The 230,686-nt window shown below is 41.7% G+C and carries 157 protein-coding genes, 1 other RNA gene, 2 pseudogenes and 1 riboswitch (2 of these 161 cut by a window edge); of the genes and pseudogenes, 48 read left to right on the top strand and 112 right to left on the bottom strand.

Annotated features, from left to right (window positions below; genetic code table 11):
• The 5 genes from gyrB to ACSX1H_RS08790 all read right to left on the bottom strand — a co-directional run.
• Positions 1-1,720 carry the 5' portion of a DNA topoisomerase (ATP-hydrolyzing) subunit B gene (gyrB, locus tag ACSX1H_RS08810; protein ID WP_439183483.1) on the bottom strand. The gene continues 245 nt to the left of window position 1, outside the view, so the window shows 1,720 of its 1,965 coding nt (coding positions 1-1,720); its start codon is at positions 1,718-1,720; its stop codon lies beyond the left edge, outside the window.
• A gap of 162 nt (positions 1,721-1,882) precedes the next feature.
• Positions 1,883-3,640 carry a TonB-dependent receptor gene (locus ACSX1H_RS08805; protein ID WP_439183482.1) on the bottom strand — a complete coding sequence of 586 codons (1,758 nt, stop codon included), beginning with the start codon at positions 3,638-3,640 and terminating at the stop codon, positions 1,883-1,885.
• 95 nt (positions 3,641-3,735) lie between these two features.
• Positions 3,736-6,783: a tetratricopeptide repeat protein gene (locus tag ACSX1H_RS08800; RefSeq protein ID WP_439183481.1), complete on the bottom strand. Its 3,048-nt coding sequence runs from the start codon at positions 6,781-6,783 to the stop codon at positions 3,736-3,738.
• Between the two features lie 163 nt (positions 6,784-6,946).
• Complete coding sequence (locus ACSX1H_RS08795; RefSeq protein WP_439183480.1) at positions 6,947-7,678, bottom strand: cell division ATP-binding protein FtsE; 732 nt, start codon at positions 7,676-7,678, stop codon at positions 6,947-6,949.
• A gap of 91 nt (positions 7,679-7,769) precedes the next feature.
• Complete coding sequence (locus ACSX1H_RS08790) at positions 7,770-8,969, bottom strand: pyridoxal phosphate-dependent aminotransferase (RefSeq protein WP_439183479.1); 1,200 nt, start codon at positions 8,967-8,969, stop codon at positions 7,770-7,772.
• Between the two features lie 280 nt (positions 8,970-9,249).
• Between ACSX1H_RS08790 and ACSX1H_RS08785 the strand changes: the two genes are divergently transcribed.
• Complete coding sequence (locus tag ACSX1H_RS08785; protein ID WP_439183478.1) at positions 9,250-9,777, top strand: DUF7935 family protein; 528 nt, start codon at positions 9,250-9,252, stop codon at positions 9,775-9,777.
• Between the two features lie 11 nt (positions 9,778-9,788).
• Positions 9,789-10,544: a glycosyltransferase family 2 protein gene (locus ACSX1H_RS08780; RefSeq protein ID WP_439183477.1), complete on the top strand. Its 756-nt coding sequence runs from the start codon at positions 9,789-9,791 to the stop codon at positions 10,542-10,544.
• Position 10,545: 1 nt separating this feature from the next.
• Here ACSX1H_RS08780 and ACSX1H_RS08775 read toward each other — a convergent pair whose 3' ends face one another.
• Both ACSX1H_RS08775 and ACSX1H_RS08770 read right to left on the bottom strand, forming a co-directional pair.
• A complete protein-coding gene (locus ACSX1H_RS08775; RefSeq protein ID WP_439183476.1) occupies positions 10,546-12,939 on the bottom strand; it encodes a GumC family protein in 2,394 nt (797 codons plus the stop codon).
• Positions 12,940-13,004: 65 nt separating this feature from the next.
• Positions 13,005-14,330, bottom strand: coding sequence for an amidohydrolase family protein (locus ACSX1H_RS08770; protein WP_439183475.1), 1,326 nt, complete (start codon positions 14,328-14,330; stop codon positions 13,005-13,007).
• A 137-nt stretch (positions 14,331-14,467) separates the two neighbouring features.
• On the opposite strand from ACSX1H_RS08770, the gene ACSX1H_RS08765 reads away from it, so the two are divergent.
• The 5 genes from ACSX1H_RS08765 (at position 14,468) to ACSX1H_RS08745 (ending at position 19,004) form a co-directional block, all read left to right on the top strand.
• A complete protein-coding gene (locus ACSX1H_RS08765) occupies positions 14,468-15,367 on the top strand; it encodes an EamA family transporter (protein ID WP_439183474.1) in 900 nt (299 codons plus the stop codon).
• A gap of 92 nt (positions 15,368-15,459) precedes the next feature.
• The gene (locus ACSX1H_RS08760; RefSeq protein ID WP_439183473.1) at positions 15,460-15,705 is read left to right on the top strand and encodes a hypothetical protein; all 246 of its coding nucleotides are present in this window, start codon (positions 15,460-15,462) and stop codon (positions 15,703-15,705) included.
• A 213-nt stretch (positions 15,706-15,918) separates the two neighbouring features.
• Complete coding sequence (locus tag ACSX1H_RS08755) at positions 15,919-17,331, top strand: tetratricopeptide repeat protein (RefSeq protein WP_439183472.1); 1,413 nt, start codon at positions 15,919-15,921, stop codon at positions 17,329-17,331.
• Between the two features lie 5 nt (positions 17,332-17,336).
• Positions 17,337-18,248 (top strand): DUF368 domain-containing protein, encoded by a 912-nt coding sequence (locus tag ACSX1H_RS08750; RefSeq protein ID WP_439183471.1) that lies wholly within the window; start codon positions 17,337-17,339, stop codon positions 18,246-18,248.
• A 3-nt stretch (positions 18,249-18,251) separates the two neighbouring features.
• A complete protein-coding gene (locus ACSX1H_RS08745) occupies positions 18,252-19,004 on the top strand; it encodes a shikimate dehydrogenase family protein (RefSeq protein WP_439183470.1) in 753 nt (250 codons plus the stop codon).
• Here the strand turns inward: ACSX1H_RS08745 and truA are convergent.
• Complete coding sequence (gene truA / locus ACSX1H_RS08740) at positions 18,997-19,776, bottom strand: tRNA pseudouridine(38-40) synthase TruA (RefSeq protein ID WP_439183469.1); 780 nt, start codon at positions 19,774-19,776, stop codon at positions 18,997-18,999. The two genes, ACSX1H_RS08745 and truA, sit on opposite strands and share 8 nt — an antisense overlap.
• 137 nt (positions 19,777-19,913) lie before the next feature.
• Between truA and ACSX1H_RS08735 the strand changes: the two genes are divergently transcribed.
• From ACSX1H_RS08735 to ACSX1H_RS08725, 3 genes are all read left to right on the top strand, one after another.
• On the top strand, positions 19,914-20,357 hold the full coding sequence (locus tag ACSX1H_RS08735; protein WP_439183468.1) for a nuclear transport factor 2 family protein: 444 nt from the start codon (positions 19,914-19,916) through the stop codon (positions 20,355-20,357).
• A gap of 9 nt (positions 20,358-20,366) precedes the next feature.
• On the top strand, positions 20,367-21,044 hold the full coding sequence (locus ACSX1H_RS08730) for a protein-L-isoaspartate(D-aspartate) O-methyltransferase (RefSeq protein ID WP_439183467.1): 678 nt from the start codon (positions 20,367-20,369) through the stop codon (positions 21,042-21,044).
• Between the two features lie 69 nt (positions 21,045-21,113).
• On the top strand, positions 21,114-21,653 hold the full coding sequence (locus tag ACSX1H_RS08725; protein WP_439183466.1) for a glutathione peroxidase: 540 nt from the start codon (positions 21,114-21,116) through the stop codon (positions 21,651-21,653).
• 141 nt (positions 21,654-21,794) lie between these two features.
• On the opposite strand, the gene ACSX1H_RS08720 is transcribed toward ACSX1H_RS08725, so the two are convergent.
• The 4 genes from ACSX1H_RS08720 to ACSX1H_RS08705 form a co-directional block, all read right to left on the bottom strand.
• Positions 21,795-23,912 carry a M3 family metallopeptidase gene (locus ACSX1H_RS08720; RefSeq protein ID WP_439183465.1) on the bottom strand — a complete coding sequence of 706 codons (2,118 nt, stop codon included), beginning with the start codon at positions 23,910-23,912 and terminating at the stop codon, positions 21,795-21,797.
• Positions 23,913-24,031: 119 nt separating this feature from the next.
• On the bottom strand, positions 24,032-25,459 hold the full coding sequence (gene dnaA, locus ACSX1H_RS08715; protein ID WP_439183464.1) for a chromosomal replication initiator protein DnaA: 1,428 nt from the start codon (positions 25,457-25,459) through the stop codon (positions 24,032-24,034).
• 311 nt (positions 25,460-25,770) lie between these two features.
• On the bottom strand, positions 25,771-27,009 hold the full coding sequence (locus ACSX1H_RS08710) for an MlaD family protein (RefSeq protein WP_439183463.1): 1,239 nt from the start codon (positions 27,007-27,009) through the stop codon (positions 25,771-25,773).
• A gap of 81 nt (positions 27,010-27,090) precedes the next feature.
• Positions 27,091-28,200, bottom strand: coding sequence for an N-acetylmuramoyl-L-alanine amidase family protein (locus ACSX1H_RS08705; RefSeq protein WP_439183462.1), 1,110 nt, complete (start codon positions 28,198-28,200; stop codon positions 27,091-27,093).
• Between the two features lie 137 nt (positions 28,201-28,337).
• Between ACSX1H_RS08705 and ACSX1H_RS08700 the strand changes: the two genes are divergently transcribed.
• Complete coding sequence (locus ACSX1H_RS08700; RefSeq protein WP_439183461.1) at positions 28,338-31,061, top strand: putative LPS assembly protein LptD; 2,724 nt, start codon at positions 28,338-28,340, stop codon at positions 31,059-31,061.
• Positions 31,062-31,091: 30 nt separating this feature from the next.
• Positions 31,092-31,469, top strand: coding sequence for a RidA family protein (locus ACSX1H_RS08695; protein ID WP_439183460.1), 378 nt, complete (start codon positions 31,092-31,094; stop codon positions 31,467-31,469).
• Between the two features lie 164 nt (positions 31,470-31,633).
• Here the strand turns inward: ACSX1H_RS08695 and rplI are convergent, their stop codons facing one another.
• From rplI to ACSX1H_RS08655, 8 genes are all read right to left on the bottom strand, one after another.
• Positions 31,634-32,077 carry a 50S ribosomal protein L9 gene (rplI, locus tag ACSX1H_RS08690; protein WP_439183459.1) on the bottom strand — a complete coding sequence of 148 codons (444 nt, stop codon included), beginning with the start codon at positions 32,075-32,077 and terminating at the stop codon, positions 31,634-31,636.
• A gap of 18 nt (positions 32,078-32,095) precedes the next feature.
• Positions 32,096-32,365, bottom strand: coding sequence for a 30S ribosomal protein S18 (gene rpsR / locus ACSX1H_RS08685; RefSeq protein WP_212188816.1), 270 nt, complete (start codon positions 32,363-32,365; stop codon positions 32,096-32,098).
• A gap of 3 nt (positions 32,366-32,368) precedes the next feature.
• Positions 32,369-32,716: a 30S ribosomal protein S6 gene (gene rpsF / locus ACSX1H_RS08680; protein ID WP_439183458.1), complete on the bottom strand. Its 348-nt coding sequence runs from the start codon at positions 32,714-32,716 to the stop codon at positions 32,369-32,371.
• Positions 32,717-32,866: 150 nt separating this feature from the next.
• A complete protein-coding gene (locus ACSX1H_RS08675; RefSeq protein ID WP_439183457.1) occupies positions 32,867-33,859 on the bottom strand; it encodes a dihydroorotate dehydrogenase-like protein in 993 nt (330 codons plus the stop codon).
• 3 nt (positions 33,860-33,862) lie between these two features.
• Entirely contained in the window at positions 33,863-35,347 is a 1,485-nt protein-coding gene (gene gltA / locus ACSX1H_RS08670; RefSeq protein WP_439183456.1) for an NADPH-dependent glutamate synthase, read from the bottom strand.
• A complete protein-coding gene (locus ACSX1H_RS08665; RefSeq protein WP_439183455.1) occupies positions 35,347-36,180 on the bottom strand; it encodes a sulfide/dihydroorotate dehydrogenase-like FAD/NAD-binding protein in 834 nt (277 codons plus the stop codon). The genes gltA and ACSX1H_RS08665 overlap by 1 nt, the downstream gene beginning before the upstream one ends.
• A gap of 252 nt (positions 36,181-36,432) precedes the next feature.
• A complete protein-coding gene (locus tag ACSX1H_RS08660; RefSeq protein WP_439183454.1) occupies positions 36,433-37,584 on the bottom strand; it encodes an iron-containing alcohol dehydrogenase in 1,152 nt (383 codons plus the stop codon).
• Positions 37,585-37,937: 353 nt separating this feature from the next.
• Positions 37,938-38,774 carry a helix-turn-helix transcriptional regulator gene (locus ACSX1H_RS08655; RefSeq protein ID WP_439183453.1) on the bottom strand — a complete coding sequence of 279 codons (837 nt, stop codon included), beginning with the start codon at positions 38,772-38,774 and terminating at the stop codon, positions 37,938-37,940.
• A gap of 269 nt (positions 38,775-39,043) precedes the next feature.
• Here ACSX1H_RS08655 and ACSX1H_RS08650 point away from each other — a divergent pair, with 269 nt between their 5' ends.
• Positions 39,044-39,742, top strand: coding sequence for a flavin reductase (locus ACSX1H_RS08650; RefSeq protein WP_439183452.1), 699 nt, complete (start codon positions 39,044-39,046; stop codon positions 39,740-39,742).
• A gap of 128 nt (positions 39,743-39,870) precedes the next feature.
• Positions 39,871-40,446 carry a rubrerythrin gene (rbr, locus tag ACSX1H_RS08645; protein ID WP_439183451.1) on the top strand — a complete coding sequence of 192 codons (576 nt, stop codon included), beginning with the start codon at positions 39,871-39,873 and terminating at the stop codon, positions 40,444-40,446.
• A gap of 324 nt (positions 40,447-40,770) precedes the next feature.
• Here rbr and ACSX1H_RS08640 read toward each other — a convergent pair whose 3' ends face one another.
• Positions 40,771-41,238, bottom strand: a complete 468-nt coding sequence (locus tag ACSX1H_RS08640) for a MaoC family dehydratase (RefSeq protein ID WP_439183450.1) — start codon at positions 41,236-41,238, stop codon at positions 40,771-40,773.
• Between the two features lie 486 nt (positions 41,239-41,724).
• Between ACSX1H_RS08640 and ACSX1H_RS08635 the strand changes: the two genes are divergently transcribed.
• The 3 genes from ACSX1H_RS08635 (at position 41,725) to trhA (ending at position 46,762) form a co-directional block, all read left to right on the top strand.
• Positions 41,725-44,148: a glycoside hydrolase family 31 protein gene (locus ACSX1H_RS08635; protein ID WP_439183449.1), complete on the top strand. Its 2,424-nt coding sequence runs from the start codon at positions 41,725-41,727 to the stop codon at positions 44,146-44,148.
• A gap of 9 nt (positions 44,149-44,157) precedes the next feature.
• Entirely contained in the window at positions 44,158-46,014 is a 1,857-nt protein-coding gene (locus ACSX1H_RS08630) for an alpha-amylase family glycosyl hydrolase (protein ID WP_439183448.1), read from the top strand.
• Between the two features lie 118 nt (positions 46,015-46,132).
• Positions 46,133-46,762: a PAQR family membrane homeostasis protein TrhA gene (gene trhA / locus ACSX1H_RS08625; RefSeq protein WP_439183447.1), complete on the top strand. Its 630-nt coding sequence runs from the start codon at positions 46,133-46,135 to the stop codon at positions 46,760-46,762.
• Here trhA and ACSX1H_RS08620 read toward each other — a convergent pair whose 3' ends face one another.
• Genes ACSX1H_RS08620 through folP form a run of 3 tightly spaced genes read right to left on the bottom strand, consistent with a single transcriptional unit; the run spans position 46,763 to position 49,315 of the window.
• Positions 46,763-47,647 carry a TIGR01777 family oxidoreductase gene (locus ACSX1H_RS08620; protein WP_439183446.1) on the bottom strand — a complete coding sequence of 295 codons (885 nt, stop codon included), beginning with the start codon at positions 47,645-47,647 and terminating at the stop codon, positions 46,763-46,765. It lies immediately after the preceding gene.
• Positions 47,648-47,682: 35 nt separating this feature from the next.
• A complete protein-coding gene (gene cdaA, locus ACSX1H_RS08615) occupies positions 47,683-48,450 on the bottom strand; it encodes a diadenylate cyclase CdaA (RefSeq protein ID WP_439183445.1) in 768 nt (255 codons plus the stop codon).
• A 7-nt stretch (positions 48,451-48,457) separates the two neighbouring features.
• On the bottom strand, positions 48,458-49,315 hold the full coding sequence (gene folP, locus ACSX1H_RS08610) for a dihydropteroate synthase (protein WP_439183444.1): 858 nt from the start codon (positions 49,313-49,315) through the stop codon (positions 48,458-48,460).
• A 409-nt stretch (positions 49,316-49,724) separates the two neighbouring features.
• Here folP and mdh point away from each other — a divergent pair, with 409 nt between their 5' ends.
• The 3 genes from mdh to ssrA all read left to right on the top strand — a co-directional run bounded on the left by mdh (position 49,725) and on the right by ssrA (position 52,073).
• Complete coding sequence (mdh, locus tag ACSX1H_RS08605) at positions 49,725-50,654, top strand: malate dehydrogenase (RefSeq protein WP_439183443.1); 930 nt, start codon at positions 49,725-49,727, stop codon at positions 50,652-50,654.
• A gap of 217 nt (positions 50,655-50,871) precedes the next feature.
• A complete protein-coding gene (locus ACSX1H_RS08600; RefSeq protein WP_439183442.1) occupies positions 50,872-51,513 on the top strand; it encodes a hypothetical protein in 642 nt (213 codons plus the stop codon).
• Between the two features lie 158 nt (positions 51,514-51,671).
• Positions 51,672-52,073, top strand: a transfer-messenger RNA (tmRNA) gene (ssrA, locus tag ACSX1H_RS08595).
• A gap of 230 nt (positions 52,074-52,303) precedes the next feature.
• Here ssrA and ACSX1H_RS08590 read toward each other — a convergent pair.
• Together ACSX1H_RS08590 and ACSX1H_RS08585 are read right to left on the bottom strand one after the other, a co-directional pair.
• Positions 52,304-53,023 carry a DUF6261 family protein gene (locus ACSX1H_RS08590; protein ID WP_439183441.1) on the bottom strand — a complete coding sequence of 240 codons (720 nt, stop codon included), beginning with the start codon at positions 53,021-53,023 and terminating at the stop codon, positions 52,304-52,306.
• A 958-nt stretch (positions 53,024-53,981) separates the two neighbouring features.
• The gene (locus ACSX1H_RS08585) at positions 53,982-56,651 is read right to left on the bottom strand and encodes an outer membrane beta-barrel protein (protein WP_439183440.1); all 2,670 of its coding nucleotides are present in this window, start codon (positions 56,649-56,651) and stop codon (positions 53,982-53,984) included.
• A 184-nt stretch (positions 56,652-56,835) separates the two neighbouring features.
• Between ACSX1H_RS08585 and ACSX1H_RS08580 the strand changes: the two genes are divergently transcribed.
• A complete protein-coding gene (locus ACSX1H_RS08580; RefSeq protein WP_439183439.1) occupies positions 56,836-58,314 on the top strand; it encodes a sensor histidine kinase in 1,479 nt (492 codons plus the stop codon).
• A gap of 25 nt (positions 58,315-58,339) precedes the next feature.
• A complete protein-coding gene (locus ACSX1H_RS08575; RefSeq protein ID WP_439183438.1) occupies positions 58,340-59,038 on the top strand; it encodes a response regulator transcription factor in 699 nt (232 codons plus the stop codon).
• Between the two features lie 76 nt (positions 59,039-59,114).
• On the opposite strand, the gene ACSX1H_RS08570 is transcribed toward ACSX1H_RS08575, so the two are convergent.
• Complete coding sequence (locus ACSX1H_RS08570) at positions 59,115-59,867, bottom strand: glucose 1-dehydrogenase (RefSeq protein WP_439183437.1); 753 nt, start codon at positions 59,865-59,867, stop codon at positions 59,115-59,117.
• Positions 59,868-59,877: 10 nt separating this feature from the next.
• Positions 59,878-60,456, bottom strand: a complete 579-nt coding sequence (locus ACSX1H_RS08565) for an HDIG domain-containing metalloprotein (protein ID WP_439183436.1) — start codon at positions 60,454-60,456, stop codon at positions 59,878-59,880.
• Positions 60,457-60,635: 179 nt separating this feature from the next.
• Between ACSX1H_RS08565 and ACSX1H_RS08560 the strand changes: the two genes are divergently transcribed.
• Complete coding sequence (locus ACSX1H_RS08560) at positions 60,636-62,528, top strand: sensor histidine kinase (protein ID WP_439183435.1); 1,893 nt, start codon at positions 60,636-60,638, stop codon at positions 62,526-62,528.
• 33 nt (positions 62,529-62,561) lie between these two features.
• Here ACSX1H_RS08560 and ACSX1H_RS08555 read toward each other — a convergent pair whose 3' ends face one another.
• From ACSX1H_RS08555 to ACSX1H_RS08545, 3 genes are all read right to left on the bottom strand, one after another.
• Positions 62,562-62,870, bottom strand: a complete 309-nt coding sequence (locus ACSX1H_RS08555) for a hypothetical protein (RefSeq protein ID WP_439183434.1) — start codon at positions 62,868-62,870, stop codon at positions 62,562-62,564.
• Positions 62,871-62,967: 97 nt separating this feature from the next.
• Positions 62,968-65,421: a bifunctional UDP-N-acetylmuramoyl-tripeptide:D-alanyl-D-alanine ligase/alanine racemase gene (locus ACSX1H_RS08550; protein ID WP_439183433.1), complete on the bottom strand. Its 2,454-nt coding sequence runs from the start codon at positions 65,419-65,421 to the stop codon at positions 62,968-62,970.
• Between the two features lies 1 nt (position 65,422).
• A complete protein-coding gene (locus ACSX1H_RS08545; RefSeq protein WP_439183432.1) occupies positions 65,423-65,998 on the bottom strand; it encodes a thymidine kinase in 576 nt (191 codons plus the stop codon).
• Between the two features lie 68 nt (positions 65,999-66,066).
• Between ACSX1H_RS08545 and ACSX1H_RS08540 the strand changes: the two genes are divergently transcribed.
• The 4 genes from ACSX1H_RS08540 to ACSX1H_RS08525 all read left to right on the top strand — a co-directional run bounded on the left by ACSX1H_RS08540 (position 66,067) and on the right by ACSX1H_RS08525 (position 69,870).
• Positions 66,067-67,338: a DUF8457 domain-containing protein gene (locus ACSX1H_RS08540; protein ID WP_439183431.1), complete on the top strand. Its 1,272-nt coding sequence runs from the start codon at positions 66,067-66,069 to the stop codon at positions 67,336-67,338.
• A gap of 133 nt (positions 67,339-67,471) precedes the next feature.
• Positions 67,472-68,164 carry a 16S rRNA (cytidine(1402)-2'-O)-methyltransferase gene (gene rsmI, locus ACSX1H_RS08535; RefSeq protein WP_439183429.1) on the top strand — a complete coding sequence of 231 codons (693 nt, stop codon included), beginning with the start codon at positions 67,472-67,474 and terminating at the stop codon, positions 68,162-68,164.
• A 50-nt stretch (positions 68,165-68,214) separates the two neighbouring features.
• Complete coding sequence (locus ACSX1H_RS08530; protein WP_439183428.1) at positions 68,215-69,084, top strand: Cbp1 family collagen-binding glycoprotein adhesin; 870 nt, start codon at positions 68,215-68,217, stop codon at positions 69,082-69,084.
• A 93-nt stretch (positions 69,085-69,177) separates the two neighbouring features.
• Positions 69,178-69,870 carry a YjjG family noncanonical pyrimidine nucleotidase gene (locus ACSX1H_RS08525; protein ID WP_439183427.1) on the top strand — a complete coding sequence of 231 codons (693 nt, stop codon included), beginning with the start codon at positions 69,178-69,180 and terminating at the stop codon, positions 69,868-69,870.
• A 233-nt stretch (positions 69,871-70,103) separates the two neighbouring features.
• On the opposite strand, the gene ACSX1H_RS08520 is transcribed toward ACSX1H_RS08525, so the two are convergent.
• From ACSX1H_RS08520 to ACSX1H_RS08460, 13 genes are all read right to left on the bottom strand, one after another.
• On the bottom strand, positions 70,104-70,406 hold the full coding sequence (locus tag ACSX1H_RS08520) for a transposase (RefSeq protein WP_439183513.1): 303 nt from the start codon (positions 70,404-70,406) through the stop codon (positions 70,104-70,106).
• Between the two features lie 363 nt (positions 70,407-70,769).
• Positions 70,770-71,522 (bottom strand): energy-coupling factor ABC transporter ATP-binding protein, encoded by a 753-nt coding sequence (locus ACSX1H_RS08515; RefSeq protein WP_439183426.1) that lies wholly within the window; start codon positions 71,520-71,522, stop codon positions 70,770-70,772.
• A gap of 1 nt (position 71,523) precedes the next feature.
• Positions 71,524-72,282, bottom strand: coding sequence for an energy-coupling factor transporter transmembrane component T (locus ACSX1H_RS08510; protein ID WP_439183425.1), 759 nt, complete (start codon positions 72,280-72,282; stop codon positions 71,524-71,526).
• The gene (locus ACSX1H_RS08505) at positions 72,272-72,571 is read right to left on the bottom strand and encodes an energy-coupling factor ABC transporter substrate-binding protein (RefSeq protein WP_439183424.1); all 300 of its coding nucleotides are present in this window, start codon (positions 72,569-72,571) and stop codon (positions 72,272-72,274) included. Before ACSX1H_RS08505 ends, ACSX1H_RS08510 begins: the two co-directional genes overlap by 11 nt.
• The gene (locus ACSX1H_RS08500; protein WP_439183423.1) at positions 72,558-73,325 is read right to left on the bottom strand and encodes an energy-coupling factor ABC transporter permease; all 768 of its coding nucleotides are present in this window, start codon (positions 73,323-73,325) and stop codon (positions 72,558-72,560) included. Before ACSX1H_RS08500 ends, ACSX1H_RS08505 begins: the two co-directional genes overlap by 14 nt.
• A gap of 18 nt (positions 73,326-73,343) precedes the next feature.
• Positions 73,344-75,191: a cobalt-precorrin-5B (C(1))-methyltransferase CbiD gene (cbiD, locus tag ACSX1H_RS08495; RefSeq protein WP_439183422.1), complete on the bottom strand. Its 1,848-nt coding sequence runs from the start codon at positions 75,189-75,191 to the stop codon at positions 73,344-73,346.
• Positions 75,184-77,010: a precorrin-4 C(11)-methyltransferase gene (gene cobM, locus ACSX1H_RS08490; protein WP_439183421.1), complete on the bottom strand. Its 1,827-nt coding sequence runs from the start codon at positions 77,008-77,010 to the stop codon at positions 75,184-75,186. Before cobM ends, cbiD begins: the two co-directional genes overlap by 8 nt.
• Before the next feature lie 355 nt (positions 77,011-77,365).
• Positions 77,366-78,556 (bottom strand): precorrin-6y C5,15-methyltransferase (decarboxylating) subunit CbiE, encoded by a 1,191-nt coding sequence (gene cbiE / locus ACSX1H_RS08485; protein WP_439183420.1) that lies wholly within the window; start codon positions 78,554-78,556, stop codon positions 77,366-77,368.
• A complete protein-coding gene (gene cobJ, locus ACSX1H_RS08480) occupies positions 78,549-79,940 on the bottom strand; it encodes a precorrin-3B C(17)-methyltransferase (protein WP_439183419.1) in 1,392 nt (463 codons plus the stop codon). Before cobJ ends, cbiE begins: the two co-directional genes overlap by 8 nt.
• Before the next feature lie 2 nt (positions 79,941-79,942).
• The gene (cobI, locus tag ACSX1H_RS08475; protein WP_439183418.1) at positions 79,943-80,686 is read right to left on the bottom strand and encodes a precorrin-2 C(20)-methyltransferase; all 744 of its coding nucleotides are present in this window, start codon (positions 80,684-80,686) and stop codon (positions 79,943-79,945) included.
• Positions 80,687-80,695: 9 nt separating this feature from the next.
• Positions 80,696-81,550: a sirohydrochlorin chelatase gene (locus tag ACSX1H_RS08470; protein WP_439183417.1), complete on the bottom strand. Its 855-nt coding sequence runs from the start codon at positions 81,548-81,550 to the stop codon at positions 80,696-80,698.
• Positions 81,543-82,322 carry a uroporphyrinogen-III C-methyltransferase gene (cobA, locus tag ACSX1H_RS08465; RefSeq protein ID WP_439183416.1) on the bottom strand — a complete coding sequence of 260 codons (780 nt, stop codon included), beginning with the start codon at positions 82,320-82,322 and terminating at the stop codon, positions 81,543-81,545. Before cobA ends, ACSX1H_RS08470 begins: the two co-directional genes overlap by 8 nt.
• Complete coding sequence (locus ACSX1H_RS08460) at positions 82,319-82,918, bottom strand: precorrin-2 dehydrogenase/sirohydrochlorin ferrochelatase family protein (protein ID WP_439183415.1); 600 nt, start codon at positions 82,916-82,918, stop codon at positions 82,319-82,321. The genes cobA and ACSX1H_RS08460 overlap by 4 nt, the downstream gene beginning before the upstream one ends.
• 285 nt (positions 82,919-83,203) lie before the next feature.
• Positions 83,204-83,408, bottom strand: a riboswitch (cobalamin riboswitch).
• A gap of 110 nt (positions 83,409-83,518) precedes the next feature.
• On the opposite strand from ACSX1H_RS08460, the gene mnmE reads away from it, so the two are divergent.
• A complete protein-coding gene (gene mnmE, locus ACSX1H_RS08455) occupies positions 83,519-84,961 on the top strand; it encodes a tRNA uridine-5-carboxymethylaminomethyl(34) synthesis GTPase MnmE (RefSeq protein ID WP_439183414.1) in 1,443 nt (480 codons plus the stop codon).
• Between the two features lie 314 nt (positions 84,962-85,275).
• On the opposite strand, the gene ACSX1H_RS08450 is transcribed toward mnmE, so the two are convergent.
• The 11 genes from ACSX1H_RS08450 to ACSX1H_RS08400 all read right to left on the bottom strand — a co-directional run bounded on the left by ACSX1H_RS08450 (position 85,276) and on the right by ACSX1H_RS08400 (position 105,691).
• The gene (locus ACSX1H_RS08450; protein ID WP_439183413.1) at positions 85,276-86,832 is read right to left on the bottom strand and encodes a sulfatase family protein; all 1,557 of its coding nucleotides are present in this window, start codon (positions 86,830-86,832) and stop codon (positions 85,276-85,278) included.
• A gap of 20 nt (positions 86,833-86,852) precedes the next feature.
• Positions 86,853-89,285, bottom strand: a complete 2,433-nt coding sequence (locus tag ACSX1H_RS08445; protein ID WP_439183412.1) for a glycoside hydrolase family 2 TIM barrel-domain containing protein — start codon at positions 89,283-89,285, stop codon at positions 86,853-86,855.
• Between the two features lie 10 nt (positions 89,286-89,295).
• A complete protein-coding gene (locus ACSX1H_RS08440; protein WP_439183411.1) occupies positions 89,296-90,657 on the bottom strand; it encodes a sulfatase in 1,362 nt (453 codons plus the stop codon).
• Between the two features lie 112 nt (positions 90,658-90,769).
• A complete protein-coding gene (locus ACSX1H_RS08435) occupies positions 90,770-92,224 on the bottom strand; it encodes an arylsulfatase (protein ID WP_439183410.1) in 1,455 nt (484 codons plus the stop codon).
• A 91-nt stretch (positions 92,225-92,315) separates the two neighbouring features.
• Positions 92,316-94,781 (bottom strand): beta-galactosidase GalB, encoded by a 2,466-nt coding sequence (galB, locus tag ACSX1H_RS08430; protein WP_439183409.1) that lies wholly within the window; start codon positions 94,779-94,781, stop codon positions 92,316-92,318.
• Positions 94,782-94,810: 29 nt separating this feature from the next.
• On the bottom strand, positions 94,811-96,934 hold the full coding sequence (locus ACSX1H_RS08425) for an alpha/beta hydrolase fold domain-containing protein (protein WP_439183408.1): 2,124 nt from the start codon (positions 96,932-96,934) through the stop codon (positions 94,811-94,813).
• Positions 96,935-96,945: 11 nt separating this feature from the next.
• Positions 96,946-98,403: an alpha-L-arabinofuranosidase family protein gene (locus ACSX1H_RS08420; RefSeq protein ID WP_439183407.1), complete on the bottom strand. Its 1,458-nt coding sequence runs from the start codon at positions 98,401-98,403 to the stop codon at positions 96,946-96,948.
• 136 nt (positions 98,404-98,539) lie between these two features.
• A complete protein-coding gene (locus ACSX1H_RS08415; protein ID WP_439183406.1) occupies positions 98,540-100,012 on the bottom strand; it encodes an alpha-L-arabinofuranosidase family protein in 1,473 nt (490 codons plus the stop codon).
• 59 nt (positions 100,013-100,071) lie between these two features.
• Positions 100,072-101,106 (bottom strand): hypothetical protein, encoded by a 1,035-nt coding sequence (locus ACSX1H_RS08410; RefSeq protein ID WP_439183405.1) that lies wholly within the window; start codon positions 101,104-101,106, stop codon positions 100,072-100,074.
• A gap of 17 nt (positions 101,107-101,123) precedes the next feature.
• Positions 101,124-102,647: a RagB/SusD family nutrient uptake outer membrane protein gene (locus tag ACSX1H_RS08405; RefSeq protein ID WP_439183404.1), complete on the bottom strand. Its 1,524-nt coding sequence runs from the start codon at positions 102,645-102,647 to the stop codon at positions 101,124-101,126.
• Positions 102,648-102,667: 20 nt separating this feature from the next.
• Complete coding sequence (locus ACSX1H_RS08400) at positions 102,668-105,691, bottom strand: SusC/RagA family TonB-linked outer membrane protein (RefSeq protein WP_439183403.1); 3,024 nt, start codon at positions 105,689-105,691, stop codon at positions 102,668-102,670.
• Between the two features lie 379 nt (positions 105,692-106,070).
• On the opposite strand from ACSX1H_RS08400, the gene ACSX1H_RS08395 reads away from it, so the two are divergent.
• Positions 106,071-107,447, top strand: coding sequence for a right-handed parallel beta-helix repeat-containing protein (locus tag ACSX1H_RS08395; RefSeq protein WP_439183402.1), 1,377 nt, complete (start codon positions 106,071-106,073; stop codon positions 107,445-107,447).
• Between the two features lie 72 nt (positions 107,448-107,519).
• Positions 107,520-110,018 carry a carbohydrate binding domain-containing protein gene (locus ACSX1H_RS08390; RefSeq protein ID WP_439183401.1) on the top strand — a complete coding sequence of 833 codons (2,499 nt, stop codon included), beginning with the start codon at positions 107,520-107,522 and terminating at the stop codon, positions 110,016-110,018.
• 18 nt (positions 110,019-110,036) lie between these two features.
• Here the strand turns inward: ACSX1H_RS08390 and ACSX1H_RS08385 are convergent, their stop codons facing one another.
• The 5 genes from ACSX1H_RS08385 to ACSX1H_RS08365 form a co-directional block, all read right to left on the bottom strand.
• Positions 110,037-114,092: a hybrid sensor histidine kinase/response regulator transcription factor gene (locus ACSX1H_RS08385; protein ID WP_439183400.1), complete on the bottom strand. Its 4,056-nt coding sequence runs from the start codon at positions 114,090-114,092 to the stop codon at positions 110,037-110,039.
• Positions 114,093-114,865: 773 nt separating this feature from the next.
• The gene (locus ACSX1H_RS08380; protein ID WP_439183399.1) at positions 114,866-115,249 is read right to left on the bottom strand and encodes a hypothetical protein; all 384 of its coding nucleotides are present in this window, start codon (positions 115,247-115,249) and stop codon (positions 114,866-114,868) included.
• A 207-nt stretch (positions 115,250-115,456) separates the two neighbouring features.
• A complete protein-coding gene (locus ACSX1H_RS08375) occupies positions 115,457-115,882 on the bottom strand; it encodes a hypothetical protein (RefSeq protein WP_439183512.1) in 426 nt (141 codons plus the stop codon).
• A 672-nt stretch (positions 115,883-116,554) separates the two neighbouring features.
• Positions 116,555-117,790 carry a tetratricopeptide repeat protein gene (locus ACSX1H_RS08370; RefSeq protein WP_439183398.1) on the bottom strand — a complete coding sequence of 412 codons (1,236 nt, stop codon included), beginning with the start codon at positions 117,788-117,790 and terminating at the stop codon, positions 116,555-116,557.
• Between the two features lie 4 nt (positions 117,791-117,794).
• Positions 117,795-119,303, bottom strand: a complete 1,509-nt coding sequence (locus tag ACSX1H_RS08365) for an ATP-binding protein (protein ID WP_439183397.1) — start codon at positions 119,301-119,303, stop codon at positions 117,795-117,797.
• 507 nt (positions 119,304-119,810) lie between these two features.
• On the opposite strand from ACSX1H_RS08365, the gene ACSX1H_RS08360 reads away from it, so the two are divergent.
• Positions 119,811-121,214, top strand: a complete 1,404-nt coding sequence (locus ACSX1H_RS08360) for a PQQ-binding-like beta-propeller repeat protein (protein WP_439183396.1) — start codon at positions 119,811-119,813, stop codon at positions 121,212-121,214.
• Between the two features lie 338 nt (positions 121,215-121,552).
• Positions 121,553-121,879, top strand: coding sequence for a helix-turn-helix domain-containing protein (locus tag ACSX1H_RS08355; RefSeq protein ID WP_439183395.1), 327 nt, complete (start codon positions 121,553-121,555; stop codon positions 121,877-121,879).
• Positions 121,880-121,957: 78 nt separating this feature from the next.
• Here the strand turns inward: ACSX1H_RS08355 and ACSX1H_RS08350 are convergent, their stop codons facing one another.
• From ACSX1H_RS08350 to ACSX1H_RS08330, 5 genes and pseudogenes are all read right to left on the bottom strand, one after another.
• Positions 121,958-122,185 (bottom strand): hypothetical protein, encoded by a 228-nt coding sequence (locus tag ACSX1H_RS08350; RefSeq protein WP_439183394.1) that lies wholly within the window; start codon positions 122,183-122,185, stop codon positions 121,958-121,960.
• Between the two features lie 590 nt (positions 122,186-122,775).
• On the bottom strand, positions 122,776-123,471 hold the full coding sequence (locus ACSX1H_RS08345) for a hypothetical protein (protein ID WP_439183393.1): 696 nt from the start codon (positions 123,469-123,471) through the stop codon (positions 122,776-122,778).
• Positions 123,472-123,480: 9 nt separating this feature from the next.
• Positions 123,481-123,684 (bottom strand): annotated as a pseudogene (locus tag ACSX1H_RS08340) (RHS repeat-associated core domain-containing protein); the annotation flags it as partial.
• A 452-nt stretch (positions 123,685-124,136) separates the two neighbouring features.
• A complete protein-coding gene (locus ACSX1H_RS08335; protein WP_439183392.1) occupies positions 124,137-124,658 on the bottom strand; it encodes a hypothetical protein in 522 nt (173 codons plus the stop codon).
• Positions 124,651-125,904 (bottom strand): RHS repeat domain-containing protein, encoded by a 1,254-nt coding sequence (locus ACSX1H_RS08330; RefSeq protein WP_439183391.1) that lies wholly within the window; start codon positions 125,902-125,904, stop codon positions 124,651-124,653. The genes ACSX1H_RS08335 and ACSX1H_RS08330 overlap by 8 nt, the downstream gene beginning before the upstream one ends.
• 1,002 nt (positions 125,905-126,906) lie before the next feature.
• Between ACSX1H_RS08330 and ACSX1H_RS08325 the strand changes: the two genes are divergently transcribed.
• The 5 genes from ACSX1H_RS08325 (at position 126,907) to ACSX1H_RS08305 (ending at position 136,214) form a co-directional block, all read left to right on the top strand.
• Positions 126,907-128,640: a tetratricopeptide repeat protein gene (locus ACSX1H_RS08325; protein ID WP_439183390.1), complete on the top strand. Its 1,734-nt coding sequence runs from the start codon at positions 126,907-126,909 to the stop codon at positions 128,638-128,640.
• Between the two features lie 594 nt (positions 128,641-129,234).
• Entirely contained in the window at positions 129,235-132,225 is a 2,991-nt protein-coding gene (locus ACSX1H_RS08320; RefSeq protein WP_439183389.1) for a SusC/RagA family TonB-linked outer membrane protein, read from the top strand.
• A 29-nt stretch (positions 132,226-132,254) separates the two neighbouring features.
• The gene (locus ACSX1H_RS08315; RefSeq protein ID WP_439183388.1) at positions 132,255-133,742 is read left to right on the top strand and encodes a RagB/SusD family nutrient uptake outer membrane protein; all 1,488 of its coding nucleotides are present in this window, start codon (positions 132,255-132,257) and stop codon (positions 133,740-133,742) included.
• Positions 133,743-133,770: 28 nt separating this feature from the next.
• Positions 133,771-134,982, top strand: a complete 1,212-nt coding sequence (locus tag ACSX1H_RS08310; protein ID WP_439183387.1) for an IPT/TIG domain-containing protein — start codon at positions 133,771-133,773, stop codon at positions 134,980-134,982.
• Positions 134,983-135,083: 101 nt separating this feature from the next.
• Complete coding sequence (locus ACSX1H_RS08305) at positions 135,084-136,214, top strand: metallophosphoesterase (protein ID WP_439183386.1); 1,131 nt, start codon at positions 135,084-135,086, stop codon at positions 136,212-136,214.
• Positions 136,215-136,353: 139 nt separating this feature from the next.
• On the opposite strand, the gene ACSX1H_RS08300 is transcribed toward ACSX1H_RS08305, so the two are convergent.
• The 17 genes from ACSX1H_RS08300 to ACSX1H_RS08220 all read right to left on the bottom strand — a co-directional run bounded on the left by ACSX1H_RS08300 (position 136,354) and on the right by ACSX1H_RS08220 (position 165,387).
• Complete coding sequence (locus ACSX1H_RS08300; protein WP_439183385.1) at positions 136,354-139,587, bottom strand: S41 family peptidase; 3,234 nt, start codon at positions 139,585-139,587, stop codon at positions 136,354-136,356.
• 487 nt (positions 139,588-140,074) lie between these two features.
• Entirely contained in the window at positions 140,075-141,385 is a 1,311-nt protein-coding gene (locus ACSX1H_RS08295; protein WP_439183384.1) for an alpha amylase family protein, read from the bottom strand.
• Positions 141,386-141,423: 38 nt separating this feature from the next.
• The gene (locus tag ACSX1H_RS08290) at positions 141,424-143,730 is read right to left on the bottom strand and encodes a beta-N-acetylhexosaminidase (RefSeq protein WP_439183383.1); all 2,307 of its coding nucleotides are present in this window, start codon (positions 143,728-143,730) and stop codon (positions 141,424-141,426) included.
• A 1-nt stretch (position 143,731) separates the two neighbouring features.
• Entirely contained in the window at positions 143,732-144,805 is a 1,074-nt protein-coding gene (locus ACSX1H_RS08285) for an SGNH/GDSL hydrolase family protein (RefSeq protein ID WP_439183382.1), read from the bottom strand.
• A 28-nt stretch (positions 144,806-144,833) separates the two neighbouring features.
• On the bottom strand, positions 144,834-146,234 hold the full coding sequence (locus ACSX1H_RS08280) for a DUF5009 domain-containing protein (RefSeq protein WP_439183381.1): 1,401 nt from the start codon (positions 146,232-146,234) through the stop codon (positions 144,834-144,836).
• Between the two features lie 33 nt (positions 146,235-146,267).
• Positions 146,268-147,530, bottom strand: a complete 1,263-nt coding sequence (locus tag ACSX1H_RS08275; RefSeq protein WP_439183380.1) for a phosphodiester glycosidase family protein — start codon at positions 147,528-147,530, stop codon at positions 146,268-146,270.
• Positions 147,531-147,580: 50 nt separating this feature from the next.
• On the bottom strand, positions 147,581-149,005 hold the full coding sequence (locus ACSX1H_RS08270; protein WP_439183379.1) for a sialate O-acetylesterase: 1,425 nt from the start codon (positions 149,003-149,005) through the stop codon (positions 147,581-147,583).
• Positions 149,006-149,097: 92 nt separating this feature from the next.
• Positions 149,098-150,495 carry a calcineurin-like phosphoesterase C-terminal domain-containing protein gene (locus ACSX1H_RS08265; protein ID WP_439183378.1) on the bottom strand — a complete coding sequence of 466 codons (1,398 nt, stop codon included), beginning with the start codon at positions 150,493-150,495 and terminating at the stop codon, positions 149,098-149,100.
• 68 nt (positions 150,496-150,563) lie between these two features.
• Entirely contained in the window at positions 150,564-151,943 is a 1,380-nt protein-coding gene (locus tag ACSX1H_RS08260) for an alpha amylase family protein (protein ID WP_439183377.1), read from the bottom strand.
• Positions 151,944-152,028: 85 nt separating this feature from the next.
• Positions 152,029-153,702: a DUF5018 domain-containing protein gene (locus ACSX1H_RS08255; protein ID WP_439183376.1), complete on the bottom strand. Its 1,674-nt coding sequence runs from the start codon at positions 153,700-153,702 to the stop codon at positions 152,029-152,031.
• A gap of 10 nt (positions 153,703-153,712) precedes the next feature.
• On the bottom strand, positions 153,713-155,350 hold the full coding sequence (locus tag ACSX1H_RS08250) for a RagB/SusD family nutrient uptake outer membrane protein (RefSeq protein WP_439183375.1): 1,638 nt from the start codon (positions 155,348-155,350) through the stop codon (positions 153,713-153,715).
• A 19-nt stretch (positions 155,351-155,369) separates the two neighbouring features.
• Positions 155,370-158,495 (bottom strand): SusC/RagA family TonB-linked outer membrane protein, encoded by a 3,126-nt coding sequence (locus tag ACSX1H_RS08245; RefSeq protein WP_439183374.1) that lies wholly within the window; start codon positions 158,493-158,495, stop codon positions 155,370-155,372.
• A 105-nt stretch (positions 158,496-158,600) separates the two neighbouring features.
• The gene (locus ACSX1H_RS08240) at positions 158,601-159,773 is read right to left on the bottom strand and encodes a n-acyl-d-glucosamine 2-epimerase (RefSeq protein ID WP_439183373.1); all 1,173 of its coding nucleotides are present in this window, start codon (positions 159,771-159,773) and stop codon (positions 158,601-158,603) included.
• A gap of 19 nt (positions 159,774-159,792) precedes the next feature.
• Positions 159,793-161,178 (bottom strand): sugar porter family MFS transporter, encoded by a 1,386-nt coding sequence (locus ACSX1H_RS08235; RefSeq protein WP_439183372.1) that lies wholly within the window; start codon positions 161,176-161,178, stop codon positions 159,793-159,795.
• A gap of 2 nt (positions 161,179-161,180) precedes the next feature.
• Positions 161,181-162,266, bottom strand: a complete 1,086-nt coding sequence (locus tag ACSX1H_RS08230) for a DUF4434 domain-containing protein (protein ID WP_439183371.1) — start codon at positions 162,264-162,266, stop codon at positions 161,181-161,183.
• 32 nt (positions 162,267-162,298) lie between these two features.
• Positions 162,299-164,161 carry an FAD-dependent oxidoreductase gene (locus ACSX1H_RS08225; RefSeq protein ID WP_439183370.1) on the bottom strand — a complete coding sequence of 621 codons (1,863 nt, stop codon included), beginning with the start codon at positions 164,159-164,161 and terminating at the stop codon, positions 162,299-162,301.
• A gap of 5 nt (positions 164,162-164,166) precedes the next feature.
• On the bottom strand, positions 164,167-165,387 hold the full coding sequence (locus tag ACSX1H_RS08220) for an ROK family protein (protein ID WP_439183369.1): 1,221 nt from the start codon (positions 165,385-165,387) through the stop codon (positions 164,167-164,169).
• 480 nt (positions 165,388-165,867) lie between these two features.
• On the opposite strand from ACSX1H_RS08220, the gene ACSX1H_RS08215 reads away from it, so the two are divergent.
• Positions 165,868-166,068 (top strand): hypothetical protein, encoded by a 201-nt coding sequence (locus ACSX1H_RS08215; protein ID WP_439183368.1) that lies wholly within the window; start codon positions 165,868-165,870, stop codon positions 166,066-166,068.
• Positions 166,069-166,220: 152 nt separating this feature from the next.
• On the opposite strand, the gene ACSX1H_RS08210 is transcribed toward ACSX1H_RS08215, so the two are convergent.
• The 3 genes and pseudogenes from ACSX1H_RS08210 to ACSX1H_RS08200 all read right to left on the bottom strand — a co-directional run bounded on the left by ACSX1H_RS08210 (position 166,221) and on the right by ACSX1H_RS08200 (position 169,207).
• Positions 166,221-167,675, bottom strand: coding sequence for a GH36-type glycosyl hydrolase domain-containing protein (locus ACSX1H_RS08210; RefSeq protein ID WP_439183511.1), 1,455 nt, complete (start codon positions 167,673-167,675; stop codon positions 166,221-166,223).
• A gap of 207 nt (positions 167,676-167,882) precedes the next feature.
• A pseudogene (locus ACSX1H_RS08205) lies at positions 167,883-168,652 on the bottom strand (glycosyl transferase); the annotation flags it as partial.
• Between the two features lie 51 nt (positions 168,653-168,703).
• Complete coding sequence (locus ACSX1H_RS08200) at positions 168,704-169,207, bottom strand: MFS transporter (RefSeq protein WP_439183367.1); 504 nt, start codon at positions 169,205-169,207, stop codon at positions 168,704-168,706.
• Between ACSX1H_RS08200 and ACSX1H_RS08195 the strand changes: the two genes are divergently transcribed.
• The 5 genes from ACSX1H_RS08195 to ACSX1H_RS08175 all read left to right on the top strand — a co-directional run bounded on the left by ACSX1H_RS08195 (position 169,198) and on the right by ACSX1H_RS08175 (position 174,268).
• A complete protein-coding gene (locus ACSX1H_RS08195; protein WP_439183365.1) occupies positions 169,198-169,962 on the top strand; it encodes a response regulator transcription factor in 765 nt (254 codons plus the stop codon). The genes ACSX1H_RS08200 and ACSX1H_RS08195 overlap by 10 nt on opposite strands.
• A 217-nt stretch (positions 169,963-170,179) precedes the next feature.
• On the top strand, positions 170,180-170,656 hold the full coding sequence (locus ACSX1H_RS08190) for a nuclear transport factor 2 family protein (protein WP_439183364.1): 477 nt from the start codon (positions 170,180-170,182) through the stop codon (positions 170,654-170,656).
• A gap of 186 nt (positions 170,657-170,842) precedes the next feature.
• The gene (locus ACSX1H_RS08185; RefSeq protein WP_439183363.1) at positions 170,843-171,508 is read left to right on the top strand and encodes a response regulator; all 666 of its coding nucleotides are present in this window, start codon (positions 170,843-170,845) and stop codon (positions 171,506-171,508) included.
• Positions 171,489-173,351 carry a sensor histidine kinase gene (locus tag ACSX1H_RS08180; RefSeq protein ID WP_439183362.1) on the top strand — a complete coding sequence of 621 codons (1,863 nt, stop codon included), beginning with the start codon at positions 171,489-171,491 and terminating at the stop codon, positions 173,349-173,351. Before ACSX1H_RS08185 ends, ACSX1H_RS08180 begins: the two co-directional genes overlap by 20 nt.
• Before the next feature lie 170 nt (positions 173,352-173,521).
• A complete protein-coding gene (locus tag ACSX1H_RS08175) occupies positions 173,522-174,268 on the top strand; it encodes a response regulator transcription factor (RefSeq protein WP_439183361.1) in 747 nt (248 codons plus the stop codon).
• Between the two features lie 112 nt (positions 174,269-174,380).
• Here ACSX1H_RS08175 and ACSX1H_RS08170 read toward each other — a convergent pair whose 3' ends face one another.
• The 3 genes from ACSX1H_RS08170 to ACSX1H_RS08160 form a co-directional block, all read right to left on the bottom strand.
• Entirely contained in the window at positions 174,381-175,187 is an 807-nt protein-coding gene (locus ACSX1H_RS08170) for a CPBP family intramembrane glutamic endopeptidase (protein ID WP_439183360.1), read from the bottom strand.
• A gap of 114 nt (positions 175,188-175,301) precedes the next feature.
• Entirely contained in the window at positions 175,302-175,754 is a 453-nt protein-coding gene (locus ACSX1H_RS08165) for a VOC family protein (RefSeq protein WP_439183359.1), read from the bottom strand.
• 31 nt (positions 175,755-175,785) lie between these two features.
• Complete coding sequence (locus ACSX1H_RS08160) at positions 175,786-176,559, bottom strand: DUF6597 domain-containing transcriptional factor (protein WP_439183358.1); 774 nt, start codon at positions 176,557-176,559, stop codon at positions 175,786-175,788.
• A 407-nt stretch (positions 176,560-176,966) separates the two neighbouring features.
• Here ACSX1H_RS08160 and ACSX1H_RS08155 point away from each other — a divergent pair, with 407 nt between their 5' ends.
• Positions 176,967-177,920, top strand: coding sequence for an SH3 domain-containing protein (locus ACSX1H_RS08155; protein ID WP_439183357.1), 954 nt, complete (start codon positions 176,967-176,969; stop codon positions 177,918-177,920).
• Between the two features lie 184 nt (positions 177,921-178,104).
• Here ACSX1H_RS08155 and ACSX1H_RS08150 read toward each other — a convergent pair whose 3' ends face one another.
• A complete protein-coding gene (locus tag ACSX1H_RS08150) occupies positions 178,105-178,848 on the bottom strand; it encodes a TonB family protein (RefSeq protein ID WP_439183356.1) in 744 nt (247 codons plus the stop codon).
• A gap of 96 nt (positions 178,849-178,944) precedes the next feature.
• Complete coding sequence (locus ACSX1H_RS08145) at positions 178,945-179,340, bottom strand: hypothetical protein (protein ID WP_439183355.1); 396 nt, start codon at positions 179,338-179,340, stop codon at positions 178,945-178,947.
• Positions 179,341-180,260: 920 nt separating this feature from the next.
• On the opposite strand from ACSX1H_RS08145, the gene ACSX1H_RS08140 reads away from it, so the two are divergent.
• Positions 180,261-180,968: a hypothetical protein gene (locus ACSX1H_RS08140; protein ID WP_439183354.1), complete on the top strand. Its 708-nt coding sequence runs from the start codon at positions 180,261-180,263 to the stop codon at positions 180,966-180,968.
• Between the two features lie 247 nt (positions 180,969-181,215).
• Here the strand turns inward: ACSX1H_RS08140 and ACSX1H_RS08135 are convergent, their stop codons facing one another.
• From ACSX1H_RS08135 to lacZ, 10 genes are all read right to left on the bottom strand, one after another.
• The gene (locus ACSX1H_RS08135) at positions 181,216-181,554 is read right to left on the bottom strand and encodes an SGNH/GDSL hydrolase family protein (protein ID WP_439183353.1); all 339 of its coding nucleotides are present in this window, start codon (positions 181,552-181,554) and stop codon (positions 181,216-181,218) included.
• A 202-nt stretch (positions 181,555-181,756) separates the two neighbouring features.
• Positions 181,757-183,286 (bottom strand): L-piperidine-6-carboxylate dehydrogenase, encoded by a 1,530-nt coding sequence (amaB, locus tag ACSX1H_RS08130; RefSeq protein WP_439183352.1) that lies wholly within the window; start codon positions 183,284-183,286, stop codon positions 181,757-181,759.
• A gap of 144 nt (positions 183,287-183,430) precedes the next feature.
• Positions 183,431-184,330 (bottom strand): DUF1338 domain-containing protein, encoded by a 900-nt coding sequence (locus ACSX1H_RS08125; RefSeq protein WP_439183351.1) that lies wholly within the window; start codon positions 184,328-184,330, stop codon positions 183,431-183,433.
• A 1-nt stretch (position 184,331) separates the two neighbouring features.
• Positions 184,332-185,396 carry a saccharopine dehydrogenase family protein gene (locus ACSX1H_RS08120; protein ID WP_439183350.1) on the bottom strand — a complete coding sequence of 355 codons (1,065 nt, stop codon included), beginning with the start codon at positions 185,394-185,396 and terminating at the stop codon, positions 184,332-184,334.
• Positions 185,397-185,744: 348 nt separating this feature from the next.
• A complete protein-coding gene (locus ACSX1H_RS08115) occupies positions 185,745-188,060 on the bottom strand; it encodes a glycoside hydrolase family 20 protein (RefSeq protein WP_439183349.1) in 2,316 nt (771 codons plus the stop codon).
• Positions 188,061-190,733, bottom strand: a complete 2,673-nt coding sequence (locus ACSX1H_RS08110) for a glycoside hydrolase family 2 TIM barrel-domain containing protein (protein ID WP_439183348.1) — start codon at positions 190,731-190,733, stop codon at positions 188,061-188,063.
• A gap of 21 nt (positions 190,734-190,754) precedes the next feature.
• Positions 190,755-191,990: a glycoside hydrolase family 27 protein gene (locus tag ACSX1H_RS08105; RefSeq protein ID WP_439183347.1), complete on the bottom strand. Its 1,236-nt coding sequence runs from the start codon at positions 191,988-191,990 to the stop codon at positions 190,755-190,757.
• Positions 191,991-192,011: 21 nt separating this feature from the next.
• Positions 192,012-194,171, bottom strand: coding sequence for an alpha-L-fucosidase (locus ACSX1H_RS08100; protein WP_439183346.1), 2,160 nt, complete (start codon positions 194,169-194,171; stop codon positions 192,012-192,014).
• Positions 194,172-194,314: 143 nt separating this feature from the next.
• Positions 194,315-195,874 (bottom strand): sulfatase family protein, encoded by a 1,560-nt coding sequence (locus ACSX1H_RS08095; RefSeq protein WP_439183345.1) that lies wholly within the window; start codon positions 195,872-195,874, stop codon positions 194,315-194,317.
• Positions 195,875-195,922: 48 nt separating this feature from the next.
• Positions 195,923-199,105, bottom strand: a complete 3,183-nt coding sequence (gene lacZ, locus ACSX1H_RS08090; RefSeq protein ID WP_439183344.1) for a beta-galactosidase, LacZ type — start codon at positions 199,103-199,105, stop codon at positions 195,923-195,925.
• A 282-nt stretch (positions 199,106-199,387) separates the two neighbouring features.
• Between lacZ and ACSX1H_RS08085 the strand changes: the two genes are divergently transcribed.
• Positions 199,388-203,494: a hybrid sensor histidine kinase/response regulator transcription factor gene (locus tag ACSX1H_RS08085; protein WP_439183343.1), complete on the top strand. Its 4,107-nt coding sequence runs from the start codon at positions 199,388-199,390 to the stop codon at positions 203,492-203,494.
• Positions 203,495-203,583: 89 nt separating this feature from the next.
• Here ACSX1H_RS08085 and ACSX1H_RS08080 read toward each other — a convergent pair whose 3' ends face one another.
• Both ACSX1H_RS08080 and ACSX1H_RS08075 read right to left on the bottom strand, forming a co-directional pair.
• The gene (locus tag ACSX1H_RS08080; protein WP_439183341.1) at positions 203,584-206,037 is read right to left on the bottom strand and encodes a PAS domain S-box protein; all 2,454 of its coding nucleotides are present in this window, start codon (positions 206,035-206,037) and stop codon (positions 203,584-203,586) included.
• 104 nt (positions 206,038-206,141) lie between these two features.
• A complete protein-coding gene (locus ACSX1H_RS08075) occupies positions 206,142-206,831 on the bottom strand; it encodes a Crp/Fnr family transcriptional regulator (RefSeq protein WP_439183340.1) in 690 nt (229 codons plus the stop codon).
• Between the two features lie 347 nt (positions 206,832-207,178).
• Between ACSX1H_RS08075 and ACSX1H_RS08070 the strand changes: the two genes are divergently transcribed.
• Together ACSX1H_RS08070 and ACSX1H_RS08065 are read left to right on the top strand one after the other, a co-directional pair.
• Complete coding sequence (locus ACSX1H_RS08070; protein ID WP_439183339.1) at positions 207,179-209,254, top strand: methyl-accepting chemotaxis protein; 2,076 nt, start codon at positions 207,179-207,181, stop codon at positions 209,252-209,254.
• Between the two features lie 8 nt (positions 209,255-209,262).
• Positions 209,263-209,631: a response regulator gene (locus ACSX1H_RS08065; protein ID WP_439183338.1), complete on the top strand. Its 369-nt coding sequence runs from the start codon at positions 209,263-209,265 to the stop codon at positions 209,629-209,631.
• Positions 209,632-209,774: 143 nt separating this feature from the next.
• On the opposite strand, the gene ACSX1H_RS08060 is transcribed toward ACSX1H_RS08065, so the two are convergent.
• The 10 genes from ACSX1H_RS08060 to ACSX1H_RS08015 all read right to left on the bottom strand — a co-directional run.
• A complete protein-coding gene (locus ACSX1H_RS08060) occupies positions 209,775-213,773 on the bottom strand; it encodes a hybrid sensor histidine kinase/response regulator transcription factor (RefSeq protein WP_439183337.1) in 3,999 nt (1,332 codons plus the stop codon).
• Positions 213,774-213,897: 124 nt separating this feature from the next.
• A complete protein-coding gene (locus tag ACSX1H_RS08055; RefSeq protein WP_439183336.1) occupies positions 213,898-216,210 on the bottom strand; it encodes a beta-N-acetylhexosaminidase in 2,313 nt (770 codons plus the stop codon).
• Between the two features lie 90 nt (positions 216,211-216,300).
• Entirely contained in the window at positions 216,301-218,220 is a 1,920-nt protein-coding gene (locus ACSX1H_RS08050) for a RagB/SusD family nutrient uptake outer membrane protein (protein ID WP_439183335.1), read from the bottom strand.
• Positions 218,221-218,252: 32 nt separating this feature from the next.
• Entirely contained in the window at positions 218,253-221,453 is a 3,201-nt protein-coding gene (locus ACSX1H_RS08045) for a SusC/RagA family TonB-linked outer membrane protein (RefSeq protein ID WP_439183334.1), read from the bottom strand.
• A 17-nt stretch (positions 221,454-221,470) separates the two neighbouring features.
• Positions 221,471-222,061 carry a hypothetical protein gene (locus ACSX1H_RS08040; protein WP_439183333.1) on the bottom strand — a complete coding sequence of 197 codons (591 nt, stop codon included), beginning with the start codon at positions 222,059-222,061 and terminating at the stop codon, positions 221,471-221,473.
• A gap of 40 nt (positions 222,062-222,101) precedes the next feature.
• Positions 222,102-224,621 (bottom strand): LamG-like jellyroll fold domain-containing protein, encoded by a 2,520-nt coding sequence (locus tag ACSX1H_RS08035; RefSeq protein ID WP_439183332.1) that lies wholly within the window; start codon positions 224,619-224,621, stop codon positions 222,102-222,104.
• Positions 224,622-224,692: 71 nt separating this feature from the next.
• Positions 224,693-225,826, bottom strand: a complete 1,134-nt coding sequence (locus tag ACSX1H_RS08030) for a T9SS type A sorting domain-containing protein (protein WP_439183331.1) — start codon at positions 225,824-225,826, stop codon at positions 224,693-224,695.
• Positions 225,827-226,332: 506 nt separating this feature from the next.
• Positions 226,333-226,743: a nucleoside diphosphate kinase regulator gene (gene rnk, locus ACSX1H_RS08025; protein WP_439183330.1), complete on the bottom strand. Its 411-nt coding sequence runs from the start codon at positions 226,741-226,743 to the stop codon at positions 226,333-226,335.
• A 288-nt stretch (positions 226,744-227,031) separates the two neighbouring features.
• The gene (locus tag ACSX1H_RS08020; RefSeq protein ID WP_439183329.1) at positions 227,032-229,071 is read right to left on the bottom strand and encodes a methyl-accepting chemotaxis protein; all 2,040 of its coding nucleotides are present in this window, start codon (positions 229,069-229,071) and stop codon (positions 227,032-227,034) included.
• Positions 229,072-229,548: 477 nt separating this feature from the next.
• Positions 229,549-230,686, bottom strand: partial view of a redoxin domain-containing protein gene (locus tag ACSX1H_RS08015; RefSeq protein ID WP_439183328.1) — the 3' portion only. It continues 83 nt past the right edge of the window; 1,138 of the gene's 1,221 nt are visible here — the last part of the coding sequence; its start codon lies off the right edge, out of view; it ends in the stop codon at positions 229,549-229,551.

Genomic DNA, 230,686 nt, shown 5'->3' with positions numbered 1-230,686 from the left:
CTAATCGCATGCGTTGCTCTTCATTCCAGCAATAAGTCTGTTTTTGACCTCGTCTGATTAAATACAAAGGAGGTGTGGCAATGTAGAGGTATCCATTTTCAATTAAAGACTTCATATACCTGAAGAAGAAGGTCATGATAAGCGTTGCAATGTGGCTACCATCCACATCGGCATCACACATGATTACAATCTTATGGTACCTCAATTTTTCCAGATTAAGTGCCTTACTGTCCTCCTCGGTACCAATTGTTACACCCAGAGCTGTAAATATATTCTTAATCTCGTCGTTCTCAAACACTTTGTGCTGGAGCGCCTTCTCCACATTCAAAATCTTACCTCGCAGCGGTAAAATAGCCTGGAACCGACGGTCGCGGCCTTGCTTGGCAGTACCACCCGCCGAGTCTCCCTCGACAAGGAACACCTCACAGTGTGCTGGATCTTTATCAGAACAGTCAGCCAGCTTACCAGGCAGACCTCCACCACTCAACACACTCTTACGCTGCACCAACTCACGTGCTTTGCGCGCCGCATGCCTGGCCTGAGCAGCCAAAATAACTTTATTGACGATATCTTTGGCATCCTTAGGATTTTCCTCAAGGTAATTGGTTAGCATGGTACTCACCGCCTGGTCAACAGACAGGCTCACCTCACTATTACCAAGTTTAGTTTTTGTCTGGCCTTCGAACTGCGGCTCAGCCACCTTAACCGAAATAACTGCAGTTAGGCCTTCGCGGAAATCATCGCCATTAATATCGAATTTAAGCTTGCTCAGCATGCCTGATTTTTCGGCGAAAGTCTTCAACGTACGCGTCAAGCCCCTTCTAAAACCAGTTAAATGCGTTCCACCTTCGATGGTGTTAATGTTATTTACGTAAGAATAAATATTCTCGGCGAACGATGTATTGTAAAGAATCGCAATTTCAACAGGAATATCATTCTTCTCTGTCGAAATATGGATGGCTTTATCGATGAGTTTTTCACGTGATTCATCAATGAAATGAACGAATTCTTCAAGACCTCGCTCTGAGAAAAACTCTTCAGTCTTGAACTGCTCATCTTCCCCAGTCTCACGCTCATCAATCAACCTGATTTTGATTCCTTTATTTAGAAAAGCAAGCTCCCTCAGGCGGTTTGCCAGAATCGAATACTTGTAAGTGGTTGAATTAAATATCGATTCATCGGGCTTAAAAGTCACAATTGTTCCGGTTCGGTCAGTCGTACCTACCTCAATAATATCAGTTACGGGCTTACCAATGGAATACTCCTGGGTGTAAATTTTTCCACCTCGATGCACTTCGGCCTTCAGCATGATTGACAAAGCGTTCACACAGGAAACACCCACACCGTGCAGACCACCCGATACTTTATAAGAATCTTTATCGAACTTACCACCGGCGTGCAGCACTGTCATTACCACTTCCAATGCTGATTTTCCTTCTTTCTCATGAAAATCAGTTGGAATACCACGACCATTATCACTTACTGTAATTGAATCATCCTGATGAATTATCACTTCAATTGAATCACAATGGCCAGCCAAAGCTTCATCGATAGAGTTATCAACCACCTCGTAGACCAAGTGATGTAATCCTTTCTCACCAATATCACCGATGTACATGGCCGGGCGCTTACGCACTGCTTCCAGTCCCTCTAATACAGTAATACTGTTGGCGCTATAATCGCCTTGTTTATTTACATTTTCATTTACCTGATCACTCATCTTAAATTCTTTTGAAAAGCGTAAAAAAACCGGCTAAACCGGCTAATCTCATCCTCCTCTTTGAAGGACTTACAAATATAACAAAAATCATCATTTAAACCGACTTTAAATGATGATTTTTACGCCTTATTTCGTTGTGATTTTTTTATGCTTTTATTGCTTTTAGAAGGAGAAAATTATCCCTGCACGCGCATTCAATCCCTGCATGGGATACCCGTTCCATTGATAGTATTTGGCCACAGCAATGTTATTCATTGAAGCCCAAAAAGACCATTGCTTGCTAAAATAGTATTCGGCTCCAACATTAACGTCAACCACCCCTTCTAGCTCTTTAATTTGTGACTCATGAGTGACGTCATAAGCCCAACGTTCGCCAAGGTATTTTATTCCGGCAGAAGCATACAGGTTATCAATGACATTTAGGTGCGACTCAATGCCCAGTTCCACTTCGGGTTGATGCCAGGCTTTTTGTTCACTATCCAGATTCCAGCCGTAATAGGCACCACTAAACAGAAACTCCATGGTCTGTTTAGGTTTATATAAGAGCGCGCCCTTAACCGTCAGCAGTGCACCATCATCATACACCACATCGAATTGATTGGAATAATGCTCGGCACTTACAGCGTCGGCTGCGAGCGTGTGCGTTGCGTAGGTTTTATTCACCCAAAAATGTTCGTCGTTAAAAATGCCGTACTCCAGACCCGCTGAAAATGAAGTTGAGGCGCTAAAATTCCCCTTTATTCCCGCTAAAAGGTTAAGACCGACGACCGACGACCTGACATTAATATCAGCAGAGGCAAATGCATTTTCGTTGAGCATGCTGGTATAATCGTTTGCACGAACCCGTCCGTTTACGCCTCCATAAATAGTAGCAATCCCCTCAACAACAGTAAACTCCCCCATGACATCAGGTGTCAGATAAAACTTATCCGCTTCGGTATCGATGAGACCTGCAATCTGTATACCCACTTTAAGTTTTGCCCGGTCGAAATTAAAATTAAGCGAAGGATTGAGGCGCAACAGCAGCTGCGACCGATCATTAAAGCTATACATGGGGCCAATCGAATCGGGTACGGATGTTTTGTAACTCTCAATACCACCTTCCAGATTAAAGCCCAAATTATTAATTGGCTGATAGAGCTGTCCTCCCACTTTAAACCCTAACTGACTGACACCCGTTAGGTTGCCAAACGCACTGAACCCTGCTTCGGTATCATATTGCATTTTTCCATCATCGGTTTCATTATTACTTAAGCCAATACTGGTCGTAAAATTGGAAAAGCGCTGATCGGCATCCGGAATAAACCCAGCACCAGATGTCAATGTACCATCCGGCAGCCAATAAGCCCCATCGGCAGTCAATGTTTGGTAGCCGTAATACTGAAACACATTATGCACAAAGGCCATATCAACCCGCAACGTTTTATCATCGAAAAAATGCTTGAAATTGGCCTTTACATCAGTATCATGAAATGGCGCATCAACGGTATTATCATCTTCGAGAGTTATGTTACCCAATGAACTCACATGGTTGGCATTTAACCCCAAAACAAACTTTTCGTTAGCCAGCACATTAAAACCCAAACCGGCCAAAAGAGTGCTGTAATTACCAACTCCTCCTTTAATAAAGGATTTGTGCAAATATTCCTTACGGGATGCATTGATTCGGGCCGGCGCAATGGGGGCCGGCTGATAATCTGTTGTCACTGAAGTGCTAATAATGCGGTAATTGAATCGAGGATTGAAAGTCGTTGAATCAGCAAGTACCGGCATATAGTTGACCTTGTAGGCGTCTGAAATAGTTGGATTGTACTCCTTAACCACCTTTACATCCTGATTAATTTTTTCCTGGGCTGCGACGCCATTCTTACCTAGAATGGCCACAGCGATGCAAACCGTAAGTATCTGTATGTATCTCATCTAATTATTTTTTCAATTACGCAATGCCCGTGTTTATAATTACCTCCTTTGAAGGTTATCAGTAAATTGAATAATTGCCTGATTAAAACATCAAATTAGTCATTAAGGTTATTTGCAGCTTCTGTTTCTTCGGCTGCTTCTACTGATTGCCAGCTTTTAAGATAGGTTTCGACACGCTGACTGATATCATCATCCCCTTCGTAATTATCCCTGATGCTTTGCAGGTATTGTATAGCCTGAAAAGTTTCGCCTCTATCGTGGTAAATTTCGGCCAACAAAATAAAGCTTCGGGCCAACCAGTATTGGTGTGATGTTCCTTTATCTATGTAATCAAAAATTTCTTTTTCAGCCGCCTCTTTATCACCATTGTTATAAAGCATCTGCGCTAACTGGTATTTAGCTTCGGCCCCCTCGGCACTTTTAGGGTTAGCAGCAATCACTTTAAAATTCTCAAAGGCGCGTTCCTTATCTCCTAACAGCAGGTAGCTATTTGCCATGTTGAAATAGGCCTCGCGCTTAATTTCGTCAGCAATTTTTGATGAAGCCAGCAAATTTTCAGCGGCATTGATACATTGTTGCGGCTGGTCGATCTTCGCCAGGCAGCGCATTTTTCCAATCTTAGCCTCCACCCGGTTCGCTGCAATTTCGGCTTCTAACTCCAGTCGGCTAAAACTATCGTAGGCTTTTCGGTAAGCGCCTTGCTGATAATTGAGCTCTCCCATACGCATCAGAGCCTCCTCAGTAAACAAACTTCTTTCGCGACCGGCAACATACTCAAACGAGCTCAAAGCATCATTGTAGGCGCCTGTTTTATACTGACAATCGGCCTTGTAAAAATGCGCATTAAGGGCAAATTTACCATCCGGAAAGCGGGTGAGGTAATTCTTAAAGTGAGCAATGGCTTTGTCGCAATCACTTTGCATATAAAAGCGCTCAGCAGACACGAAAGTCAGGCTATCCTTCTCACGCTCTCCAACTTGCGCAAAAGCACCCAGTGAAGATGTGTAATTCACGTATCCATTGAGGTCGTTATTATCCATGTAAATATTGCGGATGCCCATTAGTGCATCTTCAGCCTCGTCGGTGCCGGGATATTCATTTACCACCCGCTTATAAAACTTCAGCGAGTTATCATTATCGTTACTGTTGTAATAAACCAACCCCAACTGAAGCAATGCCTTTTTGGCATAACTCCCTTTTGGATACTTCTCTTTGGTGGACTTATAATAATAGATGGCCTGATCATTATTACTAAGAGCGACATAAGAACGCCCTGTTTCGTATAATGCATCATCCACGTAAGGCGATTCAGGATACCTGCGCACCATGTTATCCAATACATCAATCTTTTTCTTATACTCCTTCATCAGCCCCAAACAAAACGCTTTCTGAAACAGCGCATAATCGGGTGCTCCTTCGGGAATGGTCGAAGCTTTGTCGTACATATCAATTGCCTGGGCAAACTGCCGGTTAACATAAAAACAATCGGCCGTCCGGTTGTAAGCATCACCTAGCATTACACGATCACGCCCATCGGACAAATTATTGAATTTCCTGAACCAACTTAAAGCTTCGGTATATTCCTTTTGCTTGAAATACGAATAGGCGATGTTATAATGTGCTACCGGAAACTCTTTGGTATTATAGGCTCCCGGCTGAAAAATGTACTCTCTGTAATCAATTATGGCTTTCGGGTAATTTCCTAACCTGTAATACGATTCGCCCCGCCAATAATAGGCGCCCACTTTTAGGGCCTTATCATACCCTGCATACTTCAGGCTGTAATCAAAAAAGCCTACCGCCTCTTCAAATCTGGAATCAGTAAACAACTCCAGCCCTCGGTAATAGGCCACGCGCTGAATTGCCTTATAAACATTACTGGTTTTGTTCTGAATTTTCTCCATTGAAGCCAATGCTTCGCGATAGTTTTTGGTGGTTAAAAAAGCTTTACCAAGATACTCATACGCTTCATCAACCTTGTCACTTTCGGGGAAAAGCTCAATGAACCGTAAGAAGGAGTTGATAATTTCATTGAAAGGCGAAAACGCCAGCTCATAATTTAACTTAATATAATTGAAGAGAGCATCCTCCTGAATGGTTTTGTCGAACTCGACTTTGGAAGCCGCTTCAAAAGCCACCCGAGCCCGCTTTTTATCGTCCTTTCTTAAATAACAATCTCCCAAGTGGTAATAGGCATTCTGGGCCATCACATCATCATCTGAAGTAACCTTTGATAAGCCTTTGATGGCCTCCTCATAGTTACCCAAAAAGTAATTGGCAAACCCGAGGTGGTAAAAATCCTCTCGCAAGGGCTTATCGCTTAGCTGAATCACTTTTTCATAGTGAGCGACACACTGCCTGTAGTCTTTCTGTGCATAGTAAGAATCTGCGATGATACGATGCATATCCGCCTGCCGTTGCCGCGTACCCGATTCGGTGAGAGGTGTGGCATATTTAATGGCTCCTGAATAATCCTCTTTTAAGTAATAGATTTGGGCGATATAAAACGGGATAACTTTATTAAAGTTACGGTCGTTCTCCAGCTGTTTAAATTCTTTTAAAGCGGTTTCATAATTCCCTTTCTGGTACTGAATATGGGCATAATAGTACTGAACGGAAGATGTATATTTATGGTCCCTGCCTCTTATCTTATTAAATCGCACCAAGGCGGCATCATAATCCTCCATCATAAAATAGGCATAACCAGACGAAAAATAGAAGTCAACCTGGGTTTCTTTATCCAAAGCTGAAGCTTTTACCTTTTCATACCACCGGGTGGCCTGCTTATATTTCTTTTTGTCCTTAAAATAGTCGCCTAGGTGCATTTTGGCATAATTCAGACGATTACTGTATGGATAATCAATTAAGTAGCTCTCCCACAAATACTCTATATCGTCGTTTTCAAGCTTCTGCGCACACACACGCTCCAGATAGGCAGCTTCGGCCACGAGCGAAGAACTGCTGTTACCAGCTTCCTTAACGTACTGATTAAACTGAATGCGTGCTAAGCCATACTTACCGAGGCGATACATCTCTATCCCGTCTTCATAAAGCTTATTATTTGATTGGTACTTGAGCGATTGTTGCGCTGTTATATTATGCGCAAAAACGACAAAAAGCAATAATGCAATTATTCTCATCATAAGGATAAGTCCTTTAAAATTATGACTATAAAACGATGCTTTCCTGATTTTAGTCTAATCGAAAACAATAATGGAGCTTAAAGATAACAAAAGTGCTTCACCAGAGAAGTGAAATAAAAAGTAATTTATTTTGAGAAGAGGTGGACCAGTTCTTTTGCAAAACCTAATCTAACAGATCAAATTCTATCTCTTCCTGCTTAGATTCAAAAAGATGCGTATCCTCGCAGCGAATTGTTCGGCCAGGAAATTTCTTAAGCAAATTATAGTTGTGGGTTGCCATAACCACTGTGTTACCTGAAACACATATCTTTTTTAGCAAATGCATCAGTTCGTCTGAAGTTTCAGGATCCAGATTTCCTGTTGGCTCATCGGCCAAAATCAGGTCGGGTGAGTTGAGCAGGGCCCGGGCAATCCCAATGCGCTGCTGCTCTCCACCTGATAGTTGATGTGGCATTTTATAGCCTTTGTGAACCATATCGACATGCGACAGAACATCACGTATGCGCTTATCCATGTCTTTTTTCACCTTCCAGCCAGTGGCTTTCAGAACAAACATCAGGTTATCATAAACCGTCCTGTCCGAAAGCAACTGAAAATCCTGAAAGACAATACCCATTTTGCGCCTCAACATCGGTACCTGACTATCTTTAATGGTCTTTAAAGGGTACCCGGCTACAAACCCATACCCTTCTTCGAGAGGCAATTCTTTATACATGGTTTTAAGCAGGCTGGATTTACCACTCCCAACCTTACCAATTAAATACACAAACTCTCCCGGCTTCACACTAAAGTTAACATCCTGCAGTATCAGATGCTCCTGCTGGCGGATGCTGGCATTTTTAAATTCTATAATGTTTCCTTCAGTATTGGTACTTTTAATTGGCTGCTTACTCATAACTTAATCCAATGATTGCAATAAAAATTTACAAATCAAAGAAACAATTTTTTTGTGGGATATAAAATCAAACTTACCAACAGTACGGCATTTAGCTGAGTTCAGCCAACGCTGCCTTCACCCTATTAAACGCCTGAATAAGCAAGTCTTCGGCGGCGGCATAGGAAAAGCGCACACATTGTTCACTTCCGAAGGCACTGCCTGGCACAGCGGCTACCTGTACTTTTTCAAGAAGATACATACACATATCCATTGACGAGTTAATGGTAGTAGTTCCGTTGCTTTTACCAAAATAAGCACTGATGTCTGGGAAGATATAGAATGCTCCATCTGGCTTTGCCACATTAAATCCGGGAATATCTTTTACAATGTCCAATACAATATCTCTTCGCTTCTGAAACGCCACACGCATATCTTCCACACACTGCTGATCGCCGTTAAACGCCTCCACCGAGGCAGCCTGAGCAATTGCACATACGCCAGACGTATATTGTCCCTGCAGTTTTGTAACAGCTTTGGCAATAACCAACGGCGCCGCAATATAGCCAATTCGCCAGCCTGTCATCGCATAGCCTTTTGACACACCATTTATAATAATGGTACGAGCCTTTAACGCACTAAATTCAGCCAATCCAACATGTTGCCCAACAAAATTTATCTTCTCATAAATCTCATCAGAGATAATATATACGTGTGGATATTTCTCAAGCACTTCTGCAAGTGCCTGCAGCTCATCCTTACTATAAATACTACCGGTAGGGTTAGAAGGCGAATTAAAAAGTATAGCTTTTGTTTTGGGCGTTATACTTGCTTCCAACTGCTCAGGGGTAATTTTAAACTTGGTATCAACACCAGCTTCCACCACAACGGGCTTTCCTTCGGCCAGCTTCACCAGCTCAATGTAACTTACCCAATATGGTGCCGGAATAATAACTTCGTCGTCCTTATTAACAATACATTGCAATACATTTGCCAAACTATGCTTCGCTCCGGCAGACACTACAATTTGCTCAGGGGCATACTCTAACCCATTGTCTGTTGCCAACTTATTCGCTATCGCCTTTTTAAGTTCCGGAAACCCGGCTACAGGAGGATAATGAGAAAGGTTATTAGTAATGGCCTTAATTCCAGCCTCTTTAATGTGCTCGGGCGTGTTAAAATCAGGCTCTCCAATCGTCAGGTTAATGACATCTACACCACTTTCTTTTAACTCACGGCTTTTCTGGTTCATCTGAATCGTTTGCGATTCTGACAAGGCATTGATACGGTTTGATATAACTTCTGTACTCATCAATTGACTCTCCTATACTTGTAGTAACTTAATTTAGACACAACATCCGCTGCATGCGAAACATTTTATATCTTGCATGCGAAAACAAAATTAGCTAAAAATTAAAAGCAAGCAACAAATAATACGATAGACATCATTAAATAATGGTGTTTTTTTCTTACATATATAAACATGGCACAGAGCTATGATTTCGAATCATATTATTTCTAAGGCTTTTTATTGAGATTTATAATATTACAATTTAACAAGCACAGGCAAAAACAACACAAAATTTCACACTATGATTTCTTTCGAAGAGTTTATTAAATTATCAATCATTGTAATTTTAGTAGCACTACCCCTGCTAGTTATTTTAAGATGGTTTTTAAAGCACAACCTCAAGCTCAAGGAACTCGAATTAGCGAACAGCACCTACAGGGAACTTATACCAACACGTTTGCAAGCCTACGAGCGACTGAGTATTCTGCTCGAAAGAATAAGCCCGGAAGCCTTAATTCTTCGTTCAAACCAACATGGACTTACCAGCCTGCAGCTGCAGAAGAACCTGCTTCAGACCATCCGACAGGAGTTTGAACATAATTTTGCCATGCAGATTTATCTGCCCATTGCCAGCTGGGATACAATTGTAAAATCACGGGACGAACTTATCAAACTCATTAACACCTCGTCGTCAGAAGTTCAACCCAACTCGCCGGCCATGGAACTATCCAAAGTCATACTGGAAAAAGGCATTAACGAAACCAACTTTTACATCAATAAGGCCAAAGAAACCCTAAAGAAAGACATCCAGCAATATTATTTTGATTAGCATAGAATTTAATGAAGAAGATTTCGATAATTACAGTTACCTACAATTGTGAACAAACACTTATTGATACCATCAATAGTGTCAACAGTCAAACTGTAAGAGAGCAGATAGAATACATTATTATTGATGGGCAATCGAACGACAATACACCAGAAATAATTAAAAATAACGATGATCGCATAGATCGTTGGGTCAGTGAGCGAGACAAGGGCATCTACGATGCCATGAACAAAGGACTTAAGCTGGCAAGCACTGAATGGATTGGCTTTTTACATGCCGACGATCTATTTCATGATGAGCAGGTTGTGGAAAACATCCTGGCACAGGTTGACAACAGCAACCACAATGTTCTGTATGGCAATCTTAACTATGTACAGGCTGATGCCCCCGATAAAATCATTCGTTTTTGGAAGAGTCAGCCCTTTAGTTTGAAATTACTTAAACGCGGATGGATGCCACCCCACCCAACAGTGTATATCAGACGAGGCTTAATACAGCAACTTGGGGGGTTTAATACTGCATTTCGGATTTCAGCTGACTACGATTACATGTTAAGGCTTTTCTCACACTCCGACACAGACAGCCTCTACATCGATGAAACATTGGTTAACATGCGCCTTGGCGGGGTAAGCAATAATTCAATAAAGAACATTGTGCAAAAATCGAAAGAAGACTACCTGGCACTGAAACAAAATAAGATTGGTGGCTTCTACGCACTCTTTATTAAAAACTTCAGCAAACTCATTCAGTACATTAAAAGGGATTGACTTAAACCTTTACCTTTCCCCCGTAATATTCGGCTGAGTAATAGCCATATCCTTTTTCTTTAAAAGAAATATCGTTTAAAACAATGCCTAACCCTTCAACCTTCTCACTTAATAAGTTATCAACGGTATGCACCATATGCTCTTTTGAGGTATAATTTGAGCGAACAACAAACAGATTACAGTCCGAATGCTGCATTAGCAAACGAGCATCGGCCACTAGACCTATTGGTGGCGAATCAATTACGATGATATCAAATTCACTTCTCAAGTACTCGTATAACTGCTCGGTTTTTTCGCCTACAATCAACTCGCTGGGGTTTGGAGGAACTGGGCCAGCAGGTATCACGTAAACATTTGTTTGAGCTGTTTGGTAAACAATATCGGTTACGGCCGCCTGACCAATGAAGTAATTAGATAAGCCCAATTCCTGATGAAGGTCATACAAAGCTGTTAACCTGGGCTTACGCATATCAAACCCAACAATCACTGTTTTCTTGCCCGATATGGCAAATACTGAAGCCAGGTTTTGTGCACAAAAAGTTTTTCCTTCACCGGTATTGGAGCTGGTCAGAGTAATCACCTTCACTTGATCGGAACCAGCCATAAATTTCAGTTTGGTGCGTAAAGAACGAAACGATTCACTAATGATCGAGTGCGGAAAAGCGCTGATGACATCCTCCACATCGTTATTGTTATGCATCACCATCCCCACGACCGGAACACCTGGCAATAAACTATTTAAATCTTCTTTTCCGCGAACTTTTGTATTTAGCAGCTCCTTTAAGCCAATAAAAACAGCAGGAATCAATACGGCGAGCAGTAAACCCTTCTTGTAATCTCCACGTTTGTCGGGCGAAACAATAGCCTGAACAGATGCACTATCGATAATCTCATTATCGGGCGAATTACTCGCCTTTGTTATTTGCGTCTCCGAATGCTTCTGCAATAAAAAAGTATAAATAGCATCGTTCAGCTTATAGGTCCTGTCAATAATGAGATAATTTTTCTCTAATTCAGGCAGTCGCTCCATATCCGACAAAATAGAAGTCAGTTCACTTTGTATTTTTGCCTCCTCGATACTAAAATTTTTGAGCACCTGATTAATGGCTTTATTCAACAGGTCAACCGTTATCTCCATTCGGTTTTTTTGTGTCGTCAGATACTGATTATCCGCACTCACCTCACTCTTCAAAAGCTCCATCTCTTTTTGAATCTCAATTAGCTGCGACACCAACTCATTGACCAAACCCGTGCTTTCACTTCCCACTGCAGGCAACAAAAACTGCTCAAAATCATCAGACACCTTCAGGTTCTTCTGAAGATATTGATAATAATCAATGCGCATACGCAGCATTTTCAAATCACTTTCTGCCTCGTAATATTTATCGGCTAGCTTTTGCGAGAACTCCGACGGTCCCATAAAGCGATTTGCCTTCCGGTAATCCGAAAGCCGGTCCTGCACCTCCTCCAATGTATCTGAAACCGTTTTAAGTTGCTCTTCAATAAAAGCAATAGAACGGGTTGCCATATCATTTTTGCGATCCAGATTATGCTCTAATATAACTGCACATAAAACATCCAAAAAAGCCACTAATTTTTGGCGGTTAGCACCAACTGAGGAAATAAATAAGATACTTGAGCCCTCACTATAGGGTGCTACACTCAAACTTCCACGATACTGGTTCGTTAGCTGATTGTGTGATTTAAACATAAAATAGTAAGCCACATTGGGCTGCAAAACACTGTTTCCCCTGCGCTTTACTCTCAATGAAAATGCCTGGTTCTTTACCCACTCACCATCTATTACATCAGCCGAAAAATCAAATGCTTCTATTTGTCCGGCATAGCCCTCATTAGCATAACTGTGCAGAACGCCTTCTTCACAACTAACACTTAGCTGTATTTTACCGGATGAGCTAAAAACTAACTCGATGGGTACATTCAGTAACTGAGGATGAAGCGAATCAAACTCAATAACAAAGGGTGCTCTGTGGTACAGCTCTGTATCGCGAAATCGCCCTTTCTGATAATACTCCACCCCAAAATCGAGACGATTGATTGCTTTAGTAACAATGTTTCTTGAACGGATAATGAAACTCTGGTTTTCAATGCTCCTCATTTCTGGAGATAAACCAAAGCCTTCCATCAGCCCATTGGGTGTCATGGGAGTTTGTTCGCTACTTTTCAGAAGCAGCGTTGCTGATGCTTTATAGACAGGAACAGTATAGCGATGATATATAAATACAGCTCCCAGGCAGAGCGGGAAAGATATGAGAAACAAATACCAGTTTTTTCGCATCAACCGAACTAATCGATTGACATCGAAAAGATTATCACCTTCCACTTTTTTTACTCCAGTCCCGTTTGCTTCAGTCGTACTATTCAGATTATTCATCAACAATTATTTGGCTTGCCAAATATATACATTTTCAGTTATTTAACGAACCCAAAATGAAGCGATCATTTAGATGGGCTTCTATAGAGATACCGGCCCTCTACATGTTCTTCACTAAAACTTTCGCCATCATAAACCATATGTCCCTTAATAAAAGCAAACTCAACCCGTCCCTTTAACGGAAAATGGTTAATGTGCTCATTTCTCCAGCCAGGCAAATGGCAGTGCAGATTGCGCTTGTAATCTAAATTCCAGATTATAATATCGGCATCACTACCAACCGCAACCACGCCCTTTTTGGGGTACAAGCCCATAAAGCGAGCAGGCCGACAAGCTAACAATTCAATCAATTCAGCCAATGTAATATTCTGTTGGGTTACTCCTAAAGTGTACAATACGGACAAAAGGTTTTTAAGCAAAATGTACTCATCAGGCCGGTTTGCCACCTGACTATCCCTTATAATGCCCTGCCCGGAGAGCTTTACCATCGGGCGCGCCAAAAAATAGTTACCTTTCTTTAAGCACTGCCATAACTCGGTGGCCGATATTAAATTCAGGTTATCGACAAGCGGAAAACCGGAAAACACAGAATCACTATCAACAATGATCCTATCCGAGTCTGCAATGTGAAACGGAAACATTAACTCGGCATACACCAGTTTAGATGAAGCATGTGCCTCTATCAGGTCCAGCTCTTCCTTAAAACAAACATTCATGATACATATAATACACTTCACTTCCAAAGCCAAGTCAATTATACGCTGCAAATGCTGCAGATGACAAGCAAATGTATCGCGGTTGACATCCGACATAGCGGCAAAACCACTTTCTGCTTCACCAGGTTTATGCAAATCAACCATCACAGGTGTAGAATCAATGGCAGCCGCCTTCAGCAACCCTTTTATTTGCTCCACCTCGCTTTGCTCAACCGGCCATTTCAGATAAAACGAAGCCACCCCTTCATGCGCATAAACAAAGTCAATATCCCGTTCAGAGAAATACTTCCAGCCATTCATCGACAGGTGAAAACCATAATCTGCGCTAATGCCATAGTAGTTGCGTCTCCTCCGCTTTAATTCCGTTTGATAAATAGCTGATGAAACAGGCAGGACTGGCTCAATTACAGTGGTTGTTCCTCCTATAACCTGAGCCTGATTAAAACGTTTTAAGGCCGTTTTATCCTGCTTAATAAGCTCACTGAATAATATATTGGTATCAACAGCCCCAGGCAGTACATATTTACCCTGTGCATCAATAACAGGCGTTTCAGGCTCAGGGCGTTCTATGCGTTCACGGATATCAATGATCTTATCATTACCAATTAAGACATCCCTGCTATGCTCGCCCCCGTTATGAACAACTTTTCCGTTTTTGATTAAAACATAATCCATAGGACTGTTTTGACATAAATGTATCAAATAACCAAAGCAATTACAAATCAAGCCACTTCATTCGATACAACCAATATGTAAGCCGCGTGGACAGCCATTTCGGTTATCTTAGCTATTTTTGCGGGCAAAAAGCAAATATGTGGTTTCATCTGGCACTTTTCTCTGCAATTTTACTGGGTTTTTATGATGTCCTGAAAAAGGTTTCACTCAATCATAATGCCGTACTCCCTGTATTGATGGTGAGCATCTGTAGTGCGGCCGCCATATTTCTGCCGTTAATTATCCTATCAAAAGCAGCCCTTATCGCCACAGATAGTCCTGTATACATTACCTCCATCACCTCCAAGCAGCACTTTCAAATCCTACTCAAATCGGTAATTGTTCTCACCTCCTGGATATTTTCCTTTTTTGCACTCAAACATCTACCCATCACTTTCGTTGCTCCAATCCGGGCCACGGGGCCCCTTTGGACGCTTCTAGGTGCTATCCTCCTTTTCTCCGAACAGCTTAATGGACTTCAGTGGCTGGGCATTATCACCACTTTACTTTTCTTTTATCATTTCACAACTATTGGCAAAAGCGAAGGCTTTAGCATAAAAACCAACAAGTGGGTTTGGTGCATCATTATTGCCACCCTGAGTGGCGCCGCAAGCGGCCTTTACGATAAGCACCTGTTGCAAAACATTAACCGATTAGCCGTACAAAGTTGGTTCTCCATCTACCAGGCTATGCTGATGATACCAATCATTCTGCTCATCTGGTGGCCCAACAAAAAAAACAGCACCCCTTTCTCGTTCCGTTGGTCCATTCCATTTATCGGAATCACTCTGGTATTTGCTGACTACCTCTACTTTAAGGCCGTCAGTGATGCCGATGCACTCATTTCGGTGATATCAGCCATCAGAAGAGGGGGTGTGATTATTGCATTTACAACAGGTGCGCTTATTTTTAACGAATTAAACATCAAAAAAAAGGCAATCAATCTACTGGGTATCAGCATCGGCATTGCATTACTTATCTATGGGTCATCCATCTAAGGCTGTTCGTTTTCGAACAGTTACCGTCACAAAACCGAACATTCCTACTGTAACACCTCAGCTAATAATAAAGGAACTAAACACCTAAATAATTGCTCGTTACAAATATTGGCACACTAGTTGAAAAACAGCCACTAATTGTAACGACAATTGATTGTAATGCAAATAGCGCTACAACCAAACCTAATTCTACAAGCCTGGATAATGAAGAATTCAAGCACTCACAAAAGAAAATGGCGATTTCTTTAATACCCCATAATAATGAGGCTTACCTCATTATTTTCTTCATTAAAAATCCAGGCGATCGCCTGAAGGATATTCACCAACACGGTTTCTAGTGTTTTGGCGATAAAGGTGCAATTTCTCTTCAGGTACAGAGGCTGTAACCCGACCCAAAGAGTTCAGCCTCTTTTTTTTCTTTTGCACCATCCTTTAACCAGGCTCATTAGGCCACATTTTTATTCTGTGAGTAACACTGTTGATAACAATTGCCGGGCTTCATTGCCGTTGCTAATAAAATTGATATTTTTGTATCATTAAATTAAGATTTTATGCAGGATTTCTTGCACGCAAGTCACGACGAGGTATTGCAGGCGATAGAACGATTTGAGAAAATGATTAGCGCAGAAAAATTTGAATATTTTGATGTGCACCAAATTGAAAACATTTATGAATTCTATTTTGAAAAGAACCGAATAGAGCAAGCCGAACAAATTTTAGATGTTGGCTTGTCGCAGCACCCCGACTCCACCAGTCTTTTGGTTAAGAAAGCTATGCTCATTGCAGAGCACGGAGAAATTGATGAAGCTCTTAAACTGCTTTATCGCGTGGCCCCTATCGAAACAACCAATCCAGATGTTTTTCTGACACTTGGCTGGATAATGCTCCAAAAGAACAGAGTTGCGAAAGCAATCCACTATTTTACTAAAGCCATTGAAGTTTCGTTTGATGAGCAGGAAGATATTCTACTTGAGATTAGTTACAACCTGAACCAACACGAACTCTACCTCGAATCAATTAATTACCTGGAGTTGCTGCTTAAGCTGAACCCCAACAACGAAAATGCGCTCTTTGAATACGCATTCTCTCTGGATAAAGTACTAGAGTACGAAAAAAGCATATCAGCCTATAAACAACTACTTGACGTCAATCCTTTTTCGGACAACGGGTGGTATAACCTAGGCATCATACATAATAAATTAGGTCAATTTAGTCAGGCACGAGAAGCCTACGACTACACCATTGCCATTAATCCAAAGCACGAAGAGGCCTATTTTAACATGGGGAATAGCCTTGTGCAATCAGGGTACTTTAAGGAAGCATTGGATGCCTATTCCGAACATCTTACTTTAACCCAAGAGCCGGCTGTACTTACCTATCAGTATATGGCCGACTGCTGGGAGCAACTGGGCAATTATGAATTAGCCATACGCCTTTACCAATTGGTTATAAAACACCAGCCCAAGCAAGCTGATGCCTGGTATGGCATGGGGACTACCCTAATGGAATCGGAAAACTTTACAGCGGGTTTACAGGCTATTGATCAGGCAATTTCTATCAATCCATTAAATGCCGACTACTGGTTTGCCCATGCTCGCGGCTTATTTGAGCTTGATAAGGCTGAAGACGCCGCTCGAAGTCTCGAAAACGGACTTAATCTCGATCCTCACGAACTAACTGGCTGGCTCGAACTCTTGAAACTGAAAATTATATTGGATGATGAGTTCGACACATGTACATATGTTAACGGCCTTTTAAAGCAGTATGAGGACACTGCTGCCATCCATTACTTATCAGCCATAGCTCACTACCATTATTTGAACAACAAAAGTAAAGCTCTCGAAGAGTTAAAGCTGGCCCTTGATATAGACCAGGATGGCATAAGCGATATAAACGAGGATTATACTGACTTTTTAGCTGATGAGGCTGTTAAACAGCTTATTGAAAACTACCAACAGAAATAAAAACAATGAACCACACGATAGTTTCTTTTTTAAAAACAGCTCTGAAAGGAGCTGCAATGGGAGCTGCCAACGTAATTCCGGGAGTTTCCGGTGGCACAATCGCTCTGATTACCGGAATTTTTGAACGTTTAATCAATGCCATTAAGTCCTTTAACGGTAAAGCTATTCAGTTACTCCTCAAAGGTGAGTTTAAAGCCCTAGCCCAACACGTTGATTTTTATTTTCTGCTGGCTCTATTTTCTGGTGTTGGAGTCGCAGTAATTAGTCTGGCTCGCTTATTTGAATTTTTGTTTGTTAACTACCCAATTTACATCTGGGCCTATTTCTTCGGATTAGTAATGGCATCGGTCTATTTTGTGGGGAAAACAGTTAAAAAATGGTCAGTCTCATCTGTGGTCAGTCTGATAATTGGTGCTGGCATTGCCATATCGATATCTGTATTAACCCCGGCCAGCCAAGATGATTCATTTATGTATCTCCTGCTCTGTGGCGTAGTTGCTATTTGCAGCATGATACTGCCTGGTTTATCTGGCTCATTTGTGCTCATTCTTTTGGGTAACTACCAGCTAGTTATGATTGACGCCATCAATAATGCCTCTATCGATATTTTACTGCCGGTTATTATAGGCGCCGGCGTTGGGCTTATAGCGTTTTCACATTTCCTGTCGTGGCTGTTAAAGAAATACCACAACCAAACAATCGCCCTGTTAACAGGGTTTATTGCAGGCTCACTGGGTATTTTATGGCCCTGGAAAAATGAAATAACCAAGCAATTCGGTGATAAGGTAAAAACCGTTGACTTCGCCTACTATTTGCCAGAAATGAACGGAGAATTTTATTTTGCTATGCTTTTTTTTATTTTAGGGATAGCAAGCATAACAATTACCGAATTTTTAGCAACTAAAAAACAAAACTAGCACATGAGAACCTTTGGTTTAATCGGCTATCCTTTAGCACAGTCATTTTCACAAAAGTATTTTACTGAGAAATTTGAGAAAGAGGGCATCGATGCCAGATATCTTAATTTTGAGATGGCAAATATAGATGAACTGCCTGCCGTGTTAAATCATCATGCCTATATTGCTGGCTTCAGCGTAACCATCCCACATAAAGAGCATGTCCTAAAATACCTGGATGAAATTGACGAAACGGCCCAAAAAGCAGGAGCATGCAATGCCATAAAAGTCACCTGGGAAAATAAGAAGCCAAAACTGAAAGGTTACAACACCGATCTTATTGGCTTTAAAGAATCAATCAAACCATTACTGCAGTCACATCATAAAAAAGCGTTAATTCTGGGAACAGGGGGTGCGGCAAAAGCCATAGCTGAAGCTTTTAGGAGCATGGATATTGATTTCCGGTTCGTTTCGCGTACTAAAAGCGACGAGCATCTGCCCTACTCCGAGCTTAATGAGTCCATCCTGAGTGAATACACCATTTTGGTTAATTGCACCCCACTTGGCATGTTTCCCAATGTAAATGAGTGTCCGGACATACCCTACGGCTTTGCTTCGGACAAACACCTTTTTTATGATTTGACCTATAACCCGGCCACAACTTTATTTATGCAAAAAGGTATCGACCAGGGAGCAACAGCAAAAAATGGCCTTGAAATGCTTCACCTTCAGGCTGAAGCTGCTTGGAAAATTTGGAATTCAACTGACACTATCTAAACGGCGGCAACTTTTTAATGGTCGACGTAAAAATATCTGCAGGATAATCAACATCCACAAGAAATAAGCCCTGAGCAGGAACGGAAGTTCCTGCCGCTCCTCTATCTTTACACTCAATCACCGCCCTGAACTGCTCCTCCGTCAATTTTCCTTTCCCCACCTCCAGCAAGGTGCCCACAATAGCCCTTACCATGTTCCTTAAAAAGCGGTCGGCTTTGATAACAAATACAGCCCCATCAGCACATTCCTCCCACCTGGCATGCATTATGGTGCAGTTGTTTGTTTTTGTGTCGGTATGCAGTTTACTAAAGCTTGTAAAGTCTTTATAATCGAATAGCGCAGCAGCGGCTTTATTCATTTCTTCGAGCTTCACTTTATAAAAAGGCCGATAACTAAAATCGGTTAAAAACGGATTTTTTTCGGTTTTTAAATAATAATGATAGGTTCTGGCCGTAGCATGAAAACGGCTGTGAGAATCAGCACTAACCGGAGTAACAGCATAGATGGCAATCGCATTACCAACAATACGATTCAGTTTAAAAACCAGTTGGCTGGTATCTGCAATTACAACAGAACTGTCGAAATGAGCAACAAAATATGAGGCATGTACACCTGTATCCGTCCGTCCGCAACCAACCACATTTATGGAGCAACGCAGTGCTTTATTAAGAGCATCATTTAGCACCTCCTGCACCGTAATGGCATTGGGCTGAACCTGCCAGCCATGAAAATCTTTACCATTATAGGCCATCTCAATAAAGTACCTGTACATAGCGATTCCTTTAATTTCAGGCGCAAATTTAAATAAAAATACCTCGAATCTCCCAGACTTTAGCGCCGGTTGACATCATTTGTTCAATTAACTAACTTTATTAGCCAGCAGTTAAACTAGCCAATAAACATTGCACCATGAAAACATTTAACACAAAACCTACAACAAACGAAATCACTCCAATCAAAACGGTACTCGACACCCTCATTACCTCCCAGGAAAATGGCAATCTACAGGAGTTTTGCAACTGTTTTGCACAGGATGAACACACAATGAATATTGGAACCGACATTGATGAAATTTGGTACGGATGGACCGATTTTTATGAATGGATGACACATGCCATTCACAACAAACCGGATTATACGATTTCGGCAAAAGATACCAGAATACAGCTTAGTAATGATAAAAATGTAGCCTGGTACTCACAGCTATTAGATACGTGTTTCGAAACCAAAGGCGAGCCATTCAGACTTGAAGGCTTTAGACACACAGGGGTGCTTGAAAAGAGAAATGGCCAGTGGCTGATTGTTCAAAGCCACATTTCAGTTCCCGATAACTCATATGCTCCACTCGAATAAAAAGAAGCCATGTTTGCTACGATTGGCTTAAAGCTTTTATTAATTCTATTAGCACAAGAATACGATGCAATGAGAACCTCCATGGTGCGTAACCAGATTATTAACAGAGGTATCACAGATAAACCTCTTATCGAAGCATTTAATGAGGTTCCAAGGCATCTATTTGTTCCCTTTGAATACCAGAACTATGCGTATGAGGATCGCCCCTTGCCCATTGGATACAATCAAACCATTTCGCAACCATACGTGGTGGCCTACATGACCGAACAACTGAACCTTTCAACCACTGACAAAGTACTGGAAATAGGAACAGGTTCAGGGTATCAGGCCGCTATCTTAGCAGAAATCGTTGATGAAGTTTATTCCATTGAAATAATAGCGCCGCTCGGTCAGCATGCAGCTCAAGTACTCGATTCACTTGGCTACACCAACGTGCACTGCAAAATAGGGGATGGATACCACGGTTGGGCAGAGCATCAACCCTATGATGCCATAATACTGACAGCTTCTCCTTCAACCATTCCTTTGCCATTAATTGATCAGCTTAAAGAGGGCGGCCGCTTAATTGCTCCAGTTGAATCTGGCGGCCATCAAACACTTGTTTTATACACGAAGAAGAACGGTCAATTAAAAACAAAAAAATTGCTAGCAGTAAGATTTGTTCCATTTACCCGCTCCCATCCATAAACAAATTGGAGGATCCGGTGTTTACTGATCAGCAATTAAATAAATGTATAATAATTAAATAGTAATTGGATGAAGCTTACAATAGCATTCCTAACATTCTTCCTGATGTTAAACATGACTACTTTTGGACAGGATAGTTTTTATGACTTCGAAGTAACTACCATAGAAGGTGAACCGTTTAAGCTTGCCGAACTAAAGGGGAAAAAAGTAATGGTGGTAAATGTGGCCAGCAAATGCGGGTTAACACCACAGTACGAGCAGCTTCAAAAGGTATACGACATGTATGGTGGTGAAGATTTTACCATCATTGGCTTTCCAGCGAACAATTTCTTAAGCCAGGAACCGGGCTCCAATGAAGAAATACAGGGTTTCTGCCAAAAAAACTATGGCGTTACGTTTTTAATGATGAGCAAAATATCGGTTAAGGGCGATGACATTCACCCCTTATATGAGTGGCTCACCTCCGGCTCTCTCAATAATTTTGGCGACAGCAAGGTAAAATGGAATTTTCAAAAGTACCTTATCAATAGAAACGGCGAGATAGAGAAAGTTATTCCGCCAAAAACCTTACCTGACGATAAAGAAGTAATCGATTGGATCATTAACTAATAGCTTGGAGAACTATCGGGTATCAGTTATTTACTTTAGATGCATACTTTCTGTTTTTCCGATAGTTCTCTAAAAAAATCAAGGTCGATGCGCTGCATCGACCTTGATTTTTTATGACTAATTAGTCTGAAGGCTATGGAATTAGTTCAGACCTCTTTTTTCCAACAATGGCTGTAGAGATGGTTCTTGTCCTCTAAATTTCTGATATTGAACCATTCCTTCATCACTACCACACTCTGAAAGGCAGTGCTGACGAAATTTCTGAGCCAGTTCCTTATTAAAAATATCTCCACTCTGCTTGAATGCATCAAAAGCATCCGAGTCTAACACGGCCGCCCAAATATAAACGTAGTAGCCAGCCGCGTAAAAATCACTACTGAAAATATGGCTAAAATAAGTAGTTCGGTATCTTGGGATAATTTCTTCAATAAGTCCGATTTGATCCATCGCATTTTTTTCAAAATCCAAAGAATTATCGACCACCTCGCCAGCTTTAAGACTGTGCCAGCTTAAGTCAAGTAATGAGGCTGCCAAATACTCAACTGTGGCAAATCCCTGATTAAAATGACCGCTCTTCTGTATCTTTTGGATCAACTCATCCGGAATAACTTCTCCCGTCTCATAATGACGTGCAAAATGTTTCAGCACGGCTGGTTCAGCCGCCCAGTTCTCCATAATTTGAGAGGGCAATTCCACATAATCCATCGGAACCATTCCAGCTGTACGCTCATACTCTCCCTCAGTAAACAAGGCATGTAAACCATGGCCAAATTCGTGAAACAGAGTGCTCACTTCATCAAAGGTCAACAGGGCAGGCTTATCGCCAGTTGGCTTTGTAAAGTTACAAACTAAAGATACCAATGGTGCTACCCGCTTTCCATCTTTTGTAATGGCATTTCTGAAACTGGTTTGCCATGCTCCTGGGCGCTTACTCTCTCTTGGATGATAATCAAGGTACAACAAACCAATGTGGTCGCCATTTGCTTCTTTCACTTCAAACACCTCCACCTCGGGATTATATACCTCAATGTTATTAATTTCTGTAAAAGTAACACCATATAGCTGGTTGGCTACCCAGAACATGCCATCACGAACATTGCTCAGCTGGAAATACGGAACAATCTCCGACTCATCCAGGTCATATTTCGCCTTTCTTAGTTTTTCGGCATAGTACCACCAATCCCATGATTGCAGTTCAAAATTACCACCTTCCTGATCAATGATACGCTGCATTTCTTTAAGCTCTTGCTTAGCCACCTTCAAAGCTGGCTCCCACAAGCCCATCAGAAACTCATCAACGTTCTCGGGTGTTTTAGCCATGTTCTCCTCAATGGCATAATCCGCATGCGTCTCATAACCGAGAAGTTTCACACGCTCACTGCGTATCATTGCCATTTTACGGGCAATCTCCTTATTATCGAACTCATCGTTATTATTACCTCGCATGAAGTATCCGCGATAAATTTTCTCACGCAAATCCCTGTTATCGGCATACTGCAGAAACGGGATCAAACTAGGCTTCTGCAGGGTAAACATCCATCTACCTTCCAGTCCGTTGGCGGTAGCAGTTTCAGCTGCTGCAGACTTTATTCCATCTGGCAAACCAGCCAAATCTGCTTCATTTTCGACAACGAGCTTAAAGTTTTTATTGGTCTCGGCCAACTGGTTTTCGCTAAATTGCAGCTGTAGATTGGCTAATTCTTCATTATACTTTTTCAGCTGTGCCTGATCCTCAGCGGATAGCTCAGCACCGTTTCTAACGAAATCGTTATAATACTTTTGAGTTACCCGCTTCTGAGCAGCCGATAAATTCATTGCATCAGCTTGCTCATACACAGCTTTCACACGCTTAAATAACTCCATATTCATAGAAATATTATCGGTGTGCTTGGTAAGAAGTGGCGTGATTACACGAGCTATTTCCTGAATATCATCGTTACGGTCTGTTCCCTGAATATTAAAGAAAACCGTACTTACACGCTGCAGGAGGTCTCCCGAACGATCGTACGCCAATATGGTATTCTCAAAATTTGGCGCTTCACTGTTTTCAACAATAGCCTGAATTTCCTTTACCTGCTCATCCATACCTTTTTCAAAAGCCGGCATGTAATGGGCAATTTCTATCAAACTAAAAGGAGGTGTTTGAAAAGGAGTGTCGTAGGTTGTAAAAAATGGATTCATTGATTTGTCTGGTGTCTTTGTTTGACATCCGCTGAACAGCAACACGGCTGCCAACATTGTACTAAAGATTTTATTCATTTGAAAAGATTTTGAATAATTATAATAATTCCTTCTTAAACAGATTAACTGCAGCTCAAAAGTAAAAAAAAAAGACACCCGAAGCTTGGGTGCCTTTATATTTTAAGTAACTCAAGTGCTTATGATTTCAACTGAGCTTCAATTTCTTTAATCTGTCCTTTAAAATCCTTATTGGTTTCAATCAGATTATTGATGGCCTTACAGGCATGCAATACAGTGGCATGATCCTTTTTTCCGATTTTAGCTCCAATTGTAGAAAGCGAGGAGTTGGTGAGCCCTTTACTAAAAAACATGGCAATCTGACGGGCCTGAACGATTTCTCTTTTTCTGGTTTTTGATTGCAAAATATCAAGATCAAGACCAAAATAATCGCAGACCGTTTGTGAAATAGAATCGATGGATAATTCTTTGGTTGTTTTCTTAACCAGCTTATCTATAATTTGCTTGGCTGTATCAAAGGTAATCTCTTTCTTATTAAGTGTCGCCTGAGCTAATAAAGATATTAAAGCCCCTTCCAGTTCACGCACATTATTTACAACGTTGCTGGCGATGTAATAAACCACCTCTTCTGGAACCGTTAAACCATCTTTATGAATTTTCTTTTCCAGTATGGAAACACGCGTTTCAAAGTCCGGTATTTGTATATCCGCCGCCAGTCCCCATTTAAATCTCGACAAAAGCCGGTCCTCCATTCCTTGCAATTCAACGGGAGCCTTGTCACAGGTTAAAATAAGCTGCTTCCCTGTTTGGTGCAGATGATTAAATATGTGGAAGAAGGTATTTTGTGTTTTTGTCTTGCCTGCAAACTCTTGTACGTCATCAATAATGAGGACATCAATCATTTGATAGAAGTTCAGGAAATCATTTTGTGAATTATTCCTTACCGAATCAGTAAACTGTGTCTGAAACTTATTAGCATTAACATATAAGACCGTTTTTTCAGGCATATTGCGCTTCACTTCTATCCCAATAGATTGGGCCAAGTGCGTTTTACCCAAACCGGAGTTCCCATATAAAAACAGTGGGTTAAATGCTGTTTTACCTGGGTTTTTCGCAACCGCCAGACTGGCGCTTCGGGCCAATCGGTTACATTCTCCCTCAACAAAATTATCAAAGTTGTAGTCACCATTGAGCTGCGGGTCCACACTCAAGCGCTTAATTCCTGGGATAACAAACGGATTTCGGATATCGGGTTTATCCTGAGAAGTAACATTCACAGGCCGATTGCGAAGATCTGCTTTATTACTTGTTGGAAAGTTAAGTGTGTATGGCTGCTGATTGGCCATGTGGGCATTGTCCATTACAACATTGTACTCCAGCTTTGCTTGAGTACCAAGTTCCTTTCTAAGAGTTTTACTCAATAGATCGATGTACTGTTCTTCCAGGTACTCGTAAAAAAAGAGGCTGGGTACTTGTATTGTAAGCACATCCTTTTCAATTTTTACAGGTACTATAGGTTCAAACCAGGTTTGGTAGCTAATCTGTGGAATATTGTCTTTAATAACATTCAAACAATTTCCCCAAATTCTTTTGCAATCGACTTCCATTCTTTCCGTTTCCTTTATAGAATTATGTTTGCTAAATACTTTAAATGCGAAAACAAAAATTGTGAAAAAAAAAATGAAAAAAAAATGGAAAAAGTCTTGACTTTATTAATTGCAAGATAGGATATCTAGTAATCAAGCAATTAAATATAAACGATGTAAATATCTAATAATCAATAGATTGATGTTTTCAGTTAACTTTTAGTTAACACACTAAATCCACTGGAATTAAATGCTTTGGAACATTATTAAAAAAACGTCAAAAAATTTAATGGATAATGAAACAAAATTATACTTAACAGTATACCAAACGATTAACGCGTACGTTTCTGTGCCTTTTTAAGGCTAATTGGAGTGCCATCTTCTAAAGCGACAACAACAGCTTTATCATACAATTCTTTAACTTCATCAAGTATCTCGTTGGCTTCGTCAAAATTTCGGGTTTGACCAACAATGTATACATATTTTGAGCCACGGTAATCTTCGAAGACCCGATACTTACCATCCAGAATAGATGACCCAATATTTAGAGGTGTTTTGGAGCTGTTAATTTGTACTTCAAACACAATTCCCCCAAGCCCATATGCTTTATCACTAACAACTACCTTACGGCCAAAATTAACAGCCGAAAAAGAGACGTACCTGTCCGGGTTATGCCTGAAGTCGATCAATAACCTATTGAGGTTATTACTTACTTCGTCTAACGAATAGTATAAATCTTCATTGGTCATTAACATTCCCAATGAGCCCTTACCACTATTAATGCTATCCAATAAGGTGTTTGCACTGCCAAGCGTCAGGCGCAACTGTTCAACTGTTCCATCAATATTAGAGGCTTCCAACTGACTGGAAAAGCTGGCCAGGTTAGAAAAAGTAGAATCAATATGTGGCCTTTGTGCCGACATCATGGCCAATAGAGAGTCGGTTCGTTGGAGCATCAAAGTCACTTCACCATCGTCTTCCATTTTTCGCGCCAGATTTCTGCTTATGGACTCAAAATGCTGCAGGGATAAATTAAGATTATGCATACTGGAATGAAACCGATCCTTTTCCTCACTAAATATTTGACCAATATTGGTGAGAACAGTATCCAGCTTAACAATCAAACGCTCTGTTTTATCCTTTAAGGGCAATACTTCCATGCTCATTTTGTCGGCCAAATCGCCCACCACAGACGTATTCATCGTATCGCCCACAGCCAGCATCTGGTCACTCTTCCCCATCAAAAACTGCACCCCTTTAGAGCCCATTAAATCGAGGCTATAAATTTGTGCCTTCGAGTCTGCGGGAATGTTTATTTCTTCAAACAAGGTAAATGTTACCAGAAAGCGATTGTGCTGTGTCGGATGAAAATCAATATCCCTTACTGACCCCACCTTAAATCCTCGAAAAAACACAGGGCTTGCTTTAGTCAATCCGTCTATTTTCTCGTATACACCATAGTAAGAACTACCTACACTAACAATGTTTCTTCCTTTGAGAAAGTTAAATCCCCAAACAACTATTACGAATGACACGAAAACGGTTAAACCTATTTTTACTTCTTTCTTCATAGCGTGCTATTGTTATTGGTATGTTTTTTGGCGTGAAAACTGCTGCAATTTAACAAAAATGTCGTCAAATGCCTAACTGCTCTAATTTTGTTGCTGCTGCATACGCCTCGCTTCTGGCACTGAAATGCGCTTATCATCTTTAAATGCAATCACAAAAGCATCACCTACCTTTTCTTTTACAAATAGCAGATCATTTAATATTTCACCATAATCTGAACTGCATTTTGTGGTATACTTAAACCGATCGTCTTCCTGAAACATCCAAACTTCATCGAACTTTTTATATACCTGCGTTCCTTCTTTTATGGCTTTTCTGGACGAAGCAATCTGTATCCGATAGCTGATAACCGGTTTGGCTTCTGCCTGCACTTTTTCCATAATATCAGCCATCTTACTTTTATCGTCGAACTCGTTTTTATAGTCTCGTACAGCTCTGAATATGGCAGATGCCATATAAGTTTGACCTTTCTCTGACGCGATAAATTTCTCTTCCGTTTGATTAGTTAAAAACCCTAGCTCCACCAACACACTCGGCATGGCAGCCTGTCGAAGCACCAGAAAACCGGCTTGTTTAACACCTCTATCCCTTCTTCCAACACGCTGTTTGAACTGATTCTGCACCAAAGAGGCCATGTAAATACTTTGGTCAATATGAATGTTTTGCATCAATTCAAAAATGATGTAAGACTCGGCTGAATTGGGATCAAACCCTTCATAAGTGGTGGTGTAATCCTCCTCAAGCACAATTACCGAGTTTTCGAGCTTAGCAACTTCGAGGTTTTCTTTGGTTCGATGCAGCCCCAATACAAAAGTTTCGGCACCATATATTTTTGGAGTAGAAATCGCATTGGCGTGAATTGAGATAAATAAATCAGCCTTATTCTTATTCGCAATTTCCGCACGTTTATTTAATGGCACAAAAACATCTTTGCTTCGGGTATATACGACATTTACGTCCGGCAAATTTTCTTCGATATACTTTCCAACTTTGAGGGCTACGTTTAAAACAATATCTTTTTCCCTGGAAATTTTTCCGATGGCTCCAGGATCTTTCCCTCCGTGACCAGCATCAATGACGACCGTTTTAAATACCATGTCTTCCTGTGCATGGGCGCCAACACTGTTAAAAATCAATAAAACACCCAGTGAGAAGATCAACGCAAGCCGTGTATTAAATAAATAAATTGTCATACTTTTAGATTATTACAGTTCAAAAATAGAAAAATAATACGCAGTTAAAAAAAGCGGTCTGCCGCATATTTTAAAGGACATGCCTGCGTATGCGCATTTTTTAATTATTTTTGTGAACGCTTGAAAAATATACCACTTTGACACTAATTAGAACCAACGCATATAAAGCGCTCAAACAAATTGCATTAACAATTATACTATCGAGCGTAACAGTAAACTTAACAGATATCAGGGCGCAGGAAGTCATGCAAGATTCCGGCTCCACACAGTCCGCATCACCTGACAGCACCAATGCTCAGTCGGGTTCCTTTATTATTGATGCCGAAGTCAAATATAAAGCAACGGACTCTATCGATTTCGATATCGTTACTCAAAAAACCTATTTATATGGCAATGCCGAAGTAAGCTATCAGGATGTACTGCTTAAGGCGCACACCATTGTTTTGGATATGGACAGCAGCACGGCCTTTGCATATGGGCAGGTCGATTCGCTGGGGAACGAAACAGGATTGCCTGTTTTTACCGATCCGAGTGGAGAATACACCATGCGCCGTATGAAATATAACTTCAGAACGGAAAAAGCCATTATTGAACACATCGTTACTGAGCAAGGAGAAGGATTTGTAGTAGGTAGTAAAGCCAAGAAAATAGAAGACAACTCCTATTGCATGCAGAACGCAAAGTATACAACCTGCGACAATCACGACCACCCACACTTCTACCTTAACCTTACAAAAGCAAAAGTTATTCCTGGGAAAAAAACCATTACAGGGCCGGCTTATCTGGTGGTGGAAGATGTGAAACTACCCATTATTGTGCCATTTGCAATGATACCTACCACAAGCTCCTACAGCTCTGGGTTCCTGTTCCCTTCCTATCGCGACGAACAAGTCAGAGGATTTGGACTAACAGATGGCGGCTATTACTGGGCGGCCAGCGACTATTTTGATTTCATGCTTAAAGGCGACCTGTTTACTAATGGTTCCTGGGCCATCAGAACAGGGTCCAACTACAAAGTCAGGTATAAATACGGAGGCCGATTTAACTTTCAATACATCACTAACATTTTTAGCGAGAAAGATCTGCCAGATTATCGTAAGAATAAGGACATGGCTATTACTTGGTCGCACCGTCAGGATGCCAAGGCAAACCCCTACCAAACCTTCTCAGCCAGCGTTAATTACTCAACCAGTTCTTTCGACCAGAATAATATTAACAGCCTATATAACCCCGCTAACAACGATATTTCGACTAACACTAAACGGTCAAGTATCTCGTACAGTAAAAGGTGGGCCGGCAAACCTTTTAACTTTTCGGCTAACCTCCTACACTCGCAAAACAGTCGCGATACAACCATTGACTTAACAATACCCGACCTAACTTTTACCGTGAACCGCTTCTATCCTTTTAAGAAAAAGAATAAGGTGGGCACAAATGAAAACATGCTTGAAAAAATCAGTTTATCGTATACCGGTAACATGAAGAACTATGTGCATGCCAAAGAATCAGAATTAGGTTTTGATGGCGAGAGCTTTGCCAACCAATGGAAAAATGGGGTTAAGCACAGCATTCCTGTAGCAATGAACTTAAAGTTCCTTAAGCACTTTACAGTAACCCCCTCTTTTAACTATACCGAACGCTGGTACCTTAATAAAATTGAAAAAGGCTACGACGAGATTGAGAAACAGATTGTCAATACGGATACAATTACCGGATTTAACCGCGTTTACGACTACAGTTTCAGCGCAGGTACTTCAACAAAAATATATACCTTTTTTCGCCCCTGGAGAAAACTCTTCGGAAACAAAGTGGACGCAATCCGCCACGTAGCCACACCGTCGGTATCGATGTCGTACCGACCTGATTTTGGGGATTCCAAATACGGGTATTACGATTGGTTTGAATACTATGATGAGGCCCGGGACGAGGTTGTCAGACACGATTATTCATACTACGACGGTTCTCTTTATGGAGTTCCGGGCAGAGGGAAATCTGGTTCCATGAGTTTTAGCTTAGGCAATACTCTCGAGATGAAAGTCAAAAGCGAAAAAGATACAACTGGTTTTAAAAAGCTGAAAATATTAGAAAGCCTGAACTTCAGCACCAGCTATAACTTTTTGGCCGACTCACTAAAGTGGCAGCCAATAAACATGACCGGGCGCACCAAGCTGTTTGGTACCAATGTAAATTTTGGAGCACGCTTTGACCCCTATGCTATTGATACCACCAAAACAGGTAAGCCTATACGTGTGAACCAGTCGGTTTGGGCCCAACAGGGTAAACTCCTTCGCCTGGAGAGTGCCAACCTAAGCTTTGGACTTAATTTTGGTTCAGATACCTTCAAGAAGAAAGATAAAAAGGGCTCCGATGATCCGAATGCCAATGATGAAGATCCCAACGCATTGCCCCCCGACCCGCTTAACAACCAGGAATTCGATCCACAAGCAGCCTTTAAAGGCGGAAATGCGACCTTTACACAGGGTGACGATGGGTATGCTAAGTTTGAAATTCCGTGGAATATATCGCTTAATTATTCCTTAAGGCTTAGCAGAGGCGACTTCAACACCAAAAAGATGGATTACAATTTCAAGGTCACCTCTGATGTGAACCTGAACGGAAACATCTCTTTAACGCCTAAATGGCGCATTAATTTTGCATCGGGATACAGTTTCGACCGCAAGGAAATAGCGCACACAAACATCGGTATCAGCCGCGATTTGCACTGTTGGAGCATGAACTTTAACCTGGTACCTGTTGGACGATATAAATCGTATTTCTTTACCATCCGTGTAAACTCCAGCATGCTTCAGGATCTGAAATATGAAAAACGAAATCACCCACGCGATAACGGTGTTTTCTAAAAGTGATTAATCCTTTTAAAACTAAGTATAATGAAAAAAGTTATTGCAACAACAAATGCACCAGGTGCTATTGGCCCATACAGTCAGGCAATTGAAGTAAACGGCACTTTATATATCTCAGGTCAGGTACCTGTTGACCCTGCAACCGGTAAGGTGGTTGAAGGCGGGATTAAGGAGCAGACCGAACAGGTAATGAAAAATATTTCAGCCATCCTTAACGAAGCAGGTTACAGCTTCGACAATGTCGTTAAATCAACTTGTTTACTAAGCGACATGAGCAACTTTGCGGCCATGAATGAAGTATACGGATCGTACTACTCAGAAAATCCGCCTGCTCGTGCGGCATTCGCTGTTAAGGAATTACCTCTAAGTGTTTTGGTAGAGATAGAAACTATTGCTGTAAAGTAATAATTACAATAGCATTCAATGCAAAACTCATGTGTAACTAACGCATGAGTTTTTTTATGCTTTAGCAAAGCCTAAAATTGGCCACAAAAAAACCACCATGTCCCCATGGTGGTTTATGTCTGTTTGAAAAATGTTTTTTAATCTATCCGAGATTAATAAAATTGTTATTCGGCAACCACCTCAATTGAGATGTCAACCTTAACTTCACGGTGTAATTTTACAGTTGCATTGTAAGTACCCAATTCTTTAGCTTCGTCTTTCATAGAGATATTTTTACGCTCTACGTTGAAACCTTCTTTGGTTAAAGCCTCAGCAATTTGAATGGTATTTACAGAACCGAAAATCTTTCCGGTTGATGAAGCCTTAGCACCAATAGTAAATGACTTACCTTCCAGTGTCTTAGCTACTTCAAGAGCTTCATTTTTGATCTTTTCCTCTTTATGAGCTCTCTGACGCAAATTTTCTGCGTGTACTTTCTTGGCTGAAGGAGTTGCTAGCACAGCAAGTCCCTGAGGGATCAAATAGTTACGTCCGTAACCATTTTTTACCGTCACAATGTCATTCTTATGGCCAAGATTCTGAATATCTTCTCTTAAAATAATTTCCATCGTAAATCCTCCTTTTTCTTATTTCATCAAATCGGTTACGTATGGCAACAAGGCCAAATGACGTGCACGCTTAACAGCCTGCGCAACTTTTCTTTGATACTTCAAAGATGTACCAGTCAGACGACGAGGTAAAATTTTACCTTGCTCGTTCAAGAATTTCTTTAAGAACTCAGGATCTTTGTAATCGATATACTTGATCTTGTTCTTTTTGAAACGACAGTACTTCTTCTTCTTGATTTCTACTGAAGGAGGAGTTAAATACCTGATTTCTGATTGATTCTGTGCCATGGTTTAGTTCTCCTTTTCTGCTTTTTTAGTTGATCTTCTTTTCTCTGCATACGCCATAGCGTACTTGTCTAATCTGAAAGATAAGAAACGAATAACACGCTCATCACGACGGAAAGCAGTTTCTAATTTCTCAATAAACTCAGGATTAGCGTCGAATTCGAACAACTGGTAAAACCCTGTTGACTTCTTTTGAATTGGGTAAGCAAGCTTACGAAGTCCCCAATTTTCTTCATTTACCATTTTTCCTCCGGCCTCAACAATCAAACCTTTGAATTTGTCGACCGCTTCCTTCATCTGAACATCAGACAAAACGGGAGTTAAAATGAAAACGGTTTCATAACGATTTAACATATCTTCTTAATTTTAGAAGGTTTTAAATAATCAGGGCGCAAAGATAGGAATAAAAAAGAAAGAAACAAAGCAGAAATAAGTGATTAGTAGTAAGGGAGTAGTCAGCAGATATCACCACGTCTACTAACTACTTTTCAAGCCCTGTTTATTTTACTGCTTATATCCTGAAAAATAACGCATAAACTGTACGCGTTCAAACACTTCCGGATTAGCTGACTCACCTTGTCCTAAACGCCCTTTAAAATCGGCAATGGTTTCAAAACCACGCCGTTTCATCCAGGCCTCTAATTCTTTTAGCATGGCCCCTATCACTTCCGGACCTTCTTTGTAAATGGCCGACACTATTTGCACAGAAGCCGCACCTGCCAGTAACATTTTTACCAGTGTTCGATAATCCTGCACACCCGTTGAGGCCACCAAATCACACCCTGCATCAGCTGAAGCAATTGAAATCCATCGCAAGGAATTCACATAGTCGTTAACACCAGAGTACACATTACCCGTTACCACCTGATCATTCTCAATGTCATAATCAATTGATGTAAAGCGATTAAAAAGCACCAAACCATCAACACCACTGTGCGACAAGCGGTGGATAATACTGCCTAAATTTGTGAAATAAGGAGCCAGCTTAATACCAACCGGAATCGTTAATCGCTCCTTTACTTTCCGCACAATATCAAAATAGACTTTTTCGATGGCTGCCGCCTCTTCCTTAATACCAAAAGGCAGTTTAAAAATATTTAGCTCCAGTGCATCCGCACCGGCATCTTGTACTTTTTGAGCAAAAGATACCCACTCGCTATAGCTCGAACAATTGATGCTTGCAATTATTGGAACATCAACCACTTCTTTCGCTTCGCGAATTAAAGAGACATAGTTCTCCAGTACCTCATTTTTAACCTGATAATCGTAATAATCATAGAACTCCAGATTATTATCGTCCACGCCCAATTGCTGACCAATTGTTTGCTCCGCCTCTGCCTTGATCTCCTCTTCGAATACAGACTTAAGCACTATGGCGGCCGCCCCAGCCTTGGCCAGTTTTTTAATTCCACCAATAGTAGACGCCAAACCAGAACTTCCAACAACAATTGGGTTCTTAATAGGCAATCCTAAATATGTTGTTTCTATGTTTTGCATGACTTAAGGGTTTAATTTATCCTGTAAATACATATGCATTGATGCAGCGGCATTACGTCCATCGCCCATCGCCAGAATTACTGTGGCTCCACCGCGCACAATATCTCCTCCGGCAAACATCTCCGGAATGGAAGTCTGTAATTTTTCATCATCCACAACAATGGTTCCCCAACGCGTTGTCTCCAACTGAGGCAGCGAACTCGGAATCAATGGGTTTGGCGACACCCCAACACTTACCACAACCGTATCTACATCTATATCGTACTCAGAGCCTTCCATTGGCACCGGACGACGACGACCAGACGCATCTGGCTCACCCAATTCCATTTTTTGCACACGAACTTTGTTAACACGACCTGTTTCGTCCGCAAAATACTCTACCGGGTTGGTTAAAGTTAAAAACTCTATTCCTTCTTCCTGAGCATGTTTAATTTCTTCAACACGCGCCGGCATTTCTTCCATTGAACGACGGTAAATAATCATGGCCCTGTCAGCTCCTAAGCGTTTTGCGGTGCGCACAGAGTCCATCGCTGTATTACCTCCTCCAATTACCGCTACATTTTTGCCACTGATAATTGGCGTATCGGTTGCCGGGTTAGCAGCATTCATCAGGTTAATGCGGGTCAGGTATTCATTGGAACTTAATATGCCAATATAATTTTCTCCCGGGATGTTCATAAAACGCGGTAAGCCGGCTCCACTGCCTGTAAAGAATCCCTGAAAACCTTCCTCTTTCAGATCCTCAATGGTGGCTGTTCGGCCAACAATAAAGTTGGTTTCGAATTTAACCCCCATCTGCTTCAGGTTATTGATTTCCACATCAACAATACTGTTTGGAAGGCGGAACTCAGGAATACCGTATTTCAACACACCACCAATTTCGTGGAGCGCTTCAAATACCGTCACGTCATACCCATTTTTAGCCATATCGCCCGCGAAGGTTAAACCTGCAGGACCACTGCCAATAACCGCTACTTTAATTCCGTTTGCCGGCGCCACCTTGGGCACTGAAATCTGACCCGATTCACGTTCATAATCGGCAGCAAATCGTTCCAGGTAACCAATGGCTACAGGTGCCTTCTGCATCTTAAGCTGATAGAAGCATTTGGCCTCACATTGTTTTTCCTGAGGACAAACACGACCACACACGGCCGGCAGAGCACTGGTCTCTTTAAGAACACTTGCAGCCTGTAAGAACTCTCCCTGCTCAATGCGCTTAATAAACTTTGGTATATTAATTTCTACCGGACAGCCAGTAATACAGGTCGGATCAGGACAATCCAGGCAACGACGTGCCTCATTGATCGCCTCGTCGGCAGTCAATCCTGTATTTACTTCAATATTAGATTTTACGCGTACTTGCGGATCGACCTCTCCCATATGAACGCGTGTAAGAGCGGTACGCTCTTTATTTTTTAGCAGTTTACGCACATCTAAACGCCACGACTGCTCTCTTTCTTCTTTTAAAAACTCTTTTGTAACAGCCATTACTTTTTATCTTTAGATTTAAGATATTCCTGCTCTGCTCCTTTTTCTATCTCCTTATAGCCATTTAAGCGTAATAGCATTTCATCAAAATCGACCTGATGAGCATCAAATTCAGGTCCGTCAACACATACGAATTTTGTTTTTCCACCAACGGTGATACGACAAGCACCGCACATGCCGGTTCCATCAACCATTATTGTATTTAAACTCGCCACAGTTGGCACCTTGTACTCTTTGGTGGTTAAGGCAGCAAACTTCATCATTATGGCAGGGCCAATAATCACGGCCTGATCAACCTTTTCGCGCTCCATCACTTCTTTCATCCCATCGGTTATCAATCCCTTTTTGCCGTATGAGCCGTCATCGGTCATGATAATTACTTCATCTGAGTATTTTGCAATTTGCTCCTCTAAAATAACTAAGTCCTTAGTGCGGGCTGCCAAAATTGTAACCACTCTGTTCCCTGCTTTCTTTAAAGCCTCTACAATAGGCAATAAAGGAGCAACGCCAACACCTCCTCCACAGGCTAAAACTGTTCCAACATTTTCGATATGAGTTGCTTCTCCAAGAGGCCCAACCAAATCAGTTAGTTCATCCCCAACGTTTAGTTCCGTTATTTTACGCGACGAAACACCCACTTTTTGAATTACCAATGTGATAGTTCCTCGTTCGGGATTAGCGGCCGCAATTGTAAGCGGGATGCGCTCTCCTGTTTCGCCAACCTTAACTATTACAAAATGCCCTGCTCTGCGAGCTTTTGCAATACGCGGAGCTTCGATTTCCAAACGTACTACGTTTTCAGAAAAATACTCCTTCTCTACAATTTTGTTCATTATAACAAACGATTTCTTAGTTATAGTAACTGTTATCAAAGGTTACCAAACCATCCTGTCCGGTGCACTCTTTAGAATATTCAAATGTAAATATAACGTTTGTATAGTCCTGAATTAATGACATTCATTATTGGCTTATTATTTATATAGATTCTAAACAAAAGCTCATCACCCCAATTCTTCTGACAACCGTTTAACGCAATAAGGCCCTGAGCGCAATCACCCAAGGCCTTCAATGAATTATTGCAGCGTTTAAAAATTAATAGCCGTTCCTTCGTAACAAGCCTGATAAATAGCTTTAATCTCGTCAAATTCAGGCTTACGGGGGTTAAATAAAGTACACGGATCTTTTAAAGCATTAGCTGTTAAAGTATCCAGCTTTGCATTCCATTCTTCCGGACTCACCCCATACTCTTTAATGGAGCCCACTACCCCCACTGAAGCACGTAACTTTTCGATTTCCTGAGCAAACTCTTCGGCGTTGCTTTTACCGAACAACTCGGCCAAATCGTTGTACTTATCTGTTACCTTCGCATTGAAACGCGTTACATTGGGCATTAGAATAGCATTCGCACATCCGTGAGGAATACCGAAAGTTCCCCCAATTTGGTGAGACATGGCATGTACGATGCCCAACCATACGTTGGTAAAAGCCATACCGGCCATACATGATGCATCGTGCATGGCCTGACGTGCTTCTTTATTGTTAGGCTCGGTAAATGCTACTGGCAGATGCTTGAAGACCAAATCAACGGCCCCTTTTGCCAAAGCATCGTTATAGCGATCGGCTATATTTGACACGTAAGCCTCAACGCCATGACTTAAGGCATCCAGCCCAGTATTAGCAGTCACGTGAGCTGGCATACTTTCACAAAGCTCCCCATCCACAATGGCTACATCAGGTGTGAGCTCATGCGATACAATCGGGTATTTGGTGCCTTTCTCTTTATCAGTAATCACTGACAGACCTGTAATTTCAGTGCCAGTACCACTTGTTGAAGGGATAGCTACAAAATAGGCCTTATTGCGCATGGCTTTCACCGCAAAGGGAGCTGCCAACTCTTCCAGGGTCGATGCCGGATACTCGTAGTAAATCCACATTGCTTTAGCCGCATCAATAGCTGAACAACCGCCCAAGCCCACAATTACATCCGGCTGCTCCTGGGTAAAAAACTCGGCACCGCGCTTAACAGTATCAATCGATGGGTCGGCTTCCACACCTGAGAAAACCACGGATGTAATCCCTGCTTCCTCTAAATAGTTGATGGTTCTATCTAGCGAGCCATTGGCCTTAACCGAGTTGCCTCCAATTACAATTACCGCTTTTTTCCCTTTTAATCCTTTTAAGTTTTCGAGACTCCCTAATCCATGAAAAATCTCCTTTGGTACAATAAACTTTGCCATTCCTTGTGCTTTTAGTTAATTAAAAATGTGTAACAATAAGCGAAGGATTTACCTCAACCAGTGCCTATTAATTACGGTGACAAAAGTAGGACATGCACCAGAGCTGATACTTACTTTATTCGTCCAATAACTTATGAAAAAAGTTCAACTTACTTATTAAGACGCCTCAGAACCTTATATCAGGTCTTACTCAACGACCAGCTGGCAGTTAAATAGATGTGATAACCCGCCCCCTACCACCCGGCGCATAAACCACACCTCACTGACGGATTGATAATTACAAAGCAAATAAAAGAACTCAACCAAGAGGACAACGTCCAACCTATCCACGTAGCAAAACGAAAAATGGGCTATTAGCCGATATCAGTTGGACTGATTCCAAATTTATTTTTAAAGGCAATACTAAAGTTAGACAGGTTGCTATAGCCATAGTCGTCATAAATATCTGAAGCCTTGACATCGCCTTTCTGCAACACCTCTCTCGCTCTTGTCAGTCGCTTATCTTGCAGCCACCTACCAGGCGGTTCCTTGTACTCTATTAAAAAATGGCGCTTAAAGGTTGATAAACTCATATTACATAAGAAGGCAATTTCTTCCAGCTTTAGGTTAGAGTACATGTGTCGCTCCACAATCGTTTTAAATGGTGACTTTTCATTGGAAACCATTGTAAACAGATAGCCTATAAAACGTTGGCCATATTTCCCTATCAGATAGAGTAATAACTCATCAAATTTAACAGAAAGCAGCTGCTTTTGAAACCCGGTATGCGGCTCTTCCAATTTGGCTAATGCTTGTAAGAACAACGCCATATAGGCATCGTTTTCAATAATAAAATAGGAATTATCTTCGCTGACGGGCTCCTGCCTGAAGTTATAGGTGTTCAAAAACCGGCACAAGCGATCCTCGGAAAAAAACAAGAGCTTACAAAAATACACCTCATCCTGATTCAATAACTCAGTCCACAAACAATTGCCTTTAGGAATTAAGAGCGATTGATGTTCATTGACCGCCACGGCCGCATCGGCAATATGCACATATTTACTCCCCACCTGCAAAAAACTAAACATATTCATGCTTAGGTTGACCTTACTCTTAACTACATTGTGGGTCACCCTGAAATCATAAATGAAAAGATCAGTGCCTTCCTGGAAGCGATTTGTATATATTTCGGGAATATTCTCTATAGCCATACCATTCTCCTTAAAAAGCCAAAAACATCAGCAAAAATTAACAAGCAGTCAAGCAACAAATAGTTCCTTACAAATGTGATAAGATTTACGCAAAGCTGCCAGTCATCCATTTAAATATATGCCAACCAATAGGATCGAACTATTTACATCGGTTCTAAATAGATTTCTTCACTGTACAGTCGAAGTGATTTCAACCCGAATCATTTTTATTCCCACATTCTTATTACTAAATTGAGAATCACCCAAATGAACAAACTAAAACTCTACAAATGAACCTTGAAGCTTTTTTCAAACTCAGTTACGGACTGTATATTATCGGCACAAAAGATGCTCAGAAATTAAATGCATACATAGCTAATACAGCGTTTCAGGTTACAGCTGAACCGTCTCAAATAGCCATTAGCTGCAGTAAAAACAATTTCTCTTGCCAAATGATTCAGAATAGTCAGGTGTTTTCCATTTCTGTATTGATGCAAAATGCCAGTTCCGACTTAATTGGCCAACTTGGGTATAATAGTGGCCAGCAAATTGACAAGTTTAAAAACATTAATTACACCTTTGGTAGCACAGGTGCACCCATCATTACCGATGACTGTGTGGCTTGGTTTGATTGTCGGGTCAATAAAATGGTGGATGTAGGCACCCACATGCTATTTATTGCCACTATCGAAGAAACGGCTCTTTTAGATAAAACGGGTACGCCACTAACTTACGCCTATTATCATGAGGTTAAGAAAGGGCGAGCACCGAAAAATGCGCCAACCTATATTGATGAAACAAAACTTAAAGACACCCCTCAAACGCACGAAGGCAGGTATAAGTGCATGGCCTGCGGATACATATATGATCCGGCACTTGGAGACCCCGAAGCCGGCATTGCACCTGGTACATCTTTTGATGATTTACCCCATGACTGGACATGTCCAACATGCGGTTCGCCCAAGTCCATGTTTGAGCCCCTTGAATAAAAGTAATTATATTTAGAACCGACCTAAATAAGCGCAATAAATACCTGAAAAGGCCGAAAACAAGTCCCCTTATTTTATATTTGTTCTTCTGCCTAAACAGAATTTATTAATCCTGAAAATGAACATACATGGAAAGCTTAAAAGGAACAAAAACTGAACAAAACTTACTTAAAGCATTTGCCGGTGAGTCGCAGGCGCGTAACCGCTATACTTTTTTTGCTAAACAAGCCAAAAAAGAAGGTTTAGAGCAAATTGCCGCCATCTTTATGGAAACAGCAGAACAGGAACGCGAGCATGCGAAGCGTTTTTTTAAGTTTTTAGAAGGGGGCATGGTTGAAATTACTGCGACCTATCCGGCGGGCATCGTTGGCGACACTAAAGACAACCTGAAAGCAGCTGCCGATGGAGAAAATGAAGAGTGGGCCGAACTATACCCTGAATTTGCCAGAGTTGCAGAAGAGGAAGGGTTTAAAGAAGTAGCAGTCGCCTTTAAAATGATTGCTAAAGTAGAGGCCCATCACGAAGAAAGATACCGTAAGTTATACGACAATTTAGTAGATGGTAAGGTATTCGAAAAAGACGGTAAAGTAACCTGGATGTGTCGCAACTGTGGATTCATCCACGAAGGAACAAAAGCTCCGAAAACATGTCCGGCGTGCCTGCATTCGCAAGCATATTTCGAAGTTAAAGAAACCAATTATTAAGCCGCAGACTTAAGTATTGGCATGCAGGAGGGTTTCAATTTTGGAGCCCTCTTTTTAGTTGTATACATTTCAGGCCAAACCAAATAGTCGACAATGCAGACCAACACAAAAAGCCCTGAAAATCATAAAAGAAATTCAGGGCGATTAGTTTTTTTCATCATATGTGACCTAACTATTAAATGTGCCAAAACTATTTACGAAACCATTCAAAGAAATATAGAGTAAAGCCTGATTATCATCAAGGCTAAAAAAACACTTTATAAGGCATTTCTTTTCAGGCTCAACAAGCACCTATCAGTGATAGTTAAGATGTGTTGCGTACTGCTACGAATCGAAATGATACAAGAATACAATTTCTCCCTCGTAAGCAGGTTTCTTACTCCCGTCTATCTCCAGCTTAATTCCAATATTTGCACGTGTCACACCCCGCAGGTTAACAGCATTATTTACTTTGGCATGCAAGCGCACTTTGCTGTTCACTAAAACAGGAGCATTAAACTTTAACTTTTCAATCCCATAATTCACCTGCATCTTAAGGTTTTGCACATCAACAATTTGATTCCACAAATGAGGCAATATAGATACAGTTAAATAACCATGTGCAATTGTATTACCGAACGGAGACTCCGTTTTTGCTTTTTCAACATCCGTATGAATCCATTGGTGGTCTAATGTAGCATCAGCAAAAAGGTTGATTTGCTCTTGAGTAAATTCATGATAATCAGAAACTCCAAGGTCACTACCTATTAACTTTTCTAACTCTTCAAAACTCTTAATTACTACTTTACTCATTGTTTTTATATTTATAAAATGAAGGTGCGAAGATAAAATATTTCAATTAAGTGCCCTAATTTCATTGACAAGACTGTCCAAATGACAAAAATAGCAAACCGCCGCCAATAAGTTCTGCCGAAAACGTTTGCAAATTGCACAATGACAAAAATGAACAAAAAAAAATCCTGCCTGTATCAGAAACCAGCCACCTAACCATACAGTTATAGTTCTGCATTACAATCATTTAGACTACGACAACTCATCAACCTTTGTTATATCAATACGCCTTAAGAAATTTGATATGCCGGCAAAGCGGCTGGGTATTTGTAAATTGCCTTTGTTTAAACATCCAAAAGCAACAGTCAATGGCTTGATGAAAAAATTAAGTCGTTGTCCATTCGAAGAAACATTCGGTAAAGCGACTGCCGTCGAGAAATGCTTAACGTTAATGGCACAGTTTGCTCGGGTTATAATAAACGACAACAATGGAAAATTATTGGATATATGAAAACTAAATGGCTAATCAGCACCTTCGTCGCTCTGGCGTTATGTGTCGCCTCCAAGGCTCAACAGCATACAAGAGAGTATATCTCATCGTCTTTTGCCAAAAACAGACTAACGCTGAATGTGTCTGATGGGAAAATTATCCTTACCCCATATAGCGAACACAGTATTGAAGTCCTGTTTATTGCTGATTCAGTTCCAAACCCCTTCCCATCCGAAGCGATCGCCCAGGCACCGTTCCAAGTAAAGGTCGAACATCACGAAAACAAGCACCACATCGTGCTATCAGGCAACCACCTCAGCGTCAGGGTAGACAAAAGCCCCTTTAAAATCAGTTACCTGCATCACAACCAAGTCATTCTATCCGAAGAAAACGGTTTTTTCGCCGATTCGAGAAGACAAGGTTTCCGCTTTAACCTAAAGAAAGACGAAGTATTAATGGGTGGTGGCGAGCGAGTACTGGGCATGAACCGCAGAGGCCAGAGACTGCAACTGTATAACAAAGCCAGCTATGGCTATCAAACGCATGCCGATTTGATGTATTACTCCATGCCCTTAGTTATTTCCTCGGAAAAATACATGCTCGGTTTTGATAATGGAGCTAGTGGTTGGCTCGATTTAGGAAAAACGGAACCGGATATTTTACAATTTGAGGCCCTTGGCGGCCGAATGAGCTACTTTATTGTAGTTGGAGACTCGTGGCAAAATTTAAGCACCAATTTTACCGAACTCACTGGTCGTCAGCCACAGCTCCCTCGATGGGCCTTAGGGAACATATCCTCACGCATGGGCTACCACTCGCAGGCAGAGGTCGAATCAGTCATTGATCAGTATCGAAAAGATGATATCCCACTAGATGCGATTGTTCTGGATTTATATTGGTTCGGACCCGATGTAACCGGTCACATGGGTAACCTGGAGTGGTATCGCGATTCATTTCCACACCCCGAACAGATGCTCAGGCGCAATAAAAAGAAAGGGGTCAAAACCATTCTGATAACAGAACCTTTCATCCTTAAAAACAGCGGTAAATACGCCGAATGTGCCAGTCAAAACTTATTAGGACTCAATGCCGATGGCCAACCGTACATTTTCGACTTCTTTTTTGGAACCACAGCCCTTCTCGACATCTTTAAACCCGAAGCGCAACAATGGTTCTGGAACATCTATAAAAAACACACATTAAGCGGTGTTGATGGCTGGTGGGGTGATTTGGGTGAACCAGAAGTGCACCCGAATGACTTGCTGCATGTTAACGGACGAGCTGATGAAGTGCATAATTTATACGGTCATCAATGGGCAAAAACAATTTATAATGGCTACCTCAACGACTTCAAGGAGCAACGACCTGTCATACTGATGCGGGCAGGGTTTATAGGGTCACAGCGCTACGGGCTCGTGCCTTGGTCGGGCGATGTAAGCCGTTCATGGGGCGGTTTACAATCACAGGTGGAGATAAGTTTGCAGATGGGCTTGCAAGGATTGGCCTATATGCACTCTGATTTGGGTGGATTTGCCGGGAACTATAAGGATGCAGAACTTTATACCCGCTGGCTGCAGTACGGCACCTTTCAACCGATTTACCGCACACATGCCCAGGAAGACGTACCTCCAGAACCCATCTTTTGGGACGACAGCACCAAAGACATTGTAAGGGATTACATCCGCCTCAGGTATCAGCTCACTCCCTATTTATACACCCTGATGCACGAAAACAGCACCCGTGGTCTGCCTCTGATGCGTCCATTATTTTACCTGGAGGACAACCCAGAGCTATATGATGAAACAGCCACTTATTTATGGGGCAATGACATACTGGTTTCACCGGTGGTCGAAAATGGCATCAAGTCACAAAGTGTTTACCTGCCCGCCAATCAGGTTTGGATAAACTACTTTACGGGAGAGGAACACCAGGGCGGACAGCACGTAAACGTTCCTGTTGACATCAATACGATTCCGGTTTTTATCAGAGCAGGAGCTTTTATCCCAATGGTTCCACCTGTTAATAATATGGAAGCGTATAACACTGACGAGCTAAACGTGCATTACTACCATGCTGAAACAGTGAAAAAAGGCGAAGGCTATATGTATGAGGATGACGGGAAAACACCCGACAGCTTTACCAAAAAGCAATACGAACTTTTAAGCTTTGAATGCCACAACGGCTCCAATTTACAATTCCATTTCACACCCAAAGGTTATGATTATCACAAGAGGCCAAAGAGACGAACTGTTGAACTGATTATACACAACTACACGCCGAAAACAAACCAAATTATAATAGACGAACAAACATTTAGCATTGACCAGACACCTCCCAACGAGCACAATACAAAACAGCACGCCTTTTATGACGAGGAAAATAGTTGTTTGCACATAAAATTTTACCTGCAAAAACAACCAGTTACAATAATAACCGAATAACTATCTGCCATGAATCGACTTTATACAATTGCTATTACACTACTATTTATAGCAGGCTGCCAACCAACCAATCAATCCAAACAGACTCCAAAGAATGAACACAAAGCAGTGGTCTATCAGGTGTTTACGCGTTTGTTTGGAAACACGAATACAACCAACAAAGCCTGGGGAACCATTGAAGAAAACGGTGTTGGAAAATTTAATGACTTTACAGATAAAGCACTGACCGAGATAAAAGACTTGGGAGTAACACACATCTGGTACACAGGTGTCCCTCATCATGCAGTTATCAATGATTATACGGCCTATGGCATTTCCAACGACGATCCTGATGTTGTTAAAGGGCGGGCGGGCTCGCCTTATGCCGTGAAAGATTACTACAATGTCAATCCTGATTTAGCGGAAGATCCCTCCAAACGTCTGGACGAGTTCAAAGCGCTGATTGAGCGCACCCATCAGCATGGCATGAAGGTGCTGATTGACATCGTTCCCAACCATGTGGCCCGCCATTACGAGGGGAAAAGCAATCCGGAAGGCGTTGTAGATTTTGGGGCAAATGACGACACCAGCAAAGCCTACTCGGTCAATAACAACTTTTACTACATCCCCGGGAAAGCATTTCAGGTGCCTGAAGCTGAAAACAACTATCAACCCCTGGGAGGAGAAGCGCATCCGCTTGCTGATGATTTTTTCGATGAGAAGCCGGCAAAATGGACAGGCAACGGTTCTCGACTGCCTCAACCTGGCTTTAACGACTGGTACGAAACCGTGAAAATTAATTATGGGGTGCGCCCTGACGGCACCAAGGATTTCCCGGGCTTACCCGCCGGTTTTGAGCAAAAAGATTACAAAACCCATTATGCCTTTTGGAAAGATAAAACGCTGCCCGATTCATGGTATAAGTTCAGAGACATTGCCTTGTACTGGACCCAACTTGGAGTAGATGGCTTTCGGTTTGATATGGCTGAAATGGTACCGGTTGAATTCTGGAGTTTCATGAATTCGTCTATTAAAATGGTTAATCCTGATGCATTTTTGTTGGCAGAGGTTTACAACCCTTCCCTTTATCTCGATTATATTCATAAAGGCAAAATGGACTACCTTTACGATAAGGTAGAGCTCTACGATACCCTCAAGCACATTATGCAGGGGCACGGACTAACCGATAACCTGCCAGCTATACAGGAGGGCCTAAAAGACATTGAGCACCACATGCTCCACTTTTTGGAAAATCATGATGAACAGCGCATCGCCAGTCCTGAGTTTGCAGGCGATGCTAAAAAGGGCATGCCGGCCATGGTGCTTTCCACCACCATAAGCACCGCTCCTACCATGATCTACTTTGGTCAGGAAGTAGGCGAACCGGGAGCAGAAATGGCAGGCTTTGGAAGCCCCAGCCGAACCAGCATTTTCGATTACATCGGCGTCCCTCACCATCAGCGCTGGATGAACAACGGCGCCTTCGATGGAGCTTTGTTAAAGCAAGATGAAAAAGAACTGCGTGATTTTTACAAACGTCTTTTATCCTTTTCTACCAAGAGCAGTGCACTAATGGGTGCCTACGAGGAGATACATACTTATAACCGAAATAGCACGGAAGGATACACCGATAAAGTGTACAGTTTTGTTCGGTGGTCTGACTCAGAGCAATTAATTATTGCCTGCAACTTCAATTCAGAAAAACCAGCCACTTTTACCCTCCAAATTCCTGCCAGCATCATTGAGCAATGGCAGATAAAAGAGGGAGCACACAAATTAAGCGACCAGCTCTATCAGTCCCTTAATGAACTAGTTGTAACAAACAATACCGGAGCAGTAGAAATCACATTAGATCCGCTACAATCATTTATTTATAAAATCAACTAACAAGCTGATTCTGGCGGCAAGCTTCCGGGCTTTGCCGCCAATTGGCTTTACTCCTGCAATAACTAAAAGGAGGAAAACTCTTATCCATTCAGCCAATAACAGTACCTTTAAGCAAAAAATGACGACCAGACCAGATACTTATAATCCTGCCGAGGAGAAATTTAATGTTTATAGCCACCTTATCGGCATTATATTGGGAGTTACAGGGGTTATATTCCTGTTAAGCAAATCATCGGACTTAATCACATTTTTGGTGTACCTAAGCTATGGTGCGTGCATCATAACGCTATTTACTGCCTCTACTCTTTACCACGCTGAAAAAAATAAAGAACGCCGCTTAAAACTGAAAGTATTCGATCACTGTGCCATCTACCTGATGATAGCTGGCTCCTATATTCCATTTTTAGTATTGGGGGTAGCCACCAACTGGGCTTATTGGCTATTAACGGGCATTTGGGCTCTCGCCATTGGCGGAAGTGTTTTAAAACTGTTTTATGCCGGTCGCTTTCGATTAGTTTCAACCATTAGCTATGTGCTTCTCGGCTGGGCTGTTGTGGGTGCCATTAAACCTTTATTGCAGGCTTTAAGCGAACAGGCATTAGTTTGGTTGGCACTGGGAGGTGCCTTTTACACAATTGGTGCAATACTATACCAAATCAAACGGATTCCCTTCAATCATGCTATTTTTCACGTGCTGGTTCTTTTAGGGGCTTATGCCCACTTTCATGCCGTGTACTGGCATTTATAACTAGCAGATGAGATCGTCGAGTACCGCCTCGATAGTGGGAAACTCAAAGGTAAATCCGTCTTTTTCGAGCCGGTCAGGCACCACTTTCTGACCAATTAAGAGGGCATTAGCTCCTTCCCCAAGAAGCATTCGCAAGATTTTTTCGGGTATAACCGGTAAAATAGACTTTTTGGTTCGCTGCTTGATGGCCTCGGTAATTTCAAGATTCGACAGCATTTGAGGAGCCACCAGGTTATAAATTCCGCTGGAGGTTTCGTGCTGAATAATGTACCAAAAAGCATTTAATACATCATTTAAATGGATATAGGGAAACACCTGATGACCATCTCCCAGTTTAGCTCCCAGACCTAGCTTAAAAGGTCTTAACATTTTGGGAAATGCGCCCCCTTCATTACCCAATACCACCCCCAAACGCACAATACAAAGCCGCACATCTTTAATACGCTGAACTTTGCATGCTTCTGCCTCCCAGGCCTGGCAAACCGTTCCTAAAAAGTCAGTGGCATAACTTGTTGAGAACTCATCATGCACCTCATAGCTATCATAAATACCCACGGCTGATGCCGAGATAAACAGCTCGGGCTTCGGTTCCATCTCCTTAATGGCATCCACTAAAACACCTGTTGTGTTAATGCGGCTATTCAATATTTCCTTTTTGTAATTCGGGGTCCACTTCCTGGCAGCAATGGGTGCACCTGCCAAATTAATGACAACAGAACAACCTTTGAGTAATGTTCGAAGTTGGGATTTTTTAGACTTAAAATGTTGACGTTTTAAACGGATAACTTCATAGCCATTGCTTTCTAAAAAATTACTTAAAGCTCTCCCTATAAATCCGGTAGCTCCACTTACTGCAACTCTATTATTTCTCCGCCTTTGGGGCATATCTTTCCTATTTTACTTTTTGATTAAACTTATATTTACGATTTATTCAGCAAATCTTGCAACTCTTCGCCGGTGACACCCATTTCCATCTGTCCTTTACTAAAAAATGAAATACGACCTGTTTCCTCAGAAACAACAATTGCGTGCGCATCGGTAGACTCCGTTATACCCATCGCCGCCCGATGCCTTAAGCCCACTCTTTTGGGTAAATCGGTCTTTTGAGACACGGGTAATATACAGCCGGCTGCTTTTATCTTATTTCCGGTTATTATAACTGCGCCATCATGTAACGGGCTGTTCTTGAAAAAAATATTTTCAAGCAACTGAGAGGATATAACTCCATTTATCAGCTCACCTGTTTGCACATAATCCAACAACTCAGAATCTTTTGTGATGACAATCAAGGCGCCGGTTTTTGTTTTAGCCAAAGACACACAAGCTCTGACCACGGGCTTATTGTAAATCGACATCATCCCCTTTGCCTCCGACATAAATACTTTATCCATCGAAAAACGGGTACTCACATTGTACTTGGAACCCAATAGCAACAAAAAGCGCCGTATCTCCTGCTGAAATACAACAATAAATGCCACCACACCAACATTAACAATATTGTCCAATATTGTAGACGACAACTCCATGCCAAATGTTTTGATTAATATCCAAAACACAATAAAAGCAAAGATGCCCAGCATAATATACAAAGCCACCGTACCTTTTATCAGCTTATAAATGCGGAACATTAGATAAGCAACCAGTACGATATCGATTAAGTCAATAAAACGAATATCCAGAAATGTCATTGAGCTATCAGGCTTTTTTGAGTTGTTGCACTAAATTAATACATTCTGTGGCTTCTTTTACATCATGCACCCTTAAAATGTTTGCCCCGTTTAATAAAGCGATGGTATTTAACGCTGTTGTTCCATTTAAAGCACTCTTCGGATCAATATCCAACAATTTATATATCATTGATTTGCGAGACACCCCAACCAGCATTGGTAAGTCAAAAACGCCGAACTGCTTCATTTCTCTTAACAATTCATAATTCTGCTCCAGTGTTTTACTAAATCCAAATCCTAAATCAAGAATTATATCTTTAATGCCACAGGCTGTCGCTTTTTTTATCTGTTTCGCAAAATACAATGAAATGTCTCCGATTAAATTATTGTAAGTTATATGCTCTTGCATGGTTTGAGGCGTCCCCAGCATATGCATCATAATGTACGGCACCCCCAACTGTCCGATGGTATTAAGCATCTCAGTATCCATTCTTCCACCAGAGATATCGTTGATAATATCAACACCAAAATCTTCTACAACAATACGACTAACAGAGGCTCTGAAAGTATCAACCGAAAGAATAGCTTCCGGGTAATGCTTTCTTATCCAGCTTAAAGCCTGAACCAAACGTTGTGCCTCTTCTTCTTCCGAAACATGAGCAGCACCAGGGCGCGACGAATAAGCTCCAACATCAATAATTCGTCCTCCTTCACCCAATATCGTTTCGCACCGTTGCAAAATGTCTTTTTCCAGCTGATAACTCCCTCCATCGAAAAATGAATCGGGTGTAATATTTAAAATCCCCATAACCAGGGGGTCTTTCAAGGATACAAGCTCTCCACGCAAATTAATTACATATTCATTATCAAGTGTTTCAGTGCCCATTTTTTAATGATTTAAACATGCAAGGGTATAAATTGTTAATAATCTTACAAAACTATAACAAATTATTGGCTCTTTATCTACTTGAAAAAAAACAGTTGAAATGGCGGTAATTTGTGAAACCACAACCTGTAATAACAATTAACACTTAGAACAAATATACATTAATAGAGAAATTTTTCATTAAATAAAACAAGTTACATAATCTTATATATTAACTACTTACATTATTCTCTTCAATTACTAACAAACGTTAAAGCGCCATTTTTTCAAGGCGCGTGTAAATAAAGTTTTATATTTGCGTTAGTAAAGAAATTACACCGTTTTAACCATAATTGTTAAACAATAATTCGGTTCATTACGGAGTAAAGATTAAAGAACATTATATAGAAACTAATTAATACCGATTATTATGAAAGTAACAGTAGTTGGAGCAGGTAATGTTGGTGCAACCTGTGCCGATGTTCTCGCTTACAGAGAAATTGCAAATGAAGTGGTTCTTGTTGATATTAAAGAAGGTGTTGCTGAAGGAAAAGCACTGGATATCTGGCAAAAAGCTCCGATTAACTTATATGATACCAGAACAATTGGTTCGACAAACGATTACGAAAAAACAGCTGGTTCAGACGTGGTTGTTATTACTTCAGGCTTGCCACGCAAACCCGGAATGACTCGTGATGATCTTATCTCAACCAATGCCGGAATTGTAAAATCTGTAACAGAAAACGTTGTTAAACACTCTCCAGAGGCTGTTATCATCATCGTATCGAACCCATTAGACGTGATGACCTATCAGGCACACCTAACGTCTAAATTCCCTCGGACTAAAGTGATGGGTATGGCAGGTATTTTGGATACAGCCCGTTACCGTGCTTTCCTTGCTGAAGAATTAAATGTGTCGCCAAAAGATATCCAGGCGGTATTGATGGGTGGTCATGGAGATACAATGGTACCACTACCCCGCTACACAACAGTTGGTGGTATTCCTGTAACTGAATTAATCGATAAGGATAAATTAGATGCCATTATTGAACGTACTAAGTTTGGTGGTGGCGAATTGGTAAAACTGATGGGCACATCGGCTTGGTATGCACCAGGTTCGGCGGCAGCTCAAATGGTAGAAGCCATTGTTAAAGACCAGAAGCGCGTATTCCCAGTTTGTATTAAACTAGAAGGCGAATATGGCATTAACGACTGTTACCTGGGAGTACCTGTAATCTTGGGCAAAAATGGTGTTGAGAAAGTGATCGAACTGGACTTAAACGCTGAGGAAAAAGAATTACTAGAGACTAGTCGCAAGCATGTACTTGAAGTAATGAGCGTTTTGGAAAAAAATGCTTAAGAAAAGAGGATTCTTAATAATATACATAAAAGCTCTGTCATCATTGGCAGGGCTTTTTACTTGTTCATTATCGAACAACCCGTTGTTGCGATAGCGTTCACAAAGCACCCCGATTAATTCAATCTTCAACTCTTAGTATATTATCAATCAGTAAATTAGTAATAGTGGCACAAAATCTGTTTATTCTTTACCGTAACCAATGATGGAGGATAAAAAGATGAAAACTACAGTTAATAATAACCACCGACACTCAGTAATTAACTATCTGTTTTTTGGTATTGCAGCCAGTATTTTTACTTTGAGTATTTTCTTCTCCTTGTACCAACAAGAAGAGAAAGTTAAATTTTCAAACGAGCTATCCTTCATCACTAATTCCAGGTTGAGTAAACCAGCTTCGGCAGCATCAATAACTGAAACTTATGCAGTGAATTTGAAAGAGCTGATGAGCGATACAGAAGCACCTTTAGTAGTTGAACCATGGATGACACAACCTTATCCTGCCGTTAGCACCGCTAAAGCATCAACCATACCTTCAACTTACACAGAATCACCTATTGAGGTTGAGGATTGGATGACCGACCTGAATAGCTGGAACGCAATTTCAGTTAACAACGCATTTGAAGAGGAAGCCTTAACTATTGAGAGCTGGATGCTGAATACAAATGACTGGGCCGTGTTTAGTGAAACAGGACCTTACGCTTCTAATACTTTCGACGATGAACAGCTATATATTGAAGCGTGGATGCTAGACTTATCAAGCTGGGCAGTCGTTTTTGACAACGCCAGCTATGCTGAGCAACCACTAACTATCGAAAGCTGGATGTTAGATTTATCAGATTGGACAAATACAGATAAATAAGCTTTACTACGTTCCATCAGCGGGCCGAACATAACTGTTCGGCTTTTTTATGGTGTTTAACCTCGCTTTCTTCAAAAGTCAAAAAAAGGTGAAGGCATTTGAAATGATTAGTGGGATAGAGCAAAAATATTTACTACTTTTGTCATGCACTGCATTAAGGGGCTGACGTGGATTTGACAGCTTGGCAAAGTGGTGTGTAAGCATGTCGAGCATTGTGGTACCGGCTCGTTAATCCTGGGTCTCAACTTTTTTTAATTGGCGAAAATAATTACGCTCTTGCTGCTTAATCGAAGTATAGTAGATAAGCCCAATTTCGGCATTAGATGCTGAAACAAGACATCTCCCGGGTGCTAACGTTCTGAGGCGGCCCGACCTGGAGATGCTGGTAAATCGGAACTAGGAAAATTGAAGCCTCGGCGATTTTCCAAAAATTAAGAGGATAAGGTAACAGTCGGTGGCTTTGATCCAGCTGTTATTCGAAAATCAAGTCAAAGCTAAGCATGAAGAAAGCACATGGCTTCCTTGTCTGGACCGGGGTTCGATCCCCCGCAGCTCCACCAAAACAAAAAAAATCACCCAGCGGAAGGTGATTTTTTTTGTTTTTAATCAGTAGTTCTGAACTTTATAGAAGCTAATTAATTTCGATTTGAGAAGAAGCTCAACTTTGCATTATATTGATTCACAAACCCTAATTCAATTCATAATTTATGGGAATCGTATAACTCACCTTGACCGGCGCCTACTCAACGCCGATAATCGACAACTGTCATCCCCCTTCTCCTCTCCAATTTTAGCTCTCTACATTAGCCCGTTCACTCAGTGTTTTTGATATACGGGCACTGGCCATACTCGAAGTTATCAGGTTATTCAAATGATTCACAAGGGCATTTAAGGCATCAGATGCCTCTACCTGCTGTTGCAGTTCAATCATCTTAAATAAGTTCCTAAGCGTTGTAATTAACGGTTTTCGTGTTTCTAAAAGCGTCTTACTATCGCTTGTATCCTGGTTATTCCGTTGCTTTACCAGATTTTCAAATTGGTTTTGATCAGCTTCCAGCTCATCCAGCCAGACGGTAGCTTCAATGGTATTACAAGCTTTTGCATGGGGCTCTTGCCGCAAATCCGTAATCATATTTGTTAAGGCTGCCGACTCCTCGGGAAGCGACATGCGATAAATATCACCACCATATCGATCTATCACCAATTTTATTGAAGCAGCAGCCTCCTGCCAGCTTTTTTTCTTTCGATAACTACAGGCCTCAACATAATTTTTAAACCCCAGGAAACGCTGATCGCGCTCGCTGTCGGCTTCATTAATTTTGATGGTAAACGGATTGACATCATGACACGTTAAAGCTTTATCAAAATCGCTAAAGCAGGCTTCAGCTTTAATGATGAAACCAGATAGAACGGTTAAATCCATCCCTGCTGATTTAATAATCGTTATAGTTTCCTTGGCAAAAGTGTATAAGGCCTTGTGGGAAAACAAGTAAAAGGCAATTTTATGCATAATTTTATGGTTTAAAATGTTTGTAATTAGAATAGTAATTTGGTAATAGTACTCAATAGGCAGACAGCCATGAGCCATTAATTGTGGTAAAGAACCAGCTTGAGGTGCGGGTACAATTTTAGGGTTCGTTGATCGAACCCAACAGGCTGCGAGACCAATATCAGAAACTGATCATGGAACTCAACAAGCCGCGAGGGCAATCTTATAAACCGATCAGTGAACTCAACAAACTGCGAGACCAATATCACAAACCGGTCATGGAACTCAACAACTTGTGAGGCCGATCTTATAAACCGATCATGGAACTCAACAAGCTGCGAGATTAATCTCACAAACCGATCAGTGAACTCAACAAGCTGCATGACCAATATCTCAAACCCATCAGTGAACTCAACAGTCTGCAAGGCTAATCTTATAAACCGATCATGGAACTCAACAAGCTGCGAGAAGGATTAAATACAATGGTTAACAAACGCAACAAGCCAATAACATCAATCAACAATATTGTTAGGTGGGTTCATTACATGGTTAAATATCCTTTGATTTTAAAGCGCTTATTTAGCCCGGTAATCACAAGAAATAGATGCTTAAGAAGGGGGATTACAGTATGTCAAAGAGCGTTTTAACCAGGTTACTGCCCAGCGCTGCAGCCTGATTAATACTGTATCCCGATTTGTTATTTGATGTTTAAGCTAACTAAGTACTGTTTCCCGACAGCAATTAGTAAAAAACGAAAAGTAATTTACGGTAGTAATTTTTAAAGTTCAATAGACAGCAACAATTTTATCGCTGCCAAACGGCACGCACCCAAGTGGTGGCTGTACCGAATCAAAAAAGCACCGACAATTAAATCAGTGCTTTTGAAGAGCTTATGCAACTGGTAAAAGCAATAGCTCCTGCTAATTATGGAATATAGGTTGGTGAGTTGCTAACGGATAGCTAATTAGCAACTCTCGTTTTAAATTCTGTAGGCAAAACTGAGCATTACAAATTGGTTTAAGGTGGGTTGATACTGTTCCGACACGGAAAAATCATCGACATAACGTACCATTTCATCTTCCCTATTGGCCAGGTCATAGGCCGACAAGCTAATTTCACCACGGTTGCTCTTAAATAATTTCGAACTCAGGGAGCAATTCAGGTAAAGACGGCTATTACTCGACAAACTGCCAGAAGCCCCGGTATACGTATGCCCGGTATTGGTCTTCAGGATAAACTTTTTATAGAAATTATAGTAGAGATTAATACCACTTTTCTGCGCAAAGTAGTTGGACTGAGAGGCTTTACCACTCTTGCTATCAACAAACGAATAACTACTGTAGCTTGTTACGGTAAAGTCAATCTTCTCACTAATATTGGAGCTAAGCGTAACGCCCTGACCCACATTAAAGCGTTTCGAATAGCTCTTAACATTATTAATGATATTTGGCGTTTGAGTATAACCAATGTTAGTTCTCATATTCAGCTTCGACTTAATTTTATTAACCGGCAATCCAATCGTGCCAAACAATCCCAGCCGGTAATTGCCATCTAAATTAACGGGCGCGCTAAACTGACCACCGGCAGGTAAGAGATACTTGTCAAAAATAATGGTGTCGCTTTGTGCCACTACGCGATTTTGCGCCACCATATTATTGGTGAGGCTGGCTCTGAAGTTAAGAGACATAAACACGCCTTTTTCAACCAGCGATTTCTTAACAGAGAATCTGGCCTGGTGCGTATTAGATGACTTTAGATTAGGGTTACCGGTAGAAATGTACAAAGGATCGCTATTATCAACAATGGACTGCAAGTTTCGGAGTGATGGATTACGGCTAGACATGCCATAACTCGCCTGAAAACTCACTTTTTTACTGGTTTGAAAGGCATATTTTACCTGCGGTTCAAAAAACACAAAGCGCTCTTTCAATTGTTCCGCTTTTGGAAATACTTCCTCGCTTTCCAATAGGGTTTGTGATACATTGAACCCAACATATAAGTTAGCCTTTTTATCGCCTGTTTTAAACGCAACACGACCTTCGTGAACGGTAGATGCATTATTAAAATCACTGGATGTTAGAGAATCAAGTTGAGCATACTCCCCTGTTACCTCATCAAAATCATAACTCTCCTTCAACGCTTTCCCATTTCTATGGCGATAGGCATAGCCAAAGTTAAGATTGCTCTTCGAACTTAAAGCCTGGTTGTAGCTCAGTCCATAGCGGAACGAGGTATTTGTTTTTTCATTATCTGATACCTGATTAACTGCCTGTACCAGCTCATTACTGCTGTTTTTGGTTTCTGCCAATAAGGAACCTGTACCTTCATTTTGTGTAAATCCAATATTTACATTTGCCGAAATGGCGCTTCCTTCATCATTTAAACGACGAATAAAATTAAGCTGAGTTCCTAAGCGGTTTGTCTCATTGCTATTAGTATTTAAACGCTCACTGGTATTCAACAACTGACCATTCATGGATGTGCTAGAACTGGTAACACCACGATTCTCGCGCAGTGAACTGCCCAGGTCGGCCGAAGCTGTTAGCTGATACTTTTCACTCGTTTGGTTGGTCCAGTTAATTCTTACCTGGTGATCGAGCGAACTGTTTTCTGACTCACTTTTGCTGCTGTTTGCCTGACCAGCAGTGGCTCCTGATACATACTCTCGCGAATTAGCCGATACATTTTCTGCCTGATTATCTTTAAAAGCATAATTCACATTCAGCTCCTGATCGCCCATCAGTCCATAGTTAGCATTGACATTCTTCCGTTCCATTTTATTACCCGATAATGTCTGATGCGGGCTGCCCTGATTGACCTTGAGTGGTACATTAATATTATTCATGCCGCCACTCAAATTGAGCCGGTTTTTCTCATTATAGCGATTAACAGAGGCTTCTCCCACATAACGATTATCTGCTCCAACACCTGCTGCTACCTCACCTACAAGCATTCTGTCAAGTTGTCGACGGGTAACAATATTAATGGTTTGTCCGCCTTTGTCGTCTTCAAAACCTGAGTACTTTGCTTCATCACTTTTATATTGATACACCTCTATTTCCTCAATCATTTCGGGGCGAATACTGCGCAATGCCTCGTTCACATTGGTCCCGAAAAACCGTTTGCCATCAATCAGCACCTCTTTAATGGTATCCCCCATCGCCAGCAGCTGGCCATCTGCCTCATAAAAACCGGGCATCTTGAGCATTAAATCATTGGCTGTCGCATCCATGCTTACTTTAAAAGCTTCGGGATTATACATAGTGGTATCGCCTCTTTGAAAGGTGGGTGCCAGGTTACTTACCACATTAATCTCGTCCAGCACGGCAGTATTCTCTGTCAGAATAATCGTTGCCAGGTCAAGCCGACTGTCTGTTAGCTCAACGGTGTCTTTATAGGCTTTAAACCCCATAAAAGAAACCTGCAACGCATATGGTCCGGCTTCTGCGTCCAGGGTAAATTGCCCGTTTACAGCACTGATGGTACCTTGTTGCACCAGCGAATCTTGTAGGTTCTGTAATAAAATAGTGGCCCCGGGAAGGGGGAGCTGTTCCTTTTCATCTATTACCAAGCCTGCTATGCCACTCGTTTGCGACATAGCAGACAAGGTATTATAGATTACAAAAACTATGAAAAAAAAATGCCTCATTCTAAGTATTTATCAATAATGTATATGATTGTTTCAACGCTGTGAAATCTCTAATGCAAAACAAGTACATCCCGGCCTCATATCAGGTTAACACTGCCCCAATCAAGGTTAATTAAGGTTAATGGATGTGGGATGGATGATTAAAAAATCGATCTTTACCATTCGATAACCAAGCATTAGGTCTATGTACGAAAAGGAGTTAAAGAAGAAAAAGGTTAGAAATATACTGGTAATGGCCAGCAGCCAATTGGTTTTAACACTGTTTGTTGGCTATTGGCTCAACTCCCAGTTTGTCAATGAAAAAAAAACACTTCAAGATGAATTGCGCCAGCTATGGAATACTGCCAGAAGAGATTATGTAATGAAATTAATTCATACCAATCTACTCGCTCCGGTAATGGAGCTAAGCAGTGCCTCCAACAGCACGCACACAATACATTCAGAAACGCTCAACAATGAGCCACTGGTTAAAGACATTAAACAGTTTATCGAGAGTAACGAAGAAGATATCAGCTATCTGACCAAATATTTAAATAGTGAATACCCCTACCCTGAGCCTGATGAGTCGGTTGAGGTAATGATCACCAGTATCAGCCGAATTGCCTATTCGCATAATGTGCGTACCAATGCCTATCCTTTTATGGATAAAAATTCAAACCCAAATTTTGCCCAAAATGAAGCATTGTTTGTGAAGATGTTTGAAGCACAGCTCAAGCACCATCAGATGCTTTTTTCGGTTAACTACATTCCGCTGAGTACTCACATCAGTAGCACACCAGATAAGTTATATGTAAAAAGGTACAACAGAGACCTTAAGGAGTTTGAGCCGGCCGCCAGTTTCACGGGCTATTTCACTTACCTGCTAAAAGTAATCACCCCCCAAATTCTCTTTGTTATCATCCTGCTAAGCCTCACCGGTTTTGCCCTTGCTTTTACCTACCGCAGCTATATCAAGCAAATGAAATTAAACCAGCTGCGCTCTGATTTTATCAATAACATAACGCACGAGCTGAAAATACCGGTGGCTACCGCAAAAGCTGCACTGGAAGCACTGCGCAAATTTGGGATGCAGGCCGATGCCCAAACCATGGAAGACTATCTGGATATGATGGCGCGCGAAATGAACCGCTTGGATCAATTGACTGAACGGGTGCTTAAACACTCTGTTATAGAAAAGGAGAAACAGCACCTGAAGCTGGAGAAAACGGATCTGAACACCTTCATCAGCACCATTATCTATTCGGTGCGCAAACTTCCGGCCGATATTAAGGGCAATATTGAGTATCAGCAACTCTCCAGGCCTGTTTACAGTTACATTGATCAAGTTTATGTCGAAGGCATCATTAAAAACCTGATTGACAACAGCATTAAATATGGCGGCAGTGGGGTGAAAATAAAAATTGAGCTCAAAGAATCTACCCGTTACGCCATTATTAAAGTAAGTGATAACGGCCCCGGAATTAAAAAGGAATACCTTGACAAGGTGTTTGATAAGTTTTTCAGGATACCTACAGATAACAAGCACAATGTGAAAGGCTTTGGATTGGGGCTTAGCTTTGCAGCCCTGTTAGTACACCAGCACAAGGGCACCATCGATGTAAAGAACCGGCCTGAAGGAGGCTGTGTTTTTACCATTAAACTGCCAAAAGAACAAAGCTCTTAAGAATGCGCACTAATTGCCGATTACAATGAAGAAAAAAATACTTTACGTGGAAGACGAACCCAGCCTCGGTAAAATTGTTTTTGACACCTTGCGCTTGCAAGGGTTTGAAGTAAGCTGGGAGCAAGATGGCGGAAGGGTGATGGACCATTTCGAATCGTTTGAACCCGATGTCTGTGTGTTAGATATAATGCTTCCTAACATGGATGGTTACGAGCTGTGCCGAAGCATCAAGCAGCAACGACCACAGCTGCCAATTATTTTTCTAACTGCCAAAGTGAACACCGAAGACCTTGTGCAAGGCTTTGAAGCAGGAGGCACTGACTATATTCGGAAACCCTTTAGTATTGAAGAGCTCATTGTACGCATCAATAACCAACTACAGTTGCAGCAGCTTCATGGCGGCCATCACATAGGCGATAACCAACCCGAAGAAATCACAATTGGCAAATATAAGTTCAGACCTCAACGCTATGAGCTCGAAGCCCCGTCGGGCATCATCAATCTATCGAGCCGCGAAGGTGAGTTACTTCAGATGATGGCTTCAAAAGGCAGTCAGATCATCGAACGCAAGGAGCTGCTGCTAACCATTTGGGGTGATGATTCGTTTTTTAATTCCCGCAACCTGGATGTATACGTTAAAAAACTGCGCAACTACTTTAGCGAGGATGAAAACATCGAGATTCAAACGCTCAGGGGTAAAGGGTACTTATTTCTGGTTCGATAGAAAAGCCGGTCACGGCAGACCGGCACCAATAGCCAATTGCCTGAAGGCTGCAGGCTGCAGGCATCACCTGCTGCTCTTAGTCCTCGTAAATCATTTTATGGGTCATTCCGCCATCAATCACCAGGTTGGTGCCATTAATAAAGGCATTATCAGTTTGTGTGAGGTAAAGGCAGGCTTTGGCAATATCAGCCGGCTTACCCACCCGACCAGATAAGTGCTGAGCATGATCTTCGGCTCGTAAAAGCTCGTAATCACCGGTTTCGATCCATCCAGGACTAATGCAGTTAACCCGAATATTGTCGGCAGCTAAAGAGGCGGCCAAGGCATGGGTTAAGGCCACAATGCCTCCTTTAGAGGCGGCATATGCCTCGGTATTAGGTTCCGACATCAGCGCACGTGTAGAGGCAATGTTCACAATAGCCCCCAGCTTTTGCTGACGCATCTGCCGGGCTGCTTCCCTTGCGCATAAGAACGTCCCACGCAAATTGGTATTTATCACCTGATCCCATTCGTCGACCAAAAGGTCATAGGGTGATTTCCAGCAGGTTATTCCCGCATTGTTTATGAGAATATCCAGGCGTTTAAAATCCTTTCGTATGGTTTTGAATAGCTGCTCAACAGCTGCAGCCTCACTCACATCCACCTGATAGGCAAAAGCCTTCCCTCCCATCAACTTCATTTGCTCCACAGTCGTTTCAACCAAGTGTAGATCCTTATCTGCTGCAAGCACAAGAGCACTGCTTTGCGCATAAGTCATTGCAACCTCCTTACCAATGCCACTACCAGCACCTGTAATCAGCACCACTTTATCTTTAAAACTCGTATTCATTCCCAAAAAATTACTGTTTAACACCATCCAGGCCCAAAGCCACGGCTACATTTTTCATTCCACTAATAGTTTCCTCAATGAGCTCATCAATAGACACCTCTAACATATCGGCTCCTTTTGAGATAATGCTTCGATCTACTTTAGCGGCAAAGCGTTTGTCTTTCCAGCGCTTCTTAACCGATTTAACACTTAAAGAGTGAAGGCTCTTATCGGGCCGTACCAATACAGCGGTAGTGATGAGGCCGGTCAGTTCATCACAAGCAAACAGCACCTTCTCCATTCTTTCAATCGGCTCCACATCGGTACAAATACCCCAGGCATGACTTAGTACCGCACGAATGTAGTCATCGGGCCACTCAGCTTGTTGCAAAATTAGAGCCGTTTGCTTGCAATGCTCTTCCGGAAACTGTTCATAATCCAGGTCATGAATCAAACCGATAACTCCCCATTTATCTTCATCCTCCCCGTAGCGTCTGGCAAAATGACGCATCACGGCCTCCACAGCAATGGCATGGCGGTATAAACTATCGGTTTTATTGTACTGTAAAAACAGTTGAAGGGCTTGTTCGCGCGTTGGAATCGTTGACATATAATACTTGAATTATTCGTTTGGTAGCACAATTTAAATAAAATAGCCTAATAATATTCTGTCGTCGACAAGTAAAAGTGTTTAATTAAGCACTTCATTTAGCAGCTCTGTCATTGCTTAAACAAATTATATTCTGCATATTCGCTAATGAGTAATGATACCAGCAAATTGTCAATAGTTTGAACTACCAACCCCGCACCATAAAGAATAAAATAGCCCTCGTGATGGGCCTTCTTGCCACAATAACCATGATAGCCCTTGGTGGGGTTCATTACTATTCCGTGCGGGGAGCAATAATGGAGGATGTGTATCAACGTCAGCTCATAACCGACCTTAGAGCCCATCAGAGTGAACTTTTGATTACACTTGAAAAGGCCATGGAAACCTCTCTCACAATTGCCGACGACCCTGCCTTTATTCAATGGTTCAGCCAGAAAGAGGTGGACCCTAATGTAAAAGCATTAGCACTTGAAAAGCTTAACTTCCTCAATAAGGAGTTAAAATATCCCACCATTTTTGCGGTTAGCAACACCACCTATGAATACTGGTACCAGGACCATAATTTACTGGATATTGTATCGGAGGATGACCCTGATGACAGCTGGTTTTTTGAAACCTTGCGTCATTCCCGAAAAAGCACACTCAATTTTGACTTCAACAACGTTCTGAAGCAATCAATGCTATTTGTTAATGTAATAATGGGAAGTCCCAGTCAACCGGTTGGGGTGGCGGGTGTAGGCATTGACCCCTCAATACTCATAGAACAGTTTAAGGAGAATAAACCTTCGCCCGATTCGCACCTGTGGCTCATCGACAGAGATGGGAAGATACTGTTGTCGGAAGATATGGAAGAGATCAACAGCAACCTAAGTAAGCTGTTTGAGGCATCCATTCTAAAAAGGCTTCTGAATGGCTCCAATGAGCAGGTAATAAGAGAGGTAAGGCTCGAAGATACGACTTACGAGTTGGCTTCAATGACAGTGGGAACAACAGACTACAGGGTGATTATGGTTGTTCCGCAAAAGGACTTACTCGCTTTTGTGGATGTAATTGGCTACAATACCATATGGCTGACCTTCATCGCCTTATTCCTGACACTGCTTATGTCCTCCCGCATTGCTAAAAACATCTCAATGCCAATAATTGATTTAGCTCAGTTATCTAAACAAATAGCTCATTCTAAATCAAATGTAGGCGTGAAAGACAAGCTTATGAACCGGCGCGATGAAATTGGACAGCTTGCCAGGGAGTTTGATGGGATGCAAAAGCAGTTATCGCACATGATTAGGCAACTGAACAAGGCTAACGCTGATTTGGAAAATGAAAAGACACAGCTGAAAAGCATTAACATTGACTTACAAAAGGCCATTGAAAAGGCCTCAGAAAGCGAGCGTCTAACAAAAGCATTTATGGCAAATATCAGTCATGAAGTGCGCACCCCAATGAACAGCATTATGGGCTTTGCTCAGTTAATTGAAGATGAACTGAGCGATGATGATTCCCTGCGCCAATATGCAAGGCTGGTTGTTAAAAATGGTCACGACCTTTTGGCCATCTTAAACAATATTATTGAAGTTGCAAAAATGGATTCGGGCATTACCAAGCCTTCTATGTCGGAATTCTCAGCCAAAGAGGTGGTAAAAGAAGGAATAAGCCTGTTTTCATTAAGTACGAGAAACAATGTTAGTTTGATAAACAATGCAGCAGACTGTAAAGATGACACTCTCCTAAAATCGGATGAGTTGCTTGTCAAACGCATTTTAAACAACCTGCTGTCCAATGCCATTAAGTATACCCACGAAGGAACCATTGAAGTTGGTTTCAGAACTACTGACAGCGAAATTATTTTTTATGTTTCGGATACCGGAATTGGGATCAGCGCTAACGATCAGCCCTCTGTTTTTAAGCCTTTCTGGCAAGCCAGCCATTCAGCATCGCTAAATGAAGGTGCCGGCTTAGGTCTGGCCATCTCTCAAAAAATGGTTGAGGTACTTTCGGGGCGTATATGGCTTAAAAGTGAGCCGGGGAAAGGCTCCGTATTCTACTTCGCTCTTCCCCTCCACCTATCGTAATTACTTCGGCATCCCTCCTGTCATTCATCTTGCCTACAGGTGAATTCCTTCGCTGTGAACACGCTGGTAAACAGGAGTGTCTCTAAACTGCTGATGCCAGGCCTCCTTAGCGTAGATATAAAGCGAAAAAGACTGACCAGCCTGCATTTCTGCTTTATAGCGCGCATCCATGTACTGCTGCTCAAGCTGAAAGTCCACCTTTTCGTTGGTTAACACATAAACCTGGATGTCTTCATGAACACCCCCCATCTTTGGGAGCAAAACAATTATCTCAGCATAAGGATCTAATGATTGTATATGCTCTTTTACAAAATCGGTAATATCACCCGTTTGATTACTCATTCTATAAATTACAAATTGGTCTACACCTAAGACAAACATTGAGGTGAAGACGCGTACTATTAAAAAGTAATTTTTAAGGCTATAAACATAAGCCTCTCTACTCCATCACATAAACCCGCTTGACCCGGCGGCTGATACTGGTTAATATTTCGTAAGGGATGGTTTCACTGCGTTCCGCAAGTTCACTGATGCTTATTCCGGTCCCGAAAATCTGCACCTCATCGCCTTCACGTACTTGAATCGAAGTCACATCGGCCATGCACATATCCATACAAATATTTCCTACTATAGAAGCTCTTTGCCCGTTGATTAGCACTTGCCCAACTCCATTACTCAGGCGGCGACTGTAACCATCAGCATAACCAATTGGTATGATGGCGATCTGGCGCTCTTTAGTGCTTGTTCCCTTTCGGCTATACCCTATTGTTGCTCCTGCCTTAACAGTTTTCAATTGGGAAACATAGGATTTTAGTGTATTCACCTGCTGCAAAGCTACATCATTTATGGCCGATACGCCATACATACCAATGCCCAGGCGCACCATATCCATTTGAGCCTCGGGGAAGCGCTCAATGCCAGCTGAGTTAAGAATATGCTTGATAACAAAATAGCCCAAGCCGTTTTCCAAAAAGGTGCATGCCTCCCGAAAACCAGTAATCTGCTTTTCTGTAAAACCATCATGAATGGCCTCATCACTCCCAGCCAAGTGTGAAAACACACTTTTTACCTTTAGCTGCGGTGCTACCTGCAAACGCTCTATCAAATCCTGAAGTTCAGAGGGCAAAAACCCTAAACGGTTCATTCCCGTATCCACTTTTATATGCACAGGCACATTGGTTAAACCCTGCCGCTCAACAGCCTTTAGGTAGGCATCCAATACCTGTAAACTATATATTTCAGGCTCCAACTCGTACTCCAGCATGGCCGAGAAACTGGCCAATTCGGGATTCATTACAATAATTGGCAGCGTAATGCCAGCCTTGCGGAGCTCAATGCCCTCATCGGCGAAGGCAACACCCAGGTAATCCACTTTTTGATGCTGCAACAAATTGGCAATTTCGAATGCCCCGGTTCCGTATGAAAAAGCTTTTACCATAGCCAGTAGCCGAGTTGAATTATTCAGCTTTGAACGGAAATGTTGCACATTATGCGCCAGAGCATTAAGATTAATCTCCAATTGTGTTTTATGGCGCCTCTGTTCGAGCAATGCCGCTATTTTTTCGAAGGCAAAATGACGTGATCCTTTTAGCAGGATAGCCTCATTTTCAAATGAATTAACGTCTACCCTTGACAGAAAATCACTGGTTGAACGATAGGCATTAACCCCTTTCATGGCCGTGTATAAACGCTCTCCCACACCAATGAGCTTCTCCACACCCTTCTCCTTAGCTAACAACTGTATTTGCTTATAAAGAGCCTGGTCGTCCATGCCGCTCTGGTAGATATCGGATAATATGAGCGTTTTGGACAGTCCCCGCTTTGCCCCCATCTGGTTGAGGAAATCAAGCCCCAGTTCCAAAGCTGTGAGATCGGCATTGTAGCCATCATCAATCAGCAGACAGTTATTAATGCCCTCTTTCTGTTCCAGGCGCATGGCAATGGACGTCAGTTGTGGCGCCTCTATCCTGATGTGCTTCACTGGCACCCCCAGCTCAAGAGCTACACATGCACAGATTAAAAGGTTATCTACCGATATGCGGTCCTGATGAGGAAAATCAATTGCAAAACACTCGTTTTTATAACTCAGTTGAAGTACCGAACTTCCCTGGTTGCTCCTTTGCTCCAGCAGTCTTAGTGTGTTATGGGCGCTCCGGCCACAGCTAACTATTTGCTTATGAGGATAGCGCTTATTAACAGACTGATAAACAAACTCATCATCACCATGACAGAAAATAGTATGTGCCGTTTCGAACAAATTAAGTTTTTCGGCGAGCTTTTGTTCCATGGAAGAAAAATTCTCCTGATGCGCCCGCCCAAAATTGGTGAGAATTCCCAAGTCCGGCTTGATACATTCAGCCAGAGGCCGCATCTCGTCAGGCTGCGACACACCTGCTTCTATTAAAGCCAGATCAATATCCTTTTCGAGCATCCAAATGGACAAGGTTACGCCAAGCTGGCTATTAAAACTACGAGGTGAACGCCCCACTTTATAGCGTCCCGTCAGCAGGCGGGCCAACCACTCCTTTACAATGGTTTTACCATTGCTGCCGGTGATACCAATAAACGGCACATGAAAGGTTTGCCTGATAGCTGCAGCTATGGCTTGCAGGCAACGCACCGACTGTTTGCATTCAATAAAACCGGCTTCGGGATAAGTACTATAGTCGATATACGCCTCCTCTTCAACGATAAAAGCGCGTATGCCCTTTTTATACAGTTCTCCAATATACCGATGCCCATCGTTGTTAATGCTTTTTATTGCTACAAAAAGCGTGTGATCAGACGTAAAGGTTTTACGGCTGTCAAACACAAGCTTCTCAATCAGCAAATGACCATTGCCCTTCATTGTTGCCGAAGCCCATTGAGCCAATTGATTGACAGAATATAGCATATCAGGAATTTGCTTTCATAAAACAACAGCGACATAAAGGCTCGTACTCGTTTTTCTCACCAAGCACCACCAGCTTTTCGTCATTTGACAGACGGTGAGAAAATTGAGCCAGATCGCCACAACGCATACAGATGGCATGCACCTTTGTTACATACTCGGCTGTAGCCAGAAGTGATGGGATTGGCCCGAAAGGCTTGCCTTTAAAATCCATATCCAGACCGGCCACAATTACCCTTATGCCCTGGTTTGCCAACTGCCGGCACACTTCGCTCAATCCGTTATCGAAAAACTGTGCTTCATCAATACCTACCACACTCACATTACTGCTTAAGAGGAGTATATTACCAGAGGATTCGACAGGTGTGGAGCGAATCGCATTGGCATCGTGAGAAACCACCTCGTCTTCGCTATAGCGCACATCAACCATTGGCTTAAAAATTTCAACCTTCTGCCGCGCAATATTGGCCCGCTTAAGCCGGCGTAATAATTCTTCGGTTTTACCCGAAAACATGGAACCTACAATTACCTCTATCCAACCTTTTTGTGAATCTCTATTGGCCTTATTTTCAAGAAACATTTAGTGTATCCTAATTATTTAAATGCAATCGTTAACTTTGTAAGGTATGTAAAAACCGCATTACTGCTATGGAAAAGGAAGCACTCATTGATATAATCCTGAATGATATTAAAGAAGTTCACGCGTTAGTCAACACCTTCAAAGGAAAACATGAGCTGAATTCGGCTTTTATCAATTTAACCCGCACTAAAATAGCAAACATTAGCGAGGAGTTAAGCCTGTTGGAGCAACTTAATGCTGAAAAAAAAGTTCAGCCCAGCCCTGAATCGTTACTAACGTCAGCGCCCAAAACCTCATCAAGTAACGATGACAGTGAAGCATATGCTGAATCATCAAGCCGGTTTGCCCAAGGTGAATCTCACGGAGCCGAAGCTCCCACTCAGGCAGTGGATGAACTAAAAAATCATGCTTCAACCACATCGAACGCGTTAAAAACTGCTACTGAAGCTAACACCAATGCCTTCGATACAGGGGCAAGTAAGCAAGAAGCCGAGAAGACTGATAGTGAAACAGTTCCCCCGACAGGACTTGCAAAGGCTGCTGACATCCTTACAAAGCCAGGTGCAAGCCATACAACTCCAGATGACGGGGAAACATTGAAGAGTGACAGTAAAACAATGCCCCCTGCTGAGCCTGCAAAAGCTACTGACATCCTTACAAAGCCCAGTGCAAGTGACACAACACCAAGTGACCGCGAAACATTGAAGAGTGACGGTGAAACAAAGCCCCCTGCTGAGCCTGCAAAAGCTACTGACATCCTTACAAAGCCAAGTGCAAGCGACACAACACCAAGTGACCGCGAAACATTGAAGAGTGACGGTGAAACAAAGCCCCCTGCAGAGCCTGCAATAACAGCTGACACCCATACACAGGCAAGTGTAAGCCACACATTACCCGGTGAAGACAAAACTTTTGAACTTCACATTGAAACAGCCGCTCAAGAAGTGGTTAGCCGAACTGAAAAACCGGACACTGATGGCGCATACATAAAAAAGGAAATTAAGCCAACAAAAGCAGCTATCCTGGGAGAAGTTATGAGAAAAGAAGGCTCTTCTGTTAATGAAGCCATAGCCAGCCGTAAGGAGCAAACCCAGGATATTAAGCAAATAGGAAAACCGGTGAAAGACGTGCGTCAGGCATTTGGACTCAATGACCGCTTCTATTATCAACGCGAATTATTTAGTAATAACGCTGACCTTTTTAATCAAACACTCGATCAAATTAACCACATGGAAACTTACGGTTCGGCCATCAGCTTTTTACAGTCGAACTACAGCTGGGAAGCCAATGAAGAGGCCGCTGAATCATTTTACAAAAGCATAAAAAGGCGCTTTATTTAATTAGCAGTTGCCAGTACGCCTTTTTATAAACAAAACGATATCAGTAATCTTAGGTGTTTAAGCACACTCTATTATTGCTGAGCACCTTAGTAGATTTTTAAATTAGCAATTCAACAGTTTAGTAATTAATCAAATGAGCAAATTATACGTTGTGCCAACACCAATTGGCAATCTGGAAGACATTACACTAAGAGCCATACGGATACTTAAAGAGGTGGATTTTATTTTGGCGGAAGATACACGCACAACCGGATTCTTGCTAAAACACCTGGAAGTATCCACACGCATGTTTTCGCATCACAAGTTTAACGAGCATAGTTCTGTGGATAAGGTGGCTGAACGATTAAAAGCCGGCGAAACAGGCGCATTGGTGTCGGATGCGGGCACCCCGGCCATATCAGACCCGGGTTACCTCATGGTGAAAAAATGTATAGAAGAAGGCATTGAGGTAGAGTGCTTACCTGGCCCAACGGCATTTGTTCCCGCCCTGGTAAATTCCGGTCTGCCAAACGACCGTTTTTGCTTTGAAGGCTTTCTGCCCCAAAAGAAAGGACGCAAAACGCGGTTGGAATTGCTGGAGAGCGAAACCCGCACCATGGTATTTTATGAGTCTCCTTTCCGGCTGGTTAAAACGCTTACCCAATTCATTGAGCATTTTGGAGCCGAACGAAAAGCCTCTGTATCACGCGAAATAAGTAAACTACATGAGGAAAATAAACAGGGGACGCTGGATGACCTGAAACAACATTTTTCATCTAAAACCGTTAAAGGTGAGATTGTTATTGTGGTAGAGGGCAAAAGTGACGAAAAGAAAAAGAAGGCATAAACCGTACAATAAGCACAAACGCTAGCAAACTACAAATCAAACTTATAATTATGAGATACTTAATAATACTGTCATTTATTTTGGCATTGGCCAGTTGCAAAAACGGCCGATCAGGTATGGATTCCGATGAAGTTAAGGATTCGTTGCGGTTGCTTACCATGGAAAAAGACCGGCAAATGAACAACCTGGTGGCGGCTTTGATTGAAATTGATGAAAACCTGCAGGAGATTAAAGAAAAGGAAAAGCTAATTACGCTCAATGTTGCCAGCAACGAGTCGGGAGGTGAATCTATCGAAGATCGGATTAACCGTGATATACAGGTTATTTATGATCTGATGCTCCAGAACAAGGAACAGATTAGCAAACTGGAAAAACAACTGCAGCAATCGGGTGCCAACAACACCAATTTGAATAAACTGGTTAAACGCCTGAATGCCCAACTTAAAGATAAAACCATCGAGATTATTGAGCTTCAGCAGAAACTTGAGAGTCAAAGCCTGAAGATAAGCAACTTAAATTTCACTATTGAAGGTCTGGAATATGCGGTTGACTCGCTGCAAGGTGTAAAATATGCCACCCAACAGGCGCTTGAAGAAACAACGGAAAAATTATACCGGGCTTACTATGTATTTGGCACTAAAAAAGAGTTGAAGGACCAGGAAATCCTTTCAAGCAATGGCTTCCTAAGCAAACCCAAACTGTTGGCAGAAGGTTTTTCACAGGACTACTTTACCACCATTGACTACCGTGAACTAGATTCGCTGAACGTATACATGCCCAAAGCCAAAATTTTATCGAACCATCCGGAGTCATCCTATACATTGGAGCCCAGTGAAGATGGTGCGATGGTATTAAAAATAGCCGACAAAGAAAGCTTCTGGAGTCTGGGTCGTCATCTGGTTATACAGGTGGATAAATAGCCGTTTGAGCCTAATCAAACAGAAAGCAATAAAAACAAATCATCAGCAAAATCTATTATTTCGCAATACGATAGCTATCAACAGGAAAACACCATGAAACAATACAAACATCTCTTTTTTGATTTAGACCACACCCTTTGGGATTTTGAAGCCAACTCAGAAGCTACCTTAAAGGAGATGTTTGTATCTTATAATCTATCGCGTTTTTTTGAGAACTACGAAGACTTCCACAAACGCTACGAGGTGCACAACCTGTATTTATGGGCGCAATACCGTAAAAGCAAGGTGGATAAAAAAACGTTGAATACACAACGGTTTTACCTCCCGTTTGCCGAAGTGGGCTTTGATGATATAACCGTAGCCCGGCAGTTTGCCAGCGACTATTTGTCCATCAGTGCTACTAAAACGCTGCTCTTTCCCAATACCCTGGAAGTACTCGAACAATTGCAGAAAGACTATCAACTGCACATCATTACCAATGGATTTAAGGAAGTGCAGACACAAAAACTAAATAATAGCGGCCTGAGGCCTTTTTTTACCAATATCTATATTTCTGAGTTAATAGGTGTTCAAAAACCCAACCGCTATTTTTTCGATTATACCGTTAAAAGCTGTCACGCCAGCCGTAAAGAATGTTTGGTTATTGGCGACAGCCTGGAAGCTGATATTAGGGGTGCCAAAAAAGCAGGTATCGACCAGGTGTTTTTTAACACCAAACAGATAGAATGTAACGAAGACATCACCTATGTGATTGGTGAACTAAAAGAATTACTGGAGTTTTTGTAGAAACCTATCGGGCCTTCAGCCCTCCCATTCCCATTATGCATAATTAAACAGGCAAATGGCCTGTTCTGATACATTAAGCCCTTTCAGGGCAATCATATTGCTAAACCGATCAACGAGCCTATTCTAACCAACTCTCACTTTAATTTGATTGCCTGAAAGGCAAACAGGTAACAAAACAGGCCGAAGGCCTGTGGCTTCCAACACACTAAAAAAGTGCTGAAGGCACGGCAGGTTTAATCCCAGACATACCGCTCATCAAAGTCAACTTTATACTGCTTAAGAAACTCAAGCAGCTCATCTTTAAAATGTATAGTGTGATGATGCGCCTTCTGGTTGAGGATATAGCGTTTTACTACTTCAACTTTGGAGGCACTTACGGAGAAGATACCATAACCATCCTGCCAGAAGAAATCAGAAGGACCTTTATCTTTCATCCACTTCGAAGAGGATGATTCTACTTTGGAAACCAAGGAGGCAATGCTCATGATGCGAGGCAGGGTACACAGTACATGAATATGATCCGAACTGGCATAGATGGCTTCAACATACGATTTAGGTGTGAAAAGGTGGCTACCATATAGGCCTGGAGCTCTGAACGCAACTCCTCTTGTATGAGGTGTTGGCGATGTTTGGTTGAGAACACCAGATGCACATACACCTTGGATAAAGATTGTGACATTTTAAATTGGTTTGGTTATTTACAATTTACATAAATAATTCACAAATAACCTATCGGACCTTCAACCCTCCAATACCATTTATGCATAAACAAACAGGCCAATAGCCTGTTCTGTTACATTATGCCCTTTCAGGGCAGCATTCAAATTTAACCCAATAACCTGTAAGGCAAATAGTTAATCAAACCAGTCGAAGGCCTGTGTTGAAAGCAAGTGTGTTTTTTAGTGCTCAAGGCACGATATGGTTTGATTTACAGGCGCGATATCCAGTTCCTCCAAAAGCTGCTCGTCGGCAAATACGTCTCCGGCTGAGCCATCCACTTTCAGGCTTCCCTGTTGCATAACCAAAGCCCTATCAGCCCATTCAGCGGCAAATTGTGAGTCGTGCGTACTCACAATCACTGTTTTCCCGCTTTCACTCAGCTGTTTTAATACATCCAACAAACGCTGCGACTGCCGGTAATCCAGCCAGGCAAAGGGTTCATCAAGCATCACAATTTCAGGTTCCATAGCCAAAACCCCAGCCAGCGCCACCTGTTTCTTCTGTCCATAGCTGAGGGTGTGCACCGCTTTCTTACTCAAATCGCTAATGCCCGATAATTGCAGGTAAGTGGTAACACGTTGTTGGACTTCATCTTCATGCAAACCCATATTTCTTAAGCCAAAGGCAACATCCTCATCCACATGAGTGGACACCACTTGCACATCCGGATCCTGAAATACATAGCCAATAGTACGACACAAGCTCAGACGCTGCTTGCGGCAGTAGCGAAACCGTGTGCCCTGAATGAAATAGTCGCCTTCATCTGGTCGAATAACACCAGCCAATAAAAGACACAGGCTCGACTTACCGGAGCCATTACTCCCCATTAAAGCCACTTTTTCACCTTTATTGATGGAGAATGAAAGTGCATTTAAGGCTTTGATTCCTGATGGATAGGTATATGCTATATTGCTAAGTTGTATGATTGACATATCAGATTTGAATAAAAGATAATGCTACAAAAAAAAGTACGAAACTAACAATGAGGCCGATTCTGCCCCTTGAGCTTTTCTCCCAATGGTGCGGACAATAAGTTCGTCCGTGATAAGCACGCACCTGCATGGCCTGGTAGTTTTGCAACGATAAACGCATACTTTTAATAAATACGGCCGATAGCATAGTGGCAAACGACAAAAGCCCAATTCTGAAACCTGAATACCCCAGGCGCTGTCGCTGTGCCAGCAAAATATCATTGGCACATTTTTTTACGCCAAACAAGTAGCGGTATGATAACACCACCAGCTCAATAAATACCTCGGGCAAACGGAGGCGACGTGCCAAGGTGATGCCTTCTGCAAAGGTCAGGGAGCAGATGGCTATCTGCATAGCGAACAAGCCATTTAAGGCTTTAACAACCATCAGGCCAGCATTCTCTAAGCTAAAAGGAGTAATGTTCCACCACACCCCCAATAGTTGAAACTGTATAAAAGCTTGAGGCATCTTTTGGCCAGTTGTAAAAACCAGGCCTATAGTACCCGCCACGATAAAGGCTGCGCCCAATAAAAGAAACCTCCATTTGTTGCTTCGCTTTCTTCCCAGAAAATGCACAAACAGGCAACCTGCCATCAACAGCAGTAATTGTGTTAGCCAATGGTGCAAACTGACGGCAAGTACCAGCCATGCTGCCACCAGACCAATCTTTTCAGCAGTTCCCTTAAAAAAATGCGTATATGGCACTTGTTCACTTCGCATCCACAGCAGCCTTTTTCCCTTTTATATAACCAATAAAATAAGCTAATACACCTGTTCCAATTGCCGCCTGCAAGGCAAACAACAAGCTTTCTGTTTCACCTCCGGGCGGTGCCCATACCGACTCAAACCAGGGTGTATAACCATCTGCACTATCAATGGCCTCAACGGCCTTGGTATCCGCACCACCAAACTCTGAATCACCTCCCAACCATAAAGCCACAATTGGGATGATCAACACAAATAACAATAGCAGGTAGTTTTGCTTTGTAAGCTTTTTACTTGTCTTCATGAGCCAACTTTGTTTTTACAATTTGCTTAATACTACTGATTGAAAAAATGGCAGACTCCTTAATAAAATCGTTCTGCACCAAAACATTTATAACGATCACACTTAGCAAGCCTTCAACGATGGCTACCGGCACTTGGGTCACTCCAAAAATGCCAATAAACTTAAGGAAAGCACCGCCAACACCACTTACAGAATCGGGATGCGCCAGAGCCAGTTGCAGGGAAGTAACCAAATAGGTGGCCATGTTTCCGATAACAGTGGCCAAAAATAAAGCTACCCGCATGGAGCACCTGCTCTTTTGTAAGGTTTTAAAAAGGAGAAAGGTGATGATTGGACCTACGCAAGCCATGGCGAAAGCATTTGCACCAAGCGTGGTAATGCCACCATGTGCCAACAAAAACACCTGGAAAAGCAATACAATACAGCCAACCACTGACATAGCCATTGGCCCCACTAAGGCTGTACCAAACCCCATGCCTGTGGCATGGGAGCTACTCCCGGTAACCGATGGGAGCTTAAGCGAGGACAAAACAAATGCAAAAGCAACAACCATAGCTAATATCATGCGCCTCTCAGGTGCCTGACTTAATTGCTGCCGCACACTCTTTATTCCCAGTAGTAAAAACGGAATAAACACCACACTCCAAATCACTGACCACCTGGCCGGCAAATACCCCTCCATAATGTGCATACCAAACACTTGTATGGGCATCAGCATCATTAAAAGAATTATCCATTTTTTTTTAGTTATCATGATTGTCAATTTTCTCTGTTATTCATCATTAAGTAACATCACACCCTCATTATTAATTAGAACAAGGCGCATTTCGTAGCCTTTCACAACGGCTCTGGCCGCTAATTCACAGCGCTGCTTTAGTACATTAAAAAAGGGCTCCTCCAATTTGAAGGGAAACAATTGCTCCAGTTCGCGGGCAAGGGTAATGCTCCTCACCTGCTCTACCTGTTTTGCTGAATAGCCAGCCTCCCTGGCCAAATCAGCCAGAAACTCTTTATCCATCACAACATTACGGCTATGGGTATCCAGGTGTCCGGCGGCCAACTTTACGGCTTTACCGGTCATAATGCCCAAATGCACCACTTTAATCGATCGTTGTTTAGCGGCTTCCAGTGCCTCACCTATATAGTTGCCATACTGAACAAAACAGTATGGGGGCAAATGCTTAAAATGGGTTTTCAGGTAACGTTCGCTGCGGCCTCCGGAGTTAAAAACCACCTGAGCGGCCTGATTCTGTTGCACCACATCGAGCTGCCGATGAATCGTGGCCACATAGGCTTCGGACGAGAAAGGCTTGATGCGCCCTGTACTGCCAATAATCGAAAGGCCCCCTTCAATGCCCAGCCGTGGATTAAACGTTTTAAGTGCCAGCTGTTGTCCCTGAGGAATAAACACCTCCACATCGAACCCGGCACCCGATAATTCATACTCATCCAACAGGGCCTCCAGCTCAGCGGCTATCATGGCGCGCGGCACCTTGTTAACGGCCGGCTCATTTAGTGGCAAGTCCAAACCCGGCAATTTAACAATCCCAACCCCTTCTCCTTTTAAAAAGCGGATGTTACCTACCCCGTTCCTATAAACCCGGCAGCCAATGACCAGGCCATCCATCAAATCCGGATCATCTCCACTGTTTTTGATGACCGTTGCATAAGCTGAGTCTTCTTCTCTGCCTTTCGTATGAACAGGCATGCTAACGAACTCACCATCGGGCAAATGAATCCCTATCCGACTATCGCACTCACCCGAAAGCAACAAGGTGGCTGCTGCCTTGGCACAAATGGTCGCGCAAGTCCCGCTGGTATAACCATGCGCCAAATCGGGCTTTGGCAAAGTGTAATTTGCCTCCATGTACTGACGCAGCTCAGCCCTGCTTTTAAAAACCTCTGTAAATACAGGCAAAGCCGGCTGCTCAAGCACCAACAATGGCAATTGATACTTTTGAGCCAGCATAACTTTCTGATCGAACAGGCCATTGTGACCACTGTCCTTTGTTAGCAAGGCGTCTACCTGTAACTGCTCGATAAGTAGTTCGACATCCTTCAGGTTATCAAAGGCCAGCGAACCGATAATTTTGTTCTGATCAACGCCACAGGCTAGCGCTTCATCCCATGACAACTGACGATCCAAGATGCGGTACCAGACTTCTGCCTCAGTCAATCCATTGTGCAACTGACAAACACTTTTTACCCCCATCAACGATAAGATTCTCTTGAAACCACTCGCCTGACAAGTTTGAATCATCGCTTCCAGGGATTCCTGGTATTGCACATTATCAGCGTCTTTTTTTTCTGTAAAAGAGCGCTCAATGCGAATATGAGGCAATTTCAGTGCTGTAGAGCAGGCATGAATATTCCAATGCAACTCCTTGGCATACGGGTGGGCCGCATCAACGATGAGTTTGATTTTATGCGTCCTGCAAAAGCTAATCATCTCATGAACAGGCAAAGCCTGCTCCTGCTTAATACAACCTGCATGGACTTCAAAGGCCGTTGGTGTTTTGGTCGAATAATAGTAGGTGAATCCCATATCGCTTAGCCAATTGGCCGTCGCCTTCGCCTCGGTAGTGCCACCAAATAATAGTATGTCAGGCCTTTTACTCATCCTTCCCTTTACGAAATAAGTGAGTGAATTTCCGGTCGTAAAGCTTAGAACGGTTATCACGGTTATCGATGGCTTCGCCCACCACAATCATTACTGTCAGCTTTAAATTATTGGCTTTCACAATACTGGCCAAGTCCTTCAGCTGCCCTCGCCATATCTGCTCTTCTTTCCAGGTAAGCTTGTAGCATATAGCCACTGGTGTTTCCGGCGGATAGCCTTCCAACAACTGGCGTTGCATCTCGTCAATGAGGCTAACACTTAGAAACAAACAGATGGTACTCTGAAATTTCGCCAACTCCGATAGCTTTTCGCGTGGTGGCATTGGTGTGCGCCCTTCTCCGCGGGTAAGTATAATGGTTTGAATGCGCTCCGGAATGGTGAACTGTGATTGGAGGCGTGCGGCAGCCGCCTGAAACGACGATATGCCAGGTATTATCTCATAAGGTATCTGGTGCTGATCGAAAAAGTTCATTTGCTCTTGAATAGCGCCATAGATACATGGATCGCCCGTATGCAATCGTACTACCAAACCACCTTTGTCATAGCTTGCTTTCATGGTAGCAAACTGCTCTTCCAGGTCCATTTGTGCCGAATTGCGCACCACACAGCCGGCTTTGGCATAATGCGTCAACTGCTCAGGCACCAAACTTCCGGCGTATAATATCAGGTCGGCTGCCTGCAACAAGCGCTTCCCCTTAACCGACACCAGCTCCGGATCGCCAGGTCCTGCGCCGACAATCACCACCTGACCGCGTCGTTCCTGAGCTCTATCTATCGCAATCGCTAAAGTAAAGTGCTTGCCCGCATCGTCGCAGCCTTTAGTTTTTTCAAGCACCAAATTACAATTACCTGCTCCCAATAAAGCCGCTGCTTCGCATACATTAGCAGCCCCAGTCGCCTTAAGAGCCGCGTTGGACACCTCCAGGTTTTCGGCTACCCGGTTTAAATCCTTTGCATCATGGGTTTGAAATGGCACCCTGAGCTCACTGGATAAATCGATAAAAGCCTGTTCGTTCTTTTTGACATCAACTGAATGTATGGCCTTCACGGCATAGCTACTCAGCCCTTTATCTTTAAGAATGGCGGTGATTGCTTTGCCATAATATTCAGAATTCAAGCCCTTTTGCGACCCCGTTCCAATAACGAGGCATTTGGGTCTGAAAAACAAAGATGGGATTTGAGTTTCGGTAGCATAAGGTGAAACCGCTATAATTAACTCAAATTGCGATTCGTCCACTTCGCTGAAATGGTAATATGGTGTGACATATTCGGGCAAGGTATGTTCCAAATGTTGAGTGCCAGCATCTTTCGTTTCTAAAACCAATGCGGTTGGTGCTCCATTTACGAAACGAGCAATAAACTCATTTTCACTCAAGCCCTGGTACTCATTGGTCCAACCATAGTTCTTTCCAATGATGTCCAGAGACCATAAGTCCAATGAATCACTGGCTGTGGTTACAATGGCTTGTCCTCCGGTAATGCGCGCCACACGTTTGGCCAGCTCATTGGCTCCGCCTTTATGCCCCGATACAACGGGCTGCACAAAACGCCCATGAATATCCATATTTAACACCGCCGGATCGGTCTGCTTACTCTCAAGAAACGGAGCGATGGAGCGTACGGTAATGCCTAAAGCACCGATAAAAATAAGGCTATCCAATTGATTAAATTGTTCTTCCAGGAAAGCTGGCAATGACTTAATCGCTTGTGTCCCTTCGTAAGCCGAAGTTGAATACACCACGGCATCCAGTTCCTGTTGAAGGATGCTGGCCAAAGGCAGGGCATGACGGTTATTTATGATGATTGCTGTCTGATTCATATTTATAAAACTTGTCTAGCTATAATTTCATTTTCTCAGTATGATAGTGCTTAGACTTTTCATTTAAACGGGGCTTTGCCCCCGAAACCCCACTTCATTTTATTCGAGTGCATCCACCTTAATGGGTCTCATGAATAGCTTCGCAATTTCTTGTCATGATACAAGAAAACCGAAGCAAAAGAAAATCTAGGTTACAGCCTCTCAGCTCAAATAACTGCGGCTCATTAACTAAAAACGCTGAACTCGCTACGCTCAAACAACACCGTTTTTAAACGTCAATCTCCCCTTGTTCTTTGGCTTCCAGACTGAGACCTTTACACATACCTATTAATTTTACCTACTACATATCAAATAATTATTTACTCTTCATTGCCTGATAAATGATTAATGGATTATGATCGTCCTGTTGCAGGCGCATCTCATCCGAAAGGGTCATCGATACCCCTTCAATGGCATTCTTAAATGCGGCAGCTGTCTCATCACTGACAGCATTAAACACGATGATGCCTCCAGGTTGCAGATGGGACTCCAATTGAGTAACCATTTCGTGCAGACGCCCACCATGACCACCGATAAAAATTCTGTCGGGAGATTTCCATTGAGAGAGATCAAACGAATAAAAGTCCTCGATGCAGAAATGGATGCCCGGAACACGAAACTTTTGCTGATTCTTCAGCATTAACTCCTTCGATTCCTTACGTTTTTCCATGGCGAACACCTCCATATGCGGCGCCAATTGTTTAGCTTCAATGGAAACCGAACCGGTGCAAAAGCCAATATCCCACAATACACTGGCCGTATCGAGCTTTAACATGGATAAGGTCATTAGACGGATGCTGCGCTTGGTTATCATCCTGGGACGCCCTTCGAGGTAATGGAAGTCCGCTTCGGGAATACCCAAACAACGCTCGAAATGCGACGTCTTTTCCAGAACCAGACAATTGGGCATGCTGGTTTGTACTCTGGTCAACTCGTCCACGGAAAGCTGACGAACCCTTTGATGTTCCCCACCCATACGCTCACCGAGATAAACTTTATAGTTGATGAGCCCCGCCTCTTTCATGTGTTGCCCAATGGCAGCAGGTGTTTTGTTTTTATCAGTCAATACGCCAATCAACTCAGAGCCATCCACCAACTCTTTATCGAGGTTAGTCCATGGCCGCCCCGTCAGGGTTGCCACTTTCATCAAGCCATAGGGCAGATGACAATGATGCGCCAGCATCTGCAGGCTGTTAAATGCTGGATACACCTTCAGTGGCGCATCCGGAAATTCGCGTTTCAGGGTGTTGGCAAGGCCAAAAAAAAGTGGATCACCTGAAGCGAAGACTACAACCTCCGCATTGAGGGCACGGTATTGCTCAAAAGTACCTTGTAATGGCACCAGCACTTCAATCCATTGATGGTGGACAGGCAGCAGGTGCTTCACCAGCTCATAATGGCGCGTACCACCAGAGAAGTAATGAGCCGCTGCAATAATGGTTTTCACCTCATCACTAAAAACAGGCGTTACCTCATCGCTGATACCAATCACCTGAAAACTACACATCACGTCCTGGTTTAAGGGTTACAGCCTCCTCCCGACTCAACACCGCATTAACGATGGTCGCTGCCAGATTAGAGCCGCCTTTGCGCCCTTCAATGCTGATGTACGGCAGGTTGTTGAAGGTCATCAAGCGATGCTTGGATTCCTCCACATTAACAAAGCCCACCGGCGCACCAATGATACCAGCCGGCTGAAAGTCCTTTCTGCGCATCAGCTCAGTCAGCTCAATCAATGCCGTTGGCGCATTGCCAAACACATATAATGCATCGGGATGCTCCTCAACAGCCAGGCGGATGCCAGCCTGTGTGCGTGTAATATTTTTTTCTTCGGCCAAGGCAACTGTGCGTTCATCATGCAAATAGCATTTGATGTCAATCCCGTAGCGCTCACAGGCTTTTTTGCGAATGCCGCTCTGCACCATGGTGACATCTGTAATGATGGTACCGCCCTTCAGCAGATAGTCATTCATACGGGCCACTGCATCGTTTTTGATACGCAGCAGCTGTTTCATCTCAAAATCGGCCGTTGTGTGGATGCAGTGCATCATCACCCATTTCTCCTCGTGCGAGATGTCTAAATCGGCCAGTTGCTCTGCAATGGTGCGAAAACTCTCCTGCATAATCAGTGGTCCGGGCGCTCCTTCCTGTTCGTATTTTGAATAGTAGCCGCGCGGGGTAATAAACTTGTTGTTCGACACATAGCTTTGTGAGTTACCAATTACCACAATCGAAAACATATCCACTATCTCCGGGTTAAACTCCCCCAAAGTAGTCAGGGTGATGTGCTCTTCCTCCCGTTCCACCTGACGCAGCACAGCTACTGGTGTCGAGGACGAACGCTCTTCGAGAAACAGTTCCTGCAAGCGATACAGCTGCCAGTAACGTTTCTTGCTGCGCGGATTGTAAAGAACCGTCACAAAATCGCCCATTGCAGCGGCCTTCATCCGCTTCTCAATCAGTTTCCAGGGCGTTAACAAATCCGACAGCGACAGAATCACAAAATCGTGACTCAGGGGCGCCCCCAGTTTGGCTGCCGCGGCCTGAAAAGCAGAAATACCGGGTACCACCTCCACCGGAATAGACGATTGACGCTTATCCGCCATCTCTAAAATCAGCGAAGCCATGCCATAAATACCGGCATCCCCCGAGCTAATAACAGCCACATTCTGACCGGCCTCGGCTTTTTCAAAGGCTATCTTGGCCCTTTCAACTTCCTGCCGCATGCCCGTGTCGATGCACTGCGTTCCTTCCGCCAGGTAGCATTCAATAAACTGGAAATAATATTTGTAGCCAATCACCACATCGGCCGCCTTAATGGCATCGATGGCCGGCTTTAAAAACAGTTCTGGGTTACCCGGGCCTAAACCTATTACTTTTATCGTGCTCATGCTTAATTACTTTTTATTGGTGAGTTACCCAATATTACTTGCTGTTCGTTGCGGATGGTAATGATTGAGAAATACGGTATCCGTCGCTCCGTTAAAACGCGTGCATCTCTGGTAGTAAACTCTTTATCGGTGCCCATGTACTCACCATAGAAGAAGTCCAATTGGTGCTTCTGCAGAAAACCGGCTATCCAGTCTTTGAGTTTCGACACCTTCATAATCACCACCGTTTCGTTGGCACTCACATACTCCCGCAATTGTGTTTCATCTTTTATTTCAGGAACCACCAACACCTTATCGGTTTGCTTACACACCGCCTCACCCGCAAGCGAACCACCAAGTATAAACGCCGGCACTCCCGGAATCATCTCGTAGTGCACCTTCGCCTTTTTGAAATCATCGACCAGATAGGCAAACGTGCTATAGAAGGAGATATCGCCCTCGCTGACCACCGCTACTTTTTTGCCTGATTCAGCTTGCAGAATGCAATCAGCAGCCAATTGACGATACGTTTCATTCACTTCTGACCGGTCGTATTTCATGGCCACTTCAACGGCCCGAAACTTAGAGGAATCAATCTCGAGAGCCCCAAGCACACGCATGGCCATTGAGCTCTTCATCCCCTTTCCATTAGTGGTTTCAGGATAATAGATGACATCCGCTTTTTGCAATGTTTTTAATGCCTTGAGGGTGATCAGCTCCGGATCGCCCGGGCCTAGTGCCACCCCGTATATTGTTCCTTTATTCATTCTTCTGCCTTAATGATGATGATGTCCGCAACAATCGTGTCCGTGATGATGGTGATGCGGCACATAACTCTCCAGTGTCTCCTTATCTACTGCCGTAATTAAGTCCACCTCACCTCTTTCCGCACTTTCCAAACGCTTAATCAGAATCTGTGCTAAATGATCTGAATCGCTTAACAGGGGCGCCACAAACACGTTACGATCAGAATGCTTTTGAGCAAACTCCGCAAATAAAACTTGCGCTTTATCCATATATACACCCGGAAAGAACACATAGGGAACAACAAGGATATTTTTATAGGGTAGCTTTTCGCAGATAGATAAGGCTTCAGGGACCGATGGGTAAGTCATGCGACTGCAGAAGCCATTGATAGCAAACCCATACTTATTGGACTCCTGCACCATGCGAGTTAACCGGGCTAAATCGCCATTGGCAGCTATTTTAGAAGCGCCAACTCCCAAGCCGAACAATAAGGTATCCTTCGGCTCAACCTTATTACCGTGTAAGGCTTTCTCAATCAAATCGTTTGACAAGTGCAACATATCCTCGCAATCGCCTATGTAATGGGCCATTTTAATGGAGACATTGTATTTGGCCTGCAACTGATACAGAATACAAGGAATATCCTTTTGAATGTGCACACCGGTAAACAAGAAAACCGGAACCGCTACTATCTCTGTAACCCCTTTTTGGGTCAGGCGCTTTACCCCTTCTTCGAAATCGGGTTCCGATAGTTCCAGAAAACCGGCTTCCACTTCATAATCGGGCAGCAGTGTCGCTACCTGGCGTGTGTAGTTCAGAAAGGCCTCTTCGCCTCGTTTAACACGGGTACCATGACCGCAGATTAAAACTCCTTTTTTAGACATGTGATATTTCTTGAGGTTTAATAGATTGTATTATGGGTTTTAATTGATTGGAGAAATTCACCACCTCACCAATAACCATGAGCGCTGGTGGCATAAACCCTCTATCCGCCATCGCCTCGCCAATGGTTTCCAGGGTGGCAGTCAGCATCTCCTGCTGAGGATAGGTCCCCCAACGAATCAGAGCCACCGGTGTTTCATTTTTCTTACCCCCGATGATTAGTTCATTGGCAATGCGTTGGGCATTACTTACCCCCATGTACACCACCAGGGTATCCGATGCTTTAGCGAGCGCCTGCCAATCCACCGAGTTCTTCCCTTTAGCCGGATGACCAGTCACGAACGTAACCGATGAGGCCACATGACGAGCCGTTACCGGAATGCCCATATAGGCAGGCACCGCCACACCAGAGGTAATTCCAGGTACCACTTCATAATCAATGCCGTTTTCAATGAGCGTTAATATCTCCTCAACGCCCCGGCCAAAAACAAACGGATCGCCACCTTTCAGACGGACGATGTTTTGGCCTTTGCCGGCATAATGCACCAACAATTCATTTAGGTCGTCTTGCGGATAAGTATGTTTGTCCTTCATCTTGCCAACATAGAGCCGTTCGCACGAAGCCGAACAATACTCCAGCAATTCTTTGTTCACCAGGTAATCGTACAGCACCACATCGGCCTGCTTAAGCAACTTAACGGCTTTTACGCTGACCAGGTCAGCATCGCCCGGGCCGGCACCAACCAGCCATACTTTCCCATATTTAGGATTCATTCTATTGAGTTAAGATTAATCTTGTTATTTTCAATCTGATGGATGAGTTCATCAATGAGACTATTCATCTCATCCTGATACTCTTGATTACCCGTTTCAAGCATCAACTTTCGCTTCTCACCAATCAACGCTACTTGTTCAGGCGTAATAGATGATAATTTAGACATGAAATACCTGCGCAAACGGGCCGACAAAGCAGGTGAAATTCCTTCCGTGGTAATTCCCACATTCAAATGCCCCACCTGACAGCTGGCCGGGATAATAAAATCGCCCTTGTCAGCGCCATCCACACTATTTGCTAAAACATTGTGGCTTTGAGCTTCTGAAATAATTTGTTGATTAACTGTTTGGTTATTGGTAGCGGCAAACACCAGGAAAAAGCCAACGACATCATCGTTTTGATAGCATCGGCTCCTATGCTTCATCCTGTTGTTGTTAACCAACTTCTGCAAAACCGGTGTTAATTCTTTGGAAATAACAGTTACGGCAGCACCGGCAGCAAGTAATTTGTTCACTTTTCGTTGTGCAACTTTACCGCCACCAACAACTAAACAAGCTTTATTTTTTATTTGGATATGAATCGGATAAAATTGCATGCTAATATTCTTTTAAAGCATCCAAAACACAGATCAACAATGCCCTGTTATCCTGATTCAACGAGTTATACAGATGTATCTTCATAGCGCCTTTAAACGCCCCGGAATGAAAGTGAAATGCATAAAAAAACATTCAGCACACTTCGACAATATACTTCTGCCAAAATGGTTAGTAACCATTCTGCAACAGTAAGTTGCCTTACGTACCTGCACTTTTTAGTGCCTTAAATATTGAATTGCTTTTTTATTCATGTATCAAACTTTTAAACCCGAAAGCTTTGATTAATAATCATTTGTTACATGGCAGGTTTTCTGACTTACTCCCTCCTGATTGCGCCTTCCCATTTCGTTAAACTGAAACAGTGACCTTTTGCAATGGAGTTAACAGAGCTTACAGCTGCGGGTACAGCTCCGGAATTACACCGGATTCCCTCTTTCCGTCAAAGTCCGAATAGGTTGACCTTGACTCACCATTTATGGCCACAAATGTAATACAATTTTGCAATCGCCAAACGAGTGACGACATTTTTCTTTAATGAATGATGTACGGCCTCAATTGCGTATATTTGCATTTTTGATAATGATTCTAACAGCCAACCAGTGCGTCAGTCCTGGTTCGAAAAGACCGAAAAGATGCTAAGCGAAAAAGATACAATTTGCGCCATATCAACCGCCCAGGGAATGGGTGCCATTGCAGTTATCCGTTTATCAGGCAATCAATCAATCGCTGTTTGCGAACAGCTGTTCAAACCAGCTAAAGCCGGAAAGAAATTGTCGGAACAAAAGGCCAACACCATTCATTTTGGCAGCATAACTGATGGCGATAAAGACATTGACGAGGTATTGGTTAGCGTTTTTAAAGCACCGCATTCTTTTACCGGTGAAGACATTATTGAAATAGCCTGCCATGGTGCTCCTTATATCCAGCAACAAATTCTTCAACTTCTTACCAGACATGGTGCCCGGCTCGCTACTGCCGGTGAGTTTACCCAACGTGCATTTATCAACGGTAAAATGGACCTGTCACAAGCTGAAGCAGTGGCTGATTTGATTGCTTCACGCAGCGAAGCAGCCCGCCGGGTGGCCCTGCAGCAGATGCGCGGTGGTTTCTCCAGTGAGCTGATTAACCTGCGTATGCATCTTCTCAACTTCATTTCTTTAATAGAACTAGAACTGGATTTTAGTGAAGAGGATGTGGAGTTTGCCAACCGTAGCGAACTCACCAAGTTGGTGAATGAGATTGAGGCTGTATTAAAAAAACTGGTGAACTCATTCTCGCTGGGTAATGCCATCAAAAATGGGATTCCTGTGGCTATAGTGGGACATACCAATGCGGGCAAATCCACCTTGTTAAATACCCTGTTGCAGGAAGAGCGTGCCATCGTTTCGGACATACACGGTACTACACGCGATGTGATTGAGGATACCATCAACATTGAAGGCATCAGCTTCCGCTTTATTGACACAGCCGGTATACGCGCCACTATAGATGAGATTGAGAACCTGGGCATAGAACGTACCTATGACAAAATCACTAAAGCTACCATCATCTTGCTGATGCTGGATGTGAACGACCCGGATGAGAAAATTCACGATGCCATCACTGATGTAAAACAGCGCATGGATGAGCATCAGCAGCTTATAGTGGTAATCAATAAAACCGATTTAGCCAATGAAGGCGTTCAGGAGCGTTTCCAAAAGAGCAGTTTCAAAGAGCTGTCGGGTACCGATGCCATTGTGCCCATCTCGGCCAAACAACAATTAAATATTGATGCCTTAACTGCTGCACTGCTTAAAACTGTTAACCTCTCAGCCATCGATAACGACGAGGTGATTGTTACCAATGTGCGCCATTACGAGGCTCTGCAAAAATCACACGAAGCCATCCTGCGTGTAGTCGATGGCCTGCAAACAGGTATCTCCGGCGATTTCCTGGCCCAGGATATTCGTGAAGTGCTGCATTTCCTTGGTGAGATAACCGGGCAAATAAATACAGACGAAGTATTGGGTAATATTTTCAAGAATTTCTGTATCGGGAAGTAATTTACATATCTAATAATAAACACATTAGCAACACTACCTCCTTCTCAAAAGTTTCTTTATATCTGCTTTTGTGAGATGTATTTTTATTAATAATGCTTACATACTCGCTTAACACTAAACTTTTCTGTTTTAAGTTATCTTCAAATATTGAACTCCAATTCTTAATAATAAATCAATGACTTACTCTGAGAACCATATAGAATGAAAAGAAGGAGGGAATGCCAATTAATTGAATTAAGCCTTCCCCTCTTTCCTACTATTTCTAACTTTCTTTAATTATCTGTCAATAAAAATAGCATTGTTCTAAGCTATTTTTATTTTAAATCCATTTTCGAAATTTGTGAATAATCACCCCTAATGACATTAAAGATATCCATCATTTCTTGTACTTTATCCGGATTGTTTTCGGCCAGATTATTCTGCTGTTCAATATCTTCTATCAGATTATACAATTGATATTCTTGAGCATTCGCAAGTTCAATATTAACAAGATTATTTTTGGCCGGGCCTTTATACGGGGGTATCAATATCCAATCACCATAGCGCAGTGCTGTACGCGTAGTCGCCTCTATAACAAGAGACTCACGACCTTTATTGCCCTTCCCTAAGAAAGCAGTAAGCAAATCCTTACTATCGGTTGAGGATTCGTTTGTGCCAACTAACTTTGCTAAAGAAGCCAATAAATCAATTTGACAAACTAAAGCATCTGAAATGCCGGGCTGAATAGTACCTTTCCAATAGGTAATAAATGGAACTCTTGTCCCAGCTTCAAACAAACTGTACTTTCCACCACGCAATGGACCTGCCGGAGTATGATTCCCTAATTTCTCAACCGCATCATCAAAATAGCCGTCATTCAATACAGGTCCGTTATCACTTGAAAATACAATTAATGTATTATCTAAAATGCCTTCTTCCTCCAAAGTTTTAATAAATTCTCCAACACACCAATCTGCCTCGAGAATGACATCACCCCGAGGGCCCATGCCCGATTTACCTTCAAAACGAGGGTGAGGTGTTCGCGGCACATGAGGTTGCTGCATGGCATAATACAAGAAGAAGGGTTTATCCTTGTGTGACTTGACATATTCTTGCACTTTCACTAAAAAGTGATCGGCCATATCGATATCGCTCCATTTAGCTGCTTCACCACCTTTCATGTAGCCAATACGAGGCACACCATTTACAATTGTTGAGTTATGACCATGATGCCACATCATCTCACAAAGTTCAGGATTATCTTTACCTGTTGGCTGGCCTTCAAAGTTATTTTTATAATCTATTTCAATCGGGTCATTGGCATCGAGGCCTTGTACCAATCCATCTTTTAAATATACAGTTGGCACACGATCCTGTGTGGCAGCCATGTAATAGGCATAATCAAATCCTACTTCATTAGGACCTGGCGAAACAGTCTTATTCCAATCAACATGACCTGTGCCAAGGCCTAAATGCCATTTGCCAACTAATGCTGTTTGATAGCCTTGCTTTTTCAGCATCTTCGGTAAAGTAACCTGGCATGTATCTATAATAAGTGGTGCTGTTCCCGGAAGAATCTTAGCTTGCTTATTTTTCCATGGATAAACACCTGTTAACAGGGCATATCGACTCGGTGTACATGTAGCTGATGAAGCATAACCATTAGTAAATTTCACACCTCCATTAGCTAAAACATCAATATTTGGAGTATGTATTTTAGTGGCTCCATATGAGCTTAAATCACCATATCCCAAGTCATCTAAATATATAATTACAATATTTGGAGATTTGCTTTCCACTTTCAATGATTTGTCTTGGTTAGTGTTGCATGCCATTAACCCACCTAATAAGATGGTAACGATTGCAAAAAATGAACTTATTGATTGTAACATGGTAAGAACTTATTAATGTTTTACTCGCATAGAACTAATATATTGCTGCCTTTCAAAGTTTCAGCCTTTGCTGTAATTTCAATCTGACCACTTTCTCCTGTAGCTTGTATCATCAACAGACATTTACCATTAAATGCCTTACGCTGACTAACTTTATGCGGTGATAAATCCAGTATATCCCCATTTTCAACACCAATTATACGTGCCGGACCATCCACATCGAATTCTATCAAATGATTAGCATTTGGGACCATCACTCCTTTATTATCTACAACTGTAATTTCACAATGCACAACATCTATATTGTTACTTTTTACGGTGGCTTTATCAACTTCAATGCTTAATCCTGAAGCCTCTCCTGCTGTGACATATTGTTTTTCGACTATAGCAATACCGTTTGATTTTGCAACAACTGAAAGTTTACCAGCGTCATAAGGTACTAACCAAACCATCTGCCTTTCTTTACCCATATTCTTTTCTCCTAAAGACTGACCATTAAGAAACAACTCAGCTGACTCACAATTAGTATAAACTACTACCGGTATTTCCACCCCCTCTTTACCGGGATGGGTCCAATGCGGTAACAAATGAACCATCGGTTTATCACTCCATAAACTTTGGTATAGATAATAGTGGTCCTTTGGGAAACCAGCCAGGTCAATAATCCCAAAATTTGCTGTACGCGCCGGCCAGTTAAATGACTCACCCAGATAATCGAAACCGGTCCATCGGAAGTTGCCGAGGTAATAGTCTCTTTCTTCAACCCTGTTCCAATCGTGGCGAACACCAACTCGAACAATGGAATTATCATATGAAGATTGATACCTTGGCGTGATATTAGTAAATACTTCTTTATCGGATAAATCATCAATCTTATAAATCTTATCCTCCATTTGAGCAAAGTGCTCCGGCTTCTCCCAAGGGGCAGGATTGTCTTTTGTTCGATACCAAGTTTTTGTTCGATAAACTCCACGTGTTTGGAGCGTATGTGTAATTTCTGTACCAATAATCGCCTTCTCGGGATGTCTTTTGTGATAATCGGCCAAACTTCCTTTGAACTCACCATGCCCATTAAACCCTGCAATATCTATATGAGGAGCCATATATCCCCGGCCTTGTGTGATAGGCCTTGTATTATCTATACCCCGAGCGAAGTCAACAATTTCCTCTTGTTCTTCATCAGTAAAACCATGCACCTCGTTACCAATACTCCAGATAACAACAGATGGATGATTACGGTCACGTTTCATAAAATCGGTCAGGTCGCGTTTCCACCATTCAGCAAAATAATTGCCATAATCATGTTTGGCTTTGGGATTCCACCATCCGTCAAAAGCCTCATCCATTACCATAAAACCCATGGTGTCGCACATGGTATAAAACTCGGGTGAGAATGGGTTATGAGTCGTTCGCAAAGCGTTACATCCCATTTCTTTAAGCATCTTCAAACGGCGATATAAGACATCATCTGGCACAGCTGCCCCAACCGGTCCTGCATCGTGATGATTACTTAACCCTTTGAACTTGATAGATTGCCCATTCAGGAAGAAACCTTTGCTGCCTTTTAACTCAATAGAACGAATACCCAATGGTGTGATGTAATGATCCATACATGTTCCATCCACAATTAGACTTGTTACAACGCTGTACATATTGGGTTGGTTGGGTGACCATAATAGAGGATTTTTTACTTCAAAGTTTTGCTTGACCTCTGTATGCCTCGCCATTTCGACCTTATTAACTGATTTGGCTACAACATTTCCGGCTGCATCTTTAATAAGACTGCTTACAAGCACCAACTGTTTACTGCCTGTTTCATTGCTTATTTGCATTTGCAAGTTGACATTTGCTGTCTGCGAACTCACTTTAGTTGTGATAACAAACGTTCCCCACTGCGGAATATAGATGTCCTTTGTTTTTGTCAGCCAAACATGACGGTATATCCCTGAACCAGTATACCACCTTCCACTAGGTGCTTTGGAATGATCGACACGTACAGCCAATACATTATTCCCCTTAGTTATATATGGCGTAATATCATAGCTAAAGCTTATGTACCCATATGGTCTATTACCTAAATGATGCCCGTTGATCCACACATCACTATTCATATATACACCATCAAACTCAACAAAAAACTTCTCATCCGAGTGCAACTCCTTAATTTCAATTTGCTTTCTGTACCAACCAATTCCCGTAGGTAGGAATGCACCGGCAATACCTGCCGGATTGTTTTCATTATATTCACCTTCAATACTCCAGTCGTGTGGAACATTTAATTGACGCCATTTACTATCGTCAAAGGATACTTGCTCCGCACCGTGTACATCTTGCTGCATAAAGCGCCAATCCATATCAAGTGACACTCTGGAACGTGTCTCAGAGATGTCAACGCTCTGACATGCTACCAAAGCAACTAAAACCAATAATGACAGTATTTTGCTATATATCATAGTTCAAGTCTTAATCATTAATAATCTGTTTGTCTTTTTTTCTTTCTTTCTGCTGGTCATAATCCGGATTACTCATTGGCATTTGTGCATTCACATTTTTTCGCCATGCATCCATTTTTTTTCTCATTTCAATCACTCTATCAGGAAACTTACTATGTAGATTATGCCTCTCTCCCTGATCTTCCTCTAAATTGTATAATTCAATACTATCCGTTTCAAAGTTTTCAATTAGCTTCCACTTTCCTTGCCTGATGGCACCATGGGGCACAGCACCTTCCTGATGATAATGAGGGTAGTGCCAGTACAAAGCATCACGATTAAGCATTTGTTCCCCATTAAAAATTGATAGCCAACTAATTCCATCATATTCTTTGGCTTGACTTGAATTCTGAAACCCGGCTAACTCAAGTAAAGTAGGATAATAGTCTTCAGTTATCACGGGTTCGTGAATTATATGATGTGTTTTAATATAAGCGGGCGCATGCAAAATAGTAGGTATACGAATACCTCCTTCATACATACCTCCTTTACCATGACGTAAAGGTGCATTGTTTGTGATCTTACGCTGCCCATTACCGATTAAGCCTCCATTGTCAGAAGCAAACAGTATAATTGTATTCTCATACAGGCCACGCTCTTTGAGTTTAGCAATCACTTTTCCAACCGCATCGTCAGTATGTTCCACCATTGCTGCATAAACAGGGTTATGGTGTTGCTTAGAACTATCTTGTAAAGCCAGATACTTTTGAACCTTTTCCTCTTGTGCCTGAAGTGGCATATGAACGTTATACAACCAGAGATTGATAAAGAATGGTTTTTCTGATTGCTCTTCTATCACTTGGCAAACCTCATCAGCTAAGCGTTCTGTCAAATATTCATCAACTTCACCATCGTCCATCCGAGGATTTCCGTATGGAGAAAAATAGCCATTTGAACCATTTTTTACATTTCTATTGGGAGAGCCTTTAGACCACCCTCCTATATTGACATCAAAACCATGGTATTCCGGCCAGTCTTTTTCACTTTCACCTAAATGCCATTTACCGATATGCGCTGTATAATACCCGGCATCTTTAAATGCCTCCGCCAGGGTGTATTCTGAAGAATCTATAATCATTTTCCAGTCAGGCACCTTTAATCTGGCCCAAGGGTATTTATGGCCTTCAATCCAATCTGTCAGATGCAGCCGAGCCGGGTTTTTACCCGTCATTAGGGCTGCTCGTGTTGGCGAACATACGTTACAAGAACTGTAGGAGTTGGTAAATAAAATACCGTCTTCTGCCAATTGGTCAATATTTGGAGTAGAGTGGTAATCGCTGCCATAACAACCTAAGTCTTTCCACCCCATATCATCCACTAATATCACTATCACATTAGGCGATAATCTTTCTTGATTTGATTGACAAGCGGATAGGAACATCAACAATATGCTCAAAATGCCAGCATAATGCTTCAACTTTTGTTTTTTAGATGACTCAATCATATTAATCCACATGTAGGTAGGTTGGTGCGGAAAACTGATAGACCTCCGAATCTGTTCTTGCTTCTTTCATTATTCGATTCATCTTCGTAACAATTTCAGGATGTTCGGAAGCAATATTATTGGTTTCACCCGGGTCGATGCTTAAATCATATAGTTCTATTGGTTGGTCAGGTTGTTCAAGAACATTATACTTTACCCCCTTCCATTTCTCTTTACGAACAGCTATTCGTCCTCCCTTTTCATGAAACTCCCAATACAAATAGTCGTGCTGCTTTTGATTTGACTTGCCCAACAATGTTGGAAGAAAAGATATACCATCTATTTTCCTATCTATATCAACTCCAATAATATCGGCTATAGTCGGCATCACATCCCAAAAAGCGGAGATATGTTTGGTTGTGCTCCCAGCTTGAATCTTCCCTGGCCAATGGGCAATCATTGGCACATGAATTCCTCCCTCGTACAAGTCTCGTTTGTACCCTTTGTATGGACCATTACTATCAAAATAATCGGGATCGGCACCACCTTCCTGATGCGGTCCGTTATCTGAAGTGAATAATACTATCGTATTATCGGCAATGCCTAAATCATTAAGTTTATTCAATATTTCACCAACCTGCTGGTCCAATAAGGTCACCATAGCAGCAAATGTGGCATGGCAATTTTCTTGCGAACCATATGGTCCCTGACGATATTTTTCACCTTCATCAGTCCCTTTGTATTGTTTTTCAGGAAGTAATTTCCCTTTAAATGCATCAATATTTTGCTGCGGCATTAACAACTCTGCATGCGGTATTGGCGAAGCATAGTACATAAAAAAGGGTTCTCCTTTATTATCTTCAATAAACGCGAGTGCTTTATCATGAATCAAATCAGCTGCATAATCGTTTTGTTCTATACCTTTATTCCCCTCTAAAATAACTTTTGTCTGGTTATGCCATAGATGATATGGATAGTAGTGGTGAGCCAATCGCTGGCAGTTATAACCATAGAATTCATGGAAACCCTGCTTATTAGGGTCACCTTCTGAACCCGGATAACCTAAGCCCCATTTACCAAAAACACCAGTTTTATAACGAGCTTCCTGTAGCATTTCGGCCATAGTAAAAGTACTGTCAGGCAGTGGATGCTGTCCCTCCGGCAACACTTCCTTGTTTCCACGTATGGTGGTATGACCTGTATGCTGTCCTGTTAAAAGCGCCGAACGTGAGGGTGCACACACGGTAGAACCTGCATAGTGCTGCGTAAACACCATCCCATTTTCGGCCAGCTTATCAATATTGGGCGTTTTGAATTTTGATTGACCATTAAAACCAACATCGCCATAACCTAAGTCGTCAGCCAGGATATAAATAATATTGGGGTGTTTATCATTAACAACCTCTTTTCTGGAATGACAAGCCGAGAAGCCTGCTAAAATGCCAAACACTAGAAGTAATCTTTTTATAATTCTCATATATTCCGATTTAATTTCGTTACCAAACAACTACTTTTGTCCCTTCCCCTATACTTCCGGCATGTTCTGAGCAGAGACAAAAGTTATTGTATTATCTTGTTTCAACCTGTACATTAGTTGTTTTAAGCTCATCGCTATAAGCCTTGATGCTGACCTTGCCTGTATTGCCCTTTTCACTTTTAATTATAAGCATACATAAACCATTGAATGCTTTTCTGTAATTAGCTTGAAAGGGTTCAGTGGTAGCAGCATTACCATTTCCAACGGCGGCAATGGTTGCAGGCCCTTTCACCTCAAAATGCACCAGGTTATCTGCTAAAGGACAAAAATTGCCTTGCTTATCTTCAATACGTACCGTTATAAATGATAGGTCATAGCCATCAGCTTCTATTACCTTTCTATCAGGTATTAATCGTATTTGGGCTGGTTCTCCAGCTGTAACAATTGTTTTGATTGCCGCAGCTTTTCCATTTTTATATGCCACTATTTTCAATTCACCAGGCTCAAATTTCACCTTCCAGTTCAGTCGATATGGTGAGTCCCAGGTTGTTTGTGGTTTCTTCCACCAGTTAAAGACTGATGGAATGGTTGTTTTGTCTTCACCCATTACTTTTTTACCAAGTGACTGCCCATTCAGGAATAATTCGGCTTCATCGCAGTTGGTGTAGCAAAATACCGGAATGCTATCATGTTGAGTACCCTCCCAATTCCAATGTGGTAGAATATGCACCATTGGTTCATCTGTCCAAACACTCTGATATAGATAAAAACGATCTTTTGGAAAACCACACAAGTCGACAATACCAAAGTATGAACTGCGCGATGGCCAGTCGCCTGTCCACTTACCATGTGTATGGTTATCCTGTCCGTTATAAGGTGTTGGTTCACCCAAATAGTCAAAACCGGTCCATACAAATTCACCTAATGAACGAGTCATTGTTTCCTGAGCATAAAACTCAAAATCTGGAGGATATGCCCATGGTGGACTGATAATGTCATAGCTGCTTACTTGTAAAGATTCGTGTTTATCGTAATTATCCAACGGCAGATGATAAACACCTCTTGAACTTACACACGATGATGTTTCAGAGCCATATACAATCCAATCCGGATGTTTGCCCAGTAGATTATCATACTGTGTTGGTTTATAATTAAATCCGACAAGATCAATAGCACCTGCCAATCCGTTGTTTACACATGCCGGATACATATTAAATCCAGCGGTTACTGGCCTGGTTGGGTCTTCATCATGGCATATCTTTGTTAATGATTTGGCAAGCTCACCACCTCGAGACAACCGCTGCTCCACAATTTCGTTACCTATGCTATACATCACCACCGATGGATGATTGCGGTCACGCTTAATCATATCTCTTAAGTCGCGCTCATGCCAATCGTCCCAGTATTTATGATACCCATTTTCAGTCTTTGGTGCTTTCCAACAGTCAAACGCTTCTATCTGAACCAGGATGCCCATTTTATCACATAATTCAATCTGTTCTGGGGACGGAGGATTATGACTTGTACGAATCGCATTCACTCCCATTTGTTTCATAATTTCCAGCTGACGCTGAGTCGCCCGATAATTCACTGCAGCGCCTAAGGGCCCTAAATCGTGATGCAGGCATACTCCCTGAAAACGTACTTGACGACCGTTTAGTAAGAATCCTTCTGCATTGGAATATTCAATAGAACGGACTCCAAAAGTTGAGCTATAAGTGTCGACCGTGTTTCCATCTTTTTTCACCAGTGACTCCAACTGGTATAAATATGGATTGTCCAAGTCCCACAAATGTGGTGATTGCAGGTTAATTATTTGCTGAACTGTTACTTGCTTGTCATGAATTATTATATCTGATTCGCTTGAAGCCACAATTGTACCTTCCTTATCGATTATCCGGGATAGAAGACTATAACTACCCGCCATATCAGGTGCCACGTCAATGGTTGTTGCAATATTAACTTGAGCTTCTTCCTCAGAAACTTGTGGTGTTGTAATGTATGTACCCCAATGTGCTACATGTACAGGATTCTTAATTTCCATCCACACATTTCGATATATACCAGCACCCGGATACCATCGGGAAGACAACTCTTCCGGCGCTACTTTTACCGCCACCACATTTTCCTGTCCGAAGTTAACATAAGGTGTCAAATCTACCTCGAATCCTATATAACCGAAAGGTCTGTGCGCAACTCGCTGCCCATTTATATACACTTCAGCGTTGTTCATAACTCCATCAAACTCCATGTTGACGATTTTGCCTTGATAAGATTTATCGAGCGTAAAACGCTTACGGTACCATGCAGTTCCTGAGACAGGCAAGCCTCCTGTCCGTGCATCATGTTTTTCGTCAAAGGGACCTTCTATGGCCCAGTCGTGTGGAAGATGCAAGTGTCTCCAATTTGTGTCATTAAAATCATACAAACTTTCATTACCGGTTTGGCCTAAACTGAAACGCCAGTTCTGATTAAAAGACAATCGTTCCCTTTTCTCAAGCCCCAGGCTATAACAGGTTATCAAAAAAAGAACCACTAAACTTATCGTATATTTCATCATTATAATTTTTAGCACAAAAAAGTATGTTATAAATTCAGAATTTTCTCAGTAAAGGTGTACTCCCCATTTTCAAGGCTTATGATATATACTCCAGCGGGCTGAGAACTCATATTTATTGGGGTAAGGGAACACACCTTTAGATTCTCATAAACTATAAGTCCCGAAGTATTATATATCCTAACTTTAATTTCTGTATTTATTGGTTTGATAGTCCAACTGGTTGTTGAGATATCTGATGCTAGCACGTATGGTTTTTCAAATTCATTAACACCAATATTAATATCAGCAGCAATATCTTCAGTTTGATAAATACCATTACGCTTCAGGAAAGTAACCATCTCAAACAAGACATCTTCATACTGCTCCCAACCGGGATTAAAAAAAGCATGGGGTTCATCAGCATAAATAATGCTTGTTGCATCACCTCCACTATCATTAATCTTTTGGGCAAAAAGAATACTCTGCTGATGACTAATCGTTGCATCTGCATCTCCATGTATCAATATTGTTGCAGGTGGATTTGTCCTTAAATTATAATAGGCTGAATTTTGGGTGGCAGACGGTTCTTGCTGTCCATAATCATTTCCTGTGCCCCAAGGCCCGTAGTTATCCACAAAATTATATATGCCGTTAAACCCAACAAAAGCTTTAGTGCTTGAATATCTTTGGGCAACTAATGAGGCCAATGGTGTACCTGCTGATCCACCACTAAAAAATGAGTTACCTATATCTAAATTATACGTATCAGCATTCTCAACCACCCATTGATAAGCTGCGTCAATATCTTCCATAGCCTGAGTAAAGTCGCCATTGGACCCTTTGCATCGATATGCAATACCAATGTTGGCAATGCCCAAATTGGCTGCCAGGTACTCGGCATGAGGACTATTACTTGCATAGGAGTTACTAAGGGTACCTCCATTCCAACCTCCACCGTGTACCCAAAAGTGGACTGGTACTTTCCCATTCCTCCTCAATGGTAAAACAAGTTTTAACGGAATATTATGAGTGCCATCGTTTCTAGTGGCAATAGTAGGAATCTCAACATGTTCAATTCCAAAATCATTCTCAGTCTCAACAATAAACTCATATTCAGCTCGAACACCTTCATAAAGGCTCCCATCGGCAGACTCTAGCAATGGATTAACTACAACAGAAACTAAGTCACCCTTTGTCCAACTGCTATTTGGTTTAAGATTTAAGGTTGTTGACGAAGTTGTTGTCCACAAGCAAATATCATTAGCTAAAACCTTATTGATGTAAACATCAGGGTAGTTGATAATCGGTTGTTTCAACTCTTTAGAAAAGGTTAATGAAATAGAACCAGATGAAGAAAGCTCTGTGCTTGCGACTGGGGTAAATTCAGAAACCTCAAAAGCAGAATTGCTTAAATCAGAATACTCTTCGGCTAACCAATTTCTTATCTCTGCAAATTGGGCGGGTGGTAGAGTCCTGTTATAAGTAAGGAGTTCTGCCACCTCGGTATGATCATATGTTTGACTGCCAGAAGGTGTTAAGTGGAGGTTGAAATTCAGATCAAGAGCACCGGGCTCTATTGTGCCAATAATACTACCGGAAGAAACCTCGTCAGATTGACTATCGAAGTAAAGGTAATCGCCTGCTTCATTTATCGTAAATCCAAAATAAAAAAATGAATTTGGTGACATTTGAGATAATATGACCTGTGTCCACTTTGGATTTCCATACTGTAGAACTAACTCTTCTTTTGCATTGCATGCAAATCTAAAACCGGTATAAGAAGACCAGTCAGCGCTGGGTCTGAAATTACACAATAATGAAGCAATATTTTTAACATCGCCTACTTTACCAACATAAAAAACAGTATAACTCTGATTGCTAAAAAACTGATTTGAATTGATAAGATGCAAACAGGAGTTATTCGCAGTGAAGCCTACATTTACTTTCCCGGGGTAAGTTTCATACATCAATTGACCTGTTAGGTTTAGGTTGTTCTGCTCAGCATGACAATTGTTGCCGATCTGATTTTGCCATAAAACAACACCTCCATCCTGTTCTGTTATGCCTGAGCCATTTTTAAGCCATATGCTTAGCCCATCACTAATTGGTGGATCTGCTGAATATACAGGACTGAGAATTAGCATTACCCAAAAAAGAACTATATATTTCATTGTGCTTACTTTTAATAGTTGTTTAAAACCGTAATAGATAAGGGAGGTAAAACTATTTCTGCAATACCCTCATTTATTACATTTAAGGTCTGATAATTTAATAAATCAAGTTCCCTATCATCTGGATTTTCTCCTTTCAAAACAGCATGATTTAAGGCGCTTAAATTTTTGGGCATATTCTGGAGTTGGAGAGTCACCTTTAAATGCGAGGTATCCTTATTCATTAATAGAACATTACACTCTTTACGATTTCTATTAATACTGGCATAACTACGCAGATATGTTGAGGCATGGCTGGTACGAACACAATGATTTAATAAATTCTGATTAATTAATTTAATAATTTCAGCTGTCGGTTTGAGTTCGTTGTTGTCAATTCTTAATAGCACAGATACATCATCTGCTTCGTCATCTGTATATCCTTTCCAGGGAGAGTGTGTACCCCAGTTATAAATGTACGATACATTGGACATATTAATCTCATTGGACAACATCTCGAACCACCACAGAGCCTTATATACGTTATTAATATCCCCCATCCCTTGACCTGAAGGTGAAACCCCGGTTTCAGTAATTAATATTTCCATATCGGGTTTTGATGATTGATGCACCGCATCCTTCATCTTTATAACATTAGGAATAAAAGGGTCATTATATTCTTTCCATAACTCATAGGTACTACAAGATTCCTTATAAGCCCACAGGTATTGGTGACACGAAGCAAAATCAATTAAATCTGGGGTTTGTGAAATAATTCTTTTAAAAAATGTCGTCTTACTCAGGATGCCAGGACCCACTTTTATTTCCGAGTCAACAGCTTTCATTGCAGCAGAAATTTGCTGGTAAGCATCAACATACTCTTCCAAACTAATATATTCCGGATGATGATCGACTTCATTACCAATTTGCCAGTATTCTACATGGTAGTTTCTCTCCTTAACATACCTAACCCACTCAGCAGCTGAAGTAATCAACTGCTCTAGAGTTGGCCCTCCTTTATACTTGAATGACAAAGCATTTACAACAACAAGCGGTTTGATATCCAAACGAGTACACAAAGACATGTATTCATCAAAATCCATGGCTGACTTAAATGTCCCATCTTCTTTCGTTGCCCAATCCCATTGTGCTGGCGTTTGCGTTTTAGTTGCAACTGCAGGTCTCAGACCCTTTTGTGCATTGTCATAAGGAGGCGTATGCCACAGGTAATTATCAGCCAAATGGCCGTATGGAAATCTCAATGAGCCACATCCCAATTCGTTTATAGCTTCACTAAATGACTTATGATTATTAGGTCTTTTGGCATCTGAATCGAGCAACCAGCACAAATTCGCAGAAGCAACTCCAATTGGGATATCGGATTTAATTATTGCATTAAAATCCACAACAATAGTATCCTGAGAAAAGGACTGAACGGGCCATAAAGCCAACCATATCAGACAAAAAAAGGTATGCTTAATTATGTTCATAGAGATACTTTTGGCATCCACCTGCCAGAACAGACGGATGCTAATACATTAATTACCTATCATTTGCTGATAGGAGAACGATAATAAGTGTTGAATATTTGAATCGTTCCTTAACGGCAAGTATTCGTCAGCTCATTTAGTTTTTAATAACGACTTTAGTTAAGGAATTCTGAGGCAAGCTTAACTTAACCCTTGACGAAGACTCAACTGTTGCAACAGTTTGAATTATTTCACCTGTCACACCATCTTCTGAGCCAACATAAGATTTAGCTGTAACCATTTTAGCATTAATACCTTTTAAATCAATTCCTGTACTTAAAGGCACCTCATTTTGATTCTTATTCAGAAGGTATATGATTAGTTGATCACTTTCATCATCCCACACTGCTACATCGTAAACGCCATTAATCAGTGACGAGCATCTAACTTGCATTTTGCCCATGGCTTCGCCAAATAACTCGAATACTTTTGTTGCAGGGTTCTCCCTGTAGTTGTCCGTTGGATCCAATAAATACCGATTTACGGATGGCGAAGCATTTTCTGTTGGCCAATGTACCCCCCAAAAGTTGGCCATAAACAAGCCTGCATCGATGAATTGAGTAAACTGTTCCGATAACATCAAAGCTGATTCAAACTTAGACGGGGTTTCATCATCTGAGGGCGATGGTCCCAGGTTCCACTCATTGGATGCCAGTTTAATATGAGTATGACCTGTACGATGCAGTAAAGGTGTAAACTCCATTATCTCGCGAAAATAGCTTAAGCCATTGTACCATTGATTTTGAGTACTCATCGGGTAACTATTTATCCACCTGTTAAAAGTGGAAGTTCCGAACTCCCAATACCAGTGCACCTCCATGATATTGATATTCTCACCTGCTATAGAAATAAGTTTTTCCATACCAGCTGAACTAGTGGAAATTTTGCTATCCCAATTAACAATGGTTTCAATGTTTGGGTTTACCGCTTTCATTGCCGGTACATACAAATTAATTTGTTCTGCATATTCTTCAGGGGTCATCGTATAGTTAGCTCCTTTATGGTAGGCTTCGTTATCTAAGTACCAATACTTTACTTCATACCCCTGGTCTTTACAGTACTGCATTAGAGCAACTGCTTCATCAATTCCATCCTGTACACGGTTATATTTCAGCCCTGACCCCATGTTAATTCCCAGCATTGGTTCAGCCCCAATCGCATTCACATTAGTCATATACTCATCCACATCCATAAATTCAGTTGATGGCATATCATTAGCCGAGTCATAATTCGGATCCCAATTATCCTTCCAGCCTTGTCCATTAAGGTTATTCCAGTGATAGCGGTTCACTACTGCACCACCAGGATAACGTAGAATACCAGTATTCATGCGCTTAAACATTTCAGGTAACTGTCCCGAACCATTTTCCCACATGGCATCTTTTTCAAAACAATAAATACAATTAAACCCCATTAATAAAGGGCTCACAATCCCTTTCTCGTCATTAAGGTCCACCATGATATCATAAGTCGTATCATTTAATTGCGAGGACTCTATTGTATCTTCTTCACATGCATTGAATCCTAAAATTAGTATTAGTGCAGCAATATATATTAATAATTGATTCATTTTTAACAAGTTTAATTATGTGTGACTACGGTCTTTAAAAACGGCTACTGTCCTACTAATTAGTCAACTTTAACAACCTTAAAATTCTTAATGTAGTACGGATTCTGGGTATTGTATCCTGGTGAAAGCTTAATACTAAATGCATCTACTTCATTCACTGCTACATCGCCTGTATGTCGTCCGCCATCCTTTACAGACAAGGTTATTGTATGCCAAGCATTAGCAGAAGGAAGCGTTGATGTATAAGTCTCAAACAAACCTGCTTTATCATTTTTATACTTACCGAAATTAGCCATATAAAGGTCAAATGCTAATGCAAATGGCAATTCACCTGGCGCATCAGGATCGGCTGAATTGTCGTAATAAACATCAAACTGGAATGCTCGTTTACCTATAAGAATATCATTAATATATACATCAGGAATTGCTGTACCAAGATTTGCTATCACATTTGTAAACCCACTGTTTTTAATCACTTTTACAGCCTTCTCGCCCTCCGGCGCATCTGCATTAAGGGTAAAAACGGTATTAAAGCTTGCCTCATCTAATAGCCAAAGAGCTCTTAAGGTAAAATTATCAATCTCGTGGTCGCCCGATGAGGTAATTTTTGCGGCAAAGTTACCTCCACCCTGATTAGGAACTGGCTCATCCACAAACTCTACCAACGGACCACCAAAATCAGTCACCAAAAATTCAGGAGCTAAACGTCCTTCGCCTTTTGCGACAACTTTTTGAGCAGAAACAGTGATACCATCTTCATCAACTACCGAGAAAACTAGGGCAGTATCTTCCACATCTGGCATTACAAAGGTATATGTTACATCTTCTTTTAACTGACCATAGGCTGAAGTATGCACTTGTTCGTTGTTTAACAACATCCCAACAAGGCCAGCTTCACCTTCTAGATGGAACGAAAAAGTGTGTCCATCTTCGACCATAATGGAAACAGTATCTGACACTTCATCTATAAACTCAATGGTTGGTGCCGGATAATCTGGCAATCGTGTTTCAAAGGTTGGCTCTGCTTCCTCACAGGCGAAAGTGAAAAATACCAGGAAAGCCAAAGTTATTATATGTTTTAAATATCTCATCATCTTCTGTTTAGTTAGTTTTACCATCCAAAATTCTGATCCAAATTCTGATTAATTTCGCTTGCCGTGAAAGGTATGGGATATAAATAATGGCGTTGTGTCGGAAACAAATACCCCGATTTATCTCCATTCGAATTACCAGGTTCAAGTAACACTCCCATACGTGTATAATCAAACCATCCGTGACCTTCACCTGTTAGTTCCCATTTACGTTCTTGTAAAATCTTCTGACGTAATTCTTCCTGATTATCTGTGGTTACAGGATTCAACCCTGCTCTAACACGTACCTCATTGATTCCCGAACGCTTATTAACTGCACCCAATTCATTTAACGCCTCTGAATACATCAGTAAAACGTCAGCGTATCGAAGAACCGGAAAATCGCAGCCATAATCTTTTCCATCTATGGCACTAAAGCTTGGATCAGGACCTTCCTGAATATCACTTAAGAATTTACGCAAATGGGGCGCCACTAGTGGTGAATTTGGATATTCCACAGTAGCACCATTACCATCTATATATGAAGTCATGAACGAAGCATCTCTCCGTTGATCGTTAGCAGGATAAGAATTAAAGAACGTAATTGGCGTTCCGGCTGATTTCCATTCGACCAATGCAATACCTGACCCCTTTGGCACCCAGATTGGTGTCCAGGAATTACCTTCACCTCCATTATATCCTCCCGTTCCAGCCAAGTACTGAACTGAAAATATTACCTCTTTACCAGTTGGATTATCGACATCAAAGACATCCTCATAAACAGGCTCCAACTTATAAATATTTAAGTCGATAACTTCTTGTAATTTATTGGCTGCCATCTGGTAATACCGCGCATCACCTTTTTCCAGCTCTCCACTTGAACAATTAAGTGCGTAACCAGCCATAGTCAGATATACCTTACCCAGTAAAGCCTTAGCAGCTCCCAAAGTAGCCCTGCCTGCCTCTTCCTGCATTTCGGGTAAGTGCGATTCCGCATATTCCAGATCCTGAATTATTTGCTTATAAACTTCATTTCTAGAAACCTGCTCCATAAATTGATTCTCAACAATCGAAGTTGTTTCAGAGGTTAGTAAAGGAATATGCCCAAACAAACGGACCAGATTAAAATAGTTAAGCGCTCTCAAAAATCTTGCTTCTCCAATAATTCGCTTTTTTATTTGCTCATTATTAAAGCTAATAGCTGGTACACGATCAATTACCGTATTTGCTCGGTTATTTATCCTCCATGCTGCATTCCAGAAAGGATACAGTCGGCTATTTTCATCATCCTCGTAGGTATATCGGTCAAAAGCATCAGACCAAAAACTATAGTGCATTTCAGTGGGGTAATCTGCCAAGTGCCACATTGTTCTTCCATAGTAGTCATCACTCTGAAAACCATCATACACTCCATTTAACGCCGCAATTGCATCTGCCTCAGTTTTGTAAAAATTCGCAGGACCTAGTTGACTGTACATTTTTTCATCAAGAAAGCTATCATCACAAGCAACTGACGTCAAAATAATGAGCAACCAAAAACTATATTGTTTGATTATATTATTCATAACTCTGATTTTATAAAAGATTAGAATGTGACATTAACTCCCATCGAGTAAACCCTTGGCATTGGATAGGCTGAATTATCTATTCCCAGATTAGTAGCACTTTTACCTCCTGTATTCACATCCGGATCAAATCCTGAATAATTCGTAAGGGTTATTAGATTTTGCCCTGACACGAAAACTCTTGCAGCCTGAATGCTTTTAATTCGCTTTACCGGAATGTTATAGGATAGATTCAAATTCTGAAGCTTGATATAGCTTCCATCTTCAATGTTTGGCATGCTTCCTATACCTCCCATACGCATGAAAGAAGCATCGGGATTTTGAGGTGTCCAACTGTTCAATACAACTCGATCAAGATTATTACGCATATTGCTCACCTGTTGTAGATATCCACCTGTTTTGTTAAGTATATTGTTACCCTGACTACCTGTAATGAACACAGATAAGTCAAATCCTTTAAAGGAGAAATCATTCGTTATTCCGAATATAAAATCGGGATTAGGATCTCCAAGTATCGTCCAGTCTTCTCCTGATATCTTACCATCGGGCATACGATTGCCATTTTCATCCAAAGCCCCGCCAATGTCTGCATATCTCACATCACCAGGTTGAGCAGCCGGCATTACCAGACTTCCGTCCGGGTTCATATAGGCATATACTTCATCCCAGTCTCTGAAAATTCCTTCAAACTGTCTTCCTCTAAAAACTCCGACAGGTAATCCAACTTTCCATTGGTTCGCTTCATCGTCTAGCGCAATTATTTTATTTCTATTAAAGGATATATTTCCTGATAGATTCCATTTGAAGGCTCCTTCACTGATTGCTGCAAATACAGAAATCTCTAATCCTCTATTCTCAAGTTCTCCAGCATTGGTCATAGAAGCGTAATAACCAGACATTGGATCAAGCTTTTTATTCCATAATAAATCTTGCGTGTGTTGCTTGTAAACATCCACGGACAAGCTTAAACGGTTATTTATCACACCTACATCCACACCTAGGTTTGCTGTAGTGGTATATTCCCAACCTAAATCAGGGTTACCCAGAGTACTGGGATAAACAGCAGATTGAACTGCTTCATTAAAAGGATAACCTCCTATTCCTAGTATCACTTGTGATTTATACAATCCGATATTAGAATTGCCGGACAATCCATAACTAGTTCTTAACTTAAGATTTGAAATTACCGGCATGTTTTCTTTCACGAAATTTTCCTCTGAAAGACGCCACGCAATTGCTCCTGAAGGAAAGAAGGCCCACCTATTATCTTTTGAAAGTTTAGAAGAACCATCATAACGTCCCGTCAGCGTCAACAGGTATTTCTCATCAATAGTATAGTTTACCCTTCCAAAGTATGATTCAAGTTGCCAAGCTGTTTTCCATGAAGTAGGTTCTCCAAACTCCTCTGCAGAAGACATATTATTATACATCAAAACATCTGATGGGAAACCGATTCCATTCATGCCACTCGATTCTCCTACTTCCCATTCCCGGGAATATCCGGCCATCAGATCCATCGTATGAATACCCCATTTAGTCTTGTAATTGACAATATTATCATTCACAAAGTGATCTATCTTATTATTGTCTAAAGACGCTCGACCACCTACTAATGAGCCACTAATTGTTGTCGTGGGGTTATAATTGTACCTTTTTACATGACGAATATCGACACCATAACTTAACTTTATATTCAAGCCTTTAACTGGCTTTAAATTTGCAAAAACAGAACCAATAGATCGATCAGTTAAAAGCTTATTAGTTATTTCGTTGGCATTAGCAACGGGGTTTTCAATTCCCTGTGCTCCGGGGAAATTGTTAGCCATATAGTTCCCATTGATATCATAAACTGGCAAAACAGGTGACATCTTAATGGCGGCATTAATTGTTCCTCCACCAGACTCCATATTAGTATTCTCACCAGAACTATTTGTTGTGTACCTGCTGATGGTTAAATTATTACCAATTGATAACCAATTATTAATCGTTACATCCGTATTCACTTTAAAAGAACCCCGACTAAAATCCCCTCCAAGAATAACCCCTTCATGGTCAAGATAGTTACCTGAAAGAGCATATTTAACATCTTTTGTTCCTCCTGTAATACTAACCTGATGGTTTTGAGCAAAACCTGTTTGAGTAATCTGCTCAATCCAGTCCGTCCCCTTACCAATCGTCTCCGGAGATGGGAAATACCGATTTTCACCAACATAAACAGCAGCACTTCCTGTATTAACAAGCCATTCATTAAATTTTAAAGCAAACTCCTCACCATTTAACAAATCTAATCTACTTTGAATCTGCTCGAACTTAAAATAATTAGAATATTCTACCCTTGCTTTACCTTCCTTCCCTCTTTTAGTCGAGATCAACACAACACCGTTAGCACCCCTTGAACCATAAATTGCGGTTGATGATGCATCCTTTAGAATTTCCATCGACTCAATGTCTTCAGGATTGAAAGAGTTTAAGGTTCCTTCATCTACTGGAATACCATCAACAACATATAGTGGTTGGATGGAACTATTGATTGAGTTACCTCCCCTAATAATAACACTCACACTTCCACCTGGAGCTGCCGATGATGTTTTTACTTGCACACCAGATGCCCTGCCTTGTAATGCTCGGTCAAATGACTGAACGGGCATCTTTGCAATCTCTTCGGCTTTAACCGATGTCACCGAACCTGTCAGATCGCTCTTTTTAACGGAACCATAACCGATTGCCACCACTTCATCCAGACCTATCATATCTGGAATCAACTTAATATCTATCGTTGCATCTCCGTTAATTTTTTTTTCTACCCTTTTAAAGCCAATAAATGAGTAAATTAAATCAACCACACCACTAACCTCGATGTGATAACGACCATTAACGTCAGTTATCGTTCCGTTAGAGGTACCTTTTTCAATCACAGACACACCTGGCACAGCAATTCCCTTGTCATCTGTTACTATGCCATCCACCTTATATTGCGCACCGATATCTACAAAGGATACTAGCGCTATGTACAGCAATAGCAAAGCTCTTTTTGTTAATTTCATAATTTGGATTTAATTGTTTAAAGATAAATTTTTATAGCCATCATGGTTAAATAAATCAATGCACCAATGATTACAGCTGAAATGATTTTTTCTAACCAGAACTTCCTCTTAATAATTTTTTTCATCCACAAAAACAGTTAATTCTTCCGCAAACATAGCTGTAAGAAGCTATAATCCTACTGCCCAAAACAACAAGAAAATAGCACTCACAACACTTATCTGATTTGTGCTAACATTTCGTCATTTTGTGCTACTGGCATCCATTTCGTACAATTATTCAATCACATATATAACATCATCTTTACTAGCCCTGATTTACTTTTACTTCTAAATACTCTGTCAAAAAATCGAATTAAAACATTCATTTAAATTGAGAAATATGAAAAAATCAAGACTCCTTTCTTTGGCCATATTGGCTATTATTAGTTCTTTATCTGTTGCACAGACAACATGGTATGTTAGCACAACAGGTGATGACGAATACAATACTGGTAGTGAACTATCACCTTGGGCAAGCATTAAAAAATCAATAACAGAAGCTAACTCAGGTGATATTATACACGTTGAAGCCGGTATTTATACAGAAGTAAATATTACTGTCAGCAAAGACGTGACTATCATTGGAAAATCAGCTGCCTCAACAATTATCCAGGCAACTGCAAGTAAACCAGATGGAGCAGGTACAGATATGGCTCCTAATCAACGTGTTTTCTTGATCAATACTTCAGTAACAGCCACCTTAAAAAACATGAGCATTCGTTATGGGAATATTAGCGGTGGTGTAGGTGGTGGAATTAACACACAGATTAGTGCTAACTTAACACTTGAGAGCTGCAATATCTATGATAATTTCACAGACGCAGCTGCAGGTGGAGTGGGCGGCTATGGTAAAGTTACCATTAGAAACTGTTCTATTTTTGATAATAAAGCCAAACAAAATGGAGGTGGTCTGGCCTTCTTTGGCACACCTCTTTCAATGGAAAATTGTGTGATCTATAGAAACCACTCTGATGCTAAAGGCGGAGCCATTGCAATGGCTAACGACGGAGCCACATTATCCCTGAATAATAACACAATCACTAACAACACAACCAGTTCGGATGTTCGAAAAGGTATCTATTTTAACCTTGGTACTTGCACTACATTAACCAATAATATACTATTTAACGCATCTTCTTCAGGGGTTGACTTTGGATATGACGGTGGTGCCAATCCTGTTGCCGAATCAATAATTAAGAACAATATTATTTCGAAGTGCTGGTTAGAGGAGATCCGAAATGAAGCAAATAGTATCACATGGGAAAGTAATACAGCCGTTACAGAGTCTAACTTAAAATTAGGTCCTCTACAAGATAATGGCAATGGTATCCATACATTAGCTCTCAAGATTGGAAGTATAGCAATAGGTGCGGCTGATGCAACAACGGCCACCCCTACCGATATTCATGGCACAAGCAGAACAGGCAATCCTGACATTGGCGCGTATGAATACTCCACTGCCACAAATATCGACCACCAAGTTATTGATACACGAATTACTCCAAATCCTAGTAATGGCACATTCAATATAATGGCCAGCGAACTTTCTAATGGGCAAGTTGATATATATGCTTTAAATGGTAAGCTCATCCATTCATCACCTATTATACCAGGGAACAAGGTAATTACCCTTCCGTCTTATATTAATGGCATGGTTTTTATTAAGGTGAGCGGCAATGACTACTCGCAAGTATACAAACATATAGTACGCAAGTAAATAAGCGTTTGTTACAGTCCGTGCCAGTACCAAACTGCACGGACTTTCTGTTTAATATAAAATACAAATCCTATGATGAAAAAAAATATACCTCTAATTACGTGCTTCATATGCTTTTCCATGTTTATGCACGCTCAGGTTCGAATTACCATTAATGGCACACACGAAAAGCATACAATTAGCCCCATGATTCAAGGCCATGGTTTAGTATATTCACATGAAGCCGACAGTATTTATGAAGACGGCAGGATGGCGCAACTATTTAAAGATGTTGGCACCAGTTTTTTACGCTGGCCAGGTGGAACTGTCGTCACCCATTATCACTGGAATGATTTAAATGGCAATGGCTGGTCTGATAATTGGGATCCTAATTACGATACCGCTAATAATGCCTCTCCTGCTAACTACATGGATTTGGATGAATACATCAATTTATGTAATACCTCGGAGGTAGAACCCATGCTTGGTATAAATATGAGTTCCGGCATGGAATGGAACAGACAAAACGATGCGTTAAATGAAGCTGTTTCTTTAATCAAGTATTGTCAGGCTAAACAATTTGATGTGCAATATTTCTACCTTGACAATGAAACCTATCACAATGGTAACTTATATAATAAGGACCCGGACAATGACGGAGAATCTTGGTCAGCATCAAACTATGCTGCGCAAATCAATATTTATGCTGACTCTATTAAAAAATACATCCCCGATGCTAAACTTATTGCAAACTGGTCTAATAAAATAAGAACAGATAATGGTTTCGCCACTTTAATGAATATTGCCGGTGATAATATCGACTATATTGACATTCATTGGTATTGGCGATGGGATGAAGCGAGTTGGGAGCTCTGGAAATCGCAAACTCCTATTCAATTTGAAAACCAATGGTATAATGGAGGCACCTACGTTGAAGAAATAGAATACTTTAATAATCTAACTTCTCAACTTAACAAACCACATATTAAGATAGCCTCTTTAGAGTGGAATCTTGGTCCCGGACCATGGCAAACAGACGCACATCACACTAAATTTAAGACTGCCTTAATGCAATCAGAAATGCAAATGCAAATGATGCAAGGTGGTATGGAAGTTGCCTCATTATGGTCAACACAATGGCCTGGTACCGTTGATAGTGATGATCGCTTTCTAGTAGACCCGGATGGTGGTTATGTACCTAATCCAACAGCAACAGTATTTGGATTATATAAATATGCACTGAATGGTAAATTAGTAGAAAGTTCTTGTAACGATGATAATATCATGCTCTCAACAGTTATTCGCAACAACAATAGTGCAATTGTTTTTTTATTAAGTAAAAAAGACATTGATACCAATGTTGAATTTACCTTAAGTGGCTATGATATCTTATCGGTGAAGCAAGCAGTACGCTTTAAAGATCCCGGAATTCTTCAGAACATAAGTTTGTGGCAAAACAATAGCAATTACCTGGCCGCCATAAAAGCCAACACTCTAACAATGATAGAATTTGAAATTGACCAGTTAAATCTAATTGAAAATGGAGATTTCGAGAGTGGTATAAATAAGTGGGATACATGGAATAGTGTTCAATCAGGCACAGAAGCTGTTTATGGAAATGGTTCCTTGCAGCTGGATGGTAATGCTTCTGCAAGCCAATGGGTTCAAGTCCAACCTTCAACCTCATATACACTTTCAGCCTTTGCCAAAGTTAATGATCCTGCAGTAAAGGTTCAATTAGGTATTTCAGATTATAAATATATTGATATCCATGATACTTCATTTGCTTTACAACAGCTGATGTTTACCACAGGTACCAATACTGACTCTGTTAAAGTATACTATTGGAGACCACCAAGTGCTGTTGGTAAAGCCACTTTAGATGAGGTGGTTTTAAAAGAAACTGCTTACATCCTTAATCCTTCATTTGAACAGGGTTTGCATGCCTGGAACACATGGCAAACAGTAATCGAAGAGAATACAGAAGTTGCAGAAGGGTTAATAAGTTTGAAGTTAGACGGCAATGCATCTGCTTATCAATGGATATCGATAAAACCAGAAACTTCTTATAAGGTGATATTTAAGGCTAAGGTTGATAACCCAACAATACCTGTAACATGTGGTATTCAAAAACCGGACGGAAACAATTATTCCACTATTAATATTGATGATACCAATTATACGACTTACACTCTCAATTTCACAAGCGAAGCAGGAGCTGAGCAAATCAAACTCTTTTTTTGGCGACCGCAAAATTCTCAAGGAGGCGCTTATTTAGATGATTTACAAATCATCGAAGAGTTAAGTTTAAAATGTGCTACTCTGGTTGGGGAACTTAATTTCAAACACAATAAAGTGAAAGTATGGCCAAACCCTGCAACTAATCAAATAAATATTGATTGCTCAGATATGGCAGAAAGTATTCAGGTCAGCCTATTGGATGTTTCTGGAAAACAACTACTTAAAAAAGGTGTTTCTGCCATTAATGGGCTTGTGCAAATTGATATTAGTCAAATCCCTTCTGGAATACATCTATTACAACTGGTTGATAGCAGAAAACAAAGTATTCAGGTGAAACTAAAAGTTGAGTAGTTATACTTTCATCACCTGCTAATTGTAGCTCCTGATTGAGGCGTCAGGAGTTTTTTCATTCTTGTATTCCTTGGGAGAAACACCGTACAATGCTTTAAAACTTCTTGTAAAGTATGAGCGGTGATTAAACCCTGCCATGTACATAACATCAGTCACATTTAGACCTTCTTCTTTTAATAACTGAGCAGCTCTTTTTAAACGGAAGGTTCTGATAAATTCAGTAGCCGATTGACCGGTCAAGGCTTTGATTTTCCGGTAAAGGTTGGTGGTTTTCATTCCCATCTTATCAGCTAATATGGCTACATTCAATTCCGGATTGTCTATTTCCTTCTCCATATGAGCTTTCAGGTCATCCAGAAACTTTTCATCTAAAGTTGTGACAGTTATTTTAGATGGCTCTAATTTTATTTGCTTAGCGTAAATTACCTTTAATTGTGTTCGCTGATCAATTAGGTTTTGAATCCTAATCAGCAAATATGCCATATTAAATGGTTTCTGCATATAATCATCAGCTCCTGTTTCAATTCCTTCCGTCTGACTTTCTAAACCTCCTTTGGCAGTCAACAATATGAATGGTATATGACAGGTACGCAAATCGTCTTTTATATTTTGACAAAGTTGAATACCATTCATAACTGGCATCATCCAGTCTGATATTATCAGATCTGGCACTTCAGCAAGTGCCAGACGGAAGCCCTCTTGACCATTCTCAGCAACAAGGACTTCATATTTTTCATGCAGACCATCAGCCAGATATTCTCCTAAGTCTTTATCATCTTCGACAATTAATATTTTTAATCGTTTTGTATCCGGCTCACCTTCAAATGGTTTTTCACGGCCAAGTTCTGATTCAATATCGATTTCTACTTTCGCAAATTGAGCCTTACGTTTTATTACTTGATTATCCTTTTGTAAATTAAATGGTATTGAAAATGTGAAGCAACTTCCTTTCCCAAGCTCACTTTCTAAAAATATTTTGCCTCCCTGCAGGGTTACATACTCTTTAACCATAGACAGGCCTATACCCGTACCTTGCTGACTACTATAATTATCTGCACCTAAAGTATAAAAGCGATTAAATATATTTCCCTGATCCTCCTTTCTGATTCCTCCGCCATTATCAATAATTGACACTAAAAGTTCATTTTGTTTCTTATTGACTTGTCGTCCGTCTTGAAGTTGTACTTTAATTACACCTCCATCTGGCGTAAACTTTAAAGCATTAGAGAGAAGATTAACTAATATCTTCTCAGTTTTTTCCATATCGAAGTGCATTAGCAATGACTCTTCATGAGAAACATATTGGAGAAGCATATCTCGACGCTCTGCTTCACTTTTAAACTGAGAGACAACATTATCAATAAACCAGATAATGTTATACTCCTGAACATTTAATATTTCACCACCACTATCAATATTTCGTATATCAAGTATTTGACTGACAAGCTTTTTTAAACGATCTGTATTTCGCTTAACCAGCTTAAGTGGTTTCCTGACAGACTCATCTATGTTCTTTGTCAATAAATCATCAATAGGGCTACTTATTAATGTTAAAGGCGTTTTAAGTTCATGAGAGATATTTGTAAAGAAACGAGTTTTTATTTCAATTAATTCCTCGCTTTTTTGTCTTTGAAGCGTTTGAAAACGAATATCACTTAAATGCTTCTCTCTGGCTATTAACATTCGTCTGGAAACAAAGAAAAGAGTAATTATCAAACAGATATATAACACTATAGCCCAGGTTGAGAAGTAGAAGGGAGGATTTACCTTAATAACCATCGTCCTGACTTCATCTCCAAATAGTCCATACGTATTAGAAGCTTTAACCATAAGCTTATAAGTTCCTGGTCTAACTTGGGTATATGCTGCGTAATTTTGATTGCCCCTAGTCGTTTGCCACTCCTTATCAAAACCCTCGAGTAGATATTTATAAGCACAGGAATTCTCAAAGCTGTATTGAAAAGAAGAGAATTCCATTGTGAATGAATTCTGTAAGTAATCCAACTCAATGTATTCTGTTTCATCAATCTGACTCTCAATCACGTTTCTATCATTATTTAATAAGAATGGCCTCACTTCATCATTATGAATCGAAAAAGATGTCCAGTGTACTTTTGGAATACGTTTATCAATCTTTAGTGCTTTGACATGTACGGTTACGAAACCTTTATTCCCACTAAGAACCATCCTTCCATCATCTAATAGTTTTAAATCAGTAATAGAAGTAAGCCCTAACTTAACATTAGGGATTCTAATCAATTCTTCGTTTTTTAGGTCATATAGGTGAAAGCTATTTCTAGCAACAAAATAAACTACTGAATCTAATGCGGCAACGCTACTCACACTTTTCGGTAAATCCCGCAGCCAATTAAACTGTGTACCTCCGGCCTCAAGGTGATAAAGCCCTTTACCGGTGGCCATCCATAAAGAACTGTCTTTATCAATAAAGAATTGCGAAATGAAATGATTTGTATTTCCTCCAGAAAGGTGTGAATACCTCTCAAAAATGCCACTCACAACATTGAGCCGATTAACACCTTTGTTGGTGGCCACCCACACATTATCCTCGTCAATCTCAATATCGAATACTTTATTTGATATTAGGGAGTTTTCATTATTGCTTTGATGTTTGTAATTAACAAACTCCAATTGATTATGCTGGTTCCAAAATGCTTTATAAATACCTTTGTTATATGTTCCTACCCAAAGTGCTCCTTCATTATCCTCTTCAATACAACTAATGTAGTTAGTCTCTAAACTTCTTCGCCCATTATTGTTTGCCACATAGGCACTGAATTCACCTTTTAAATTATCATAAAAATTGAGACCACCAGAAGTTGCTATCCAAACATTCCCATTCGAATCGCAATAAACTTCATTCACTTTATTATGCAGTAACAATGGGGGTAAATATTGTTTATATTTTTCCTCGTGGTTTTTATAATGGATCACTCCCTCATCAGAAGCAATCCAAATATCATCATTATTATTCTTGCTAACACTGTTAACTTTTAATACACCCCTAATTAACTCAATGTTATTTACAATAACTTGTCCATTTATATAGGCTTTATCTATACCTATGTCTGTTGCCAGCCAAACATTATTTAACTTATCAATATATACATGATTAATTACATTACTTGAAGGGGAAAATAAATTTCTATGGTCATAAAAATAGTTCTCAAACCGGTTTTTCTCAATATCAAATATGCTTAACCCCATGTCTGTTCCGAGCCACAGTTTTGTACTTTGAACGCATACGGACTTTACAACACTGTTACTAATTGAGTTACGTTCTTCTTGATGTCTATATTGTTTAAATACATTATTAATTGTGTTAAATAAGCACAAACCAGTTTCGGTGCCCACAACCAAAATACTATCAGCATCCCCTTGGCTCGATTGGATACTCAATATCAAATTATTCCGATGTTTAAGAGAGTCTGCTCTTTGCAAGCGATAGTGCTTAATCTGTTTTTGTTTTCTATCAAGCAGATTAAGCTGATCATACGTTCCAATCCATAATCGCTTTTGAAGATCTTCATAGATGCATCGTACAACATTGTTACTTAGTCCTGTTCTGAGTCCTGGTTGATGAATATACCGCTCCTTCATCTCTCCCCTTTGATCGTAGATGAAAAGTCCTTCTTCTGTTCCAATAACTATCTCGTCACTACTTGTTAGATATAATGTTCTACACACTTTATTTCTCAAGTGTTTATCGCTTATTAACTTTGCAAGCTGTGTATTCTTATTATATATAAAAACACCGGTATTCGTTCCAACCCATATTTGATTAGCTCTATCTTCAACTAATGCACTCACATAACCGAAACTACTTCGTTGAGCTTCGACATTAACATTCTCGATAGACTTTACTTTGTAACCATCGTAACATATTAGACCACTTGATGTTCCAAACCACATTAGACCTGTCTTATCCTCCAGTATGCAAAGTATTTTTGTATTAATAATCTCGGGCGGTAAATCAATATGCTCAAACTTCAATACATCCTTAGCACTAAGAACAGAAGTTAAATTGATAAAAATAACGGTAAATAATATCTTCAAGTGACGACTGGTTAGCATAGTTCAAAAATAATCATTTAAAAGAATAATCAAGAAAATCAAAGATGTATTGCAATTCCAAAATTCAATGATATTATAAGTGCTTATTAATGTATTTATAGCCAAATAATCACTCTTTACCATCTTGCCTAAACTCACTTAGTACACTTAAAAGATGTCAAAATGTAAAACGCATTTGTAAAATCAGTTTTTGAGATTGTCAATACCTACAAGGCTTGCAAAAGGTCGAATTATCTTTCTGAATAGTGGTTAGATAGTAACTATAGTTATAAAGCAAGCAATTACATAATGTAATATTGGAAGCTAAACAACTGCCCTTATTTATAAAGAAGAATAGTTATTATTAAAATATATCTACAACTTTTTTTGTTGATGTACTAATCCTGTGTAAGAAGAAAAAGCATTGTAAATAAGTTAGTTTTTTATAAAATTGCCAAAGCCTTGAAAGTTAGTTAAGATTGCTCCATAATGCTGTAGTGAAGGTGTTTCTAGTGAAACATACGGATTTAAATCCTCTAAGTAATATTTACAACTAAATCCTTGCAAAGAACTAGATATCAGTAATTAGAAAATTACGTATCGGAAAGTAGGTAAATCCGAGCTTATGACGACTTAATTCACAACCATACAATAGACTTTTATTACCCAATCTTATATGCAATGTGCGCCTGTAAAATAAACCCTGTCCGAAAAGCTTAACTTAGTTGACAGGGCTTATTCTGCAGCCTTCATGATTCTGTCGAAATGCCCGATTACTAGTTTGTGTTTCGCTCAAAGAACTTTTCTACTTCCTGGTTCCAATACTCTATAGTCTTTGCTCTTTTCTTATTGGTGAATTCATTGGTTTCGTTGTACTTTTTTATTTCCTCATTAAACTCGGCAACGGCTTTATTGTAGCTCTCAACCTGCTCACCATTCATTTTTTGAATTGTAAAAACAGCCTTTCTAATCTGATCCGAATAAATGATGTCAACAGCTTCTTTAGTGGGGATGTACTTTAACTCCACGGTGCTATCCCGATCACTCCTGATTGACCTAATAATGTCCCCTTCGTTAAACTGATTGGAGTGCCATGCCGGTCCTCCAGGAATGAGCGATTCGATAACCAGCTCTCCTCTATTATTGCGATACAGCTCCATCCCAAACGACAGGCTCTCATCGGATAGTGACTGATTAAAAAAATCGGTTTCGGAGGGCGATAAATACAGCGTATGAGGATCGAAAGTATTTGATAAAGCTTTTAGAAAACACGCTTCGACATACTGTGCTGCGCTATTGTCCTGCCCCAGCTTATTTTGTATCCAGCATAACTCCCACTCAATGGCTTCCTCTTTTAAGGCCTCCAGCTATTTACTGTCCACAGCCGCTTTACTGGTAAGAGAATCGGCTTGCTGCAAATACAAGCTGAGTACTTTGTATTTTATCAACTTCTTGTATCGGGCCGCCAGAGCATTGGGGTTTAAATACCCCCGGTTAGGATAAAATTCGATGGATTCAGATAACCCGTAATTGTACTCTCGATTCTGTTGAGCATTGAGGAACAAGTTTGTTTCCCGTATTCGTTTATCATATAAAGATGCAATTTCACTGATAAATGAATAGTCTTTATTGTTAATATAATTATCTAATTCGTACCTGAACTTATCAAGCTGTTCCAGGTCGTTCGTTGAAAAGATGAGTTTTCTTTCATCCAGACTCAGAATAAAGTCATCGAATAAAAACGCTGAAAAAGCATCATCAATTAATCGCGGTTGATAATGGTATTGCTCTATTGCTTGAAGTATAAGCTGCGATTTACCGGCTACTTAGCTGACCTGCCCGCTAACTTTGTGTTGCGATAATTGGGTAAACAGAATAACGAATGTATACAATAAAAACTTCATCGTGTAAACGGCCTTCATGAGTGGGTTATAAGTTTGTTATCATCAGCCTGATTACGCAAATTAATTACATAAGTCACATTTTATGATAACTTAATCGACCCCATGAAACTCCTGGACGAAAACCATAAATGAAAAATATAAACCCCGTTAGCTGCGCCAATGTTTACAACTCCTTCAGTAACCCAGGCATCACACTGATAAGTTATGTTAGCAGTGGCTTTGATGACCGAACCATACCAATTATGACAGCTACTTATGTTAGCTGGTGGCTAAAGAGCCCTCATTACCGGCCAAAGGAGATTAAGACTTCCCGTGCCCTGAAACAGTTCCGCGTTAACAGCGGAAGCAGCAGGCTATTCTTCTCTGCAGCCTCCCCCGACTGCTTACATCCGACTATGCGCGGGTTCCCCTTGGCTTCTGTGCTTTTTTGCGCCTGGAGAAGAAGACCTTCAGGAATCACCTTCCACAATCTCTACTTTGACACCTGGCCGTCCCCTATCTTGTTGCGCACAATATGGCACATACTTTTTATGCCGTTGTTACCTGACTCATCTGCCTGTATTATTTCCCAATTTGCGACACCCATGTATAGCCTACCGTTCCTATCAGGAACCCCATCCACAAGGTACCGTTGAGCCTCTCCTGTCCGATTAATGGTAGTACTACCGATGCTATCCCTATTGCCGTTAATAGCAAACTATAAGCAAAATGTTTGGCAAAAGCCGGCGTGACCCAGCGTGCAAAAGTAGATGAATAAGGCAGTGTTAAAAACATTGAACTAATGGCACCGGTTATCGGGTACCAGTCGAACTGAAGGTGTAAAACATACTGTATGAGTGCCGAAGCTAATAAAAAAGCCATGATGTTGGCTCCCAATATTTCGCCTTTATCCAGGGCGTGCTTTCCATATTTGTTAAAGCGCATGAAAATATTGAAGATGGGATTGATGGTCCACACCATGAACACAAAGGCGATGTACAGGCCAACAACAACTGAGAACAGGGGTGCCAGGTCTGAGTTTGTCTGGCTCAGTTTATTGGCTATCCGCATAATAATGAAGGCTCCAATGATAAAGCCCCACCTGGCTTTGGATGAGAGCTTACCCACCCAATTGTAGTAATTATAGAACGCGTTGAACAGTGGATTTTGCGCTTTAATGGCCATTACTAAACCCGACTTGGCATAGTCGCTGGTAGGATCGAGCATGACGGCCGATTTAAAATGCTCCAAAGAGGCTTTTACCTGCCCCGTATCTAAAGACGACCAGCCTTTAGCGGCAAAAGCATGGGCACTTTCGGGGTTGTCGTTCAGAGCTTCGTCGGCCATGGCATCTGCCTCCCTGTATTTACCCAGCCCCCTTAGCAGCAGCGATTTTATTTGCTTAGAAGCGGCATGTTCGGGATTTATTGCCAGGGCCTTATTAATGGTGGTTAAGCCCTTTTGATGGTTCCCCTGATCGTTCAGGATAGCGGCATAGAGACACAGGTAATCTTCATCCTCCGGTTCGATGCGCAAGGCCTCCTGTATGGCGTCACTGGCCAGTTTGTAATCGTCTGTACGGATATAACACTTAGCCAGCACGTAAAAAGCATAGGCGGCATGGGGCATCAGGCCTACCCCTTTGTGTGCTGCCTGCAGCGCCTCTTTATTTTTGCCTAAGCCGGACAAACTTAAGGCTAAAAGGGCATAGTAAATGCCATTGTTGGGCTCTTCGAGCAGCTGTGCTCTTATCTCCCTTTCGGCCTGTGAATATTTATCTTGTTGGAGTAGTAATTCTATTCTGGCAATCTGGCTCATCTGCTTATTTTATATTTAAGTAAGTTAGTATATCATCGTACTGGCCGCTCTGGTTGGAGTAGACAGCATAATTTTTAGCGGTTTCGAACCATACTTTACAGGATGGCTTAATGCGCTTTATTGCCGACAGGAAATCCCTGGTTTTAATCGGGGTTTCTTTGCCCGTTTCGATAATGGTTTTTAGTTTCTCCTCAATAACCACATCGACCAGAGCTTTCATATCGGCCCCGGTAAAATCTTTGGTATTCCGGGCAATTTTGGCGCTATCCAGATCCATGGCCGGCTTATCTTTCAATTGAATTTCCAATATCTCTTTGCGAGCCTCTTCATCGGGTGGCGGAATAAAAATGATGCGATCGAAGCGCCCCGGTCTTTTAAAGGCTGCATCGATGTGCCAGGGTGCATTTGTTGCCCCAAGAACAAGGATGCCATCGTTTTCGGCCTGCAGCCCGTCCATCTCCTGCAAAAACTGGTTTATCACATTTTTTCCGGCACTGTTTTTCATATCGGTGCGGTTAGCGCCCAAGGCATCCACCTCATCGAAAAATATGACGCAAGGGGTATTTTTTCGGGCATACTCAAAAATGTCGTGTAGTTGTCGCTCGCTTTGGCCGAGGTACATATCGAGCACATCATTAATGCCCACCGAGATAAATGCCGAATCAATTTCGCCGGCAGTTGCCCTGGCAATATGGGTTTTTCCGCACCCCGGAGGTCCGTACAGCAATATACCACCCCCAATTTTTTTTCCGTATTGCTTAAATAAATCGGCATGCTTAATGGGGTTGATGATTTTCATGGAGATATCCTCCTTTACCGACTTCATCCCTCCTACATCTTTAAACGATACATTGGGCTTTTCCAGTGGGATGATGGGTGCGGCCGGTTTTTCCTCAACAAGCAAGCTTACCCTTTCGTCCTCTTCGCAACTCTCGTCCTCTGTGGCCTTAAACAGCTCATCCAGTTCATCGTCGCGGTAGTCGGGATGCAGGGCATTCAGCGCCCGATACAGGCGACCGGCCGCCGTTTGGTTGTTCTCCTTGTTATAGAACAGAATTAACCATTTATAGGCTTCAGCATCCTGCATGCCTTGCTCAATATGATGCTCCAGCAGCAAAATACCTTGCGATATTTTATTGTTTTTATAAAGCAAGCGGGCATACTCCAACTGATAACCCGGGTCAGTATTTGCCAACTGCTTACATACTGTCTCGGCCTCCTGCCACATACAGGCCTCTTGGAGGGCTTCTAAATACATCTGCAGCAACACGGGATTGTCGGGCGATAGCTCCACCGCACTTTTCAGTTGCTGTATTTTTTCATCATTCATAGGCTTTGCAATAGTGTCTGTTTCATTTTCCAATTCCTTCACTGTTTCTTTCAAAACAGCCCCTTTGCCAGTTGCGGTCTGTGAGTTCATACCCATAAGTGTATCGCACGGGCCGCCTGCTATCCTCTCCGTTGATTGTGCAAATCCTTCCACCTTACAAGGTGCCCGGTTTCTTTTAGGCATAGCCAACCGGTTGGTAAGACCTCACCTTGGCAGCAAAACAGCAGGTATGCCCGATAGTAAGCAATATTAAACGGCCACAACACTTCATGCGTGTTCGATTGATCGGGATGCTAAAAATAACAAAATTTGTGACTGTTATGTTAGCCATGCCAATGAATCAACTCAAGCATTCAATATAAGCTGGCCACGCGATTCGTAACCACACTCCCCACGTGCTGAATAAAAACAGGCACCAAAGCCATTAAATGGGTAGTAATCAACCCCTCGCCCCACCTTATTATTCAGCTACATCTGCTGTAAAGCCTAACCAAAAGGCCGCTGTACATATTCCTATCGCATTTACCAAAAGTGCGCATGTGATTCGATATGCCACAACGGAATTTCCCCGTATACAGGCATGTGCATTACTTTAGTTCAGAAGTGGTATTAGGAGTAATAACCTTTTACTACAAATTCCGTAGTACTATTCATAATAATTCATATAAAAACACCAAATCCTTAAAAATCATGACGATAAAAACAACCAGTTTATTTTTAATTCTGTTTGCCTTTCTATTGGGGGGCTGCAGCAGCAGCGATTCGGATACCGCCGGAGAAAACACTGCGATTCCGTTGGAAGCAACAATATGGGGCGCCCAAATACATGGCCACTATGAGGCAGGCACACCACTTACTGAGGATAACTACATCAGCCTTATACTAATAGGAAAGGAAACAGGCAAGTACCATCTATCAACTGCTAAAGTGAATGGCTATAGCTTCTCGGCTTCTGGTGAATTTGACGCCGTTGGTGAGCAGGAAATTATTTTACAAGCCGAAGGCACCCCTGAAAAAGAGCAACTGGATGAATTTAAAATCACCACATTGCAGGATGAAGAAACCATTGAACTTCAGGTCTTATCTAATGTTTCCAGTAAAATAGTTGTGGCTTCGGGCGAGCGTAATTCGACGGGAGTGACCTACGCCATCAGTGGACGTGGTGAGCTTTTGTGGGAAAAAGAAGGCTATGGCAGTTATGCCACCATTATAGATGGTAACATCTACATGAAATATGAAGGGAATTTGTGCGCTTTTAACCTTGAAACGGGCGCCGAATTGTGGACAAACGAAAGCTTTTACAGTATTAGTTATGTTTCCTCGTACAATAACACCATCTATGTGTCAGAGCTAAATGGTAAACTACATGCCATTAACCCTGGCGATGGAAGCATCACATGGACACACACGCCTCCATCCTATCATAACGCTTACGGAGTTACCTATAAAGACAATATTAGCTACCATGCATCGGGTGAGGTTTATGCGCTAAGCTCTGACAATACAGTGCTATGGCATACCGATTTTATCACTAATGGCGGCGAATCTGCGCCAACCATATCAGGCAATCAACTTTTTGTAAGAGATTGGTATAAATTGTACGCCGTAGACATTACAAACGGCAGCAAACTATGGGAAAAAGATTATAGAGGAATAGGCAGTCCGGTTGTGTATAACAATAAACTGTACTTAAATACCATCGATGATAAGTGCCTATGCCTCGAACCAGGCACAGGTGATATTATTTGGGAATTCACTTTAGATGATCTTAGTCGTTCGCCTTATCCGCATGATGGGAAATTATATCTCACAACAGACTTTGGCTTTACCATTATGGTGGCCCTTGATGCAACAACCGGTGAAGAGCTTTGGAAGAAAAGTGGCTCTTTTGCTGAGACAGACATTCTAGTGATGGATAACATAGCTTACATGGGCACTGTCAATAACATTGTTGGGCTCTATCATACCACCGGACAAGTTGTTTCCATCTTAAGCAATGGCAATCGCCTGTGGCATCATATCATAAGTGCTATTTACGATACTGAAACCAAAGAAGCTGTTTACCCGATTCCGGTTAATAACCGGGTTGAATAACTGGCAATCAATAGAACATCAAAAACCGGAAATAGCGGTTTCAGATCTTGCTAAGGTTTTACCCGGTATTTGTAGGTACCATGGTCGATCCATGGTCGTACCATCTTCGTACCATGTTCGGTAAAAGGGCTGCCTAACCGAAGGTGGTACGAAGCAGGATCGAACCAAAATCGAAGCAGGAACGAAGCAGAATCGAACATCGTCCGAACAACCTACAGCTAAATCGCTCTTCCATTGGCTAGTCTAAACTCATTTAAGTGCTCGTGCTCCGCATTAGTTAGTGACAAACTAACTTTTACAGGCGACGAAGATGCAATCTTCGCCGAGCACCTTTTTTTATGAGACTTCAGCGAGCAGGAGTGCCCACACATATCAATGTGGATAAATCGGCCTATAGTAAAATTGAAAAAGGGACACGCAGTGTTACTGTAGAGGAACTGCAGAAGATGGCACAGCTCTTTAACATGACTACCGACCAGGTTTTAAACTATGACGGTAAAATACCTACCGAAGTTACCATTGAAGATAAAACAGCCGTTGAGCAAATGCCCTTAATCCAACAGCTTGATGATGACGACAAGCAGACCATCTTTAAGCTGATTGATAAAATGCTTACCAATAAAAAGTTTAAAGACTTCTTTAATAAAAATATTGCGGCTTTATAAATGTAAAAATCCCGACATAATTGCCGGGATTCTTTATAATTATTTAACAATACTAATAAAGTCTAATCTTAGAAAGATTTACTTAGCCTTTCTATAGTAAAATACTCCAATCAGCGTTAACAATACTCCAATAGCAACAAGTACTAATGGGTGTATAGTGTTACCATTAAACACTTTGTCAAACTGATTTGACAATTCTAAAATTAAATAAGCTATTCCATTACTTAATATTAATAAGACTCCAAGCGCAATGGCAATTATTGAGTATCTATTACTATTACTTCTCTTACTTTTTATGAATCTCATTTCTATATTATTAAATGTTTATCTATGTAGTAAAAGTTAATTCTCTTGAACATGGTGATAATATAACCAACTTTATAACTTCTTCTTCCGATTTAATTCTAATTTTTCGAAAGAATATCAGGAACTTTTTTACCTCAAGAACTTTATAATCTTTTAAAACCAGAACTCCATTATGAAACATTATAAACATTTCTTTATCACTCACCTTTAAGGTCTTAAGCCTACTATACACTAAGGAAATCATAAATATGATTAATACAAATATATCAATAAACAAATACACCTCAAATAAATCATGAAAGCGACCAGACGTTAATATAAGAATGAAAAAAAAGAGGAATAAAGCTCCTGTTGATAAAGGAATTATGATATTGTAAAGCACTGTCAATCTACTCGAAACAAACTTACTTTTAGGTATATATGCAAAGTATGCCTCATAAATAACATAAAAAGATGACAGTATAAAAGCAAGTATACTTACAACACCTATTCCTACCGGAACCGTCTCTAATAAGCCATTAGGTATAATACTAAATAAAGTGAAGATAGCACAACCGACATATAATAAATAACTTTTCAAAATCATAAAACTAAAATTTAAAACCCCATCTTGCTGTTCCTGACACTCCCCAAACTACGGAAGCTCCACCGCTTAATTCTAATCCCACAAATCCACCAACAAATCCTGAGCTATTAAAACTTACATTACCGCGAAAAATAGTCCAACCTAAATTTACATTATGCACATTAGTTCCATAGTTATTATCCAACTTATAACCACCTCCAAATCCGGCATATGCTCCATTTATACGGAATAACTCCACTTTGTCTGCCATTACCAATGGCTTTAATTCATGAGAAGCCCAATCTTGCTTTTTATTACTGAATTCACCTTCCAGCACCGTTTGATTTAACATTCCTATCTCAAAACCAATTAAATTCTTACAAATTGCACCTGCTTGCATTCCATGAGTAACATTCCCTTCAACTCCATAATAATGATGTTCTTTTGCCCAATCTAATGCATCTCCTATCCAACTACCCCCACCATTTGCGTCAACGCTACCAAGCCCTAAAGCCCCAGTAATAACATTACTATTACTACCCCCAATTAGATTATTGAAATCAGCAGTGTTATTATCCCGAAAGATACTTGTACCCTCTTTTTTGTTATTGATAGCCCAGGTTCCATCAGAACTTTCTTGAATTTTATTACCACTAAACCAGCCGGTTCGAATATTATTATCTTTTGCCCACTTTTTTGCATCGCCTTCAGATTCAAACATGCCACTCGGATCGTTTAATCTAATAGGGTTATTAAACCCGTATCTAAACGGCGTCCAATTTGGGGCTTTATCCGCCAAAGGATCCACCCCATAAAACACACTTATCCTCGGGTCATAATATCTGGCTCCATAGTAATACAAGCCTGTTTCGGCGTCTAATTCTTTACCGTTGTAAAGATAAGCCGTGTATTCAGCATCGGTGCGTTCCTCAATAAAGGTTTGCCAACATATTGTTTATATGGTGTTGGCGATTTACGCTGCGCTCCAATTCACCAAACGGGAAATACTCCATACAAAATATATTGCGGCACAGGTTATGCTAGTACACCTCGCCGCATACCTAAGTTTGCCCCGTCATCTATACTCCTGGCAACCATTAGCAAAAAATATATGTCAAAGTACGTGCTAATGGTTATTATTTTTAAATACCAAAGACCTTATTTAATACAACGAAGCGAGATACTTACGCCGAACGTTTTGCAGCTTATAATCGCTATGCTCAACTATTCCTTTCTAAACTGATTTAAATGCCTTTGCTTCGTAATGTTAGTTACAAAGTAACTGCTACAGGCGACGAAGTTGCAAACTTCGCCGAGCTTATTGATTATTTAATTATTCTGCATTGAGCCAAGATTTAAATAAGTTCTTATCTCTCAAAAATTAAATTATAGAATAATTATTGGTTTATAAACTCTATCAAATTTTTGTATATATTTTGACATTATTCCACAAGGAACAGCCTCTATCCATCCAAAATTATTATTTTGTAATCCTTCTAAAGAATTATCAAGTACAATACCACTATCAAAAACTAGAATATTGTCACAATACATTAACAATTGATTCTCAATTGTTGCAAAATCCCCTCCCGTATAAATAAATTTCCAATTCTTCATTATTCCTTTTATAAGGTCGGTATCTGTCGTTTCAAAGACTTTACCTTGAGGTATTTCTTTATTGATATTTTTCCTATCTCCCTTATTTATAACAATAACGATTTTCCAAGAGCCTTCTTCAGAGTCATACATATCTATGAGCTTTAATGTATCACCTTTAATATAGCTATCCTTAATGAAGGTATACGAACAATCCAAATTAGTTCTGTATATTATCGGATTGTAAAATAAATAAATTGCTAAACTCAATAATAGTAATACAATTATAATTTTAAATTTATTATTATTCATTGACTCCATTTTTTATAATTATTTCTCCACTTATTTTCGTGCCATCTTTTTTCGTATAATTTAGTAATTGCATATCTGTTCTTGGTCCTCCAGGATAGTCTACCCTTGTACTTGACCCATGAACTTTAGACTTATTATCAACCAACTTTGTAAATTGATCTACAACACTTTTTTCAAATGGTATATCTCCATCAACTGCTGTTCTACAACCTCCAACAACATTAATCCAGGCTCCGCTTTCAAAGGCATCAGATTCAAAATCATCACCAGGTTCAATATAATCACCACTACCAGCATATCCAACTTCAAGATCTCCAGGTGTAGCATGTCCAACATAATAGAAGCTTGTTATTTTATCCTTCTGTCTAGAATCATCACCTGATTTATTATTTATGTAACTTATAATATCATCAGAATCTTCAACAACGATTACATTTATCCCAAGCTTCTCTGCTTTCGCCGTATAGTTTTTTAACATTTTACTATCATGTCCAGCATCTTTTGATTTATCGTCATAAATAATCCAAGTTACTTCTTCCCCTTTTCTTTTGGTTCTTTTCTGAGCTGCTTGTGCTCTATTTAATCCATTGATTAAAAAGTGTAGCTTATTTCCATGATTCCCTGGCTGACCAGAAAGAACTATCCCTTCTTTTCCATCTGGATCAATAACATTTAAAGAATTGTTAAAAGTATATTCAAAAGGAGAGTGGTTTGGATACTTACCTGTCAAAGGATCAACTCCATACCACATACTTATCCTCGGGTCATAATATCTGGCACCATAATAATACAAGCCTGTTTCTGCATCTAATTCTTTACCGTTGTAAAGATAAGCCGTGTATTCAGCATCGGTGCGTTCCTCAATAAAGGTTTCTCCAAAGGGGAAATACTCCATGTGCTGGTAAACCTCGCCGGATACGTCTGTAATATACGAAGAACTACCCAAATGGTCGGGGTGATAATAGAATTGCAGGTTCTCCACTTTGTTAGAGGGAGTTTCATCACTGCCCGGCTGGTTGGCATTGCCACCTCCGTTCATCAGGTCCTGATTACGGTAGTATTTTTTCAGACGTCCATAGGGCACTTTGCCACTTTTACCGGCCGTAAATACGGCTCCATCCAAGCCCAAACTTTCAAAATTGGCGTAGATGGCTGCTTTGAGTTCTTTCCCCTTTAAATCAAAATCAATGGTATTGCCACCGGCTGTTGAGTCTTTGGGATTAAGCAGGTTCTGATACTCCCCCATTTCGCCCAGCTTGGACACAATGCGCTGCCCTTCGATGTAAAAGTCAATTTAGACATATTAGAATCTCTTAAAGACCTTTCATTATACCTTTGAAGAAAATGCGAAGTATAGTGGTACATATTATGCCGAAATATGGTTCAATGAAAAGCACCCTTTCCGTGGTTCTTTGAAACCAATATGGCATTTTAACCACACTTCTTTAATTTCTTTAGCCAAATTTTCGGAAGACATATTTGGTACTATCATAATAAGCTAAATTTAAGAACTTATTAGGTGTTGTGGCATCTGCCGAACGAAAATATAGTTAGTATATCCTCACAGTCGGAGAGAATATGCATATTTCTTGTCGTGCACTTCTATCTTCCCTGCCAGTTAACTGCTTCAGTACTACGTTTGGCTGGTGTATGTTTTCCTTCTAACAGAACTGCATATCGGGTAATTATTTATATATTGAATAGTAATTACCATAGCTTACCCCAGCTACTATCGTCACACCATTTGCGGTAATGGGCATAAATTCCATTCCAACTGCACTTTAATCGGAATTCTACGTCCGTGGCAGCCTGTTTTAAGGCAAAAAAAATGGGTTTAATAACTTGACAGAAGTTAACCTTAGTATTGTTCCATGAATTGCCAAATATATAATATGTCTTTTGTTTAATTGTTTGTGTACTTAGCACTTTGATAGATATTTATTAAACCTACCAGGTATCTATCTCATTATCGGTCATCTTTATAATTTAAAAGCTCTATGTTAAGACTTTAAGCAACTTCATTATAATAGCTTCTGATAATTCTTCATTCCCAACAGTATTCATTCAATATAAATAATTTACTTTGACCCTTAAATGATAATTCGTATCTGGCAAAAAATATCAAAACAGGACAACTTAGATGAATGCCAATATGACTAATCTTTAAAAACGAAAAAATAATATGCTATTTCTAACTTGCATTAAAATAGTTTTGGATCGTTACATGCACTTTTTTAAGCTAATTTCTTTGAAAAAGTTATTATTACTATGTTTTCTTCTAGGCTCAGCTAGTCAGTGGATAGTTAGCCAGAACAAAGTAGATAGTTTGATGCAGCAACTTAAATCAGAAAAAGAGACAAATAAGAAGATTCAATTATATATAGATTTATGCCGTGCACATATTGCCCACGATTATGAAACAAGTAAGTTGTATGCACAGCGTGCTGCGGCATTAGCGAAGGAAGTTGATAACACCTTTGGCCTTGCTCAAAGTTACTCTTGTGAAGGTTCGTTATATAATTATTATCAACAGTATATACCAGCCATATGTATTCTCGAAAAAGCAATTGCCCTTTACGGTGATAATCAATTTTTGGAGGAAGTTGGGTATGACAACTTACAACTAGCAAACTCATATAAGAATATTGGTAATTATGCTACAGGATTAGAGCGAGCATTTAAAGCGAACGATATTTACAAAAAACTTAATAATCAGAATGGCTTACGCCGTGTAAGCAATTTACTAGGCAGTTTATATCGCTATTTAGGAAATTATGACAAATCTATCTATTACTACTCAAAAAGCCTTGAGATTAGTGAATTACAAGATTACCAGCCAGGAATGGCAGCCGCATTAAATAATTGGGGGCTAGTACATAAATTGCAAGGAAATAATGAATTAGCTTTGGAGTATTACGCTAGAAGTGGTGCAATTGAAAAGATGTTAGGAGATAAGCATGGAATAGGTATTTACTATAATAACGTTGGAATCATCCATTTGGAAAGCAATAGGCTTGATAGTGCCTTTGTCTATTTTAAATATGCACTGGCTTTGCGAGAAGAAACTGGCGATGAGAAAGGAAAGGCAAACGTGTATGATAATTTGGGCGATTATTATCAAAAAATTGGAAACTTAAAGAAAGCAGAAGAATATTATATTAGGTGTATTGAGCTTGCTAAAAAACTTCATTTGGTTAGGCTCGAAAGTGTTGCATACAAATCCCTTACAGAAACTTATGAGAAAAATGAGAATTATAAAGCTGCTTTCTCTGCTCATAAACGCTTTAAACAGCTAAGCGATAGTCTTTTTAATTATAATAAAGCATTGGAATATATGCAGCTGGAAATGCAGCACCAAAAAAAAGAAGATTTAGCACTATCTGAGCTAAAAACACAACGAGAGCGTTTTATCTATTTTATTGTTATAGGTTTATTTCTGATTTTATTTATGGTTTTTATGATCATGATTCAAAAGCAACGTAGCAGGTCTATTTACCAAAAATTACGTGCTGCTGAGTTGGAGAAGAAGCAAAAAAAAATCAATCAAGCATTGGAAAGAAAAAATAAAGAGTTAGTGTCGTTTTCAATGAACATTGCTCAGCATCATGAGTTGTGTTTATCAGTAATAAATAAGCTTGAAACAACAATTGGATCTCTTAAAAAGGATAATAAACCAATCATTCAGAATATTATTAATGAAATTAAATCTGACCTAAACCATAGTTCGTGGGAGGAGTTTGAAGTACGCTTTTTACAGGTTCACCAAAGTTTTTATGATAACTTAATGAGTCAATTCCCTTCATTATCGCAAAATGAAAAGCGACTTTGTGCCTTCTTAAGACTAGATATGTCAACCAAAGAAATATCTTCTATAACCGGACAAACTCCACATACAATTAATGTTGCTCGAACACGTTTACGTAAAAAACTAAACCTTGCAAATACCGATGTAGCATTAAACGACTTCTTAATTTCATATTAATTGATAACCAGCAACATAAATTAACATGTATGCTAAATGTATTACTAGTGTATTGTCCTTGTATGCAGTAATCTTATTGAAAGTCAGAATTAACTTAACATTTTAGTGGGGCTTAAACAACCATTGCCCTATGAAAAAAAAGGAAAATAAATCTTATCCATCTAATGGTAATCGACTGCTCAAACAGCATTTTAATGTGCAAAAGTGGCTTTTCAATCTAACGCATTTTTGCCTTACATCTTTGAGAAATACATATTATTTTGTTAACATTAGTCGGTTTCCAATTCCCCTAGTACTCTTCAAGAAGAGTTATTTATCAAACAACTATCAAAGGAGTTTTGGTTTTGTCTTATCTGTCCACAATTACCGGAAAAGATACTGAGCTTATAATCAACACATCTATTTGGACTTGCAATAACTATGCAAGGATAAACATATTTATAAACCAAATTCAACAGTGTTAATAGAAGTGTCGCAAAGCCACTGTCATATTTTCTTTTGCTTTAATCAGTATGTCCTAATGAGGATATGCGTTAACTATAAAGACCTTATGTAAAAGTATAAAGGTTAATTCTACACTTTAAAATTTAAACTATGATGAAACTGCGATTATCATTATTTGTGTGCATAAGTTTGCTTGTGTCCCAAATATTCGCTCAAAGCCATTCGGTATCTGGTAAGGTTACCGACACCGAAGGAATGGCACTACCAGGTGTAACAGTGGTGATTAAGGGCACCACCAATGGCACAGTAACCGGTTATGACGGAGAATACCAAATAAATACAACCACAGGCAAAGAAACTTTGGTTTTCTCTTTTATAGGATTTACGACCTTGGAACAACCTATTGAAAGTAAAACAAGCATGAATGTTGTTCTAACAAGTGACATTGAAGAAATTGATGAAGTGATGGTTGTAGCCTATGGTACATCAAAGAAAGCATCGTTCACTGGCTCTGCGGCCGTTGTTAAATCGGAAGCAATTAATAAAGTGCCGGTTACTTCCGTCGAAAAAGCACTATCGGGGACTATTGCCGGCGTAACAGTGGCAGAAACAAGCGGTCAACCGGGGTCTTATTCTGAAATTCGAATCAGAGGGCTTGGCTCATTCGCCGCTTCAAACTCTCCACTCTATGTAATTGACGGTGTGCCAATCACAACAGGGTCTATGTCCGAAGGTGGTAACTTAATGTCTTCCATTCCAACAGGTGATATTGAAAGTATTACAGTATTAAAAGATGCAGCAGCAGCTTCACTATATGGCTCTCGCGCAGCGAATGGGGTTATTTTAATCACAACCAAACAAGGTAAAAAAGGTGTTACTAAATATAACCTTAAGGCTAGTTATGGAATATCGGACTTTGCCGTAGATAATTACAAAGGGGTTAGTGGCGAAGATCACATTATGCTACATAAAGAATCGTTGGAGAATTATTACGGTGTGGGCCATGAAAAAGTTGACAATACTATGAATGGCTTTGAATGGTATAAGCCTGAAGGCGGCTTCACTGACTGGTATGATCTTCTTTTTAGGAAAGGTGCCACAACAAACATTGAGTTATCAGCTACCGGAGGAACAGAAAAAACACAGTTTTATATCTCCGGCAGTATGTTAGATCAAGAAGGTTTAGCACTGAACTCTGATTTTAAACGGTATTCGGGTCGCGTAAAACTAACACACCAGGTGAATCGCAAAATCAATATAGGTGTTAATATTCTAACTTCTCATACAGACCAAGATGTGGCTAACAATGGATCCAGTTACTTTAATCCATTTTATAATGTTAGTAGAAATACCTGGCCGACAGAAACTCCTTATGACGAAAATGGTGATTTAAAATATGAACTAGTAAATGCCGGCTATTATAATCTTCTCCGCGAATATGAATTAAATGAAAAAACGGCTCAAGTATTCAGAAGCATGAGCTCCGCTTATTTCGAATACAAACCGATTAACACACTAACGTTTAGGTCAACTAACAGCTACGATTGGATAAATAATGATTATGTTCGCTATGGTTCTCCATCATCACGTTCCTATGAAGATGTCAAGGGCGGGGTGTATAACGAAAATAGTAAGAGAAAACGCTTAACAACTTCAAACCTGTTAACTTTTGACAAAACATTCGCTGATCAGCACCACTTAAATGTAATTGGAGCTTTTGAAGCTGAAAAATACGAATCTAGTAATTACGCAGCCGAAGGAGAAGGTCTGCCTAATGAAAGCTTAAAGGAGTTATCTGTAACTGCTGTTCCCGTTGGCGCTTATGGCTATTCAAGTGCCTATACCATGGTCTCTTACCTATCGAGAGTAAATTATGATTTTAAGGATAAATACTATTTTTCAGGTAGTCTGCGTAGAGACGGTAGTTCAAGACTTGGCAATAATGAAAGATGGGCCGACTTCTGGTCTGTTTCAGGCTCTTGGCGAATAACAGAGGAGAATTTCATGAGTGGTTTCGACTTTCTGGATGATCTAAAAATCAGGGCATCATATGGAACAAATGGAACCTTGCCTCCAGGTTATTACGATCACCTCGCACTTTATAGTTATGACGAAAAATACGATAGCAAAAATGCGGCGACTGAAGATCAAATTGCTAGCCCTGACTTAACCTGGGAAAAAAATAAGACGTTCAATATTGGTTTGGAATATGGATTATTTAACCGCATCAGAGGTAGCGTTGAATATTTCCAAAGGCATACGTCGGATTTAATAATGGACTTGGATTTAGCCCCAACCATTGGCGCAGGCAGCACCATGGTGAATATTGGAGAAATGCAAAATAAAGGGCTGGAAATTGAGCTCCATACAGACAATATTATTAATGGAAATTTCAGATGGTCATCTACCTTTATTTTCTCCAGCGTGAGAAACGAAATTGTTAAGCTTGCTGGAGGTAAAGATATCGAAACGGGTCGGTATATACGCCGCGAAGGCTTGCCTTACTATTCGTTCTACATGCCAATATGGGCAGGTGTTGACCCGGCTGATGGCTCACCAATGTGGTATGTTATTGATGACAATGGAAATATTACGGATGAAGTAACGCATGATCACAAAGAGGCAAAAGATGCTTATGCAGGTTCGGCAGAGCCCGATTTTTATGGAAGTATTGGAAACGAACTATCCTACAAGAATTTTACCCTGTCATTTTTATTTAACTATTCCGTAGGTGGAAAAATATGGTATAACTCAGGATATAAGTCGTGGAACGATGGACGAAGTCCAAAATATGTTATTCAGGAAAGTCAGCTAGACCGTTGGCAAAAACCAGGTGATATTGCCAAGCATCCAAAGCGAATCTGGGGTGGAAATAATAGTTCCGATATACGCTCCACCAGATTTTTGTTCGATAATAATTATCTGCGTTTAAAAGATATCACACTATCGTATAATCTTCCCAGCTCATTGCTATCAAAAGTTGGTATCAGTAATTTGAGAACATATATACAGGGAAGGAATTTATTGACTTTTGCATCTCAAGACATTGTAGATCCTGAACATGGAGGAGCCAATGGATATGCCTATTTTGAGATGCCACCGGTAAAAACAATATCGTTTGGTGTTGAAATTGGATTCTAGAAGTCGTGTTTAAATAAAAAAAAAGATAAATGAAAAAAATAAAGTTTATAATAAGCTTATTCATCATTGCATTACTATTTGTCGTGCAATCGTGTTCTGAAGATTTTCTTGTTGAGTATCCAACAGATAAACAAGCTCCCGAAGACATTCAGAAAATGGCTGATGTAGAGGTGGTTATTAATGGGACATATAACCTAATGCAGAGTGTCGGTTTCTTAAATAGTAATATCATTACTCGTAATGACATGCGTTCCGACGATATGCAGGTGCCTGATTTTGGTAGACTCGAAGACGAGTACCGTTATGATTTTGATGAGCAAAATAGTGTGTTAAGTATCTGGTCAACCCCTTACACTATAATCAGACAGGCTAATAATGTTATTGCCATGCTTGAAGGCATCAATGTAGAATCACCAACTGACAAGGCTAAAAAGGATGACATGACCGGTCAATCCCTCACTATTAGAGCTTTAGCGCACTTTTCGCTTTGCAACTCGTATGGCTTACCCTACGCGCATAACGACGGACAATCATTGGGTATTCCAATTGTTACCGAGGTATTGCCGAAGGATGCACAAGTGAAAAGAAGTACAGTAGCTCAAGTATATGATCAAATAATTAAAGATTTAACAACTGCCATTCCCTTGTTATCTGAGGCACCAAAAGGCGGAAAAATTAACTCATGGGCAGCTAAAACCCTACTGGCAAGGGTTTATTTGTACAAAGAAGATAATACTAAGGCGTATGAAACAGCTGTTGATGTGATTAAGAAAAGTCCATATGTTTTATTAAAAAGAAGTGAATATGTAGATGCATGGTCAAAAGAATTCAATTCCGAATCGATTTTCTCATGTGTTAACAATGCGGCCGACAATGGCGGTGGCAACTCAATAGCCTACCTTTCAGACCCTGAGGGATATGGTCAATTTATTGCATCACAAGATTTAATCGATTTAGTTAACTCGGATCCTGACGATATTCGAAATGAGATATTATATATCGACCAGCTTAGTGTAATAGGCGATCCAACAACTTATGGAAGGATACTCAAGTATCCTGGCATTGGGAATACAAAAGCTATTATCGTAGATCATTTTGAAGGTGATGGTGAACCAAAACCTGAGTTAGCATCCTCGGCTACAACAAGTAATGTACCCATCTTTCGTCTATCAGAACTCTACCTAATTGCTGCAGAAGCTGCAGTTAAAGGAGGTGGATCGGATGCCGCGACCTATTTAAATGCCATTGTTGAACGAGCAAATCCTGCTGCAAAGGTTGCCGAAGCTGACGTTACCCTTGACAGGGTATTAACGGAAAGAAGAAAGGAATTGATGGCTGAAGGACACCGCTTTTTTGATCTGATCCGTAATAAGCGGGATATCGTTAGAACGGAGTGTGCAAGAACAGCTCATATGACGGCTCGGATGCATATCCCATATGACGACTATCAGGTTGTGTTTGCCATTCCTTTAGAAGAACTAAAAATAAATCCCTTAACACAGAACCCTGGTTATTAGAGCTTTGTTGATAACAAAAAATTTAGCTATGAAAAATAAGCATTTAAATAAAATACTCATCTTGTGTATGAGTGTGCTAATAGTCTTTGGACTGTTTAGCTCGTGTGAAGAAGAGAAGACCGAAGTTTTCTGGGATGATAATCAAGCTGCTACTTTAATCAGTATATCACCTACCAGTGCAAAGGAGGGGAATGAAATTACCATTGAGGGTAAATATTTCTCATCAACAGCCGATAATAAGGTGACACTTAACGGTCTTGATGCCGAGGTTACTGCAGCCAACATCACAACAATCAAGGCCATTGTTCCTGAAGGTGCCACATCGGGAGATATTGTAGTTACCAAGAATGGAATGGCATCAAATAGTTTAGCTTGTACAATAGTGCCACTAGATATTCCAACACTAATTTCTATTAGTCCTGAAAAGGGTAAAGTAGGTCAAGAGGTTATTATTACCGGTAAAGACTTTAGTACTACACCATCCGAAAATATAGTAAAATTTAATGGTACCGAAGCTACTGTAGTTGAATCTACAGAAACGACCATTACTGTTATTGTTCCTGCCGGCGCTACTACTGGAAACGTGACGGTTACAAGAGATCGTGAATCAAACGGTGTTATGTTTACAGTGACAATATCCTATAATATAACGGTTCAGATTACAGAATCAGGAGATGATGCAGAGGAAGGCGCATTAAATGGGGCAATGGCTTTAACTAGCAGTGATTTGGAACTTGCCGAATACGACACCTGGGATGCCATCTCAGGTACTGATCAGGGGGTACAAACAATAGGTCTTCGGTTCAATGCCATTGAAATACCCACAGGAGCCAATGTTCTGTCTGCTTCAATTCAGTTTACTTGCGATGCTGTTGGTGCCGACGAAGCCGAGATGACCATTTATGGTGAGAATACAGGCAATTCGCAACCTTTTACCGAAGAGGCTTATAATGTAAGCATGAGATCTAAAACAACCGAAAATTCGGTTTGGGTAATTCCGGAATGGGAAGTAGTAGGAGATGCAGGTTTAGCACAAAGAACTAGTGAGTTAGCTGGTATTGTTCAGGAAATTGTGGACAGACAGGATTGGAATTCAGGTAATAGTATGTCTTTCATTTTAACACCTAGCGGTTCAAGTATTAATGAAACAAGTAGTAGTGGAGGACGAGAAGCAGAAACAGCTGATGGATCTTCCAGTGGTACTCTTGCACCTGTATTAACAATTATATATGAGTTGTAATCAGTTCTTTATGCGCATTACAGTTTCATTGATTGCATGAATATAATATGGTAAGCCTCTTTGTTATTAACGAAGAGGCTTCTCTTTATAAACAGCTTAAAATGATTTCAAAAATATCGTTACAAAAACTTGCACTTATTTTGTTGGTATCTGTCCTATTTCTGACATGTCGGCAAGAAAAGGAGACACCCCAACTAACTGATAATGTCAGACGTATTGATGGTCCATATGTATTTTATGAGGGGACTGACACAAAAGTTGTTGGCGTAAATAGTTCTAACCAAATCACGAAAACTGATTATTCAGGGGAACTGAATGTTATTGTTCCGGAGCAAATGCCGGAGCAGTTTAGTCTAAAGCTAATGAATAGTATAGAGAATCCTTCCTCTCAATATAAGAAGTCAGATAACATATTCGTTGTTTCTGATATTGAAGGCAATTATTACTCTTTCGCAAAATTACTGATTGGAAACGGCATAACAGATGCTAAATTAAATTGGGCATTTGGAGATGGAGATCTTGTGTTGGTAGGTGATTTTGTTGATCGCGGTGAATTTGTTACCCAGGTACTGTGGTTGGTGTACAAGCTCGAGATGGAAGCAAAAGAACACGGGGGGCAGGTACATATGATTATCGGCAACCACGAAGCCATGTTACTTGAGGGCGACTGGCGATATACAAGGCTGAAATACCGGGAGCTTGCCAATGCTTTGGGTATTGATATAAGGGAACTTTATGGTGTCAGCACTGAATTGGGAAGATGGCTTCGCTCCAAAAATATGATTGAAAAAATTGGTGATATTCTGTTTGTTCATGGAGGAATTAGCAATACTTTACTGGATAAGCAGCTTAATCTCGATGAAATTAACCGGATTGCCCAGGAAAATTATGGTGCTGATTTAGATAACAATAATCTGGAAATTGCAAATCTGTTGTTTGGACGATATGGTCCGCTTTGGTATAGAGGACTAGTAAAATCTTACAAAGACTATTACCCAAAAGTGAACTCCGAAGATATAGATCGTATATTATCGTATTATCAGGCCAAAAATATTGTTATTGGTCATTGTGTTGTCAATGATATTTCAACCGATTTTAATGGAAAAGTTGTTAGAGTTGACGTGGAGCACCCCGTTACAAGCGATGATAAAATGGAATCGCGGGCATTGCTAATTAAAGATGGAGGCTTTTATCGAATGGATGATCAGGGAAATAAAACTAAGTTAAATTAATTATTGAGTAATATAAGAGATATAAATAAGATTTTTAATACAAAAAAATATACATTATAAATCTTGCTATCTAACTTGGACGAGCTAAGACATAACCTGTTTGGTTTTGGCTCGTCCAAGTTAAGTTTATGATTTCTGACTAACGCACCTCAAATTCCTGATGGTCGGGTTTTACATACTTTTTCGTTTCTAATTCTTTAAGGATAACCTCAATGGCTTTTTCCAGCTGTGGGTCAATATTTTTGGCTAACTGACCCGCATCTTCATCCACTTCCACATCTGGATCAACGCCGTGCCCTTCTTTAAACCATTCCCCGGTATAAGGGTCGTACATACGGAAAGTTGGCGCGGTTACTGTTCCACCATCGATGAGTGGCGGCATACCTGAAATACCAATTAGTCCGCCCCAGGTGCGTGTACCCACCAGTTGGCCTAAGCCGGCCTTACGGAAATAGTCGGGGAAGGCATCACCTCCTGAACCACTCCAACCATTAATCAACATCACTTTAGGCCCAAAATGAGCTACCGGAGGCCACTGCCAGTCTTGACCGTCGCGCACGGCCCAAAAGGCCAGAGGCTTACGATTCAAGAGCTCTATAAAACGGTCAGGTATTTGTCCGCCGTTATTAAAGCGTTCGTCGATAATTAAGGCGCTTTTGGTCCATTGCCCCATAAACTGTCGCACCAACTCATTTTGTCCATCGATACCTGTACTGGGCACATAAATATAGCCTACCTGCCCGTTGCTTGCTTCTGCCACACGGGCCCGTTTGCTTTCGATCCATTGGAGGTTACGCAGGCGGTACTCGTCCTCCATGGCCGTAACCACAACCTTTCGGGCACCAGCCAATTGAGGTACACTATTCACTGTTAATTCAATGGTTTTGCCGGCGTAGCCTTGCAAGGCGGAATATGGCGATGCATTCACATCTACCGGGGTGCCGTTCACAGCCAATAAATAATCGCCCTCATTAACCTTTACACCCGATGCCGTCAAAGGTGAAACAACTTCTGCATCCCAGGTGCTGCCTTTTACGATGTGGCTGATGATGTAATGATTGTCTTTAACCGCAAAGTCAACACCAAGGTAACCTACGGCCAGTTTTTGAGCCTTTTCGGTATCTCCTCCTCCTTTATAGGCATGTGAGGCATTCAATTCGCCAATCATCTCACCCAATACAAAATTCACATCCCAACGGGTTACACAGGCTTCCAGTAAAGGCAGATACTGTTGGTAGATGGCTTGCCAATCCAGTCCATGCATGTTTTTATCGTAAAAGAAATCGCGCTCCATGCGCCAGGCATCGCGATAGATTTGCAACCACTCTTCTTTTGGATGGATGGCAACTCTCAGCTCCTTGGTATTTAAAGGCTTATCCAATTTCTGATCTTCAGAAGGCGAAATAATAGCCAGCACCTGCTCTTTTCTTACCAGTAATTTTTCTCCATTAGCGGCGACTTGATAGCCGTCAATATCTTTCACAATGGTTTTTTCTTCACGCTCTTCCAGATCGTAGTATTTGAGCGTACGTTTATCATCATCCCCGGCCATAAACAACACCTTGCCCTCCACCGAAGCTATGTTGCTATAGTCGCCATTTTTAACAGACAGCATAACGATGCGGCTCTCGAACCCGTCAATATCAATTCTGGTGTCTTTAGTTTCGTCATTAGAATCATCCGTGTCATCCTCTCCTTTTTTCTCCTTATCGGACTCTTTTTTATCGTCCTTCTTTATTTCAACGCTATCGTTACGGAACGATAAAGGAGAGGCCGTGTCTTTTGTTAAAGGTACGGCAGCCAGCAGGGTTGACTTTGGATAAATAAAGCTGTTGTCGAAATCGCTGTATTCGGGATTAAAATGACGATTGGTGGTAAAATACAAGTATTTACCCTCCACATCAAACACCGGGTTGGCGTCGTTATAATAACCACTGGTTACCTGGTATAAACGGCGATTGGCAATATCGAACAATGCAATGGCCGATGTTCTTTTATCGGTATCTTTGGCATAGGCCAGCCACTGACTATTGGCATCCCATGAAACGCTGAAACTACTTAAACCTCCGTGAAAATAATACAACTGTTTATCGATGGTGAGTACCTCTTTCGTGTCGATAAATACCACCTTAATTTCCATGTTCTGCTCTATAAAAGCCAGTTTTTTACTGTCGGGCGACCAATGCAAACTGTAACGAAAGCCATTGGTAAACGAGGTGATGGTTTGGGTTGAGCCATCCTCCATGTTACGCAGTACCAACTGGTATTCTCCAGTGGCATCGCTCCAATATGCCAGGTATTTGCCGTTAGGCGACCAAGCCGGTGAGCGTTCTGCCACACCCGAAGTCTGTGTGAGGTTGATGGTATATCCGTGCTCAGCAGGTACGGTAAATATTTCGCCTCGTGCTTCCAGCACCACTCGTTTGGCATCGTGCGCAATAAACGCATTGGAGAACCGGCCTTTTAAATCAATGTTTTGAGGCAATAGGCTTTGTTGGTCCGTCACTACATTCACTTTAACCTCCTTGCTGCTACCCGCTGCGATATTGTAGACATACAGCTTGCCGGCGGCTTCAAAAACAATGTCATCGGGCCCCATAGAAGGGTAATGCACATCGGTATCGGTAAACTGCGTCAGCTGTTTCACCTCTTTGGTCGTTAGGTCGTATTTCCACAGGTTAAAACGCTTGGCATCACCACGGTCTGACAAGAAATACACTTCATTGCCCTTCATCATTGGCAACTCATTATTGGCGGCATGTTTGGCGATCTTTTCGGCCGATTTGGTTTCCAGATTCATCAGCCATATATCTGGGGCAGTACCTCCACGATACCTTTTCCAGGTGCGTGTTAACCTGCTTTTATCGGTAAAGGCAATGGTTTGTCCGTCTTCTGAAAAAGACCCAAACTCGGCATGTTCGATGGCCAGTTTTTGAGGCAGTCCTGTTTCGGGCTGGGTTAAGTAAAACTGGTTCCATCGCATTTTACCACTTTTACGCGCCGAGGCAAACAATACCTGAGTGCCGTTGGGGTGCCAGTCAACCACCCTATCGTCATAGCCATGCCAGGTATGGCGCGTGGGCACGCCACCGTTTACCGGAATGGAGTAAACATCCATGTTTCCTGAATAATTGCCGCTAAAGGCAATGGTTTGGCCATCGGGAGAAAACTTAGGAAAGGCCTCTTCACCTTTAGGAGAGCTTAATTTTGTAGCGGTGCCGCCGTCTTTATCCACAATCCAGATATCGCCGGCATAGGTGAAAGTGATTTGGGTTTTACTAATGTCGGGATACCGAAACATCCGCGCATCAATTTGAGCATGTGCGGCCGCCCAAACACATAAAAACAGTATTGAAAAGATCGATTTTTGCATTCTTTTATAGATTTGTTAAAGGGTTAATAATACGACTATCATGCCTGTAATTTCATGATATTTAATGAAAAACAAAAATCCAATCAGAAATTCTTTTCCCTGCTTGTGCTTCCTATTTTAATTTTAATCATTGTCTTGCTAAGTTTTGAAGCCTGTACTCCGTAATCTGTATCTGGAAATTATGGCCCAACAAAGAAATAGTTAAAAGGAAGAAAGATGAAGCCAACTTGTCAATTATTGGCCAAGGCATACACCAATATTTGCAAGTATCCATACCAGCGCCATTCTAACCTGACATGATTGAAATAAATACTTTAAAAAAGCAGGCCAAGCATAAATAACAAAAGCCACCTTCCTGAAAACAAGAAGGTGGCTCAACACAAATGCGCAAGGCAGTTGTTAGTTTTAGATTTTAGCAGCACTACTCAGCGCCTGTTTGATGCAGCAAGTGCCCCATCAAACAGGCTATAATACTCTGGCATATAGTTTATTCAAATTCGGCTTTAAGGCCTTCTTCCACCTCTTTCCAAAGGTTTTCGTCAATGATATGTACAATATCAAAAACCATTAAACCATCTGATTCTTTAATGTTCATAGCGATGGTTTGGCTCAACTGTGGTCGGTTATTGTAAAACTGGTCCACCAAAATTCCACCGTAAAACTTATTGTCACCTAGGATCCGACGCAAGTTTTTACAACTTCCTTCAACACAGTACCAATCACCTTTTTGAGCTTCACTATCCGTTTCGTTCCAAACAGCTTCGTTTTTCGCGCGGTGCTCCTCGATGGTAACATTCGTATAATAGTTACCTGTTGTGTATAAATCCATCAACTCGGCATAACCTGTATTTTTATACTCGGCACTGGCCCAGTCAAATTCTTGTGACGGATCATAGTTTTTACTCGCCCAGTTAACCCCGACTTCGTAGTAAGAAGGGTACCAAGCGCCGGTATAAGTTCCATAGCTGATATCAGGATTGATGGCCTTCACGGCAGCTCTAGACTTAGCCATAAAGTCATAAATTACCTGTGCTCTCCACTCGATCCATTGCTTAAATAAAGGCCCGTCTACCCGCTTATTTTTACCGTTTTCATCCTTTTGCCACTCGTAAATATCTGTTGGCCAGTTCGCCACATTCTGACCAATTACTTTCTCAAAAGTTGCTTTTGATAAATCACTAAAATCACCCATTATTCCGTCGTATCTCACTCTATCGGTAATAATACCATCCAATTTGGGATACATAGTTGTTACTTCCTCCAAAATAGAAATAATGTATGCCTGGTACTCCATATTAACAGGGTTAACCATGGCACTATACTTATTTTTTAGGTTCGTAATGCTAGTCAGGCCTTGTTCTGGGCTGTATACAATTGTTCCCCACTCAGGGTGATCTTCGTAAACAGGTCCGAGATCGAAATGGTTATGCCCTGCAACAAATATATTTAACGAGGCATGCACCTCTAAACCATACTTGTGTCCTGCTTGAATAAAGTAGCCTAAGTAGTCAAAATCGCCCCGCTTGTAGCCTTTCCACTCCTTTAATTCGTTAGCTATTTTACTAGGGTACAGCACACTTCCATCAATTGGTCGCACATCCACTACTGCATGCGTAAACCCTAAGTCGGCAATCTTTTCCAGGTAAAAATCAATACTATCTTTATTACTAAAGCGTTCAAAGTTGGCGGTCGCATCAAACCACATCAATTTTTCTTTTCCCTTTTTCTTTTGCGGCACCGAATTACAGGCCGCTAATACGATCGCGAAGATCAAAAATAAAACACTCGTTTTTTTCATGATAATTAATTATTGATATTGATTGTTATAATAATTTTCTAGTGTATTTCAATTTCATCAACAAAAATGAAGGCGGGCTTTCCTTTAGCCGGATGCCACTCGGGTATGTTCCGATTACTACCTACAATTATTTTCACAAATCGGGTATTGTACTTCTTGAAGTTGATTGTATAGTTCTCAATCTCAAAAACATTACTGGTACATTTATCCAAAGACACCGACTTGGTAAAATGATAGGTTTCATTGTCATCTGAGAAATGAACTTCAATATAAGTTGGTCTGAATATCCAGTCGGCTGTCGACACAAAAGCATTGAGAGCAATAGACTGTATGGGTGTTTCCTGTTTTAAATCAATGGTTACCGATAAATCCTCATTGTTATACCCCAACCAATAGCCAGATTTGTAATTTTTTTGCCCGGTGAGCCCATCATTTAACAATAAAGCGCCATTAAAGGCATAATCATGATAGGCTGGTGTATTTAATTGGATTGGCTTTAAAGTGGCTTTGTTAAAGCTGAATGATTGTTCCAACACTCTTGAGGCATGCTCCCCATGATAAGCAATGGCCTTCACCACCATACTTTGATCAATAGCAATTGGCCCTGTGTACAATTGACTGTTTCTATCGGGTGTTGAACCGTCGGTGGTGAAACGAATTTCACCGCTGCCATAGGTCGATAATTGAAGAGCCATCGTATTTTCAACGGTATCGCGCAAGCACTCCTTCTTAATGTCAAAGATGTGTTTGGCATAATTATATCCGGCCGCATCATAGACTAAAAGCATTCTTTCCAAACGCTGCTGAAAGGCATCGTAATCCTTGTCTGCACTGCTCCATGCTACTTCACTAAAGGCCGCCAAACGAGGCAGTAGCATGTACTCAACGTGTTTGAAGGTTTTTATATATTCTGTCCAAATATTAGCCTGCAAACCTATAATATTGCCTTTTGCCTCTGGTGATTCCACTTTCTCGAATGGGTCCCAGTTATAAACCATTTCCAATGTTGTACTCCCTCCAATGGCCAATGGTTCATTCAGGATATCTTTTGTCTGGTAATAATCGAAATACACATGTGTATTGGGTGACAGAACCACTTTATTACCAAGCTGTGCGGCTTTTAGCCCGTGCCCTACACCTCTCCAGGCCATGACGGTTGCTGTTGGTGACACACCACCTTCAAGAATTTCGTCCCAGCCAATTAAGTAACGCCCGTTTTTATTGAGATGATTCTCCACTTTTCGGGTAAAATAACTCTGCAACTTCTGTTCGGCCGTAAAATGGTCATCTGACTTAAACCCTAAAGCTTTAATTTCCTTTTGACAGTGCTTACAGCTCTCCCACCGCGTTTTTGGACATTCGTCTCCTCCAATGTGAATATACTTTGAAGGGAATAAATCCATTACCTCATCCAGAACGCAGTAAATAAACTCATAGGATTCCTCCTTGCCTACACACAATACATCTTCGAACACACCCCACTTATCGGCCACCTTTAGTTGTTTGTTTTGGCACCCTAATTCTGGGTAAGCTGTTAATGCAGCCACCATGTGGCCCGGCATATCAATTTCGGGTATTACAGTGATGTAACGTTCTGCCGCGTAACCTACTATATCACGAACCTCATCCTGAGTGTAATAGCCCCCATGAGGCTGCTCATCATAATCGGGCGAATTCCGGCCAATGACAGTACGTTCTCTGCAGGCTCCCACTTGAGTTAATTTCGGATACTTTTTAATCTCCAAACGCCACCCCTGATCATCGGTTAGGTGCCAATGAAAGGTATTTATCTTGTGTAAGGCCAGCATATCAATAAAGCGTTTTATAGAATCCGCTGTAAAAAAATGTCTGGCCACATCTAAGTGAACACCTCTATAGGCATTAGCAGGCTCATCTTCAATCAATACGCCTGGTAAGGAAATGGATTGACCATCGAATTCATTTTTAAGGGGCAGCAATTGCTTTAAGGATTGAAATCCAAAGAAGGCAGCAGAGGCAGAAGCGGCCTCAACCACCACTCTGCTATCAGAAATCTGCAACCGGTATTTTTCTTGGTTTTCAAAAGCCTTATAAACAAAAGCAACATTAGCAGATACTCGCTTCTGGGTGAGCATGCAGTTCATTTGATAGTTACTAGTCAGCAATTGACACATCTGCTTAGCTACAGGCTGAAAAAATGAACTGTCGTAAGATATATGAATGGCATCCGTATTTTGCCAGCGCAGTTGCACACCTGTTTCGACTACGCTCTGGGGCAGTGGAATAATTCCTACGGGGCTCTTGTCAGCACCTGGTTTACATGCCACAAAGGCAAATAAAACAACGCCTATCAACAATGATCTCATATTATTTCTTTAAATATTTCTTAATAATGGGATACATATTTTCAGCATAGCGGCTAAAACCCAGATCTGTGAGGTGAATACCATCAACGGTTGGCTCACCATCATCTCCAATCAGGTGTTCCGGCGAAACATAACGCAGGTACTTATCGCCCTTTTTCTTCAGATCCTTGCAGATGGCTGCTAATGATTCATTTTTTTCATTTACCACGGCACTGATATGCTGATCAAACTGCCCATGTGGAAATAGAATGCTTCCAATAATGATGACAGGCGTTTTAGGATGCTTTACACGCAAACGACGAACAAACTCTTCTGTTTTATCTATAATTTGCTGATTGGTGACATTAGGTACAAAATCAAGAACAAATACAGAGGCCTCAGAACCAGCCATTACATCAGCAATTTCATAATCCAGCTGGCCGTTTCCACTGAAACCAAGATTGATTACCTCCCGGTTCAATCGACGGCTCAATATATTGGTAGCAGCCATGCCAGGACGCGAAGCACATGCTCCCTGTGTGATACTGGTTCCATAAAAAACAACGGGTTTTTCAGAAACGGGCGAAGCTAATTGTGGTTGCTCAATAAGTGCTGTTGAGTCTACGCCAATTCTTAAGGCCTCAAGCCCATCATACAATGGCAAATAGAGCATGTATTCACACATCTCCCCTTTCATGTTATCGATGATGGTTGCCGTCGTCTTTTTTCCTGTTGGCTTACCCGAGTTAACAAAACGCCACTCTCCATTTTTATAACCATATAAATCAAGGCCCTTAACACCAACTGCTGCCATATGGTTTAATCCTACATTGCCAGTGAGTTCCCAACTGGCCGAAATCGTTTTGGCATTGCTGCGAAAACGTAAATATAACCCGGCACTATTAGTTCCTAAGTAAAATAAGCGGTCGCGCACCTGCCCTTCCAGACTGGCTGGTAAACGCTCATAACGAGAGCCGGTTTCGTTGGTTACTTTTCCATATAGAGGAAACGAGGCTGCATCATAATACTTTTGTTGCGACTGAGCACATACACCCCAAAACAGGCCAAAGCAAATCATTAAAAATCTGACAGTCATACTATTCATTTTATATACTAAACAGTGTTTATGTTCTCCAAAACCACTTTAAACGGGTAAAAAACATGGCCAGCAACATGGCCAGTGTGGTAACAATCAAGCCTCTTAGGAAACCTGTCCACGCATTGGCATTAAGCATATCCAAAAACTGTGTGAGGCGACACAAGTTAAGCAAGGGCATAATTACCAAACTGGATGCCACATAAGCAATCATTGGATTCTGCCCAGCCATTTCAAAACCTTTAAAAACACCTCTAATTTTATAGACATCGCATATTATAGAGAAGGCCATCATCGCAAAAAATGCTAATCCGGAAGTGACAAAATAGAAGCTGTAGGTTGAAGAATCTTTTCTGATTCCTCCCTCATAACCTTCAAATACCAAACCCAGGGCGAGTAAATAAGTGCCTGCCACCAGCATTCTGCGCCAAAAAATGCCATTGGCCGAATTGGGTTTTATTAACCAGTACATTGCACCAACCAACACACCAGATAAAGCAAGGTTGAGAACCATATACCGCATATACAAACAGTAAAGATTAGTTACAATCAGTCCAACAGCGGCAATGAGGATAGCAGGGTATAAATATGCTGGTTTTGCTGATGCCTTATCGGCGCCGGATTGCTTTGTCCATTCCAGTAAATATTCCCCCGCAATGGAGCCTGGTATCACTATAAATAAATATTTCAGATAATAGAATTTATATAACCAGGGCAAAGGTGTCCAATGAAAAAAGGCGCTGGTCCAGGATTCGGCATTCGAGCTTGCCAAAAATACTCCCATCACCAAAGGTAAGATAGCAATACGTGCCAGGCGTTTACCATGCGTAAGCAGGTAAGCCAAAGAGCCGAATATGGCCATATTTGCTAATACCAGAATAATAATATTGCTGAAACCCAGACTGAATTCCCGTCCTTTTGCATACTCGGTATTTAGTAAGATGATTACCGCAATCAGATACGAGGCTCCTTTTATCAGCCAGTGTCCCCATTGTGGCATTGCTAATGGAATACGCATAAACATGGGGAACATTAATACGAATGCTCCAATTGCCATTAACCAGGAAGTTGTGTCCTGAGGTGCACTCACAATATGCGGATACATGTGCTGGATAAATATGGCAAAAAAAGTTAACTGAGCTCCCCTGATCAGGCTATCGCGAAGCAAGGTGATAAGTTTGATGCCCTTATCCCGTTTTCGACCTAAAGAAAAGGGGAAAGAAGCCCCCATGGCAAATAAAAAGAAAGGAAATACAAGGTCTACCCAGGTAATTCCGAAATTTGATCCGTTAAATGCATGCGTTGGCGGAGGAGTTTGCGCATGGTACATCCAGCCTGGCAAAACACCATAGGCTACGGTGGCAGATAGTATCATTGTTACAATGGCATATCCACGAAAAACATCCAGAGAAGTTGCTCTTTGACTCATTAATTCCTATTTAATATTCTTATTTTTAAACTGTTAATAAACAGCTACAGCCGTTACAATTGTGCGTTGCTCGCCATCACTAGGGATAATCGTTTCCCGTCCGTTAACCAACAGACAGCTTGAACCACCACCATCGAGATTAATGGCCGCTACGCAGCCTAATTCATGTAAAAAATTGGCTACATCAAACAACGATAAACCAGGTGTATCGGGTGTTTTATTTCGTCCTTCGCAAGCAAAAAATACCAGGTACCCATGCGAGGTAATACCAATGGCTGAGCGCGGGTGGTTATAGGACGCCTGAATACCGCTGGCATTATCAAACATTTCGGACTCCCATGTTACCTTAACTTCTCCATTTTTGATAAGCATTGGGCCGGCACCAATGGCCGTTTCCGGCGCCCATTCCTGCGCCCCTTCGGGAAAAGCTTTGTTAGGAATGGGTAATGGCTCGTTGCCTGTTTTGTTAGCTGCTGGCGAAGGGTAGGCATACGTTACTCCCTGACTGGTATACACCCAATCGGCTGCGAAGCTTTGTTCCCCAAAAAAGCCAAACGCAGCCTGTGTAGGATAATATACCTTTTTCACATCATTAACAGTCCGGTACACCATTGGTGTCCCTTCGCGGACAAGCTGACCATCCCGAATGATTAACCCAAGGGCATTTCCCGAATAAAAATAGCCTGCATTTAATATGACCACCGGTTGGTTATTCGCTTCGTAAAACTCACTGGGCGTTTGGTAACCCGATTTTTCTCCCAAAACACCAAACTGTGCCTTAGGGTTATTCATGTCAGCCACAGCGATATAGGCTTTTATCTTTTTACCATCTACAGTTCCCATGTTCTCATACACCGAAAGATACTCGGGCACATTGCCAAAATTGTCTGTTCCAATCCATCCGGCACTTGAGGGATCAAAAACAGGGTTTGAAAAACTGATGTTAAACTTAAAGCTAATAACAGCCCCATTGTGCTGAACCTTGAGTATTGGCGATGCTGAAAGGTCAAGTACCATAATCTCATCCTGAGTATCAGGCAAACTTACTCCTTCGGCTAATTTCAGCTGCAGTTTTACTGCAGTTATATCTGTCCCTTTAACGAATTGCAGGCTGATGTAACGGGCGAAGTTATCTACTTCTACCTGTACCACTTCGGGTGAAATAACTTCAACAGCATCAATGTAGCTTCGGTTAATATCGGTGCTCTGCTCATTTTTATCACACGAAGCAAACACTGTAAATAACAGTAGTATTGAATAGATGCCCATCATGTTAAACTGGATTTTCATTTTCATCTTAGATAACGTTAGACGTATAATTAAAAGGCCTTTACCAATTGCTTATTTTATTCGATAACCAACCTGAACGGAGCAGCTGGCAGCCCTTCTGTATTTGACAAGTTAGAAATGACGAAGTTTTTGAAACTGTACCTTACTTCCCGAGGCTCAGGTATTGAATCATTCCAAATGGTCACCCGCGAAGAACCGCCCAAAATCTCCGCTTGGGCTGGTACAAATTCGCCATCAACGCCAGCAATTTCGAAGCCCTTTAACAACTCATTCTCGGGATAAAGTCCATTTTCAGCATGATCAAAGTAGACTTGGATTTTATTCTCTTTTTTTACATACTTATTGTAAACAGGCCCACAACAGGCTATTCCTTGTATCTGATAGGTTTGTGCCAGCGCCCAATATGCCAGCCGTTTTCCAACCTGCTTTTTGTGAGGACCATGAATACACTTTTCATTGCCTAAATCAGAGGTAAAAGCCATACCAACATTGGGAATAGAGTGCATCGACTTCAATTGCGACTCCCTGAATAATGGAAGGTTCTCTGCATTTTTGTCGTGCGAGCGATAGGGTGCAATTTCTGTGTAATATACAGGCATCTGCGGATCATTAAAAAACTGTCGCCACTGCCCTACCCAGGCTTCAAATAACCTTGAGTATAATTCCGGGTTGGCGCTGTTACTCTCGCCCTGATACCAAATAACGCCCTTTATGTCGACATCTTTAAGCGGATGAATCATGGCATTAAACAAAACTGTTGGTGTTTGGGTGGGTGACTTTATCTCCCCCTCTAACATGGACCAATTCGTTTCTTCAAAGCCCTCTAAGGTTGCCTTGTCCATCCATGGTTCAATCTTTGATGCGCTCCACGACGACGCAATAACGCCAACGGGTATATCTAACACCTCTTGCAATTGTTGGGCAAAGAAATAAGCCGTAGCACTAAAATTCCCAACATGAAGAGGTTCATGCTCTAACCAGCTTCCTTCCAGCTCACACTTAGGTGATAAGCTATAGTCTCTTTTTACAGTAAACATTCTAATGGGCTGCTCCTTGTCTGCTCCAACAATGGCATTATGCGAGCCAAACACCGGCTGACCTTTAAACCCTTTTACAGGCATTTCCATGTTAGACTGGCCGCCGCACAACCACACTTCACCAATTAATACATTATTGATGGTATGCTTATCTCCATCATTAATTTCAATGGCATGGGCAATGTTACTGCCTTTTGAAGTCGGTATCCATACTTCCCAACGGCCGTTGGTATCGCAGGATGCTTTAAAGGATTCAGAAGACCAAGATGCTTTAACTTTTACTTTATTCCCGGCATCCGACCATCCCCATATTTTCAGTGTTGAATTTTGTTGCACAACCATGTTGTCTCCAATAATGGAAGGCAACTTAATTTTTGCGTTAATATTGTTGAAATTAGTCACACAAAGTATTAACAAAAAGCAGCTTAGAACTCTAGTTTTCATCTGATTATATTTTATTTCAATTGACCTATGAATCTATCCGGAGAATAATCTTCCTCTTTGATGAGGATACCTCATGGAGTATTTTATCTGTCCTACTTACTATTCAGAGTTGCCATATAGGTGGTTCCAAAAGAATCGGTCACCCTCACCTCAATAACAGCGTTAGCCTTAGCCGGCTGTGCTTTAAACAGATGAGTCGTTTTTGAAGGCCCAATCCATTTGTAATCAAGCTTATCTTTATCAGCATATATCTTTGCCACATCCGGGTCATAGCCCTGATACTGGGTCATTTCTCCTTTGTTAACACCATCTTCATACCACTCCACAGTCCAGCCGGGGCCCCAGTTCCAAATATTGACAATGAATTCATCAGGCAGATTTGCATCATAGCCCACCGGGTAGAGCTTAAACTGATAGTCTTTTTCATACCCAATACTTTTGTAATACCAGGAAACAGAATCGTCTTCCACTTCAAATACCTGGTATCCACAAGGGGTTCCATCTGTACACACCGGTCCTTGCCACCAGGCACCCGAAACAGACGCGCAGATGTGTTCATATATATTTTCTTTATGTTGTAAGTTTTGATTACAGTGCTCATGTCCTGAGAGAATATGAGCTTTGTAAGGTTCCAGTATTTTGTATAAAGCCAGGCGATTACTAATTCCTTTTCCTAATGAAGCGTAATCAAATGCTTTACTTCCTGTTTTTATGGCTGTTGGAATATGCAAGGCCACAAAAACTAATGATCCCTCGGGTACGTGGGCTAAATCTTTTTCTAACCAATTAAGCATTTCTTCTTCCAGGTAGCCAATATAGAAGTATTGGTGCCCCAGGTAAAATACATCGTTGAGGACGACGTAATGTGCTTTACCTCTGTTAAAGGAATAATAGGAAGGACCGAAGAACGATTCGTAGGAAGCACTGCTCTTATCATTGGAACGATTATTATAATCCAAATCGTGGTTTCCAATGACTCTGAAAAACGGAATCTCAAGTTGGTTAAGGGTGGAAATATATTGAGGATAGATAGAGTGCTTATCTGCTACTAAATCGCCACAATCAATTCCAAAAAATGTTTCTTTTAGTGGGTGTTGGTTTACTAATTGCCGGCAATCATCAATTGCTTTCTCATACATAGTGAACTCTTTATCTTTGAGCAATTGTGCATCGGCATGTAAGAGAAAAGCATGCTTGTTATCGGAGCTTTCAAGCGGCATCAATTCAAAATCATAACCTTTTTCTTTGTTTTCCTGAATCTGGTGATAGAATAGTGGCGTGCCATTCTCCACAGTTATTTGATATCCAGACGGAATGGAGATAAACACAAAGGCATTACCCTTGCGAATTGGTAAGGAGTATCGCCCCTTAGCATCAGATGAGGTTACAGAATAGCCATTTGAGACGACTATATCCTTGAGGCCTTTTCCCTGGCAAGTAACTCTGCCAGAAATTGTTTGTCCAAATACATCCAAACATAATATTAACAAAAAGCTTAGGATTAAGCTTCTACCTGTAACTATTCTATAACCAGTCATCATCATCATTTTGCAAATGTTTATTTTTCAGTGCTTATTGCTTCATCAATGCCCTCTTTAACGTATGGCCACTGATTTTTAAGCTTTAGGTGTATCATATCGAACAAGAAATATCCATCGCAAGCATTTATTGCCGCATCAACCGATTGAGTGATTGCACTATTGATTGTTGCATCGCTTTCGGTTGCCCATGCACCATTGCCAATATCAGGACCTCCAATCACCACAGCATCTTTACGAATTTTATCTTTAGCCTGCTGACAGAATCCCTGAATAGTCCACTCATTGCTACCATATACTTTTGTTGGCGCGGCATAAGCCCCTATCAACATCACATCCATGTGGTCGGCATATCCGTAAGTTTGATAGTTCTTACTGGCCCACTGGGAATAGTACGCTGATGTGTTATAATCTGGACTGGCCCAGTTAACACCCACTCCATAATACACAGAGTACCAACCACCTACATACACACCAAACTGAATATCAGGATTAACTCCTTTAACCCGGTTGCGTGCGCTTTCCATAAAATCATGAATAACTTTGGCTCTGAACTCCAGCCATTGTTTAAAATAGACTGGCAAAGTGGAAGGTAAGTTTCCGGGCTTCGTGCCAGGAACCATCACATCGTTGGGAAAGTTGGCCACTTGGTGTCCCAGGAATTGTTCGAACTTAGCCTTTGTGTAGTCCGAAAAGTCACTGCCAAACTCATCGAAACGGCCCCTATCAAGGATGATACCGTCAAGGTTTTCATAAGCAGCCAGATCTTCTACTAATTGCAATAAAAAGTTTTGTACCTCTTCATTTACCGGATTGAAAAATTTAGAACCACTACCTCCTTTGTCCAAGGTGTTAATGATGCCCGATTCAGTCAATAGTTCTGTTGCCCAGCTCTTTTTCGTAGCATCGCGGAAGAGTAAGCCCTCACCGCCCAAACTTGTGGCATTTCCTCCTGAAAAAGTATTGATTCCTGCGAAAATCTTCAGGCCTAAGCTATGACCTGTTTCAATAAACGCATCCAGATAATCCCATGTTGCAGTTCTTTCGATTTTGGAATACCCCTCAGGCAACCATGCGCCTAACCATTTCACCTGGTCAACCACGTCGGTTTTAAATAGCACATCCCCTGTTGTAGGCCTTACATCAACTACTACATGTGTAAAACCAGCCTCCTTTGCAAGTTTTAAATCTCTCAGTATGTTTTCTTTGCTATTTGCAAAATCGGGAAAATTAGCGGCCGCATCGACCCAAATCACTTTCGGTTTATCAATATTGGCTACTTCTTCGTCATCCCACTCCCATGTTACCTCATTGTCGTCATCTTTACACGATGACAAGGAGAAGAAGGACATAAGACAAAGCGTTAGAACGAACGGTTTGAATGCCTGTTTAAATCTCATTGGGAAGTATTTCATTGTTATTACTGTTACATTAATTATCCAAAAACCTGGTGCTTGCTTTAACAAGCACCAAGTCAAATTAAACTCAGATATCTAGACAGTCGAACTGGTATCCAACTACATATCCGTTGGTAAACATGAAGTAAACATACAAGAAGAAGCCATCTTCTGAAGTAACCATGGCCACATCACCTGTTCCATTGGCATTAGCAACTACTGGTGTCACAGCATTTGCACCAAATTTGTTACGCTCGCACTCCCAAACAACAGCCCCACAGGTACCGGTTTCAGGATTACCTCTGAAGGTAGCTGAACTGGTAACATCCAGTAGCCAAACCACATCAGCAGATGCATAAGGATACCCATTTACCCAATTATGCAATGTGTATTTGGCATTATTAAACTGGGTGTAATCTACAGCATTTGTATAAAATTGTGTATTAACTGCGTCCAACGCCATACTTACCGTATTCGTTGAGCCATCTACCCATGCAAAGGTATTGTCGGTAGAAGATGCAACATAGTAGTCACTGGTCACATCTGTATTGGAGGTATATACAATATCACAGTGTGCTCCCCATCCATTTGCTAACCCACTCATTGTAACGATTTCAGGCTCTTGTGATGTTAACACGCCTCCAACCACGGTCCAACGAGCAAACTTTTGTCCGGCGGCTAAAATTGGCGCAGTAATAATGGCATCACTATTAATACTTCCCTGAATGGACATCTTCCGTCCCATTGCCTGACCACCTGCGTATTCGATGTACAACTCAGGTGCAGCGCCAAGACCTTTAATACTCCATATTTTAAAGCTACCAGCATTAGGAGCCAGGTTACAAACCAGAACATTACCTGCATCATCGGCAGTGCTGTAGAAGTTTGTCAAACCACCTTTGATAGCCCCTAATTCAATTTCACCCAACATTTCACCATTTTTAGGATCGATATAGATGCTGTTAAGATTCCGTGTATTAATTGCAACAAAATCTTTTGTAGCAGCAATACCACCGGTAACATTATCAACTGTAATGCCCAAATCAGACTTCAGATGTTTTGCAAACATAAGTTTGCCACTTCCTAAACGGATACCATATGGCAGTTTATTCGGAGCACTCTTCATCACCGAATATACACTTTTTGAAACCCCGTCGTGTGCAGTTACCGTTAAGTCAAAACCCCCTTCATAGTCTAACTTTTCCACCGATGGATCGGGCGAAATAGTGGCATGGTATGAGAGTGTTACCTCTGCCAAAGCCGGTTCAATAATATCTGTCGTAACCAACGTTATTGTTTTTGACTCTTCATTGACAATGCCAGTTAAACCCAATGACGGTAATGCAAACTCTTTTATTTGGCATTGGTTACTTTTATAAATTTCGCTGGTAATAATATATTCCTTTTTCTCTTTCACCTGATCCGTTAATGTAATCACATTTTCCTGATTCAAATCCATGTACAAAAGAGCCGGGCTAATGATCACATTATCATCAAGGTTAGCAGACATGCGCATGTGCTGCAATTGTTCGGCTGTTACCTGGTTATTGCTACTTTCAGGGAAGTAGTAAGGAATTGGAATCACAATTTTATTACTTCCTTCGGTAATGGTTCCGGTGAATTCTCCGCTACCATCAGCAAACTTGGCCTTAATGCTGTTAATTCCACCTCTTGATACGGATGGCTTCAGGTCGTCTGGCTGCTGACAACCACTCATAACGCCAAGTGTAATGCAAATAAATGCTGTTAATATCTTTTTCATAGTCTAATAGTTATTTCCATTCATCATATTGTTCAATGGCTGAGTTATTAGCCAGTTCATCGTAAGGAACAGGTAACACATAACTCTTCTCTAAAAACTTACGATCCTGCAAGTCACAATCCACATATTGGTAATTGTAACCACTGCCGCTAGGAGTAATTTTCAGACCATGCACCCGGTAGTTATTGTACTCAACATGAGCCAATTTCCATCTGCGCATGTCCCAATACAAATGTCCTTCGTAAGCCAATTCAACTTTACGTTCCTGACGGATGGCTTTGAATAATTCACCCCCAGAAATAGGAGCCAATGCAGGTATACCGAAACCATTACGTGTTCTTACCACGTTTAAGTCCGCCACTGCCTCACCACTTTTATTGAGGTGATAGTTAGCTTCTGCGCGGTTTAAATACACCTCAGCTAAACGCAGCTCAACCCATGTTTGCGTGCTCTTGTAAGTTACTAAATCAGTATTTGACTCATCACGGAACTTGCGCAAGTAATAACCGGTTGTTGTTCGACCCTGAGCATACGTTTCATCGCGATAGCCCATGTAACGCCCAAATGTTCCATCCACACAGTTTTCCATTACATTGTCCATCCAGGTACATCCGTTGTAAATAACTGTTGCATGAAAGCGGGGATCTAACTCCTGGTAAGGAGGAGTTGTTGTTGTACCTCCTTCTGTATGCCAGGCACTCCAGTCTACTGAACCACCATCCTTATGCTCGTAACTCTCCACCATTTCCTGAGTAGGTGTTCCACTGCCACCTTGGTTCTCAATCTCACCAAAGGTTGCATAATCTTTGTCGAAAGAGTGATTTGGTCCTTGAATCTGGTAATTATATTCAAGTATAGACTCCGTATTATTACCAACTGTAGCCTCTGCATAATTATCGACAAGGCTATATTTACCAAGCTCTATAACTTTGGTGGCAGCATCTTTGGCACTTTGCCAACGCTTAGCGTACAACATGGCCCTGGATTTAAAGGCCCAGGCTGCTCCTTTAGTGATGCGGCCCTTTTCAGAACCAGTCCATTCGGCCGGTAGCAATTCAGCCGCTCTATCCAAATCCTCTTCAATTAAATTCCAGGTTTCCGCGGCTGTTGCACGTGGCTTATCTTTCTGTAAGTCCATGTTAGTGTACAGAATAACCCCATCGTGACGCTTCGCCAGCTGGAAATACAAAAAGGCTCTGAAGAAAAGTGCCTGGCCTTCCACCACATTATTATCCTCTTCGTCTAATTGAGAGTACTTACTCAAACCTACTAGAAACTCATTTACGCGACGAATGCGCTCATAGGTTGTACTCCAGGTATCTAAAAGGTTACCGGTTGGCGACATGGTTTCTGGAGTAAAAACATAAGCGTTCGCATCACCCGCTTTCGGACCTAGAGCGTATGAACCATATTTCAAAGTTTCCGTCAGACCTTCGGTCATGCTCCCTTTGAACTGAGAATTACCAAAATTGCCATATCGATCGATATAAGGGTAAAATCCGTTCAGGTAGATATTAATACTCTCATAGCTTTCCCAGGCCAGTTTGTCTGATACGCGGTCTTTAGGCATCGTATCCAGCCAATCTGAGCAACTGCACAAACTTGTCGCAAAGACAAATAAGATATATTTTAAATATTTGAATTTCATAAGATTATCAATTTGATTATTAGAAATCTAATTTAACACCAACAGACATTACCCTTTGCTGAGGATAGTAGCCACTATTAACACCTGGTGCTTCGGGATCAATGCCATAACCACTTACATGGCTTAGGGTGAATAGATTCTGTCCTTCAGCATATACTCTGATATTGCCGATTCCTGCCCTTTCAATCCATCGTTTAGGAATGCTGTAACCAATTTGCATGTTTTTAAGGCGCAGGTAATCCCCATTGCGGTACCAATAGGTGGATGCATAGCCATTATTGGAACTGGCAGGAACTAATGACAAACGTGGAAATTCAGCTCCTCTGTTATCCTCGCGCCATGAATTCTCCACCAGGTATTTTGGTGAGTTACCACCGTGGTAAAATGGTCGTGACATAGACGTATGATCCATGATGTAGTTATGGTAGACACCTGTTAAGGCAATATCACGGCCTAATGCACCTGCGAACCTAATCGAGAAATCCAGATTCTTCCAGCCACCTGACAGGTTGATACCTCCCACAAACTTAGGAATCCCTGATTTACCAACGAAACCACGATCCTGATCATATGAAATGACGCCATCCCCATTTAAATCGCGATACCTGATATCGCCCACGCGTACATCTTTTCCGACGATGGTTGGCGAATTATCAATTTCTTCCTGGCTTTGGAACAAGCCATCGGCAATAAACCCAACTTGTGCACCTACTTCTTTACCAGTTACTTTTAACCAATCAGGTGTATTCTCTGAATCGCCATAACGCAACCAAGTTCTTTTGGTATAAGTACCTGTAAGACCTACCCGGTAGTGGAAATCACCAATACGGTTTGTATGGGTTAATGATACCTCAAAACCCTTATGCTCCTGCTCGTTGTTATTTTCATAAGCAAACACATAGCCCCCAAAGGAAGGAGGATAAGTTGCAGCCAATGAAGAAAGCATATCATACTTAAATTTATAGAATACATCAAATTCCACAGCCAATAGGCCATTCCACATATGGGCATCAATACCAGCATTGTATTGAAGTGCTTTTGCCCAGGTTAAATTAATGTTACCTGGCTTAGAAGTGTACATACCCGATTGAGGAGATCCTCCCAGAATAACAGCTGGATCATCTAACATCTGCATGGTATTCAGGTAAGTGTAAGGACTTACCTCTGTCGTACCAGTTAAGCCTACACCTGCTCTTAATTTCAGGTTATTAATAAAGCTCACGTTATTGGCAAACCAATCTTCCTGTGAGATGCGCCAGCCGGCAGAAGCCGCCGGGAATGGACTCCAGCGTTTGCCACCAACCATTCCACCAAACACATCGCTACCATCGTAACGCATGGATACTTCGGCCATGTACTTTTGATCGAAATCGTAAGTTACACGTGCCAGATATCCGGCCAACCTTCTGTTATAGCTAGTACCTGACACCTTAGTCTTATCCTGAATATTTGCAAAATCCAGCTCATCCAATTCCAGGATTGGAAAGCCATAACCATAAGCAGCAAACTTATTTCCAGTACGCTCCTTCGTTTCCACCAACGCCAATGCAGTAAAGGAATGCTTACCAAACGCCCCTTCGTACTTCAGGCTGGTATTAGTCGTTAGGTTGGCCGAATAACTAAGTCCCTCTCCTAAAGAAGCCAGGTTACCTCGCGGATCATTTGTCAAACTGTAGGAAATATCAGTGTTTGACGCTGATGGCAATGATGCTACATACGTTTGGTAGGGTGTAGAGAAATTCTTAGACGTTTGGTAATTAATATCATAAGCTGCTAAAAACTTAGCAGATAAGCCCTTTATAAAAGGCACTTCATAATTCAAAGCTAAATTAGTCTGCACCTTATTGCTTAAATTGTTTTTGTAACCAGACTCCTCAGCTGCTGCAATGGGGTTAATGTAAACACTCGATGTGCGCGTTGAAACGGGTATCCCATCAATTTCACTGGGCACATAAGGATGTGCTCTCAGCGCCTGCTGCGGAATATTGTTCCAATCGTTAGGACTTCCACTAAAAGCCGGGGAATTTCTATCTTCAATACGACCCGAAATATCAAAGGTCAAATCCAGATTATTGGCCACACGGGCATCAATATTTGAACGAATGTTAATTCGATCGTAATTAAAGCCGGACAGGTTTCCTTTCTGACTGTAGGTACCTAATGATACAAAATATTGTAACTTCTCGCTTCCACCGCTGGCATTCAGGTTGAAATTGGAGTTAGTTCCAACACCAAACGCCTCTTTATACCAGTTGGTATTGCCCCAACCATCAGACGGATCATTATTCAGCATCATTTCAATGTGCTTTGAGGTAAACACAGGGGCATCACCATCCATCTCACGCGCCTTGTTATACCAGTAAGCGTAACCAGGGCCATCCAACATCTCCAGCATATTCGCATTGGAGCTGATACCATAACCACCTGTAAACGATATTCGTGAAGCTCCACTTCGACCCCTTTTGGTAGTCACAATCACCACTGCATTGGCATCCAAACCATACACCGATGCAGAAGCTGCATCTTTCAGTACTGATATGGTAGCAATTTCATTGGGATCAATTTCATTGAAGTCACGCTCAACACCATCTACAATGTATTTGGCACCTTCACCACGAATACTAATGCTCGCAGCATCGCTACCCGGCTGACCTGATGTTTGATTAGTAATTACCCCGGAAATTAAACCACCCAGCATATTACTTACGTTTGCTACCGGTGCTTTCTCCAGCTCTTTGCCATTAATCTGGCTAACCGCCCCGGTAATACTGGCACGTTTTTGGGTACCGTAACCAACTACCACCACTTCGTCAAGCCCTAATTCTTCGGTCTTTAGAACGATATTCAGCTCGGTGCGGTTATTTAAAGGTACGGTTTGATTAACAAACCCAATACAAGTAAATAGCAGAGATACATCGTTAGATGGTACCTCTAACTCAAATCGCCCATCGATATTAACTATGGTACCAATGGTGGTGTTCTCAACAATAATGGCCGCACCAATAACTGGTTCGTTTTGCTCATCGACCACAGTTCCTCTCACCATAACTTGTGCCTGGGCACTGCTCTCTAATGCGAGAAAAAGGAATGAAAGGAGCAAGTAAATGCCTAACCTTCGAAAAGGTTTAATGAATTTTTTCCTCATTTTAATGATTTTAGTAATTGAAGTATTATAGTACAGATGCAAAATGATCTACGTCTAGATTCTGTTAGCTGTTTTCCCGAAACGCTGATTTTGCTTAATTCAATATTATTTATCTTGTGATAATTCTTCGAGCAATTGCCAGCACTGGTATAAACCTCGTGGCACGTGAAAGCATCCTTTCCATTTGCCACCCTTTAAGGGCAGCAATACCTCTCCCTGGCGGTTTAAATACCCAAACCACTCACCATTGGCAGTATCGGGGAACCGGTCCCAGGTGTATTTATGCAGTTTCTTAAACCACTCCAGACTCTCTTCTGAACCCGTAAGCTTGTAACCTTTAAGCGTCGTAATAAGGGCCTCCAGATGCACCCACCACAGCTTCTGATCGTGCTCTAATTGCTGTGGAGGATAGCCCAGGCGGTCTTTAAAATAAACGATTCCGCCGTACTGCTCATCCCATCCATAATTAATCATCTTAAGCGCCACCTCATTCGCTTTTTGCACTAACTCGGGCCGGTTAAGCCTCACCCCTAAGTCCATAATGAACCACATGGCTTCGATGGCATGACCGGGATTTACCAATCGCCCCTCAAAGGAATCTGAAAGCTGACCATCTTTGGTTACATTCTCAACCACAATACCCAGTTCGGGACGATAAAACACATTCATCACCTCATAAATGCATTTTTCAATGGTTTCGTGCAGAACAGTAGGTTCAAGTAAAAACTCAATCTCTAAGGCCAGATTACAAAGAATCATTGGCAGTGCAAAATCTTTCAGCTCACGCGTGCCTGCGTGTGCTTTGCTCCATTTTCCTTTGGGGTTGCTACTTTTTGCTAAAATAACCTCCCAGGTGCTTTTTGCTACATGCGCATACTCCTCGTTACCGGTAGCTTTATAAAGCTGGCCGAAAGCCATTGTTGCAAAAGTGTAACTAAAGATATTGTAAGGCTCAATTAAAGGCTTTCCTTCCTTGTTGAGGCTGAAATACCAGTTATAATTTCCATCGTGCCCGTTGCTGGCAAGAAACTTGGCCCCATGTATTGCACAATCCAACCATTCCTGCTTCTTCTCAACTTTGTTATATAACATGGAGAAGAGCCAAACCTGCCTGGCTTGTAACCATATGAACTTATCACTATCGAACACCTTACCCTTCTGATCGAGACAAGTAAAGTATCCTCCATCCTCCATATCCAGGCTATTATCTAACCAAAAAGGCAATACACTCCCAAACAGCTCCTTTTTATAGGAGCTGGCCAATTCTTTAAAATCCATTATATAATCTTAATTTAAATTATTCCCAGTGTTGCTCTATTTCTTCCAGCGACTTTCCTGCTGTCTCTGGTATTTTTCTCCATACAATCCACATATAAGGCAAACACATAAAAGCGAATAAGAGGAATGTACCTGCTGGTTTTGCATTTTCCAACAACCAGGGTGTTAATTGTCCTATACAATAGGTGCCAATCCACAACGAAAACCCAGCAATTGACATGGCCACTCCCCGGATTTTAGTCGGATACATTTCGGATAAGAGTACCCATACAACAGCACATATTGAAATGGCACAACAAAAAATGTAAGCCAAAAAGAAGATCAGTAGTAGATAACTGTAGTCAGTTGAACCAAACTTAAAGAAAGCTGCTAAAGCCACTAAGCTGATTAACATCCCTGATACACCAAAATAAACCAATTTCTTACGTCCTACTTTATCAATAATTAGCAAGGCAATAACCGTGGTAATAGTATTGACTAAACCAACCAGAATCTGATAGAAAAGCGAATCTCCTCCTGAAAGCCCGCTACTCTCGAAAATCATTGGTCCATAGTACAGTACAGCATTCACTCCCATAAATTGTCCAAGGATAGCAATCAGTACTCCATAAACAATGGCCTTAAAGATTCCAGGCTTTCTTATGAGCGTCCAATCTGACCCAACTGCACTTTGAATACTGGTTTTAATTTCACTTAGCTGCTGGTTTACTGCCTCTTTACCGATGTAAATTTTATTCAAAGTACTGAGCGCTTCGGCCTCATTATTTTTAGAAATTAACCAACGAGGGCTCTCCGGAATGAAGAAAATGAGGATAAAGAAGATTAAGGCAGGTAATGTTTCTGCACCCAACATCCCTCTCCAAAACTCCTTGCCAAAAATGTAATTAGCGAAGCCTGTTGCATCTGGAGATAGCGCTGACGAATACTCTAAAATGTGGTAGTTTACCCAGTAAGCACCTAAAAAACCAACGGTTATCGCCAATTGATAGGTCGCGACTAAACTACCTCGCAGTCTCGTTACCGCTAGTTCACTGATGTACAATGGCGATATAATAGATACAACGCCAATTCCAATTCCTCCAATAATCCGGTAAAATACCAGCGCACTAAAACTATTGACCATGGTACAACCAATGGCTGACATGCTAAATAATACTGCCGCAGCTACCATAGTTTTCTTTCGACCATATTTATCACCAACGACCCCGGCTACCGATACGCCGAAGATGGAGCCAATTAGCGCGCAACCTACGTACCATCCCTGCTGAATAACATCCAGCTGAAATTGCTCGGCCACTTTGACTATCGTTCCGGAAATCACTGCTGTATCGTACCCGAATAGAAAACCACCGCAAGCCGCAATAACAGATAGGAATGTTACGTATTTTATATTTTCACTCCGCATAGTTACTTAATATTAAAGTATTCTTTATACCTGTTGTAAAGGTGCCCTGCCTGACCATACGCCGATTGTGGCGACATAAAGTGCGGGAACTCAAAGGTGATTGCCTTGTCGTAGCCTGCACGCTGAGCTGCTTCGAGCTTTAGGCGCAGCTTATCAAATTTAATTGGCAAGAATTTAATTGGCATATCACGGTCAAATGTTTCTGCATTCGTCCAGCACTGCATGCCATATTTATCAGCCATCTTCTTATTCACCTCAAAGAAGGCATCCAGCTCATCGTAATCGATATGACCATCCTGAAATGCCACTGCATCAATCACATCATTAATACCATCGAAAATCTCACTCCATTCTCTTTCGTGTTCGCGAACCGATACGGCCTGTGCTTTTGTAAGACCAGAGCTAGCTGCCTGAACGGCTTTTTTACCATCAATCCAAGGACTGATAAACGTTGGCAAACCACCCGATACATCCTTACATTGTTTACCCATTGTATGGAATGCTCCAATTGCTCCTTTTGTTTTTCGGCTAATCTCACCACTCACGTACCAGCCCTGGAAGCTCTTATACTTTGAGCCATAGTTCTCCCACACCTCGTCAATCACGTACTTATTATCTTCTACTTCCCACGACAAGTCGCCTGTATCCCAATATTTACCTGAGTCGTACAGGCCGAAATAGAACTTCATATCGTACTTATCGGCCAAACGCAGATACATATCTAACAAATCGGTACTTGGCTTATAGCACCCTTTACCAATCAGGTATTTACTTGGATAAGTAATAAACTTTCGGTAGCCTGAACGAATCATAATAACCGTATCGATACCAATGGCTTTCATGTGCTGAAAATCCTGGTCCCACTCTTTTTCTCCCCAGTTTTGGTGAGGAATGTCATGCGATATTTCGTCCAAAAATGTTCCAGTCAGTTTTAAACCCTGCGCTTTTGGCACGATCAAACCACTACCCTGCCCAGCATCTGAAATTACATTACTTTTTGCAACGTTACACGCTTGCGCACCATTCAGCATAAAAGCACCGGCTCCTGCCATTGATACTTTCTTTAAAAAATCACGCCTATTTTTCATTTCAATACTTATATTTTAATGTCTGAATACAATCAATTAATGAACCCACCGTCGATTCCAACAGCTTTTCTATTAAATGGGTCTAGCAGATAATCGACTAAGACAGCGAATTCACCTCGCTTAATCGGCGTATTAAAGGAAAACCCTTCTTTGACGTTTAAAAGGCTAAATACTTCTTCCTTTTGGCTGCTTGTCAAAGTAATTCCTTCTGCATCCGAGATGTTATCGATGAGTTGAAGGGCTTCTTTCCACGAAACTGAATTATCTGTTTCGCCATTAAACTTTACCGATGGATACACATCGTTTAAGTCCGACAGATGCGAAGCTAAAAGCAAAGAATCAGCGTTAATCCAAGTCTGGTTGCTCCAATCCACATTTTTGCCTTCGCCTTTTAAAATACCCGTTGAACCAATTCGTTGCAACGATTTAAACCATGGGTGGTCTAACTGAACATCCAGGTAAGGCAATAAATAACACTTGCTATCCAGCAAGGTATTCTGTAAAGTTCGAACTGGTACGTCACCCACATTCATATTTTCATTAACAGCAAGGGCGGCAAGGGCACCGGCAGCTTGTCCGATTTGCAACACAACAGGCTGTAAACGCGTCGTTCCATTTACCAGGTTACTCACACTAATTGACTTTTCGGCCACAATAAAATTGTCCACACTTTTCGGAAGTATTGTCCCCATTGGCAAGCCATAGGAAGGAATTGCATAAAAGTACAGGTTTGGCAGTTCAGACCATCCGCTGTACCTCGCGTGGTGATGATCAACGGGATAATCGCCAACAGCAATACATGTGCGATATAGCTTGTTTTCCTGCTTATAAGGCTCTACAATATCATTCAAATTAAATCTAACCTTACCTTTTATCCGGCGCGACTCACGGTGGTAGGGTATGAGCGGCATTAAATCTTCAGTAGGAAATTCGTCATCTGCCAGGTATAAATTTTTAAAGCCCAATTCGTGCTGAATAAAGTATACGAATTTCATGGTAAAATCCTTGGCCAGCTGATAAGCTTCCTCGCGCTCTGCATCAGACATATCAATGGTATTGATGTAGTAATCGTTTCCATCAATCGGCCAGTTAATCATGTACTTATTATTTGGCAATTGACCATAGGTAATCAGCATCTCTTTTGACCACATGCGCTCTGGTTCTTTTGGGTTGATGCAGTGCTCATTAATACATGAACAAGCAAAATCTTTAGGATCATAACCCTTGGGCTGCTCAATGCTCATGTCACGACCATAATCTTTCAGAATAGCTACATAGGTGAGATCCTGAATAATATCGTTCGCTTTTTCTGGGGCGATGGATTCATTGGTATCATACTTACTCTCCATACCAATATCGTAAGGCACATTAAGCGCTGCAGCAACATCGCCCAACTCAGTAGCATCAATCAACACTTTACCACTAATAACCGATACTTTGCCATCCTTTTCAACGGTCACCTCATACACATCCTCCTGTTTCGTAACCTGCTTCCATTCTGTTTGATAAAGCACCTCTATCTTGCTCTCTGCGGCCACTATCTGCTTAAGGATACGGTTACCCACCGATGGCTCAAACAGCACATGACTCACCCATCCGGTTTTTAAACTATCCAAGCCCCCATAATTGGCCGCCAGACTATCTCTGAATTCTCCAAAAAAGCCCGATGGCAAATTATAGTTCCCATCAACAGCACTAACACCGGCACTGGTTAACATACCACCCAGCCAGTCTGACTTTTCAATCAACACCACGTTTGCTCCCTGACGAGCAGCTTGCACACTAGCTGCAACACCACTAGCTCCGCCACCAATAACAATTACAGTATCGCCAGGTTTATTTGGCGCACATGCTACAAGAGCAAATAATAAGATAATTTTCAAAAAACTTTTCATAATAATTAAATCATTTCTAACCTCTTTAGTACTAATGAACCAGCTCCTACTGTTTCGATATCTGAACGCACTGAACTACTAATCACTTTACATTGGGGCAATAAACTGCTTAACGCTGACAAGTATAATCCTGACTGGATAGCATTTAAAAAGTAATCGCCTACTCTACCATACCTCCCGCTAACTATAATACACTGTGGATTAAGCAAATTAATAACATTACCTAATGCCTCTCCCAATACTTTACCTTGCTGTTGTAATAAAAATATACTTAAACCATCCCCCTTATTAGCCGCTTCAATAATATCACTATAGTGGATCGATTTTTTGTCCGAAATCTCACAGGTACTCTTCTCTCCTCTATCAATAGCCAGATTGTACATTTCTTCGAGGGCTTTTCCCGACACTTCAGTATCCAAGCAGCCTCGCTTGCCACAAATACACAAACTCCCTTTATTACCAGCAAATTGCATATGCCCAAACTCTCCGGCAAAACCATCTCCTCCACTCACCAACTTGTTATTAGCAACGATGGACATACCAATTCCGCGCCCAATGTTAATGATTAAAGCATTGGTTAAATCCTGGTCTTTATAAAAGTATTGCTCAGCTAAACCAATAGCCCTGGTATCGTTATCAATAAAAACATGCAATTCAAGTTTTTTTCGCAAATAATCTGCAATCGACTCATCTCCTTTAGAAAGGTAGTTAAACGACTGACCAGTTAATCCATTCACTCGTCCGGTTAATGTTACTCCAACTCCAAGAATATTTTGTTTATCAACTCCTGAGTTCGCAATTTCATTTTCCATGAATTGTAGAACATCTGCCCGACACTCAAGTGTATCTGATAGCACAAATGTATCATCAATCACCTCAAAAACTGGCTGCAACGAAATATCATATATGTACAGCTGAATTTTTTTCAGGTTAATTGACACACCTACAACATAAAATTTCTCCCTATTAAGAGCATAGATCGAAGGCTTTCTACCAAAACTTTCTGTAGCCCGTTTACCTTCCTCAATAACATAGCCTTGATCAATTAAATCATTCACCAACTTAGTTACAGTAGGAATACTTGCTTTTACGCCCTTGGCAATAACTGTTATCGTCTCTGCTTCTGGTTGTTTTGCAAGAAACTTAATAACTTGTCCGGCCTGTTTATTATACCGACCAGTCACGTTATTTTCGTATCCCAGCTTTAGATAATTGTGTAATGACATATCTTCTTATTTAGGTCTGCAATTTAAGAATATTTCTTAATCATAATCCACTTTTTAAATTATTTTATTAATGATAATCGTCATTAAAAAGTTTCTGATTATGTATCATACGGTCATATTCAATCGTATCATTCGGTTTTTAATCGCAATAAAATGGGATGAAAATAACCTAGCACAAACACCCAACAATCGTAACAACCAAGATGAATGTCTATTATAACATTTAATGACTTTTTAATATTATTATGTCATACATATAAGCCAAGTTCCTTAACATAGTCCGTTAACGCTAATTAGTTAATAAAACTTTTTAGTAACAGGAGCAGTTGAAATAAAAGTTTTAACTAACTATTAATATAACTGCATAGCAAAGAGAAATCGCAAGCGCTGCAAAACAGGTAATGATCCAAAGCACTAAAACAGGAAGATTATTAAACGAAGAAAATACTTGGCAAGTATTTTCTGAAAAGGAGAGCAAAAATGTGGATTGATTATCCAACCCTGGCAAGAAATCTTAAAGAAGAAACTAATTGGCAGCTAACAGCAGAACAATGCGAAGCCATAAGAAGAAAGCAAAGCCTCGAAAAGTGCTTACTGAAGCAGGAACAGGGAAGTGATATCCTTTCTTTACACGGTGATAAACGAGCAGGGAAGTTTTTGAACATAATTAAGCCGGATTAAACATTATTAATCCGGCTACATATCAATCATCAATAATTTATCAAACTCTCACCTATTTAGAAATACGCTAGAGCAAACTAGGTCATTTATTATCAACCAATAAGCCACCCTTCTCTCCAGTTCATTTTTCTAATAGCACAACACAAGCCGACTTATAGCTCTACTTTAACATGAACTACTCCAGATGAACGGACAGGCACGATTTGTACTTCAATCTCGACGCCATCTACCCAGATTTTCGTTTGGGCATTGGCCGACTTGCTTTTATTAATCACCTCAATATTGTACTGGGCACCACGATACTTGCGCTTTACTTTAAAACCATCCCAGTCAGCAGGAATGCAAGGATCAATAACTAAGCCCTTATAATCGGGACGGATCCCCAGGATATACTGACTGATGGTATAGAAATTCAAGGCGGCCGTACCCGTTAACCAGGAGTTTTTCGCCTCACCCGGCTTATAGGCATCTTTACCTGCAATCATCTGCGAGTAGACGTATGGTTCTGTTTTGTGCAAATCACTAATGTCTTCCAGATAGGCCGGACAAATTTTCCTAAAGTACTCCCAGGCTTGCTCGGCACGGCCCTGCTTAACTTCCCCAATGATCACCCATGGATTATTATGACAGAAGATACCTGCATTTTCTTTGTAGCCGGCCGGGTAGGTTGAGATTTCGCCATACTCCACCACATATTCGGAGAATGGTGGATTATTCAACACAATCCCATATTCGCAGTCCAAACGTTCCTTCACTGAGTTGAGCGATGTTTCGCACATTCCCTCTTCTTTACCAATTTCAGCCATGGTACACCAGCCTTGGGATTCGATAAAAATCTGCCCCTCTTTGTTTTCATGGCTTCCAACTTTTCGACCATAAAAATCGTAGGCACGAAGAAACCAGTCACCATCCCAGCCATGTTGTTTCACCGCTTCATCCATTGCATCCACGTGGCCTTGAGCACGAGCCGCTTCCTCTTCCTTATTGAGTACCTTACACAGCTCAATATAATCCCTTCCGTATACAACAAACAAGCCTGCAATCATTAAGGATTCGGCTTTGGAACCCTGCGTATTGTTTTCGGTGGTTTGAAACGATTCGTTAGGGTCGTTTGAGAAACAATTGAGGTTTAAACAGTCATTCCAATCGGCACGCCCAATTAAAGGTAATCCGTGCGGACCTAAATTATTAACCACATGATTGAAAGACACGGTTAAGTGATGAAACAAAGGTTGTGCTAAACTCATGTCGTTATCGTAGGGTACCATTTCATCTAAAATGCTGAAGTCACCCGTTTCTTTAATGTAGCTCACAACACCAAGAATCAACCACATCGGATCATCGTTGAATCCACCACCAACATCATTATTGCCTCGCTTGGTTAGGGGCTGGTACTGATGATAGCATCCGCCATCGGGAAATTGCGTTGAGGCAATATCTATGATGCGTTCGCGTGCCCGTTCTGGTATTTGATGTACAAAGCCAATTAAGTCCTGGTTGGAATCGCGAAAGCCCATTCCACGACCGATGCCACTCTCAAAATAAGAAGCCGAACGTGAGAAGTTAAAGGTGATCATGCACTGATACTGGTTCCAGATATTCACCATGCGGTCGAGCTTTTTGTCACCCGATTCAACACTGTAAACATCCAATAGGTTATTCCAGTAGGCTTTTAGTTCATTAAAAGCAGCATCAACTTTATCACTTGTATTGAACCTTGCCAAAGTGGCTTTCGCTTTAGTTTTGTTGATAACCCCCTTGCTCTCCCATTTTTCATCGTCAGCATTTTCAACATAGCCTAACACAAAAATGTAATCTTTACTTTCGCCCGGCTTCAACTCCACCTCAATGTAATGCGAGGCAATTGGTGACCAGCCGTGCGCTTCACTCATTCCGGGTTTTCCTTCCAATACCCTTTGAGGCTCATGAAATCCGTTATACAAGCCCATAAAGGTTTCCCTATCGGTGTCGTAACCATCTATATCCGTATTAACAGAGTAAAAAGCATAGTGATTGCGACGTTCTTTATATTCTGTTTTATGGTATATGGTTGAACCTTCTACTTCGACTTCGCCCGTTGAGAAATTACACTGAAAATTTTCCATATCTGTCGCCGCATTCCACAAGGCCCACTCAGTAAATGAGAACAATTTCAGGGTTTTAGTTTCATTGCTGGTATTTTTCAATGTCAACTTTTGTACTTCGGCCCAGGTTTTTAAAGGCACAAAAAACAACACCTCTGCACTCACCCCACTTTTCTCACCTTTCAGCTTGGTGTAATTCATTCCGTGCCGGCACTCGTAGCTATCCAGCGGTGTTTTACATGGCTTCCAACCGGGTGACCAAACAGAATCGCCATCGTTGATATAAAAGTAACGGCCGCCACTGTCCATTGGCACATTATTATATCTATATCGTGTAATACGTCGGAATTTGGCATCCTTATAAAAAGAATACCCCCCGCTGTATTAGATATCAATGAAAAGAAATCTTCATTACCCAAATAATTAATCCAGGGCCAGGGAGTTTGTGAAGTTGTAATCACATACTCTTTTGCTTCATCATCAAAATATCCGTATTTCATAACTTTATAATATAAGCTTTTATCAAATTCAATTATCCTGTTCACTAATTATTACTGCATGCGGCGTGCTGCCAGCTCATGTGTAATTTCATCCATTTTTGTCTGATTCAAGGGGTAGAGCGTCATAAGCACAGCAGCTAACAGAGCCACTAATGCGGGAATCCAACTCATGAGCATTTTTATGCCGGGAATGGCTCCTTCAATGGTGGACGAATCCATGCCATCATACCTAAAAGCTGCCAGTATAGCACCGATAAGAGCGGCTGCCAATCCGCCTCCAAACTTAGTTACAAAAGAACCCGCCGAATAGATTAAACCTGTAGCCCGACGGCCATTCTTGTATTCCGAATAGTCGGCGGCATCACCCAACATGGTGAAAAATAGGGTTGGGAAAATAGCGGCGGCAAACTCAGACACAATGCCGATGGTAAATATGGCGCCGATGTCTTGTGGTCCGCAAAAAATAAACAAGGCATTTACACCACCTGAAAATAACAGGGCGTATATAAACAGGCGTCGCTTTTTACAGCGAAACGGCTGAAGTATTGAGCACAAACACCTCGGGTCCAAAGTTGTTACTGGTAGAAGACAACCCCGAGCTATTGGATAACCTGGCCATTGAACTGAGCGACCAATACCAGGTACTAAAGGCATCTAACGGCGAAGAGGGCTTTCAAGTAGCTAGCCAGGAATTGCCTGACATCATAGTATCAGATGTGATGATGCCAAAGATGAACGGACATCAACTGTGTGTTAAACTGAAAAGTGAACTCTCCACCTGTCATATTCCGATTGTACTGCTCACGGCCCTCGATTCGCCTGAATATAAACGCGAAGGACTGGAGCATGGAGCTGATGCCTATCTGGAAAAACCCTTTGACATCAAACTTCTGCGTGTACAAATTGCCAACTTACTCAAGAATCGCCAGTTACTGAAAAAGCAGTTTCTGGAACCATCTACACAGGTCGAAGAAGTAACAACCAACAGCACCGACCAGGCCTTTTTGGAGCAGATAAAAGCCTTTGTGATCAATAATCTCGATAGCGAAAAACTGACGGTTAAAAATACAGCCAAGGAACTGGGAATGAGCCGCCCGGTATTGTACCGTAAGATTAAATCGATGACCGATGTATCACCCCAACAGTTTTTAATGACTATTAAACTGCAGGAAGCTGCCCGCATAATGAAAGAGGATGGGAAAAATATTAGTGAAACAGCCTATCTCATTGGCTTTACCGACCCAAAGTATTTCAGCCAGACTTTTAAAAGGTACTTCGGAGTAACACCCAGTCAATATCTAAAGGGCTAACCAGTTGACCCTAAAGTCATCTGTTGAGTTGAGATAACAGGCGATCGTCACAACAATCATTAATTGCCTTTGACCTTTGTTAAAAAGCAACTTAACTTTGCAGATTGCATCAGCGAACAAGATAATTAGTGGGTGCAAAAAGGACAGGAAACAGGGGAGTAGTTAGATTGTGTAAACATCTGAATGGCAAAATATTAACTAATTAAACCTGTGAGACATGAAAACAATGACCGCTAACACCAGCCATCTGCTCCTAACCAGCGAGGAGCAGGAAGCAATTACCTGCGAAATAAACGGATTAATCCAAAGCATGCGTAAGGGCATGGAGCTGCTTGATATTGAAATGGCTTTTAAAGATTTTCTCACTACACCGGAGTTTAACTACATCAGCATTCATGGAAAAGTATTGGACTATGCCGGTCTGATCCACGAAGCCAGTGAAATATTTACCCCAGCACAAAAGGTGCATTACAATTTCCATATAGAAAACATTAAAATACTTGCGCCAGAGGCCGTTTTAGCTACCTACATATCCAGTGGTACTTTCTATTTTGCCGATTCAACCCTTCAGTTCCCCGACTGTGCCAGCTCGCTGGTATGGATTAAAACAGAAGACGGCTGGAAAGTGCTTCAGATGCAGGAGTCGGTGCAAGAAGCTACTTTTAAGCAGACGATGATTAGGCATGACTTATGAGCAATGGACCAGCCTGCATGGCCGGCTGTTTACCGCGCTATGTTGATAGTAATTGCGACCATTTCAGGCTGGTTTACAAACATCTGGTTAGCATTTTTCAATATAGGCATCTAAACCTGTCACTAAACAAATACATTTATTTGATTGTCTAATTAAGCAGGTGGTTAATCCATAAGCCTATGATGTATGAAAGCTGCAAAAGATGAGCACAATAAGGCTTTTAAAGAGGTGGTCATTGTCGATGACCAAAACCTGTTTGCCGAGGGGATAACAACAATTATCAATGGCATTAAACACGTAAAAGTAACAGCAACCCTGGATACTGGGGAAAAGCTGACAGAAAAACTAAGTCTATTAAAGCCCGACGTCCTTTTTCTGGACCTCAACCTACCGGGTAAAAATGGCCTTGAAATATTAAAAGCCATCAGAAGCCGGTTCCCCGAAATGATTATTGCCATTTTAACCATATACGAAGATGCCTACCTGGTTAGAAAAATAAAGGAGAGTAAGGCCAATGCTTACCTCTCGAAAAGAGCTGGTATTGAGGAACTGGAGACAGTCATTTTTTCAGCCCCCGATAGTCCTTTTTATCTAAGTGAAGATGTACAGACTTCTCAGAGCACTGCCTTTGAGCTGGCCAACGATGATTTCACCGTTAAAGCACAAATTACGCAGCGCGAAAAAGAAATTATCCGACTGATTGTGAACGGGAAGAGCACCGAAGAGATATCAGAAGCTTTAATCATCAGTTATGAGACCGTTAAATCACACCGAAAAAATATCTTTCGCAAACTTAAGCTGAACAAGGTGACCGAACTAATTAAATATGCGTATGAACACCAGTTGCTTTAAGCGTTGCTCATTTATTAAAATACTGCCGACGGCGCTGGTACTATTTAGCCTTATGGCCTGTCACGAAACGCTGCCAAGAGCTGATAAACCGGTCGTTAATCTGACTGATAATTTTAGTTCCATAACCCTCAAAGAACACAGCTTCTTATATGCATCGCAGCAGGAAGAACCCGTGAAGAGAGTCGCCCAAAAGCTGAGGAATACTATGCCAGGCAGCGGCAAACCAAAATACAATGATTATGTGTACCTATTCTTCACCCTGCACAACCAAAGCAAGCATTCTGATTACCTTCTGGAGATCAACAACAATTACCTTCATCAATACGAACTCTATCAATTATCAGCCGATAGCATTCATCTATTAGCAAAAGGGGGCATTATCTATCCTTACCATCAGCGAAGCATCGAAAACAGGCGTTTCATCGAAAAACTAAAGATACCTCATGACTCAGCGTATGCTTACCTCCTAAAGATCGACGACCGGGAGCGCGAAACCAGTCTATCGCTTAGGGTGTGGCACACGGCTGCCTTCAACAAACGCGAAGCCCGCGACCTACTATTTTATAACCTTTATTTCGGCGGCCTGGTATTTATCGCTCTTTTTAGTCTGCTAATGGGTGGAATACTAAAGATGAGGGTGTTTTTTGCCTACAGCTTGTATGCCGTGCTTATGGCTTGGTTCATGTTTGACAACCTGGGCTTTGCTTACGAATTTTTTTATCCAAATGCGCCTGCCGTGAAACGCGTTCTGGATACGCTGCTTATCACGCCCTTGCTTTTTTCATTCGTTAATTTTGGCGCCGTTTTCTTTGATGTGAAGCGTAAACACCCACTGTTATATCGCTATGTCAGATTCTACTACCTGGCATTGGCTTTGTACCTCCTTGTATGGGCCGTTAGTCGTGCCGATCTTCTTATCCATTATTACATCCGGATAAACTACCTTTTTGTGCTGCTAACCTTTGTGGTACAAATCGCCATTTTGGTGCAGGCTCTGAAACACCAACGCACTAAAGCCCTGTTTTTTACGGCAGCCGTTACGGTGCTACTTATAGGAGCGGTTTTGTTTGCCCTCTCCTATGCCGGCTACCTGCCCTACGAATGGTTTCCTACCAACCCGCTCTTAATCGGCTCGGTAATTGAGTTTGGAATTTTTTCGCTGGCTCTGATATACGAAGTACATCAAATCAATAAAACGAATAATAAACTACTAATGGCCAATGCACGGCATCAAAAGGAGCTATTGGCAGCCTATGTGGAAGGTACGGAAAAAGAACGTGCCCGCCTCTCGGCCGAATTGCACGATAATGTAGGCAGCCGTCTGGCACTGCTCAAGCATAAATTAAAAGATAAGCGCCATAGCGCAAATGAATTATCCTCCGACCTTGATAAACTGTATCAGAACGTGCGAACGATGTCGCATACCCTATCGCCCCATGCCTTTGAGATCATCAGCCTGCGCGACTTTTTAAAGCACTATTTTACCGACTACCAAGAAAGCACGGGAATACATGTCAAACCGTATTTTGAAGGCTTGCCCGCAGCCAGAAGCCCGGAGTTGACCCGCCAGGTATTTCGTATCGTTCAGGAAGCCCTTCAGAATATACAGAAACATGCCGCTGCCTCCATGGTGGAAGTGCAGCTGATTAGGCACCATAACGAACTAATCCTGACCATTGACGATGATGGACAAGGCTTCGAACCCTCCAAAATAGATAATAACAAATCTCATGGCCTATTCAACATGCGATCGCGTTGCGAAGCCATGGGAGGACACTTCGACATTAGCTCCAGGCCAGGTAAAGGCACTCATATTGTGGCCAATATTCCTTTTAAAGCCTAGATACAAGGGCCTCTTTTAGTCAATTTACCCCTTTCGGGGGATTTCAACTCGATTGTTTCCAGTGTACTTTTGAATTATACTCAGAGCAATAATAATGTGATTGTCTGTAAGGTATAGCACCAGCTATTGGATGATAAAAAAGGGAAATTGAACAGTAAATTGAATGAATCATGGAAGAGGTTTATGCGAAGAAGCAACAAGATAAAAGTGGGTTTTTAACGAGCATTGTTTCGCATCTGCCGGCATCTCTGCATGTTATTGAAATAAATGATCGCTTAGAAACTAAACTTTATTGGAGTAGTGGCAACTACGAGAAATATACAGGCGTTACTGTAGAACGAAGGAAAGCAATGGGTTTCCTGCATCCCCGGCATATTTATCATCCCGATGATGTGGAAGCTGTTTTGAAATTGACGAGACATTTATATGCAAATCCCCGTGCTGAAGCCTCTCTCTTCTGTCGATTCGTTATACAAGGCCATTCACAATGGGTTTATGTGAAGCTTCGGCGCCTATTCGTTGAAACCGGGAAAAGGCATGCTTTGAGCCTGTTCTTCCCCTTGACGGACAATAAGGAGATGAACCATCTACAATTCGAGACATATCTAAACGAAATTGCGTGCGTGAAAAACAAGCTAAAACTTGCGGCCCTCACCCCCAGCGAATTAAAGGTACTCAGCTTATTGGGAAGTGGTTTATCCACCAAAGAAGCGGCCGATGCCCTTTGCCGGAGCAGCGATACCGTGAATAATCACCGACGTGCTATATTTAAGAAACTTAAAGTGCATAAGATAAGTGAGCTGGTTGCCTTTGCTAAAGATTGTGGACTGGATGCATCTTACAAAAGGGAAACCCACACCAATCATACTCATTTTTTAGGTGTAAAAACCATACATACAGCTGCTATGCAGTTATAACAGCGTGGACAATGGCCTCCATCACAAAATGCTTGAAAAGCTGGACCTACAGTGAATCCCCTCGGTATCCTGTTTTCAATTTTTAGCACAAGAATAGTCTATGCTCCCTGGTTTAGCCGTTACCACGCTTACGCTGCTTGAGATATTGCAACAGCGCAATTACCGATAAAAGAACGGCCGTGCAAACAACAGAGCCTTCCAGACCAAATGTCCCGCCTGTAAAATAGTCGGCTCCCCTATTTTCAAGGGTCAATAATGAATAGCTACCTGTTCCGCTTACGGCAAAACCTAAAACCGGTCCCTGCCAAAAGTTCCATAAGGCATGAAAACCAATGGCGCCCCACAGGTTACCAGATAGCTGATAGAAGACTCCCAATAACAATCCGGCTAAAAATATATTGAACAGGCCTAAAAGTGTAATGGAGGGGTTTAATCCATGTAAGATGGTAAACAGCAACGAGCTAATGAGCAGTCCCCAGGTAGAATTCAGGGCCTTCGACAGGTTCGTTTGTATATAGCCTCTGAACACAAGCTCTTCGAAGAACCCAACAAACACATACCCTAACAAAGAAAGACCAAGCGCCAACGCATTGAAATGGACATCGGTGACATGAATCAGCTGAAAAAGCAACAAGACCACAAAAACTAAGCTGACAGAAACAATGGCTGTCACAGCGCCCCATCCACCTTGCTGATACTTTAGGTGCAGACCAATACTTGACATGCTTTCCTTATCCAGTTGGGTTCTGAACCAATATACCACACCCAATAAACCAACAGCCGCCACCAAATGCCCAAGCATTTTACCTAAAGGTGCGTAGTTAAATGGCATTCGCACTATTTCAGACAGCAATAAAACAAAGATGGTGGCGAGCAGCATCAGGAGAATACGCAGCCAAAGAGGCAGTTTCTTTTTCATATTTTCCGCATTTTATTTCACTAAGAAAAGGGATGGGCAGTGCTACGTCATCGGTTCTGACAATTACACTCCCCAATCCCTCTACGTTTTATTCTTTAACGATTGTCGCTTTATCTATCCACCAAATTCGTCGGCATCCGCCTGCAGCTCCTTATCCCATTTTTCCTTGGGCAGCTCCGACCAAATCTCAATTAAATTATTTTCCGGATCTCTGAAATGAACGGCTCGCATCCCCCATCCGGTCATATCTGTAGGTGTGTTTATAAATACAACTCCTTTGGCCGATAGCTTCTCAAATGTTGCATCAACATCATCCACCTTCAGGATAAGAGCCATCTTTTCGCGCATATTGCTTGGCAAAGCCTGCTCGGCATTGCCTATGGCCTGGGCCATCAAATCAGATTTAAAGATGGACAGCCCCGTCCCATTAGGCGCTTGTCCGATGGTAAAACTGGCATACTCACCGCCCAACTTACCCCATGTAACGTTAAAGCCTAATTGCTCAGAATAAAACTGAAAACATTTGTCAAAATCTTCTACTAAAAGTCGAATGTTAATTAATTCCATGTTGTTGATTTTAAATTAGTATTCGACAAAACTACAGCCGGTCAAAATCATAGTATTGTATAAATCGGTCATTCTGCTTCAAATTCAGTTGTGCCGGCGTTAAGCCGGTGAAGTGCTTGATTTCGCGAATAAAATGCGACTGATCGTAGTAATGGACATAATCAGTCTGATTACTTTTCACCATGTGCAAACATTTTTTAAAGCGAACAATTTTTGAATAATCCTTAATTCCCATGCCAAGCATGCGGCTTACCAGGCGGTGCAGCTGTCTTGCGCTCAAGCCTATTGTTTGGGCGATTGCATCAACAGGTTTGTTGCCTCCGGAAGCTTCTACCAGCTCAAAGCACTTTTTCAGGCGCTTATCAATGTTATTATCCGGAATGAGCCTTAAAAGCTGCTGGTTCAGATAATGTACCAGGTACTCCGGAAACCCGTTTAAACCATCAACCACCATCTGTTCATTAACACCCAGATCCTTCAGGGTCATATGCTGGTAGTGGTCTATCGTGTCTTTAATGCTGAATTGAAACAAGCCTCCAATGGCGATGGGTTTAAAGCGGATACCAAACACCTCTGTGTTTTCCGTATAGCTAATAGATATAGATTTGCTCCAGATGCCGGTGAGCAACGTATCAACAATCTGGTTGCCCCTCATAACAATGAGCAAATCAAAATAGCCATCGGGCAAAATATCGAAGGGCTTTAAGCACTTTGTCCGGATACTGAAATACCAATAGCACTTGATGAAATCCTTCAAGCGCTCATCGGGTTCAAATTCGCGATATGTTATCTCGTTCGCCTTCATAGACCGTTCACTAACCGTTATTTTATAAGCAGTAAGCTTATCCTCGTCCTACTTACATTACATAATTATAAAAATAGATAATTCATGGTACTTTTCAAGTTTTGGTCACAAAAAAACGGCTGACGAAAAGCTATTTCTTCGACACGCTAGCTGGAAAACCCATGCTCCACTATTGCAGAATTTTACCTTAACCCAAGGCACCTACAAACGTGTTGCGAACAAAAAAATTAGCAGCTGTTCGTTCGGTATCCTCAGCAACAATTGTTTAACAACATTTATTTGTTATGGCAAAAACCGAAAGCCCTAATTGGGCTGAAAACGGCCTAGAATAAGGCATATCGACAGCTCCCCCTTGGTAAAAAATTAGTAGCTTCGCGGCGAAAAAATTATTAACAAACAAAAATATAATGAGAGGATTAAAGTACACCTTATTGATAGTTGCATTAGTTGCAATGACGAGTTCTTTAGTTGCACAAAGCACCTATTATGCCAAATCGGGTGGAGGATTAAACATGAGAAAAGGGGCCGGAACCAATCATTCGGTGGTAGCATCCATCCCGGCGAGTGGCGCTGTCAAAGTAATTGATAAGGACAACGGTGAATGGTGGAAAGTAGAGTATAAAGGCAAACAGGGCTATGTTTCATCAAAATACCTCACTGAAGAGAAGAGCGAAGCGGCCCAAAGCGCTAAAAAAAGTAATAGCTCAAACGCAAGAACGAACAAAAGCAGCCGTTCGTCACAAAACAACCGGTCAACACAAAGCAGACGCTCTTCGTCGGCATCATCTTCCGCTTCGGCATCGGCTTACGACTGGGGAATTGGCTTGCGATTGGGTAACCCGAGTGGTATAACGGTTAAACGCTATAAGCAGAATGGCAAAGCACTGGAGTTTAGCCTGGGACGCACCCACATGTTTGACGATGACTATTACGATGATCGCTTCAACGATTGGTATTACGATGAAGGATTTGGCTATGCCGATATTCAGTACCTGGGCTATAAAGTATCGAGCCCTATCGGTCTTCAGGTGCATTACTTAATTCATAAGCCTATTAACCGACTGGGCGACGAAAGTGTAAGCGGACTGGATTGGTATTATGGCTTTGGTGGTCAGCTGCGTTTCCAGAGCTATACCTACAATTACCGTTACCGCCTGCCCGGAAGAAATGACTGGTTCTATAACACTGGCGAAAAAGAAACGGATGTGGATCTGGGAGCAGATGGAGTTATCGGTTTAGAATACACACTGCCAAAGGCGCCTGTCTCCTTTTTCCTGGATGCCACCTTATTTATGGAAATTGTTGACGATCCGTTCCACTTTTCATTGATGGGAGGCATTGGTGCCCGTTACAGGTTTTAACAGGTCAGCACCCATTACATAAAATACAGGTATCAGCAGATACCGTACAAATGCTCCCGCTTACCATTGGTAGACGGGAGTTTTTTTACCTTACAACTAAAGAGTTTAACCCGCTAAAAACACAAAACTCTTACCAGCTATTGCCAGTTGATCCGACGGATGGCCGTTGTATTTTCTTCGACACTTATTCCAACACAAAGTTAATGGGAACGGTAAAAGATATATCCGAGGGCAAATTATGATGCCTCCCAGGAATCCATCGAGGCAGTAATTTCACCACCCTCATGGCTTCATTATTCAGGTCGCTGTGCGCCGAGCGTTCGATGGCAACATTTTCTACAAAGCCGTTTTCATTAACAATAAAAGAAACAAAAACTCGTCCGCTCACCCCATTCTGCTGGGCCTCCGGAGGATACACAACAGTAGTCGCAATAAAATTGGCCAAGGCCTCCGGGCCTCCTACAAACTGGGCCAGTTCATAGATATTCTGCTCGCCTTCCAGTTGCTTCCCATTTTCATCCCAAAATGTAAAGGCCTTTAATTTGCCGCGTTTATAATGCTCAATGGAGCTTACCGAGCCATCTTCGCGGTACCATTTCCATTCTCCCTTCATTTTGTCGTTTTTATACTCGCCATGCGAGCGTCGCCCTCCGCTGGGATAGAAATATTCAAAATAGCCCTGCCGCTTCTCCTGCAGGCTGCTTCGGTAGGTCCCACTCATTTGCAGCTGACCATTTATAAAATAATCCCTGACGTGACAGCGACGCCCTTTGCCCCTAAAGGCTTCCCGATAGTAAGCAGCCTGCTCCTTACCTACCTCTTTCCAATGCGTATCATAGTAGGTGACGATGGTATTTTGGGAATGGGCCATTTCAAAAAGAGAGCATACAATTAGCAAAAATGTAAATCGCATTTTTAGTGTATCCATAATTAGTGAGGTATAATAAATATGGCCATGAAGGACTGCTTTTGAGCTGTATTGATACATCCTTCATGGCGCAATGGGTTAATTCGGCAATGGTGTTTATTTATCGCCTATGCGTTTATTGGTTCGAACGTATATATGGGTAAAGGCCAATGCTTCCAAAACGGTGATATCCTTTAAAACCAGGCTGTCAGCATCCACCTTTACCAGTTCATACTGCCTGTTACCCAGGGTCAATTCATTGTCATTAAGGCGGTATCGGACATCCGTACTTTGGCTGCCCTGCTTCACTTTCATAGTGCCATCCTCCCTAAACAGCAGTAATACTTCCAGCGGCTCCGAGGTAGTATCCCCAAATTCGATTAGCGGCTCTATTTCCAGTTCATTCACTTCGTCCACTTTTTCCCAGGTTCCAACGAGCTGTGTTTTCTTTGGAGGACCACAAGCAGCCAGGAGTCCAAATATCAAGGCTGCAGTAATAATTAGTTTGTTCATTTGTGTTTAACTTTATTGTTTGAGGTGTTTATAAATTTTGATTAGTATATATCAAAACACTTAAAAGGTTACAAAAAGGAGGTAATAATAATCAAACACCTGTTTAATAAGGCCTAATACAGGGAGTAACTATTGATAAAATGCTGAAATACTACATTTGTAGCTTTACTAAATATTTCATCAATAAGCACAGAAAGACCCCCATATTTCCCATGCATAACTTAGCGTATTTACTACTAAATGAAGCAGATCTATTGTTTTTTATGAAAAATGTCTTATTTTCATTCCCGGTTTTGCTGGTTCTGCCAATCAGGCACCAACAAACACTAACTAATCGGTATTTAAAGAATTTTCAAAAGACTTAAGCCACTATGCTTAGGCGCCGTTCTTTGACATACTGATACCGCACACATTTTCGTCCCTGCCTGTTAAGTTCCAATCATAAAAGCTTTAGTTAATAGGTCTTTCCATCCTCCCGCTGAAACTAATCAGCACCTTATTGAAGCTTTGAGACACTGATTAAAGACCGACAGGGCGTTATTAACGTTTTCTATCTGCTTATTGAAACGTGTCTATCACTTATTAAAGATGGTAAGCACATTATTGAGGCTTTCCACCTGCTTATTAAGGACGGACAGCACCTTATTAATAATTTCCATCTACTTATTAAACCTTGCCTGTTGCTTATTGAGATGGGGCACAGCCTTATTAAAGGTTTCCCAGTGCTTATTATGGATTGACAGGACATTATTAACAAATTCCTTCTGCTTATTAGCGGTGAGGATCAATAAACAGACTCAGGAATATCGGAGTGATGAAGCCAACCACCATCACCCCCTTAAACCATGCACCAAGCTCCCTTGTGTCAAACAAGGCACCCTTTTCTTTATCCTATTCATTAACCATTAAAACTTTAAGGCATGAAAAAAACCGAGAGAACTTACAATTTAAGCGATGCAGTCCTGCTTCGCTATGGGAACCGTATAGCTGAGGTGATACCGGAAGATTTTGAGGCGTTTAAAACCTTTGACACCACGTTTCCCGACAGCTATCAGGCCGACCTGAAAACAAGCCTGGCCAGTGTAATGGCCCTCAAAACAGATATGGTCATAGTGGATGAGATGGCAGAGAAAACACAGGCCGTTCAAGAGGCTATGGCAGCCTGTAATTCGGCGTTCCGAACCATCAAATTTTTTGTGAACAAAGCATTTCCGGGCAATACAGCGGTGCATAACCAGTTTGGCTTTAATGACATTGCCAAAGCACGGCGCAACCATGGCACCATGCTGTTGTTTATGGGAGATTTTACCAAGGTGACACAAAGCTACAGAACAGCGTTGCTGGAGGCCGGTTGTAGTGAAGGCCTTCTTGACAGCCTGCCGCAGCTCCACCAGGAGCTACAGGAGGCGGAAACGGCTCAGGAGCTGTTTAAAAAAGAACGGGGGCTGCTCACCCAGCAACGCGTTGAGAAGCTTAATGAGTTATACAAATTGCTGACACCGGTAAGCGAAATGGCCCAAATTATTTATGCCAACGACGAGGCTCGCCGGGCCCGTTATTCCTTACCAAGTCCGAATGCATCCACCCCTTCATCGAGCAATGGTGCCGATGAAGTAACCGATGCTTGATAAACAGCGTTCGCGCTCAAATTTTATAAGCTGGTGAATACTTTTTTTTAGTTGCTATAGTTGAACCCGTTGGGCACCTGTTGTCTGGCGGGTTTTTTTGTGCCCAGCCCAGTCGCTCCTCTAAGCCGAGACACTCAAACCTGGCAGGCATGCCAATAATTGGAGACGAAAATGATTAAAAAAAGCATCCCGAAGCGTCATAAACAACTCCGGGATGCACAGGTTACAGTTATTAGCATGTATCATTTTATGGCATCGAAGGCGTCAGGCGTTCTGCCAGCTCGTTGGCAAACATGGCGGCCCCTTGAATACCAAAGTGGACTTTGTCGCTCAACACATCGGGGCGCAGATTGGATTCGGAGGTGATCTTATCGCCCTCAATGAGGTAAAGGCGCCTGTCCCCCTCTGACTGGAGCTGGTACACGAGGTGTTTCAAGGCCCTACTATACTCATTGGGCTTCACCCCTGTTCGCTCATTGCCCTCTGCCCGCGTATGTGTGAGGGTGATGCAGTAAATATTGGCCTTTGGCTGATTCTGCCTGATTTCCTTGAGGTAGCTCAGATAGGCCCCTGTAAACTCATTCACCCATAAAAAGATTGTTGCCCGGGCCGTCAGGATTGGCTATCAAACATCGGCTGTTACTCAGTTTGATCTGTAAGCCAGCCTACGCGAAAAGCCCTTTGCCTAAGGGAGTTGTGTTCAAAAAACAAAACCGCCAGACACGCAAAACTGAAAATACCATTCATTTTTGCGTGCTTAGCGGTTTCAAAACGCTGTTTTATCTGTTTCAAAGTTCAAATTTGATGCCTTGAGATAATGGCAATTCATCTGAGTAATTAATTGTCACCGTTTGGCGGCGCATGTAATTTCGCCAGGCATCACTGCCGCTCTCCCGACCGCCGCCTGTTTCCTTCTCACCGCCAAAAGCCCCGCCAATTTCAGCTCCTGATGTGCCGATGTTCACATTGGCAATACCACAGTCGCTTCCATTGTGCGACAAAAAGTATTCGGCCTCGCGGATATTCGTTGTCATAATGGTCGATGATAAGCCTTGTGGTACATCGTTTTGAATTTTTACCGCCTCTTTCAAATCATCATAAGCGATGATGTAAAGCAAGGGTGCAAACAGTTCCTTTTGAAGATTAGGAAAACTGGCATCGACCAAGGCAATGGATGGCGTAACATAGCAGCCGTTTTTCAGGTGGTCGGCCTCCAAACGTCCGCCCTCCACAAGCATCTGCCCGCCTAGTTTCTTGCACACGTCAATACCAGCCAGATAGCTCTCCACAGCCAGCTTGTCGACCAACGGGCCCATATGTGTTTTAGCATCTAAAGGATCGCCAATAGTAATTTGCGCATAAGCATTCACTAAGCGGCTAATCACCTCCTCCAGCACAGAACGGTGAACGATGAGGCGCCGGGTGGAAGTACAGCGCTGTCCGCTGGTTCCAATGGCTCCAAAATAGGCGGCCGGAATGGCAATGTTCAGATCCGCATTTTCGGTAATGATCATGGCATTATTGCCCCCCAACTCCAGTAGCGACTTACCAAATCGTTTGGCAACAGTTTGCCCAACCGCCTTACCCATCGGCACCGAGCCGGTGGCCGAAATTAAAGGCAAACGATTATCCTCGCTCATCCACTCTCCCACTTCTCTGGCACCGCTTATCAGGCAGCTAATACCTTGAGGCAGCTGATTGGCTACCAGTATTTCGGCAATGAGTTTTTGGCATACCAAAGCGGTGAGTGGCGTTTTTTCTGAAGCTTTCCAGATACAAACATTCCCGCATACCCAGGCTATGGCACTGTTCCAACTCCAAACTGCCACCGGGAAATTAAAGGCCGATATAATGCCCACAACACCCAAAGGATGCCACTGCTCATACATGCGGTGCATCGGGCGTTCGCTATGCATGGTAAGTCCATAAAGCTGACGCGATAAGCCAACTGCGAAATCACAAATATCAATCATCTCCTGCACTTCCCCATAACTCTCCTGCAGGCTTTTCCCCATTTCGTGAGCTACCAGTTTCGACAGCATCTCTTTCTCTTCCCTGAGTTTATGCCCAAACTGCCGCACAATTTCACCGCGCTTTGGAGCCGGGACATTACGCCATTTCAAGAAAGCTCCCTGTGCTTCTTCGACTACTTTTTGATACGCCTGTTTATCGGTAAGTTTAATGGAGGCAATGGGCTGATTATTATGGGGCGACAGAACTTCGAGAAGTGAACCGCTGGAGATTACAGACTGTTGACCCGTCCAGGAGCCCTCGTTAACTCCATTTATTTGAAAATGATCAAGAATATTTTGCAGCATATTTTTTTAAAATTTAAGTAAATGGATACGTTGCTGTATCCTTTAATGTCATTTGGAGGTGTCAGTCTTTTAAAACCTTATTAAAAGAAACCTGGTAACCAACACCAATATTTTTGAAATCTGATATCGCTAAAACTGAAACCGTCAGTTCACATTTTTACGTGTTTGGCTGGAATAGGTGCTTTCAAAAATTTTATCGGCATTGGCAGTTTCAAAGCCTTCTCGCCTGTGCGCTCTTCCAATTTTATCGGCAGGAAGGTGTGTAAATTCGGGCAATATTTTTCGTTCGGCAAATTCCACATAACTGCCAGATATTTTATGAATCTCATTACCCGCAAAGGTGGCATCAATCATTTGTGAAACCGATGAGCTTTGTTTCAGCAGCCCATCGCGACTGACTTTTATAAGTCCACCTGCATTGTTTAAGTTGATGCCAATATGCAACAGCAGCTTATTAAACTCTTCCAAGGTATTAAAGGGCTCCGGCAAATTATGAACACTTATGGTAAAATGGTTCAGGTAGTACTTATTATAAATCGTCCACGAAGCATATTCACTGACCTCTGCCAAGGTATTGAATTCATTCCAGCTTGGTGTGCGCCAAAGAGGTGAGTGTAAAAATTCATCAACCTTTGCGGCATCGTTAAGATCCAAGTCGTCCACCGGATCGCTTTTTACTTCATCGGTAAATGAGTGTATCAGCTTTTGAATGGACGAAGGAAAATCATCCACCCGCAGTTCGCTTATGAAAATGCGTGGCAACCTATCTTCGGGCGGTGCATACCAGCGGGCATCGATTTTTTTCTGCTCAAAATAATAATCGTCTCTGGGCTGGTAACCATGGTGTAAAAATATTTTTTCCAGCGATTGAATCCCCAGCTGCGGCACCCCAATTGTCCTGAAAGCGATATGGTCGTTTTCAATATCGGACAACTCTTGAATAATTCCCCGCTCCTTAAGAGCCTGAGTAATTTTTTTAACATCACTCACCCGCTGCTGATAACGGGTCATTAATCCTTCCAGTATTTGATTAAGTGTATCCATGCTACATTTGGTTTTTATAATACTGTCCATAGCTTGTTGACAGAAAATCATCCAGACTAATATCTTCTTGTTTCAAATAACCTTTTAAAGCGGTTTTCCCCTGACTTACCAGCTCAACAACACTGCATACACTGGCTGCTGTTGTCCAGGATATTGCCCGGTACTCCTTGCCATCGATCGTTTGTGGCAGATAGGTTTGGAAAAACTCCTCCCGAAAGAGCCGATCGGTTTGCCAACCTTCAACGGCCGCATAAACATGCACCATGTCTTCGTTAACAGGTGGTTTGGCAATGGTTAGCACTTCTTCCAGAATGTCTCTTTTATCCTTTAAAATAAGCTCTGTGATTAAAAACCGCATGAGCCGGGCATGTCCCGGATACCGTATTGTCTTGTAATTTAATGTATCGACCTTGCCCTCTAAGGTTTTACAGAGCGTTCCCAGGCCGCCACTCGTGTAAAAAGCCTCATATTCGCGCCCCTCAATGTTGATGGTTTCAAGCCCCATTAAGGACGAAACAAATTTTCTCTTGCCGTTGGCGATGACTTCAGCATCTTCAATGTACTCATTGATCACACCGGCCGGAGACCAGTTAAAGGAGTAACCTAACAGCCCGTTGGGATACCTGGGCAGCGCTCCTACACGCAACTCAACGTCTCTGAGCCGGGTAAACTTCTTGATGAGATCATAGCCCACAATGGCAATGTATCCGGGAGCCAGGCCACATTGAGGCGCCATCACTCCTTTTGAAGTTTCGGCAAGTGCCTGTATTTCGACTGATGTTTTAATATCCTCGGTTAAATCAAAATAATGTATGCCAAGTTGGTGAGCCACCTTCGCGATAACGATATTGTACTTATATGGCAAGCAGGAAACAACAGCATCGAATGATTTAAGCTGCTCCAGGGTAGCTGAGTGATCGGAAATGTCAATAATTGAACTTTGCAAGGGGAAAGGGCTGGTAAGTGGCTGCGAATCGAAACCGTGCACCTGAAAGGACTTGTTAAGAAGAATGGCCACCAAAGAGCCTACTTTTCCGAGACCAACTACGGCAATGTTTTTTATCATATGTATAGGTATTAGATTGTTATGTACACTCTTAAAGGTATGAAAGAAATTATTGATATGCACAATAAACTATCGTTGAAAGCTACGTTCTGCCCACTCCGCCTTGTCTGGTATAGTGTGTTAGGGCTTGCCCTTAAACACTGTTTAAATGGATAATACCTAAGCTTCAATAGATGCTGGTGTAACAGGCCTTAGCAGGAAGTTTTGATATGGGCTTTATGGGCAACTGATGTAAGAACAGGACAACAAAAAAGCCAAAAAGCGACATCGCTGGTTGGCAATGTCGCTTTTTGGCTTATCATTTATTCTGTCTGAATTAGAGTCAATAACTCCTTTGAGAAAGACAGCTTATTCGACTATGAGTTCATCGACAAAAACCCAGGCCGGTTTTCCTTCCCCATTATGTCCTTGCGGACAAACATTGCTTTGGGCTTTTACACGGATGTAACGGGCTTGTTTGGCATTTAGATCAATGGTAAAATCATGAATAACTTCTTCGGAGGATGGAGCAATAGGATTACTTATAGTCCCAACCTTTTTAAACCGGCGCCCATCAAGCGACACTTCAAATACCACCTCCTGTGGCATGAAAATCCAGTCGCGGTATTTTTGTAAGCAACCCAAGGTGATGCGCTTCACGTCCGTTACCTGGCCTAAATCGATGGTGGCCTCCACATCCTGCCCATTAAAACCATGCCAATATTGCACAACATTTGTTGTTCCGCGCACGCCATCTGTTAGTGAGTTTGGCCCGTCGGCTTTATAAGAAGAGCTGAACGCGTTCTTGTACTCTACCGCATGACCAATGGCTTCATGCATAACAAAATACTGGCTGTTAGGCGCCATGCCCATCACCTTGCCATTAACCACCGATGAAGCCTTGAGCTGCACTGAAGCATCAATCACCAGCGGGGCGGTATACTTTTGGCTCTCAACTGTTGGATCCTCACCATCCAGTGTGTAAACAATTTCAGCACCAGGCAGCTCGGTTGATAGCTCAACCGTTAACTGACCACCTTCGGAAACGGGTTGAATGGCCACCGTAGCATTGCCTACACAGTAGTTTAAACCTTTCTGTTCATACACTTTAAACTGTTTGCGGATGCGCTGATTAAAACTGCTCCAATCCTTGTTCTCCTGTGGCGTCCACACCACCTCAGCCAATGCAGCCATACGTGGTAAAACCATGTATTCGAGGTGTTCGACGGTGGTTATAAACTCCGTCCATACATTCGCCTGAGCTCCCAGCACATGCCCGGCATTCTTTTGGGACAACTCAGCTGGTACCGGTTCATAGTCATAAACGGTTTTCAGAGTGTTGAAACCGCCAATGGCCAGGGGTTCCCCAGCGGGGCCCGCCTGATAGTGATCGAAATAACAGGGTTTACCTGGCGTCATCACCACATCATGCCCCATGTTGGCAGCTTCGATGCCCCCTTTTTCGCCTCTCCAGCTCATCACTGTTGCCTGAGGAGCCAGACCACCTTCCAGTATCTCATCCCATCCAATCAGTTTCCGATTTTTGCTGACCAAGAATTTTTCGATGCGTTTGATAAAGTAGCTCTGCAGCTCATTCTCATCTTTCAAACCTTCACTTTTCATGCGCTTCTGACAGCTGGCACATTTCGTCCACGATTCTTTATTGACCTCATCGCCACCGATATGTATGTATTCTGATGGAAATAAGTCAATGACTTCCGTTAAAATATTTTCAAGAAAGGTGAAAACTGCATCATCGCCAGCACAATAATTGGAGTAAATATTGTCGTAATTACCTCCTGTAAGCGGCAGCTGCGCTTGCTTGTTACACGAAAACTCTGGATACGAGGCAATGGCAGAAGCCACGTGACCAGGCATTTCAATCTCCGGAACAATTGTAATATTCCGCTCTGACGCATAGGCAATGATCTCGCGAACTTGCTCCTGAGTGTAATAGCCTCCATAAGTAGGCACTTGGCCGGCTTTAGCTTGCGGACGCTCTGTCCAGGGCAAATGATTATAATCTACCCGCCAGGCACCTATATCGGTTAATTTAGGATATTGTTTAATTTCAATGCGCCAACCGGTATCGTCCACCAGGTGCCAGTGGAAAACATTCATTTTGTACGAAGCCATTAAATCAATGTATTCCTTAATCACTTCGGGCCCAAAAAAATGACGACTTACATCTAAATGCATTCCCCGCCACTTAAACCTTGGATAATCCTCAATTTCCAAACTTGGTAATACCAATGGAGCATTCGTGCGTATAGGCGGCAGCATTTGCAATACCGATTGCAACCCATAAATTATTCCTGCTTTTGCATTGGCCACTATCTCTATATGCGATGGTGTAACCAGCAAACGGTACCCTTCCTGCCCCAGAGATTCTGCTTTACTCAGCGATAGTTGGATGTCTTGCGCCTGCCCTTTATTTAGCTTCAGGTCGTAACCCGAAATTTTCTCAATGGCTTTAGTAAAGAAACGGGCAGCCTGCTCTAACTCCGGCTGATCAGCATTAAAACTGATGGTCGTTTTTTCCGTAATTTCAAAATTCCCCTCGCCCATTTGTACAGACACGGGTTGTGGGATGATTGTCCCCTTTTGCTGTCCCACTGCAGCAAGCGTAAAGAAAGCCAGAAGTACCAGGCTTAAACAAAACTGCTTCATATCTCCTTTATTCATTTATTTTCCTCCTTCTCCAAAAGCCTCTTGCTGACGTTCCACTTCCTTTAATTTCAGGTCGTTTAGCTCTTTTCTAAGACGCTCCAACTCCTTTTTCAGCTCGTCATCGCCAGCCTGATTAGTGGTTGTTTCCTGGCGCATCGTCTGTGCACGATCTTGCCACTCCTGCTGGCTATACAGTAACTTGTTGGCAGATGCCACACTTGTCAGCTCTAACTCAGCACTTAAAGGCACTTGACTTCCCGGCATTAATACAGAGGCAGAAATTTTAATAAGTCCCGCTTTTGTTGTGGACTGAATCAAGGCCGGAGCTGTTCCCCACACAACCGGACGAGGGTTGGCCATTATGGACGCATCGCCTATTAACTGCCCTTCTCCCGTTACCTCAAGTTTTACAAAATAATTATTGAGACGCTTGATGTTTCCGTTCTTATCAGCTACACCAGCCACCACAGTCACGCAATCTGACCCGTTTGCAGTTAATTCAACGCCTTCATCATCGACCCAAAGCACCAGCTTATGCGGTCTTCTGGCCGGTGTAATTCGGTGTGAGCATACCTTATTGCCATTAATATATCCATCGGCCTGCATAAATACTTCATTCTGTCGCTTCTTACGCGACAATGCTTTATCGGCCATAAAATCATACACATCCTCAAAAACGATTATCGGATTGGGGATGCCATCGCCAGTTGCCTCTTTCTTATATACATACTCTTTCCCATCCTGGAATACCTGCAGACGTACCTCATCGCAGTTTGAGTACACAGTCACATCAGGTGACGAAAAAGGCGTCATCTCATGGGCGATGAAAACGCTCGGTCCGTTTTCTGCCAGCTGGTCGCTACTCTCTGAAGAGCGCTGTGCTTTAAATAGTTCGTAGGCATACTTTGGCTGACGAAATGCATCCATAATACCTCCATAGAACGGATCCGGATGATAGCCCCTCTGGTGATCAAAAGAGTGCCACAGGCAGCCTCCTACATGCTGTCGGTTAGCGCGGTACAGCGCATCAAAGCTGGTCGCCTTATAATCGGGCTTTGCATAATGTTTCGCTTGTATCAGCATGGCCTGCTCTCCCCAGGCTCTGTTAACACGGCTGGGTGAGTTATGAGAGTTCCAATCATCCACATTATCGCCCCATTCACGTGTAAAATAGGTTTTATTTGGATCCAGATGTTTTACGCCGCCCAAATCATCGCCGTTGGTTGGATGGCCAAATAAGATATCGAAATGTTCGTTCCCTTTGGCTTCCGCATCGCACGCGCAGTAGCACCCATCAAAAGGAAACTCCTCTTCAACGATGTTGCGGGTGTTTTTTGCAAAATAATCAGGATACCAGGTTTCATTTAAAATTGGCTCCCACAACCAAACACTCACATGATTTCTGTCGCGGCGAACCATGTTTCGTATATCGTGATAAACGCGCTTTTCAAAGATGGGATCTTCGTTCCAGAACTGCCAGCCGGGTGTGTTCACAATAACAAACAATCCCAATTCATCACAGGCATCCATAAAAGCCGGATCTTGCGGATAATGGGCATTCCTGATGACTTTTAAGCCTACGTCTCTCAATTTTTTGGCATCGCGCCAGTGCAAACTATTGGGCAGTGCATTGCCCAGAATAGCGAAATCCTGATGGCGATTCGCTCCAATCAGTGGTTGTGGATAAGGTTTACCGTTGAGCCAAAAGCCCTGCTCGCCTTTAAACTCAAGGCTGCGGATACCAATGCGCTTGCGGTAGCCATCAATCACCTGACCATTTTCGTCTTTAACCCTTACTAACAGATTGTACAGGAACGGCGAATCGGGTGACCAAAGCTTTGGATCGGTCACATGGGCTGTCAGGCTTACGCTTTTGGCATTACGCCCTTTAAGGCGCAACTTGGCCGCTGATTCCATCACTTGATTTCCTTCACGATCCTTTAGTTCGTACTCGATGGTTCCCCTAAAAGCACCTGCCTGCTCATTGCGAACATGCGCTTTAAGCACCAATTCGGCACTTTGCTCCGACACCTTATCAAAAGCTACCAGCAGGCCTCCGCCAGCCACCTCGTCCTCAAAATTAGGGTCTGTAACGTACACGTTATTGTGTGCTACCAGCCAACAATCGCGGTAAATCCCTCCAAAGTAGGCAAAGTCAAGCATTTCCTGAGGTTTCCCCGGAGGATATAAGGGATCGTTGCTGTTGTCGGCCAACACGGCAATAACATTATCGCCCTCCCAGTTAATGTAGTTGGTTACATCGGCAATAACAGGCAGGAAACCACCAAAATGCTTCTTCACCAGCTGGCCGTTTATCCATACTTTTGACTTGCCCATGATGCCTTCAAAGTGCAAAAACAGTTTTTTCCCTTTGATCGCTGGGGCCGGTTCGAAATGCTTCCGATACCATACTTCGCCCTGGTAGTTAATACCCCCACTGGCCTCCGTTGGCAAATATTCGATTCCGTGTGGCAGTGCCACTACCTCCCAGTTACTGTCATCAAAATTATTTTTGTAGGCCTCGCTATTACTTCCTTTATAAAAACGCCACGCAACATTCATTGAATAGACTTCACGGCCTGTATTCTGTAACTGGAAAAATCCAGCCGTGGAAAATTCCGGATTATAACTGGCTGCCGTACTCAAGCAGCACAGCAGTCCAATCAGGCCTAAAAGCAAATTTCTCATTATTAATTGGCTTTATATTAATTATTTGTACTGGTATACATTATAGGGTTTTGACTGACCTTTGAGGCGCAAAACAACTACTCCATGAGCTGGCACATCAAAGCACAGGCTCTTATCGTTTAATGTTTCTGAGGTATGTTTAGCCCACAAATCGCGGTAGGTATAGCCTCGTGTTGCATCGATTCCAACCGCCTCCAATTCAAATTCCATTGACGCTGGTGTTTCGCCGCGGTTCAGTAAGGCCACTGCCACTTCTCCACTCATGGTTGATCCCAATGGTTTGCCCCACACTTCCAATTCACCCAGGTCGATGATGCGACGTGCCTGGTAACACAAAGGGTCCTGATTTAAGGCGATAACTTCTTTGTTGGTTAGAATTTCAAGTGTTTGTTCCGACATGGTGCTAAGGTCATTGCCTGCCATAAGCGGCGAGTTCATCATGCACCACATTGAAAAATGCGCTTTATCTTCCTCATAACTCATGCCACGGCCAACCTGTAGCATATCCATGTCGTTAAAATGACCGGGAGAGGCATGCTTCCACAGGTCAGCATTCAAATCGATAATGTGCAAAATGGAGTGGAATTTATTATCAATATCGCCCGATATGCGCCATGAATCAGCAATAGAAGTTGCCCATATTCCGGGGAATTCCCACCGACAAATGTTATAGATTGTGCCTGGTTTAATTTCCTTGATGATATTTGCAATTTCGGTATAACGGGTTTCTTCATCCAGGCCCAGCCACTGGCCACCACACCAGTCTACTTTAATAAAATCGTAGCCCCAGTCTTTGAGCATCAAGGTCAAATCCTGACGATCATGGCCATAAAGCCCCATGCCCACACCAATGGTATCTTTATCCCAGTACGATGCACACGTATTGATGCCCGCATCGGAATAAATTCCTGCCTTTAGCCCTTTACTGTGAATATAATCCGCAATTACTTTCATTCCATTTGGAAAACGGGTTGGATGCGGAATAATATTTCCCTGCTCATCACGACCTCCAAAAAAGCCATCGTCGATGTTTATAAAGTTATAGCCCGCCTCTTTTAAACCACTTGACACCAAGGCATCGGCCTGCTTTTTAATAATGTCTTCTGATATATTTACTCGATACTGATTCCAGCTGGCCCAGCCCATTAAAGGGGTAAGCTGCTTTTGAGTAGTTTGGGTAGATGGCTCCTTCTTTGTGTTTTGACAACACGCAGTTGTTAAAAAAACAGCCACTACTAAAAATGCTATTTGCTTCATTTCAATAACTTATTATGATGTTTATTTTGTGATCACGCCCAATTCACCAACTGAAACCCAAGCCTCATTATATGCACCGGCTGTGCTTTGTAACTTAATGAAACGCGCCGGATGGCTACTATTAAAACGGACATCCTGTTTAACCGGGTTGTTTTTAATATTGCTAAACTCTCCTTTAGCGATAACCGGTGTCCAGTTTTTTCCATCGGTACTTACATAAAAGGCATACTTAAAGATGGTTCCACTCTTGTTATGGTCGCTGCGAGGGGTATAGCTAAACCCTTTTAAATTCAGTTGCTCACCTAAATCAATTGTAATGAAATGCGGGTGTGCTTTTACCTGATCGCCCCACGGGGTATGCCACATGGTAGCCGGATTTCCATCAATGGCGAAATCAGCGCCGAACTGCTCGGTTTGTGCACTCACATTAACCACCTTCCATTTTTTGGTACAAATATCAAATTGCTGCGTAACCACACTACTTTGTTGAGCAAAATCATTAATAAAAGCACGGGCTTTCACTAGTCCGCCTTTTGGCAAACTAAAGGGAGCCGTGTAGGGCGTTGATTTGGCCGTAGGTTCTGTGCCGTCTAAAGTATAGGTAATAAGCGGGTGTGGTGTTTCGGTTTGAATAGTCACCATTCCATCGCGGTCGCGATTAATAACTGGCTCTGATAATATTTCGGGCGACAGGTAAAGTGCAATGTTATTAATGAGTGCTCCATCGCGTGCCTGCTCAATGGTTACCCTAATTTCGTCGGTGGTAATATTGGGAAAGCGAAGCAGGCGTTTGTAGCCAATCGTGGTTCCATTGGCTATCTCGGTCCAGTTACCAGCCACTTTGGCTTCCACCTTAAATTTTTCAACTCGCTGACCTTTAGCGATGTATTCCTGCAGCATTATCACATTAACTTTCTGCGGCTGTTGGAGCTTATAGCTTGCTGAAACTGGCAGTTGCGAGATACTCCAATAGGTATCATAAGCATCATCAGTGGCTTTTTCTGCCTCTTTAACATCCAGAGCATGTGCCTCTGCCATCAGGTTTTCGTCAAATGTTGCATCCAGGTAAGATTTAAATGCTTTTAAACAAGCCACGTCATTTTCATGAATCAGGCCACGCGTATCAGGAGGTATATTTAATAACAAAACGGCATTCATACCCACCGAATTAAAGTAAATATCAACCATTTTGGTTAATGATTTCACTTTGTCATCTTCGTGCTTGTGGTAGAACCATCCCGGTCTGATGGACACATCCACTTCGGCCGGATACCAAAATAGATGGTCTGCTTTTTCGATAATGGCACGGCTGCCTAAATCCTTCGATTTAGCTTTCAGTTCCAGTTTTTCGTTGATAGCGGCCATTTCTGGACGACCACCGGGCGCATAGGCAGTCACACTCCATTCAGTTTCCCTTCCATAGCCCGTTTCTGTACCAACCCAGCGTACATCTTCTCCCATAATGGCTGTTACAGCATCGGGTTGATGCTTTTTTATGGTGGCGTAGTAGGATTCCCAATCGTACTCTTGTTTTTTCCCGTTGGGCCCTTCACCACAAGCGCCGTCGAACCATACCTCATCTACATTTCCGTACCAGGTAAGCAGCTCGGTTAGTTGTTGGTTAAACATATCGTTATAAGCCGGTGAATCGCCATAGCACTCTGCGTTGCGATCCCAAGGTGACAGATAGACACCAAACTTAAGGTCAAATTCATCACAGGCCTCTTTTAATTCCTTTACTACGTCTCCTTGCCCATTTTTCCAGGGTGCTGAAACGACTGAGTGTTGGGTTGTTTTGGTTGGCCAAAGGCAAAAGCCATCGTGGTGTTTAGCGGTAAGAATAACCATCTTCATACCGGCATCGCTCAATGTTTTGGCCCATTGGCGAGCATCTAATTCTGTTGGGTTGAATAGTTGCGGAGATTCGTCTCCATGTCCCCATTCCATATCTGTAAAGGTATTTATGGTAAAATGAATAAACGCTGTCATTTCCATTTTTTGCCAATCCAGCTGTTGGGGTGTTGGTACCACATGAGCTGCCATTTTAACCTTTTCTTCCAGGCTGACATTCTCCCCAAATTTTACTTCTTTTACGAAAACATCCTCTTTACTGGCTTGCGAGCATCCAAGCAGTGCTCCGGCACATAAGATTAATCCAATGAAATATTTCAATTTTACCATGCTGTAACGTATTTAAAAGACGAATGTCGTTAAAATGGACAATTCTGTTATTCCAACTTTAAATCAGGAACAGCACATCTATTATGCACTGTTCCTGTTTGTTTTTCAATCATTTAAAGCACATGCTTCAATGTAGTTTCAGATTAATAGGTGCTTCGGTCCGTATCCTCATACTGCTCCTGAAGCTCTTCAAGCTGCTTTTTCAATTTTTCGACCAGCGGCTTCATCGATTCACGATTGTAAAGGTTAACCATTTCGTTTGGATCGTCAACCAGGTCATACAATTCCCACGCATCAATATCATTATAGAAATGGATCAACTTATAACGGCCTGTGCGAATACCATAGTGACGCTTGACCATGTGCTCGTTCGGATATTCGTAATAATGGTAATAGATCGCATCCCGCCATTCCGGTTCCTTTTCCTCAAATAATTTGACTAACGATTGGCCCTGCATCTCGGCAGGAACATCAATACCTGCCACATTAAGAAACGTTGGGGCATAGTCGATATTTTGCACTAACTGGTGCAACTGTGTATTTGGCTTTATTGCTTTTGGATAGCGCATAACCAGTGGCGTTCTTAAAGACTGCTCATACATAAAGCGCTTATCGAACCATCCATGCTCACCCATATAAAAGCCCTGATCTGAAGTGTAAACGATAAGTGTATTATCCAATTCTCCTTTTTCTTCCAGGTAATCGAGCAAGCGGCCAACATTATTATCTACAGATGTTACGCAACGCAGGTAATCTTGCATGTAACGCTGATATTTATACAATGCCAGCTCTTTGCCTTTTAGGTTTTTCGACTTAAAATCAGCAATTACCGGCTCATATTCCTTGTCCCAGGCAGCCCTTTGTTCAGGGTTCATTCTGGCAATCATGTTCTCGTAGGCACTGCGGTACTGCGTCTGGATTTCACCTTCTTTATCAAGTAATTTCAGGTCGTAAACCAAATCCATGTCCTTATCGATGCTCATGCGCTGTTCAGCAGCCGCCTGACGTCCTTTGTAATCATCGAAAAAGGTTTCGGGCACGTCAAATTCCTTGTTTTTAAACAAATGGAACAACGCTGTATCTGGTTGCCAGATGCGGTGTGTCGCCTTGTGATGCACCAATAAACAAAAGGGTTTATCATCATCCCTGTTCTCGAGCCAATCAATACTCTTATCGGTAATAACATTGGTCACATATCCCTCTGAGGTAATGGTATCGCCATTATCAATAAAATCAGAGTTGTAGTAATCACCCTGCTCAATCAATACCTCATAGTTATCGAAACCTGTAGGCAAGCTCCGCAAGTGCCATTTACCAATCAGACTGGTCTGGTAACCATTCTTACGCAAGATTTTTGGGAATGTCATCTGACTTCCGTCAAAAGTAAGCGTGTTATTAATGTGTCCGTTCTTATGGCTGTGTTTACCCGTAAGCATTACGGCGCGGCTGGGACCACAAATAGAGTTGGTTACAAAACTATTTCTAAAGATAGCGCCCTCCTCGCCAATGCGATCCAGGTTGGGCGTTTCGATGAAACGATCATCGTATGCACTAAATGTTTGCAAGGAGTGATCATCAGTCATTATAAACAAAATATTAGGCTTTTTTTGCGCCTTTTCATTTTCTTTGACTGAATTACAACCTGCAAATAAGAGGCTCACAAGCCCTATCATTACAGATATATTCTTATACCCTTTGTTCATTTGTTTATTAATTTCTAAAGTTCAATTAATTTATATGATCGGCAATAATTATTTTATCACAGATAGCTTATAGGTATAACTATAATTACCTGGTTGAATGCGATACTGCTCAATGGTTTTTGACTTTTCAGACCATGAGTTGGTACCACCCACACCCACCTGAATCAGATCCACATTAAGCGTCAGGTGCTCTGCTTCTTCCAACTCGTTAATGTGCTTGGCTTGTTCCAGGTTGTCAGCTGTCCACGGCCACACAGAAGTGCTTAATGCCTGCTCACCGGTAATTCTTAATCCTTTCCCTTTATTGTTAGTCAGCTCTAACCAGCGCACTTCGGTGTAGTTGCTGCACTCCTGCGGAGTCACGTAGTGGTGAACAAAATCTTCCACTTTACCACTGTGCACATCCAGTTCGGCTGCAAAAGCACGGTCATTATAGTTTTCCCATGGTCCTTTACCGTAAAACTTCATGTTTTGCAACGATTTACTGATTGCCAATTCTGAACCAATTCGCAATGGCATTGGCATTTGTTCGCTCATATTTACTGATAAACGCACCACTACGTTAGCCTGATTATCGATGCTGTAGTTAATTGCTACGTTTAACGAATCGCTATAAACCTGCGTTACACTCACCTGGTAACCTGCTGCGTCTATCTGATCAACAGCTACAGTAACCTTTGCATTGGCATCCTTCAGGTCGTTCCATATGCCCGATTGCTTATGTGATTTCCATCCACGGAAATCGTTATCGGTTTGCGGACGCCAGAAGTTAGCCTGAGGACCGACCTCAATTAGCTCCTGCCCTTTGTATGAATAGCTGGTCATCTCACCAGTCAGCTTCGACCACTTTATTTCGAAGGCCTTGGTACCGATTACAATTTGCTCGTCCGACTCCGTCAGCACTAAACCTTTAGTACCTGCACCAGTAGTGGAAACAGCAGCAGCCTGCGGAGCAATTACAAATTGTTGTTTAGCGATTTCATAACCAGCCTCTGAGTACAACGTTTTGTTTCTTTGATGCATACTCACACGCAACACATACTCTTTGTCTGCGCTAAATTTTACTTTATGCAAGGGCAGCGTTACCTCCTCTTTTTGTCCAGGCTCAAGTACGAAATCATCCAGCTCACCCGAACGAAGCACTTTGCCTTGCTCTGCTACCGACCATTTGAAATAATAGTCGCTGGTTGAAATGAAGTTATACAAGCTTTCAATGGTAATTTTTCCTTCTTTGGCACTGATGGCCTCAATACGAACGGGCTGGAACACGTATTTACATTCCTGCAACTGAGGCTTCACTGAACGATCCGGGTTCACAATACCATTAAGACAGAAATTACCCAGGTTTGGCTGATCGCCAAAATCGCCACCGTACTTCCAGTAAACGGTACCATCTTCATCCTCGGCACGGATGCCCTGATCAATCCAATCCCAAATAAATCCACCTGAAATAATAGGATATTGGTAAACAATGTCCCAAAACTCTTTTAAGTGTCCAAGTGAGTTACCCATTGCATGCGCATACTCACACATCACTACCGGACGCTTTAGTTTTGAGTTAGAACCTAACGCCTCCAATTGCTCCAGTGAAGGATACATACGGCTTAACATATCCACATAAGCCGGATCAGTTGGGTTAGCCATTGTGCTGTGGTAGTTAACACCCCACTGCTTCGAAGTTAATGGAATATAATCGGGATGCGTTGGCTGTCCCTGAGCTCCTTCGTAATGCACCAGACGGGTCGGATCAAAATCACGAATCCATCCGGCAGCCGCTGCATGATTAGGACCACAACCAGACTCGTTTCCTAGCGACCAGGAAAAGATAGAGGCGTGGTTTTTGTCGCGTTCCACCATGCGAATTACTCGATCCATAAAGGAAAGATTCCACGATGGGTCATTGGCCAACTTACCTCCATAACCATGCGACTCAATATTTGCCTCATCCATCACATAAATTCCATACTGATCGCACAACTCATAAATATATGGATCATTCGGGTAATGCGCCGTACGCACAGCATTTAGGTTATACAGCTTCAACAGCTCAATGTCGCGCTTCATCTCTTCACGAGTCATTGTTTTTCCGCCTCTATCACTATGGTCATGTCGGTTGACCCCTTTAAGTTTAACTGCCTGACCATTTACCAGGAATACCCCTTTATCGTTGTACGTGTACTCTCTGAATCCTACATGGTTACTGCGGGCTTCAATCACTTTACCATTCTCATCAAGCAAAGTTAAAACGGCTTTATACAGATATGGCTGCTCATCACTCCACAAACGTGGCTCTTTAATGCTGGCCTCCATTCGGCCAAAGTAAACATTATCACGGGCAGGGTACCACTCGTTGATAATGCTTTTAACTGACATGCGCATAGCACTATCCAATACCGCTTTCCCGGTATGATCATACAGGTTTACCTCAAGATTCCAATCTTTATACTCCCCTTTGAAAGCAACTACTTCGGGCCTTACCTGGAACAAGGCTCCTGTATAGTCAGCATTCAGCTTAGTACGAATAAAAAAGTCGTTGATATGAATGTTTGGCTGAGCCATCAGATAAACCTCGCGATGAATACCACTCATGCGCCAATGGTCCTGATCTTCAAGGTAGCTACCATCTGACCAACGAATTACCTGTACAGCCAGTTTGTTTTTACCGGGTTTCAGGTACTTGGTTAAATCAAACTCAGTAGGCAGGCGACTGCCCTGGCTATATCCCACATACTCACCATTTAACCAACAATAGAAAGCTGAAGATACGCCTCCAAAGTGGATAATAACCTGCTCGTTATTCCATTTCTCAGGCAGTTCGAATTCTTTAATATAGGAGCCCACCGGATTGGTTCTGTCGATTAAAGGAGCATTGGGCGTAAACGGATATACCTCATTGGTATAAATTGGTGTACCATACCCGTGCATTTCCCAACAAGATGGCACTGGGATAAGTGACCACTCGCTGGCGTCATAATTGTTAGCAACGAAATCGGTTGATCGCTGCTTACTGTCGGGGGTAAAATTAAATTGCCAGTCCCCATTTAATAATTTGATTTCTGCCTGTTCTCTATCCATACTCTGGGCAGCACTAACTGTTCGGAAAGAGTAAGAGGTCGCTCGGGCTTCCATCTTATTCTCCTGAATCACGCGCTGATTTTCCCATATGTTGCTTTGGCCCCTCGCGCCACCAACAACAAACAAAGCACACACGGCTAAAACTAATCTAATCATTCTCTAGTTTTTTAGATGTTTAAATTGTTTAACTCAATTCAATTACCCACAAATTTACGCATCTATCAACGTTTTGGTAAGGGACGATTTCGTCAAAAAACACTGCTTTTTTGTTCGGTAACATGGGGCGTATTCTGTTCAAAATAGGATGACATTTTATTCACCCACCCAGCTAACTCACTAATGCATTGACTTTTGTCTGAATAACAGGAATTGACGTATATACATCAGTGGTCTGAAGTTTTTCGTACTTTTGGTAGGTCAATCAATATAAATAAGGGAATGATGCCACAACGACTTCTTGCGATTCTTATTTTTGCATGCATTTTTCAGTTTGTATCAGGTGCCAAATACACGATCAGTGCTGATTACATCACGATGCAGGAAGGGCTGTCAGACAACAATGTCAATGCCATTCTCAAAGACCAGGCGGGGTTTATTTGGTTTGGCACCTCAGATGGGCTAAACCGCTACGATGGATTTACCGTTAAATCGTATCACACCCCTAATTCATCGCTCAACATTAATTTTTTATACCAGTGCTCTGAAGGGTACCTTTGGGTAGGAACCCCTAACAGCCTGCACATATTCAACCCTGTTACCGAATCATTTTTAACCACTGTGAATCTTAGCCCCGACAATGCGGATAACCTGATCAGGCTAACAGGTATTGCCGGCGACCTTGAGCAGGGCCTGCTATTAGCCACCAATTCGGGTTTAGCGGTATTAACGTTCAGTGAGCCGGTTCCTGATGGAGAAAATGCTCAAATAAACTGGTTGCAAAACAATGCATCCAGCAGTACGTATGCCAATGTTTTTACCGCCATTGCCAACGAGCAAAATGGCACCTACTGGCTTGGTACGCCAACCAATCAACTGGTAAAATATGTGCGGGAAACAAACACATTCACGTCCTTTGAGCTCCAGCGTTCCAACCCCACTCATAGCCAGTTTACCATCACTAATCTGCAGTTAATCGATAACCGCCTGATAATTTCCACGGTGGGGAACGGAATCTACCTCTTTGACACAAAAACAGGCGACACCAGTGTGATTGTTCATCAAGGTAGCGATGAATCGATTATCAGCCATAAAGATGTGTATGGGGTAGTAAAAGATTCGCACGGTAGTTATTGGGTGGCTACCTGGGATGGGTTGGATCATCTGCAGGAGCTCAGTGCCACAACGCATAGTGAGCATTATAACTGGGATCATCCTTTGTTTAAGGATCAGCTGGAAAACAGGATGATATCCATATTAGCCGATCCCTCAGGTGTGGTATGGGTTGGCACCCACGGCGGCGGCGCTGTAAAAATTAATCTTGAGAAACAGTTTTTCAACCGGATACGGTTCAATAGCCTTTATGAAGTAAAATCTTTTACCAGCGATGCCCATCAGCTTTATACTGCGCTCTACCATGGTGGCATAAAAAAAACTACCCTGCCTCTCCCCTCCAATGGAGTTTCAAGCTTTGAACAGTTTTCGACAAAAGGCACTGGCAAGCGATACATCCCTACTGACATCGTTCTCTCATCGGTAAAAGATGAAGAAGGTAACATTTGGTTTGGCACAATGGAGTCCTCGCTGCTGCTTTACCAACCCAAACAGGACATAATCAGGGAAGTACCCGTTAAGATCACAAACCAAAGAGCATGGAAGGGCCGCATCAATGCGCTTCTCATCGACCGGCAGGGACGCTTCTGGTTGGGTACCAGCAATGGGCTGGTATTGTTCGACAGGCAAACCAATACATTTCGCCTCAGTCAATCGAATCCTAAAGCCCAATACCAGCTTACCGGTAATTACATACGCGCACTTTTGGAGGATCAGCAAGGCAATATATGGGTGGGCACCAACAGAGGACTCAATAAATTAATCTACCACGAAGATTACACCTTTCAATTTAACCACTTTAATGACCTGCACCCCTCAAGCTACCTGCTGGATAATAATGAGGTATGGGCACTTCATCAAATGCCTGACGGGCGCATCTGGATAGGTTATCGCAGTGCGTTGGGGTACTACGATGCTTTGCAATCAACCATTCACTTTTTAAATAAGCGCGATGGACTGTGTCACAACTTTGTGACCTGCTTTACACACCATAGCGATAACTCCTTATGGATTGGCACTAACTCCGGGATCTCGAGACTGAATACCCAGGACCTGAGCTTTACCAATTATTACATTGCCAATAACCTGCGTGCCGCATTTAAAACAACAGACGGACAACTGCTGTTCGGGAACAACAAGGGCCTGCTATACTTCTACCCTGACAGCATTAAAAAACGAAATTTTAAAACCCCGGTTTACATTACCGATATCCTGATTCAAAACCGAACCGTTGACGTTAATGAACCGGTAAATGATAAGGTAGTACTGTCCAAAGCTGCTCCTTACACCTCTGAAATTGACTTGTTTCACCCCATCAACAGCCTGGCGATTAACTATGTTGGCTTATCGTACCTTAATCAAAAATCCAATCAGTATAAATACAGGTTGACTGGCCTTGAGAACGATTGGACCACAACAGATGGGACACAACGCAGCGTTACCTACAACAACCTAAAACCGGGCAGCTATCGTTTTGAAGTTAAAGCAGCCAACAGCGATGGCATGTGGAATGAAGAGACCACCCATTTACGAATAACCATCCATCCGGCATGGTATGCCAGCTGGTGGGGACGTTTACTACTTATCAGTCTCAGTGTGTTGGTGTTAATAACTTTGTATCTACTCCGAATGAAACAGATCTACCGGGCCAAAAACCTGGAGCTACAAAGCAGGGAGTTAGAGCACGAACTGACCATTGCCCGCATTGAAAGAAGCAAAGAACATGAACTGGCTGAAGTAAAAAGCCGCTTCTTTACAAATATATCGCACGAACTTAGAACACCACTTACTTTAATAATGGCTCCGGCCAAAGACCTGATTAAAGATACAACACTGCCTGATGCGGTAAAGCACAAGCTGGCAACCATCCACCAGCAGGCTCAGCAATTGTACGAATTGATTAGCCAACTGTTGGATCTGCGGAAAATTGAAGTTGGACAAATGAAGCTTCAGGCCTCTGAAAATTATATTGAGAAGTTTATTGTACAGATAGTTGAACACTTTAAGCCTTATGCTTTGCACAAAGGCATTAAGCTTATAATAAGTAAGCCTGATGGCGACACCCTGCTTTGGTTTGATGTCAAGAAATTGCACATTGTCGTTTCCAACTTACTGTCAAATGCTATAAAATTCTCTCCCGCCAAGGAGCAGGTAATTATACGCTTAAGCTGCACTGACAATAAGTATTATATAACAGTAACAGACAATGGACCGGGCATTCCTAAGAACGAACTGGAGAAAATATTTGAACGTTTTTATCAAACTAAGAACCAACCAGTAAGCGACCATAGCGGCTCAGGTGTTGGCCTATCGCTGGCTCAGGAATTTATTCTGCTTCACCATGGCAACATTAAGGTAAGCAGTGCACCGGGACACGGTGCCGAATTTACAATAGAGCTTCCTCTGGGCGATACACATCTAAGTCAAAACGAAAAGGGCGAGAGTACTATACGCAGCACCAGCATAGAAAAGGCACCTATACCTGACCAGACTCCTACCCCAATCACCCCCCCGGATGCCAATCCAATTAAACTATTGTTGGCTGAAGACCATCAGCAGCTGAGGGAGTACTTAAGTGCTCTATTGAGTAATGAATATACCGTGCTTAGCACCAATAACGGAAAGGAAGCTTTTGCGGCATTAAAATCAGAACTGCCGGATATTGTTGTATCGGATATTATGATGCCTGAAATGGACGGCATTGAACTCTGTGAAGCCATAAAGAATGACGATACACTCTGTCATTTACCCGTTATTTTATTAACGGCTAAAAGTGGCGACAAAGACATAATAGAAGGCCTGGAAAACGGTGCCGATGATTACATTACAAAGCCTTTTACCCCCGAAGTATTGCTCGCTAAAATAGATAATTTGGTAAAAAGCAGGCGCCAACTCAAAAAATACTACAGCCAGAAGCTTACCTTATCATCTTCCGAAATAGAAATAGATCCGCATCAGGAGCAGTTTATTAAACAAGCAATTGATATTGTGGAGCATAACCTGACCAATCCGCAGTTTAATGCATCATTACTGGCAGAATCGTTAAACATGAGTCAGCCAACGCTCTACCGACGCATCAAAACATTTACCGGAAATAATATTGCTACATTCATTCGCTCCATCCGAATCAGACAAGCAGCCCTGCTACTAAAATCTGGTAATTACACGGTTGGCGAAACGGCTGCACGTGTTGGGTTTAATGACCTGGCCTATTTTCGAAAGTGCTTTAGTCAGCAGTTGGGGACTACTCCATCGAAGTATAAAAACAGCCTGTAACAGCTTGGCTGTTCTTTTGTTTTGAGAGCTTTAATACCCGCGGTTGGATATAGTTAACGCACCATTAGAGGCTGCAGCTACCAACTACATTATGAATCCGGACTATTCAGTGGCAGTGTTACATAAAAGGTGGCACCTTGGCCTTCCGCCGAATCCACATTAATTTCGCCACCAAGCAACATAAGGATCTCTTTTACAATAGACAGGCCCAGACCATTTCCGCCGTACTGACGACTCATGGATACTTCCACCTGCCTGAAGCGATCGAATATAATCGCATGCTTCTCCTTAGCAATACCAATACCCGTATCTTCCACAAATAGGGTATAAGTCGTTTCAGAAATATTATACACTCCAAACCTGATGCGGCCTTCTGAAGTAAACTTCACAGCGTTATCCAGCAAATTGATAAGCACCTGCGTGAGTCGTCCCTCATCGGTAGTTACCTGCAAGCCCTTACCAGGGTTTGTAAGCACTAGCTCAATGGGTTTAGCAACGATTTCTATTTTGGAGGTATACACCTCTTGCAAATTCTCCAGTATATGAGCAATATGAGCAGGTTTGGCATGAATCTCCAGTGTTCCATTTTCAATGGCTGAAATATCGAGGATATCGTTAACAATATTTAATAAATTATCGCTACACTGTCTGATAACCTGTATGTAATATTTTCTTTCCTCAATATCATCACCATGGCTGTTCACCATCAAATCTGAAAAACCGATGATGCCATTAAGCGGGGTTCTGATTTCATGACTCATATTAGCCAGAAATATTGACTTTAAGCGATCCGCCTTTTCAGCCTTTATTTTGGCCTGTTTGAGCTCGAGGTTAACCTGGTTGAGGGCTTCATTTTTATTTTTAAGCGATATTTCGAACTTTTTTTCAGTTGTGATATCCTGTGTCACCCCAATTGCTGCTGTGGGGCGTTGGTTGCCATCATACTCCACAAAAGCCTTCTTCCGGATCCACTTCACCTTGTTATCTACCACAATCCGATGCTCAATATCATAGCTACCACCTCTAAGCGCGGCTCTCCAGGCACTCATTACTTTCTCTCGATCATCTTTATGAATCAGGTTGAAATACCATTTATAGTCAAAGAACTGCAATTCTTCAATTCCAAATATTCGGCAGTTCTCCATTGTCCACGATACCTTGTTATTGATTAAATCAATTTTCCACGAACCAATTCTACCAATTTCCTGTGCCTTTTGCAGGTAAAAGCGTTCGAGCTTTAATACACCGATATCCCTGAAAATAGCAAGAAAGTGCAGTTCATTATTCAGGTATATGGCTGATGCTGAGAAGAGAATTGTTTTTGTCGAACCATCTTTGTGATTTAACTGAAGCTCAACATTATCCACATATCCCTTTTCCAAAATACGTTTCCGCAGCACCTCCCGGTCGTTGGGATTTTTCCACACACCTAAACTGGTTGTTGATTTCCCTAAAACTTCAGCTTTTGAATACCCTAAAATATGAGAACAGCTCTTATTTGCATCAACAAACACACTGTCGGTTGTAATGATGGCCATTCCAGCCGGATTGGCATCAAACGAAGCCCTGAATTTCCGTTCGCTCTCCTCCAACTTAGCTATGGCCTTTTTTTCGGAAGTAATGTCCTTAAGTGTGCAATAAGCCCGTTTGTATGTCCCTTTTTCATCATAATACCTGCAAACCTCCATGGCCACGTCAATGCTGGTTCCATCTTTGCAGATTAAAGAAGTTTCCAGCTCGAGAAGATTATCTTTGAATACATCTTCATTGAGCTGACTCATCATCGCCTGCTTCTGGCTGGGGTGAATCAAATGGCCAAACGAACGGCCAGTAATCTCTTCCTTTGTATACCCCATCATGCGTTCCCATTGAGGGTTCACATCCAGAACGTTCGCCTCACTGCTAATTGCCAGATAGGCCAAGGGAGCATTGTAGTATAGGGCACGGTATTTTTCTTCACTTTTTTTGATTTCAGCCTCTTTTTGCTTCAGCGGAGTTACATCTTCCAAAGTAAGTAATACAGACTCATTCTCCCCTCCGGAAAGTGTGGTGGATGACAGCAGAAAATCCTTCTTTTCATGCTGTTTATCCGGAGAATTAACATGCAGTGTAACGCCTACTTTATCATACGACTTACCGGTGGCGAAGGTGTTGACAAAGGTTTGTCTCAACACACACTGCGGACATTCTTCTGTAAATCCGCAGCGCTGAGCATAGCGCACCGTATTAATGCAGTTTAATGCTTCGCCGGCATATAAACCTTTTGTTTGTAGCTTATGAGTATTCCCTAATTTTAATCCTGCTTTATTAATATTGGCAATTTCATAATTCCCGTTCAACAAAATCATTGCCGATGGCGAACTGTTAAAGATTGTTTTCAGCATTCGTTCGTTATGCTTGCTTTGCAGCAAGGCATCGCCAAACCGCTTATTGACATGCTTGATACGTTTATTAATATTCTGGAATTCATAATCGCCAAACCCTTTTCGAATCAAAGCACTACAACAGTGCTTTAGATTTTTAAGTAGATTTCTTTCCCCCATAGATTGTGCTAAATTACATCCAACAAATCACAATTTAACTTATAATTCAACAAAAAAAATCTGAAATAGCTTATAAAGCTAATAATCAATCCATTTACAATTACTCAACCAACGGTGCTCAGCTTTTCTAACAAATCTCGCCGCGCTACCTTTATGCTATCCTTAGTGATTTTAATTATCCCATCGTGGTGCATTTGCTGCAGAATTTTATTGGTGCTCTCCTTTGAAGTGGCTGAAAGCTCAGACAGTTCCTTACGATTTAGCAGATTCAATACATCACTATGAAAAACTTCGCTAGTGAGGTAGAGCAAGGCTGAAGCCAACTTTCCATAACTGTTACGTGTACATGTTGTAGTGAGCTTACCGTACATAAAATTAAACTCGCGGGCAATGGAATTAAGCAGAAAATCCTGTGCCTTCTTTTCTTTTAAGATGATTTTGTTGAGCCAATCCCTTTTAATAAAGCAAACCTTGCAGCCCGTTACAGCCACAAATGAAAATGGATAGCGATCTGCCTTTAGTAGTTCAGGAAGCGCTAAAAAGGTTTGTGGTTCAATAATCTTTAAAATAACATTCTTATCATTTTTGCCTTCCAGCACTTTCTTAACAACTCCTTCCTGTAAAAATGCGACCTGAGAAACAAAACTTCCCTGCTTCATTACCGTATCACCCTCTTCAAGAGTTAGTACACTGACGTTATCAACTGCCTGATGCCGCTCCCTTCCGGCTACAATATGCTGCAAACAATTAATGCTGCATGCAACACATTCTCCCTTATCTGAAAAAAATTTCATGCATAAAGAAACAAACTTTTTAGAATACTACCTTCCCAAAAAATAGGTGCAATTACTAATATTTTTCAACCTAACCACTTACCACCAATCCTTAAATACCTGTTACGTAACGCTTTTATGAAAACAACAAAGCTTTTATGTCTGACATATAAAAGGTAAAATTACTTCGGCTTACGCGTAATTTTTCGCCTGCGATTAACGAAACACCAGGCAACACACCACTACTTTTGTCATCAACCTTTTTCAACGCCTGGAAGTAATTATCCAGGTGTACTAAATCCAGGGTAGCATAGAGCTACAGACAAAATCGAAAACAAGCATTTCACAAACACTCAAAAACAAAATCTATGAATCTTTCATCGAAAAGCAGTGGTATTGTTTCCGCACTGCACAACACCCTTAGTTGGTTTAATGATTTAAAATTGGGCATTAAACTCAGCCTGGGGTTTGGCGGACTACTGGCTATCGCATTAATAATAGGCTTACTGGCTATATTTAACATGGTAAAGATTGCGGACGAATCGGATCTTTTGGCTCATGAATATGTGCCTGAGGTAGAGGTTGCCACTGAACTTCGAACAGCAGCCAACCGGGCCATGCACAGCATTATTGCCTACAGCTATACGGAAGAGGAAAACTTTTACGCCGAAGGCCAAAAGCAAATAAAAGCGATTACAGAGGCCCTTGCTAAAGGTAAACACCTATCTGCAAATTCCAGGCAACTGGATTCTCTGGCTATAGGCCTGCAAATAGCAGAGGAGGCCACCAATATCTATGTAGGTTTAATTCAACAAACCGCCGAAGTGAACAAGACCTTGGATGAGGCTCGAGAAATTATGGACGAATCGGCTCTGGAATACATGACCAATTGCAACGACTACCTCATGCGCCAAGAGCAAGCCATGATGCAAGAGCTTCAGGCGGGCAGCACTAATACAGAAAGGTTAAAAAAAATAACCCTGATTAATAAAATCATAGAAGTGGGCAACATTGTGCGCGTTGGCAACTTTAAATCCCAGGTTATGCGCGACCCTGCCATTTTCGATGAGGCATTGAACCAATTCTCTCACGTGTATAATTATTTAAAAGAAATACGCCGCTATACCCGGATGCGTTCCGACATCAAAGCACTGAACACCATACAGATGGAAACGGAACACTACCACAAGGCAATGGAAACCTATATTGTTAACTGGAAAAAAAGAGAAGAGCTCACAGCTCAAAGCAGTGAGGCCGCTAACGCCTTTATTCTTAGTTGTGCCGATATATCCGATTCCGGCCTTTATGCCACCCAACGGATGGCCGATGATAACATCGAAACCCTTAGTGTTGCCAATACCATTATGATAACAGGTTTGATACTGGCTTTAATAGCTGGTGTTGTTTGCGCTTTTGCCCTTACAAAAGCAATCACCACTCCTATTAATAAGGGGGTTGACTTTGCAAAACAACTGGCCCAAGGCGATCTTACTGCCTCTATTGAAATTGAACAGCGCGATGAAATTGGCCAACTGGCAGCAGCCCTGTCTAACATGGGCCACAAACTGCGCGAAACGGTAGGCAGCATCATTGAGGGAGCCAATACTATTGCAGCAGCCAGCCAGCAAATGAGCAGCACCTCCCAAGCCTTGAGTCAGGGGGCCAGCGAGCAGGCTTCATCCGTAGAGGAAGTCACCAGCAGCATGGAAGAAATGGCAGCTAACATCAACAGCAATTCGGATAACGCACAGCAAACCAAACGTATTTCGGTAACTGCAGCCAGTGGCATTACTGAAGGTGGTGAGGCTACTCAAACAACAGTTGAGAGCATGAATACCATAGCGACCAAACTTTCAATCATTAATGACATATCGTTCCAAACGAATATTCTGGCATTAAATGCAGCGGTGGAAGCTGCCAGAGCTGGGGAGCAAGGCAGAGGCTTTGCAGTGGTTGCTGCTGAAGTCAGAAAACTGGCGGAAAGAAGCAAAGTGTCGGCCAACGAAATTGATGTGGTATTGAAAAATGGGACCTTGGTAGCACGAAATGCCGCTAGTAAACTAAAAGAAATAGCCCCTGAAATTAGCAAAACAGCCGACCTGGTAGAGGAAATTGCCTCGGCCAGTCTGGAGCAAAACATGGGTGCTGAACAGGTAAATAAGGCCATGCAACAGCTGAATACAATTACTCAGCAGAATGCAGCTGCCTCTGAAGAAATGGCAACCGGAGCAGAAGAATTATCAGCGCAGGCCGAGCAGCTTAAGGAGGTCGTGTCTTTCTTTAAAATAGGCCAAAAAGATACCTCAATCAGCATAAAAAATGAGGTGAAAACGAACAATCGATTACACGCAAACGCAGCTACCCCTTTGACAAGCCAGAATAAGAATGTTACTTTAGCGTTTAATTTAAACACCGAAATTGATTCTGATTTTGAAAAATTTTAACTGACTATATGCATAAAGTTCTTGTTATTGATGATTCTGAAGTAAGCCTTTTTCTGATTAAAGCCATTTTTAGTGACGATAACACTATAGAAATACTGACTGAAAAAGACAGCGTTAATGCGGTTGATACAATCAGAAAAGAAAAACCTGACATTATTATTCTCGATTTAATGATGCCAGTAATCAATGGCTTTGATTTATTGGAAAAAATAAAATCAGACTCAGCAATAAAACAGATACCTATCATTGTGATTACCGCAAGTCAGGACGAAGACTCATACAATAGAGCAATGGAGTATGGTGTGAATGAATACTTTACAAAGCCTATTGAAATGAAAAATATAGTTAACTGTATTAAAAGGATGGTTGCATCGTAAATAGCTCGCATGCTACATCCTTTGTATTAACCTTGATCAACAACCGGCACATCACTGTTCCGGTTGTTTTTATTTGCCTTTAAGCCCAGTTGATCAGTTTTCGACTCATTAATAAACAATGAACGAGGCACAGCTCATTTAAACTAATTTTCGGAAGACTGATTTGCATTAACTTCCGAAGCCAGTTTGCTATTTTGACGATATTGCATGGGCGTTTCGCCAGTCTGCTGTTTAAAAAAGGTGCTGAAATAACTTTGACTTTTGAAGCCAATCTTTTCTGCTATCCCACCTAATAACTCATCAGAATGAACTAACAGCTCTTTTGCTTCGGCAATTCGATAATCGTTAATGTAGGTGTTAATACCAAGGCCTAAAATGGATTTAAATTTATTGTATAAAGTAGCCCTGCTAATGGCCATGCGATCCACCAACATGTCAACACCCAAATCAGGGTTACTTAATTCCTGGGTGATGATTTCGTTCACCTGCTTAAGAAACTGTTCATCCGCATTACTCACGGTTAGGTGGGCCACTGCACTCTCCTGCAATAAGGCTGATTGATAGCTCTCCTGAATCTTTTGGCGACTCAGTAAAAGGTTGTAAATAACATCCACCAGTAAATCATTGCTAAAGGGTTTGGTTAGATACCTGTCGGCTCCCATTTTGTAGCCCTTCTCAACCGAAACTTCATCATGGCGCGCTGTTAATAACACGACCGGTATGTGGCTGATCTCAATGGTAGATTTCACGCGTCGGCAAAGTTCGTTTCCATCCATCAGTGGCATCATCACATCCGATAAAATAATATCAGGCATCTCCGTTAAGGCTTTATTAAACCCTTCCTCCCCGTTTCTGGCAACAATAACCCGCTTAAACAGGCTACGCAAGAGACGCTTAATGTATTGAGATAAATCTTCATTGTCCTCAACCACCAACAAGGTAAGCTGCCCCAATAATGCCATTTGTTCCTCATTGCCACTTCCTTTTTCATCAGACTTCAGATTTTTCAATATCTGCTCATCCATCGGCTCAACCGGGCAATCGTTTTCGTCCCATGCACTTTTAGATGGCAATTCAAAGAAGAAACGAGCTCCTTCGGTCTCGTTGTTGGCAGCACCTATCTTACCGCCATGGCGCTCAACCAGTGCTTTTGCATATGCCAACCCAATCCCATAACCATTACCACTGCCAGTTGCCTGAAAGAAGCGCTTAAACAGCTCACTGAGCTGCTCAGCAGGGATGCCCGGTCCCTCATCACTAAACGTGACCTTTACAGTTGCCTGGTCCGTTAATTGTGTGGAAACACCCAATGTTTTTGTTTCTGGTGCATGTCTGATGACATTTATAATCAGGTTATAAACTACTTTAGTAATGGCCTGCTTATCCAGGCTAAGCTCTTTAATTTGTGGGTCAAGCTGAAAATCGACCTGCATACCCGAATTTTTCAACTCAAAATCGAAGCCGTCAATCACTTCTTTTAGCCATTCATTAAAAGGCACCGGGGCCAGCTGAAGCACCTCTTCCGGATTTTCGACGCGCTCGAGGTTTAAAGCCTGCTCGACTAAACCTTTGAGGTACTTAACCTGCTTGTAAACCAGCTGCAGCAGTTCTTTATCTCGGGCCTGATGCTCATCTTCCTTGATTAACTGCTCGAGAGGGGCATAAATTAAAGTAAGAGGAGTACGTATCTCGTGAGAAATATTGGTCATAAAAGCAAGTTTTTGCTCGTTAAGCAACTTATCTTTCTCCTGTATTTCCATTTGCACTTTTACCATATGTCGGTTATACAGTACTGCCCAAATCACCAGCACAACAGTAATAGCGGCCACTACAATCAACAGTTTAAACCAAATGGTTTGCCACCAGGGAGGTAATACACTAATATTCATTACTGTTGCGGCAGGCGTCCAAATACCATCGGCGTCAACCACTTTGGCTTTCACCTTGTAGTTGCCAGGCTTTAGACCAATAATACTTATGCGCTGATCATTGGTTTCGATAAACTGCTCAGAAAAGCCCTCAATGGCATATTTTATGGTTTTATCTCTAAATAAATCGGCTGATTTTACCATCAGGTTAAACTCCAACATACCAAAATTATAGGGCAATTGAACTGATTTGTCCTGCTGGTAATTCCTGAGAATACTTTCGTCTCCTGCCTTGCCATTTTTTCGAATATTGGTTACCATTAGCTGTACACTGTCCTGACGGTGAAAATATTGATCCTCCCGGATATGCACCAGCCCATTGGCCCCACCTTTGAGAATATGCCGGCCAATAGCTACATTGGGTTTATCGTAATACTCATTGGGCATAAACCCATCGGAAACACCCATACGGTGCAAAGAACCCGATTCCTTATCCAACATTACAATATTTCGACCTGCACCAATCCATAATTGTTTTTCACTGCCTTCAGCAATGCTTGTTACAGTTCCCAGTCCTCCTAAATTAATTTCGTGTTTTGACTGCTGCTGACCTGATATATAATAAAAAGACTTTGACGTTGACACCCAAAGGCTTCGCTCCTTATCCACGAAGGCACATTTTATAGTTTCTCCGGCATTAACCCGATGGATCTGCTCAATACTCTTATTGAGCGAATGGTAACAATAAATTCCATTTTGGCCATATAGATACACATCAGACTGCTGACGTCCTGCCAACTTCAAACCTCCTTCACCTTGGTGAATTTTTGGCGAAAAAATGAGCTCTATGGTTCTCTCTGGCACATCAATTAGCTGCAATTGGCTATCTATTACCAGAATCTGCCGATCGCTTGTCTTGAATAAACTCACCCCCATATAGCCTTGACCAGGGATATAGGCATCTCCCTGAGGTGTCAGGTGAAAATCAGAAAGTGTGCCCGAACGTGTATTAAATATTTTAAGCCCTTCAGCAAAGCAGTTGATTAAAAGCTCATCATCGGAAAGCTGAATGATGGCATTTATTTTTTTATTTCGAGTGGATGCAAAATGCTCAAATGTGCCGGTATTTAACCGGTATTTATTAATGCCTCCTCCATCGGTTCCTACCCAAACAGTATTATCTGATTCGGCAAATAAGCTTAACACGGTTTGACTACTTAGACCGTTGGTATTGCCCCAAGGTACATCGGAAAACGAAGTAGCACATACTTCTTTTAAATTAAAGGCACCACCATTAACCGTACCCAACCACATATTGCTGTACTCATCCAGGAAAATTTCACTAATAGAATTAAGTGCAGGATTATAATCAGAGGCGATTTGTACAGTGTAAATTTGATTCTCTTTCAGGTTTAACCGTTGTAATCCGCCGCCATCTGTGCCAATCCATATTTCATTATCTATCTCGCACAATGCAAGTACAATGTCACTTCGAAGTGCCGAATTAGATGAATGATACTGCTGAAGCAACTCCCCATCCGCACTTATTTTGTACAGTCCCTTCTTATAAACACTCACCCATAATTGGTCTTCATCATCTTTAAGAACAGTCAATAAGTTGTTTTCACCAATCCATTGAAGTTTTGTTAGCTGTCCTGTATTCAGGTCGCATCTAAACAAGCCATTCCACCTGGATGCGATAAGCACCTGATTGTTGTTCCATTCCACAATTTTATATAGCAGTGGCAGTGATTGAGTGTCTCCTTTGAAATAGAGTTGTTTGATTTGATTATCGGTAGAGTTATAAATTGCCAGATGATCGGTGGTACCAAAAATGACGGAATCGCCACATGCTAACGCATTACTATAAACGACGGATCGGCTGCCCGATTCTGAAGGTAACTGTCTGAACAAATCGTGCTCAAAATCATACTTTGCCAATCCTTTGCCGGTTCCAACCCATATGTTTCGTTCGCCGTCTTCTACAATAAAATAGATGAAATCATCCAGTAAGCCTGAAGGTCGTTCTGAATGCCGGAAATAGGTATGCATAGTTACGCCATCGTACCTGTTTAAGCCGTTGCGGGTACCCAACCAGAGGCGTCCAACTTTATCGCGGTTTAAAGCAAGAATTTTACTCTGAGATAAGCCTTTTTCGAGCGAAATATGTTGTAAAGAATAAATAACATCCTGTGTGGCATTGCCCGGTAAAGGCTTCATTTGCAACAACACCAATAAGCACAGGTAAAGCACCCGCTTTTCAAATCTCCTCATCCAACTCTTTTTTAGTTTTTTTCTCAGCATTCAAAACTAGTAAAAAAAGACTCACTCAGAAATGAAAAAAGCGCCTTAACTAAAGAGTTTTAGAAAAGGTGCTTATTCGGATGCTAATATGCATTTAATATATCAACAGCTCATCAATAGCAATTCGTGCCGGCTGTCCTTCGCGGACATGTCCTACAGGACAATTTCCAGGCTTGGTTAATTGCAAGTGAATATACCTTGCTTGCGCGCCTAATTTTTCAAGCTTAAGCGATGTTTTATAAATTCCTGACTGAAACCTGATTTGTTCTTCAACATTGATTTCGCCAATGGTTTCATAGTGCTCCCCATCGATGGAAGCAGACACGACCAATTTAGAAGGCAAATGCACACCACCTCCGTTATTATTAAGCAGGCTCAACTCAATGGTTTCAAATGCCGTTGAACGGTTTAAATCAATTGTGAATTCACCATCTTTATTATAAAGATCGACGTACTCACCGTCGGTGTTTTTTTCACTTCCCAGCAGGCCATTGGTCAGTAACCAGGCATTGGCTTCTTTCGATACAACAACTTCACCGGCTGCCTTGTGCTTCAGGCTATTCAGCGTTAAAACCTGTCCCATGCGCACCCCATTTTTAAATGCGGCTGCACGCACCACCGTTGATGGCTCTTCATTGAATGCCTGACTATAGAGGTCTGAATTGGCCAATGGCTCACTGCCATCTGTTGTATAGCGAATTTCCACATCGGGGCGGATACAACTAAATGCCACATTAAGCGCCTGATTAACTGGCTTAACCTGGTGAAAGAGGTTATTTAATGATGTGGCGTAATGAAGACCATTCGCTTCATAAATATTAAACAGCTTATCCACTCGTTTCACAAAGCCTTCCCAACTTCTGCCCTCTTTTTGCGTCCAGGCATTTTCGGCCAACGCCGCTAAACGTGGGAAAATCAAATATTCAGCGTCCTCGGGAGAAGTCACAAACTCTGTCCATAAACAGCCCTGAATACCCTGCAGATGTTTAGCCTGCTGCTCGGTCATTGCCTCAAAAGGATTGTACGCATACACATCCTGAAGGGTATTATTTCCAAAATAGGTATAAGGCTCAAACCATTGAGGTCCCTGGTAACGGATAAAGTACAAAGCACGTGCTGGCGTCATGATAATCGGATTTCCCTGGTCAGCTGCTTTAAGAGCGGCATGGCCCATACCTCTCCAACCCATAACGGTTGTACCGGCCGGCACCTTTGAGTTGGTCAGCTCGTCCCATCCCATTACCTTTTTACCTTTGGATTTAATGTACTGAGACATTCGCTCAATAAAATACCCCTGAAGTGCTTCTTCTGATTCAAGACCCTCTTCTTGAATGCGCTGCTGACAGCGCGGACACTTACTCCAGTATTCTTTATTGGCTTCGTCGCCACCAACATGAATGTATTGACCCGGAAAAAGCTCTACAACTTCATCAATCACATCCTCAAGAAAATGAAAAACCTGGTCATTGCCGGCGCAATAAATAATGGACGAGTTCTTTCCGCCTATGCCGGGTAATACATGGATGGGCTTTTCAACCACCGGGCAAGCCAGTTCAGGATAAGCTGCCAAAGACGAGTTGGTATGTGCCGGCATTTCAATCTCCGGAATAATCTCTACAAAACGCTCCTGTGCATAGGCAACAATTTCCTTAATATCCTCTTGGGTGTAATAGCCTCCAACAGGTGTCGCCTCGTTGTGTTGCGGGTTCGTGCGCATTGAAAAGAAAGAATTTCTTTCTACACGCCAGGCACCTATGTCGGTAAGGGCTGGATACTTTTTAATCTCCAGACGCCATCCGTTATCATCCACCAAGTGCAGGTGCAGGTAGTTAATTTTGTGGAATGCCAGGTTATCAATCAAACGTAATAAGTCCTCTTTTGGCATAAAATATCGGGATACATCGAGCATAAAACCCCGGTAATGAAATTGGGGACTATCACTGATTATGACAGCAGGAACACTCCAGCTTACTCCCTCGGCAAAGTGCTCGCCCATTAACTCAACAGGCAATAACTGCTTTAAAGTTTGTAAGGCGTAATAAAACCCTTTATCCCCGCTGGCTTCAATAACAATAGACTTTTTGGTGACAGATAGTTCATAGGCCTCCTTATCAAGTGTTGCATCTGTTTTGAAGAGCAGGTAATTACGGCGAGCCTTTCCTCCTATTTGGGGATTGTAGTGATAGTTAGCCGAGATACGAAACAACTCGGTAAACGTATCCAAAAGCCGCGCCTGAGCCTCGTTTTCAATAATCCATTTTGTATCTGCATCAAATCGAAACTCTCCTTCTTTTAACTGATAGCTATTGGGCAAGGGAATAACATTGATTGCCACAATTGACTCCGTCGCCACTAACCCGATCATTACCAGCATGATCAAGGCTATTTTCCTGCATATTTTACTCATATAAAAAGACATAGTAATACCATAAGACCTGCTTCACAACCAAGCTGTGAAGCAGGTCTTAAATTATAAGATCCAGTAATTTGTAATTAGTTAATCCAGGTCTGCACTGTAGTCTGCTGTACCTGCTACTTTAGCTGGCCAACCTGGATTTTGGTATATAGGTGATGTTGATACATCGCCATTCTCTGAGGTCATAATAATTTCGCTCACTGGAATTGGCTCCAGGTAATGTGCTTTTGGGAACGTATAACCATCGTAATACTCGGCACTTGAGTTGAGTTTAAGGGGCTGAATGTAATTACCCATACCTGGCTGACTCACAATATCAGCAGTGATCTGCTCTGGCTCATACAGTTCATGCATCTGTTCCCACAGGTTGATGCCTTCAACATTGTATTTCACCATGTGGTCGAGTGCCCGCCACCTTTTCAAATCAAGGAAACGAAGTCCTTCAGCCACAAACTCACAACGACGCTCCCGGCGAATATTATACAGCGTTGGAGAAACGTAAGTGTTCCGTGACTTGGTCGCCAAATCGTTTTCCCGGCTCAAATCGGTCAGACTAATGGTTAATTGGTAATCCTCATTCACTCCAGCTCTTTTTCGCAAAGCCTTCCAATACAAATCGCATTTACCATCAAGTGCATTATGACGCTCGTAGTAGGCTTCCAGATAGTTCAAATAAGCCTCTGCAGCACGAAATACTGGTACAGCTGATGTTCCGGCTCCTTGCTCGTCCTGCCCTTCTTCGTAGCTGATCCACTTTTTAAGCTCATAACCGGTAGCTGTTCCCTGATTACCCAGGAAATAAATATTTGGGAGGTAATCAACGATGGTATCCTCTACCATTTGACCCTCTACATCGATTAGTTGAGTTACAAAGCCTGCATCTTTTACTGATTGAACCAGACGATTATCCCGGTTCTGAATCACATTGTGCACCATGGCATCGCCCTGATATAGATTATTAACATCAGCATACACCGGACGTCCGTCAGTCAGCAAAAAGGATTCTACGCAGGCGCGCGTCAGGCCTGTTCCCCCACCTGTGCGTGCCAAATAGTGTGTGGCACTGTGCGAAGCAATACCTTTACTATAGTGCACTGCCAGAATCACTTCATCGATGTCTTCGATTCCGCTTGTTCGATTAAAAAGCTCTTGGTAGTTGTCATACAATTCGGTTTGTTGTGCAACAGCATCAGCGGCTGTGTAAGCCTGCTCAAAAAAGTAATTGTATTCACTTTCGATTGATCCACCGGCAAAAGCGAAATCAGGATACATTTTGCTACCAGGCCATTTACTGTTGCCTGGTGCTAAAGCTGTTCCCTGGTGGTACTTCAACCAAGTTCCCTCGAAAAGAGCCACTCTCGATTTAAACAACAGGGCAGCCTGCTGATTTAAACGACCAGTCTCCGGCTCTTCATCTAACAGAAGGCTTGCGGCCTTATCCAGGTCACTAAGGATGAAACGGGCCACCTCGTTACGAGGCGCTCTTTGACTTGCTGCTACTAAATCTTCGTACTTATCGCTAAGCACCGTTTTAATAATCGGTACATCGCCAATGTTTGATAATAAGCGGAAGTAATCATATGCCCTGAAGAAATAGGCTTCACCCAAATAATGATTTACCAACTCTTCGGAACCAGATATCGCGGCATTTTCACGATTGTACTCAATTTTATCGATGAAATAGTTGATATCACGAATAACTTCAAACTTCCACTCCGAATCCTTTACTAAGGGTGTCTGTTTCTGCCCTTTGAACAAATTGGCATCAGGCCAGTGTGAGGCCTGATTATCACTATTATTATCGGTGGCATAAATACCTCCCCACCAATTGTTCATACCTGGCAATTTCTTATAGAATGTTGCGGTGAACATCGACATGTCATTAACATCCTTAAAGAACACTTCATCAGAACCAAAGTCCATTGGCTCGCGTTGAAGAAAATCGTCGCACGCTGTAAAAGCCAGCAACAGTATGATTGATAAATATTTTAAATGCTTCATTGCTGATATTTTTTTGTAGTCACTTCGGTTTATTAAAATGTTACAGATAATCCAACTGCGAAAGTGGCATACATTGGGTATGTTTTTCCAGAACCATATTCGTCGGCTCCATTACCAATCGCCTCAGGATCCAAAATCATCAGATTTGTATACGTCCATAAGTTTTCGGCAGAGAAATAAATACGTCCTTTTTGGATGTATTTGGACATAAAATTGGTTTTTGGCAAATTAAAGCCAACCTGAACGTTTTTAAGTCGGATGTAGGACGCATCCTGCATGTAATAATCGTTTACATGGCGGTTATTACCTGTGGTTCGTAAACGCGCGTAATATGGATCCAGATTTGCTCCCAGAGGGTGACCAGCTGGTCGGAAATAGTCCAGGTGATCGTTGAAAAGTGTCCGTTGCCAAGGAGCAGAGAAACCAAAGAAAGTCGAGCTGTCTTTAAAGAAAACATCGCGCTTGCCCACGCCCTGAAAGAAAACACTGAAATCGATAAATTTATATTTACCTCCCAGGCGAAGACCATATAAGTAGCGCGGTGTGGCATTACCAATTACCGTTAAATCACCCGGATCATGCACCGAGTTACCACCCACATTCACACTCCCTGAGTTATCGATATCTTTGTACATGAAATCGCCAGCACCCCACTTATCACCTAAGCTGGTTTGAGAAGTATGTGCCAACCACTCTTCCATCTCCAAATCACTTTTAGCGATGCCTTCAACCTGGTAACCCCAGATATCACCCATCTTTTTGCCTTCGAAGAACTCCTCGATGTTGCCATCCGGACTATCGTATTTGGTGACTTCACTCTGGTAGTCACTTACCGACACAGAGATGTCGTAGCTAAAATCGGCTCCAATACGATCGCGATAGAATAATTCCAATTCCCAACCGTCGGTTCTTAACTCTGCATTGTTTGTTTTAGGTGGCTCAGCACCAAACACTCCAGGCAGTGGCTTAGCCGGACCAACCATATCTTTGGTTGTTCTGCGGTACCAATCGAACGAACCACCAAAACGGTTTCCCCAAAAGGCAAAATCAACACCTGCTCCAATATTTTCAATACGCTCCCAGGTTAAGTCGGTTGTAAATGGCACTGGAGCTTCCAAAATCATGGCATTATCGCCCGCTAAAACAAAGCCCCCTAAAGTAGGCAACATTTTCTGGAAATATGGGTAAAAGCTGGAGGTGTTTTGGTTACCCAACTGTCCATAAGAAGCTCTTAATTTAATCACTTCAAAGCCGCTGTTGGCTAACCCAGTCATAAAGCCTTCACGTGCCAGGTTCCATCCTAAAGAGAATGATGGAAACACGCCCCAACGCTTATCCTGAGGGAAACGAGATGCGGCATCTCCGCGAACATTTGCTTCGAACATATACTTATCGTCGTATACATAGTTCACACGCGAGAAAATACCCAAGTTCGACCATTCACCTTTCTTTTCAGACATCATAGGATTCGTACCGGCCGATGATGGCAAAAATGGCAGATCATCCAATAATATATCATCTGAGGCAATACGAGCTGTCTCGGTGTAAAAATACTCAGTTTGCACACCAGCCAATACCTTAAAGAAATGCTTATTACGCTTCAACTCATAATCACTTCGGAAGTTGGTATTCACATAGTTCACATAGCCATATCCTTTTTCGTAATAGTTGGTGCCTGCCGGTGGCTGGCGTCTGAAAGTACCATTATCACGAATATCTGAGATATCATTCACTCCTTCAAGCACACCAAAATACTCTTGTGTCCCATCAGGCAGTGTTTGCTGTAGTTTCTTAAACTGACGGGTATTGCGCGGGTTTTCAATGCGACTACCAAAATCAGCATAAAATTTCCAATCTCTAATTGGTTCAAAGGTCAGTTTAGCCTGATTGTAAAGCTGCTGGTTCTTCTGTACTTGGCGACCACCATTTGTTAAGGATGGTATGAGTGATTGTGGATTGTATTCGCCATTTGGCAAATAAACCGGTACGTTTGATGGACGACGGCCCAGGTTATGGAAAAATAAAGATCCCATGGCACTAGGCTTATTGTTTTCTGTTGTTACCAAACGGGTGTTCCAGGTTAAATCCAGTTTATCGTTAAGTTTAACATTCACACGCCCATTAATAGAAAATCGTTCAAAAAAGTCATCAGCATATCTAAATAGACCGTTCTGCTTAAGGTAGTTACCTGAGAAATAGTAAATCACTTTATCACCACCTCCACTTAAGCTAAGGTTATGCTCATGTGATGGCACAATGCTGTTCAAATGCTCCTCGTACCAGTTGGTGTTACCATAGGCCTGCTGACCGTTTAACCAGTAGTTTTGGAAAGGGTGTGCCTCTGTACCATGCTCCAGCTCACCTCTTTGGTAGCGCAGGATCTTATCCAGATTAGATTGACCAAACTGTGCGCTACCTCCTGCGTTAATAAAGGCATCGTTAACCATTAAAGCATAGGTGTACGAATCTACCGGGTCGGGCACATTCAAAGGTTGTGATAACCGTACGTTGGATGAGTAGGTAAATTCCTTTTTACGATTACCTGATTTAGTAGTAATCAGAATTACCCCAAATGGTGCACGGGAACCATAAATAGAAGCCGATGCTGCATCCTTCAGTACCGAAATATTTTCAATATCGTTGGGGTTAACGGTAGAAATATCGCCTTCCATTCCGTCAATCAGTACCAATGGGCTAGAGCTGGAGCCTTCACCAATTGTACCGGCACCACGGATATTAATATCCATACTCTGACCGGGCGCCCCACCATTATCGTTTGTAATGTTCAAACCAGCAATAACTCCCTGCAAACCATCTGCCACGTTGGCAATAGGACGCGAATCAATGGCTTTTGTATCAATGGTTTTAACAGCTCCAGTCGCATTCGCTTTTTTCTGAGTACCAAAACCTACAATTACCACCTCGTCCAAATCGAGGTTACTACTCATTTTTACATTAAACACGCGCTGACTTCCTACTTTGAACTCCTGATTTTTGAAGCCAACAAACGAAAAACTGATCACACTCTCTTCGCCTGGAACTTTTAAGCTAAAATTACCATCGATATCGGTTATGGTTCCAACGGTTGATCCTTTAACTATTACAGAAGCACCAGGCAGTCCCATATCGGTGTCATCCTTTACGTTACCCGTAATAGTAATATCTTGTGCCATGACGGATATGCCTGACAGCCAAATAAAAATTATTGCAAGTGCATTATATATCTTCTTCATCACTTTAGTCACTTAGGTTATTCTTCAATCATTGATTTTTGCGAAAACTGAAGCTTATACATGATTGTGCTGTCTTGAGTTGTTATGTACTGTGTCTGAACCTTTCTTCGGGTAGACACTGTACTGTTGGGATTTGACGAGCGAGGATTGATGTTATAGTCAATAATCGCATCACCCACTCCACCTACTTTTGCATTTCTAATCCAGGTTGCACGCTCAGAACTAAAAGGAATAGTAGGTGCTGTCCATCGCGCATTAGAGCTTAAGCGGATGTAAAGACGGTTTTTATACTTTGGTAATAAAATGGTTGGCAGCGTATATAATTTTGCCGTTTTACCTTCATAATAAACGGTATCCACTTCCATTTTATCAAAACTACCGTCCGCCAGAAACACACTGTCCTTTTGAAGGTAATAACGCACATAAGTTGTGTCTGTAGGCTCTGGATTTATAAAATTATAATCATAGATACCCACGGAATCGGTAATACTCACGATTTGTAACTCGGAGGGCAATGTCAGATCGCCAAACTCCTTATCATCCTTGTCACATCCGGACCAGATAACCATGACCATGACCAGACATAACAATCCCTTTAGTTTATTCATCTTCTTTTATGTTTAAATTCTAATTCCCTTCTGAGTAATATTATTCAATCACCACCTTTACCTGATAATGCTTCCCAGATTGGGAAGTCACTTTTAGGATGTACATACCTTTACTAACGTCTGAGGTATTAATGGTGGTTTGCTGCTGACGGTTAATAATTTTACCGTTCCCGCTATTCACCAATACCACCTGCTTTACTTCCTCGCCTTCGGGCAACTCAACATTTACGTAGTTAGTGGCCGGATTAGGGTAAACACGGATAGAACTCTGTGTAACAGGTTTATTAGGAATAGCAGTTGGTGTTGAGTTTACATCAGTTACCAAAGTATCGACATTACTGTGCAACGAGTAACTGGCAGCTTTTACCAGGCTATAAGGATGTGAAGTTTTCACATCGTTCCCCATGTCCCAATACATGATACCACCCAAGTCGTTATCGTGAATAAACTCACAACGATCGATTACCTGGTTATAGCCGGTTATATAACGACGGTTGCCAGTTGCATCAATAACGCTATTCATATCAGGCGTGTAACCTCCGTCAAGCAAGCCGTTTCGAACACCAATCGGAGGAACACTGAGCTGCGCGTCTGTTGCCGGATCATACCCTCTTGAAGTAGTGGTTGCATAAGACAGAACTATTTTATCTAATGGGTAACGGCCATTGGCTGTAAAACGCGTTAAAGCATCCTGATAGGTTTCCCAAAGAAACACGTGCTTACCCGGACCATAAATTTGAAATGGGAAATAATCCACCATATCCACGTATTGATATGGCAACTCATAAGATACATAGTGAGGTGTTACGGTCAGTATCTTATCGGCCGGAAATTGAGCTCTAATTTCCTCAATTACTTTACCATAATCCTCCCAACAGGCACCTGAGTAACACCATTCAAAATCAAGATCAATTCCGTCGAACTGCTCGGCTACTCTGGCAATTTCAGAAGCGAATGTACTGCGGAAAGCAGGATCGGCAAAAGCATTTTCCCAGCCTGAGAAGCTGTGCAGACCACCCCTTATTTTATAGCCACGGTGACCTTTGTAATGATCGCGCATGATATTGATAAAATGCTTAGCCGAATAGGAGTCGTAACCCACATTATCCGGATTATCGTAATTCCAATACGAATCTACAGTAAATAGTGTTTGGGCTTCGACTTTGCGTGTGTCGCTAGGCATGGGTGTATCTGTCATAGCCGCTGCCATGTTACCCGATGAACGATAGGCATTCCATAGAACAGTCTCATCAAACTTGGCATTCAGATTCACCCCAATCAAAGCAGGAGTCTCTTCTAAACCAGTTAGCGTGTAGCTATTCACTTCCTGGTTATTATTAACAGCGTAATAGGTTTCACCATTAAAGGTGGTTTGATAAACCTGGTTTTTTACAGTAGAATAAGCAGCAACTCCCAAGTGCACCCATTCGCCCACTTTCATATAGTTAATTCGGCTATAATCTACACCATTTACGCGTACATAAATTCTTTTTTTAGCTTCATCGCCCAAACGGATTGAGAAACCCTCAGTTGGAGATTTTTCTTTTTTGAAAATATAAGCCCCTTCGGTCCACTCTTCCAGATAAATCCAGGTTGAGAACGAATATTTATCATTTGGGTTAAGCGCATCCGGTCCTACATTCATCTGAGCTCCTTGCCCATGTAGAGCCAATACGCCTTTGCGGCCTTGATATTCGCCCAGGTAGTTACCATTAGATACCTGACCTTCGTTATAAGGAAATGGCACCGTCACTTTACCAGTTTTATCGGTGCTAATGGATAAAAGGATGAGATCGTTGGATAGCAAATACTTATCGTGATCAATCTCACGGTCGGCCCAACGACCAAAATCGGAATAGGCAACCGAACGACGGTATTTAAAGGCGGTGTTATCGTTTACCAGCTGACGTTCAGCTCCTGACTGAAAGCTTCCGTGGTGTTTAAAACAATAGTCCACAACATCGGGACACAAATTTTGATCAAACTTGTAGTAAACGACTAATTCTTTATAGTTAGGGTGGTGCTTATTAACGGTGTTGCGCCACAGTTGAAAAAAATTATCAGTAATGGCGGCTTTCCATATACGCAGCTCATCAATCCGTCCTTCGTAATTATTGCCTCCTACAACCACGCCACTGTTGCTTGCCGGAAAGTTTAAATTGATTGCACGAGAATCAATTATCTCATTATTAATAAAAATATCGGCATTTCCTTGCTCATACACCACACTCACCTGGTTCCAGCTACCAGCTGTTAATAATGGTGAAGTAATGGTTAACTGTTCTGCTCCAGCCTGAATGGTTAAATTATTTTCACTGGCCAGTTTAATACTATACTCCTCGGCACCATTGCCCCTAGCCAAAATGGTGGCACCATTTGTCCATACATCCGGATTCATCCAGAATTGTAATGTATAGCTATCTAATTGATTGAGTTCGTCAATAGCTGGCACAGATACCGAACCACCGGAACTAAGTTTTAATGCATAGTTGTCTACCTGTGCTGCAGCATTAAAAACAGACAGACACATTGCGAAAAACAATACGAGTAATTTATTCATCTTTCCCTCCTTTTAACAGAAAAAGCATAACGGCCAATACCTGCTACCTGGCCGTTATGCTCATTAATCATTTATTGAACTGCAACCTTCGTTGTCTGATTTCCTGAACGAACAATATAAATGCCCTTCGCTAAAGCAAGACTTACTTCAGGCTGTGTAGCATTTTGTGCAACCATTAACTGACCAGTCATTGAGTAAACCTCTAATGCGGTGTTAACGGTTACATTTTTCAAATGCAACTGACCAGCTGTTGAATGCCATTGAAGTTTAGTGGCTTCCAACTCAGGCTCAATACTGGTAGCCACCGGGTTGGATGTAAGTGTTAATTCTTCGAATTCAACAGGGGCTCCTGTTGGATTAGCTGTAAATGTAATCTCTTTAATTAATAAAGCAGTGCTTTGGGCATTGCCACCCATACGCAAATTAAATCGCAAAGGCGTACCAGCCACTTCGGGTGCTGAAAAATCGTATTCACAGGCAATCCATTTATCGGCATTATATGTTATTTCTTCTTCTTCAGTTTCTTCATTGAACACCACATCTGTAAAGTCACCACTTTTAAATTCACGGGTCGCATCCAGATTTGCTCCATCTTTTTTTGCATTATTGGTATAAGTATATCCGAGTATATCAAATAACTTACTAGAAGTACTAATCGCATTCTGATGAATGTGGAATACAACGCGCATACGAACGGTAGCCTGAGCTTCAGCCTCAGCTAACTGCTCTTGAGTCGCTTCGCTACCACTAATGCCATCTGGTAGAAAATCTGCTACAGCAGGTGTACTGTTTATATCAGTGAACAACATCATACTCCACCAGCCAAGGCTAAAACCTGGCTTCCCGGCTTGTCCGTAAGGGAAGGTAGACTCACTGCCTTTCATTAACAACACTTTGCCAACTTCACCTCCCATATCGATCACCTGAAAATAGCTGTTAAGAATATCTCCTGGTCCTGTTCCATCAAAGGTTAATGATGTGGCCATGTTAGGGTTTCCAATTACAATAAATCCATTGTTCCAATGATCTTTAACATCCTGATCACTTGGTGTTGGATTGGAACCACTTACTTGTTTATCTAAACTATATGGTCCGGTTGGCAGTGTATTAAATTTATAACGTGATGGTGTTATATCTGTTTGAGCGGATAGCTCGGTGCTGAAGAGTGCACCACATACACATAATAGGGTAAAAAACTTTTTCATACTAACGATGATTTAGAAAATTGATAATTTAATTAGTTGTAACTTTTAATTGCTTCAAATTTATTGGCAGCCCGTCAGAGTCCTTTCTTAAATCATCTGTATTTCTTTCAATCATGTCCAAATATGGATAATCGCCATTTTTGAGAATGCAGAACCCAAGCGGGTTAGACGATTTTTAAAATCATTTAGACGATACCTAAAACGCGGCAGCACTCACAATAAATGGAGGAAACAAAGTTGCGCCTCAAGTGCCAACCTATTGTTAGAACAATGGCAAAAAAGAAGAGCAATGAAGCCTAAAAATGGTGAGTTTTTAGCACGCCTGCTATTGGAAAAGTGCAAAAATTAAATGAAGATCAAGCATCCAACCAAGAATTAAATGGCGGATAGATGGGGTAAATAATGGTGGGATAAAGAAAATAAATTCAGGTGCAATTATAGCCTGTTCAATAGCGAAGGCTGACCTCTGTAAAAAGTGGACAGCCTTTACTCATAAGCTCTTCTCATTACAAATGGAAATCACCCGCCTGCTCCGGCTGATAAAGGATCTCTTCGATGAGCAAAGTAATAGTCCCTTTTGGCACTTCCCACTCAATGGTATCACCTTTCTGATAGCCCAACAAAGCCGTTGCAATAGGTGCAAAAATTGACAGTTTATTTTTTTTGATATCAGCCTGGTCGGGGTATACAATCTGAATATCCACTGTTCGCCCCGTATCCATGTAGCGAATGCGCACAATTGAATTCATGGTTACTACCTGGGGAGGCACATTTTCAGGAGCAAAACATTTTCCCTTATCAATCTCCTGCAGAAGATTGTAGATTTCCTTGGTCTGATACTTTTTTCGGTTATTACTATCCGCAACGAGACGTTTTATGCGGGCCGAATCGTTTTGATTAATAATTAAATGTTTCATAAGTTATTGTTTAATAAAAAAGGCCGGTATTAACCGGCCTCCTGAATTTTTATTTCTATTATTTATATAAAATTCCTAACAGCCGTTATGCATTTCTGCCATACTGCTGCTTAAAAACCTTAATAAATTGTTAACTGCTATCATCATAATTATACGCATTGCTTTCACAAACATACTAATAATCATGATGCCTTGAGTTGTTTTAGAAATATTTAACATATCAAACATCCTTCATAAAACACAAAACGAAGAGTTCATATATAATCCTAGCCTACAGGCTGTTAATCATTAGTAACTTTCATAGTCTCCCTTTTTATTTAACTCTATATCCAAATTAAAGCCTTGCGAAGCTGGTTGACCAGTCACAGGCCTTTGTTCTTCCTCTTCGTTCAAAAAAGTAGGTTTTTGTTTGTTTACCTTTTGAGGGACATCATTTAAGTTGAAAAAAGCAATCAATTCTGACAACTGATCGGCCTGCCCAGCCAACTCTTCGGAGCTGGAAGCAATTTCTTCGGAAGCTGCAGCATTTTTTTGTGTCAGATTATTTAATTGCATAATAGCTTGATTCACCTCTTCGGTGGCATGCGTTTGCTCAATACTTCCGGCTGCTATCTCGTTGACGAGCTCGGCCGATTTAATGACTTCAGGTAGGAGGCTTACCAGCTTTTCTCCTGCCTGCTCTGTAATATGCAAATTAGATTCAGCTGAGGCAATTATTTCAACTGCTGCGGCCTTACTTCGTTCGGCCAGCTTACGCACTTCTACTGCTACCACGGCAAACCCACGGCCATGTTCGCCTGCCCTTGCCGCTTCCACAGCTGCGTTTAGTGCCAAAATATTGGTTTGCATGGCAATTTCATTAATAATTTTAATCTGTTCAGCAATCAGGCGCGTTGAATTGACCCCTTCTTTTGCCCGTTCAGTTACTTCAGATATGCCTGCTTTGGTGCTGGTTGACAGCTTTTCGGACTGCACGGCATTTTCATTATTCTGCTGTATATTAGAAGTTATTTCCTCCATGGTTGAAGATACTTCCTCAACCGAGGAGGCTTGTATATTGGCACTTTGAGCAAGCTGCTCGGCCGAACTGCTCATTTGCTGACTGGCAGCTGCAATATTATTGGCTCCGGTCACTATACCACTCACAATCTCTCTCAACTTGAGGACCATCTGGTTCAAGGAATCGGATAGTATTCCCACTTCATCTTTACGCTTAATCTCAATAGTGGAATCCAAATTTCCTTCCGCAATGGTTTGTGCAAAAAGGACTGCCTCCTTAATGACACCTGTTATAGAGCCCGTTAGTGGAATATTGATGAGTAAAAACACAATAATAGCCACTAAAATTGCTATCATGAAAACGCGTCGTGACTGCTGAATCATATTCATCAGATCTTCCTCAACAAGTGTAATGGTGATGTAGCTATCGATGGTATCCAAGTATTGGTAGTACACAATCTTTGGCACACCATCGTGTTGATAGGCGAAACGACCTGTTTGCTCGGCTTTTGACTTTACTTGCTGAAAAACCTCGGAGTTGGCAATATTTTCTCCCTGCTGTGTTGGGTGCAAAATCAAATCACCATCTGCATCCACCATAAAAGGATACCCTTGCTCGAAATACACCTTCTTTTTAAAATACTCACCCAAATGACTCATGTCTTTTTCAGGAATGCCCACGTATAGTGCCCCAATCACTTCGCCCTGATCCAACACCGGCTCATAATAGGTGATATACCAATCGGTTACCACAAATGCTCTACCTACGTATGGCTCACCTGCCGACAGCGTTTTTGCCACTTCAGTAGTATTTGGTATATAGGTACCAACAGCACTCTCCCCGTTTTCTGTTAACACATTAGAGGCAACACGAATATATCCCTCTGAAAAACGTTGAAGCACAGTGGCATTTCCCACTCCTAAATCCTTAATGTGATCGACCAGCTCCTCATCCTTTTGCACTTGCCAATTGTTTATCGTCCACTTAGGCAATACAATATCAAGTGTTTCCCCAGTGAGATGATTTTCAGCCTGAAAAGGAATGGTTTCGGTAGCTGAGACTTTGAATTCGCCCTGACTATAAAAGTGCTCTTTAAACAGCGCCTGAATAAGAAGCACCTTCTCCCTATTCATATCTATCTCCCGGTGAATCACATCCTTCAAATCGCTTAACTGCTCCTGCATGCGCACATCAGCATCTGCCAGAATCTTAAGCCGCTGCTGACGGGTAATATAGCCCCCCAAACCCATCATAATCAGCACCATCACTAAACTAACAATCACGTTGAGTTTAACGCCAATTTTTAAATCATTAATAAAATTTCTCATGGTAAATGTTTAAATAAAATAGCAAATAGGAGCACACAGGCTCCATATTTAAATTATACTATCAACAAGACGACTTTACAGGTGTTACCTGCAAGGCCTCTCAAACTTTGCCTGCCAATACTAAGCGTATAAAAAATGAATTGTTAGCTTTCCCTTGTAATGGGCTAATGTACGCGCAGTTAAGTAGTTTGTTTCACCACAATTTTTTACTCACAAGTGCTAAAAGAACAATAATACTTTTGTTGGTTTCGCTAAAGATAAAACGGAAAACATCAACTGATTAAAAGTATTCGGGGCTATTCATCGAGTAAACAGCTAAGTATCAGATTTAATAATAATTAACAACACACTTGATAATTTAACAGAAGCAAGAGCCTTATTTAATAAATAGAAGGCGCATTATTAAAGCATAAAAAAAGAGGATATTTCTAAAAAAATAGAAATATCCTCTTACTAAAACTCCAAAAAGCAATGTTATCAGTCGATTTCTTGTTTTAAGAAACCGTCAAGATAAGCTCCCCGCATGTTGGTTTTATAAATACGATTTTCTTTATCAAGAACAATGCAAGTAGGTACACCTAAAACATTGTATACACTTTTTACTTCGCCATCCATACCATTTGGATCGCGCAACTGAGTCCACACCATGCCTTCTTCCTCCATGGCCTTTTTCCAGTCTTTATCCCGACTGTCCACCGAAATGCTGATAATATTAAAGCCCTTGTCTTTATACTCTTCATGCACCCGCTTTAAATGAGGAATTTCGCCTCTACACGGGCCGCACCAGCTTGCCCAGAACTCCAGCATATTAAATTTACCTGGTTCAATTAAAGTCGATAATTTTACCAACTCCCCATCTCTGTTAAGCAGTTCAATGTCTTTGAACTCCTCACCTAAGGCCACTCTTTTGGCTGCCTCAGCCTGTTTCCTCAATTGCTCAAACAGCGGCGTCTCTTGCCAGTCATTGGCGAGCCAATCAACCATTTCATCAATTTCCTCCACTGTAAAGTCAACATACATAGCAGTAAAGAAATAAGAAACAAAATCGAAGGCTACAATTGAATGAGTGTTGTTACGAATAAAGGCCAGCTTTTTATCGAGCAACAAAGCATTTATCTTCTTCTCTTTGTTCGTTATTTCTATGCCCAGCTCTACATTTTCTGTCCCGTCTTTAATATAAGGGGTCAGATACTCGTTAACATAGCGCTGATTGAGCTCATTCAACTGTGCATTTAATGGCTTCACCTGCTTTTCGTAATTATCTTTTAAGGTTTGGGCCATAGAGCCTTTGATGGTAGCAGGAACAGATTTCCGCTTGGCATTATAATAAAAGCCGGGCAGAGTATTTATATCCCCCTCAAAGGTGATGTCAGAGTTCTCTAAATAAAAATGCGATACATTTTTATATTTCGGATTAGACGCTTCTCCTTCTGGTGTTCTATCGATAATAATCGTGTATAATCCAGGATACTCAACCATTCCTTCTAATAGGAACTTCCCATCATTGATAAGGGTACTGTCTATTATCACCTGAGAGATAAAGTCGCGTTTTTGCAAATAAACCTTGGCGTTTTCGACGTCTCCCTGCACTGTACCATTAATGGTATAGCCTTTA

This window comes from Carboxylicivirga taeanensis, assembly GCF_051851475.1.
GTDB classification, from domain to species: domain Bacteria; phylum Bacteroidota; class Bacteroidia; order Bacteroidales; family Marinilabiliaceae; genus Carboxylicivirga; species Carboxylicivirga taeanensis.
Note: the sequence above shows the minus strand (reverse complement) of the source record. Positions and strands in the feature narration are given on the sequence as shown.

What these genes read in the sequence shown, in the direction of transcription:
- ACSX1H_RS08620 (WP_439183446.1), bottom strand. Translation starts at nt 47,647, where the DNA reads ATGCCCCAAAGGCGGAGAAATAATAGAGTTGCAGTAAGTGGAGCTACC.
- ACSX1H_RS08040 (WP_439183333.1), bottom strand. Translation starts at nt 222,061, where the DNA reads ATGAATAAACTAAAGGGATTGTTATGTCTGGTCATGGTCATGGTTATC.
- ACSX1H_RS08120 (WP_439183350.1), bottom strand. Translation starts at nt 185,396, where the DNA reads ATGATAAAAAACATTGCCGTAGTTGGTCTCGGAAAAGTAGGCTCTTTG.
- ACSX1H_RS08150 (WP_439183356.1), bottom strand. Translation starts at nt 178,848, where the DNA reads ATGGATACACTAAAAATGCGATTTACATTTTTGCTAATTGTATGCTCT.
- ACSX1H_RS08280 (WP_439183381.1), bottom strand. Translation starts at nt 146,234, where the DNA reads ATGAGTCAAAGAGCAACTTCTCTGGATGTTTTTCGTGGATATGCCATT.
- ACSX1H_RS08080 (WP_439183341.1), bottom strand. Translation starts at nt 206,037, where the DNA reads ATGGGGGAAAGAAATCTACTTAAAAATCTAAAGCACTGTTGTAGTGCT.
- ACSX1H_RS08790 (WP_439183479.1), bottom strand. Translation starts at nt 8,969, where the DNA reads ATGAGTACAGAAGTTATATCAAACCGTATCAATGCCTTGTCAGAATCG.
- ACSX1H_RS08415 (WP_439183406.1), bottom strand. Translation starts at nt 100,012, where the DNA reads ATGAATCAATTATTAATATATATTGCTGCACTAATACTAATTTTAGGA.
- ACSX1H_RS08220 (WP_439183369.1), bottom strand. Translation starts at nt 165,387, where the DNA reads ATGTCATTACACAATTATCTAAAGCTGGGATACGAAAATAACGTGACT.
- ACSX1H_RS08710 (WP_439183463.1), bottom strand. Translation starts at nt 27,009, where the DNA reads ATGAAGAAAGAAGTAAAAATAGGTTTAACCGTTTTCGTGTCATTCGTA.
- ACSX1H_RS08170 (WP_439183360.1), bottom strand. Translation starts at nt 175,187, where the DNA reads ATGAAAAAGAAACTGCCTCTTTGGCTGCGTATTCTCCTGATGCTGCTC.
- ACSX1H_RS08160 (WP_439183358.1), bottom strand. Translation starts at nt 176,559, where the DNA reads ATGAAGGCGAACGAGATAACATATCGCGAATTTGAACCCGATGAGCGC.
- ACSX1H_RS08750 (WP_439183471.1), top strand. Translation starts at nt 17,337, where the DNA reads ATGAACCACACGATAGTTTCTTTTTTAAAAACAGCTCTGAAAGGAGCT.
- ACSX1H_RS08350 (WP_439183394.1), bottom strand. Translation starts at nt 122,185, where the DNA reads ATGAGATTCATAAAAAGTAAGAGAAGTAATAGTAATAGATACTCAATA.
- ACSX1H_RS08795 (WP_439183480.1), bottom strand. Translation starts at nt 7,678, where the DNA reads ATGAGTAAGCAGCCAATTAAAAGTACCAATACTGAAGGAAACATTATA.
- ACSX1H_RS08665 (WP_439183455.1), bottom strand. Translation starts at nt 36,180, where the DNA reads ATGAACAAAATTGTAGAGAAGGAGTATTTTTCTGAAAACGTAGTACGT.
- ACSX1H_RS08320 (WP_439183389.1), top strand. Translation starts at nt 129,235, where the DNA reads ATGATGAAACTGCGATTATCATTATTTGTGTGCATAAGTTTGCTTGTG.
- ACSX1H_RS08765 (WP_439183474.1), top strand. Translation starts at nt 14,468, where the DNA reads ATGTGGTTTCATCTGGCACTTTTCTCTGCAATTTTACTGGGTTTTTAT.
- ACSX1H_RS08285 (WP_439183382.1), bottom strand. Translation starts at nt 144,805, where the DNA reads ATGACTGTCAGATTTTTAATGATTTGCTTTGGCCTGTTTTGGGGTGTA.
- cobM (WP_439183421.1), bottom strand. Translation starts at nt 77,010, where the DNA reads ATGAATCAGACAGCAATCATCATAAATAACCGTCATGCCCTGCCTTTG.
- ACSX1H_RS08190 (WP_439183364.1), top strand. Translation starts at nt 170,180, where the DNA reads ATGAAAACAATGACCGCTAACACCAGCCATCTGCTCCTAACCAGCGAG.
- galB (WP_439183409.1), bottom strand. Translation starts at nt 94,781, where the DNA reads ATGAAATATACGATAAGTTTAGTGGTTCTTTTTTTGATAACCTGTTAT.
- ACSX1H_RS08420 (WP_439183407.1), bottom strand. Translation starts at nt 98,403, where the DNA reads ATGAACATAATTAAGCATACCTTTTTTTGTCTGATATGGTTGGCTTTA.
- ACSX1H_RS08030 (WP_439183331.1), bottom strand. Translation starts at nt 225,826, where the DNA reads ATGAAAAAGTTTTTTACCCTATTATGTGTATGTGGTGCACTCTTCAGC.
- rbr (WP_439183451.1), top strand. Translation starts at nt 39,871, where the DNA reads ATGGAAAGCTTAAAAGGAACAAAAACTGAACAAAACTTACTTAAAGCA.
- ACSX1H_RS08775 (WP_439183476.1), bottom strand. Translation starts at nt 12,939, where the DNA reads ATGAATAATCTGAATAGTACGACTGAAGCAAACGGGACTGGAGTAAAA.
- ACSX1H_RS08550 (WP_439183433.1), bottom strand. Translation starts at nt 65,421, where the DNA reads ATGCTATATTCTGTCAATCAATTGGCTCAATGGGCTTCGGCAACAATG.
- trhA (WP_439183447.1), top strand. Translation starts at nt 46,133, where the DNA reads ATGACGACCAGACCAGATACTTATAATCCTGCCGAGGAGAAATTTAAT.
- ACSX1H_RS08510 (WP_439183425.1), bottom strand. Translation starts at nt 72,282, where the DNA reads ATGCGAAGTGAACAAGTGCCATATACGCATTTTTTTAAGGGAACTGCT.
- ACSX1H_RS08330 (WP_439183391.1), bottom strand. Translation starts at nt 125,904, where the DNA reads ATGGGGGAGTATCAGAACCTGCTTAATCCCAAAGACTCAACAGCCGGT.
- lacZ (WP_439183344.1), bottom strand. Translation starts at nt 199,105, where the DNA reads ATGATTAGATTAGTTTTAGCCGTGTGTGCTTTGTTTGTTGTTGGTGGC.
- ACSX1H_RS08395 (WP_439183402.1), top strand. Translation starts at nt 106,071, where the DNA reads ATGAAAAAATCAAGACTCCTTTCTTTGGCCATATTGGCTATTATTAGT.
- ACSX1H_RS08115 (WP_439183349.1), bottom strand. Translation starts at nt 188,060, where the DNA reads ATGAATAAAGGAGATATGAAGCAGTTTTGTTTAAGCCTGGTACTTCTG.
- ACSX1H_RS08305 (WP_439183386.1), top strand. Translation starts at nt 135,084, where the DNA reads ATGATTTCAAAAATATCGTTACAAAAACTTGCACTTATTTTGTTGGTA.
- ACSX1H_RS08580 (WP_439183439.1), top strand. Translation starts at nt 56,836, where the DNA reads ATGTACGAAAAGGAGTTAAAGAAGAAAAAGGTTAGAAATATACTGGTA.
- rplI (WP_439183459.1), bottom strand. Translation starts at nt 32,077, where the DNA reads ATGGAAATTATTTTAAGAGAAGATATTCAGAATCTTGGCCATAAGAAT.
- ACSX1H_RS08155 (WP_439183357.1), top strand. Translation starts at nt 176,967, where the DNA reads ATGAGAGGATTAAAGTACACCTTATTGATAGTTGCATTAGTTGCAATG.
- ACSX1H_RS08100 (WP_439183346.1), bottom strand. Translation starts at nt 194,171, where the DNA reads ATGGTAAAATTGAAATATTTCATTGGATTAATCTTATGTGCCGGAGCA.
- ACSX1H_RS08145 (WP_439183355.1), bottom strand. Translation starts at nt 179,340, where the DNA reads ATGAACAAACTAATTATTACTGCAGCCTTGATATTTGGACTCCTGGCT.
- cdaA (WP_439183445.1), bottom strand. Translation starts at nt 48,450, where the DNA reads ATGACATTTCTGGATATTCGTTTTATTGACTTAATCGATATCGTACTG.
- ACSX1H_RS08525 (WP_439183427.1), top strand. Translation starts at nt 69,178, where the DNA reads ATGAAACAATACAAACATCTCTTTTTTGATTTAGACCACACCCTTTGG.
- ACSX1H_RS08360 (WP_439183396.1), top strand. Translation starts at nt 119,811, where the DNA reads ATGACGATAAAAACAACCAGTTTATTTTTAATTCTGTTTGCCTTTCTA.
- dnaA (WP_439183464.1), bottom strand. Translation starts at nt 25,459, where the DNA reads ATGGAAGTCGATTGCAAAAGAATTTGGGGAAATTGTTTGAATGTTATT.
- ACSX1H_RS08175 (WP_439183361.1), top strand. Translation starts at nt 173,522, where the DNA reads ATGGAAGAGGTTTATGCGAAGAAGCAACAAGATAAAAGTGGGTTTTTA.
- ACSX1H_RS08215 (WP_439183368.1), top strand. Translation starts at nt 165,868, where the DNA reads ATGTGGATTGATTATCCAACCCTGGCAAGAAATCTTAAAGAAGAAACT.
- mdh (WP_439183443.1), top strand. Translation starts at nt 49,725, where the DNA reads ATGAAAGTAACAGTAGTTGGAGCAGGTAATGTTGGTGCAACCTGTGCC.
- rsmI (WP_439183429.1), top strand. Translation starts at nt 67,472, where the DNA reads ATGAGCAAATTATACGTTGTGCCAACACCAATTGGCAATCTGGAAGAC.
- ACSX1H_RS08335 (WP_439183392.1), bottom strand. Translation starts at nt 124,658, where the DNA reads ATGAATAATAATAAATTTAAAATTATAATTGTATTACTATTATTGAGT.
- rpsR (WP_212188816.1), bottom strand. Translation starts at nt 32,365, where the DNA reads ATGGCACAGAATCAATCAGAAATCAGGTATTTAACTCCTCCTTCAGTA.
- ACSX1H_RS08695 (WP_439183460.1), top strand. Translation starts at nt 31,092, where the DNA reads ATGAAAAAAGTTATTGCAACAACAAATGCACCAGGTGCTATTGGCCCA.
- ACSX1H_RS08035 (WP_439183332.1), bottom strand. Translation starts at nt 224,621, where the DNA reads ATGAATAAATTACTCGTATTGTTTTTCGCAATGTGTCTGTCTGTTTTT.
- ACSX1H_RS08745 (WP_439183470.1), top strand. Translation starts at nt 18,252, where the DNA reads ATGAGAACCTTTGGTTTAATCGGCTATCCTTTAGCACAGTCATTTTCA.
- ACSX1H_RS08635 (WP_439183449.1), top strand. Translation starts at nt 41,725, where the DNA reads ATGAAAACTAAATGGCTAATCAGCACCTTCGTCGCTCTGGCGTTATGT.
- ACSX1H_RS08705 (WP_439183462.1), bottom strand. Translation starts at nt 28,200, where the DNA reads ATGACAATTTATTTATTTAATACACGGCTTGCGTTGATCTTCTCACTG.
- ACSX1H_RS08185 (WP_439183363.1), top strand. Translation starts at nt 170,843, where the DNA reads ATGAAAGCTGCAAAAGATGAGCACAATAAGGCTTTTAAAGAGGTGGTC.
- ACSX1H_RS08780 (WP_439183477.1), top strand. Translation starts at nt 9,789, where the DNA reads ATGAAGAAGATTTCGATAATTACAGTTACCTACAATTGTGAACAAACA.
- ACSX1H_RS08085 (WP_439183343.1), top strand. Translation starts at nt 199,388, where the DNA reads ATGATGCCACAACGACTTCTTGCGATTCTTATTTTTGCATGCATTTTT.
- cbiD (WP_439183422.1), bottom strand. Translation starts at nt 75,191, where the DNA reads ATGAGTAAAAGGCCTGACATACTATTATTTGGTGGCACTACCGAGGCG.
- ACSX1H_RS08650 (WP_439183452.1), top strand. Translation starts at nt 39,044, where the DNA reads ATGAACCTTGAAGCTTTTTTCAAACTCAGTTACGGACTGTATATTATC.
- ACSX1H_RS08570 (WP_439183437.1), bottom strand. Translation starts at nt 59,867, where the DNA reads ATGAATACGAGTTTTAAAGATAAAGTGGTGCTGATTACAGGTGCTGGT.
- ACSX1H_RS08590 (WP_439183441.1), bottom strand. Translation starts at nt 53,023, where the DNA reads ATGCATAAAATTGCCTTTTACTTGTTTTCCCACAAGGCCTTATACACT.
- ACSX1H_RS08425 (WP_439183408.1), bottom strand. Translation starts at nt 96,934, where the DNA reads ATGAAATATATAGTTCTTTTTTGGGTAATGCTAATTCTCAGTCCTGTA.
- ACSX1H_RS08165 (WP_439183359.1), bottom strand. Translation starts at nt 175,754, where the DNA reads ATGGAATTAATTAACATTCGACTTTTAGTAGAAGATTTTGACAAATGT.
- ACSX1H_RS08180 (WP_439183362.1), top strand. Translation starts at nt 171,489, where the DNA reads ATGAACACCAGTTGCTTTAAGCGTTGCTCATTTATTAAAATACTGCCG.
- ACSX1H_RS08655 (WP_439183453.1), bottom strand. Translation starts at nt 38,774, where the DNA reads ATGGCTATAGAGAATATTCCCGAAATATATACAAATCGCTTCCAGGAA.
- ACSX1H_RS08370 (WP_439183398.1), bottom strand. Translation starts at nt 117,790, where the DNA reads ATGAGCCAGATTGCCAGAATAGAATTACTACTCCAACAAGATAAATAT.
- ACSX1H_RS08470 (WP_439183417.1), bottom strand. Translation starts at nt 81,550, where the DNA reads ATGTCTAAAAAAGGAGTTTTAATCTGCGGTCATGGTACCCGTGTTAAA.
- ACSX1H_RS08755 (WP_439183472.1), top strand. Translation starts at nt 15,919, where the DNA reads ATGCAGGATTTCTTGCACGCAAGTCACGACGAGGTATTGCAGGCGATA.
- ACSX1H_RS08500 (WP_439183423.1), bottom strand. Translation starts at nt 73,325, where the DNA reads ATGATAACTAAAAAAAAATGGATAATTCTTTTAATGATGCTGATGCCC.
- ACSX1H_RS08065 (WP_439183338.1), top strand. Translation starts at nt 209,263, where the DNA reads ATGCATAAAGTTCTTGTTATTGATGATTCTGAAGTAAGCCTTTTTCTG.
- ACSX1H_RS08060 (WP_439183337.1), bottom strand. Translation starts at nt 213,773, where the DNA reads ATGAGGAGATTTGAAAAGCGGGTGCTTTACCTGTGCTTATTGGTGTTG.
- ACSX1H_RS08110 (WP_439183348.1), bottom strand. Translation starts at nt 190,733, where the DNA reads ATGAGAAATTTGCTTTTAGGCCTGATTGGACTGCTGTGCTGCTTGAGT.
- ACSX1H_RS08355 (WP_439183395.1), top strand. Translation starts at nt 121,553, where the DNA reads ATGAGACTTCAGCGAGCAGGAGTGCCCACACATATCAATGTGGATAAA.
- ACSX1H_RS08720 (WP_439183465.1), bottom strand. Translation starts at nt 23,912, where the DNA reads ATGAATAAAATCTTTAGTACAATGTTGGCAGCCGTGTTGCTGTTCAGC.
- ACSX1H_RS08600 (WP_439183442.1), top strand. Translation starts at nt 50,872, where the DNA reads ATGAAAACTACAGTTAATAATAACCACCGACACTCAGTAATTAACTAT.
- ACSX1H_RS08400 (WP_439183403.1), bottom strand. Translation starts at nt 105,691, where the DNA reads ATGAAATTAACAAAAAGAGCTTTGCTATTGCTGTACATAGCGCTAGTA.
- ACSX1H_RS08095 (WP_439183345.1), bottom strand. Translation starts at nt 195,874, where the DNA reads ATGAACAAAGGGTATAAGAATATATCTGTAATGATAGGGCTTGTGAGC.
- ACSX1H_RS08275 (WP_439183380.1), bottom strand. Translation starts at nt 147,530, where the DNA reads ATGAAAATGAAAATCCAGTTTAACATGATGGGCATCTATTCAATACTA.
- ACSX1H_RS08125 (WP_439183351.1), bottom strand. Translation starts at nt 184,330, where the DNA reads ATGGATACACTTAATCAAATACTGGAAGGATTAATGACCCGTTATCAG.
- ACSX1H_RS08210 (WP_439183511.1), bottom strand. Translation starts at nt 167,675, where the DNA reads ATGGTGAATATCTGGAACCAGTATCAGTGCATGATCACCTTTAACTTC.
- ACSX1H_RS08045 (WP_439183334.1), bottom strand. Translation starts at nt 221,453, where the DNA reads ATGAAGAAGATATATAATGCACTTGCAATAATTTTTATTTGGCTGTCA.
- ACSX1H_RS08540 (WP_439183431.1), top strand. Translation starts at nt 66,067, where the DNA reads ATGGAAAAGGAAGCACTCATTGATATAATCCTGAATGATATTAAAGAA.
- truA (WP_439183469.1), bottom strand. Translation starts at nt 19,776, where the DNA reads ATGTACAGGTACTTTATTGAGATGGCCTATAATGGTAAAGATTTTCAT.
- ACSX1H_RS08270 (WP_439183379.1), bottom strand. Translation starts at nt 149,005, where the DNA reads ATGAAAACTAGAGTTCTAAGCTGCTTTTTGTTAATACTTTGTGTGACT.
- ACSX1H_RS08515 (WP_439183426.1), bottom strand. Translation starts at nt 71,522, where the DNA reads ATGTCAATCATACAACTTAGCAATATAGCATATACCTATCCATCAGGA.
- cobJ (WP_439183419.1), bottom strand. Translation starts at nt 79,940, where the DNA reads ATGAGCACGATAAAAGTAATAGGTTTAGGCCCGGGTAACCCAGAACTG.
- ACSX1H_RS08390 (WP_439183401.1), top strand. Translation starts at nt 107,520, where the DNA reads ATGATGAAAAAAAATATACCTCTAATTACGTGCTTCATATGCTTTTCC.
- ACSX1H_RS08365 (WP_439183397.1), bottom strand. Translation starts at nt 119,303, where the DNA reads ATGCCTAAAAGAAACCGGGCACCTTGTAAGGTGGAAGGATTTGCACAA.
- ACSX1H_RS08785 (WP_439183478.1), top strand. Translation starts at nt 9,250, where the DNA reads ATGATTTCTTTCGAAGAGTTTATTAAATTATCAATCATTGTAATTTTA.
- ACSX1H_RS08310 (WP_439183387.1), top strand. Translation starts at nt 133,771, where the DNA reads ATGAAAAATAAGCATTTAAATAAAATACTCATCTTGTGTATGAGTGTG.
- ACSX1H_RS08250 (WP_439183375.1), bottom strand. Translation starts at nt 155,350, where the DNA reads ATGAAATTCAAATATTTAAAATATATCTTATTTGTCTTTGCGACAAGT.
- ACSX1H_RS08380 (WP_439183399.1), bottom strand. Translation starts at nt 115,249, where the DNA reads ATGGAGCTGTATCGCAATAATAGAGGAGAGCTGGTTATCGAATCGCTC.
- ACSX1H_RS08805 (WP_439183482.1), bottom strand. Translation starts at nt 3,640, where the DNA reads ATGAGATACATACAGATACTTACGGTTTGCATCGCTGTGGCCATTCTA.
- ACSX1H_RS08800 (WP_439183481.1), bottom strand. Translation starts at nt 6,783, where the DNA reads ATGATGAGAATAATTGCATTATTGCTTTTTGTCGTTTTTGCGCATAAT.
- gltA (WP_439183456.1), bottom strand. Translation starts at nt 35,347, where the DNA reads ATGGCTGTTACAAAAGAGTTTTTAAAAGAAGAAAGAGAGCAGTCGTGG.
- ACSX1H_RS08230 (WP_439183371.1), bottom strand. Translation starts at nt 162,266, where the DNA reads ATGAAAAATAGGCGTGATTTTTTAAAGAAAGTATCAATGGCAGGAGCC.
- ACSX1H_RS08730 (WP_439183467.1), top strand. Translation starts at nt 20,367, where the DNA reads ATGTTTGCTACGATTGGCTTAAAGCTTTTATTAATTCTATTAGCACAA.
- ACSX1H_RS08055 (WP_439183336.1), bottom strand. Translation starts at nt 216,210, where the DNA reads ATGAGTAAAATATGCAGGAAAATAGCCTTGATCATGCTGGTAATGATC.
- ACSX1H_RS08050 (WP_439183335.1), bottom strand. Translation starts at nt 218,220, where the DNA reads ATGAAGCATTTAAAATATTTATCAATCATACTGTTGCTGGCTTTTACA.
- amaB (WP_439183352.1), bottom strand. Translation starts at nt 183,286, where the DNA reads ATGCTGCAAAATATTCTTGATCATTTTCAAATAAATGGAGTTAACGAG.
- ACSX1H_RS08410 (WP_439183405.1), bottom strand. Translation starts at nt 101,106, where the DNA reads ATGATGAGATATTTAAAACATATAATAACTTTGGCTTTCCTGGTATTT.
- ACSX1H_RS08140 (WP_439183354.1), top strand. Translation starts at nt 180,261, where the DNA reads ATGAAAAAAACCGAGAGAACTTACAATTTAAGCGATGCAGTCCTGCTT.
- cbiE (WP_439183420.1), bottom strand. Translation starts at nt 78,556, where the DNA reads ATGTGTAGTTTTCAGGTGATTGGTATCAGCGATGAGGTAACGCCTGTT.
- ACSX1H_RS08505 (WP_439183424.1), bottom strand. Translation starts at nt 72,571, where the DNA reads ATGAAGACAAGTAAAAAGCTTACAAAGCAAAACTACCTGCTATTGTTA.
- ACSX1H_RS08735 (WP_439183468.1), top strand. Translation starts at nt 19,914, where the DNA reads ATGAAAACATTTAACACAAAACCTACAACAAACGAAATCACTCCAATC.
- ACSX1H_RS08660 (WP_439183454.1), bottom strand. Translation starts at nt 37,584, where the DNA reads ATGGCAAAGTTTATTGTACCAAAGGAGATTTTTCATGGATTAGGGAGT.
- ACSX1H_RS08565 (WP_439183436.1), bottom strand. Translation starts at nt 60,456, where the DNA reads ATGTCAACGATTCCAACGCGCGAACAAGCCCTTCAACTGTTTTTACAG.
- ACSX1H_RS08585 (WP_439183440.1), bottom strand. Translation starts at nt 56,651, where the DNA reads ATGAGGCATTTTTTTTTCATAGTTTTTGTAATCTATAATACCTTGTCT.
- folP (WP_439183444.1), bottom strand. Translation starts at nt 49,315, where the DNA reads ATGGGCACTGAAACACTTGATAATGAATATGTAATTAATTTGCGTGGA.
- ACSX1H_RS08675 (WP_439183457.1), bottom strand. Translation starts at nt 33,859, where the DNA reads ATGCAAAACATAGAAACAACATATTTAGGATTGCCTATTAAGAACCCA.
- ACSX1H_RS08105 (WP_439183347.1), bottom strand. Translation starts at nt 191,990, where the DNA reads ATGAAGCAAATAGCATTTTTAGTAGTGGCTGTTTTTTTAACAACTGCG.
- ACSX1H_RS08450 (WP_439183413.1), bottom strand. Translation starts at nt 86,832, where the DNA reads ATGTTACAATCAATAAGTTCATTTTTTGCAATCGTTACCATCTTATTA.
- ACSX1H_RS08555 (WP_439183434.1), bottom strand. Translation starts at nt 62,870, where the DNA reads ATGAGTAATCAAACGGGTGATATTACCGATTTTGTAAAAGAGCATATA.
- ACSX1H_RS08225 (WP_439183370.1), bottom strand. Translation starts at nt 164,161, where the DNA reads ATGAAAAGTTTTTTGAAAATTATCTTATTATTTGCTCTTGTAGCATGT.
- ACSX1H_RS08245 (WP_439183374.1), bottom strand. Translation starts at nt 158,495, where the DNA reads ATGAGGAAAAAATTCATTAAACCTTTTCGAAGGTTAGGCATTTACTTG.
- rnk (WP_439183330.1), bottom strand. Translation starts at nt 226,743, where the DNA reads ATGAAACATTTAATTATTAATCAAAACGATTCGGCCCGCATAAAACGT.
- ACSX1H_RS08255 (WP_439183376.1), bottom strand. Translation starts at nt 153,702, where the DNA reads ATGAAAAAGATATTAACAGCATTTATTTGCATTACACTTGGCGTTATG.
- ACSX1H_RS08460 (WP_439183415.1), bottom strand. Translation starts at nt 82,918, where the DNA reads ATGCAATTTTATCCGATTCATATCCAAATAAAAAATAAAGCTTGTTTA.
- ACSX1H_RS08315 (WP_439183388.1), top strand. Translation starts at nt 132,255, where the DNA reads ATGAAAAAAATAAAGTTTATAATAAGCTTATTCATCATTGCATTACTA.
- ACSX1H_RS08300 (WP_439183385.1), bottom strand. Translation starts at nt 139,587, where the DNA reads ATGCAAAAATCGATCTTTTCAATACTGTTTTTATGTGTTTGGGCGGCC.
- ACSX1H_RS08070 (WP_439183339.1), top strand. Translation starts at nt 207,179, where the DNA reads ATGAATCTTTCATCGAAAAGCAGTGGTATTGTTTCCGCACTGCACAAC.
- ACSX1H_RS08235 (WP_439183372.1), bottom strand. Translation starts at nt 161,178, where the DNA reads ATGCGGAGTGAAAATATAAAATACGTAACATTCCTATCTGTTATTGCG.
- ACSX1H_RS08445 (WP_439183412.1), bottom strand. Translation starts at nt 89,285, where the DNA reads ATGATATATAGCAAAATACTGTCATTATTGGTTTTAGTTGCTTTGGTA.
- ACSX1H_RS08545 (WP_439183432.1), bottom strand. Translation starts at nt 65,998, where the DNA reads ATGTTTCTTGAAAATAAGGCCAATAGAGATTCACAAAAAGGTTGGATA.
- ACSX1H_RS08295 (WP_439183384.1), bottom strand. Translation starts at nt 141,385, where the DNA reads ATGAAAAAAACGAGTGTTTTATTTTTGATCTTCGCGATCGTATTAGCG.
- ACSX1H_RS08640 (WP_439183450.1), bottom strand. Translation starts at nt 41,238, where the DNA reads ATGAGTAAAGTAGTAATTAAGAGTTTTGAAGAGTTAGAAAAGTTAATA.
- ACSX1H_RS08405 (WP_439183404.1), bottom strand. Translation starts at nt 102,647, where the DNA reads ATGAATAATATAATCAAACAATATAGTTTTTGGTTGCTCATTATTTTG.
- ACSX1H_RS08530 (WP_439183428.1), top strand. Translation starts at nt 68,215, where the DNA reads ATGAGATACTTAATAATACTGTCATTTATTTTGGCATTGGCCAGTTGC.
- cobI (WP_439183418.1), bottom strand. Translation starts at nt 80,686, where the DNA reads ATGAATAAAGGAACAATATACGGGGTGGCACTAGGCCCGGGCGATCCG.
- cobA (WP_439183416.1), bottom strand. Translation starts at nt 82,322, where the DNA reads ATGAATCCTAAATATGGGAAAGTATGGCTGGTTGGTGCCGGCCCGGGC.
- ACSX1H_RS08020 (WP_439183329.1), bottom strand. Translation starts at nt 229,071, where the DNA reads ATGAGAAATTTTATTAATGATTTAAAAATTGGCGTTAAACTCAACGTG.
- ACSX1H_RS08290 (WP_439183383.1), bottom strand. Translation starts at nt 143,730, where the DNA reads ATGAGATCATTGTTGATAGGCGTTGTTTTATTTGCCTTTGTGGCATGT.
- ACSX1H_RS08240 (WP_439183373.1), bottom strand. Translation starts at nt 159,773, where the DNA reads ATGGATTTTAAAGAATTGGCCAGCTCCTATAAAAAGGAGCTGTTTGGG.
- ACSX1H_RS08770 (WP_439183475.1), bottom strand. Translation starts at nt 14,330, where the DNA reads ATGGATTATGTTTTAATCAAAAACGGAAAAGTTGTTCATAACGGGGGC.
- ACSX1H_RS08345 (WP_439183393.1), bottom strand. Translation starts at nt 123,471, where the DNA reads ATGTTTGAATCTGAAGGCGATGCAAAAAAGTGGGCAAAAGATAATAAT.
- ACSX1H_RS08260 (WP_439183377.1), bottom strand. Translation starts at nt 151,943, where the DNA reads ATGAGATTTAAACAGGCATTCAAACCGTTCGTTCTAACGCTTTGTCTT.
- ACSX1H_RS08575 (WP_439183438.1), top strand. Translation starts at nt 58,340, where the DNA reads ATGAAGAAAAAAATACTTTACGTGGAAGACGAACCCAGCCTCGGTAAA.
- ACSX1H_RS08725 (WP_439183466.1), top strand. Translation starts at nt 21,114, where the DNA reads ATGAAGCTTACAATAGCATTCCTAACATTCTTCCTGATGTTAAACATG.
- ACSX1H_RS08435 (WP_439183410.1), bottom strand. Translation starts at nt 92,224, where the DNA reads ATGAGAATTATAAAAAGATTACTTCTAGTGTTTGGCATTTTAGCAGGC.
- ACSX1H_RS08075 (WP_439183340.1), bottom strand. Translation starts at nt 206,831, where the DNA reads ATGAAATTTTTTTCAGATAAGGGAGAATGTGTTGCATGCAGCATTAAT.
- ACSX1H_RS08630 (WP_439183448.1), top strand. Translation starts at nt 44,158, where the DNA reads ATGAATCGACTTTATACAATTGCTATTACACTACTATTTATAGCAGGC.
- rpsF (WP_439183458.1), bottom strand. Translation starts at nt 32,716, where the DNA reads ATGTTAAATCGTTATGAAACCGTTTTCATTTTAACTCCCGTTTTGTCT.